The 229,495-nt window shown below is 67.4% G+C and carries 215 protein-coding genes, 2 tRNA genes, 3 pseudogenes and 1 riboswitch (2 of these 221 only partly in view); of the genes and pseudogenes, 98 read left to right on the top strand and 122 right to left on the bottom strand.

What is annotated here, in order from left to right; translation table 11 throughout:
• The 4 genes from ACWEWT_RS02970 to ACWEWT_RS02955 form a co-directional block, all read left to right on the top strand.
• Positions 1-1,038, top strand: the 3' portion of a protein-coding gene (locus ACWEWT_RS02970) for an SDR family NAD(P)-dependent oxidoreductase (protein ID WP_452555558.1). 9 nt of this gene lie to the left of the window's left edge; the window shows 1,038 of its 1,047 coding nt (coding positions 10-1,047); its start codon lies off the left edge, out of view; it ends in the stop codon at positions 1,036-1,038.
• Positions 1,031-2,515 carry an aldehyde dehydrogenase family protein gene (locus ACWEWT_RS02965; RefSeq protein ID WP_452555556.1) on the top strand — a complete coding sequence of 495 codons (1,485 nt, stop codon included), beginning with the start codon at positions 1,031-1,033 and terminating at the stop codon, positions 2,513-2,515. The genes ACWEWT_RS02970 and ACWEWT_RS02965 overlap by 8 nt, the downstream gene beginning before the upstream one ends.
• An 8-nt stretch (positions 2,516-2,523) precedes the next feature.
• Positions 2,524-3,750 (top strand): cytochrome P450, encoded by a 1,227-nt coding sequence (locus tag ACWEWT_RS02960; protein ID WP_452555554.1) that lies wholly within the window; start codon positions 2,524-2,526, stop codon positions 3,748-3,750.
• 101 nt (positions 3,751-3,851) lie between these two features.
• Entirely contained in the window at positions 3,852-5,111 is a 1,260-nt protein-coding gene (locus tag ACWEWT_RS02955; RefSeq protein ID WP_452555552.1) for a cytochrome P450, read from the top strand.
• Between the two features lie 35 nt (positions 5,112-5,146).
• Here the strand turns inward: ACWEWT_RS02955 and ACWEWT_RS02950 are convergent, their stop codons facing one another.
• Entirely contained in the window at positions 5,147-6,268 is a 1,122-nt protein-coding gene (locus tag ACWEWT_RS02950; RefSeq protein WP_452555550.1) for an acyl-CoA dehydrogenase family protein, read from the bottom strand.
• The gene (locus tag ACWEWT_RS02945; protein WP_452555548.1) at positions 6,265-7,422 is read right to left on the bottom strand and encodes an acyl-CoA dehydrogenase family protein; all 1,158 of its coding nucleotides are present in this window, start codon (positions 7,420-7,422) and stop codon (positions 6,265-6,267) included. Before ACWEWT_RS02945 ends, ACWEWT_RS02950 begins: the two co-directional genes overlap by 4 nt.
• Before the next feature lie 104 nt (positions 7,423-7,526).
• Here ACWEWT_RS02945 and ACWEWT_RS02940 point away from each other — a divergent pair, with 104 nt between their 5' ends.
• A complete protein-coding gene (locus tag ACWEWT_RS02940; protein ID WP_452555546.1) occupies positions 7,527-9,203 on the top strand; it encodes a VWA domain-containing protein in 1,677 nt (558 codons plus the stop codon).
• Positions 9,204-9,245: 42 nt separating this feature from the next.
• On the opposite strand, the gene ACWEWT_RS02935 is transcribed toward ACWEWT_RS02940, so the two are convergent.
• Together ACWEWT_RS02935 and ACWEWT_RS02930 are read right to left on the bottom strand one after the other, a co-directional pair.
• Positions 9,246-10,178 (bottom strand): SDR family NAD(P)-dependent oxidoreductase, encoded by a 933-nt coding sequence (locus ACWEWT_RS02935; RefSeq protein ID WP_452555544.1) that lies wholly within the window; start codon positions 10,176-10,178, stop codon positions 9,246-9,248.
• 141 nt (positions 10,179-10,319) lie between these two features.
• Entirely contained in the window at positions 10,320-11,108 is a 789-nt protein-coding gene (locus ACWEWT_RS02930; protein ID WP_452557646.1) for a crotonase/enoyl-CoA hydratase family protein, read from the bottom strand.
• Between the two features lie 232 nt (positions 11,109-11,340).
• On the opposite strand from ACWEWT_RS02930, the gene ACWEWT_RS02925 reads away from it, so the two are divergent.
• On the top strand, positions 11,341-12,150 hold the full coding sequence (locus ACWEWT_RS02925; protein ID WP_452555542.1) for a TetR/AcrR family transcriptional regulator: 810 nt from the start codon (positions 11,341-11,343) through the stop codon (positions 12,148-12,150).
• Positions 12,151-12,251: 101 nt separating this feature from the next.
• Here ACWEWT_RS02925 and ACWEWT_RS02920 read toward each other — a convergent pair whose 3' ends face one another.
• Entirely contained in the window at positions 12,252-13,451 is a 1,200-nt protein-coding gene (locus tag ACWEWT_RS02920) for a PucR family transcriptional regulator (protein ID WP_452555540.1), read from the bottom strand.
• Positions 13,452-13,617: 166 nt separating this feature from the next.
• On the opposite strand from ACWEWT_RS02920, the gene ACWEWT_RS02915 reads away from it, so the two are divergent.
• A complete protein-coding gene (locus ACWEWT_RS02915) occupies positions 13,618-15,333 on the top strand; it encodes an aldehyde dehydrogenase family protein (protein WP_452555538.1) in 1,716 nt (571 codons plus the stop codon).
• Between the two features lie 267 nt (positions 15,334-15,600).
• On the opposite strand, the gene ACWEWT_RS02910 is transcribed toward ACWEWT_RS02915, so the two are convergent.
• Positions 15,601-16,695 carry a DUF4185 domain-containing protein gene (locus ACWEWT_RS02910; RefSeq protein ID WP_452555536.1) on the bottom strand — a complete coding sequence of 365 codons (1,095 nt, stop codon included), beginning with the start codon at positions 16,693-16,695 and terminating at the stop codon, positions 15,601-15,603.
• A gap of 70 nt (positions 16,696-16,765) precedes the next feature.
• A complete protein-coding gene (locus ACWEWT_RS02905; protein WP_452555534.1) occupies positions 16,766-17,290 on the bottom strand; it encodes a MarR family winged helix-turn-helix transcriptional regulator in 525 nt (174 codons plus the stop codon).
• A gap of 42 nt (positions 17,291-17,332) precedes the next feature.
• Between ACWEWT_RS02905 and ACWEWT_RS02900 the strand changes: the two genes are divergently transcribed.
• On the top strand, positions 17,333-17,839 hold the full coding sequence (locus tag ACWEWT_RS02900; RefSeq protein WP_452555532.1) for a carboxymuconolactone decarboxylase family protein: 507 nt from the start codon (positions 17,333-17,335) through the stop codon (positions 17,837-17,839).
• Positions 17,840-17,864: 25 nt separating this feature from the next.
• Here the strand turns inward: ACWEWT_RS02900 and ACWEWT_RS02895 are convergent, their stop codons facing one another.
• Entirely contained in the window at positions 17,865-18,440 is a 576-nt protein-coding gene (locus tag ACWEWT_RS02895) for a TetR/AcrR family transcriptional regulator (protein ID WP_452555530.1), read from the bottom strand.
• 91 nt (positions 18,441-18,531) lie between these two features.
• On the opposite strand from ACWEWT_RS02895, the gene ACWEWT_RS02890 reads away from it, so the two are divergent.
• Both ACWEWT_RS02890 and ACWEWT_RS02885 read left to right on the top strand, forming a co-directional pair.
• A complete protein-coding gene (locus ACWEWT_RS02890) occupies positions 18,532-19,434 on the top strand; it encodes an oxidoreductase (RefSeq protein ID WP_452555528.1) in 903 nt (300 codons plus the stop codon).
• Between the two features lie 50 nt (positions 19,435-19,484).
• Entirely contained in the window at positions 19,485-20,102 is a 618-nt protein-coding gene (locus ACWEWT_RS02885; protein WP_452555526.1) for a hypothetical protein, read from the top strand.
• Positions 20,103-20,185: 83 nt separating this feature from the next.
• Here ACWEWT_RS02885 and ACWEWT_RS02880 read toward each other — a convergent pair whose 3' ends face one another.
• The 4 genes from ACWEWT_RS02880 to ACWEWT_RS02865 form a co-directional block, all read right to left on the bottom strand.
• Entirely contained in the window at positions 20,186-20,884 is a 699-nt protein-coding gene (locus tag ACWEWT_RS02880; RefSeq protein WP_452555524.1) for a class I SAM-dependent methyltransferase, read from the bottom strand.
• Positions 20,885-21,171: 287 nt separating this feature from the next.
• Entirely contained in the window at positions 21,172-22,065 is an 894-nt protein-coding gene (sigJ, locus tag ACWEWT_RS02875; protein ID WP_452555522.1) for an RNA polymerase sigma factor SigJ, read from the bottom strand.
• Entirely contained in the window at positions 22,062-23,252 is a 1,191-nt protein-coding gene (locus tag ACWEWT_RS02870; protein WP_452557645.1) for an NAD(P)/FAD-dependent oxidoreductase, read from the bottom strand. Before ACWEWT_RS02870 ends, sigJ begins: the two co-directional genes overlap by 4 nt.
• Before the next feature lie 261 nt (positions 23,253-23,513).
• Entirely contained in the window at positions 23,514-24,938 is a 1,425-nt protein-coding gene (locus ACWEWT_RS02865; RefSeq protein ID WP_452555521.1) for a short-chain fatty acyl-CoA regulator family protein, read from the bottom strand.
• A gap of 497 nt (positions 24,939-25,435) precedes the next feature.
• Positions 25,436-25,604, bottom strand: a riboswitch (cobalamin riboswitch).
• Positions 25,605-25,899: 295 nt separating this feature from the next.
• Here ACWEWT_RS02865 and ACWEWT_RS02860 point away from each other — a divergent pair.
• From ACWEWT_RS02860 to ACWEWT_RS02850, 3 genes are all read left to right on the top strand, one after another.
• Complete coding sequence (locus ACWEWT_RS02860) at positions 25,900-26,169, top strand: hypothetical protein (protein WP_452555519.1); 270 nt, start codon at positions 25,900-25,902, stop codon at positions 26,167-26,169.
• A gap of 35 nt (positions 26,170-26,204) precedes the next feature.
• A tRNA-Pro gene (locus ACWEWT_RS02855) sits at positions 26,205-26,278 on the top strand.
• Positions 26,279-27,191: 913 nt separating this feature from the next.
• Positions 27,192-27,539: a hypothetical protein gene (locus ACWEWT_RS02850; protein WP_452557711.1), complete on the top strand. Its 348-nt coding sequence runs from the start codon at positions 27,192-27,194 to the stop codon at positions 27,537-27,539.
• Positions 27,540-27,675: 136 nt separating this feature from the next.
• On the opposite strand, the pseudogene ACWEWT_RS02845 reads toward ACWEWT_RS02850, so the two are convergent.
• Positions 27,676-27,795, bottom strand: a pseudogene (locus ACWEWT_RS02845) (IS110 family transposase); the annotation flags it as partial.
• An 853-nt stretch (positions 27,796-28,648) separates the two neighbouring features.
• Here ACWEWT_RS02845 and ACWEWT_RS02840 point away from each other — a divergent pair.
• Entirely contained in the window at positions 28,649-29,578 is a 930-nt protein-coding gene (locus ACWEWT_RS02840; protein ID WP_452555517.1) for a hypothetical protein, read from the top strand.
• 1,504 nt (positions 29,579-31,082) lie between these two features.
• Here ACWEWT_RS02840 and ACWEWT_RS02835 read toward each other — a convergent pair.
• The gene (locus ACWEWT_RS02835) at positions 31,083-31,610 is read right to left on the bottom strand and encodes a hypothetical protein (protein ID WP_452555516.1); all 528 of its coding nucleotides are present in this window, start codon (positions 31,608-31,610) and stop codon (positions 31,083-31,085) included.
• 620 nt (positions 31,611-32,230) lie between these two features.
• Between ACWEWT_RS02835 and ACWEWT_RS02830 the strand changes: the two genes are divergently transcribed.
• Together ACWEWT_RS02830 and ACWEWT_RS02825 are read left to right on the top strand one after the other, a co-directional pair.
• Positions 32,231-33,478 carry a cytochrome P450 gene (locus tag ACWEWT_RS02830; RefSeq protein ID WP_452555514.1) on the top strand — a complete coding sequence of 416 codons (1,248 nt, stop codon included), beginning with the start codon at positions 32,231-32,233 and terminating at the stop codon, positions 33,476-33,478.
• Positions 33,479-33,683: 205 nt separating this feature from the next.
• Positions 33,684-36,269 (top strand): ATP-binding protein, encoded by a 2,586-nt coding sequence (locus ACWEWT_RS02825; RefSeq protein WP_452555511.1) that lies wholly within the window; start codon positions 33,684-33,686, stop codon positions 36,267-36,269.
• A 523-nt stretch (positions 36,270-36,792) separates the two neighbouring features.
• Here the strand turns inward: ACWEWT_RS02825 and ACWEWT_RS02820 are convergent.
• From ACWEWT_RS02820 to ACWEWT_RS02795, 6 genes are all read right to left on the bottom strand, one after another.
• Positions 36,793-36,957 carry a hypothetical protein gene (locus ACWEWT_RS02820; RefSeq protein ID WP_452555509.1) on the bottom strand — a complete coding sequence of 55 codons (165 nt, stop codon included), beginning with the start codon at positions 36,955-36,957 and terminating at the stop codon, positions 36,793-36,795.
• Positions 36,958-37,336: 379 nt separating this feature from the next.
• Positions 37,337-37,951 (bottom strand): dihydrofolate reductase family protein, encoded by a 615-nt coding sequence (locus ACWEWT_RS02815; RefSeq protein ID WP_452555507.1) that lies wholly within the window; start codon positions 37,949-37,951, stop codon positions 37,337-37,339.
• 245 nt (positions 37,952-38,196) lie between these two features.
• Positions 38,197-38,847, bottom strand: coding sequence for a dihydrofolate reductase family protein (locus ACWEWT_RS02810; protein ID WP_452555505.1), 651 nt, complete (start codon positions 38,845-38,847; stop codon positions 38,197-38,199).
• Between the two features lie 140 nt (positions 38,848-38,987).
• Entirely contained in the window at positions 38,988-39,557 is a 570-nt protein-coding gene (locus ACWEWT_RS02805) for a dihydrofolate reductase family protein (protein WP_452555503.1), read from the bottom strand.
• Positions 39,558-39,640: 83 nt separating this feature from the next.
• The gene (locus ACWEWT_RS02800; RefSeq protein ID WP_452555501.1) at positions 39,641-40,918 is read right to left on the bottom strand and encodes an RNA polymerase sigma factor; all 1,278 of its coding nucleotides are present in this window, start codon (positions 40,916-40,918) and stop codon (positions 39,641-39,643) included.
• A gap of 117 nt (positions 40,919-41,035) precedes the next feature.
• Positions 41,036-41,392, bottom strand: coding sequence for a YciI family protein (locus ACWEWT_RS02795; protein WP_452555499.1), 357 nt, complete (start codon positions 41,390-41,392; stop codon positions 41,036-41,038).
• 827 nt (positions 41,393-42,219) lie between these two features.
• Here ACWEWT_RS02795 and ACWEWT_RS02790 point away from each other — a divergent pair.
• Positions 42,220-43,110, top strand: a complete 891-nt coding sequence (locus ACWEWT_RS02790; RefSeq protein ID WP_452555497.1) for an IclR family transcriptional regulator — start codon at positions 42,220-42,222, stop codon at positions 43,108-43,110.
• Positions 43,107-43,892 carry an IclR family transcriptional regulator gene (locus tag ACWEWT_RS02785; RefSeq protein ID WP_452555495.1) on the top strand — a complete coding sequence of 262 codons (786 nt, stop codon included), beginning with the start codon at positions 43,107-43,109 and terminating at the stop codon, positions 43,890-43,892. The genes ACWEWT_RS02790 and ACWEWT_RS02785 overlap by 4 nt, the downstream gene beginning before the upstream one ends.
• A gap of 15 nt (positions 43,893-43,907) precedes the next feature.
• On the opposite strand, the gene ACWEWT_RS02780 is transcribed toward ACWEWT_RS02785, so the two are convergent.
• From ACWEWT_RS02780 to ACWEWT_RS02725, 12 genes are all read right to left on the bottom strand, one after another.
• The gene (locus ACWEWT_RS02780; RefSeq protein WP_452555493.1) at positions 43,908-44,648 is read right to left on the bottom strand and encodes an SDR family oxidoreductase; all 741 of its coding nucleotides are present in this window, start codon (positions 44,646-44,648) and stop codon (positions 43,908-43,910) included.
• 32 nt (positions 44,649-44,680) lie between these two features.
• Positions 44,681-46,402, bottom strand: coding sequence for an IlvD/Edd family dehydratase (locus tag ACWEWT_RS02775; RefSeq protein WP_452555491.1), 1,722 nt, complete (start codon positions 46,400-46,402; stop codon positions 44,681-44,683).
• On the bottom strand, positions 46,392-47,303 hold the full coding sequence (locus tag ACWEWT_RS02770) for a 3-keto-5-aminohexanoate cleavage protein (RefSeq protein ID WP_452555490.1): 912 nt from the start codon (positions 47,301-47,303) through the stop codon (positions 46,392-46,394). The genes ACWEWT_RS02775 and ACWEWT_RS02770 overlap by 11 nt, the downstream gene beginning before the upstream one ends.
• A complete protein-coding gene (gene dhaL / locus ACWEWT_RS02765) occupies positions 47,300-47,929 on the bottom strand; it encodes a dihydroxyacetone kinase subunit DhaL (RefSeq protein WP_452555488.1) in 630 nt (209 codons plus the stop codon). The genes ACWEWT_RS02770 and dhaL overlap by 4 nt, the downstream gene beginning before the upstream one ends.
• 31 nt (positions 47,930-47,960) lie before the next feature.
• Positions 47,961-48,959 carry a dihydroxyacetone kinase subunit DhaK gene (locus ACWEWT_RS02760; RefSeq protein WP_452555486.1) on the bottom strand — a complete coding sequence of 333 codons (999 nt, stop codon included), beginning with the start codon at positions 48,957-48,959 and terminating at the stop codon, positions 47,961-47,963.
• Positions 48,956-49,390 (bottom strand): hypothetical protein, encoded by a 435-nt coding sequence (locus tag ACWEWT_RS02755; RefSeq protein WP_452555485.1) that lies wholly within the window; start codon positions 49,388-49,390, stop codon positions 48,956-48,958. The genes ACWEWT_RS02760 and ACWEWT_RS02755 overlap by 4 nt, the downstream gene beginning before the upstream one ends.
• A complete protein-coding gene (locus ACWEWT_RS02750; protein ID WP_452555483.1) occupies positions 49,390-49,818 on the bottom strand; it encodes a hypothetical protein in 429 nt (142 codons plus the stop codon). Before ACWEWT_RS02750 ends, ACWEWT_RS02755 begins: the two co-directional genes overlap by 1 nt.
• Entirely contained in the window at positions 49,815-50,705 is an 891-nt protein-coding gene (locus ACWEWT_RS02745; RefSeq protein WP_452555482.1) for a 3-keto-5-aminohexanoate cleavage protein, read from the bottom strand. The genes ACWEWT_RS02750 and ACWEWT_RS02745 overlap by 4 nt, the downstream gene beginning before the upstream one ends.
• On the bottom strand, positions 50,695-51,453 hold the full coding sequence (locus ACWEWT_RS02740) for an SDR family NAD(P)-dependent oxidoreductase (RefSeq protein WP_452555480.1): 759 nt from the start codon (positions 51,451-51,453) through the stop codon (positions 50,695-50,697). The genes ACWEWT_RS02745 and ACWEWT_RS02740 overlap by 11 nt, the downstream gene beginning before the upstream one ends.
• Positions 51,450-51,998, bottom strand: a complete 549-nt coding sequence (locus ACWEWT_RS02735) for a VOC family protein (RefSeq protein WP_452555478.1) — start codon at positions 51,996-51,998, stop codon at positions 51,450-51,452. Before ACWEWT_RS02735 ends, ACWEWT_RS02740 begins: the two co-directional genes overlap by 4 nt.
• A gap of 132 nt (positions 51,999-52,130) precedes the next feature.
• Positions 52,131-53,483 (bottom strand): MFS transporter, encoded by a 1,353-nt coding sequence (locus tag ACWEWT_RS02730; RefSeq protein ID WP_452555476.1) that lies wholly within the window; start codon positions 53,481-53,483, stop codon positions 52,131-52,133.
• A gap of 293 nt (positions 53,484-53,776) precedes the next feature.
• Positions 53,777-54,685 carry an MBL fold metallo-hydrolase gene (locus ACWEWT_RS02725; RefSeq protein ID WP_452555474.1) on the bottom strand — a complete coding sequence of 303 codons (909 nt, stop codon included), beginning with the start codon at positions 54,683-54,685 and terminating at the stop codon, positions 53,777-53,779.
• A gap of 307 nt (positions 54,686-54,992) precedes the next feature.
• Here ACWEWT_RS02725 and ACWEWT_RS02720 point away from each other — a divergent pair, with 307 nt between their 5' ends.
• The 3 genes from ACWEWT_RS02720 to ACWEWT_RS02710 all read left to right on the top strand — a co-directional run bounded on the left by ACWEWT_RS02720 (position 54,993) and on the right by ACWEWT_RS02710 (position 58,125).
• The gene (locus ACWEWT_RS02720) at positions 54,993-55,871 is read left to right on the top strand and encodes an acetaldehyde dehydrogenase (acetylating) (RefSeq protein WP_452555472.1); all 879 of its coding nucleotides are present in this window, start codon (positions 54,993-54,995) and stop codon (positions 55,869-55,871) included.
• Positions 55,868-56,890, top strand: coding sequence for a 4-hydroxy-2-oxovalerate aldolase (gene dmpG, locus ACWEWT_RS02715; protein ID WP_452555470.1), 1,023 nt, complete (start codon positions 55,868-55,870; stop codon positions 56,888-56,890). The genes ACWEWT_RS02720 and dmpG overlap by 4 nt, the downstream gene beginning before the upstream one ends.
• A gap of 764 nt (positions 56,891-57,654) precedes the next feature.
• A complete protein-coding gene (locus ACWEWT_RS02710; RefSeq protein WP_452555468.1) occupies positions 57,655-58,125 on the top strand; it encodes a hypothetical protein in 471 nt (156 codons plus the stop codon).
• A 60-nt stretch (positions 58,126-58,185) separates the two neighbouring features.
• On the opposite strand, the gene tatC is transcribed toward ACWEWT_RS02710, so the two are convergent.
• The 4 genes from tatC to ACWEWT_RS02690 form a co-directional block, all read right to left on the bottom strand.
• Positions 58,186-59,073, bottom strand: a complete 888-nt coding sequence (gene tatC, locus ACWEWT_RS02705) for a twin-arginine translocase subunit TatC (RefSeq protein WP_452555466.1) — start codon at positions 59,071-59,073, stop codon at positions 58,186-58,188.
• A gap of 111 nt (positions 59,074-59,184) precedes the next feature.
• Positions 59,185-59,448 carry a Sec-independent protein translocase subunit TatA gene (tatA, locus tag ACWEWT_RS02700; protein ID WP_452555464.1) on the bottom strand — a complete coding sequence of 88 codons (264 nt, stop codon included), beginning with the start codon at positions 59,446-59,448 and terminating at the stop codon, positions 59,185-59,187.
• Positions 59,449-59,527: 79 nt separating this feature from the next.
• Entirely contained in the window at positions 59,528-61,312 is a 1,785-nt protein-coding gene (locus ACWEWT_RS02695; RefSeq protein ID WP_452555462.1) for a hydroxysqualene dehydroxylase, read from the bottom strand.
• Between the two features lie 575 nt (positions 61,313-61,887).
• Positions 61,888-62,136 carry a hypothetical protein gene (locus ACWEWT_RS02690; RefSeq protein ID WP_452555460.1) on the bottom strand — a complete coding sequence of 83 codons (249 nt, stop codon included), beginning with the start codon at positions 62,134-62,136 and terminating at the stop codon, positions 61,888-61,890.
• Between the two features lie 465 nt (positions 62,137-62,601).
• Between ACWEWT_RS02690 and tatB the strand changes: the two genes are divergently transcribed.
• From tatB to ACWEWT_RS02675, 3 genes are all read left to right on the top strand, one after another.
• The gene (tatB, locus tag ACWEWT_RS02685; protein WP_452555458.1) at positions 62,602-63,120 is read left to right on the top strand and encodes a Sec-independent protein translocase protein TatB; all 519 of its coding nucleotides are present in this window, start codon (positions 62,602-62,604) and stop codon (positions 63,118-63,120) included.
• 56 nt (positions 63,121-63,176) lie between these two features.
• Positions 63,177-63,362, top strand: a complete 186-nt coding sequence (locus tag ACWEWT_RS02680) for a hypothetical protein (protein WP_452555456.1) — start codon at positions 63,177-63,179, stop codon at positions 63,360-63,362.
• A gap of 217 nt (positions 63,363-63,579) precedes the next feature.
• Entirely contained in the window at positions 63,580-64,419 is an 840-nt protein-coding gene (locus ACWEWT_RS02675; RefSeq protein WP_452555455.1) for a DUF5995 family protein, read from the top strand.
• 4 nt (positions 64,420-64,423) lie between these two features.
• Here the strand turns inward: ACWEWT_RS02675 and ACWEWT_RS02670 are convergent, their stop codons facing one another.
• A complete protein-coding gene (locus tag ACWEWT_RS02670; protein WP_452555454.1) occupies positions 64,424-65,074 on the bottom strand; it encodes a TetR/AcrR family transcriptional regulator in 651 nt (216 codons plus the stop codon).
• Positions 65,075-65,364: 290 nt separating this feature from the next.
• Between ACWEWT_RS02670 and ACWEWT_RS02665 the strand changes: the two genes are divergently transcribed.
• Positions 65,365-66,867 (top strand): alpha/beta hydrolase, encoded by a 1,503-nt coding sequence (locus ACWEWT_RS02665; protein WP_452555453.1) that lies wholly within the window; start codon positions 65,365-65,367, stop codon positions 66,865-66,867.
• 308 nt (positions 66,868-67,175) lie between these two features.
• Here the strand turns inward: ACWEWT_RS02665 and ACWEWT_RS02660 are convergent, their stop codons facing one another.
• Entirely contained in the window at positions 67,176-67,427 is a 252-nt protein-coding gene (locus tag ACWEWT_RS02660; RefSeq protein WP_452555451.1) for a hypothetical protein, read from the bottom strand.
• Between the two features lie 453 nt (positions 67,428-67,880).
• On the opposite strand from ACWEWT_RS02660, the gene ACWEWT_RS02655 reads away from it, so the two are divergent.
• From ACWEWT_RS02655 to ACWEWT_RS02645, 3 genes are all read left to right on the top strand, one after another.
• On the top strand, positions 67,881-68,465 hold the full coding sequence (locus tag ACWEWT_RS02655) for a GNAT family N-acetyltransferase (RefSeq protein ID WP_452555449.1): 585 nt from the start codon (positions 67,881-67,883) through the stop codon (positions 68,463-68,465).
• Positions 68,466-68,700: 235 nt separating this feature from the next.
• A complete protein-coding gene (locus ACWEWT_RS02650; RefSeq protein ID WP_452555447.1) occupies positions 68,701-69,870 on the top strand; it encodes a cytochrome P450 in 1,170 nt (389 codons plus the stop codon).
• A gap of 419 nt (positions 69,871-70,289) precedes the next feature.
• On the top strand, positions 70,290-71,069 hold the full coding sequence (locus ACWEWT_RS02645; RefSeq protein WP_452555445.1) for an enoyl-CoA hydratase-related protein: 780 nt from the start codon (positions 70,290-70,292) through the stop codon (positions 71,067-71,069).
• Between the two features lie 100 nt (positions 71,070-71,169).
• On the opposite strand, the gene ACWEWT_RS02640 is transcribed toward ACWEWT_RS02645, so the two are convergent.
• Positions 71,170-71,406, bottom strand: coding sequence for a hypothetical protein (locus ACWEWT_RS02640; protein WP_452555443.1), 237 nt, complete (start codon positions 71,404-71,406; stop codon positions 71,170-71,172).
• Between the two features lie 276 nt (positions 71,407-71,682).
• On the opposite strand from ACWEWT_RS02640, the gene ACWEWT_RS02635 reads away from it, so the two are divergent.
• A complete protein-coding gene (locus tag ACWEWT_RS02635; RefSeq protein ID WP_452555441.1) occupies positions 71,683-71,934 on the top strand; it encodes an alcohol dehydrogenase in 252 nt (83 codons plus the stop codon).
• Positions 71,935-72,181: 247 nt separating this feature from the next.
• Here the strand turns inward: ACWEWT_RS02635 and ACWEWT_RS02630 are convergent, their stop codons facing one another.
• The gene (locus ACWEWT_RS02630) at positions 72,182-73,330 is read right to left on the bottom strand and encodes a DUF7373 family lipoprotein (RefSeq protein ID WP_452555439.1); all 1,149 of its coding nucleotides are present in this window, start codon (positions 73,328-73,330) and stop codon (positions 72,182-72,184) included.
• Between the two features lie 648 nt (positions 73,331-73,978).
• Between ACWEWT_RS02630 and ACWEWT_RS02625 the strand changes: the two genes are divergently transcribed.
• A complete protein-coding gene (locus tag ACWEWT_RS02625) occupies positions 73,979-74,875 on the top strand; it encodes an SAM-dependent methyltransferase (RefSeq protein ID WP_452555437.1) in 897 nt (298 codons plus the stop codon).
• A gap of 375 nt (positions 74,876-75,250) precedes the next feature.
• Positions 75,251-77,047 carry a sugar-binding protein gene (locus tag ACWEWT_RS02620; RefSeq protein WP_452555435.1) on the top strand — a complete coding sequence of 599 codons (1,797 nt, stop codon included), beginning with the start codon at positions 75,251-75,253 and terminating at the stop codon, positions 77,045-77,047.
• 326 nt (positions 77,048-77,373) lie between these two features.
• Here ACWEWT_RS02620 and ACWEWT_RS02615 read toward each other — a convergent pair whose 3' ends face one another.
• From ACWEWT_RS02615 to ACWEWT_RS02580, 8 genes are all read right to left on the bottom strand, one after another.
• Positions 77,374-78,711, bottom strand: a complete 1,338-nt coding sequence (locus ACWEWT_RS02615) for a family 1 glycosylhydrolase (protein WP_452555433.1) — start codon at positions 78,709-78,711, stop codon at positions 77,374-77,376.
• Positions 78,712-78,825: 114 nt separating this feature from the next.
• Entirely contained in the window at positions 78,826-79,404 is a 579-nt protein-coding gene (locus ACWEWT_RS02610) for a pyridoxamine 5'-phosphate oxidase family protein (protein ID WP_452555431.1), read from the bottom strand.
• Between the two features lie 100 nt (positions 79,405-79,504).
• A complete protein-coding gene (locus tag ACWEWT_RS02605; RefSeq protein WP_452555429.1) occupies positions 79,505-80,548 on the bottom strand; it encodes an FAD-dependent oxidoreductase in 1,044 nt (347 codons plus the stop codon).
• A 299-nt stretch (positions 80,549-80,847) separates the two neighbouring features.
• The gene (locus ACWEWT_RS02600) at positions 80,848-81,834 is read right to left on the bottom strand and encodes a glycine betaine ABC transporter substrate-binding protein (RefSeq protein ID WP_452555428.1); all 987 of its coding nucleotides are present in this window, start codon (positions 81,832-81,834) and stop codon (positions 80,848-80,850) included.
• Positions 81,831-82,568 carry an ABC transporter permease gene (locus ACWEWT_RS02595; protein WP_452555426.1) on the bottom strand — a complete coding sequence of 246 codons (738 nt, stop codon included), beginning with the start codon at positions 82,566-82,568 and terminating at the stop codon, positions 81,831-81,833. Before ACWEWT_RS02595 ends, ACWEWT_RS02600 begins: the two co-directional genes overlap by 4 nt.
• Complete coding sequence (locus tag ACWEWT_RS02590) at positions 82,565-83,851, bottom strand: ATP-binding cassette domain-containing protein (protein ID WP_452555424.1); 1,287 nt, start codon at positions 83,849-83,851, stop codon at positions 82,565-82,567. Before ACWEWT_RS02590 ends, ACWEWT_RS02595 begins: the two co-directional genes overlap by 4 nt.
• A gap of 237 nt (positions 83,852-84,088) precedes the next feature.
• Complete coding sequence (locus ACWEWT_RS02585; protein WP_452555422.1) at positions 84,089-84,733, bottom strand: ABC transporter permease; 645 nt, start codon at positions 84,731-84,733, stop codon at positions 84,089-84,091.
• 392 nt (positions 84,734-85,125) lie between these two features.
• Entirely contained in the window at positions 85,126-86,061 is a 936-nt protein-coding gene (locus tag ACWEWT_RS02580; protein ID WP_452555420.1) for a TauD/TfdA dioxygenase family protein, read from the bottom strand.
• A 267-nt stretch (positions 86,062-86,328) separates the two neighbouring features.
• On the opposite strand from ACWEWT_RS02580, the gene ACWEWT_RS02575 reads away from it, so the two are divergent.
• Positions 86,329-87,825, top strand: coding sequence for an aldehyde dehydrogenase family protein (locus ACWEWT_RS02575; RefSeq protein WP_452557644.1), 1,497 nt, complete (start codon positions 86,329-86,331; stop codon positions 87,823-87,825).
• Positions 87,826-88,082: 257 nt separating this feature from the next.
• On the opposite strand, the gene ACWEWT_RS02570 is transcribed toward ACWEWT_RS02575, so the two are convergent.
• On the bottom strand, positions 88,083-88,937 hold the full coding sequence (locus ACWEWT_RS02570; protein WP_452555418.1) for an oxygenase MpaB family protein: 855 nt from the start codon (positions 88,935-88,937) through the stop codon (positions 88,083-88,085).
• Positions 88,938-89,166: 229 nt separating this feature from the next.
• Between ACWEWT_RS02570 and ACWEWT_RS02565 the strand changes: the two genes are divergently transcribed.
• Positions 89,167-90,843 carry an acyl-CoA synthetase gene (locus ACWEWT_RS02565; RefSeq protein WP_452555417.1) on the top strand — a complete coding sequence of 559 codons (1,677 nt, stop codon included), beginning with the start codon at positions 89,167-89,169 and terminating at the stop codon, positions 90,841-90,843.
• Between the two features lie 192 nt (positions 90,844-91,035).
• Positions 91,036-91,500 (top strand): TetR-like C-terminal domain-containing protein, encoded by a 465-nt coding sequence (locus ACWEWT_RS02560; protein WP_452555415.1) that lies wholly within the window; start codon positions 91,036-91,038, stop codon positions 91,498-91,500.
• A gap of 46 nt (positions 91,501-91,546) precedes the next feature.
• On the opposite strand, the gene ACWEWT_RS02555 is transcribed toward ACWEWT_RS02560, so the two are convergent.
• The 3 genes from ACWEWT_RS02555 to ACWEWT_RS02545 all read right to left on the bottom strand — a co-directional run bounded on the left by ACWEWT_RS02555 (position 91,547) and on the right by ACWEWT_RS02545 (position 94,575).
• Complete coding sequence (locus tag ACWEWT_RS02555) at positions 91,547-92,050, bottom strand: GNAT family N-acetyltransferase (RefSeq protein WP_452555413.1); 504 nt, start codon at positions 92,048-92,050, stop codon at positions 91,547-91,549.
• Positions 92,051-92,276: 226 nt separating this feature from the next.
• On the bottom strand, positions 92,277-93,854 hold the full coding sequence (locus ACWEWT_RS02550; RefSeq protein ID WP_452555411.1) for a long-chain-fatty-acid--CoA ligase: 1,578 nt from the start codon (positions 93,852-93,854) through the stop codon (positions 92,277-92,279).
• A gap of 94 nt (positions 93,855-93,948) precedes the next feature.
• Complete coding sequence (locus ACWEWT_RS02545; RefSeq protein ID WP_452555409.1) at positions 93,949-94,575, bottom strand: maleylpyruvate isomerase family mycothiol-dependent enzyme; 627 nt, start codon at positions 94,573-94,575, stop codon at positions 93,949-93,951.
• A gap of 53 nt (positions 94,576-94,628) precedes the next feature.
• Here ACWEWT_RS02545 and ACWEWT_RS02540 point away from each other — a divergent pair, with 53 nt between their 5' ends.
• Positions 94,629-95,573 (top strand): MerR family transcriptional regulator, encoded by a 945-nt coding sequence (locus tag ACWEWT_RS02540; protein ID WP_452555406.1) that lies wholly within the window; start codon positions 94,629-94,631, stop codon positions 95,571-95,573.
• A gap of 278 nt (positions 95,574-95,851) precedes the next feature.
• The gene (locus tag ACWEWT_RS02535) at positions 95,852-95,998 is read left to right on the top strand and encodes a hypothetical protein (RefSeq protein WP_452555405.1); all 147 of its coding nucleotides are present in this window, start codon (positions 95,852-95,854) and stop codon (positions 95,996-95,998) included.
• Positions 95,999-96,023: 25 nt separating this feature from the next.
• On the opposite strand, the gene ACWEWT_RS02530 is transcribed toward ACWEWT_RS02535, so the two are convergent.
• Complete coding sequence (locus tag ACWEWT_RS02530) at positions 96,024-97,514, bottom strand: sugar transferase (protein ID WP_452555403.1); 1,491 nt, start codon at positions 97,512-97,514, stop codon at positions 96,024-96,026.
• A gap of 427 nt (positions 97,515-97,941) precedes the next feature.
• On the opposite strand from ACWEWT_RS02530, the gene ACWEWT_RS02525 reads away from it, so the two are divergent.
• Genes ACWEWT_RS02525 through ACWEWT_RS02510 form a run of 4 tightly spaced genes read left to right on the top strand, consistent with a single transcriptional unit; the run spans position 97,942 to position 101,646 of the window.
• Positions 97,942-99,189, top strand: a complete 1,248-nt coding sequence (locus tag ACWEWT_RS02525) for a class I SAM-dependent methyltransferase (RefSeq protein ID WP_452555401.1) — start codon at positions 97,942-97,944, stop codon at positions 99,187-99,189.
• Positions 99,186-99,968 carry a glucose-1-phosphate cytidylyltransferase gene (locus tag ACWEWT_RS02520; protein ID WP_452555399.1) on the top strand — a complete coding sequence of 261 codons (783 nt, stop codon included), beginning with the start codon at positions 99,186-99,188 and terminating at the stop codon, positions 99,966-99,968. Before ACWEWT_RS02525 ends, ACWEWT_RS02520 begins: the two co-directional genes overlap by 4 nt.
• Positions 99,965-100,615, top strand: a complete 651-nt coding sequence (locus tag ACWEWT_RS02515) for a PIG-L deacetylase family protein (protein ID WP_452555397.1) — start codon at positions 99,965-99,967, stop codon at positions 100,613-100,615. The genes ACWEWT_RS02520 and ACWEWT_RS02515 overlap by 4 nt, the downstream gene beginning before the upstream one ends.
• A gap of 2 nt (positions 100,616-100,617) precedes the next feature.
• Complete coding sequence (locus ACWEWT_RS02510; RefSeq protein ID WP_452555395.1) at positions 100,618-101,646, top strand: NAD-dependent epimerase/dehydratase family protein; 1,029 nt, start codon at positions 100,618-100,620, stop codon at positions 101,644-101,646.
• Here the strand turns inward: ACWEWT_RS02510 and ACWEWT_RS02505 are convergent.
• Positions 101,630-102,193: a dTDP-4-dehydrorhamnose 3,5-epimerase family protein gene (locus ACWEWT_RS02505; protein WP_452555393.1), complete on the bottom strand. Its 564-nt coding sequence runs from the start codon at positions 102,191-102,193 to the stop codon at positions 101,630-101,632. The two genes, ACWEWT_RS02510 and ACWEWT_RS02505, sit on opposite strands and share 17 nt — an antisense overlap.
• Positions 102,194-102,330: 137 nt before the next feature.
• Here ACWEWT_RS02505 and ACWEWT_RS02500 point away from each other — a divergent pair, with 137 nt between their 5' ends.
• From ACWEWT_RS02500 to ACWEWT_RS02445, 12 genes are all read left to right on the top strand, one after another.
• Complete coding sequence (locus ACWEWT_RS02500) at positions 102,331-103,371, top strand: methyltransferase domain-containing protein (RefSeq protein ID WP_452557643.1); 1,041 nt, start codon at positions 102,331-102,333, stop codon at positions 103,369-103,371.
• Between the two features lie 174 nt (positions 103,372-103,545).
• Entirely contained in the window at positions 103,546-104,382 is an 837-nt protein-coding gene (locus ACWEWT_RS02495; RefSeq protein ID WP_452555391.1) for a glycosyltransferase family 2 protein, read from the top strand.
• Positions 104,383-104,411: 29 nt separating this feature from the next.
• Complete coding sequence (locus ACWEWT_RS02490; RefSeq protein WP_452557642.1) at positions 104,412-105,467, top strand: glycosyltransferase family 4 protein; 1,056 nt, start codon at positions 104,412-104,414, stop codon at positions 105,465-105,467.
• Positions 105,464-106,618, top strand: coding sequence for a glycosyltransferase family 4 protein (locus tag ACWEWT_RS02485; protein WP_452555389.1), 1,155 nt, complete (start codon positions 105,464-105,466; stop codon positions 106,616-106,618). The genes ACWEWT_RS02490 and ACWEWT_RS02485 overlap by 4 nt, the downstream gene beginning before the upstream one ends.
• Positions 106,615-108,084 (top strand): lipopolysaccharide biosynthesis protein, encoded by a 1,470-nt coding sequence (locus ACWEWT_RS02480; RefSeq protein WP_452555387.1) that lies wholly within the window; start codon positions 106,615-106,617, stop codon positions 108,082-108,084. Before ACWEWT_RS02485 ends, ACWEWT_RS02480 begins: the two co-directional genes overlap by 4 nt.
• Complete coding sequence (locus ACWEWT_RS02475) at positions 108,081-109,085, top strand: CgeB family protein (protein WP_452555385.1); 1,005 nt, start codon at positions 108,081-108,083, stop codon at positions 109,083-109,085. The genes ACWEWT_RS02480 and ACWEWT_RS02475 overlap by 4 nt, the downstream gene beginning before the upstream one ends.
• Before the next feature lie 24 nt (positions 109,086-109,109).
• Positions 109,110-110,522: a hypothetical protein gene (locus tag ACWEWT_RS02470; protein WP_452555383.1), complete on the top strand. Its 1,413-nt coding sequence runs from the start codon at positions 109,110-109,112 to the stop codon at positions 110,520-110,522.
• Entirely contained in the window at positions 110,519-111,985 is a 1,467-nt protein-coding gene (locus ACWEWT_RS02465; protein ID WP_452555381.1) for a hypothetical protein, read from the top strand. Before ACWEWT_RS02470 ends, ACWEWT_RS02465 begins: the two co-directional genes overlap by 4 nt.
• A complete protein-coding gene (locus ACWEWT_RS02460; RefSeq protein WP_452555379.1) occupies positions 111,982-113,370 on the top strand; it encodes a glycosyl hydrolase family 28-related protein in 1,389 nt (462 codons plus the stop codon). Before ACWEWT_RS02465 ends, ACWEWT_RS02460 begins: the two co-directional genes overlap by 4 nt.
• 1 nt (position 113,371) lies before the next feature.
• On the top strand, positions 113,372-113,932 hold the full coding sequence (locus ACWEWT_RS02455) for a YdcF family protein (protein WP_452555377.1): 561 nt from the start codon (positions 113,372-113,374) through the stop codon (positions 113,930-113,932).
• 20 nt (positions 113,933-113,952) lie between these two features.
• Positions 113,953-115,284 carry a glutamate-1-semialdehyde 2,1-aminomutase gene (locus ACWEWT_RS02450; protein WP_452557641.1) on the top strand — a complete coding sequence of 444 codons (1,332 nt, stop codon included), beginning with the start codon at positions 113,953-113,955 and terminating at the stop codon, positions 115,282-115,284.
• A complete protein-coding gene (locus tag ACWEWT_RS02445; protein ID WP_452555375.1) occupies positions 115,281-116,432 on the top strand; it encodes a glycosyltransferase in 1,152 nt (383 codons plus the stop codon). Before ACWEWT_RS02450 ends, ACWEWT_RS02445 begins: the two co-directional genes overlap by 4 nt.
• Before the next feature lie 315 nt (positions 116,433-116,747).
• Here ACWEWT_RS02445 and ACWEWT_RS02440 read toward each other — a convergent pair whose 3' ends face one another.
• Positions 116,748-117,161: a MarR family winged helix-turn-helix transcriptional regulator gene (locus tag ACWEWT_RS02440; RefSeq protein ID WP_452555373.1), complete on the bottom strand. Its 414-nt coding sequence runs from the start codon at positions 117,159-117,161 to the stop codon at positions 116,748-116,750.
• Positions 117,162-117,242: 81 nt separating this feature from the next.
• Here ACWEWT_RS02440 and ACWEWT_RS02435 point away from each other — a divergent pair, with 81 nt between their 5' ends.
• Positions 117,243-117,770: a MarR family winged helix-turn-helix transcriptional regulator gene (locus tag ACWEWT_RS02435; protein WP_452555371.1), complete on the top strand. Its 528-nt coding sequence runs from the start codon at positions 117,243-117,245 to the stop codon at positions 117,768-117,770.
• Positions 117,771-117,844: 74 nt separating this feature from the next.
• Here ACWEWT_RS02435 and ACWEWT_RS02430 read toward each other — a convergent pair whose 3' ends face one another.
• Positions 117,845-118,210: a hypothetical protein gene (locus ACWEWT_RS02430; RefSeq protein ID WP_452555369.1), complete on the bottom strand. Its 366-nt coding sequence runs from the start codon at positions 118,208-118,210 to the stop codon at positions 117,845-117,847.
• Complete coding sequence (locus ACWEWT_RS02425; protein ID WP_452555367.1) at positions 118,200-122,093, bottom strand: DUF6531 domain-containing protein; 3,894 nt, start codon at positions 122,091-122,093, stop codon at positions 118,200-118,202. The genes ACWEWT_RS02430 and ACWEWT_RS02425 overlap by 11 nt, the downstream gene beginning before the upstream one ends.
• 302 nt (positions 122,094-122,395) lie before the next feature.
• On the opposite strand from ACWEWT_RS02425, the pseudogene ACWEWT_RS02420 reads away from it, so the two are divergent.
• Positions 122,396-122,590: pseudogene (locus ACWEWT_RS02420) on the top strand (alpha/beta fold hydrolase); the annotation flags it as partial.
• 102 nt (positions 122,591-122,692) lie between these two features.
• Here the strand turns inward: ACWEWT_RS02420 and ACWEWT_RS02415 are convergent.
• Positions 122,693-124,039 carry a PucR family transcriptional regulator gene (locus tag ACWEWT_RS02415; RefSeq protein ID WP_452555365.1) on the bottom strand — a complete coding sequence of 449 codons (1,347 nt, stop codon included), beginning with the start codon at positions 124,037-124,039 and terminating at the stop codon, positions 122,693-122,695.
• A 237-nt stretch (positions 124,040-124,276) separates the two neighbouring features.
• Between ACWEWT_RS02415 and ACWEWT_RS02410 the strand changes: the two genes are divergently transcribed.
• Both ACWEWT_RS02410 and ACWEWT_RS02405 read left to right on the top strand, forming a co-directional pair.
• Positions 124,277-125,065 (top strand): MerR family transcriptional regulator, encoded by a 789-nt coding sequence (locus tag ACWEWT_RS02410; protein ID WP_452555363.1) that lies wholly within the window; start codon positions 124,277-124,279, stop codon positions 125,063-125,065.
• The gene (locus tag ACWEWT_RS02405; RefSeq protein WP_452555361.1) at positions 125,065-125,850 is read left to right on the top strand and encodes an adenylate/guanylate cyclase domain-containing protein; all 786 of its coding nucleotides are present in this window, start codon (positions 125,065-125,067) and stop codon (positions 125,848-125,850) included. Before ACWEWT_RS02410 ends, ACWEWT_RS02405 begins: the two co-directional genes overlap by 1 nt.
• Positions 125,851-125,913: 63 nt before the next feature.
• On the opposite strand, the gene ACWEWT_RS02400 is transcribed toward ACWEWT_RS02405, so the two are convergent.
• Together ACWEWT_RS02400 and ACWEWT_RS02395 are read right to left on the bottom strand one after the other, a co-directional pair.
• Complete coding sequence (locus tag ACWEWT_RS02400) at positions 125,914-126,156, bottom strand: hypothetical protein (protein WP_452555359.1); 243 nt, start codon at positions 126,154-126,156, stop codon at positions 125,914-125,916.
• A 22-nt stretch (positions 126,157-126,178) separates the two neighbouring features.
• The gene (locus tag ACWEWT_RS02395; RefSeq protein ID WP_452555357.1) at positions 126,179-127,336 is read right to left on the bottom strand and encodes a transcription termination factor Rho, short form; all 1,158 of its coding nucleotides are present in this window, start codon (positions 127,334-127,336) and stop codon (positions 126,179-126,181) included.
• Positions 127,337-127,685: 349 nt separating this feature from the next.
• Here ACWEWT_RS02395 and ACWEWT_RS02390 point away from each other — a divergent pair, with 349 nt between their 5' ends.
• The 3 genes from ACWEWT_RS02390 (at position 127,686) to ACWEWT_RS02380 (ending at position 129,652) form a co-directional block, all read left to right on the top strand.
• Positions 127,686-128,432 (top strand): histidine phosphatase family protein, encoded by a 747-nt coding sequence (locus ACWEWT_RS02390; RefSeq protein ID WP_452555355.1) that lies wholly within the window; start codon positions 127,686-127,688, stop codon positions 128,430-128,432.
• Positions 128,433-128,564: 132 nt separating this feature from the next.
• Entirely contained in the window at positions 128,565-129,299 is a 735-nt protein-coding gene (locus ACWEWT_RS02385) for a DUF7873 family protein (RefSeq protein ID WP_452555353.1), read from the top strand.
• A 278-nt stretch (positions 129,300-129,577) separates the two neighbouring features.
• Positions 129,578-129,652, top strand: a tRNA-Arg gene (locus ACWEWT_RS02380).
• 117 nt (positions 129,653-129,769) lie between these two features.
• Here the strand turns inward: ACWEWT_RS02380 and ACWEWT_RS02375 are convergent.
• From ACWEWT_RS02375 to ACWEWT_RS02305, 15 genes are all read right to left on the bottom strand, one after another.
• On the bottom strand, positions 129,770-130,603 hold the full coding sequence (locus ACWEWT_RS02375; protein WP_452555351.1) for an alpha/beta fold hydrolase: 834 nt from the start codon (positions 130,601-130,603) through the stop codon (positions 129,770-129,772).
• A 362-nt stretch (positions 130,604-130,965) separates the two neighbouring features.
• Positions 130,966-131,781, bottom strand: coding sequence for an alpha/beta fold hydrolase (locus ACWEWT_RS02370; RefSeq protein WP_452555349.1), 816 nt, complete (start codon positions 131,779-131,781; stop codon positions 130,966-130,968).
• Positions 131,781-133,091 carry an NtaA/DmoA family FMN-dependent monooxygenase gene (locus ACWEWT_RS02365; RefSeq protein WP_452555348.1) on the bottom strand — a complete coding sequence of 437 codons (1,311 nt, stop codon included), beginning with the start codon at positions 133,089-133,091 and terminating at the stop codon, positions 131,781-131,783. Before ACWEWT_RS02365 ends, ACWEWT_RS02370 begins: the two co-directional genes overlap by 1 nt.
• 53 nt (positions 133,092-133,144) lie before the next feature.
• Positions 133,145-134,458 carry an NtaA/DmoA family FMN-dependent monooxygenase gene (locus ACWEWT_RS02360; protein ID WP_452555346.1) on the bottom strand — a complete coding sequence of 438 codons (1,314 nt, stop codon included), beginning with the start codon at positions 134,456-134,458 and terminating at the stop codon, positions 133,145-133,147.
• A 274-nt stretch (positions 134,459-134,732) separates the two neighbouring features.
• The gene (locus tag ACWEWT_RS02355; protein WP_452555344.1) at positions 134,733-136,265 is read right to left on the bottom strand and encodes an ABC transporter substrate-binding protein; all 1,533 of its coding nucleotides are present in this window, start codon (positions 136,263-136,265) and stop codon (positions 134,733-134,735) included.
• The gene (locus ACWEWT_RS02350) at positions 136,262-137,926 is read right to left on the bottom strand and encodes an ABC transporter ATP-binding protein (protein WP_452555342.1); all 1,665 of its coding nucleotides are present in this window, start codon (positions 137,924-137,926) and stop codon (positions 136,262-136,264) included. Before ACWEWT_RS02350 ends, ACWEWT_RS02355 begins: the two co-directional genes overlap by 4 nt.
• On the bottom strand, positions 137,923-138,786 hold the full coding sequence (locus tag ACWEWT_RS02345) for an ABC transporter permease (protein ID WP_452555340.1): 864 nt from the start codon (positions 138,784-138,786) through the stop codon (positions 137,923-137,925). Before ACWEWT_RS02345 ends, ACWEWT_RS02350 begins: the two co-directional genes overlap by 4 nt.
• Complete coding sequence (locus tag ACWEWT_RS02340; RefSeq protein WP_452555339.1) at positions 138,783-139,700, bottom strand: ABC transporter permease; 918 nt, start codon at positions 139,698-139,700, stop codon at positions 138,783-138,785. Before ACWEWT_RS02340 ends, ACWEWT_RS02345 begins: the two co-directional genes overlap by 4 nt.
• Before the next feature lie 242 nt (positions 139,701-139,942).
• A complete protein-coding gene (locus tag ACWEWT_RS02335; protein WP_452555337.1) occupies positions 139,943-140,611 on the bottom strand; it encodes a flavin reductase family protein in 669 nt (222 codons plus the stop codon).
• A 7-nt stretch (positions 140,612-140,618) separates the two neighbouring features.
• A complete protein-coding gene (locus tag ACWEWT_RS02330; RefSeq protein WP_452555335.1) occupies positions 140,619-141,467 on the bottom strand; it encodes a GntR family transcriptional regulator in 849 nt (282 codons plus the stop codon).
• A gap of 166 nt (positions 141,468-141,633) precedes the next feature.
• On the bottom strand, positions 141,634-142,908 hold the full coding sequence (ribA, locus tag ACWEWT_RS02325) for a GTP cyclohydrolase II (RefSeq protein WP_452555333.1): 1,275 nt from the start codon (positions 142,906-142,908) through the stop codon (positions 141,634-141,636).
• On the bottom strand, positions 142,905-143,405 hold the full coding sequence (locus ACWEWT_RS02320) for a flavin reductase family protein (protein WP_452555331.1): 501 nt from the start codon (positions 143,403-143,405) through the stop codon (positions 142,905-142,907). Before ACWEWT_RS02320 ends, ribA begins: the two co-directional genes overlap by 4 nt.
• A complete protein-coding gene (locus ACWEWT_RS02315; RefSeq protein WP_452555329.1) occupies positions 143,402-143,908 on the bottom strand; it encodes an NADPH-dependent FMN reductase in 507 nt (168 codons plus the stop codon). Before ACWEWT_RS02315 ends, ACWEWT_RS02320 begins: the two co-directional genes overlap by 4 nt.
• A gap of 287 nt (positions 143,909-144,195) precedes the next feature.
• Positions 144,196-145,872, bottom strand: a complete 1,677-nt coding sequence (locus tag ACWEWT_RS02310) for an acyl-CoA dehydrogenase family protein (RefSeq protein WP_452555327.1) — start codon at positions 145,870-145,872, stop codon at positions 144,196-144,198.
• The gene (locus ACWEWT_RS02305; RefSeq protein ID WP_452555325.1) at positions 145,869-146,552 is read right to left on the bottom strand and encodes a TetR/AcrR family transcriptional regulator; all 684 of its coding nucleotides are present in this window, start codon (positions 146,550-146,552) and stop codon (positions 145,869-145,871) included. Before ACWEWT_RS02305 ends, ACWEWT_RS02310 begins: the two co-directional genes overlap by 4 nt.
• Positions 146,553-146,746: 194 nt before the next feature.
• Between ACWEWT_RS02305 and ACWEWT_RS02300 the strand changes: the two genes are divergently transcribed.
• On the top strand, positions 146,747-148,336 hold the full coding sequence (locus tag ACWEWT_RS02300) for an ABC-F family ATP-binding cassette domain-containing protein (protein WP_452557639.1): 1,590 nt from the start codon (positions 146,747-146,749) through the stop codon (positions 148,334-148,336).
• Positions 148,337-148,665: 329 nt separating this feature from the next.
• Here the strand turns inward: ACWEWT_RS02300 and ACWEWT_RS02295 are convergent, their stop codons facing one another.
• Positions 148,666-149,130 carry a hypothetical protein gene (locus ACWEWT_RS02295; RefSeq protein ID WP_452555323.1) on the bottom strand — a complete coding sequence of 155 codons (465 nt, stop codon included), beginning with the start codon at positions 149,128-149,130 and terminating at the stop codon, positions 148,666-148,668.
• A 223-nt stretch (positions 149,131-149,353) separates the two neighbouring features.
• Here ACWEWT_RS02295 and ACWEWT_RS02290 point away from each other — a divergent pair, with 223 nt between their 5' ends.
• Positions 149,354-150,202: an LLM class F420-dependent oxidoreductase gene (locus tag ACWEWT_RS02290; RefSeq protein ID WP_452555321.1), complete on the top strand. Its 849-nt coding sequence runs from the start codon at positions 149,354-149,356 to the stop codon at positions 150,200-150,202.
• Positions 150,203-150,258: 56 nt separating this feature from the next.
• Here the strand turns inward: ACWEWT_RS02290 and ACWEWT_RS02285 are convergent, their stop codons facing one another.
• Positions 150,259-151,173: a LysR family transcriptional regulator gene (locus ACWEWT_RS02285; RefSeq protein ID WP_452555319.1), complete on the bottom strand. Its 915-nt coding sequence runs from the start codon at positions 151,171-151,173 to the stop codon at positions 150,259-150,261.
• A 140-nt stretch (positions 151,174-151,313) separates the two neighbouring features.
• Here ACWEWT_RS02285 and ACWEWT_RS02280 point away from each other — a divergent pair, with 140 nt between their 5' ends.
• Positions 151,314-152,714 carry an MFS transporter gene (locus tag ACWEWT_RS02280; protein WP_452555317.1) on the top strand — a complete coding sequence of 467 codons (1,401 nt, stop codon included), beginning with the start codon at positions 151,314-151,316 and terminating at the stop codon, positions 152,712-152,714.
• Entirely contained in the window at positions 152,711-153,457 is a 747-nt protein-coding gene (locus tag ACWEWT_RS02275; protein WP_452555315.1) for a 3-hydroxybutyrate dehydrogenase, read from the top strand. The genes ACWEWT_RS02280 and ACWEWT_RS02275 overlap by 4 nt, the downstream gene beginning before the upstream one ends.
• 49 nt (positions 153,458-153,506) lie before the next feature.
• On the opposite strand, the gene ACWEWT_RS02270 is transcribed toward ACWEWT_RS02275, so the two are convergent.
• Positions 153,507-153,872: a YybH family protein gene (locus tag ACWEWT_RS02270; protein ID WP_452555313.1), complete on the bottom strand. Its 366-nt coding sequence runs from the start codon at positions 153,870-153,872 to the stop codon at positions 153,507-153,509.
• 101 nt (positions 153,873-153,973) lie between these two features.
• Between ACWEWT_RS02270 and ACWEWT_RS02265 the strand changes: the two genes are divergently transcribed.
• Positions 153,974-154,876 (top strand): LysR family transcriptional regulator, encoded by a 903-nt coding sequence (locus ACWEWT_RS02265; RefSeq protein ID WP_452555311.1) that lies wholly within the window; start codon positions 153,974-153,976, stop codon positions 154,874-154,876.
• 537 nt (positions 154,877-155,413) lie between these two features.
• Here ACWEWT_RS02265 and ACWEWT_RS02260 read toward each other — a convergent pair.
• From ACWEWT_RS02260 to ACWEWT_RS02250, 3 genes are all read right to left on the bottom strand, one after another.
• A complete protein-coding gene (locus ACWEWT_RS02260; RefSeq protein ID WP_452555309.1) occupies positions 155,414-156,067 on the bottom strand; it encodes a hypothetical protein in 654 nt (217 codons plus the stop codon).
• A gap of 361 nt (positions 156,068-156,428) precedes the next feature.
• The gene (locus tag ACWEWT_RS02255) at positions 156,429-157,454 is read right to left on the bottom strand and encodes an NAD(P)H-dependent amine dehydrogenase family protein (protein WP_452557637.1); all 1,026 of its coding nucleotides are present in this window, start codon (positions 157,452-157,454) and stop codon (positions 156,429-156,431) included.
• Positions 157,455-157,525: 71 nt separating this feature from the next.
• The gene (locus ACWEWT_RS02250) at positions 157,526-158,353 is read right to left on the bottom strand and encodes an SDR family oxidoreductase (RefSeq protein WP_452555307.1); all 828 of its coding nucleotides are present in this window, start codon (positions 158,351-158,353) and stop codon (positions 157,526-157,528) included.
• Positions 158,354-158,448: 95 nt separating this feature from the next.
• On the opposite strand from ACWEWT_RS02250, the gene ACWEWT_RS02245 reads away from it, so the two are divergent.
• Positions 158,449-159,081 (top strand): helix-turn-helix domain-containing protein, encoded by a 633-nt coding sequence (locus ACWEWT_RS02245; protein WP_452555305.1) that lies wholly within the window; start codon positions 158,449-158,451, stop codon positions 159,079-159,081.
• A 66-nt stretch (positions 159,082-159,147) separates the two neighbouring features.
• Here the strand turns inward: ACWEWT_RS02245 and ACWEWT_RS02240 are convergent, their stop codons facing one another.
• On the bottom strand, positions 159,148-160,020 hold the full coding sequence (locus ACWEWT_RS02240) for a TIGR03619 family F420-dependent LLM class oxidoreductase (protein ID WP_452555303.1): 873 nt from the start codon (positions 160,018-160,020) through the stop codon (positions 159,148-159,150).
• A gap of 111 nt (positions 160,021-160,131) precedes the next feature.
• Here ACWEWT_RS02240 and ACWEWT_RS02235 point away from each other — a divergent pair, with 111 nt between their 5' ends.
• Entirely contained in the window at positions 160,132-160,806 is a 675-nt protein-coding gene (locus ACWEWT_RS02235) for an EthD domain-containing protein (RefSeq protein WP_452555301.1), read from the top strand.
• A gap of 99 nt (positions 160,807-160,905) precedes the next feature.
• Here ACWEWT_RS02235 and ACWEWT_RS02230 read toward each other — a convergent pair whose 3' ends face one another.
• Positions 160,906-161,907: a GntR family transcriptional regulator gene (locus ACWEWT_RS02230; protein ID WP_452555299.1), complete on the bottom strand. Its 1,002-nt coding sequence runs from the start codon at positions 161,905-161,907 to the stop codon at positions 160,906-160,908.
• 240 nt (positions 161,908-162,147) lie between these two features.
• On the opposite strand from ACWEWT_RS02230, the gene ACWEWT_RS02225 reads away from it, so the two are divergent.
• The 3 genes from ACWEWT_RS02225 to ACWEWT_RS02215 are packed head-to-tail and all read left to right on the top strand — an operon-like array spanning position 162,148 to position 164,902.
• Entirely contained in the window at positions 162,148-163,377 is a 1,230-nt protein-coding gene (locus tag ACWEWT_RS02225) for an FAD-dependent monooxygenase (protein ID WP_452555297.1), read from the top strand.
• Between the two features lie 29 nt (positions 163,378-163,406).
• Entirely contained in the window at positions 163,407-163,856 is a 450-nt protein-coding gene (locus ACWEWT_RS02220; protein WP_452555295.1) for a VOC family protein, read from the top strand.
• The gene (locus tag ACWEWT_RS02215) at positions 163,853-164,902 is read left to right on the top strand and encodes a hypothetical protein (RefSeq protein WP_452555293.1); all 1,050 of its coding nucleotides are present in this window, start codon (positions 163,853-163,855) and stop codon (positions 164,900-164,902) included. Before ACWEWT_RS02220 ends, ACWEWT_RS02215 begins: the two co-directional genes overlap by 4 nt.
• A 43-nt stretch (positions 164,903-164,945) precedes the next feature.
• On the opposite strand, the gene ACWEWT_RS02210 is transcribed toward ACWEWT_RS02215, so the two are convergent.
• Entirely contained in the window at positions 164,946-165,857 is a 912-nt protein-coding gene (locus tag ACWEWT_RS02210) for a polysaccharide deacetylase family protein (RefSeq protein ID WP_452555291.1), read from the bottom strand.
• Positions 165,858-165,929: 72 nt separating this feature from the next.
• Positions 165,930-166,751 carry a helix-turn-helix domain-containing protein gene (locus tag ACWEWT_RS02205; RefSeq protein ID WP_452555290.1) on the bottom strand — a complete coding sequence of 274 codons (822 nt, stop codon included), beginning with the start codon at positions 166,749-166,751 and terminating at the stop codon, positions 165,930-165,932.
• Between the two features lie 116 nt (positions 166,752-166,867).
• On the opposite strand from ACWEWT_RS02205, the gene ACWEWT_RS02200 reads away from it, so the two are divergent.
• Both ACWEWT_RS02200 and ACWEWT_RS02195 read left to right on the top strand, forming a co-directional pair.
• Positions 166,868-167,224 carry a VOC family protein gene (locus tag ACWEWT_RS02200; RefSeq protein WP_452555288.1) on the top strand — a complete coding sequence of 119 codons (357 nt, stop codon included), beginning with the start codon at positions 166,868-166,870 and terminating at the stop codon, positions 167,222-167,224.
• Positions 167,225-167,237: 13 nt separating this feature from the next.
• Positions 167,238-167,663: an SRPBCC family protein gene (locus ACWEWT_RS02195; RefSeq protein ID WP_452555286.1), complete on the top strand. Its 426-nt coding sequence runs from the start codon at positions 167,238-167,240 to the stop codon at positions 167,661-167,663.
• Positions 167,664-167,930: 267 nt separating this feature from the next.
• On the opposite strand, the gene ACWEWT_RS02190 is transcribed toward ACWEWT_RS02195, so the two are convergent.
• Positions 167,931-168,902: a LysR substrate-binding domain-containing protein gene (locus ACWEWT_RS02190; RefSeq protein WP_452555284.1), complete on the bottom strand. Its 972-nt coding sequence runs from the start codon at positions 168,900-168,902 to the stop codon at positions 167,931-167,933.
• Between the two features lie 71 nt (positions 168,903-168,973).
• On the opposite strand from ACWEWT_RS02190, the gene ACWEWT_RS02185 reads away from it, so the two are divergent.
• Entirely contained in the window at positions 168,974-170,269 is a 1,296-nt protein-coding gene (locus ACWEWT_RS02185) for an MFS transporter (protein ID WP_452555282.1), read from the top strand.
• A 142-nt stretch (positions 170,270-170,411) separates the two neighbouring features.
• Here ACWEWT_RS02185 and ACWEWT_RS02180 read toward each other — a convergent pair whose 3' ends face one another.
• Positions 170,412-171,539: a helix-turn-helix domain-containing protein gene (locus ACWEWT_RS02180; protein ID WP_452555280.1), complete on the bottom strand. Its 1,128-nt coding sequence runs from the start codon at positions 171,537-171,539 to the stop codon at positions 170,412-170,414.
• Positions 171,540-171,750: 211 nt separating this feature from the next.
• Here ACWEWT_RS02180 and ACWEWT_RS02175 point away from each other — a divergent pair, with 211 nt between their 5' ends.
• The gene (locus tag ACWEWT_RS02175; protein ID WP_452555278.1) at positions 171,751-172,128 is read left to right on the top strand and encodes a nuclear transport factor 2 family protein; all 378 of its coding nucleotides are present in this window, start codon (positions 171,751-171,753) and stop codon (positions 172,126-172,128) included.
• A gap of 13 nt (positions 172,129-172,141) precedes the next feature.
• Here the strand turns inward: ACWEWT_RS02175 and ACWEWT_RS02170 are convergent, their stop codons facing one another.
• From ACWEWT_RS02170 to ACWEWT_RS02145, 6 genes are all read right to left on the bottom strand, one after another.
• Complete coding sequence (locus ACWEWT_RS02170; RefSeq protein ID WP_452555276.1) at positions 172,142-173,137, bottom strand: aldo/keto reductase; 996 nt, start codon at positions 173,135-173,137, stop codon at positions 172,142-172,144.
• 163 nt (positions 173,138-173,300) lie between these two features.
• Positions 173,301-174,956 carry a dipeptide ABC transporter ATP-binding protein gene (locus ACWEWT_RS02165; RefSeq protein WP_452555274.1) on the bottom strand — a complete coding sequence of 552 codons (1,656 nt, stop codon included), beginning with the start codon at positions 174,954-174,956 and terminating at the stop codon, positions 173,301-173,303.
• A gap of 1 nt (position 174,957) precedes the next feature.
• Positions 174,958-175,845 carry an ABC transporter permease gene (locus tag ACWEWT_RS02160; RefSeq protein WP_452555273.1) on the bottom strand — a complete coding sequence of 296 codons (888 nt, stop codon included), beginning with the start codon at positions 175,843-175,845 and terminating at the stop codon, positions 174,958-174,960.
• On the bottom strand, positions 175,842-176,792 hold the full coding sequence (locus ACWEWT_RS02155; RefSeq protein WP_452555271.1) for an ABC transporter permease: 951 nt from the start codon (positions 176,790-176,792) through the stop codon (positions 175,842-175,844). The genes ACWEWT_RS02160 and ACWEWT_RS02155 overlap by 4 nt, the downstream gene beginning before the upstream one ends.
• A gap of 59 nt (positions 176,793-176,851) precedes the next feature.
• Entirely contained in the window at positions 176,852-177,850 is a 999-nt protein-coding gene (locus ACWEWT_RS02150; RefSeq protein ID WP_452555269.1) for an ABC transporter substrate-binding protein, read from the bottom strand.
• Complete coding sequence (locus ACWEWT_RS02145; RefSeq protein ID WP_452555268.1) at positions 177,825-178,493, bottom strand: ABC transporter substrate-binding protein; 669 nt, start codon at positions 178,491-178,493, stop codon at positions 177,825-177,827. Before ACWEWT_RS02145 ends, ACWEWT_RS02150 begins: the two co-directional genes overlap by 26 nt.
• Before the next feature lie 544 nt (positions 178,494-179,037).
• Here ACWEWT_RS02145 and ACWEWT_RS02140 point away from each other — a divergent pair.
• Positions 179,038-180,414 carry an NAD-dependent succinate-semialdehyde dehydrogenase gene (locus ACWEWT_RS02140; protein ID WP_452555266.1) on the top strand — a complete coding sequence of 459 codons (1,377 nt, stop codon included), beginning with the start codon at positions 179,038-179,040 and terminating at the stop codon, positions 180,412-180,414.
• A gap of 139 nt (positions 180,415-180,553) precedes the next feature.
• Here ACWEWT_RS02140 and ACWEWT_RS02135 read toward each other — a convergent pair whose 3' ends face one another.
• The 4 genes from ACWEWT_RS02135 to ACWEWT_RS02120 form a co-directional block, all read right to left on the bottom strand.
• On the bottom strand, positions 180,554-181,654 hold the full coding sequence (locus ACWEWT_RS02135) for a winged helix DNA-binding domain-containing protein (RefSeq protein WP_452555265.1): 1,101 nt from the start codon (positions 181,652-181,654) through the stop codon (positions 180,554-180,556).
• A 277-nt stretch (positions 181,655-181,931) separates the two neighbouring features.
• Entirely contained in the window at positions 181,932-183,368 is a 1,437-nt protein-coding gene (locus ACWEWT_RS02130) for an MFS transporter (protein WP_452555263.1), read from the bottom strand.
• A gap of 193 nt (positions 183,369-183,561) precedes the next feature.
• Positions 183,562-184,290, bottom strand: a complete 729-nt coding sequence (locus tag ACWEWT_RS02125) for a GNAT family N-acetyltransferase (RefSeq protein ID WP_452555261.1) — start codon at positions 184,288-184,290, stop codon at positions 183,562-183,564.
• 51 nt (positions 184,291-184,341) lie between these two features.
• Entirely contained in the window at positions 184,342-184,824 is a 483-nt protein-coding gene (locus ACWEWT_RS02120; protein WP_452555259.1) for an NUDIX hydrolase, read from the bottom strand.
• A 196-nt stretch (positions 184,825-185,020) separates the two neighbouring features.
• Between ACWEWT_RS02120 and ACWEWT_RS02115 the strand changes: the two genes are divergently transcribed.
• Both ACWEWT_RS02115 and ACWEWT_RS02110 read left to right on the top strand, forming a co-directional pair.
• Positions 185,021-185,959, top strand: coding sequence for a DUF5996 family protein (locus ACWEWT_RS02115; protein WP_452555257.1), 939 nt, complete (start codon positions 185,021-185,023; stop codon positions 185,957-185,959).
• 138 nt (positions 185,960-186,097) lie between these two features.
• On the top strand, positions 186,098-187,057 hold the full coding sequence (locus ACWEWT_RS02110) for an SAM-dependent methyltransferase (RefSeq protein ID WP_452555255.1): 960 nt from the start codon (positions 186,098-186,100) through the stop codon (positions 187,055-187,057).
• A 58-nt stretch (positions 187,058-187,115) separates the two neighbouring features.
• On the opposite strand, the gene ACWEWT_RS02105 is transcribed toward ACWEWT_RS02110, so the two are convergent.
• Positions 187,116-187,841: an MBL fold metallo-hydrolase gene (locus ACWEWT_RS02105; RefSeq protein WP_452555253.1), complete on the bottom strand. Its 726-nt coding sequence runs from the start codon at positions 187,839-187,841 to the stop codon at positions 187,116-187,118.
• 63 nt (positions 187,842-187,904) lie between these two features.
• Positions 187,905-188,144, bottom strand: coding sequence for a hypothetical protein (locus tag ACWEWT_RS02100; RefSeq protein ID WP_452555251.1), 240 nt, complete (start codon positions 188,142-188,144; stop codon positions 187,905-187,907).
• Between the two features lie 216 nt (positions 188,145-188,360).
• On the opposite strand from ACWEWT_RS02100, the gene ACWEWT_RS02095 reads away from it, so the two are divergent.
• Positions 188,361-188,885 carry a VOC family protein gene (locus tag ACWEWT_RS02095; protein WP_452555250.1) on the top strand — a complete coding sequence of 175 codons (525 nt, stop codon included), beginning with the start codon at positions 188,361-188,363 and terminating at the stop codon, positions 188,883-188,885.
• 64 nt (positions 188,886-188,949) lie between these two features.
• Here the strand turns inward: ACWEWT_RS02095 and ACWEWT_RS02090 are convergent, their stop codons facing one another.
• Together ACWEWT_RS02090 and ACWEWT_RS02085 are read right to left on the bottom strand one after the other, a co-directional pair.
• Positions 188,950-189,153, bottom strand: a complete 204-nt coding sequence (locus tag ACWEWT_RS02090) for a cold-shock protein (RefSeq protein ID WP_449894928.1) — start codon at positions 189,151-189,153, stop codon at positions 188,950-188,952.
• A gap of 230 nt (positions 189,154-189,383) precedes the next feature.
• Positions 189,384-189,518, bottom strand: a complete 135-nt coding sequence (locus ACWEWT_RS02085; protein WP_452555248.1) for a hypothetical protein — start codon at positions 189,516-189,518, stop codon at positions 189,384-189,386.
• Positions 189,519-189,735: 217 nt separating this feature from the next.
• Between ACWEWT_RS02085 and ACWEWT_RS02080 the strand changes: the two genes are divergently transcribed.
• Positions 189,736-189,975: a hypothetical protein gene (locus ACWEWT_RS02080; protein WP_452555246.1), complete on the top strand. Its 240-nt coding sequence runs from the start codon at positions 189,736-189,738 to the stop codon at positions 189,973-189,975.
• Positions 189,972-190,532 (top strand): annotated as a pseudogene (locus ACWEWT_RS02075) (DUF4126 domain-containing protein); the annotation flags it as partial. The gene ACWEWT_RS02080 and the pseudogene ACWEWT_RS02075, both read left to right, overlap by 4 nt.
• 26 nt (positions 190,533-190,558) lie before the next feature.
• On the opposite strand, the gene ACWEWT_RS02070 reads toward ACWEWT_RS02075, so the two are convergent.
• Positions 190,559-191,347 (bottom strand): DUF1542 domain-containing protein, encoded by a 789-nt coding sequence (locus ACWEWT_RS02070; RefSeq protein ID WP_452555244.1) that lies wholly within the window; start codon positions 191,345-191,347, stop codon positions 190,559-190,561.
• Between the two features lie 298 nt (positions 191,348-191,645).
• Between ACWEWT_RS02070 and ACWEWT_RS02065 the strand changes: the two genes are divergently transcribed.
• Together ACWEWT_RS02065 and ACWEWT_RS02060 are read left to right on the top strand one after the other, a co-directional pair.
• Positions 191,646-191,852 carry a hypothetical protein gene (locus ACWEWT_RS02065; RefSeq protein ID WP_452555242.1) on the top strand — a complete coding sequence of 69 codons (207 nt, stop codon included), beginning with the start codon at positions 191,646-191,648 and terminating at the stop codon, positions 191,850-191,852.
• A complete protein-coding gene (locus tag ACWEWT_RS02060; protein ID WP_452555240.1) occupies positions 191,849-193,222 on the top strand; it encodes a glucose-6-phosphate dehydrogenase in 1,374 nt (457 codons plus the stop codon). The genes ACWEWT_RS02065 and ACWEWT_RS02060 overlap by 4 nt, the downstream gene beginning before the upstream one ends.
• A 28-nt stretch (positions 193,223-193,250) precedes the next feature.
• Here the strand turns inward: ACWEWT_RS02060 and ACWEWT_RS02055 are convergent, their stop codons facing one another.
• The 3 genes from ACWEWT_RS02055 to ACWEWT_RS02045 all read right to left on the bottom strand — a co-directional run bounded on the left by ACWEWT_RS02055 (position 193,251) and on the right by ACWEWT_RS02045 (position 197,240).
• Positions 193,251-194,714, bottom strand: coding sequence for an aldehyde dehydrogenase family protein (locus ACWEWT_RS02055; protein ID WP_452555238.1), 1,464 nt, complete (start codon positions 194,712-194,714; stop codon positions 193,251-193,253).
• 106 nt (positions 194,715-194,820) lie between these two features.
• Complete coding sequence (locus tag ACWEWT_RS02050; protein WP_452555236.1) at positions 194,821-196,002, bottom strand: 4-hydroxybenzoate 3-monooxygenase; 1,182 nt, start codon at positions 196,000-196,002, stop codon at positions 194,821-194,823.
• Complete coding sequence (locus ACWEWT_RS02045) at positions 195,999-197,240, bottom strand: MFS transporter (protein ID WP_452555234.1); 1,242 nt, start codon at positions 197,238-197,240, stop codon at positions 195,999-196,001. Before ACWEWT_RS02045 ends, ACWEWT_RS02050 begins: the two co-directional genes overlap by 4 nt.
• Positions 197,241-197,363: 123 nt before the next feature.
• Between ACWEWT_RS02045 and ACWEWT_RS02040 the strand changes: the two genes are divergently transcribed.
• Positions 197,364-198,272, top strand: a complete 909-nt coding sequence (locus ACWEWT_RS02040) for a LysR family transcriptional regulator (RefSeq protein WP_452555232.1) — start codon at positions 197,364-197,366, stop codon at positions 198,270-198,272.
• 28 nt (positions 198,273-198,300) lie between these two features.
• On the opposite strand, the gene ACWEWT_RS02035 is transcribed toward ACWEWT_RS02040, so the two are convergent.
• Both ACWEWT_RS02035 and ACWEWT_RS02030 read right to left on the bottom strand, forming a co-directional pair.
• Positions 198,301-198,957 carry a CoA transferase subunit B gene (locus ACWEWT_RS02035; RefSeq protein ID WP_452555230.1) on the bottom strand — a complete coding sequence of 219 codons (657 nt, stop codon included), beginning with the start codon at positions 198,955-198,957 and terminating at the stop codon, positions 198,301-198,303.
• Positions 198,954-199,700: a CoA transferase subunit A gene (locus tag ACWEWT_RS02030; RefSeq protein WP_452555228.1), complete on the bottom strand. Its 747-nt coding sequence runs from the start codon at positions 199,698-199,700 to the stop codon at positions 198,954-198,956. Before ACWEWT_RS02030 ends, ACWEWT_RS02035 begins: the two co-directional genes overlap by 4 nt.
• Positions 199,701-199,847: 147 nt before the next feature.
• On the opposite strand from ACWEWT_RS02030, the gene pcaH reads away from it, so the two are divergent.
• The 6 genes from pcaH to ACWEWT_RS02000 are packed head-to-tail and all read left to right on the top strand — an operon-like array spanning position 199,848 to position 205,833.
• Complete coding sequence (gene pcaH, locus ACWEWT_RS02025; protein WP_452555227.1) at positions 199,848-200,570, top strand: protocatechuate 3,4-dioxygenase subunit beta; 723 nt, start codon at positions 199,848-199,850, stop codon at positions 200,568-200,570.
• The gene (pcaG, locus tag ACWEWT_RS02020) at positions 200,563-201,189 is read left to right on the top strand and encodes a protocatechuate 3,4-dioxygenase subunit alpha (protein WP_452555225.1); all 627 of its coding nucleotides are present in this window, start codon (positions 200,563-200,565) and stop codon (positions 201,187-201,189) included. Before pcaH ends, pcaG begins: the two co-directional genes overlap by 8 nt.
• A 9-nt stretch (positions 201,190-201,198) precedes the next feature.
• On the top strand, positions 201,199-202,551 hold the full coding sequence (gene pcaB, locus ACWEWT_RS02015; protein ID WP_452555223.1) for a 3-carboxy-cis,cis-muconate cycloisomerase: 1,353 nt from the start codon (positions 201,199-201,201) through the stop codon (positions 202,549-202,551).
• Positions 202,552-202,594: 43 nt separating this feature from the next.
• On the top strand, positions 202,595-203,827 hold the full coding sequence (gene pcaDC, locus ACWEWT_RS02010) for a bifunctional 3-oxoadipate enol-lactonase/4-carboxymuconolactone decarboxylase PcaDC (protein WP_452555221.1): 1,233 nt from the start codon (positions 202,595-202,597) through the stop codon (positions 203,825-203,827).
• Positions 203,824-204,603 carry an IclR family transcriptional regulator gene (locus tag ACWEWT_RS02005; RefSeq protein WP_452555219.1) on the top strand — a complete coding sequence of 260 codons (780 nt, stop codon included), beginning with the start codon at positions 203,824-203,826 and terminating at the stop codon, positions 204,601-204,603. The genes pcaDC and ACWEWT_RS02005 overlap by 4 nt, the downstream gene beginning before the upstream one ends.
• An 18-nt stretch (positions 204,604-204,621) precedes the next feature.
• Complete coding sequence (locus tag ACWEWT_RS02000; RefSeq protein ID WP_452555217.1) at positions 204,622-205,833, top strand: acetyl-CoA C-acetyltransferase; 1,212 nt, start codon at positions 204,622-204,624, stop codon at positions 205,831-205,833.
• 81 nt (positions 205,834-205,914) lie between these two features.
• On the opposite strand, the gene ACWEWT_RS01995 is transcribed toward ACWEWT_RS02000, so the two are convergent.
• Positions 205,915-206,487 (bottom strand): YceI family protein, encoded by a 573-nt coding sequence (locus ACWEWT_RS01995; protein WP_452555215.1) that lies wholly within the window; start codon positions 206,485-206,487, stop codon positions 205,915-205,917.
• Positions 206,488-206,576: 89 nt separating this feature from the next.
• Between ACWEWT_RS01995 and ACWEWT_RS01990 the strand changes: the two genes are divergently transcribed.
• Together ACWEWT_RS01990 and ACWEWT_RS01985 are read left to right on the top strand one after the other, a co-directional pair.
• The gene (locus tag ACWEWT_RS01990) at positions 206,577-207,062 is read left to right on the top strand and encodes a MarR family winged helix-turn-helix transcriptional regulator (protein ID WP_452555213.1); all 486 of its coding nucleotides are present in this window, start codon (positions 206,577-206,579) and stop codon (positions 207,060-207,062) included.
• 389 nt (positions 207,063-207,451) lie between these two features.
• Entirely contained in the window at positions 207,452-208,969 is a 1,518-nt protein-coding gene (locus ACWEWT_RS01985; protein ID WP_452555211.1) for an MDR family MFS transporter, read from the top strand.
• Positions 208,970-209,020: 51 nt separating this feature from the next.
• On the opposite strand, the gene phoU is transcribed toward ACWEWT_RS01985, so the two are convergent.
• The gene (phoU, locus tag ACWEWT_RS01980) at positions 209,021-209,668 is read right to left on the bottom strand and encodes a phosphate signaling complex protein PhoU (RefSeq protein WP_452555209.1); all 648 of its coding nucleotides are present in this window, start codon (positions 209,666-209,668) and stop codon (positions 209,021-209,023) included.
• Between the two features lie 206 nt (positions 209,669-209,874).
• Here phoU and ACWEWT_RS01975 point away from each other — a divergent pair, with 206 nt between their 5' ends.
• Complete coding sequence (locus tag ACWEWT_RS01975; RefSeq protein WP_452555208.1) at positions 209,875-210,033, top strand: hypothetical protein; 159 nt, start codon at positions 209,875-209,877, stop codon at positions 210,031-210,033.
• A gap of 85 nt (positions 210,034-210,118) precedes the next feature.
• Here ACWEWT_RS01975 and ACWEWT_RS01970 read toward each other — a convergent pair whose 3' ends face one another.
• The 6 genes from ACWEWT_RS01970 to ACWEWT_RS01945 all read right to left on the bottom strand — a co-directional run bounded on the left by ACWEWT_RS01970 (position 210,119) and on the right by ACWEWT_RS01945 (position 216,662).
• On the bottom strand, positions 210,119-211,471 hold the full coding sequence (locus ACWEWT_RS01970; RefSeq protein ID WP_452555206.1) for a diguanylate cyclase domain-containing protein: 1,353 nt from the start codon (positions 211,469-211,471) through the stop codon (positions 210,119-210,121).
• Positions 211,472-211,564: 93 nt separating this feature from the next.
• A complete protein-coding gene (locus tag ACWEWT_RS01965; protein ID WP_452555204.1) occupies positions 211,565-212,704 on the bottom strand; it encodes a terpene synthase family protein in 1,140 nt (379 codons plus the stop codon).
• Positions 212,705-212,867: 163 nt separating this feature from the next.
• On the bottom strand, positions 212,868-213,827 hold the full coding sequence (locus ACWEWT_RS01960) for a helix-turn-helix domain-containing protein (RefSeq protein ID WP_452555203.1): 960 nt from the start codon (positions 213,825-213,827) through the stop codon (positions 212,868-212,870).
• A 54-nt stretch (positions 213,828-213,881) separates the two neighbouring features.
• Positions 213,882-215,102: a cytochrome P450 family protein gene (locus ACWEWT_RS01955; RefSeq protein ID WP_452555201.1), complete on the bottom strand. Its 1,221-nt coding sequence runs from the start codon at positions 215,100-215,102 to the stop codon at positions 213,882-213,884.
• 235 nt (positions 215,103-215,337) lie between these two features.
• Positions 215,338-215,649: a DUF3303 domain-containing protein gene (locus ACWEWT_RS01950; RefSeq protein ID WP_452555199.1), complete on the bottom strand. Its 312-nt coding sequence runs from the start codon at positions 215,647-215,649 to the stop codon at positions 215,338-215,340.
• Positions 215,650-215,813: 164 nt separating this feature from the next.
• Positions 215,814-216,662, bottom strand: a complete 849-nt coding sequence (locus tag ACWEWT_RS01945) for an AfsR/SARP family transcriptional regulator (protein WP_452555197.1) — start codon at positions 216,660-216,662, stop codon at positions 215,814-215,816.
• A 185-nt stretch (positions 216,663-216,847) separates the two neighbouring features.
• Between ACWEWT_RS01945 and ACWEWT_RS01940 the strand changes: the two genes are divergently transcribed.
• A complete protein-coding gene (locus ACWEWT_RS01940; protein ID WP_452555195.1) occupies positions 216,848-217,057 on the top strand; it encodes a hypothetical protein in 210 nt (69 codons plus the stop codon).
• A gap of 166 nt (positions 217,058-217,223) precedes the next feature.
• Here the strand turns inward: ACWEWT_RS01940 and ACWEWT_RS01935 are convergent, their stop codons facing one another.
• Entirely contained in the window at positions 217,224-217,625 is a 402-nt protein-coding gene (locus tag ACWEWT_RS01935) for an ArsR/SmtB family transcription factor (RefSeq protein ID WP_452555194.1), read from the bottom strand.
• A gap of 87 nt (positions 217,626-217,712) precedes the next feature.
• On the opposite strand from ACWEWT_RS01935, the gene ACWEWT_RS01930 reads away from it, so the two are divergent.
• Positions 217,713-218,594 carry an NAD(P)-dependent oxidoreductase gene (locus ACWEWT_RS01930; protein ID WP_452555192.1) on the top strand — a complete coding sequence of 294 codons (882 nt, stop codon included), beginning with the start codon at positions 217,713-217,715 and terminating at the stop codon, positions 218,592-218,594.
• A gap of 162 nt (positions 218,595-218,756) precedes the next feature.
• A complete protein-coding gene (locus ACWEWT_RS01925) occupies positions 218,757-219,293 on the top strand; it encodes a DoxX family protein (RefSeq protein WP_452555190.1) in 537 nt (178 codons plus the stop codon).
• Between the two features lie 77 nt (positions 219,294-219,370).
• On the opposite strand, the gene ACWEWT_RS01920 is transcribed toward ACWEWT_RS01925, so the two are convergent.
• From ACWEWT_RS01920 to ACWEWT_RS01905, 4 genes are read right to left on the bottom strand one after another with little or no spacing between them, the layout of a single operon-like run.
• Positions 219,371-220,333: an ABC transporter substrate-binding protein gene (locus tag ACWEWT_RS01920; RefSeq protein WP_452555188.1), complete on the bottom strand. Its 963-nt coding sequence runs from the start codon at positions 220,331-220,333 to the stop codon at positions 219,371-219,373.
• A 36-nt stretch (positions 220,334-220,369) separates the two neighbouring features.
• Positions 220,370-221,140, bottom strand: a complete 771-nt coding sequence (locus tag ACWEWT_RS01915) for an ABC transporter ATP-binding protein (RefSeq protein ID WP_452555186.1) — start codon at positions 221,138-221,140, stop codon at positions 220,370-220,372.
• A gap of 1 nt (position 221,141) precedes the next feature.
• Complete coding sequence (locus ACWEWT_RS01910) at positions 221,142-222,005, bottom strand: ABC transporter permease (RefSeq protein WP_452555184.1); 864 nt, start codon at positions 222,003-222,005, stop codon at positions 221,142-221,144.
• Entirely contained in the window at positions 222,002-223,333 is a 1,332-nt protein-coding gene (locus ACWEWT_RS01905; RefSeq protein WP_452555182.1) for an aryl-sulfate sulfotransferase, read from the bottom strand. Before ACWEWT_RS01905 ends, ACWEWT_RS01910 begins: the two co-directional genes overlap by 4 nt.
• Before the next feature lie 159 nt (positions 223,334-223,492).
• Between ACWEWT_RS01905 and ACWEWT_RS01900 the strand changes: the two genes are divergently transcribed.
• The 3 genes from ACWEWT_RS01900 (at position 223,493) to ACWEWT_RS01890 (ending at position 225,632) form a co-directional block, all read left to right on the top strand.
• Entirely contained in the window at positions 223,493-224,542 is a 1,050-nt protein-coding gene (locus ACWEWT_RS01900; protein WP_452555180.1) for a LacI family DNA-binding transcriptional regulator, read from the top strand.
• A gap of 305 nt (positions 224,543-224,847) precedes the next feature.
• A complete protein-coding gene (locus ACWEWT_RS01895) occupies positions 224,848-225,216 on the top strand; it encodes a hypothetical protein (RefSeq protein ID WP_452555178.1) in 369 nt (122 codons plus the stop codon).
• The gene (locus ACWEWT_RS01890) at positions 225,213-225,632 is read left to right on the top strand and encodes a roadblock/LC7 domain-containing protein (protein ID WP_452555176.1); all 420 of its coding nucleotides are present in this window, start codon (positions 225,213-225,215) and stop codon (positions 225,630-225,632) included. The genes ACWEWT_RS01895 and ACWEWT_RS01890 overlap by 4 nt, the downstream gene beginning before the upstream one ends.
• 133 nt (positions 225,633-225,765) lie before the next feature.
• On the opposite strand, the gene ACWEWT_RS01885 is transcribed toward ACWEWT_RS01890, so the two are convergent.
• Positions 225,766-226,380, bottom strand: coding sequence for a TetR/AcrR family transcriptional regulator (locus tag ACWEWT_RS01885; protein ID WP_452555174.1), 615 nt, complete (start codon positions 226,378-226,380; stop codon positions 225,766-225,768).
• A gap of 186 nt (positions 226,381-226,566) precedes the next feature.
• Between ACWEWT_RS01885 and ACWEWT_RS01880 the strand changes: the two genes are divergently transcribed.
• Entirely contained in the window at positions 226,567-228,822 is a 2,256-nt protein-coding gene (locus ACWEWT_RS01880) for an MMPL family transporter (protein ID WP_452555172.1), read from the top strand.
• 247 nt (positions 228,823-229,069) lie between these two features.
• Here ACWEWT_RS01880 and ACWEWT_RS01875 read toward each other — a convergent pair whose 3' ends face one another.
• Positions 229,070-229,495: the 3' portion of a MarR family winged helix-turn-helix transcriptional regulator gene (locus ACWEWT_RS01875; RefSeq protein ID WP_452555170.1), read on the bottom strand. 66 nt of this gene lie beyond the right edge of the window; only the last 426 of its 492 coding nucleotides appear in the window; its start codon lies off the right edge, out of view — the gene reads right to left on this strand; it ends in the stop codon at positions 229,070-229,072.

The raw sequence follows: 229,495 nt of genomic DNA, 5'->3' as shown, positions 1-229,495 counted from the left end.
TCCCGGAGTGTCGTCGTCACCGGCGCGGGCCGTGGATTGGGGCTGGCCACTGCCGGGTATCTGTACGAACGTGGCTGGCAGGTGGTGGCGGCCATGCGGTCGGTGGATGCCGGAATGGCCGCCCTTCGCACCGAAACCGGTGCGGTTGAGGGTGATCCGCGACTGATCGGAGTGCGGCTGGATCTGCTCGATCCCGATTCGATCACCACCGCCGCGGCGGCGATCGACGCCGCGGTCGGCGCGCCGGACGCTGTGGTCCACAACGCCGGTATCGCCGCGGCGGGGATGGTCGAGGAGACACCGCCGGAGCTCTGGCAGCGGATGTTCGCGACACATGTCCTCGGGCCGGTCGCTCTGACCCGGGCGCTGCTCCCGCGCATGCGCGACGCGGGCGGCGGACGTATCGTGCTCATCTCGAGCGCGGGCGGGGTGCGCGGGATGCCCGCGATCGCGGCATACTCGGCCGCCAAGGGGGCGCTGGAGCGGTGGGGTGAATCGCTGGCCGGTGAGGTCGCCGCGTTCGGGATCGGAGTGACCGTTCTGGTCACCGGCGTATTCGATACCGAGATCATCACCGACAGCGGCACCACGAGTTATCGCGATTTCGACGGGCCCTACCGCCGGCACCACGCGACCATCGACCGCCGGGGGCGAACCGCGATGAGAATCGCGAATGCGCCGGCGAAGTTCGCGCGGGCACTCACCGCGGCCCTCGACGACACCGCCCCGTACACCCGCCGGCCGGTGGGACTCGACGCGGCGGGACTACTGGTGGCGAATCGGATCCTGCCGGCGAAAGCCATGCACCAGGTGATACGAACAGCGATGGGACTACCCCGGTTCCGCGCCCTGAGCCCCCGCCGGGCCGATCCCGGACGCGCGTCGATCCGGAGACTCCCGGCCCGATGGCTCGCCACCCTGCGCACGGTTTTCCCCGGATCCGCCCGGGCTGTGGGCACACGTGCGCGTGCCGCTCCGGTGCCGACGCCGGCCACCGACCACCACCGCACCGAGGAATCGAGCCCGACCCATGGTTGACGCAACCACAGCGCGATCCGAATCGAGAATGCTCATCGACGGCCGGTTGGCCGACGGTGGATCCGGTACGTTCTCCGTTGTCGACCCGGCGACCGAAGAGGTGATCGGGGCGGCGGCCGACGCGTCCACAGACGATATGCACCGGGCGATCGACGCGGCCCGGCGCGCGTTCGACACGACTCGCTGGGCGACCGACCGGGCCTTCCGCGCCCGCTGCCTGCGCCAGTTGCAGGAAGCCCTGGTGGGTGAACAGGAGCAATTACGTGAGGAACTCATCCGCGAGGCGGGCTGCCCGCGGGCCATCACCTACGGACCGCAACTCGACGCCCCGCTGTCGGACGCGTTCACCTACCCGGCGGACCTGATCGGCAGCTACCCGTGGGAAGTGGATCTCTGTGACGCCTTCGTCCCGCTCACCGGGGTGCAGACGACCCGGAAGGTCCTGCGTGAACCGGTCGGTGTGGTCGGCGCGATCGTCCCGTGGAACTTCCCGTTCGAGGTCACCGCGCACAAACTCGGCCAGGCGCTCGCCACCGGTAACACCGTCGTCCTCAAACCCGCCCCGGACACCCCGCTCAACGCGACCCGTATCGGCCGGCTGATCGTCGAAAAGACCGATATCCCGGCCGGTGTGGTCAATATCGTGACGGCCGCCGACCATCTCGTGGCCGAGGAACTCACCCTGTCACCGAAAGTGGATCTCATCTCGTTCACCGGGTCCACCGCGGTCGGCCGCCGGATCATGGCGAAGGGTGCGGCCACCATGAAGCGTCTGTTCCTGGAACTCGGCGGTAAATCGGCGACCATCGTCTGCGACGACGCCGATCTCGGTTTCGCCTGCGCCATCGGCATCGCGCCCTGTATGCACGCGGGACAGGGCTGCGCCAACCCGACGCGGTTACTGCTGCCCCGCTCCCGCTACGACGAGGGCGTCGCGATCTTGCAGACCATGTACGAGTCGATATCGCCGGGCGATCCGCAGGATCCGGCGACACTGTGCGGACCGGTCGTCTCGGCGAAACAACGTGACCGTGTGCTCGGCTATATCCGGAAAGGCATCGACGAGGGCGCCACCCTGCTCGTCGGCGGAACCGAACCGCCGGCGGATACGACCGCGGGATTCTGGGTCCGGCCCACCCTGTTCACCGATGTCGACAATTCGATGACGATCGCCCAGGAGGAGATCTTCGGCCCGGTGCTGGCGGTCATCCCCTACGACGATGACGACGACGCGGTCCGGATCGCCAACGACAGCGCTTACGGACTGGCGGGCAATGTGATGTCGGGCTCGCTCGACCGCGCTCTCGCCCTGGGCCGCCGGTTGCGGGCCGGGTTCATCGGCGTGAACGGCGCGGCCGGCTACGGCGCGGATGTGCCGTTCGGCGGCTTCAAGTCCAGCGGTATCGGCCGCCAGAACGGCATCGCCGGTTTCGACCAGTACACCGAGATCAAATCCGTCGCGTACCCGGCAGGCTAGGAGTTCCCGTGCAATTGTTCGACGATCTGGACGATTTCGGCACCTTCGACGATGTGGTGTCCGGCGATATCCGTGACCCCTATACCGAACTCGCTCGGCTACGGCGTACCGAGCCCGTGCAGCGTATCGAGATGTCCACCATGCCCGGCGACGACACCAAACCGTTGTTCATCGCCTACCGCCACGACGATATCCGCCATCTCCTGCGCGATAACGAGACCTTCTCCTCGGCCATCATCATCCAGGCGTTCGGCGATGTCCTCGGCCGCCATGTCATGCTCGGCATGGACGAACCGGAACACGGCCGCCATCGCGCGCTGGTATCGAAGGCCTTCACGCAGAAGGCCCTGGCGAAATGGGAGGACGGCCTCGTCCGCGCGGTCGGCGACGATCTCATCGATCGGTTCGCCGGCGCCGGGAAAGCCGATCTGGTGAAGGAATTCACCTTCCCGTTCCCGACCCAGATCATCGCCGGCCTGCTCGGTCTGCCCCGGGCGGACTATCAGCAGTTCCAGCGATGGTCGATCTCGCTGCTGAGCTTCACGATCAATCCGGCGCGGGGCAAGGCGGCCTCGGTGGCACTCGAGGAATACTTCGCGCCGATCCTGGCGGCCCGGCGTGCGGAGCCGCGCGACGATCTCATCAGCCGCCTCGCGGTCGCCGAGATCGACGGCGAACGGTTGAGCGACCCGGAGATCTTCTCCTTCCTCCGGCTACTGCTGCCCGCGGGCGTGGAAACCACCTATCGCTCCCTGGGCAACCTGCTGTTCGGGTTGTTCACCCGTCCCGAGCAATTGGCGGCGCTCCGGGCGGATCGCACTCTGATCCCGCAGGCGATCGAAGAAGCCGTGCGCTGGGAACCGCCGCTGCTCACCATTACCCGGGTCGCGACCACCGATACGGAGCTCGGCGGAGTCGCCATCCCGGCGGGATCCTCGGTCATGCCCATGCTGGGGGCGGCCAACCGGGAAGAGGACCGCTACGACAACCCGGATTCCTTCGATATCTTCCGCCCGGCGCGTGCCAATGTCTCGTGGGGCCACGGCGCCCACGTCTGCCTCGGTATGCATCTGGCGCGGTTGGAGATGCGGGTGGCGATCGACCTGCTGCTCGACCGGCTCCCCGGACTCCGGCTCGATCCCGGCGCGGTGGACCCGCATATCCGCGGGCAGGTCTTCCGTTCCCCGGCCGCACTGCCGGTGCTGTTCACCGCCGCGCCGCGGAGTACTTCGTAACGGCCGGAAATGCCGGAAATCCGCGCCCGCCCCGGTGAATCCCCACGCCGGCCCCGGGACCGACGCGTGCGGGTCCGTCCCGCCCAACCCCAGGAGGACTGATGTCCGACTTCGACTCGGTCGACTTCTTCACCGACGAATCCCTTATTCCCGACCCCTACCCCTATTTCGACCATCTGCGCAGCCGTTCCCCCGTCCTGGCCGACGGCCCGTCCGGGGTGGTCACGATCACCGGTCACGCGGAGGCCCTGGCCGCCTATCGGGATACCGCGTTCTCCTCGTGCAACGCGGTGGTGGGCCCGTTCGCGCCGCTCCCGTTCACCCCGGAGGGTGACGACATCACCGAGCTCATCGAACAGCACCGGGCCGGAATCCCGATGGCCGAACATGTGGTCACCATGGACGCCGACCGGCATACGCGGACCCGGGGCCTGCTCGGCAAACTGCTGACGCCGAAGCGGTTGAGCGAGAACGAGGAGTTCATGTGGAAGCTGGCCGACGAACAGCTCGACACTTTTCTCGAATCGGGGCGGGTCGAATTCCTGTCCGGGTACGCCAAACCGTTCTCCATGCTCGTCATCGCGGATCTGCTCGGTGTACCGGCGGCCGATCACACCGAATTCCGGGCCGTTCTCGGTGATCAACTGGTCGGCGAACTCGACGGCGAACTGGCGCACAACCCACTCGAATGGCTGGACGACAGATTCCGCACCTACCTCACCGCACGGCGCGAGCACCCGCGTGCCGATGTGCTGACAGCGCTGGCCCTTGCCACCTACGCGGACGGCACCGTCCCCGCGCTCGAAGAGGTCGTCAAACTCGCAACGTTCCTGTTCGCCGCCGGCCAGGAGACCACCACCAAACTGATCGGTGCGGGCGTACGCAATCTGGCCGAGAACCCCGGGATCCAGTCCAGAGTCCGCGCGGACCGGCAACTGGTTCCCGTCTTCCTGGAAGAGACGCTGCGGCTGGAGAGCCCGGTGAAGAGTCATTTCCGGATGGCCCGCACCAGCACCGAGATCGCCGGCTGCCCGGTCCGGGCGGGGACGACGGTGATGCTGCTGCCGGGTGCGAGCAATCGTGATCCGCGGAAATTCCCCGACCCCGAGCGGCTCGACGTGGACCGGCGCAATGCTCGCGAGCACATCGCGTTCGGTCGCGGCGCGCATTCCTGCCCCGGAGCACCGCTCGCCCGGGCCGAGGCACGAATATCGATCAACCGGATCCTGGACCGGATCGCCGATCTGCGGATCGACCGAACCCGGCACGGGCCACCCGGCGCCCGGAATTACCGATACGAACCGACGTTCGTGATGCGCGGGCTGTCCGAACTGCACGTGGAGTTCGACACCGTGACCTGACCGGGCCCGGGCACGGGGAGCGGCCGCGCGCTGTGTCAGGGTGACGAACGCGCGGCATCGGTACGGGCGCTGACCAGATGGGCGCCCGCCTCCTGGAGATAACGATCGGCGTTCCCGAGAAACGCGCTCCAGCCCAGCAGCCGCCGCAGATAGAGGTGGGCGTCGTGCTCGCTGGTGTATCCGATACCACCCAGGACCTGGATCGCGCTGTCGCCCACCGTGGCCAGGCAGCCCGAATACGCTTTGGCGTGCAGCGCCGCCCGGCTCCGCTGCGCCGGATCGGCACGGTCGGCGGCCCACAGCGCGTGCAGGACACCGCCGTAGGCCAGTTCCACCGTTTCGAACATATCCACACACAGATGCTGGACCGCCTGGAACGAGCCGATCGCTCGTCCGAACTGATACCGCGTTTTCGCATGGGCCACCACCAGATCGGTGACCGCCCGCGCGGCGCCCACCGCGTCGGCGGCGTAGGCCGCGACGATATCGTCGCGGACCGCCTCGAGCGCACGGCGTCCGTCGGCGGCCAGCGGGATCGCCGGACTGCCGGAAAGCGTGATATCGAACAGGCGGCGGGTGAGGTCCACGGTAGCGCGGCCGGTCACGGCGACCGTGGGGTCCGGCAGCGGCACGGAGTACAGGCCGATCCCCTGCGGGCTGTCGGCGAAGACCAGCAGTATCCGCGCGGCGGCAGCATCCGGCACCGCCTCCAGGCATCCGGTCAGCACCGTACCGCCGTCGCGTTGCGCGGCCTGTGGGCGCTCGGCCGCCGGGTCGACCGGCCCGACGGTGACCACCAGCGTCCCCTCGGCGATACCGGTGAACAGATCGGCGGCACGCGCACCCGCGCCGAACCGGAAGAGCGCTCGTGGCGCCGCGATCGCACTGGACAACCAGGGGCCGGAATACAGGGCCGCGCCGAGTTCGTCGAGCACGACGAGCGTATCGGCCAGTGTCGCCCCGGCCCCGCCGAACTCCGCCGGGACCAGCAGCCCTGTGGTACCCAGTTCGGCGAGCCCACGCCAGACCTCGCCGGTGGTGCCGCACGGATCGCCCAGCAGCGGACGCAGATGACCGGCGATACTCGCGTACCGGTCGAGATACGCCCGGACCGACGCGCGTAACGCCGATTGTTCCTCGGTGAGTTCGAGATTCATGACCGTGGCAGTCCCAACACTCGGCCGGCGGTGACATTCTTGTTGATCTGGCTGGTACCGCCCGCGATCGTCAGGGAGCGGGTGGTCAGCCGCAGCCGTCCCCACCGGCCGTCGCCACCGGCATCGCCGAGCAGATCGTAGGCGGTGGTCGCCAGTTCCTGTCCCACTTCGCCCCATACCGTTTTGGCCAGGCTCGCGGTCCGCAGCGCGTCACCGCCGTGTAGTGCAGCGGAAATGGACCGGCGGCAGAGTATTTCGAGGTAGCCGATCCGGACGGCCAGCGCGCCCAGGCGACCGAGAACGACGGGGTCGGAGAGGACCGGCCGGCCGTTCTTCCGGACCGGGGCCAGATCGGCGATCAGATCGTCGAGCAGCAGCTGCTGCTCGGCGTAGAGGCGGGCGGCACCCGCCCGCTCATGACTCAGGGTGGTGGTCGCGACCTGCCAGCCGCCGTTGTACGGCCCGAGCATCGCGGTCGCCGGGATCCGCACCTCGTCGAAGAAGATCTCCGCGAAATCGGCCTCGCCGCTCAGTGTCGCCAGCGGGCGCGCCTCGATACCCGGAGTGGACATATCGACCAGGAAACAAGTGATTCCTCGATGTTTGGGCACATCCGGATCGGTGCGCGCGTAGAGCTGGCACCAGTCGGCGCGATGCCCCAGCGAGGTCCAGATCTTCTGCCCGCTGACGATATAGTCCTCGCCCACCCGCACCGCCCGGGTACGCAGGGACGCGAGGTCGGAGCCCGCCTCGGGTTCCGACATCCCCTGGCACCAGATATCGTCGGCGCGGATCATCCGCCGCAGCAGGTGGTCCTTCTGCTCGTCCGAGCCGTACTGCATGATCGCGGGGGCGATATTGTTGATGCCTATCACGTTCAGCGGGAGCGGGATTCGCGCCCGCGTCGTCTCCTCGGCGTAGACGAGCTGTTCGAGCACCGTGGCACCGCGGCCGCCGTATCGCACCGGCCACGACACCGCACCCCAACCGGCGTCGGCCATCGTCGCGTTCCAGCTGCGCTGGATATCGAAGGCCGCGTCGTCGGTACCGCGCCGAGCGCTGCTCGCGATCACCTCGTCGGCCGGATGCGCCGCCAGCCAGGCCCGCAATTCCGTACGGAACTGTTCGGTCTCGGGTGGATACGAGAAGTCCATGGCTCTCCATCCGGCGATTGACTCGGCCGCGGACGAACCATATCGTGGAACAGATATTTGGTCAACGAATTGTGCCCGGCGCCGAGCCCCGACAGGAGCGCACCATGAGCGACGAGGCGGACGCCGAGGACGAAACATACGGACTCGCGACCCTGGCGTCGGCGCTCGCGGGGCGCACGATACGTATCGTGCGCCTCGCGCCGGGCGAGCCGACCTGGACCGACGGTCACACCGTCCACCTCGATACCGCCCGGCCACGGATACACCTGCGCAGATCCGTAGCGCTGCAGTGCTGTCTGATCGCCGAGGGCAGTCTGGATCCGGCGGTACTGCGCGCGCTGGGCCGAAACCGCGCTCGCACGGCCCGCTATCTCGCGATCGAGGGACACCGGGCGCTGTTCGCCGGACGCGCGCTGCTCCCCCGCGATGTGCCGGCCGTCGTGGACCGCGATATCGCCGGAATGTCGGACAGTGCCGCGGCATCGCTGACCCTCGCCCGCGGACACCGCCCACTACCCCCCGCGCCCGCGTGGTTCGGCGAGATCCGGGCGCGGGCGGTACTCACCGCACGAACCGTCGACCGGCAGCGGCCTTTGTCCGCGGGCGTCCATCGTCCCCGCTCCCGCGAGGCGGGCGATCCCGAACACCTCGCCGACGACGCGCAGGCCGACGATGACCTTCCGGATGTCTTCACCAGCCCGGTCGGGGGCGGCGGCCCGCTGGGCAGACTGCTGCGCAGAATGCTCGGCGCGGCACGGGAACCCGCGGGTGAGGGCCGGCCCGGTGCCGAATCCGCCGGATATCACGGACACCACGGTCGCCGCAGTGCGGGCGCGGTGCTGTCGGGACAGGCCGCCCCCGCCGACCCGCCGGACCCGGACCACCGGAATCCGGTAGCACCGGCCTATCCCGAATGGGATATCCACCGCCTCCGGTACCGGGATCGCTGGTGCACTGTCGTGGAGACGGAACCGGAACCGGCGCCACGACCCTGGCGATCGCACTGGGACCGGCAGAGCCTGCGGCGCCCGCTGGCCCGCCTCGGCACCGCACCCACGATCGTGCGCCGACGACCGCAGGGCGACGATCTCGATCTCGACGCGGTGGTCGAATCGCGCGTCCGGTTCCTGTCGGGCTCCGCGCCGGAGGAAGCGGTCTACCTGGAGCCACTCCGGCACCGGCGCGATCTCTCGGTGCTGATCCTGCTCGATATCTCGGGATCGACCGCCGAACCGGGCGGCGACGGGACCCCCGTCCACGACCATCAGCGGACCACCGCGGCCGCACTCGTCACCGGGCTGTACGAGCTCGGCGACCGAGTCGCCTTGTACGCGTTCCGCTCCCGGGGCCGGAGCGCCGTCGAGGTGGTGCCCGTCAAACGTTTCGACGATATCTCCCCGACCGGGGTGCTACACCGCCTCGAAGGCCTGACCGCGGGCGGCTACTCACGACTCGGGGCGGCGATCCGGCACGGCACCTCGGTACTGAGCACCGGCGGCGGCACCACCCGGCGACTACTGCTGGTTCTCTCGGACGGTCTCGCCTATGACCACGGTTACGAACGCGCGTACGGAGCAGCGGACGCGCACCGTGCCCTCGCCGAAGCGCGCCGGGCAGGTATCGGCTGCCTGTGCCTGACCATCGGCGCGAGCACCGGCGACGCCGATCTCGCCGCGGTTTTCGGCAGCGCCGCACACAGCACGATCCCGGATACCGACCGGCTGGCCACGGTCGTCGGGCCACTCTTCCGCACGGCGCTCGCCACTTCCTACCGGAAATAGGGGATTCTGTGGCTGCCGCATCACGGCGGGCGCAGGTCCCGGTTACAGCGCGTCCACGCCCAGGCGTTCACAGACCGCGAACACCTCTTCGAAGATCGAACCGGGCACCGTGAACGGCTCGGTTTGCCCGATCTCGGAAATATGCTCGGCGATATCCTCGGCAGTGGGTGTGGCCCCCCGATCGGCGAGCCAGCCCTCGCTCAGGCCGACGAAGACCCGGGCGAATCTGCCCGCGCAGGCGGAGTAGTTGTGGTGGGTCACCGTACAGCCACGACCGGCGAGGAAGACGACCATCGGGACCACCAGCTCCGGACTGATTGCGTCGAGAAATCCCGAAGCCCGCAGGGCCGCCGTATCACCCACGGTTTCGGTGACCATCCGCGAGAAGCCGAACGGCAGCACGGTATTGGAGGCGATACCGTGCGCGGCACCCTCGATGGCGAGCACATTGGACAGGCCCACCAGTCCCGCTTTCGCCGCGGCGTAATGGGCTTCGCCGGGCTGGCCGAACATACCGCCCGACGACGAGACGAAGACGAACCGTCCGTACCCCTGCTCTTTCATCACCGGATAGGCCGCCCGGCTCACATAGAACCCGCCGTCCAGATGGACGCCCAGCATCCGGCGCCAATCGGTGGCCGTCATCTCCTCGAAGGCGACGGTGCCGAAGATTCCGGCGTTGCTCACCACAGCGTCGAGCCGGCCGAAGGTCCGCACGGCGGTGCGGACCACAGCCGCACCGCCTTCGGGACTGTCCACCGAATCACCGGAGGCCACGGCCGTTCCGCCGGCGCGTACGATCTCGTCCACGACCTCGTCGGCGACCCCCGAGTCGGCGCCCTCACCGCGCATACTGCCGCCGAGATCGTTGACGACCACGGACGCAGCGCGCGCGGCGAAGTCCAGTGTGTAGAGCCGGCCCAGTCCGCGCCCCGCCCCGGTCACGAGGACGACCTGGTCTTCGAAGTCGATCATGTGCGGACCCGCCTGCCGTGCCGGTGCGAACGTCTTCCGGAACGAATATTAGGTCACACACCGCCGGGAAGTCGAGCGCTGCAGGCATTTCGATCACGCCCGAACGGGCCGGTCGCCGGTGCCCCGCGCCGACACCGTGACCTATCCGGTGGAATCACCCATATCGGCGAAGGTGCCACCGCGCCCTGCTCCGGCGGTGAATCGATCGATACCCGCGGCCGCCTCGGCCAGGGAGATCACACCGTGCTCCCATTCGTTGGCGATCGCCTCCTGCTCGCTCATACCTTCCTGCTGCAGCAACGAGAGCCGATCGTGACGCTGACAGGTCTGCGGGAAACGTGCGATCTCGGCGGCGAGCCGTTCGGCGGCCTCCCGCTCCGTACCCGTCGGGACGACGCGATCGACGAGGCCCATGGCGTGCGCTTCGCCGGCCTCCACCGGCCGCCCGGTGAGCACCATGTCCATGGCCCGGCCGGTACCGATCAGCCGGGGCAGCCGCACGGTACCGCCGTCGATGAGCGGCACACCCCAGCGGCGGCAGAAAACGCCGAACACCGCATCCGCACCGGCCACCCGGAGATCACACCAGATCGCCAGTTCCAGTCCACCCGCGACGGCGTGGCCGGCCACCGCGGCGACGACCGGTTTGCTCAACTGCATCCGCGTCGGCCCCATCGGCCCGCGCCCCTTCGCCGACAGCGGGTTGGCACGTTCGGTCCCGACCGCTTTGAGATCGGCACCGGCACAGAAGTTCCCACCCTCACCCCACAGCACGGCCACCGCCGCCGATTCGTCGTTCTCGAAAGCGGTGAACGCGTCGAACAGGGCGGTGCCGGTGGGACCGTCGACCGCGTTCCGGGCCTGCGGCCTGGACAGGACGACGGTGAACACCGGTCCGTTCCGCTCGATTCGTACCGGTGCGCTGGTCATGGCTGTCCCTTCGGTCACGGTCACCGGCCGAGCTTATGACGAGACGATCGCCCGGCGCGCGAATACGCCACCGGTTGTTGCGAAAGGCCCCACAGAATACCCCGTGGTAACGTCAACGGTGCTTCTTTCAGGAAAGAAGTGTGCCGTGGTAACCGATTGCCTGGACCGCCCGCAGGAGCACCCGGCATCGATTCCGTGGGCACCCGTAGCCGGCCGAGGAAGTGGGTTTCGAATGACGAACCGGGGCACCGCCGCGAAGCGCCCGAGGCGGGAGCGCGGCTCGCTCAACCCCGAGGATATCGTCCAGGGAGCGTTCGAACTCGCCGAAGAGATCTCCATCGACAACCTGAGCATGCCGCTGCTGGGCAAACATCTCGGTGTCGGCGTCACCAGCATCTACTGGTACTTCCGCAAGAAGGAAGAACTGCTCAACGCCATGACCGATCGGGCGTTGCGCCAGTACGCCTTCGAGATGCCGTTCATCGAGGCCTCCGATTGGCGCGAGACGTTACGCGAACACGCACGCACCATGCGGCGCACCTTCCTCGGCAATCCGCTGCTCTGCGATCTGATCCTCATCAGGTCGGCGCTGAGCGAAAAAGCGGCGCGGCTCGGCGGCCGCCAGACCGAACGCGTCATCGCCGCGCTCGTCGAGGCCGGGTTCTCGCTCGAATCGGCTGTCGAGACCTACTCCGAGGTCCAATTGCATGTCCACGGTCTGGTGGTGCTGCAACGACTCTCGGACAAGAACCGCGAACAGAGCGAGGCCACCGCCTACTACGAGAGCGTCATCATCGACCCGGAGACCACCCCGCTGCTCGCCCAGGCGGCCGCCAAGGGCTACCACTCCGGCGCCCCCGACGACCGCAACTTCGAGCACGGCCTCGACACCATCCTCGATCACGCGGCTCGGCTGCTACCCGCTACCGGGACCGCGAAACCGAAATCCGAGCCGGTGAAACGTACTGCCCGCGCCAAGGCCACGAAAGCAACCAAGGCGACCACCTCGGCCACGCCTCGGCGCCGGGCGGCGGCGAAGTAGCACACGCCGGCCGGAACCGCCGCGCACTCGGCCGGCTGCGCAACCGTCGCTCCCCCCGGCCGTTCCCGGCGGATGTCCCCCGCAAGCCGGCCCGCGATACATCAGGGCTGCCGGGCGGCGCTGTCGGAGCCGAGCAGGGTCAATGCCTCCAGGGCCAGGTACAGTTCGGCGGACTGACGCGGGTCGGTGGTATCGCGACCCGTGAGGTCACGGATCTTCCGAAGCCGATAGCGCACCGTATTACGGTGGCAGTGCATCGTTTCCGCGACGGCCGCGGCCGAACCGCCGCAGCGGAACCAGGCGTGGAGCGCCGCGATCAGATCCTCCCGCTCGGCCGCGGGCAGGTCGAGCAGCGGACCCAGGATCTGGGCGGCTGTCCGGCGACCGGCCTCGGGAACGGCGATGAGTAGGTGCCCGACCGGTTCGTCACCGAAACGGACCGTACCGGACGAACCCGGTCGCACCGACCGCGACGCCATTCGCGCTTCGGTCAGGGCCGCGGTGATGGCGTGGGGGGCCGTGAACGCGGTACTGAGGCCCACCCGGTCGGTGACGGACGCGGAAATCGTCTCGGCAGCGCGCTCGATCGCGGCCGGCGCGGTGGCGGACAACAGCCCGATATAGGCGTCGATCTGAGCGTCCCAGACCGACCGGATGCCGATATCGTTCAGTGCCGCGGTGAGTTTCGCGGGAAGCGGCGCGGCGGGTTCGGTATCGATGGCGACCACGGCGAAGGTACCGCGTTCCGGAAGTCCCAGGCTGCGCAGCACATCCAGGACTCTGGCCGGATTACCGGAATGGTCGTCGAACAGGGTCCGGACGAGCCGGCTCTGGACCTGGGCATCGGAATGCGCGAGCAGCACCTCGGTCTCCCGATAGGATTCGACGGCCGCGTCGGAGTACAGGTCGATGAGTTCCCACAGCCGGGTCGCCAAATCGTGCAACCGGGCATCCCCCGGCCCGGCCGAGCATTTGGTCAGCTCTTCCCAGATGAGGCGACCACCCAACCGGTAAGCGTGCAAGAGGCTCGCGACCGGTATCCCCTGTTCCGCTTTCAGCCGGCCGGCCTCGCGGGCCGGCTGCAACCGCAACGGGTGCGTACCGGCGAGCGCGCCGATCACCGTGGTCAGGTTCTCCAGACAGGTGCGGTACAGCTGGTCCGCGGTCAGTAGTCCGGATTCCCCGTAGGAGGGATCGGCCGCGGCGATCCGGTCGACCAGGATATCGGTCAACGGCTCCACCGAATCGGCCAAAACGGCTGCCAAGGGCGCCACCGACGGCACGGACGCGGGCGTTCTCATACCGGACAGTCTAGTCGTCGCCCGGTGACCCACACCACGACTGTTTTGTGCCCGCGCACAAATCAGAGCGGTCGAGTACGCAACAACGACACATTTCCCTCGGTCGTGAGCACAGACACACTGATCAGTGTTCGGATCACCGACTCTCACCACGGAGTGTGCCCACGTGCAGTCAGAACAGCCCGTCGCCGCCGATACGGTCATCGATTCCGCCCTCACCGACCTCGCCGCGGGCGAACGGAAATGGTCGGGGCTACCGCTCGCGGGCCGGCGAGCCCTGCTCGAGCGGATGCGGACGCTGACCGGACAGCATGCCCGGGAGTGGGTCGAGGCGGCCGTGCGGATCAAAGGTCTCGATCCGGAGTCTCCGCTGGTCGGTGAGGAATGGCTGTCCGGGCCGTATGTCTTCGCCACCAGCCTCACCGCGGTGGCGACAACGCTCGAATCGCTGGAGCGGGGCGTCAGCCCCCTCGCGAACGCGAAGTTCGGTACAGCGGGTAATCGCGTCACAGTGCAGGCGCTGCCCACCGGCCTGTACGACGAACTGTTGCTCAGCGGGTTCCGCGCCGAGGTCTGGTTGCAGCCGGGGGTCGGCTCGGCCGCCGCGCAGGCCGCGGCCGGTCTGGCCCAGCTCGACCCGGCCCGCACCCACGGAATCGGCGCCGTGCTCGGCGCAGGCAACATCACCTCCATCGCACCACTGGACACCATCTACGAGCTCATCGCCCACAACCGGGTGGTCGCGCTGAAACTCAACCCGGTGACCGATCCGCTGCTCCCGGTGTTCGAGAAGATCTTCGCGCCGCTCATCGAGCTCGGTGTGGTGCGGGTGCTCACCGGTGGCGCGGAGGTCGGCGGGCGGCTGGTGACCGACGAACGAGTCGCCCATGTCCATATGACCGGCAGCGCCGTCACCCACGACGCCATTGTGTGGGGTACCGGCCCGGACGCGGCGCGCCGGAAAGCCGCCGGAACTCCGCTCCTGGACAAACCGATCAGCAGCGAACTCGGTGGGGTGTCCCCGACGATCGTGCTGCCCGGCGACTGGAGCGCCGCCGACCTCGAATTCCAGGCCGAGCACATCGCGACCCAGCGGCTGCACAACGGCGGCTACAACTGCGTGGCGACACAGGCGGTGATCGTCTCCGCGGACTGGCCGCAGAAGGACGCGTTCCTCGCCGCGCTCACCGCGGCCGTCGACCGCGCACCTACTCGCCACGCCTACTATCCGGGCAGCGACGACCGCGTGGCCGGAGCCCGTACCGGCTATCCCGGCGCCCGGCAGCTGGGCAGCAAGGGTGAACGGCTCCTGGTCACCGGATTGGATGCGGACACCGACGAAGCTCTGCTCCGCACGGAGTACTTCGCGCCGGTACTCGGCGTTGTGGAACTGCCCGGTACCGGCGCCACCTTCGCGCGCACCGCCGCCGATACGGCCAACGAGAAGTTCACCGGAACCCTCGGTGTGAACATCGTCGCGCATCCGGACACTCTCGGCTCCCTCGGCGCGGAGTTCGACTCGATGATCGAAACACTGCGCTACGGCACCGTCGCCGTGAACGCGTGGACGGCGGTCGGCTATCTGACTCCGACCGCGAGCTGGGGCGCGTACCCGGGGCATACGGTCGACGATGTGCAGAGCGGTATCGGCGTCGTGCACAATGCCTGGCTGATGGACCGGATCGAACGCACGGTCGTACGCGGGCCGTTCCGTCCCGCCCCGCGGTCGGTGCTGCACCGGGAATGGGCGCTGACCCCCAAGCCGCCGTGGTTCGTCGGCAACCGGACCGCCGCGCGGACCGGTCGCCTGCTCACCGATTTCGCCGCCGATCCACGGTGGTCCCGCCTCCCCGCCATCTTCGCCTCCGCCCTACGCGGCTGACCTGTTCGAAAGCACGCCGCCGGAAAGCGGTACCGCCCCTCCATCCCCTCGACGACATCGCCGTCGGACCGGGTCGGCGGGGTGGTCCCACCGGGCCGGGGGATGTACCCGACTCGGTGGCGCCCTCCGGCCCCCGGCCGAGGCCCGATCAACTCGCCGAACCTGTAGCAGCCCTATAGCTTTGGCCACCTCCGGCTTCGGCGCCGGCGGCTGTCGCGGGCCCGTGGGCCCTCCGGCGGACACGGGGTCCCGGCGCCGGCCGACGGTTCAGGCGGAGAGGCCCGTCCACTGCGTAGCGGTATACGGGTGGGACCCCTCGGTACCGTCCCAACGGCTGATCATCAGGGTCAGGTTCGACAGCGAAGCCGAACCCGGATGGATATAACCCCCGTAGAGGTTGGGCAGGCGCGGTTTGTCCCGATGCGCAGCCGGTTCCGTATCGTCGTGCACCACCTGGATCCGCTCCGCGGACCATACGGCATCCGGCCGGTCGGCCGTACGAGTCTTGATACTCAGATCCACGCAGTCGAAATACGACATGACATAGGTCGATCCGATACGCGCGACGGAGAGCTCGCCGAGTGCGTTCCCCGGGCCGAAGATCGGCGTCGGCGGATGCCGATGGGTGGGATACCAGCCCCATCGGCCGTCGATATGGGCCCAGTTCTGCTGGGCGGCGAAATTTCCGTGGTAGAAATCGGCGGGATCGTAGCGGAAGAGCTGGACGAAACCGTGGTCGCGGCGATAGCGGTGGCTGCCGTTCCAACGTTTGGCGAAGACGTAGAGATAACCGTCCGGGTCGATACCGGCGAATGTCCACATACCGTAGGGATTTCCGTCGACACCGAGGGCCTGTCCGGCCCAGTGGTGGTCGAAATCGCGCCAGGTGGCGCCGTGGTCGTCGGACCAGGCGATACCGGAGAAGGCCGAACCGTCGAGATCGGCGTCCGGTCCGACCCGGTTGTGCACCGCGGTGTACTGCACAAAGGTGCGACCGCTGATCTCGACGGCGTCGTTGGGAATACGCGAGATCTCGGTGACACCCGCGCCGTTGTCGGCGTGGTGCCGGTAGTCGAATACCTGGCGTGCCCGATCGCCGGTGGCGGTGCCGGTGAAGGTCACCGGACGGGCGCCGGAGGCGTCGAACTCGTCCTGGGTCAGGATCACCGGCGAGCCGAGGTAGTCACCACTCTGGTCCGGTCCACGCCAGGAGTCACCCCACAGATAGCCCCAATCTCCTTCCTGTACGCGGCGATACGGGATACACAGATCGCTCGATCCGAGACCGAGCGCATCGGCCGAATCGGTGGGCAGATCGCACAGAAGGGTGCCGGACCGGGTCAGCTGTTCTGCTATCGGCATCCCCGCGAGGCTACCCCGGCGGCACAGCCGGTGGGTACCGCCCGCAGGATCCGGCGAACGATACGACGGCTCAGGTCATCCGGCCCAGCCATCCGGCGGCATCGAGCCGGAATCCCACCGGCGCCGCCACCTGCCGCAGGTCGTCCTCCATCGCGCGGATGCGGTCCTCGCCGAGTTCCGCCGCCCAGACCGCCCGCAGCTGCTGGAAGATCTCGGCCGACCGGGCCAGCGCGTCGAACCCCCGTGGGGTGAGCCGGACGATCCGGCGGCGGGTGTCGGCCGGATCACCTCCTCGTTCGGCGTAGCCGAGCGCGACCAGCCGATCCACCGTCTTACCGGCGGCTTGTTTGGAGATCCCGAGCCGACGGCCGATATCGCTGGCCGCGGCCCCGTCCGGACCGACGGCCTGCATGGCGAAGCCGTACGCGGGGCGCACATCCGGATGCCCCTGCCGCGCGAGTTCGGTATGCAATGCGTCGATCAGCGTCCGGAATCCGGCGAACAGCAAGAGCGGGAGCTCGTAGCCGGCGCGGGGCCCCCCGTCGACTCCTCGTCCCGCACCACCCTCGACAAGACGGTCAACCTGGTTTACCATATTCTCCGAATCGTCAACCATGTTGTCCATATTAGGAGAGCAATGTTCGCCGCACACACCCTGGAGACCGCCCCGCACGCCTCACTCCGAGCCATGCGGGCGGTACAGCGTGATACCGGAGCCGTACCCGACGCCGTGGGCCGCCTCGCGGAATCACCGGAGCTACTCAATGGATTCCTCGCCATGAGCGCCGGTTTCGAACGCTGCACGCTGGATCCGGCGGCACGGGAGACCGTCATCATGACCGTCGCCGTACGCAACCGCTGCCATATCTGCATCGCGATGCACACCGGAAAGCTCCGCAAACTCGGCGTGGCATCCGATATCGTCGCGGCCCTCCGCGCGGAGAAGACGATCCCCGACGAACGCCTCGAAGCGATCCGGACCTTCACCCTCGACCTCATCGCGACCGCGGGCGGCGTAGCCGAAGAATCCGTCGCCGCACTCCTGGCGCACGGATACACCGAACGCAATGCGCTGGAGGTAGTCCTCGGCATCGGCACGTACACGATGTCGACGCTGGCCAACCGGCTCGTTCGAGCAGTATGACCCCGAACCGGCAGCGAAGGCGAGGTCAGCCCGGCCGCGGCGCAGGGTCCGGCGTCAGCGCGCGACGGGCCAGCGTCAGCCACCGGAGTTGTTCGAGTTCCGAGGTCGTATCCGCGGGCGCGGTCGCCATCAGCAGGATCACGTCGCCGGTCGTGATATCGGGATAGAGCGAACCGTCCCGATGCGCCACCGCGACCAGCCGATCCACCGCGAGGCGGCCGCGTTCCCGGATCTCCCGCAGGGCATCTTCGGCCAAGGCGGCGACCGCGAACCGGAACAGCCGCTCCTGCCGCATATCCAGCACCACACTCCGCAACAGCGCCAGCAATTCGTCGACGGCCGCGCTGGTACCGGCCTCGACCCGGGCCAGCGCCGCGTCCAGCGATCCGGCGATCGTTTCCGCGAGATCGGCCACCGCGCCCTCGATCAGATCCTTCTTGGCCGGAAAATGGCGGTAGAGCGTGCCCACCGCGATACCGGCGGCGGCGGCGATCTCGTCCATTCCGATCCCGGGCCCACGCTCGACCACCAGCACCCGTGCGGCCGCGACGATCGCCTCCCGGTTGCGGAGCGCATCCGCGCGCCTGACCTTGCCGGCCATCCCACCACACCTCCGTCACCTTGCAGACAACATGAACGGCTGGTTCACTTTAATATGAACGCCTCGTTCATCTTAGGAGGGAGCCCCGCTCATGTGGACCGAAGCCGATATCCCGGATCTGAACGGCCGGATCGCCGTAGTCACCGGCGCGAACACCGGACTCGGGTTCGAAACCGCCCGCGCACTGGCCGAACACGGTGCCACCGTCGTGCTGGCATGCCGCAATCCGGACAACGCGGCCGAAGCCCGAGCCCGGATCGACCGCAGCGCACCCCGAGCCGGGACCGATACCGTGACCCTCGACCTCGCCTCACTCGATTCCGTCCGCACCGCGGCGGAAACGATTCGCGACCGCTACGCCCGTATCGATCTACTCGTCAACAACGCGGGCGTCACCGGCCTGTCCGGCACGACCGAAGACGGATTCGAGGTCCAGTTCGGCATCAATCACCTCGGCCATTTCGCATTGACCGGCCTGTTGCTGGACCGCCTCGTCGCCGCACCGGCCGCCCGCGTGGTGACCGTGAGCAGTATCGGCCACCGGTTCGGCCGGATCGATCCCACCGACCCGGCGGCGGCCGGCGGAAACGCCTACGGCAAATCGAAATTGGCGAATCTGCTGTTCACCCACGAATTGGATCGACGCCTCACCGATACCCCCGCCATCGCGCTGGCCGCGCACCCCGGCGGCGCGAGCACGGAGGTGTTCCGCTACTCCCCGGCGGTATTCCGGCTACCGAACCTGGCCGTCGCCCGCCTCTTCGGCCGCACGCCCGCCATGGGCGCGTTGCCCACATTGCGCGCCGCCACCGACCCGCACGCCGCGGGCGCCGACTACTACGGACCCACCGGACTCTTCGAGATCCGCGGCTACCCGGACCGGGTGAGCTCCAGCGCCGACTCGCACGACCGCTCTCGGCAGGAGAGTCTCTGGGCGGCCTCCGAGCAGCTCACCGGCGTGCGGTTCGCTCTGAGCGGAACCACTGACACCTGATACGGCGTAATCTTGTAATCAAGTAATTATCGGAGCTGAGAAGGTGCACCATGAGACATGGACATCGAGGACGCGGATTCGGCCGGCCCGGCGGCTGGCAGCAGGCCGACCTCCCGGACGCGGCGGATGCGACGGACTGGTTCGCCGGACGCCTGCCCGGCGACTGGTTCACCGGTAGTCCCGCCATCGAGATAGACCGGGACGAGATCGTGGTGGTCGGCGAACTACCCTTCCCCCGCGCGGACTCCGCCGAGGAGAAGCCCACCGGCGAATCCGCGGAGAGCGGGGAACAGAAGGCAACCGGGATTCCAGAGGCGACGAAACAGGGCGCGGTGGCGCGTTTCCGGGAAACCACCCGCGCCGCCCGGATGCAGATCGCCGACGAAGCCCAGCAACGCTACGGTCGTAGTGTCGCCTGGGGGGTGTCGGTCGACGGCGAGAAGGTGCTGTTCACTCATCTGGCGGTACCGGTGATGACCCGGCTACGCCAGCCGGAGCGCAAGGTACTCGACACTCTCGTCGACGCCGGGGTCGCGCGTTCCCGGGCCGATGCGCTCGCGTGGACGGTGAAACTGGCGGGTCAGCACTCGGAAGCCTGGCTCGAGGAGCTACGAGCGGCAATGAGCAAGGTCGATGACCTGCGCTCGGAGGGCCCGCGCGGTCTCTGACGGCCCGGGCCTCCGGCGAACGATCACACTCGGTGTGCGGCCCGGTTCGGTGGTGTCTTACTCGGCACCACCGGACCCGCCGATCAACCCAGATGTGCCGACAGCAGCCAGGCCGGAACCGATTTGCGTCCGTTCGGCTCGTCGCGCAGATCCTCGAAGCGCACCAGCGGGGCGCCGGTCGGCGAATCGAGGTTGTCCGGCAGTTCGGCGTGGATCCGCGCCGGGACGATATCGTCGACAACCCAATATCGCGAGACCGCGTCGCGCAGTTCGTCCGCGGTGACCGGGGCGGGTCCCTGTTCGGGCAGCTCGGCAAAGCCGGCGCGGTCGAATACCAGCGCGAAATACACCGCGCCCGGTGCCGCGGCCCGCGCGATCGAGGCCAGATACCCCGCGCGCGAGGCCACCGGAATCGAATGGAACAGCGTGCTGTCGACCACGGTACCGAACCGGCCGTCGTAGCCGGTGAAGTCGGTGATATCGGCGACCTCGAAGGTCGCGTTTCGCAGACCGCGCCGCTGTGCCTCGGCCCGGGCCGATTCGATCGCGGTCGGTGCGAGATCCAGTCCCACCGTGGTGAAACCACGCTCGGCCAGATACAGCGAGATCGCGCCCTCACCACATCCGGCGTCGAGCACCTCCCCCTGGAACCTGCCCTGCTCGATCAGGGCGGCGAGTTCCGGCTGGGGTTCCCCGATACTCCACGGCGGCGTCGTATCCGGCCCGAACGGGCCGTCACCGCGATAGACAGATTCGAATTCGAAATCACCCGGAGTGGTCATACTCCACGACTAGCAGGCGTTCCGGCACATGTACATGTGACCGGGCCGCTGATCCCGGCCGCCGGGGCCGAGCCGGTCGACGTGCGCCGCCGGTACGCGGCGTTGTCGAAGGCCCGGCACATGATGGTCACCGCGGATGCGGGCAGGTGTTCGGCCGAGCCACGAGCGGGCCGCGACGGTGGGCCCGGGACCGCGATCGACGGCGGGCGGTAACGCCGCCGCGAAGCATCGAGACTCCGATATCGCGTCCCGGAGCGGGTGACCGACCGGCAGGCGTACACATGCTGTCAGCGTCCGATGGCCCGCGGCGTCGTGGCAGTCGCCAGCTTGTCCGGGTTGCGGATCCCGTACCCGTTCCGGATCCGGCCCTGCTCGATCTCGAGCACCACGACGGCCTCGAGGGTATCGCCGATGTAGAACGCCATGGCGGGTTCGCTGTTGCAGGTGACCGCCTCGATCCGGATATCCGGCCGGCGCCGCGTGGCCCGGAACACCCCGATGAGGGTCGTCGCGATCCGTTCGGCACCCGTCATCACCAGCGGACGTATCGCGCTCGCCTTACCACCGTGGTCGGTGGTCCAGGTGGCGTCCGGCGCCAGCATCGCGAGCAGGCCCGCCATATCACCGGTGGCCGCCGCGGTCATGAACTGCGCGGTGACCGCGGCGGCGTCGACGGGTTCGAATTTCTTCCGCCGAGCCTGTACGTGTTCGCGGGCCCGGTGCGCCACCTGGCGCACCGACACCACCGACTTCTCCACCGCGGCGGCGATTTCCGGATAATCGAATCCGAACACCTCGCGCAGCACGAACACCGCCCGTTCATCGGGCGTGAGCGATTCCAGCACCACGAGCATGGCCATGGAGACCGATTCGGCCAGTACGACATCGGTGGAGGCATCGCGCTCGTCGAGCACCAGCGGTTCGGGAAGCCACGGACCGATATAGGTCTCGCGGCGACGCACCCCCGCCCGCAGCGATTTGAGCGCCTCACGGGTCACCAGCTGCGCCAGATACGATTTGGTATCGCGGACCGTCGCGAGATCCACTCGGGCCCAGCGCAGGTAACTGTCCTGCAGGACATCGTCGGATTCACCCGCCGATCCGAGGATTTCGTAGGCGATCGTGAACAGCAGCGGACGCAGCAGGGTGAACCGCTCGGCATGCTCGTCGGTAGCGCTCACGGCTGCGTGACCGCCACGGTTTCCGGGGTACGCGGCCGGATGCCGCCGCCCTTGGGCCAGACACTGGAGCCGGGTTTGCGGCCCTCGCGGCGAATACCCCAGAGTGTGCCTCTGGTGACCGCTTCTTTGATCGCGCCGGCGATCCGCCCGCCGATCCGGCCACCGAGGTAGACAGCGGCAGGAGTGTCGTCCTTGCGGGTCACCTGGAATCGGGCGGCCCGGCGGCCCAGGCCGACATTCGAGGCCAGATACGCCAGATCGAGCAGCGCGGGTTGTTCGCCCGCGATGCGACTGAGGACCGTATCCGCCGCCGTCGCCCCGGTGGGCCCGGCGGTGAAGCAGCTCATCCGCAACGGCAGATCCGACGGGGCCACCGCATCGCCGGCCGCGACGACGCGCTCGTCGCCGACGCTGGTCAACGTCTCATCGGTGAGCATCCGTCCGAGCGTATCGGTCGGCAGGCCACTGACAGCGGCCAGTGGCGGGACCCCGAAGCCGGCCGTCCAGATGGTGACCGCACTGGGACGTTGCACGCCGCCGGTGAGAGTCACCGAATCCGGCCCGACCTGCGCCACCACCGCGGTCTCCAGCACTTCGACCCCGTTGCGGACGAGCCATCTCGCGACGGACCGCCGCGCGGGTTCGGAAAACGAGGGTGCCAGGCGGCCGCCGCAGACGAGCGTCACCGTCCGGCCCTGTTCGGCCAGTTCGGCAGCGGTCTCGATACCGGTGAGCCCACCGCCGACGACGGTGACCGGGGCATCGGCACGACATTCGCCGAGGGCGGCGCGGAGCCGCCGGGCGTGCTCCAACTCGGCGATGGGGTGGGCGAATTCCACTGCCCCGGGCACGGCGGCCGGGACTGCGCCGGTACTGCCGACCGCGTAGAGGACATAGTCGTAGTCCAGGGCGGGACCGGCGCCCAACCGGATCTGCCGCTGTTCGGTATCGATACGGGTGACGGTGTCGACCACCAACCGAACCCGCTCGCCGAGCAGACCGGCGTAGTCGGCGGTCGCGTCACCCGTGCCGGCCGCGAACTGGTGCAGGCGCAGGCGCTGCACGAACTCGGGGCGCGGATTGACGAGAGTGATATCGATATCGGGATTGCGCTGGAGCCGGTTGGCCGCCAACGTTCCGGCGTAACCACCGCCGATGACGACAACATGTACGCGCTGGCCGGTCATGAGGATCTCCTGTCCACTCGAGGTGTTGCCCTCGTGATCCCGGCCGCCTGTTGTCTGTGACAGAAGATCCATTTTTATGACTCACCTCACACTTGGTGTGCAAGGCCCGAAGCCCCGCGACGACCGACCCGGGCCACGCGGCGCACGTTCGCGGAACCGACCCGGCCTCCCACCGCGACCTGCACCGGCACCGTCCGGCCCAACCCCCGTCGACGACAAGGCCGACGCGCGGTGCGACGAACTCGCCGCAAGCGGTACCGCTCAGCTGGGCCCGGTCGGGGCGTACGGAGTGTTCGCCGGACGATTCTCGTCCACCGCGAGGGGACGGCCGATCTGCGGGAACGCACGCTGCGCGCAGGCGGTGCGCTCACAGACGCGACAGCCCGGCCCGATGGGCACGGCGGCGACCGTGTCGTGAATGGGCAGCCCGTGCGAGTAGACCAGTTTCTCCGCGAACGCGAGATCGCAACCGAGACCGACGGCGAAATCGCGCGAAGGCGCCAGGTATCCGGCGTTGCTCTCCCCCGTGGTTCGCGCGAGCCACAAATAGGTGCGCCCGTCGGGCATCTCGGCGATCTGGGTCCGGATCCGGCCGGGGGTGGCGAAGGCGTCGTGCACGACCCACAGCGGGCAGCTGCCGCCGACCCGGGAGAAGTGGAACGCGGTGGCGGACTGGCGCTTGGAAATATTGCCCGCGCGGTCGGTGCGCACGAAGAAGAACGGCACCCCACGTTGCCCGCGCCGCTGCAACGTCGACAGACGATGACATACGGTCTCGAACCCGACCTCGAATTGCGCGGAGAGCAGGTCGATGTCGTAACCCATCGTCTCGGCCGCGTCGAGGAAAGCCCCGTAGGGCAGGATCAGCGCACCGGCGAAATAGTTCGCCAGACCGATACGCAACAGTCCGCGCGAGGCCGCGGGCAGTGCCGCCGTCTCGGCGAGCAGATCCTCGATCACCGCGGACTGGGTGAGAAACGCCAACTGGGTGGCCAGCTGGAAAGCTCGCTGACCGGCAGTGAGGCGGCGCGCGAGAGTGAGCGTCCGGGCGTCCGGATCGTAGATCCGCTTGGGCCCGGGACGGCCGGGGTCCTCCGAACGGATCCGCACCACCACGTCGTGTTCGTCCCGCAGCAGCCGAGCCAGCTGCAGATCCAATCCCCCCGGCGTGAACCCGCCGCGCGCGAACAGATCCTCCGCGGCCGTGTCCAGAGCGGGGATATGGTTGCGGCGGTCGTAGAAGTAATCGCGAACATCCTCGTAGGGCATCGCGGTGCGGCGGCCGGCCTCCGGCGCGTCGAGCCCGGCAGTGAGCTGGTCGAGCTGCTCGTTGGCCGCCCGCAAGCGCCGGTGCTGACTGATCAGCAATCGAGCCGCCGTCGGCACTCGCGAGAGCAGATCGTCGAGTTCACTGCTGCTCACCGACGCGAACTCGGGCTCCTCGGCGAACACCTCGTGCAGGTCCGCGAGCAGCCGGGCATCGGTTTCCGGGGCGAAGAAACCCACCTCCAGATCGAAGGTCGCCGTGAGCCGCAGCAGAACCGGGATCGTCAACGGCCGCTGATCGTTCTCGAGCTGGTTCACATAGCTCACCGACAGCCCGAGGGTCTTGGCGAGCCCGGATTGGGACAGCCCCCGCTGCTCACGCAGCACACGCAGCCGGCCCCCGGCATACATCTTCTCCACTGCCGACTCCTTCCTGGACTACGGGTGACCGGGCGCCGGGCGGCACATGCCATACGACCGCCCCGACCCGCTCCCGACTCCGCAAAGGTACGGGGCGACCCGGTCTCGATTCAGCGGCGTTCGCGGCGACGGGTCCCACGACTCGATCACCGCGTCCTCGGACCGAAACACCCACGTCACATTCACACATGTTGCAGGACAATCTGTTTCGTCGTTCGTTACCGAACTTCCACAGTTTCGGCAACAACACACGGACAGGGCACCGTAGTTGTTCCTTGCCGAATCCGCGCCGCCGCGATCGAGCCCCGGAAGCCCGGGCGCGCCGAGGGCCGTGGCAGGTTCCGGCATGATGCGAACTCCCTCGGTGGCAGGACCGGCAGCCGCCCGTTCGGACGCGCGACGACACGCACCCGCGGAGACGAACACGTCGGTTGCCGGCGTAACGCCCGGTCCACGAGGCGACGGCCGCCGGGTACGGCGTACCCGGCGCAACCGGCAGGTTTTCGGACTCGCGGGCATCGACCTCTGGAGATCGACCCGGGGTGGAACATCTCCGGGCCGGCATCACCGGCCGTCGCTTCCCGGACCCTCCGGCCCGGTGCCGTAGGACGGCGATCGTTCCCGGTCACCGCTGCGGGACAGTCCCGGATTCCCACCGGGTTCCCTCGCACCCGCCGATCGGCGTCGGTGGCGCCGCCCGGCGGGTTCGACATCCCGCTCACACCGGAGTCGAGCGGGACGAACCAGCTGCACTCGCCAGCATAAGCGCAGCTCACGATCCCGAGCCGCCAGGGCCATCGGAGACAGGATTGTCCCACCGACCACATCTGAACACCCGGCCGATGTTCGCCGTATGGGCAGCGCTGCTCGTGACCGGCGAAACCACCATGGCAGTTTCATGGCCGTAGTGGTCCTGACTCCCGACTTCGCACACCGGCTACCGAAGACCCGCGCAGCGGCTGTGCTGACCGCGACCTACGCCATAGGCCAAGTGGCAGGCCCGTTACTCGTCATCCCGGTCATCGGCACGGACTTCACCACCGCCTTCACCATCGCCGCGGTGACCATCACGCTGGCGGCGATCCCGGCACTCGCGGCGGACCGCGCGCGAATCCGTATGCGCGGCACACCGACCGGAACCAGCGCCACGCCCGAACGGGATTCACGCACTGTCGCCGACGCCCGACAACACCCGCATGACCAGCCGATTTCCGCTCCCGAGCACCTCTGAGGTAATCTCATCGAGCGCCGGAACGCGAGGCGCAACGGGCTGTGGCGCAGTTTGGTAGCGCACTTGACTGGGGGTCAAGTGGTCGCAGGTTCAAATCCTGTCAGCCCGACACACGAAAACACTCTCTGACCTGCGTCGGAGGGTGTTTTCTTCTCACCGGAAGGCCCGGAAGGCGGGGCAAATCTGGGGCCAGTATCGCCGCGGAGATATCTGGACCACTTGACCGCGTCGGAGCGAATGGCCTGATTGTCCGGATGCAGGCACCAGCGGGTGATTTGGGGGTCGGTTTGGCCGACGACCCGCTGGAGCGGTGCAGCCGCACACCGGCGTCGGCAACACGGGCCAGGCCGGTGTGCCGGAGGTCGTGGCGACCGAGCTGTTCGTATCCGAGTTTTGTGACCACCTCATCCCAGTGGGTCGCGTCCCGAAGTCCGCCCGTCTGGATACGGCCGCCACGCGGCCCGACGAACAGTCGTTCACCCAAAATCGCCCGCGCCGGTCGTGCTCGGTAGCCTTTTCCAGAGCCGGACCCGCGCGCACACGTAACTGAGTCGCGTTGATCCGACGTAAGATGAGTGGCCGGATCTCCTCTATGAGCGGAATCGGTCACGCACGCTTCCCTTGGTAAATTTGTCTTTGAGGCTTTCCTGGCCCAGGAATCTTCTGGCGCCGAAGAATCCAAACCCATTGGTCGGTGTCAATATCGTGGAACCTGACAGCAGGCGACCTCGCCGATTCGGGAGCTGTACATGCCGCGAAGATAACCGCGTCGCCCCAGCCCTCGTACTGGTTGGAGGATGCGACGACCAGTGCGCCCGCGAGAGCGCGGTGCGGTGATATCGACATCACGGGGTTATCGCCGCCCCGCTTCCTACCACCGGGGAATCGTCTTCGGGCTACGGGAAGCCCCGTTCATCGCCGTTCGGCGCCCTAAGCATCACGGCGCGACCGCCGCCCCCTCGATGTGGGCATGGTCGGACACGATCAACGGGTGGAGCTGGGACGCGCCCGCCGGCTCTCCCGTGACCGTGGAGGTCTACAGCGCCGCCGACGAGGGCGTCTACGAGCCCGGTGAACTGATCGCCGTGGCCCGCACCGACGGCAAGGAGGTGGCTCGGACGGCACTCCGCTCCGCGGGCACCGACCTGCTGGGCATACGCGCCGACCGGACCGAACTGACCACCGGCGACTGCAATCGCGCATTCGTCGAGATCACCGTGCAGGATCGGGCGGGTGTACTCGCCCACGGCGTCGACCTGCCGGTTCACGTTCAGGCGACCGGTGCTGGATCATGTCGACTCCGCTTACGCGTATCGAGCCTGTCGGGTCAGGCTGCCGCGGCTGCCTGTTGGGGCGGTGCGACTGTGTAGGTCCAGTTGTCGCGCAGCAGTGCCCACACGACGTTGACCCGGCGTCCTGCGAGGGCGAGTATGGCCTGGCTGTGGTGTCTGCCTTCGGATCTCTTTCGGTCGTAGAACACCTCTCGGTGACGCCATCGGCGATCTCGGCGACCTTGCCGATCAGCTCGAGCAGTGCTCGCTCGTCATGTTCGACTCGTCGCGACAGCAGCCGGTTCCCCTCGGCGTCGATCACGACCGCGTGATGGTGCTCCTTTCCGATTTCCACCCCGCACCAGGCACGTTCCAAGGAGTTCTCCTTCGCTCATTGAAATCAGTGCGCCACAAGCGGCCTCGCTGTCCTGTACCTACTGAGCGACTGGTATCTAAGTAGATACTGATTGACCTCCACCCATGGCCCACGACCATCTCCGAAGACTCCGTCCTCGAGTTTGCTGAGCAACCTGACTTGCCTGGTCAGCGCTCGTTTACGTGGGCGAGGCGCTATCACCGTTCCGCCTCGGTGTAGCTCCTGAGCGTTGTTCGATGAACTTTGGTGCGAGCGCTGGGGTAGGCACCCGAATCGGTATGCGCCCTTGCCTGTATCAAGCCTCGATGGGCATGGTTCGGCAGATGATCGGGAGCGGCTCTTATGGAAGGTGGAATCCGTGAAGAAGGTGACGATTACCGATTCGCCGATTGGTTTCTACACCTCAGCTGTCTCGTTCCATTCGCCCCCCAGAGCCGCCGAGATGATCATGCTGCACCCGAACACATTCCGGGATGTGCCGACATCATTTGTGCGCCCACCTACCGACAGCAGCGTGTCCGTTCCCACGTTCCGCCAGGTCACCAAATATGTTCGCCTCACACAACGGCCCGCGGCTTTGCCCCGGCGCGCAGAGCCACTCCCGCGGGGTTCGGCTGGCAATCCCGGTTACTGGACCGTGAGCGGATCCGTCGACCTCGGTTACCGCCGCCGCTCACGCCACCAAACCACCCATGTGGGCGCGGCCCAGCATTGCCTCCAACCCTGCACACCTGCAGGAATAACCCTGCTCATGCTCGATTTCCCCGGCTCGCACCCGATCGCGGCGTGTTCAGCGGCTTGTCCACCGAATTAGAAAAGCGGAGCAACGTAAATGAATCAGGTCTTAAAAAATTCCATTCGACTGGCGCGCGATCGCCTCAGCTGGACGTTTAATAATTTCTCTCAGAACATAAGCGGCAACTACGGGAGATGCGGACTGAAGTCGCAATATTACTTAGATATTCTGAGCGGCGACCGCAACGGTGGCCTTCACCTGGAAAAGGTTACAAGAAAAAGGGAATTCGGAGATGCTATGATTACAATGGGTGCTTTCGTGACGTCTGTCTACGGACTCTCAGTACTCATCAACGAGCCGTCGGAGATGGGACCGCCGATAGAATTCGAAGTAGGTGCGCCTGTGATGCACCTTGTCGAGATGTCCCCTTTTTTACGGGAACAACTGAAAGACTTGCAGCGCCACGGGTGGGTCGTCGGATACGGCGACATCGAGGCTGCTGGTCTAACCCTCGCGGACGTAAAGAAAATCATCATCAGCAATGATGTGAAGAGTGATCCATTGTTGGCCACTGCGGTTCTGGCCCATGAGGTGGGTCACGCATACCCGGGCCGTTTCGAAGCAATTACCGACCCACCAACTCCCGGCGAGGAATATGTCGCTTGGCTCGATCGCAACATGCGTATGCGGTACATGGCCGAAGCAGAAAGCGGCTTGGTCACCGCCAAAGTACGGCAAGAGATCCTGAACAACCGTGGACCTGACATCAGTAACATCAGCGACGAGACAATATTCCTCTACAACCAGATGAGCATCGGAAGTATGACTCATGACGAAACCCGTGACCGCCTAACAGATGAGTACAGCCTCGAGCCATACGATCACTACCGTTCCGAGCTCGAGGAGTACTGGGACGAAAATTTTGCCGATTCTCACGGCCCGTCGGAAGCGCAGATTCCGAAGGAATATGTCGCACCACCGGAACCCAATCTGCCCATCGTTCGGGAGCCTGCCCCGAACGAATGAGAAGGGTGCAGACGGCGTTTACCATCCACTCAACGCCGCTATGGCGGTAGACGGACTGGTGATCACCAACTGATTGTCGACGAGAGGCTCGTATAGTGGTCGACCTTCACGGCCAGCCATAATAGTGGTATTTGGGTAGTTCGCCAGCGCATTATCCAATGCAGTGACGATTTCACGGATCTTGCCGGATCAGCGTCGGGCTGAGCGAGACAGCCTGTTCGATACCATGCCGGTCGGGCCCCCGATCTGCGCGTTGCGTTGCTCGATCCCTCCCACCATACTGCCGCGGACGCAAACAACGCAGTATTCAGATCGACGCCGAAATCGGCGGCGACCTCGTCGAGCGTCAGCCCCTTTTTCACGGTTGCGGGCAAACCGGACCAGGGTGTCAGAGAACTCCTGCGGAATATACTTGGTCACGATGCCGTCTCTCCAGGTCGGCCGGCGGGATAGCCTATCCTTGTGGCGGCCTCCTGCTTTCGACGACGTCGTCCCATATCATCATAAGTTGGGATCTGTACTCGCTATAATAACTCTGTCCGGATACATTGCCGGGGACTACATGTGCGTATATTTCCCCTAGAGCATTACGGGCGACATCCCGAAGTATTATGGAATCAGCTTCTCCGATCGCATCTCGAACCCCGGGTGTCACGGTCTCGCACAGATGGAGCAATGGTTCGGTCTCCACTCGGGAATGCATATCATGGATTCGGTCGGCTCGTTCATCGCAATACAGGAGGCCTATGTCCGGAACTCCTTCGCGGATTAACCGATTGCGAGCGTCTCGTAATTCGATATCCGCATCGCCTTCCGCTCTGAAGCGTTCTTGCAAACTGCGGTCAATCCATTCGTTCCTGTTCAACCCTGTGGGTGATATGTGTTTGGGTTTATAACCTTCCCTGCGGGCGTGGCGGACCTCGTGTATCAACGTTTTGACTGCGCTGCTGGCACTTTCTCGGCCTTTGTATCCGAATACTATCTGACGGACGTCCTCGCGGGTTATGCCGTAGGGAATGTCGCCACCGTATCCGAACTTCCATCCGTCGCGCTCGAGATCGGTAATTCTCTGGGCTGTTATGGGATCCATTCTGATGACGGCCTCGACAACCTGCCCTACCTCCAAGGGGTACAGGGCAGCGTAACGTGTCGGTTCAACAAGGTGAACGCCGAGGGCACCGTGTTCTGTCGAGTCCTGGTCGTTGGAGTTGCCGCAGGTGTGCGTTCGGATGGCCGCCTGCCGAGTTCCGTCACCGTGTTCGAAAATCCCCGCCGCCGCTCGTGTGTGCCCGGCTGTTGTCGAAGGCAGTTTACGGCGGACGTGGTTGAGACCGTCAACAACGCCTCTGGTCCGCCGAATCACGTCGTTCCATGTCTCAGACCAACTCGACATAACACTCTTCATCGGCAATGAGGCGCGGTTCCCTGGTTGTCGTCCGACCGCCGGTGCACGCAGATCCCTGGCACCCGGAACTCTGTTCAGGCGCTGCTGTGGGCAGGAGGGTCACTTTCCGGCAGCGCCGGCTTCGGTGGCGACGAGGATGTGGTTGCTATAGCAACGCAGGGCGGCGATTATCGCCAATACGGTGGTCGCCGCCGCGAATGCAACCCGGATAACTTGCCCGATCTGGAACTCCGTGGCGGCTCGTTGCAGCTCAGCGGCGGTATGGCGCTCGCGTTCGTCGAACATCACCGTCACCTGGGGCCACTGGTACAGCATCGAGAAAATTCCTTGCCCGAGCACGAGCGACCCGAACGAGGCCAGGACCCACCCTCGAGCACGACGTGTCCACCACGCCGCGACGGTCGCGACTACACCGAGAACGACGAGCACACCACCGAATGGGCGGACGACATCTCCGACACCGACAGTCGCCATGAACTGCTCGGTCAACACCAACGATGCCGGCACATCACGAAAAGCGTTCGGATACAACAGGATCGTTTCAGTTACTGTGAGGGCGAAAAGAAACGACACTGCCACCGTGTACAGCACTATTGCCGAGTCGGCAATCACCTCTGTTCTTCTCATGGATTCCGCCTTCCCTGAGCCCGTACCCAACCGTCGGAAGAACCTTGGCCGGAGAAACTCGGTACAGGCAACAGCACCTGCCGATCCGATACCTATTCGCTGACGGGGAACGAGGCTCCTCGGAGGACGCGCGGGACCGAGGCCGGCGAGTAGCAGCGATAGTGTCGCTACCTTCGGTTGAAGTATCGACCAGGCAGTTCACGCTATCCGACGACTTGGATTCATGGAGTATCCGGAACCGGTCGCCATACACGGCGGGATAAGCCCTTTAGGTAACTACTTAGGCATGTGTCGCGTTTGCCAAGATGTACGTTCCTTTCTTGGTGCGCAATGATCACTGTCGATCAACTCGAAGGGGTCAGTGCAGGAGGGGCGATGGTGTCTGTGGAGAAATCCGGTCGGGCGTGGAGGCTTTCAACCGGCTCTCGGACTGTGGTGGCCGGTCGACTGACGCGATGGCAGACCGTGCAGTGGGACTGCGGAGTCCCGACCGGACCCGGAGCACAATCGGTCGCACCCGGTCGACTTACACCCCTCGATCGATTCTGCAACGACCCTGAGACGTCCGGGTAAACCAGATCCTCTACCACCCAGTACCAATACCCGCCGGAGTGATTCACATGAGCAACCCTCCATCCGCGCCTTCGAGCCTTTGTCCGATCCTGCGCAACTATCAACCCTTCGCTCCCGAGCATCTGGCAGACCCCTATCCCGTATGGAGGCTGTCCCACCAGCAAGCGCCTGTCTTCTATGTCCCGAGCGCCGGCTTCTGGGCAGTCACCGGATATGACGAGGTACTTCAGGTTGCCCGGGATACTGGAACGTTCACCTCGCGCAACGCCTTGAACTTCAAGCCAGTGCCCGCACGGCTCCGTGACCGGTTAACCGGCGGCTTTCCTCAGGCGCATCCGGCGTTGATCAACACCGATCCACCGCAACACACCCGACTGCGCCGGGCCGCAAACCGTGTGCTCACCCCGGCTCAGGTGAAGCGCCGCCTCACCGCTATCACGACGACCGCCGACGCATTGATCGATGCATTCGCCGGGAACGGGACGGCCGATATCGTATCCCAGTTCGCCGTTCCGCTACCGGCCCGGGTGATCGCCGAGATTATCGGTGTGGAGCCGGATGAGCAGGAAAACTTCCAACGTTGGTCCGATGATGCCTTTTTGATGGCGAACCCGACTCTTACCGACGACGAGTTCCTACGGTGCGCGACAAGTATGGCGGAGCTTAAGGAGTACCTCGAGGCGAGAATCGATGAGCGGCGTATCGAACCGGGGGACGATCTCATCAGCAGTCTTCTCGCGAGCGAGAGTGACGAGCTCACCACCGAGCAGATCATCAGCATTACCGCTCAGCTCCTGATCGGCGGCAACGTCACTACGACTGACCTTATCGGGAACGCTGTGCTGACACTGCTCAGCGATCCGGCACGTTGGTCCTCGGTGTGCCGGGACCGGGACGCCATCCCCTCCGTGATCGAGGAGGTTCTCCGACTCGAATCTCCCGTCCGCGGGTTGTTCCGCACCACGACAAGCGATGTCGAACTCGGTGGGGTCCTCATTCCGTCGGGATCGACGATCTGGGTGGTATTCGCGGCCGCGAACCACGATGAATCAGTGTTTCCACGCGCCGGTGAGTTCGATCCCCATCGAGACAATCTCACCGGTCACCTCGCATTCGGGAGAGGGACTCATTTCTGCATCGGCGCCCCACTTGCGCGAGAGGAGGTCCGGATCGCCCTCGAGCTCCTTGCCGCCCGATTACCCGGCCTTGCCCTCGTCGAGGGCCAACAGTTGAGCTACCCCGCCTCGCCGATCAGCCGGGGTGTGGAACGGCTCGAGGTCGCATGGAACGGGTAACGCGGGTGACAGCGAGCGGCTCGCTTGGTGGCGAAACGGCGCGTCCGCGGCGCACGAGGTTACGGGTTGACCTCGCCGCTCTTCCTAACATTGCGGGATCGGTCCGATCTGCTCGTCAACCTCCTGCCCTCACTTCTGCAACCGGTTCCGCACGGGCCTCCGAGCATGTGGTATCGAGGCTCTGGTGACACTACGCTGGGATGGCGTGGGTGACAGAAGTCATGATGCAGCAATTCTGCCCGCATCGATATCCGATTTCATAGGCCGCGAGCGTGAGCTGGAGACCATCAACGCGCTGTTGTCACGTTCGACCAGGTTGATCACCTTGATCGGCCCGGGCGGGATCGGGAAAACTCGTCTTGCCGCCGAGGCTGTACACCGCTGTCGCAATGCCGACTCAGGGCGGAAGCGTGTGTACTGGGTGCGGCTGGAGCGACTGGCCGAGGACTGTGGAACAGACGAGGTCCAGGAAGAAGTCGCCCACTGTGTGATCGACACCGATTTCTCCAACCGATCGGCCCGGGATGCTCTTGTCGACGCCTTAGGCCGTCCGGACACTGTTGGCACCGCGCGAACGATACTCGTCCTCGACAACTGCGAGCACGTGCGAAACCCTGTCGCCGATCTTGTTGCCGACTTGCTAGAGGTTCTACTGGACTTGACTATCCTGACCACCAGCCGTCGACCCATCGGTTGGGTCGACGAATACCTGGTCCGGGTACCGCCCCTGTCACACCGCCACGCTGTAACCCTGTTCAGGCAGCGAGCCGAACTCACCGGCCGCCCGATCGCCGACAGCGACCAAGACTGCACTGTCGCCGAGATCTGCAGCCGCGTACACCATTACCCCCTCTATGTTCAACTGGCAGCTGCACGAGTGATGTATCAACCACCGGCGTCGATACTTCGCGAACTCACCGGGCAACTCGACGACAGCAGACTGGGCTGGTCACGCCCACGTACGGGAGTCGATTCCCGTCATCGAGGAGTCACCGACGTCATCACCTGGTCCTATCGTCTGTGCTCGGACAAGGAGCGCCTACTCTTCGACCGCCTCTCCGTTTTCGCTGCAGGCTATGACACCAGCCTTACCGATACCGTGCTCGAGGTAGGAGCCGATCTCGACGCCATCCAGACCATTTGCTCCGATGACGACAGCATCGCCAACGATGACAGTCCTGCGCGAGTGACCCTGTCCCGGTCGGAAATCGAGTACTTGCTCGAACAGCTGGCCGACCACTCCCTGCTCTTGATACACATGAATGCGACCCACGCGCGATACTCCCTGGTGGAGAGCTTGCGCGTCTACGCCCGAGACCGCCTGCACCGACGGCGTACCCTTGAGCTCGATGAACCGGCCCGCCTCACTGAACGACACATGCGCTACTACCGCGACAACATCGTTCAAGCCGCAGTCTGGTTCAATCCCACGAAACAGGATGTGGTCAGCTGGGCTCGGGCCAACTGGGCCAATGCTGTGATCGCGATCGAAACCAGTCTCACCACACCCGCTTGGGCCACAGTAGGTTTGGAAATCTGTGTCGGGCTGGTTTCTTTACGCGTGCCGTTCGTCAAAGGCTGGATTCGAGAAATGCGCCGCTGGACCCAGCGCTGCCTGGACGTCACTCGCGACCAGGTCGCCCAGCCCACCGACCTTCAGGTCAGAGCCCAGGCTCTGATGGTACGGCTTGCTCGGCTACAGGGTAGCCCGCTGGAGGCCGATCGACTGCTCGACGATTGCGTCGCCGCCTACTTCCCGGACCTAGTCACCGGACCGGCATGGCGCGACACTGCCGAGATGGATATCGGCCTACCCGCCGTTGTCGAATACGCCTGGGGGATGGAGCTGTTCTATACCCGCGATGTCCGTGCCATCGCGGTTTTGACACGCGCCCACGAGAAGTTCGATGTCCTCGGCGACCAGGGCGGCGCCGCCCTGAGCGAGCTGTTCGCTGCCTTAGCGACAAGCCTGCTGGGGACATCGGACCAAGCTCACGGGATAGCGCGACGCTACGTCGACCAGACCTCTGCGCACGGAGCGCCTTGGGGTAAAGCCTCGGCCGAGTTCGCCATGGCCGTCACGCTCGCCAAACACGGAGACCCCGCCCAAGCGCTGGCCCTCGCGCGGGACACTCTGGCATTTCAACTCACCACCGGGGATCCGATCGGCCAGATGTGGGCCGTCCAGTGCCGAATATGGTCATTGGCGCGTATGATCACCCAATCTCTCGCCTCCGGAGAAGAGCAAGTCACAATCGCTACCGAGATCGCTCATCTCGCCGGCGGAAGTATGGTCTTGCGGACCAAACTCGGCATTGCTCTGGAATCGATGGGGCCTTTCGCTGACGAAACTGCCGAGGCTGTCGCGGTCGCACGCCGAATCCTGGGAAGTGACTATACCGTTATCGAGGCCCACGGCAGCCGTCTACGCCCCGAACACGACGAAGTACAACGGTTCGCCCTGGGCTCACTCACCCTCGATACCTCACCCACCCCTTGCGGGCCTCCTCAGACCCGCGGCTCACACTGGCACGAACTCAGCCTGGCCGAACAGCAAGTCGCCATCCTGGCTGCAGCCGACTGGACCAACGGCGCCATCGCCGACCGCCGCAGCCGATCCGTAAGAACGATCGACGCTCAGATCAGCGCGATACTCAAGAAACTGGGCATCCCCTCACGTGACCACATCATCGATCACATCCCCCGTCACACGATCGATCAAGTCCGAATCGAGTACGACCGGCGCCCGGAACGCACCCATCGGGGACGTAACACCGACAATCGGAATTGATGACGCCGTCGCGATCCTCTGGACGAAGCAGAGACGCCTCTCATTCATGGGGTAGCGGCCGCACCGTTCGACCGCCTAGAACACCCGATAACCAACTCTCACTGCCCCTTGGCCGAGCGCCAGAGTCCGGTCATACAGGGCTCACTGTTCTCGAGACCAGCGACCTCTCCGTCAGTCGAGACCGCAGCTTCTGCAAGGTCCTACTAGTGTCCTGCGCCGGGGGACTGTGGATTCAAGGGCTCCTCGCTGGTCAAACCCCGGCCAGCAGAGAGGAACCGGCATCTCGGAGCATGACTCGGTAGACGAGTCGGCGAGCTGGCGTTTCAGGCATCGCAGGGCTTCCTTGTGGCCTTTCCCGCCGGCACGTTTCGGGTCAGGTTTCGATCCATCCGGCTGATAGTCCGCGGGTTTCGGGTAGGCCACTTTCAGTGTGGGTAATGATGCCCGGCCAGGCGGCGCCGGTAATGGTGCGGCACCACGTCATTGCGGCGCCAATGGCGGTAATCCCACAGTGCGTGGGTGGTCAATGCGATACCGGCCAGAGCCAGCCCATGCGTGGTGATACCAGAACGGCGACCAGCGCTACACCACCGAATCCGGCCATGGCCAGGCTCTCGGCGGAGAGCTCCGGCGTCGGCGCCTTACGGAGAATGCCGATCACGAACAGCGGCACCGCGAAAACAGCCATCTATCATCGGATTCCGGCTATCTCGCTGAAGAACACCACCATCGAACCGCCCAGAATCGCCGCCCGAACGGTCCACAGTCGGCCGAATGCGGCGCCGGCCAAGTAGCAGCTGACCGCAACGGCGACCGTAATGGCCACCCCTCGGCGGCGACGCCGGTCGCGACCTGGAATATGGCAGCTGCCAGACCCAGCGCGAGGGGCCGGTCCCCCGCACTGAGCGATGGCTGGGAGCTGGTTCTGTCCGGATGCGTGTGTCACTCACGGCACCTTCCTGATCGAGAGGGCCTCGAGAAGGTGTTATCGGCCCCGGAGATATCTCACCGAGAGATGAATCTGTCCGGGGCCCCGGACACCTGCACATTACCGAGCCGGCAAGTGGCTATTCCCGGCCGGGGACCTCGCCCTTGACGTCGTTGTAGCCGACCGTGCCGGGTGCCTCGGTCGGCGAGTAGATAACGCGAATCACGCCCGTGGGGAACGCCTCCGTCGCCGTCGTCTTCAAGTAGTAGGGCACGTTGCCGTCGTCGAACAGCTTGCTGCCCTTACGTGCCGCCACCGGGTGCACCAGCAGACGCAACTCATCGACCAGCCCCGCGGCGAGTAGCTGCTGCACCACAGAGATCGAACCGGGGATGAGGATGCCTGCGACGCTGGTATCGGCTTTGAGCGAGACCACGGCATCGAGAAGATCGCCCTGGATCAGCTCGGAGTTGCGCCAGGAGAACTCCAGCGGCTGGCGTGAGACCACAACCTTGCGCGTGTCCCCGAGTTGCTTTGCGAACGGCGCGTCGTCCCCACCCGCTGCCTCGCGGTCGGGCCATGCCCCGGCGAAGCTGTCGTAGGTCTCACGACCGATCAGCAGTACGTCGGCGGTATCGTAGTCCTCGCTGACGGCGCGGCCCATATTCTCATCGAAGTACGGGTAGTGCCACGCGGCATCGATTTCGGCCACGCCGTCGACCGAGATGAACAGCGTAGAGACGACCTTTGCCATGGGGTAGATCCTTTCGGGTCGGACAATATCGACAGGTGGACGGGAGCGGTACCCAGAACTCATCGGCCTGCCGCGAAAATGCTTACCGAGGATATGGGAGCGCCCCGCCGCCCCCATATCTCATTCGAACAGTCATGCAATACCGGTTACAGCAGCCGGGTCAGGTCCGCAGTCGCAGCTCGAACATCAGCGGTTACCCGTCCGATCATGTCTGTACCGGCCGGCCGAGCCCGGCGAGGCCGGGCTCAAACGATTGCCTCCATGCCGTCTTGCACAGCGAACTCGCCGGCGCTGATCGTGCGGAACTGGGTCTGGCTCAGCGTGAGCAAGATTGCTCCCGCGCCGCCGGTCAGGATTTCAGACTCGGTGATCTGATAAGACGCGGGCACACCGTCGGCGAAGAGCCGCTTCCCATCTCCGATGACCACGGGGAACTGGAGCAGTCGATAGGTGTCGACGAGGCCCGCGTCGTGCAGCCCTCGGACCAGTTGCCAGCTGCCGTGCACCTGGAGCTCGCCACCCGGCCGTTCTTTGAGCCGCCGTACCTGCTCTATGAAGTCGCCACGGAGCACGGTGGTATCGCCCCAATTCGTGTCATCGTCGGCGAGGGTGTTGCTGACGACATACTTCTTTCCGGTGTTGAGCGCGGTGGCCACTGCGTTGTCCTCGTCAGTGACCAGCGGCCAGTAGCTGCGCATCAGTTCGAAGGTGGTGCGCCCCAACAGTAATGCCTCGGCCCGGCGGAACCACCCCTCGACCGGGTCCAGCTGGCCGGCGGTGCTGTGGGGTACCAGCCAACCGCCGCGTTCGAACCCCTCGCTCGGGTCCTCCTGGACCGCTCCCGGGCCCTGCATCACACCATCGAGGCTGATGAAGACATTGACGCTGATTTCCATAATTTTTATTCCTATTCCATAGCAGTGGTGATCGGCGGAGCCGAACCGGCTTCCACGCGGCGGTCGGCGCCAACCGGCCTGTGCGAGCTCACGGTTTGTTCATGGTCGGCTGCGCTACCGCGCTCGTGGCCGGTCGATCCTCATTTCGTGGCGTACCGAAGTCCGGCCACACCAGAATCGTAGATTTTTCCGCTCGTCAATTTGAGGTCGACCTTTTCGGATATCTGATCGAATACCGGCAGACCAGCCCCTATTGCCGTCGGGCTAAGTTTTATCCAATATTCGTCCACCAGGCCCGCAGCGACGACTGCCTGCACCGTACCGGCACCTCCGAAAATGACCAGATCCCCACCGGTGATGCTCTTACGGGCGGTGATCTCCGTCACGAGATCCTGTGTGGCTCGTCGCGCGTTGGCCATTTCGAAGCGTTCGAGAGTGTTGGTGAAAACAACCATCGGGGTCTCGGTCATCCATCGTGCGAAGTCACGTAGGTAAGAGGGCAGTTCCGGGTCGTTCACACGCTGCGGCCACGCTCCGGCGAAGCTTTGATACGTAGTGCGGCCGGCCAGAATGGTGTCCGCCGTGGCAGTCAGGTCCGGGATGAAGTCTCTGTCGACCTCGTCATCCCACGTGATCCAGTCGAGGCTGCGATCCGCGCTTCCCATGAATCCGTCGATTGTGGTGTGAGCGAAAAAGATCAGTTTTCGCACTTCGATTTCCTTTCTTTCGTTTCAGTTGCGCTCCACAGTGTCGGCCGAGTCGCAGGGATAACTATGCTTCGCTGCTGAACGCCTCACGAGCGTGCACGAGCCAGCAGTGTTGCACGTTCGGCCTCGTTAGAAGTCTTCGACACGGCACGCTCGAACTCTATTTTCGCTTCCTTGCCACGGCCCAATTTGGCCAAGAGGTCACCGCGAATACTGTGTAGCAAATGGTACGAGTCGAGGGCATCGACTTCTACGAGCTCATCGACCATTTTCAATGCGACCGCCGGACCGTGCAACATTCCGACGGCAACAGCGCGGTTCAGTTCCACAATCGGAGATGGATATCCCTCCGCGAGGATGCCGTATAACTCGACGATGCGAGTCCAATTAGTTTCTTCCGGGTTTTTGGCCAAAGCGTGGCAGGCGGCGATAGCTGCCTGCAGGGCATACCGGCCGGGTGGAATGTTTTGGGCTTTGCGCAGTTGTTCCGAGCCGATTAATGCCGCATACCCACGGCGTATCAGGAGCTTGTCCCAACGGGAGCGTTGCTGATCGGGGAGGAGCACCGCCATGTTGGTCGGGTCGATACGAGCACCGAGTCGTGACGACTGCAGTTCCAGAAGTGCAGCAAGACCGAGTACCTCTGGATGAAAAGGCATCAAATATGACAACATACGCGATAAACGTAAAGAATCCTCGCAGAGATCGAGTCGCAGCCAATCGTCGCCTTTCGTAGCTGTGTATCCTTCATTGAAAATCAGGTAGATAACCTCGAGGACAGAGGTGAGGCGGTCCTCGAGGTCGGCTGCGTGCGGTATCTCGAATGGAATGCGTTGTGCCGTTATCGTCCGTTTCGCGCGTAAGATCCTCTGTCCGACGGTGGATTCACTCACGAGGAAAGCGCGAGCGATCTCCGTGGTGGTCAGCCCGCCGACGAACTTCAGAGTCAAAGCGATTCTTCCTGCACGCGAGAGTGCGGGGTGACATGAGGTGAAGATCATTCGCAACAGGTCATCGTCGATCGCTTTGTCTGGATCTACTCGAGCAGGCAGCTCCTCACTCGGATTATTTTGCTGGATGGTGAGTTCATGACCGAGTAGGCGCAACTTCCGGGTGAATACCACTCTCCGTCTGATCGTGTCGACAGCGCGACGTTTTCCGATGCGCATCAACCAAGCTCCGGGATTGTCGGGAACTCCATTACTCGGCCACTGCTCCATTGCCGCGAGTAGCGCATCCTGGGCGATCTCTTCAGCGAGATCAATATCTTGAACGATCGCCGTAAGGCCGGCTATGAGTCGGGGAGACTCGATACGCCACACCGCGTCGACAGCGCGTCGGGCATGGTCAGTACCTTCGGTCATGACACTGATTTTCCTCGAACAGATCGACCTTCCGGCAACTCGGCCGGAGTGGATCAATTCTTTGGGTAAGTTCTCTTTCACCCGCATGGGACAGTTCGTCTTTGTAGTGCGATCCGGTCATTGAAGTTCCTCGTCGATCTGACGTATCTCCGCTGCGATACGCCAGGTATCGCCGTGAACCTTCAAGAACCGTGAACCCCACTCGACGGCTTCGCCCTTGGATTTCGTCTGAAGGAGAAGGAATCCGCCGACAATCTCCTTGGACTCTCCGTAAGGCCCATCGGTAATCGTCATTTTCCCGTCGGACCACGCGAGGCGCACGCCCTCCTCCGGTGGGCGCAATCCGTTGGTATCGAGCAGCACACCTGCCTTCACCATTTCCTCGATCACTCCGCCTACAGCTTCTGCCAACTCTACTTCCGGAACCGCAGGAGCATTCGTCGGATCGAGTTGGAGCATCATCAAGAACCGCATCCGGGTCTTCCTTTCGTTCGGCATCGAAGTCTTGTCTTCCTGCCTCGTCTATACGTCGAACGAGGAGGGTCGGATCCGACAACATACGGGCAGAGAAATTCTGCGGTGATGGCGATGCTCTGCGCACCCGCGAGTCGACGCGGTGCGGGCACTCGCTCTCGATGGGTACATCGACTCGTGATGACGCCGGCCGCTGGAGCCGGTGATCTTGTTGATCGGCAGTTGTTTTCAGGTGGAGCACCGTTCACACGCGGCCGGAACCGGCGGGTTCGCGGCCGGGGAGCATCCTGAGCAGGTCCACGCCACCGCAAGCGCTCGATGACGCCGAGTCATCATGGCATCGACCGGCGGCGCTACGTACGGCGACGGCGCCGGTACTGCTCGGCGCGGTTCTGGTCAGCCGTCGCGTGCGTCTCGCTTGCGTTGAGCTGACCACTGGTCGAAAGTTGGCCCGGCAACTTTGGCGTATCGCTGGTTACACATCCGAGAAAGAGGCTGGTCAAGCCGAGTTGTTTGGCTTGACCAGCTGTTTCTGCTGCCCCAACTCGACTCGAACCAGTGAGCTGCCGTTTGGCATTCGGCCGGCCGTCGAAACCTGGGGCCAGCGAAAGCTCAGCTACGGAGCTTGCCCCGGACGACAGCAGAGCCGCCCCAGGTGCTGTGTGCGGATATCGCTGACCGGAACCCGGCAGACCCGTGGAGCGTAGATAGCCGCGGGGATCTGTGCCGATCATCGGTACGAAAGCATGGACCGTTCCGCGTCACGACACCCATACTCGGCCGGAGCCGGGCCGCGCAACCGTGTCGCGACCGGGAAGGGAAGTAGAGTGGCGTCGCTGCAGACAGTTCAGAAGATCGGTCCGATCCTGGACCTGTTCACGGTGTCACGCCCGGAGTGGGGTCCTGCCGAGATAGCGGCAGTCATCGATGCTCCGCGATCGAGCGTTCACGCCTTGTTGTCGGCGCTGGTCGATACGGGACTGTTGCAGCGCCGATTTCGCGGACGCTACCGGCTCGGCTGGCGAGTCGTCGAGCTGAGCGAAACATTGCGGGCCACTGTGGATGTTCGCTCATGTGCCGCACCGATTCTGCAGGAACTCGCACACAAGTACGGCGAAACCGCGCATTTGGCTGTGCTGGAGCGGGGCAAGGTTCTCTATGTGGACAAGGTGCTCGGTAACCGTGTGGTCAATGTTTCGGGCGCCAGGGTCGGCGCTCGTCTGGAACCGCATTGCAGTGCGTTGGGGAAGGTGCTGCTGGCGTATCGAGAGGCCGGACAGCTCACTCATAACATCACCGGCGAGCCGTTGCCGCGCCTGACCCCGTCCACGATCATCGACCCGGCTGTGCTGACAAGAGAGTTCGCTTCGATCCGTCGTGCCGGAATTGCCTTCGACACCGGCGAGGCGGTTCCCGAGGTCTACTGCGCGGCGGCGCCGGTCCGCGATGATATGGGTGTGGTGATCGCGGCGGTGAGTATCACCGTGCCGGCGAGTCGCTTCGGGCCGGCGCGAACAGAGTTCACGAAGGCCGTCATTGCCGCCGGAAACCGGATCTCGAAGGCGGTCGAACGCTCCACCGAATCGGAGCGGGCCGAACGCGGCGATCCCTCGACTGCCGCCGGGGACGACCCGGCGGCAATCGAGTCGAGCACATACCGGCAGGTGGCGTGGGGGACTCGACAGCGAGGTCCGAGGTCCGCCAGAATTTCCGAATGAGTCCCGTTCATCGGGCCGAGGGCGAGGTTTCCGCGATCGGCCGCACCACCGAGATCCTGAAGACGTTTCGGGACAGTTCCGGCGTGCTCAGTGCCGCGGCGCTGGTACGCCGCACCGGTCTGGCGAAGACGACGGTGCACCGGATGCTCGACGATCTGGTGCGCGTCGGATTGCTCGAACGCGAGGGCAAGGACTACCGGCTCGGCCTGCTGCTGTTCGAGATCGGGGAGTCGGTTCCGCGCCAGCGCGGTCTGCGCGAGGCGGCGCGGCGGCACTTGTCGGCATTGCGGGAGGCGACGAAACACAACGTCGGGCTCTGTGTGCTCGATGGGTTCGATGTCGTGTACCTCGACGTGTTCCGCGACGACGACGGTCCGCGGCTGCCGCAGCAGATCGGCGGCCGGTGGCCCGCGCACGCGAGTTGTTCGGGCAAGGCGATCCTGGCGTACTCCGACGGTGCGGTGACGCTGCGACCCGAGACGCTGAAGCCCTGCACCGACCACACCATCACCGATTTCGGCGAACTGGAGCGCGAACTCGAGCAGGTCCGCCGGCGTGGCGTGGCCTTCGACCGCCAGGAAGCGATCCGGGGCATCGTCGGGGTCGCCGCACCCATCTTCGGCCCCGGCGACGTGGTCCTCGGCGCGGTGTCGTCCTCCGGGGTGGCCGGCCGGATCAACCTCACCCGTATCGACGCCGCAGTCCGGACCACCGCAGTATCGATATCCCGGGATCTGTCACGCGCCCAGTCCGTTGTTCGCCCGGTGCTGCGGCGTCATTGAGCCGGCACCGCCCGGTCAGCCTCGGCCGGCGAACGGCATCCGGTTGGCCATGATCGTCATGAACGGCACGGTCACGTCGAGCGGAAGTTCGGCCAGCCGGACCACTGCGTCCGCCACGTGCCTCGGGTCGAAGGTCGGCTCGGCGCGCCGGCTCCCGTCGGCCTGCCGCGCCGACACCTCGACCCCCGCGGTCATGGCGGTGGCCGCGTTGCCGATATCGATCTGGGTGCAGCAGATGTCGTGGTCCCGGCCGTCCAGCGCGATCGACTTCGTCAGGCCGGTCACCCCGTGTTTGGTGGCCGTGTAGGCGGCGCCGGCCGGTCGTGGTGTGTGGGCGGACAGTGAGCCGTTGTTGATGATCCGCCCACCCCGGGGTGTCTGCGTCTTCATCATCCGCACCGCCTCCCGAGCGCACAGGAAGGTGCCCGTGAGATTGGCGGCGAGGGTCTGTTCCCAGTCCGCCGGCTCGATCTCGTCGACGGCCCCGGTCGGCCCGAATGTTCCGGCGTTGTTGATCAGCACGTCGATCCGGCCGAACTCGGCGGCCGCTCGGGCGAACAGATGCCGAACGGATTCGGCGCGGGACACATCGGCCGTGACCACCACGCTTCGTTCGTGCCCGTTCGCGGTTTCCGCCAGAGGCGCAGCACTGCGTCCGGTCAGTACGACGTGATGGCCGGCTTCGAGTAGTGCGCGAGCCATGGCGCGGCCCAATCCGGAACCGGCCCCGGTGACGACGACGATGCGTTGGTTCACGCTCTGTGCTCCTGTTCGGTGGTTGTGGACGGTCAATGGTTGTCGCCCTGCACGGCGGTCCCGCGTTTACCGACGAGGAAATCGAAGTCGACGCCGCGATCGGCTTGCAGGACGTGATCGACGAACAACCGGCGGTAGCCGCTGGCGGGGACCTCGCCGGCGGGTACGAACGCCGCCCGGCGCCGGGCCAGTTCCTCGGTGTCGACGTGCAATCGCAGCGTTGCACCCGGGATATCGAGTTCGATCCGGTCTCCGTCGCGGACCAGCGCGAGCGGTCCACCGACGGCCGCTTCGGGCGCGACGTGCAGAACGACTGTTCCGTAGGCGGTTCCGCTCATCCTGGCGTCGGAGATCCGCACCATATCGGTGACGCCGCGTTCGAGCAGGCGGCGAGGTATGGGGAGATTGCCCACCTCCGGCATACCCGGGGCGCCGACCGGCCCTACCCCGGTGAGCACGATGACATCATCGGGTTCGATAGCGAGATCCGGCGCATCGACCCGGGCCCGGAAATCGTCCATGCCGTGGAACACGACGGCCCGGCCGATATGCCGCAGCAGGTGCCGCGACGCCGCCGAGGTTTTGACGACCGCCCCGTTCGGTGCGAGATTGCCTGCCAGCACGGTTATTCCGGCATCTTCCTGTAGCGGTTTATCACGTCGGCGGATGACGTCGTCGTTCCAGATGGGCGCGGATTCCACGTTCTCACCGAGTGTCCGGCCGGTCACCGTGCGGGCGTCGGTGTGCAGTAGATCGCCGAGTTCCGCGAGCACCGCGGGCAGGCCGCCGGCGTAGTAGAAGTCCTCCATCAGGTAGCTGCCCGCGGGCATGAGGTTGACCAGAAGTGGGATATCGCGCGTCTGCTCGGCGAAATCCGCCAGTTCCAGCGGCAGTTCGAGGCGGCCGGCGAGAGCCAGCAGGTGGACCACCGCATTGGTGGACCCGCCGATCGCAGCGTTGACACGGATCGCATTCTCGAACGATTCGCGGGTCACCACGGTGGACATCCGGAGGTCTTCGGCCACCATCTCGACGATCCGGACGCCGCTGTCGCGGGCGTGGACTCGCCGCCGCGAATCGACCGCGGGGATCGCGGCATTGCCCGGCAGCGCGAGACCCAGGGCCTCGGTGAGCGAGGCCATTGTCGACGCGGTGCCCATGGTGTTGCAGTGACCGGGCGACCGGGAGGTCGCCGATTCCGCGGCCCGGAAGGCGCATTCGCTCATCGTTCCGGCGCGCACCGCCTCGCTCATCGCGAACACCGAGGTGCCCGAGCCGATGGTGCGGCCCTCGTGCCGACCGCTGAGCATCGGTCCGCCGGACACCACGATCGTCGGGAGATCGCAGCTCGCGGCTCCCATCAGCAGCGCCGGTGTGGTCTTGTCGCAGCCGCAGAGCAGGACGACGCCGTCGATCGGGTTGGCGCGGATGGACTCCTCGACGTCCATGCTCACCAGGTTGCGGTAGAGCATCGTCGTCGGCCGGATGATCGTCTCGCCGAGCGAGGTGACGGGGAACTCGACCGGGAAGCCCCCGGCCTCGATCACGCCGAGTCGCACCTGTTCGGCCAGATCACGGAAGTGCGCGTTGCACGGCGTCAGTTCCGACCAGGTGTTGCAGATGCCGATCACCGGACGGCCGTCGAACATGCGGTCCGGAATGCCTTGATTCTTCATCCAGGAGCGGTGGACGAAGGCGTTGAGATCGTTGCCGGCGAACCACTCCAGGGACCGTAACGGGCGCTCAGTGTTCATCGGAGTGTTCATCGGAGGGTCCTTTCAGTCCGAGGATCAGCCGGGTCTCTTCCGGACTCGCGGGGGTCAGGCCCAGCCGTTCGACGATGCCGACGATGTGCTCGACGAATCGCACGTTCTCGGTCGGTCTCCGTGGCACCAGACACGGGTTGTCCTCGATGCCGACGCGGACGTGCCCGCCCAGCAGGAGGGCGTGGGTGAGACCCCGCATCTGCTCGCTTCCGCTGATGCTCACCGAGAACACCGAGTTCGCGGGCAGGACATCGACCATCTGCTGCAGGATGGCCGGGGTGTACGGGAGTGCGTTCTGGAAGACGCGGTCGAGGCCGAGGACCATGTTCACCAGGTGTGGGCCCGGTTCGCCGGCCGTGAGGGTACTGATCTCCTGCAGCAGGTGGGAGGGGCCGAATGCCTCCCATTCGGGTTTGATTCCGCGGGCCCGCATGGCGGCGGCGAGTTCGGCGGCCCGGCTGGGTGGGGTGTCCATCAGGGTTTCGCCGGACGGTGACGTGACGTAGGCGGTGATCGCGTCGAGGGTGCAGGTGTCCGCTCCGCCACCGAGTCCGTCGAGACGTGCGGACCAGTCCACGACCCTCGTTCCGTCGTCACGTGTCCGCACCATGTCCCCGTTGACGCCACCACCGGTGGAGTTGTTGACCACGATGTCGCAGCGTTCCCGGACGAGATCGTTGATCCGCCGGTAGATCCGCGCGTCACAGGTCGCCTCGTCGTCGGGACGGCGCGCGTGCAGTGCTGCCATCGACGCCCCGGCCGAATGACACCGGGCGACGTCCGCGGCGATCTCCTCCGGTTGAGTGGGTACATACGGGTGGTCGGCCTTGGTGAGGAACCCGCCGGTGGGAGCTACCGTGACGATCACTTTGTCGCGCAGTGCGGTCATGCGTCCACTCCCGTCCGTACGGCGGCTGCGAAGAACATCGCGATCGCCAGCGCACCCGGATCGACGACACCACGGGCGTGGTCGCCGACGTAGCTCGCCCGGCCACGCAGGGCCGGCAACGCGCGGGTCGACTCGGCGCCCGCCACGGCGGCGTCGCGCGCGGCAACCAGCGCCGCGGTGACGTCGTCACAGGTCTCGGCGGCGGCGAGCAGTGCCGCCGCGGCCGGCGCCATCGCGTCGACCATCGTCTTGTGCCCCACCTCCGCCTTGCCGAGCCGTTGCACCGCGCGGGTGGCGGTATCGACCGCGGCGGCGAGGTCCGCGGCGGAGACCGCCTCGCCGCGGATATCGGCGATGCGGCCGAACCACAGACCGAGAAGCGGACCGCTCGTCCCCCCGGTTCCGAGAAAAGCGTCCGAGAGCCGGGTGAACACCGCACCGGGCCGGGCCGGTGGGTCGGCCTCGATTCCAGCCAGCGTGGCACGGACGGCCGAACGCAGATTGAGGCCGAAGTCGCCGTCTCCGATCAGCCGGTCCAGCTCGGTCAGCGCGTCGACCTGTGCTTCCACGTCGGCGGCGAACCTCGCGATCCAGTGACGCGTCGAATCGAGCTGCAGCGTGGTCATTCATTCCTCCGAAACGCTCGCACCGGTGGGGTCACCATATGAGTGCCGGTGTGCTGACCGGGTCGTTCCACAGCTCGACGAACTCGTCTGTCGCGCGCACGAGGGTGATCGACAGTCCGTGCATATCGAACGAGGTGACAAGCGAGCCGGCGAGCAGGCGGGCGTACCCGATTCCCCGTTCGCCCAGCGCCCGGGCAAGTTCTCTGGTGGCGATGGCGAGTTCCAGGTCGTGAGTGGCGCCGAGCCCGTTGACGATCGCGATCACATCGTCGCCCGGGCCCACCCGCCCGCCGCCGATCAGTTGTTCGACGAGTTCGTCGACCAATACCCCCACCGGCGCCACCGGACGGGTGCCGCGGCCACGCTCGCCGTGAATACCGACCCCGAATTCGATTTCGTCGGTGGCCAGGTCGAACGAGGGCCGGGTGTGGCCCGGTGGGGTGCCCGCGCGGAGCGCGATGCCGAGTGTGGACGACGCTGCCACCACCCGGCGGCCCAGATCCGCGATATCGGCCAGCGACCGGCCCCGTTCGGCCGCGGCACCGCAGATCTTCTCCACCGCGACCACGCCCGCGGTACCCCGGCGGCCCGGACCGCCCGCCGGGCCGCCGGCGGTGGCCAGATCGTCGTCGACGACCACGATCTCGGTGGTCACGGACCCGGTGAGCAACTCCGCCGCGATCGAGAAGTTCAGCATGTCGCCGGTGTAGTTCTTCACGATCAGCAGCGTGCCGTGACCGGTCTCGACGGCCTCGATCGCCGCGCGCACCTGCAGCGCGGTAGGGCTGGAGAACACTGCCCCCGGCACCGCCGCGTCGAGCATGCCGGCGCCGACGAACTGGGCGTGCAGCGGCTCGTGGCCGGCGCCGCCGCCGGACACCAATGCCACCTTCGGCCGAGATCCTCTCGCTCGCACGACATATGCCGGATCGCGGTGGCAGACGAGCATCTCCGGGTACAGCAACTGCAGACCTTCGAGCGCCTCACGGGTGACGTTCTCGGGCTCGTTGACGAAGTGCCGACCGGTCATGGGCGTCCCCCGGACATGTCGTGACGTTCCGATGGGAACCGTTGCGCGAACGCGCGGACTCCGGTGTGAACGGTGTCCCCCACCCGCAGTCCGGCCGCCCGGGCCGGACCGTTGACATAGGAGAGGACGCCGTGGTGCCACATATCCATCCCGTTGCTGATCTCGGCGGATTCGTGGCCGACGGTCGCGCCGGGGACCCCGGCCTCCCCCATCGCGACGACGCCGGCGATACCGGCGTCGTCCTTGCCGATTCCGGCATCGTTGAACACCGCGAGCGCGGGACCGATCTCGATCGCCAGCCGGCCCGATTCCTGCCCGCCGTTCGACGCCGCGACGAGGATCCGGCCGGTGTCATCGGTCTCCGCCTGGGACATGCTGTCCATGACGACGATCTGCCGGCCGTTCTCCGCGCCGATGATGCTGCGGAACATCAGGACTTGCTCCTTTCGATGAGAGCGAGGATCTGTTCGCGTAGTGGTGCCCCGACGCGGATGCCGTCCCGGCGCGCCACGTCGTTGACGTAGCTGACGACGCCGTGCTCCCACACGTCGGTACCGTCGCCGATCCGGGCACTGTCGTGCGAGACCGCTACTCCCGCGATCGCCCGGCCGGCCACCGCGGCCAGTCCCGCGACGCCGGCCCGGTTCTTGCCGATACCCGCGTCGTTGCACACCACGACCGCCACACCGAAGGAGGCGGCGTACTCGCCGGCGCTGGTACCGCCGTGCGATCCGGTGACGAGGATATCGCCCCGGTGGCGCGGTCCGGCGAAGGCGATCGAGTCGGTGACCCAGACCCGACCAGCGGCGGCCCGGTACACGAGTCGCGGTGCGGTGCCCGCGATATCGACCGGCCTCACGCGGGTACTCCCAGCAGTTCACGCGCCTGGTCGGGGGTGGCGGGTTCCCGGCCGTACCGGCGCGCCAGCTCGGCCACGTGGGCGACGAGTTCGGGGGTGGACAGGTAGCCGAGTTCGCCGTAATGGTGGTCGCCGGCGCCGATCGCGACATGCCCGCCGCGGCGGATGGCCTCTTCGGCGGCTTCGAGCACATTGCCGCGGTACGCGGAGACGATCCACTCGATCGTGAGATCTCCCGGCAAGAGGTCCAGCTGCGCCCGCAAACCGGCCGCGGTGGCCGGATGCGCCGCGGGGAACTCTTCGCCGCCGAGGACGAACGCCACCGCCAGGGGCGCCGGCAAGGGCCGGCATCGGGCGTGCGCGATGATGGACCGGGTCCAGCTGACATTGAACGACACCAGGTACGGCGTCATCCCGAGTTCGCCGGCCCGATCGAGCAGTTCGGCCTGTGTCCGGGTGTCGTTGAGGAACACTCGGTCGTCGGTGACGAAGCCGCCCGACCGCGGATCGACCAGATCCATCGACGCGAGACCCATTTCGATGATCAGGAAGTCGGATCTGGTCTCCGGGCGTCCCTGATTCGGCGCGAGGTTGGACAGCCGCTGGGAGACCGACCACCCCGCGACGTTGGCGGGCGCGGGTGCGAGCAGCAGGTCGGCCTCGGTACGGACCTTCTCGATGATCTCGGCGTAGGTCCGCGCCGAATGGTCCACTCCACCGTCCGGGGTCCGGCCGTGGAAGTGCATCAGCGACGCTCCCGCAGCCCGGCTCGCGGCCGCGGTCGCGGCGATCTCGTCGGGTGTCCACGGGATATGCGGATTGGGGTCGCGCATCGCGTTCTCGTTGACGTGCACGCCGATGACGATCGGCTTCGACCTACCGGGCATTGCTGTCCCCTTTCGGCACGCGCCAGCCGGCGCCGATCGACTGGCCGCCGTCGACCGTCCACGTCTGGCCCGTGACGAACCCCGCTCTGGATCCGGCCAGGAATGTGATGACCTCGGCGATCTCTTCGGGTTCGGCATAGCGGCGCAACGGAATCGCCTCGAGGATCTTTTCTTTCGCGCCCTTGCCCTGCCCGGTGCGAGCGAGCGGGGTGAGGGTGGATCCCGGGGCGACACAATTGACCCGGATTCCTTCTTCGGCGAGTTCGAAGGCGAGCTGGCCGGTCAGCGCGATCACGCCACCCTTCGACGCCGAGTACGCCGCGCGATCCTGGCTGCCGCGCAGTCCGGAGACCGAGGAGATCGTCACCACCGAACCACCATCGTCGGCGGCGAGCAGATCGGCGAAGGCACGTACGACGGTGAACGTGGCGACCAGGTTGACCTCGAGTGTGTGCCGGAAGTGGTCGGGCGTGGTCTGCCGCACAGGGGCATTGCGGGCGATGCCGGCGCTGGTCACCACGGCGTCGGCCCTTCCGAACCGGTCGACGGTGGCCTCGACGAGCCGAGCGATGTCACCCTCATCTGTGACATCGGTCTGCACGTCGAGCACCCTGTCCCGCGAGTCCCGGGATCCGGACGGGGTGCGGTCGGCCACCACCACGTTCCATCCGAGAGCTACGAACCGGTCACACGTAGCCCGTCCGATCCCGGAGGCCCCGCCGGTGACGACGGCCACCTGCGCCGTCACGAGCCGAGCACCGTTCGCATATCGCGGACCGGATCGTCACCGGTCCAGCCGACAGCGGCGGCCGCGACGGCGCGGAACAGTTCGCCTTTGCGCCCATTCACCTCGGACAGTTCGATGACAGTCCCCGGGAAGGGCCCCTCCTCGAAGTAGACGAATCGTTCGTCGGGGGAACCGCTTCCGGAGACACCACTCTGCAATTCGGTCGCCCCACGTTCGCGCGCGGCGGCTCGGAGGCGGTCGAAATCGGTGGTCCAGTAGGCCACGTGCTGCAGCCCTTGGAACCCGCGGTCGGTGAACTCCTTGAATGCGGACGGTTCGTCGTTGCGCTGCTGGATCAGTTCGATCTGGGTGTCCCCGCTCTGGGCGAGGGCGACGCTGAATCGCGGCGACGCGTGCCGGCCACGAAACCGGAAACCCGTGAGCGGCTGATCGTCGATGTAGAAGAACGGGCCCACGCCGGTCACCTCTACCCAGTGCTTCATCGCACCGTCTATATCGTTCACCACGTAGCCCAGCTGTCGGAGCGGGCCGAAGTATCTACTCATACTCACCTCGAGTGTCGAACACCGCCGAACGCCGGGGCGGTGTGAAATCGTGTCGATGATGTCGGCCGACATCGCCGAGAAGAACGAACTCGTACCGATCATCGGGACTTTTCCCGGCCGGTTCGCCGGACGTCAGCCCCGTTCGATCCCGGCGCTCACGCCGGTACCGTCCGCGGTGGAACGTGAATTCCGCGTCGCGAACTCCAGGGCGAGGACGATCACCGCGGCAAGCACGAGGACCAGCGCGTAGACACTGATCGCGGGTGTGAAACTGCCGGTCGTGTCCTTGATCCAGCCGGTGACCTGCGGACCGAAGTAACCGCCGAGGTTGCCCATACCGTTGATCACGCCGAATCCGGCGGCGAGGGCCACCCCGGTGAGGAAACTGGACGGCATCGTCATGAAGATGCCCATCGAGCTGTAGAGGCCGATACCGGCCACGCAGAAGCCGATGATCGCGACGAGCGGGGTCTGGAAGAACATGGCGGCGATCGCGAATCCGAGTGCCGCGACACCGGCCGCGATCGCGAAATGCACCGGCCGTTCGCCGCGGCGATCACTGTGCCGGGTCCACCAGATCATCGGCCCGATCGCCAGGAGCGCCGGCAGAGCGGCGACCCACCCGATCTGGGTATTGGTCATACCGAACTGCCGGTAGATCTGCGGCATCCAGATCTGGAAGCCGTTCAGGCTGAAAGTGAAGCAGATGAACACCGAGATCAGGACCAGGACCCGAGGATGCACCAGGCCCTGCCAGAAACTGTGCGAGCCCGCGGCCGACTCGGTGTCCGCGGCCTCCTCGTCGAGCTTGTTCGTGAGCCAGCCGCGCTCCTCGTCGGTGAGGAACTCCGCCTCGGCGGGGGTGTCGCGCAGCACCCGGAAACAGACGAAGGCCATGATCACCGCCGGAACGCCGGTGAGGACGAAGACCCACCGCCACCCGGACAAGCCGAGGAATCCGTCCATCTCCAGCAGGTGTGTGGTGATCGGCGTCCCGAGACCCGACAGGCAGATGAATCCGACGATCCACGACATCGAACGGCCGCGGTCCTGGTTCGGGAACCAGCGGGAGACGAAGTACAGCATGCCGGGCGAGAATCCCGCCTCCGCGATGCCGAGCAGGAACCGGCACACGACCAGAGTCGTCGCCCCCTGTACGAAGCCCGTCGCGATGGTGACGATTCCCCAGGTGATCATGATCCGGGTGATCCACCGCCGCGCCCCCACTTTGGTGAGGATGTAGTTGCTCGGCGGCTCGCAGACCGTGTAGCTCCAGAAGTAGATACCCGCCGCGAAGCCGAACATCGACGCGGAGATTCCGAGTTCCTCGTTCATCGTCAGCCCGGCGACGCCGATATTGAGCCGGTCCAAATACAGGACTATGTACGCCGATCCGATGATCGGCATGAACCGCAGCATCACCTTACGGATCGTCCGAGCGCCCACGGGGTCCCGGACTTCCGCCGGAGTAGTTTGCTGGCGCATGTTCCACCTCTTGTTCTCAGCGCATCCACTGTGATGCGCGACACGGGAACGATGCGCGTCGCACTGCCGATTTCCCAACCATAAAGTCCCGTTGATCGGAACACAATTTGGCGGGTGCCACCGGACCGCGCCACCCGAACGGCCCGAATTCCCGCACTTCGGACCCCTGACGCGGATCCCGGCCCGTATCTCGGCAGGCGGGCAGGACGGAAGCAACCGTGCGCACCCTCGAGCACGGCTCATCCGCCGTACGCGATCGCGTACGGCGGATGGATGCGAACCGTGCTGTCGGATCAGACGAGCAGAGCGGGAGCCGAGGGCCGGCCGGCGGCGTCGAACGAAACGGTTACCGGCGCGTCCATCGGGAAGTGGGCGGGCATCAGTAGCGAACCTTCCCGGGCGCAGCGTTCGAGCAGGATTTCGCGGGTCCGGCGGGCGGCGAGCGAATCCGCATCACCCCCTTGGATCAGATGCGCGCAGCAGAACTGGATCGGGTGGTGGACGACGTCGCCGGAGAGGACCGCGCTGCGATCAGGGGAACGGATCTCGACGATCTGATGCCCGGCGGTATGGCCGGGGCCGGACCGCAGCACAATGCTCGTACTGCCGTCCTCGGCCAGAATATGGCCGTCGTCGACCGTGATCCACGCGGACTGCTCCAGAACCGGCCGGACACTGTCGTGATAGGTCCGCACGAGATCCGACGCGGCAGGGTCCGGCGACGGGCTCGCCGCCAGAGCTTGTAGTTCGGCCAGTTCGACGGCGCCGAACACATAGGTCGCCCGACCGAACGTCGGAACCCACACCCCGTCGACGAGCCGGGTGTTCCAGCCACAGTGATCCGGATGCAGATGGGTACTCACCACCAGGTCCACGTCGGCCGGCGAATGCCCGGTCGCCGCGAACCGCTCCTCCCAATCGGTGTCGAACATATGGTGCGCCACCAGATTCGGCCGCTCTTTGTGGTTGCCGTTGCCGGTGTCGACCACGAGCGTCCGACCACCGATATCGATCACGTAGGTATGGATCGCGAGAACCAGATCCCCGGTCTCGGGGTCCACGAACTGCGCCGGCAAGGAAGCGGCAGTGCGCTCGGCACCTTCGTCGGCGCCCGGGAACAGCTCTGTGACCGGGAAGAGCCAGCGCGCCAATTCGGTGAGCTGCCGGACGCGCGCTGCCCCTATATCGACGGTGAAGGTCACTGCACTACTCCCTGCGGTCATGGATCGGTCCCGTGGATCCTGCCCGGCGGACCGGGACACAGCCATCGAAGTGTCCCGATCATCGGTCCAGTACACCGGCCAACACCACCACCGGCCCGCGTCCGGCTGAACCGATCACAGACGGCTCTCTGCGTGGTTGCTGTCCGGCTATTCCGATTGTCCGCCCTTTCCCGGCCCTCCGATGGTTTCCTCTCGGTGACCAGCCGAGGGGCGAACCGCACGGACTCATCGTTGCCGCCGCACCCGGTCCTGCCGATGCCGGCAGATTCCAGTGAGAGGCACCTCTATGATTCGCAGAACCGCCGCGATCGTCGGCTCCGGCAATATCGGAACCGACCTGATGTACAAGTTGCGGAGATCCGAACACGTCGAGCTCCGGTCCATGGTGGGTATCGACCCGGACAGTGAAGGGTTGGCGCGGGCGCGCCGCGCGGGCATCGAGACTTCGGCCGGGGGCATCGATTGGCTGCTGTCCCGGTCCGAGCTCCCCGATATCGTCTTCGAAGCCACCTCGGCGAAAGTTCATGCCGCCGCGGCACCCCGATACGCCGAAGCCGGTATCACCACCATCGACCTGACACCCGCATCCGTGGGCCCCTGGGTCGTTCCCGCGGTGAACCTCGACGAGCATCTGTCGTCACCGAACGTGAACATGATCAGTTGCGCGGGTCAGGCGACCATCCCGATCCTGTACGCGATCAACCAGGTCGCCGACGTCTCCTATGGGGAGATCGTCGCCGCCATCGCCGCACCCAGCGCCGGCCCCGGCACCCGCCAGAACCTCAGCGAGTTCAGCGAAAAGACCGGCAAGGCACTAGTACGGGTCGGCGGCGCCGATCGCGCCAAAGCGATCTCGGTGATCAATCCGGCCGAGCCGCCGATGAATATGCGCGACACGGTCTACGCCGAGGTCCGCAATCCCGATACCGAGGCCATCGAGCAGGCGGTCGTCGGCATGGTCGCGAAGGTTCAGCGCTATGTCCCCGGATACTCGCTGCGACTCATCGACGTCGAGGGTGATCTGGTGACCGTGATGCTCGAGGTCGTCGGCGCCGGCGATTTCCTGCCGACCTACGCCGGGAACCTCGATATCATCACCGCCGCCGCCGCTCGGGTCGCCGATGTCATCGCCCAGCAGAATATCGACTACGGAGCAGCACAGTGAACAACCGCGCACAGCAAAAGGTCACGATCGTCGACACCACCCTGCGTGACGGGATGTCCTCGGTATCGCATCAATTCACGCCACGCAATGTCGCCGATATCGCCCGCGGCCTCGACCGGGCCGGGGTAGCGACGATAGAGGTCGCGCACGGTATCGGATTGGGCGCCTCGTCCATCCAGTACGGTTTCGCGGCCGCGACCGATCCCGAATACATCCGTGCCGCTGTCGATGCAGTCGACAATGCCACCATCGCGGCCCTGTACGTCCCCGGAATCGCCACGCTCGCCGAACTGCAGGAAGCCGTCGACGCCGGTATCGGGACCGTCCGCGTCGCGGTGCACTGCACCGAGGCCGACTGCGCGCAGCAGCCCATCCAGTGGGCCAAGGACCAGGGTCTGACCGTGATGACCTTCTTGATGATGAGCCACAAACTCGAACCCGGACCACTCGCGGAACAGGCCGCAGCGCTCGACTCCTACGGCGCCGACGTCGTCTACGTCGTGGACTCGGCAGGCGCGATGGTCCCCCGGCACGCGGCAGAGCGTGTCGCCGCCCTCCGGCAGGCGATCTCCGCGGATATCGGCTTTCACGCGCACAACAACCTCGGCGTCGGCATCGCCAATGCCCTGGCCGCCGCTGAGCACGGCGCCACGTTCATCGATGGATCGCTTCGCGGTCTCGGTGCGAGCGCCGGAAACGCCCAGACCGAAGTCCTCGCCGCCGCTTTCGAACGCGCTGGATGGGAGACCGGTGTCGATATGTTCCCGTTGATCGAGACCGCCGAACATGTTGTGGCCCCGATCATGAAAGAACCCCAGATCATCGACGAGACCGCACTGCTACTCGGCTACGCCGGTGTCTACTCGACCTTCTTCCATCCGACAAAGCGGGCGGCGAAAAAGTTCGGCGTCCCCGCCCGCGACATTCTGCTGGAACTCGGTAGGCGCGGCGTTATCGGCGGCCAGGAAGACATGATTCTCGACGTCGCCTCCACCCTCGCACGCTACACCTCGAGTTGACGTCCGCGAGGACTGCATTCACCAACCACGTAAGCAGTTGTCCGGCGGGCGAATACACTGAACGGCTCTCACGCCGACTGCGGATCCAGCCGATCCACGCAGGCGGCAACGCCGTCGGGCCACCCGCGCGGTCCCGCCGGTTGAGCAGCATCCCAGTGTGGCGGCCTGACCGGATTCGCGGGCTGCCGATGGGCGGAGAGTAACGCCCTGGAGCCAGGGTAGATAGTGCGCGGCCCTCGCTCGTGGTCGGATCGGTTCTCCGGGAACTCTTCGGGGTGTGGGCCGCACAACTGAACCCACCGACCTGACCCGAATCTCGTTCGGGATCGACGGCCGCCGGATGGATCTCCGGTATGCCGGGCTGACGTGGTTCGCGGATGCCGGAGTTCCGCTGGATCGACACAGGTCTTCAAATCAATTCTCGACCTCCGGGACGATAGAAATCCCATGGCCCGATTTATCGACTCCACATATCGCCTGAAATTCGACCACATTTACTCGTCACGGACACATCGTCTCCGGTCCGCCAGCGAGGCGGTCGATGTCGTTGGCGAGCGAATGTTGTGCAGAATAGACGAAAAGCTCCGTAAGAATTGTCTCCCGGGAATGAGATTCTGCAGATTCAGGGCTCAGAGTTCGTATGCGTCGGCCTACCCGTACTCTCACCTGGTGATTCGAGACCCGCACAGACCGATGCCCGGCACCAGGGGTAGCCGGGGCCAGAAGTCACCGTCGTCGATGCGGATCGGGTGGGCTCCGTGACCATGCGGAAAGCCGAAAAGCCGCTGACAAGGCGCGGCAAGCTGTTCACCTGGGGTCTTATCGGTGTGATTGTTCTCTTTTCCGTCGGCATCGGCGTCGGCCTGCTCGACATGGGCCTGGACGCCCGGACAGCTCTGGCCGATGGACCGTCCGGCACCTTCACTCCGACCGACCGCCGGTGTGGCAAGGACGGATGTACCTTCACCGGCGATTTCGTCGGTCACGACGGCACGATCACCCGGATAGGCATTCCGCTGCGCGATAATGCACGAGTCCGCCACGGCGACGCGGTCCCGGCCGAGATCGACGACGTACACCTGCATGATGACGCCGACGGGCCCGTCGGGTTCACCACCGACTACAACTGGCGCTGGAATTTGTTCGGTGGAACAGCCCTGCCGGTGTTCGGCCTGGCGATATCGGTTTTCCTGATTCTGATGATGAAACGGCGCGGGTCCAGGACACGACCATGACACGATATGGACGCCCCGGCCGGGCTGCTGCGCCGGGGCGCGGGGCCTATTCGTGCCCGGTCAGGCGTCGCCGCCGGAGACCGGTTCCGGATCGGGTATTTCGGAAACCATTTCGTCGGGTAGCGCCCGCTCGGCCCGCCGGGCGCGGCGTTTGTCGTTGCATCGGGTGAACTGCACAGCCAGCTCGAACAAGACCGTGAGCGAAAGGGCCAGCGCCAGCATGGAGAGCGGGTCCTGCGGGGTGACCACGGCCGCGAAGACGAAAAGCCCGAAGATGATTCCGCGCCGCCACGCCGCGAGCCGGGCGTAGTCGAGCACCCCGATCAGATTCAGTCCGACGATGAGCAGCGGGGTCTCGAAACTCACCCCGAAGATCACCAGCAGCTGGATCATGAACGAAAAGTATTCGGCGCCGCTGAGCGCCGTGATCTGTGCATTGTCACCGATCGCGAGCAGGAAGCCCAGGGCGTGGGACACCACCATATAGGCCAGCACCGCACCGCACGCGAACAGCACGCTACCCACGGCGGTGAAGCCCACGGAATACCGGCGTTCGCTACTGCGCAGGGCCGGCGTGACGAAGGACCACAGATGGTAGAGCCAGGCCGGTGCGGCCAGCACGATACCTGCGGTGAGGCCCACTTTCAGCCGCAGGAGGAACTGCTCGAACGGCGCGGTGGCCAGCAGCCGGCAGGTACCGTCCGCGGTGATGGCCGCGCGGACCTCGGGCGGCAGCGAGCAGTACGGTTCGCGCAGCATATCGCCTAGACCGGGCAACCCGAAAACCGAATGGCTGTACCAGTAGAACCCCAGCAGCGTCGTCGCCGCGACCACCGCCAGCGATTTCAGCAGCCGGATGCGCAGTTCACGTAGATGTTCGACCAACGGCATGGCACCGTCGGGATTGGACCGCCGCCTACCGCGACGGAGTTCGGTGAGAATGCCCATGACCTCGCCTCGGGTGGTGATATCGCACTGGGAATGACGATGCGGCAGGAACAGTGTGGGTGCCGCCGAATCGCTCCGGCGGCACCCCGCCCCGGCGCAGCGCCGGAACTGTCAGGCTCGCGCCGAATCCCGCAGGACCGGTTCGGCCTCGGGTACCTGCGCGGACTGCTCGGCAGCGGGCAGGCGTCGCACGGGCGCACCCTCCGAATCGGCCGCCTCCGCGTCCGGCTCGGCATGCATGACCTGTACCTCGGACTTGAAGATCCGCATCGAACGTCCGAGGCTGCGGGCGGCGTCCGGGAGCCGCTTGGCGCCGAAGAACAGCGCGAATACCAGGACGACTATCAGCCAGTGTGCGGGACTCATCGAACCCATGGCTGCCTCCAGTCACTATCGAAGGGGACGGTCCGGCCGGCCCGGCGAGGGGACCCGGGCCGGCCGGACCTGAACTGAATTACCGGCGGAAATCCAGGATGTTGGGCAGGCCGGCCGCATACCGTTTCGCGTCGAGCGCACGGGCGCCGTTGAACTCCCGGAGGGTGGGGTGCGGCAACAGCTTCGCCTTCTCCGCGTCCGAGCCGGCCGCGTCCAGGATGGCGTTCGCCGCGTGCCGCCCGCCCTCGCAGGCACCTTCCATCGTCGCGAGGTCGACCTCGGTCTTCAGGTAGTCGCCGGCCAGGAAGAAATTCGGGATCTCGGTGGGGCCGGTGGGACGATTCTCCCAGGAGCTCTTGGTGTTGATCATCAAGTAGTCCTCGTTGGTGCCCTTGCCCGCGGCCGGATCCCAGCGGTACCCCGGATCGAGGAACCACGAGTGCAGATCCCGGTCCGTCAGATCGGGGACCAGTGGCTCGCCCTGTTGCGAGGTCGTGATCTGATACCAGACCTCCTTGGCGATTTCCTCCGGGCTGCACTCCATGGCAGGTTTGCGCACTACATGACCGGGCACCTCCCAGTCCGAGATGCACAGTGAGAGGCAATCTTTGGCATTGCCGTCACCGTAGGTGTCGGCGAACTTCTCGACCCAGAACTGGCCCTGCTGGATACCGGTGAGTCGCCAGGGCGAGTCGATCCATCCGATATGGCCTCGCGCGATCGGCCGATCGGTCTTCAGGTAGAACTGGATACCGTTCATCCAGTCGACCTCGAGCTTCTTGATCCGCTCGAGCTCGGGATCCAGCGCCAAGATCTCGGGACTCAGGTATTGCGACACCTGCTCCGGGGCGAAGGCCATCACATACCAGTCGGCCTCGACATTGCTTTCGCCGGATTCGGAGTTGATCTTCACCGACTTGATCTGCCCGTCGGCGACTTCCAGGGACTTGATCTCCGCCCCCATCTGGAACTTGACGCCCTGGCTTTCCAGATAGGCCAGCCACGGGTTGAACCACCGCTCGTTGGTCGGCCCGTTCAGGACCTGGTCCGGGAAACGACCGTCGGTGCGATGGAGAATGGAGGCCAGGAATCCCTCGGCCTGGTTGCAGATCGTCCGGGCGCTGGCCTTCTCTTCCTTGGCCGCCACCAGGGCACGGGTGACAGTGGAGATGAGCAGACTGTAGGTGGGGTTCGAGCCATCCATCAAGACGAAATCCTTGAAGGAGGTGTGCTCCCACTGGCCGAGCCGGCGCTCGTCACTACTGGTGAAGTAGACCAGCAGCGACCGGAGCAGAACGGCGAGATCGGGGATAGGCAGCTTCGGCAGCCAGATCATCCCACCGAGCAGTGTCCGGAGGATCTTCTCCGGGTTCGCCGCCAACCCGATCGCGTCGAAGTCCAGCGCGAACGGAATCGTGATGTCGGGGGCTCCCTGCGCGCCGGTTGCGGTGAGCGCCTCCGTGAGGTTGTCCTGCACACCGCGCGCATTGCCCTCGAAGGGGATCCGGCTCATCGTGTCGGGAATGGCCGAGTAGTAGCCGGGGAAGAATCGGAAGCCGTGCTCGCCCGGCAGTGGTCGGCGGCCGCCGGCCACCGGCAGCGGTGTATCGATACTGCGGGCTTTACCACCCCAGGCACGTCGTTCGTACACGGTGACTTCGAACCCGCGCTCGACCAATTCGTGCGCGGTGGTCAGACCGGCGATACCGCCACCCAGCACAGCTACTTTTTTCTTGTCGGGGGCGGCGTAAGCATTGGTGAGGCCTACCAAACCGCTGCTTGTCGCTGTCGCGGCGGCGACGGCGATCGAACCGGCCGCAGCGCCTTTCACGAAACTACGGCGGGAGACTTCGGATTCGGCCATTGGATCACGTCCTTCTTGGCGACAGGCTTCCGATCAGGTGGGCAACAACGTATCCAGATTCGATACATAGCGTCAACGAGAGTTTCGCTATTGATGTGATGTCACAGTCGACGACGCCGGATTTCGCCACCGCTTACCAAGCGGCTACCCGGATACACACGGAAACCAGGGAACAGAAGAATGCGGTCCACCACCCGACGGTGACGGTCCGAGTCCGATCAGATCGGATATTCGGCAAACTCTCGATCCGGGGATCTGGACCATTCGGAATGGTCGCGGATATCTCGCTCGGCGGCCCGATCGGTGCCTGTTCCATTATTTCGAAACCGCCGAGCGAGAAAAGGCACCCGCCGCGTGTTCCGGTGCCCGGCGGATACATTACCTGTACGGCATTGCATCACAGGCGCTTCCGAGGCACGATCGGAGAATTGCTCACTGAGCGACCGAACCGCTGTGGCAAGTTCACAACAACGAGAGCGGCGGCGGTCCGGGATCACTCCCGAGCCGCCGCCGTGCGATGAAAGCGGTTGATATCGGCCCGAATTACTGCGCCCGAACCGACAGCCGCGCGAATTCTAGCCCGGCAGACACCAGGGACCGGCCGAAATGGTCGACGCGATACAGGACAGCACCGACGACCCGGCGCTGACCGCGCCGGACCCCGTGGCACTCAGCGAAGACAGCGGATCGGCGACCACCGCCGGCTCCGCGACGGGTGCCGCGGGCTCGAGTGCAATACCCGGAGCCGCCTGCGCCGGTACCGCACCGAATACCAGGCCACCGAATACCACTCCGGCCGCACCCACTTTTGCCATAGCACGCATAAATCACTCAACCTTTCGCGCGGCTATCCGATAAGACGTCGAGATCGTATCGTGAGCATTCTCGACGTCGAGATAGTTTGTGATGATATATAAACCGACCTGTCATTTCGCTGGATTCACCGTTCCCCCGAAATTTCCGAACCGATCGACGGCGGCGACACCGTCGATTCCTTACGTGCCGAATGGCGCCGAGCATCTCCGACCCTCCGTCGTGCGTGTACTGCGGCAGTCTCGCTTCCGAGTCAACGGCACGAATCGGTGCGCCGGCCACCGCTGCCAACGATTCTGTGAGCAACTCCAGCCTATCCCGATCAGGTGACTGTTCGATTATCCAAAGCGGTTCCGAGCAGCACGTTTTCCCACCCTCACGCTGAGGCACGATCAGCACCCGCCACTCTGCTGTGACACTGAACAAACTTCCGGTACTTCGTAATTGCCGAGTTTTGCCGGCGATACGCTCCCCTGGTGTTCAGCAGCATCGGATGGGGCGAGATCCTGGTACTTCTCGTCGCCGCGCTCGTTATCCTCGGCCCGGAACGTCTGCCCGGTGCCGCGCAGTGGACGGCCCGGGCACTGCGCCGGGCACGTGACTACGCGACCGGCGCGACAGCGGACCTGAAACAGGATTTCGGTGCCGAGTTCGACGACCTCCGTGCCCCACTCGCCGAATTGCGCGCTCCGCTGGCCGAACTCCGGCGCCTGCGCACCCTGAACCCGCAGACACTGCTCACCCGGCATCTACTCGGCGACGAACCGCTGGTGCCCGAAGATCTCCGGACCCTTCTGGCCACCGGGAGCAGCAGCACCGAGGCGATCGATTCGGGCAATTTCGGGCTCTTTCCGGCACCCCCGGCGCCGGCGGCGGTGGATCTGACGAAACGTCCCGCGCCGGCGCCCCCGCCCGAGCCGACTGTCTCCGGCGCACCGCCGGCCGACCATGCCGAGCCCGGCATCGGCGCCCACCCGGGCGAACCGGCTTCCTGACCCGTCACCGCACACCGGTCCGGTTCGCCCTGTCACCACGAGATCGGTAATTCCGGATGAGCGGACCGAAAACTCGCACCTCCCCCGGCGCCATCGGCCCGCGGCGCGACCAGCACCGGCCGGTGGGCGAACAACTGGCCGGGGCCCTGCTGTCGCCGCGTGCGGCGGCTGCCGCCCGGATCGCCGGATACGGGTATACCGATCGATACGGCGCTATCGCCCTTGTCATCTGTCCGGCGTAACCAACTCGGCGGCAGGCTTTTCCGCCTATCGCCGCAGCCACGCCGGACGGCCGCGGCGACGATCATGCCGTCGGCTTCCGATCGATCGGTTGTCACGACGACCCGCCTGCCGACAGTTGTGTCGGGACGCACAGCGGATCGGCGAGATCGGCTGGAATCCACCCAGCGTTTTGTGGTGGCACCATACCGATCACCGAATAAATCTACGATCCGGTTCATGCGCAGTACTTTCGTTCGCGGCATCCTTCTCTCGTGCATGACTGTCGTCGCCGTAGCCGCGCAGGCACAGCCGGCAACCGGCGCCCCCGCGGCCTCGGTGACCACCGCCTGCGGCGAACCGCTCGACGCCGCCGAGATATCCGAGATCGTCGACCTGTCCGACCTCGACACCCTGCCGAGCGGCCCGTCCCTGCCACGGCTGGAAGCCACCGCCGTCCGCCTGAAAACGATCACCGAAATACTTGCCCGGAAGCAGGATCGGCGCGCGACGTTCGCGATCGGCCTCGACGCCCTCGAACAGGTAGCGGTGCTGCCACTACAGCGCCGTGAGTCGGAGTTCGACGACCCCGACTACGCCCATCGGCTCAGCATCGGGGTGATGAGCCGGTTCCTCGGGAACCTGCACGGGGAGTTCGGCGGCGGCCCCGTCGAATCGCGATGGGCGCGTCACTTCGCGCTCGCCCACGATTGCGACCGGCCGCTCGGACAGGTCACGATGGCCGGATACAACGCTCACTTCACCGTGGACATGCCACACGTGGTCGCCGCGATCGGCTCCCGGCCGGCGAACCGGCACGACTACTTCACGGTCCTCGGCACGATCGCGCGCAACAGAAACGTCATCGTCGACCGAACCGAGGCGGTTTTCGGCGAAGCCGTCGGCCCGGCCCTCGAGGCACTGGCAGGCAACGGGATCATCGGACTCGGCTTCACCGGCTCCAATGCGATCAACTTCGCCAACGGCCTGGCGTTACAGAGTCCGACCCTGCGCGGCGTCACCGAAGCCGAGATAGACCTGGTGTGGAGATCCATCGATGCCGCCGTGAAAGTCCTGTAGCCGTTCAGTTCGGGCCCTCTGTTCTCGCACCCGAAGACTCTGCTGTACGGGCTTGTCCGGAAGGCGGATAGGCGGCGCGCAGACGTTGTACGGTCGACGTGACAACGGCACGGACGTCCGTTTCGTGCAACGGGGCGGAGAACAGCGCCGAACTGAACGAGAAGCCCTCGATCAGGGCGAACAGCAGGAGCGCCTCGCGATGCAGCGCCTCCTCGTCGATGGCACGATCGGCCAGGGCATCGCGCAGCAGCGAGCGGATCACTTCCGCACCCGCGAGAGACGTCGCCGCGATATCGGCCGCGAACTCCGGGTCCGTGCGCGCCATGACACGGTATTCGACCAAGGCGATGTTCTCCCGGCGTTCCTGCTCGCTGGTCGGTGCGGCGAAGGTGATCACATCCGCGATCCGTGTCGCCGGGTCGTCGGACATCGTGGTGGCGCGGCGCATGGCGCGCTGCATGAGGACGGCCAGCGTGAAGCGCATGACCTCGCGGACGGTGTCGCCGAAGTAGTGCCGGATGCTCCCGATGGCCAAGCCGGTGCGGGCGGAGATCCGGGCGAGGGTCACCGAGCGGAGCCCATGCGCGGCGATCTCGTCGATCACGGCGTCGGCGACCTGCTCCCGGCGGGTATCCGGGTCGACTCTCTTGGGCATGTATCTCACCTTAGCCGTTCTGGCATGCGCATGCTATTTTATTTGGCATGCGCATGCTAGAAAATCTTCGTCGCGGTGTTCCTTCCCGTCCCGACCCCGCTCGGACCGGACAGCATCGAGCTCGCCGCGAGCAGATACGGCATGCGGCGGATTCACCTGATCGGCGCGGACGGCAGCCGGCGACGTCTCGATCCCGCACCGGGGACGCCCGAGCACTGGCGCGCCCAGGTTTCCCGGCGGCATCACGTCATCGATCCCGGCGCCTCGCGACCGGGCTCGCCGCGGCCGCCGTGCTCCTACTCGCCGGCTGCGCACCCGCCGCTCCCCCACCGGATTCCGGCGCGGATGCGGACCTGGGCGCATACCTCGGGCAGGAACTCGACTGGGGCGGGTGCGCGGACACCGCGACGAGCGCGGCGGACGCCGAACTGTTCGCGAACCCCGCGCTCGAATGTGCCTCGGCCGAGGTACCGCTCGACTACGACGAGCCGGAGGGCCGGCGGGCGCATATCGCGCTGCTTCGCCTCCCCGCCACGGGCGAGGCCGAGAGCTCGTTGCTGATCAACCCGGGAGGCCCCGGCGGCTCCGGTACCGACTTGGTGGCGTCGACCGTGTCACTGTGGCAGGCGAGTCCCGTCGCCGAGCGCTTCGACATCGTCGGCTTCGATCCGCGCGGGATCGGGTCGTCGACCCCGGCCCTCGACTGCTACACCGACGCGGAGTACGACGCGGGCGACGTGCCGCGGTTCGGCGCGGTGTACGACATCACCAGCACCGGGCAAGCAGTCGAGCTCGCAGAGCGGTGCACCGACGGCTCCGGCGGTGTCGCGGACCTTGTGAACGCCGGGTCGGCGAACGTTGTGCGCGATATGGACATCATGCGAGCAATCCTCGGTGACGACCGGCTGACCTACCTCGGCTACAGCTACGGCTCCGAGCTCGGCGCCATGTACGCCGCGACCTATCCCGAGAAGGTCCGCGCGATAGTACTCGACGGGGCCGTCGCGCCCGATCTGACGGCGAGCGAGTTCCGCCTCTCCTCATTCAGAGGCCTGCAGGCCCGGTTCGACGACCTCGCCGCGCTCTGCGCCGAATCGCCCGACTGCGTACTCGGCGTCGATCCCGCGGCCGCGAACGATCGCCTGCACGAGATCGTGCGGCCGCTCATCGACACGCCGATGCCGGCCACCGGCGGCCGGGCCGTCAGCATCTGGGATGTCTACCTCGGCATCAGCGGCGGCCTGTACGCGGAGGCGAAGTGGCCCGCAGTCATCTCCGCCCTGACTGCGCTCGCGGCAGGGAACGCCGACGAGATGCTCGCCCTGCGCGACACCGTCTACGCCCGCACCGCGGACGGCGCCTACGGATTGGACTTCGATACGAATATCGCTGTGCGCTGCATGGACTCGCCCCGCCCGACACCCGCGCAACACACCGCGCTCGCCCGCGAGATCGGGCAGGTCGCGCCCATGTTCGACCTCGACGTCTTCACCGCGGGGAACTACCACAGCGAATGCGAGGCGTGGCCCGCGCCGCCCACGCGCGACGAGCCCTGGCTCACCGATGTAGAAGGCCTCCCCGAGACACTCGTCGTATCGACCACCGGTGATCCCGTGACACCGCACGAGGGCGGCATCGCGATGGCGAAAGCCCTCGGGGCACGTCTGCTCAGCGTCGACGGCAAACAGCACGGCGCCTACCTACTCGGCGGCAGCGAGTGCGTCGACGACGTGGTCGACACGTATCTCCTCGACCTCGAAACCCCGCCGATCGATACCCGCTGCAGCCTTTGACCGGCCCGACTCCGGCGTCGCCGCCCGCTGCGCATCCGGTCGTGAGGGTCGAGCCGGGACGAGCGGGAGGCACCACCTACGGTTTTCGGAGGGGAAGCTCATAACCGAATTACGTTTGCTCGGCTCGGGATCGAAGGCTGGTGGGCGCCCCGGCGTTGCACGCGACCGATACCGATACCCTCATCGTTCAGGGACACACGATGCGGGAAGGCCGGGCTGTGCCGATCGCGAGTCTTCCTCGCTCCCGGCGCAATACCGTGAGAGACATGGCCCCGTGCTCGCAGCACAGGGGCCGTGCTGCGTCTCGATCAGAGGACGGTCACGGCCCGGCGCCGGTCCTCGTCTTCGTCCTTGTCCGCTGATTCGCTCTGCAGCACAGCAACCGGGGTGTGCTGACCCACTGCGATGAACAGGGTGCCCTTCCCCGGCGCGACCGGTACATCGAGGAGCTTGGGCTTATCGGACAGCGCCGCTTCCCGAAGGTCATCGAGGAATACAGCGACCTTTCGCGAGTCCAGGCTGTACGAGTTGCCGTCGTATTTGAGTTTCGCGTATGACATCTCTGGCGCCTCCTGTGCTGGTGATCCCGGCTCTGTACCGGGGCGATGGCGTAACGGTGGAGTACACGGATTTGTTACAGGCCCCGGGCCCGGCCATCGTCTCGGTGGTGGCGCTGACACAACGGCCGGTGTGCCGACAGTGCGCCAGGACTGATCCGAATACGGTGGGCGAGTCGGTACACACTGGACACGAAACCCCCGCCGACCTGGACAGGGCCGGACCGGTCGGACAGTAACCCACACGAAGCGGCGCGGCGTTCTGCGCCTGCGCTTTGTCGACGACCGCTGGAGCCGGATGCGTCGGCCCCGATAGCCGAACCACAGCATCCGCACCGGATGCATCGGACTCGACCCCATCGATACAACAGCCGATATGAGTCGCCCGGATCGAAGTAGCGCCTGGTAATGGTGTCACGGGGCCGATATCCTGTGCATATTGTGGGGAGGCTGCCCATGGACGATGCTCTGCAGATACCGCGTCCGAGAGCCACCGCAGACTTGGAGTTTCGCCCGTGGTCGTTGTCTGCGGCAGACCTCGAACTCGTCAGGGAAGCCTCTGCCGATGACCTGATTCCGCTGAACACGGTGTCGGCGGACTTCTCGCGCACGGCCGCGACGCGGTTTGTCGAACGCCAGTGGCAACTGACGACCGATCGAACCGGTTATCCGATGGTGATCGTCCGGCGACGGGACAACACACCGGTGGGAAGTATCGGCTTGTGGTTGAAGGATATCGACGAAGGCCGGGCATCCCTCGGTTACTGGGTGGTCCGCTCGGCCCGTGGCCATGGCGTCGCCGCGCATGCGCTGGCGGCGATGGCCACTTGGGCGCTGGAAGAGCTGCGTATCCCACGGCTCCAGCTCTATGTGGAACCTTGGAACCGCGCTTCGATCCGCACTGCGGAGAGAGCCGGTTTCGAATGCGAAGGGCTCCTCAGATCGTGGCAGAAGGTCGGCGATCGCCGACGGGACATGTTCATGTACGCGCGCCTGGCAACGGAAACCTGCGCCGAGGCGGATCGGGTTTGCGGAGTTTAGACCTCGTTGACCGGCTGCCGGCGGTCGCGGATGATCGTGCACCTCTGTCCCTGCCGTCCCAGTGTCGACAGGCCTCGGCGGGGTCAGGGCACTCGTTTCATGGTCGACTTCCACGACCTCGCTTCTGAAATTGCTCGAGACTATGCTTGGTCTGCGTTTGTACGCACAGCCGGTGGATGAATCCGCTCGAGAACATCTGATGAATCTCTCCCCCTCTCCATGAGAGGACCGTCCGATGGGTTTTGCAGAGATGCGCCGGTTCCGGCGTGATCCGTTGGGTTTCCTCGAGAATCTGCGCCGGACCAGCCCGGTGGAGGTGTTCGGGCTGCCATGGGGCGGGTGGTGTGTCGGCGATACGGATCTGGCGCTGACAGTATTGAGTGACCGCGCTTTCAATGCGGGGAAGTCCGAGTTCTTCGGTTCTATGCTGCCTTCGCGGTCCGCTCAGGTCGATTTCGGCCGCGCGGTGCGCGCGATTCTGCGGAGATATACGCCCGAGTATCGCGAGTCACTGGCGGCGGCGGTGACCGAAATGCCCTCGGTCACCCGTTGGCCCGCAGCAGGGGTCGAGCTGGTGTATCGGTGCACCGCGGACGTGTTGCTACACCCCGATGGTTCTCCCGAGCTGCGGAAGTTACTGGAGCGAAATGCACGCGTGGGCGCGCTGCGCCCGGCCCGGATGGCGGAGCGGGCGCGGGCGCAGCTACTGCGCGCCGAGCTGTCCACCGCGCTGAACGAGCAGATCCGGGATCGGCGTAGCGCTACCGGCCGCATTGCGGAAGCCCAACCACGGGATCTGCTCGATGCCGTGATCGGCGCCTGTCCCGACGACCTCGCGGATACAACGGTGGCCCAGCTGTACGGGTTGATGTTCCGGTCCATTGTGGGACCGCTGGGCTACTCGCTCGCGTGGGCGGTGCTGCTGGGCAGTCTCTGCTCTCCCGGCTCACCTTGGCCTTGGCCCGTCGACCGGGTGGTACGTGAAGCTCTGCGGCACCGGCCGGTCTCCTGGATGGTCAGCCGTCCCGTCCCCTGTTCCGCCGAGTTCGGGGGAATCGCCTTCCGGACCGGAGACCCGCTGTCCGTCAGCCCCTACCTCCTTCATCACGACGACAAACGCTGGACCAGACCAGGGACGTTCCAACCCGACCGCTGGATTCGACCGAGCGAACACGGCCCATTCGTGCCCTTCAGTTCCGGCCCCTTCACCTGCGCCGGCGCCGCGGTCGCGCACGATCTGGTCACCGATACAGCCACCGCCCTCGTCGAGAACGCCTCGCTGCGCGTCATCGGCGGCGGTGATACCCGCCCGATCGTGACCAATGCCGCGATCCCCCGGCCGTTCACCCTGCGGCGTACCCCACAAGCCCTGTCCGCGCCCGACCGAGCCCCAGGAAGGAGGTGACATCATGATCAAGGCATTGCGGTTCATCTTCACCAACAAGCCGACCCGTACCTGGAACCCGGCTGAATACGGATGACTCTGCTACCGGCTGGATGGCTCGAACACCGTCCGCAAAGGTACGAGAGCCACCCAGTCGGCGACCCGCCGTGATCTGGCCTCAGCCGGTTCGGGTGACACTCCATCAGCTCGGCCGGGCCGGACTCGCCCGGTCCCCTCACCCCTGCCGCCTGCGCGTGAACTCGGATAGGAACGGTTTCACAATGTCCGTCAACGCATCCGACACCGGTCTCCGAGCAAGCGCGTCGACCACAGATCGGATCGTGCCGGACGGCGAATTACACCCACGTAGGACACGCTCTCAGCCGGGCGGGTGTTCCGGATCAGAGGTGTCGTTGCCCGAAGAGATCTACGGTGGATATATGACCGCCTCGAGGTATCAGCATTTGCTGGTCGCGCGGGATATCGACACAGTGCGCATCACCATGAACCGGCCGGAGCGGCGCAACGCTCTGTCGGGCGAGTGTCTGGCCGAACTGCTGGCCGCGTTCCGGACCGCCGGCGAGACCGACGCCACCGGGATAGTTCTCGGGGCGCACGGCCCGGTGTTCTCCGCCGGACATGATTTCGCCGACGTCGCCGCGCGCGACCTGCTCGGCGTGCGGGAACTGCTCACCCTGTGCACCGAACTCATGTCGGCCATCGAGTCGGTGCCCCAGGTGGTGATCGCCCGGGTGCACGGTCTGGCCACGGCCGCCGGCTGCCAGTTGGTGGCCTCATGCGATCTGGCCGTCGCCGCCGAATCGGCCGGTTTCGCGCTTCCCGGCGGCAAAGGTGGCTGGTTCTGTCACACCCCCGCGGTTCCCGTGGCCCGCGCAGTCGGCCGTAAACGCCTGATGGAACTGGCCCTCACCGGCGACCCGATCGATGCCCGCACCGCCGAACAGTGGGGCCTGATCAACCGAGCGGTGCCGGACGCCGAGCTCGACACTGCCGTGGCCGAGTTACTCGCCCGCGCCACCCGCGGCAGCCGGGCCAGCAAGGCACTCGGCAAACGCACTCTCTACGGCCAACTCGACCGCCCCGAAGCAGATGCCTACGCTCTCGCCCTCGAAGTCATGGCCGCCGCCGCTCAACTTCCCGGCGCCCGCGAAGGGATGGCGGCCTTCCTCGCGAAACGCCCACCCGTCTGGCGCGATTAGCGCCGCCGGGAGGCTCTCGGCCATTCGCGAAACCCGGCCGGCACGGTCCTGACATCCACACCCGGATCGGGCCGCCTGGATATTGCCCCCTTTCGCGGCCTCAGAGGGTTTTCTCGCGGGCTTCGACCGCATCCACGGCTTCCCGCAAACCGGCGGCGGGGTCGAGCTTCCGGAAACGCCTGACGGCCTGGACCTTCTTGTTCCGTCGCAGCAGATCATCGATTTCGGTGAAGTCGATGGGATCCGGGTCTTCGATCTGCAGGTGCCGCAGGATCAGATCGAGTTTGCGCTCGAGACGATCGATCTTGCGCTCGAGGCGTGAGTTGTTGTCGAACACGATGACACTGTAACGAGCCGACTCCTCAGCCGACCGGCACCGACTCCTACCGCCCGGCGAGGAAGCCTTCGCTGACCGCACACCGGCACAGCCGCCCACTGCGCGTGACTTGTCCGATACCGACACCGCCGCCCGAGTGGTGTCGAAATCCGTTACCGGACAACGAGAGGCAGCAACCCGACCGACGTCCGAATTCGCGATCATCCGACTCCGGATCCCGCGACGGAAACCATGGCGCGGTCCAGCACACGGTTCCCTGGCCGCAAGAATGATTTGGTGGCGCTGGCCTCGGTGGGGCTCATGAGCCAGCGCGGCCGGCACCGTCAGTTCCCGTTCGCAGGGACCGAGCAGTCGTATCTCGGCTCTATCCGGGGCAACCAGCTGGACCTCGCCGCTGTGCTGTCCCTCGCCGAGGCCGGTCTGGTGAAGCACCATGTCACCGAGGTCGATCTCGAAGATGTCGACGAGAACCTGCAGGCCCTGGGTCGTGGCGAGGTCGTGGGACGTCAGGTCATCGTTTTCGAGTGAAGTCCGTGCTCATCCGGAGGCCGACGGGGTCGGCGCGCACCGCGACCATATCCGCGTCTTCGACGAGACCGCACGGGGAACTTCGCCGACTGCTACCGGATGATGCCGCTGGACCGAATCGCTCCGTCCGGTGGATCTGCCGCAGCCCGTGTGCTGCGCCGGAACCCGTCTGCTCGCAGGAGCGGCCGGTGGCCGGGACGAGTTCTTCCGTGCTGTTCGCCCAGGCTGCTCGCGGTCACGAATATCGCTACCCGGCGGAAGTGAGGACCGCGTACTGGTCGCGGGCGAGTCGATGGGTTTCCTCCGAGCTACGTCCCCACGCCTCGGCCACATAGCGACCGGACGATACGAGGCAGGTCCAGGCGTTCGGGTGGTCCCTGTTGTCGGAAAGACACGAGACATCGGACAGATCGGCCGGCGTCACGGCTGGGGTCTTGTCGTGGGCGGCGGCGATCGCATCCGTGAGGAACTCGCGAAGCCGCGTAGCGCCCGCGGGGTCGGCGGTGCGGTAGACAGTGGTTCCTTTGTTCGCCATCCCCGAGACTCCCACCTCGGAATAGAGCCGTGAGGCTGTGACCTGGTCTTCGGCGAACAGAACAGCGCCGCGCGGACCGTAGGCACCGGGCCCGGTCGCGTTCGCCCCGACCGATAGGGCCGATACCCCGTCCGGATCGTAGGGAAGCCGCGCCAGCTCGGGCACCGCGGTCGGAACGAACCCGTCGAGCAATGGCCGTTGCAGTTCCAGCGTCCGGGCGGTCAGGCGCTCGACCTCTACCCGGTCGGGGGCCCGGACCTCGGTATAGACGACGTAGTCACGGTGGGCGGTAACCGCCAGGCCCTCGAACCGCCCATTCTGGTCACGCAGGCTGAAGTGGCTGTCGGGCTCGCCGGGCAGGGTGGCGGGTTCCCGATCGGCGGTGTCCCACATTCCCCGTGATCCTTCCGCGGCCGCCGCGAGCTCCGTCGCCGCGGCACAGGCACTCGCGCCGTCCGGGAACCGCAGGAGAGCGTGGATGAACCAGCGGCTGTCGCGTGATCGCGCGTCACCGGCGAACCGGGTGGTGACGAACCCGGCGAGCAACCCATGATCCTCGGCCGCGTCGGCGACTTCGTTGTTGTGTCCGGCCGTCACCATCAGCATCGCACCGGTCAATACGCCCGAGCTGCTGTGATGGATATAGGACGGATCGACCTCGGTCGGTAGGACCATGGCCTCGGCCATACGCGCGCCCTCGGCGAGCGCACCGTCGCCGAACTGTTCTTCGCCGCTTTCCGCCGGCGCCGCCGAGCAGGCGTCGACCGCCGCTGTAACCGGTGACGCCCCGGTCCCGGCGTCGCTCTGACATCCGCTGAGCAGTAGGGCCGCGCCGGCGATCGTCGCGATCGTTGTACGCATTCGGATCGTCGGCACGACTTCCGGCCCGGACTCGGCACGCGCGCCCCGCGGCACCCAGGACGATATCGGCATGTGATTCCCCCTGGAGATACTTCGGCCGCCGGAACCGTCCCAGCGGCGTAGCCAGCGTATCCCGTTCCGCATCGATGCCACGCTCGTGCGCGTGCCCCTGGTCCCCGCCTCGGTGAAAATGATGGGCCACGCCAACTGGTGGAGCCCCTGGCCCGCGCACCGTTTCCGATCGCAGGCCGGCCCCGATCCAGCGGTACCTGTCGATACGGCAGGGCGCATGAGCACCCCGGCTGGATCAACTGATCCTCGCGCGGACGTAGCACCCTGATGTCACGCGACCGCAGTAGCACCGCGCCCGATGGACGATCTACCCGCGCCGCCGGCGGCTCGAATCGGGCCATGGGCGGCTCAGCTCCGCCGACGGCCGGCCCGGGAGAAGGCTGCTGTGGCTCGGACCGATTCGGCCTGGATGTGTCCGGACAGGCGCAGCGGGAGCCCGGTAACCCGACGTAGAATTGCCGGTGTATTTCACGGTTCCGCTCGCGGTGCTTTCGGCGATGCGGCAGGTAGATGTGTGCCCGATTTCCACGAGCGGTTTCTTTTCATATCCACCGATTCGATCGGGAGGTTTCTGTTGTGCGAACCGAAGGCGACGCATGGGATATCGTGACCGGTGTCGGGCTCACCGCATTGGGAGTGGCGACCTTCCGGGCGCTGGAAACTGCCGCACCGGATCCGCTCATCCGCGACGAGTACGCGGAAATGTTCGTCCGAGCTGCCGGTGAACCGCACTTTCTGGATATATTGGCGGATCCGCCGACGCTCGCCGGCGCTTCACTCGTACCCGGCTTCATGGGGCTGCGGACCAAATTCTTCGATGACTTCTTCCGGGCGGCCACCGGGGACGGGATCGCCCAGGTGGTGATACTGGCCGCCGGGCTGGATGCGCGGGCGTACCGGCTGGAGTGGCCCGCGGGAACCACCGTCTTCGAGATCGACAGACCCGAGGTGCTCGAGTTCAAGGATCGTGTGCTGGCCGAACACGGTGCGGTACCGGGTGCCGATCGCCGCACAGTGGCCGTGGACTTGCGTTCCGACTGGCCGGCCGCGCTGTCGGCGGCCGGTGCGGACCCGGCCGCGGCTACGGCATGGTCGGCCGAAGGGCTCCTGCCGTACCTCCCCGGGGCGGCGCAGGACGCACTGTTCGACCATATCGGCCGGTTGAGCCCGTCCGGCAGCCGGATCGCGGTGGAGAGCGCCCCGGACAGTGCGGCGAACAGCGGTTTCGCGAAGCTCGAAACGAAGTATTTCGACAAGAATCCGTTCGGCGATATCGACCCGGCCGAATTGTTCTATTCCGATGAGCGAGCCGACCCGGAAGAGTGGCTGCGGAGTCACGGATGGTCGGTGCACGCTGCCGCGCCCGCCGATCTGGCGACTGCTTACGGCGTGGTGCTGCCGGAGCTACCCGAGGAGCTCGACCAGCACTGGAAACGACCCCGCTACCTTTCCGCGGTGCGGAACGCACGCTGAGCGGCGCACCCCGGCGCCGTACCGAACCCGAGAACAGACGCGGCCGGCCGGGCACACCGACAACCACCACTCCGGGGTGAAAATGTATCCGGCGCGGCCGGTTACCCGCTGATCGAATTCGACCACATCACCGACCAGCGCCCCGTCCCGTGCCGTGGACGCGGCCGCTCACCGGCCACCGGTGACCGACCGGGACCCGAGAGATGCGCGAATCGAACCGACAGCCGCGCCGGGAACAAGAGCATCGACGATCTCCACCCGCTCCGATATCGACAGCGGGTGCGTATGACCCCCGCTGGAAATACGCCCGACTGTGTGCTGTGATTCGACGGCGAAACGACCGGTGGCGCAGGGTGTATCGACTGGGGAAGTGGGATGGTGACGGCGAGTGGCGGCGAGGGCCGGTTGCGCAGGCGTGTTGTCCTCGCCTCGGCGCTGAGCGCGGCATGGCTGGTCGCGGACGGCTCCGCGGACGGCGTCGGCCGGGACGGCAACAGGCGCGTGGCAGCGGTGACCCGGCGGCGGGCGCACACCGATGTGCTGTTCATCGGGGCACATCCGGACGACGAGTCGTTCAATCTGTCGACTTTCGGGCAATGGCGGGAAAACCTCGGCTGGAGCACCAGCGTCGTCACCATTACCCGCGGTGAGGGCGGTGGCAACGCGGACGGACGCGAGGAAGGCCCGGAGCTCGGACTGATCCGGGAGGCCGAGGAGCGGCGGGCGACCGGCCTGGTCGGCATCGAGAATGTCTACTACCTCGACAAACCGGACTTCTGGTACACGCTGTCCGCACCCTTGACCGCGCGTATCTGGGGCGAACAGGATACGTTGGGGCGCTTGGTGCGACTGGTCCGCCAGATCACCCCGCACACGATCGTGGTCATGGATCCCCGGCCGTTCGATCAGCACGGCGGCCACCAGCTTTCGGCGCGTCTCGGAATCGAGGCCTTCCGGTCGGCGGCCGATCCGCTGGCGTTTCCGGAGCAGATCACCGCCGAGGGACTGATGCCGTGGTGTCCGGACCTTCTGCTCGCGCAGAACCACGGCTTCGGGTCGTTGCTCGGCCGCGACCCGGCCGAAGTCCGACGCACCGATCCCGCCACCGGGTTGCCGGTCATCGGAGTATGGTCCGGTACCCACTCACGCGAACACGGCACGACCTGGGCGCAGGTCGAGCGCGACGCGGCCCGGATGTACCGGACCCAGGGTTTCGCCGCGATGCCCGCGCAGGTGCCGTCGGATCCACAACAGCTCGACTCGGATTGGTTCACCGTGCTGGCCGAACGGGGTCGGTTCACCGAAGCGGATGTGCGCCGGCAGCGCGGACTGGCGCCGTTGTACGCCGAATTCGGTACCTGGGCCGACCGAATCGGGTTGCCGTGGCTGGCCAACCGAGTCCAGCCGGATTACCCGGCGAACCCGACGACCACGATCCCCGCTGTCGCCGTCGCGCCCACGCTCGACGGTGCCGAAGGACCCGGCGAGTACCCGGGGCCGGTACTGCCGCTCGCGGTCTGGCAGGGCGACAGCCGGTGCACCGCGCAGGCGAAGGTGTCCAGGTACGGCGAAGAACTGTATGTGCTGATCGAGGTGACCGACCACCGGACCGGTGCCACCCTGGCCTGCGACGACGTCAAACGGCACTGGCGCACCGACTCGGTCGAGATCGCGATCGATCCGCGCGGCGATTCCGAGGACACCTCGACCACTCTCAAGATCGGCATCCTGCCGTATACGAGCGGCGGTTGTGGCCCGTCGGCCGGGCGGGACGCCGACAATCATCAAGGCCCGGTGCCCGAGACGGCACCGGGGATCCGGGTGGCCGCGGCGGTCACCGAACCGTATCGGGGTTACAGCGTCGAGGTGAGGATCCCGTTCCGGGAGCTACCGGCAGCCGTGGACCCGGCCGGATTCGCGATGAACATCATGGTCTACAACTCCGATACCGATGACAAGACGGGGCAGACCCGGCTGGCCTGGTCGCCGTTCGGCAGTGCGCAGGCGGACCCCCGTGTATGGGGGACCGCGACGCTCGCCGGCTACCGTGCGCCGGCGGACCGGCCGCCGCTCCGGACGGTGCCCGTCATACCCGGGGCGGCGGCGCGCAGTAGAGACTCGGCCGCCGCGCTGGCCCAGGTGCGGCGCACCGGTGTATCGATTACGGATTAGCCGAGGGCATTGCCACCCGAGCAAAGGCATCCTCGACGCCGACCTCGACGGATCCATGTTCGGAACACTCCCCACCCGAGCACGGCGCGCCTTCTTCTGCGCGCCTGGGACCCGACCTTCGAACAAACCCTCATGCGGCACACCCAACGGCCGCACGCCGCCGAATTCGGCGAACCGGAAATGCGCTCCTGGTACCACGGTTGGCAACCGCTGCCCTTCGTCACCGAAATTCGCGTCGACCACACCGGGACCGGAACGCCACCGTCGAGCGGATACTCGGCGACTTACCCGAATCCGGACTTCGGATGGCGGGCGGCCCGGTGCCGTCAGGGTGCGCCGACGGGGCGTAGGCAGCTGGCCGGGGGGTCGACGAGAACGCAGAGTGCCGTGCCGCGGGTGGGTCGATAGTCGCCGGGCACGCCACCTTCCGCGATGGTCCTGCTGTACGTGCCGACGGCGTCGGTCGGGCGGCGGGTGAGGCTCGGGTCGGTGGTGGTATCGACGGTGTAGAGGCCGAACCGAGGCCGGAAGCTGCCCCATTCGTAGTTGTCGGTGAGACTCCAGTAGTTGTAGCCCATCACGTTCATACCGTCGGCCCGGGCACGCTGGATCCAGTAGACGGTGTCCTGCAGATGGGCACTGCGGGTGAACCCGTCGGCGCGTGGATGTCCGTTGTCGGTGGCCATTCCGTTTTCGACGATGTAGAGGGGCTTGCCCGGGAAGCGGTCGGCATAGTGCCGGAGGGCGAAGTAGATTCCTTCCGGGCGGATCGGGAGATCCCAGATCGGCGGACCGGGCGGGACCGCCGATCCCACCGCGCCACCGAGGTATTCGATGATCGTCCGGGCCGGATCGTAGGCCCAGTAGTAGTCGATGCCGACATAGTCGAGGCGGGCGGCGATCCGGTCCACTAGCGCGCCGTTGATCCGGTCCTCCGCGCCGGCGACGTAGCCGACATTGCTGGTCACCTGCGCGTTCGGCCGGACGCGGTGGATATGATCGTAGATACTGTTGTGCGCCTGCGCGATCCGGTCCAGCATCTGGCCGGCATCGGCGTTGCCGCGGCCGGTCTCGTGGACGATGTAGGCGACGGGTTCGTTCACGGTGACCCACAGCGGGTCGTGGACGGCGTATCGGTCGACGACGGCACGCATATTCGCCAGCCAATCCTCGACGATGGTCGGGCTGCGCCAGCCGCCCCGGTCGGCGATCCAACCGGGATACACCCAGTGGTCGAGGGTGATCATCGGTCGCATACCGGCCCGGACGATGCTCGCGATCACCGAGTCGTAGAAGCGGAAGGCCTGCTCGTCCCAGACGCCCGGCGCCGGCTGCAGGCGTGCCCATTCGACCCCGATCCGGAACACGCCGACGCCCAGATCCGCGGCGAGGCGGATATCGGATTCGTAGCGGTCGTAGAAATCCACCGAGTTCCCGAGGCGGTCGTAGGCGGGATTCGCCGCGATATACCGAGTCCAGTTGCTGTCGGGCGCATGGCCTTCGGCCTGGAAGCCGGACGATGCCACACCCCATAGGAACCCGCCGTCCAATCGTGGTAGCCCGGCGGTGGGTTGCGGGGCGGCGGCGGAATGCGAACAGAACAGCACGGTCGAAACGAGAACCGCGAGCGAGACTACACAGAACCGACGGAGCCGTGGACGCATCGCCTCAGGGTATGCCGAAGAGCGCCGACCCGGCGTAGAAACGCCGATCCGGGGATACGACAGGGCGGCGACCGGCCCTCGATCCGAGTGCGGGTGGAACATACGGCGAACAATTCAACGCGTGATGTGGTTCGGCAGTGGGTGATCGGGGTCCAGCGCCGGGAGACCGTCGATACTCTGCCCGTTGTCCCCCGCGATCCGGCGCGCGAACTTCTCATCGGGCTGCCGGGCATGGTGCGTGTCCAGCACCGGTCGTTCACCGACGAATTCGTAGTAGGGGACGGCGTATCCGCACGAGTCCGCGATCCGGTCCACCTCGATCACCACCGCCGCCCGAACTCCGGGATGATCGGTACCGAAACATTCACGGAGGGAATCGAATTCGGAGTCATCGGGACGTACCACCCGCCCCGTACCGAACAGTCTCAGTATCCGCGAGTTGCGGGTGAACGAGCAGAACATGATCGTGATCCGGCCGTTGTCGCGCAGATGAGAGATCGTCTCCACTCCGCTGCCGAACAGATCGAGGTACGCGACAGTGTGCTCGTCCAGCACTGCGAACGTGTCCTGATACCCCTTGGGCGACAGGTTCACGCGCCCGCCGTCGGACGGTGCCGTGGCGACGAAGAACATCGCCTGCGCCTCGATGAACTGTCGCAGGGGGCCGTCCAGCTGCGAGAATTCCTTGGCCATGGGATCCCCTCACGTCGGTGGGCCACCCGCCCAGCGTAACGGCGCAGGGGCCCACCACCGGTATGAGAATCCTCTCGGCCCGGTGATCCGACGGCGCCGGTCACCCCCGCATCCGGCGGGCGACCCGCTCACGTTCGTCGGTGATCGCCCGGCGGCGGGCGATCATGGCCTCGGCCGGGGATCCGCCCGAGACGATCGCGTGGTGGACCGCTTCGATATCCTCGATACCTTCCCGCGCTCCCACCCCCGCCGCCGGTGTGATGGCGTGATCCGCGTCGCCGACCAGGATCACCGGAGCGACGGGTGCCGCCGCCGTCGCGAGCGCGACATTGCGTGCGTTGGATACGTGGACCTGTTCGGTGGCCGCCACGAGCAGTTCGGTCGTGGCGCGGATCGAAGCGGGCGCCGCCTCGGCCACCGTGGCCGCCCACCGGCCGGCCGGGACGATTCCGGTTTCGGCGACCGGCAGCGGCTCGCGCTCGATTCGCAGGAACCAGAGTGCCGCCGCGGCGCCGGGCCGCCAGATATGCCCGAAAGTGGTGGCCGGGCGGGCACCGGCGGCCGACTCGGCATGGAAATGCAGGACGAAGGGGTCGGTGGGACATTCCACCGGTGTCGTGGTCATCCCGTAGATCACGATGTCCCCGGCGTATTCCGGGATCCGGCCGGGTTCGGTACCCGCCCGCGCGACCGAGTCGATACCGTCGGCGCCGATGACCAGGTCGCCCGCGGTCACGGTGCGACTACCGATGCGCAGGGTGGTGTGCCCGGTCGCGGGGTCGACCGCGACCTCGGCGATCGGGCTGCCGTAACTGATCTCGGCGCCCGCGTCGAGCGCGAACCGTTTCAGCACCGCGATCAGATCACTGCGCAGCCAGAACCGATGCCCCTCGCTGGGACGTCGCCGGGTCACGCCGTCGTCGGGGGTGTAGCGCAGTTCGCTCAGTGGATACGAGGCCGCGTGCAGGTCCGCCTCCGGCACACCCAGGGATACGAGACTGCGATGGCCGCGGCCGTCGAGGATCAGGAACGCCCCGCCTCCCCCGCCGTTGCGTTGCTCGTAGACGGTGACCGGCCCCCCGGACCTCGACAGGGCGCCGGCCAGCGCGGTTCCGGCGATACCGCTTCCCAGGATGGTGATCATCGGATCTCCTTCACGCGAGGTGGATATGCAGGTGGCATCGCGATCGCGCGACCGGTACCCCGGGGTGACGACGTCCGCGGACCGGCGCGACCGGCGATGCGATCCATGGTGGCCAACATACAAGACCTGCAACAGTTCCCGGCGGGAGCGACGTCGGGCCGTTCCGGCATCCATCGGTGGAGCACCCGGCACGGCAACGCTCGCGGCCGGGGCCCACCGTCACTCGCCGGCGTAGCGGATCCCGGCCGGGCAGGGTTCGAGATCACCGGTGGCGTCTGTGAAGGCGCCCCGCTACGGCCTCAGTCGACGAGATTCTCGCTCTTCAGCCAGTCGTAGGCGACATCGGCGGGATCCGCACCGTCGATATCGACGCGCCCGTTGAGCTCCTGCATGAGATCGTCGGTCAGACGTTCGGAGATCGTCGCGATCAGCGGCGCCAGCTCCGGATAGCGATCGATGATCTCGCCGCGCACGACCGCGGTGCCGCTGTAGGGCAGGAAGAATTTCTTGTCGTCCTCGAGCACGACCAGGTTCAGATTCTTCACCCGGCCGTCGGTGGTGTAGATCATGCCGAAATTGCAGGGGGCGCTCTTGGCCGTGGCCGTGTAGACGACCCCGGCATCCATCCGCGTCACATTCGCGGCCGGGACACCGCCGGGATCGTTGTAGGGGATCCCGTACTTCTGCAGCATCGGGATGAAGCCGTCCGAGCGGCTGAAGAATTCGTCGTCGACGCAGAAGGTCCGATCGGTGACGGGCAGAGCCGCCACATCGGAGAGCGACCGCACACCCAGGCGGTCGGCGGTCGGCGTCGAGGCGCCGAAGGCGTAGGTGTCGTTGAAGTTGGCCGGAGGCAGCCATTCCAGGTCGTAGTCGCGTTTCTCGATATCGTGGACACGCTGCCAGAGTTCCTGGGGATCGGCGATCGTCTCGGTCTGATTGTGATAGTTGACCCAGCCGGTGCCCGTGTACTCCCACAGGATATCGGCGTCACCGTTGAGCTGGGCCTGCCGCGAGGATGCCGAGCCCGGCGCACCGGTGAGGTCGGTGACATCTGCGCCGGCGGCGGCCAGATAGGTCGCGGTGATCTTGCCCAGTAGGACGCCTTCGGTGAAACTCTTCGACGTCACCACGAGTTTCGCACCGTCCAGCGGCTGCTTCCCGTCCGGTAACTGCGCGGCGTGGAAGGTGCCCGAGGAACTCACCAGCCCACATCCGGCGAGCAGCGAGATCGCCGCCAGCAGAACCGAAACCGTGGTGGCCAGCCGTACCGGCGCCGTTCTCATGACACACCTCGCGGGGTCGCGGCCAGTTCGACGAGTCGGCCCAGCCAGTCGATGGTCAATGCCAGCAGCCCGACCAGGATCGCGCCGGAGATGAGCAGTTTGGGCAGGAACAGGGTGACGCCGGTGGTGATCAGCGTGCCGAGGCTGGTCGCACCGATGAAGGTGCTCAGCGTCGCGGTGCCGACCAGGATGACCAGGGCGGTCCGCACACCGTTGAGGATCACCGGCACCGCCAGCGGCAGCTCCACCTGGAACAGGGTGCGGGTCCCCGAGTATCCGATCCCACGGGAGGCCTCGATGGTGCGCTGATCGACCTGGCGCAACCCGACGATCGTGTTCTGCAGGATCGGCAGGATCGCGTAGACGACGAGACCGACGATCGCGGTCCGGAATCCGGTACCCAGCCAGAAGGTGAACAGGACCAGGAGACCGACCGCGGGCGCGGCCTGGCCGATATTGGCGATATTGACCGCGATCGGTTCGAATCGCTTCAGCGCGGGCCGGGTCAGCGCGATACCCAGCGGTATGGCTATCACGACGACGATCACCGTGGCGACGACGGTCAGCCTGATGTGCTCGAGGATGGTGTTCTGCAGATTCGCCCAGCCCAGCGAGGCACTTTCGGTTTCGGTGAAGGTCGTGGACCGGTACCACAGCAGATATCCGACGCCGATGACGGCGATGATGAGCGGTTCGAACCACACGTCGATGGGCAGGCGGCGCAGGCGGTTCACGGCTGCCCGGCCGATCCGGGTTCGTCATCGGCGGCGACGACCGGGGTCGGTGCCGGGTCGGTACCGTCGACGTAGGTCACATAGGACGGGTCCTCCTCGTCGGAGCGGGCGTCGGCGAGCTTGTCGCGGATCACCTCGGTGACCGAATCGATACTGAGGGATCCCACCACCGCCCCGCGTCCGTCGGTCACCAGCGCGGCCCCCTGGCTGGTCGCGAGCATGGCGTCGAGCGCGTCGTTGAGTGTCGAGGACCGAGCGACGACCGGCAGCCGCCGATCGAGGAAGTCGGAGACCTCCGGTTTGGTCGCGAGTTCGGTCAGTGTCGGCCAGGATCGCGGCCGCCCGGCGCTGTCCACGACCACCACCCAGCTGTGCCCGGCGGCCTTCGCGCGTTCGATCACGGCCGGAGCGGATTCACCGATCCGAGCGGTGACCACTTTGTCGGAGGTGACATCACGAACCCGGGACACGGTCAGATACGCGAGCTTCGCACCGGATCCGACGAATTCCTCCACGAACGGCGTGGCCGGATCGGTGAGAATGTCCTCCGGGCGCGCGTACTGCTCCACATGCCCGCCCTCGGAGAGGATGAGCACCTTGTCGCCGAGTTTGGTGGCCTCTTCGAAATCGTGGGTGACGATCACGATGGTTTTGCCGAGTTCGTGCTGGATGGCGATCAGGCTGTCCTGGAGGCGGGCCCGGGTGATGGGGTCGACCGCGCCGAACGGCTCGTCCATCAGCAGCACCGGCGGATCCGCCGCGAGGGCGCGGGCCACGCCGACCCGCTGCTGCTGACCGCCGGACATATCCTTCGGAAGCCGGTCGGCGAAGACGGCGGGATCGAGACCGACCAGATCGAGCAGGTATTCGGTGCGCTCGGCGATCCGTTTCTTGTCCCAGCCGAGAACCCGCGGGATGGCGCCGACGTTCTTGGCGACCGACCAGTGCGGGAAGAGCCCGCCGGATTGGATCACGTATCCGATCGACTGCCGCAGTTTGTCGGAATCCTCCCTGGTCACATCGCGGCCGTCGATGAAGATCCGGCCCTCGGTGGGTTCGATCAGCCGGTTGATCATCTTCAGTGTGGTGGTCTTACCGCAGCCGGACGGGCCCACGAACGCGACGATTTCGCCGGCGGGGATCTCCAGATCCAGCCGCTCCACCGCCGGTCTCTGCTGACCCCTGAACCGTTTGACTACGGAGTCCAGCGTGATCGACGCCCCGGTGATCGTACGCTCGCCGTTCGGCGCCGCGGCTTCGCGGATGGTCACGTCCTCGGCCATAGTGCCTCCTTCGAAGCGGGCCCATCCGGCCCACAGCTGATCACATCGCCGCTCACAGAGCCTCCGCGGAAACGAATCCACCCGGCCCACAGCTCGTCACATCACGACTCACCGAGCTCTCCCGAAACGGATACATGCGGCCCGCGAAGGCGAAAGGTATCGCGCGAAACCTCCCCCGAGCAGGACTCATGCGGCCCGCGGAGACCGTAGCGAAGGCGGAGGTGCCGCAGTATCGCATCACGTCAATCCCTCTGCGATCGTGACGCGTCCGAGCAGGACGAGTAGCGCGTCGAACGCCAATGCGATGACGACGATGAGAATGGTTCCGGTGAGCGCCATCTCGAGCGCGTTCGCGCCGCCGAGCCGGGACAGCCCGTTGAAGATCAGCGACCCGAGGCCGGGCCCGAGGACGTAGGCGACGATGGCCGCGACACCGACGATCATCTGGGTGGACACTCTGATCCCGGTGAGGATCACCGGCCAGGCGATGGGTAGTTCCACGGTCAGCAGAATGCGCGTGCGCGAAAAGCCGATCCCCCTGGCGGATTCGACGACCGACGCCGGGACCGAACGCAGGCCGACGATCGCGTTGCCGATCACCGGCAGGGCCGCGAAGAACGCCAGCATGATGAACGAAGGCACCACACCGAGCCCGAACGGCACCAGCAGCAGTGCCAGCAGCGCCAGTGAGGGGATCGTCAGCGCGACCCGGCTGGAGGTCAGCGACAGCGCGGACAGCAGCGGCAGCCGGTAGACCGCGACGGCGATGAGCACGGCCACGACGGTGCCGACCAGAACCGTCTGGAATGCCAGGGAAGCATGCTGATAGGTGAGGAATGTGAGCAGTTCCCCCCGCCCTCGGATATAGCTCCACAGATTCACGGGATTCCCATCGTCGGCCGGAAATGTTCGGCGTCCGCCCGCACGCGATCATCGAGCGCGCGAGCTGTCAAAGACTAATCGAAACCGGCCGGTCGAATCCGGACGGCGCGCGGCGATCGATATGCCCAGCTGCCACGTCGGCGCGCGTTCCCCGCCACCACCGGCGGGAATGCGATACCGCGTGCGGCCGTCCACAGTTTCGCTCACGACGAGTTCGATATCGGTACCGGCGCGGCGCACCGCGGCGGGAACAGGCATGGTCCGGAAACGCGGCGGATATCCCGCGGACCGCCCGGCCACCGCCGCCCGTTCGGGTCGCGAACCAACCCGGGGAATTCGAAACCGCTGGGAGGCAGGCATTCCGCGACGACCTGGGGGCGGGCACGCGGAGACTACGCCGCGCGGGTCGACTGATCCACCGCCGAGTAGCCGTCGGCGTCACCGGCGACAACGGTGCTCCGCGCACCGTCCACCCCGACCGGGACACCACCGGCCAGGGTGATCCGGGTCAGTCGCCGGTGCTCGCTGCCGTCGTAGTCGTCGATCGCGTAATGCTGGGTGGCGCGGTTGTCCCAGATCGCGACATCGCCGAGCTCCCAGTTCCAGCGAGTGGTGTTCTCCAACCGGGTGATGCGGTCCTGGAACAGCCGGTACAGCGCCTGCGATTCACTGTTCGACAGACCTACGAACTGTTTCACGAAACCGCCCAGCAGTAGCGCCCGTTCACCGGTGTCCGGATGGACCTCCACCACCGGGTGCTCGGTTTCGAAATAGGTCGATTCGAATTCGCGCCGGTAGGCGGTAGCGCCTTCGTCGGGGTTGTCCTCGGCGGTGGCGGCGTAGTCGTAGAGATTGGTGTGTCGCGCCCGCAGGCTCTCGGCCAGCCGCTTGAGCGGTTCGGGCAGCCCGTTGTAGGCGGCGACCGTCGAGGCCCAGGTAGTCGAGCCGCCGTAGCTGGGCAGTACGACCGCGCGCAGGATGGACGCTTTCGGAACCCGATCGACGAACGTGACATCGGTGTGCCAGCTGTTGGACCGGCCGAGGCGCGAATCGATGGCCAGGCTCTTCTCCCCCGCCGATCGGACCGTGGGATGCGGGGTCGTGGGGCTGCCGAGCAGTTCGGCGAACTCGTACTGCCCGTCCTCGGTGAGGTGGTGCTGACCGCGGAAGAAGATCACTTTGTGCGCGGCGAGCGCGGCCCGGATACCGGCGACAGTCGCCGGGTCGAGGTCTCCGCCCAGCCGGACTCCGTCGATCCGCGCACCGATATGGGTCCCGAGCTTGGTCACCTGCACAGGGGTGACGGTGTCGAGGGTGTCGATGGACATAACCGGGCCTTTCGCTCGAACCGGACGCTCTGTCGGATGGAACCACAGTCCGGCCGGTCTGCCCAGGGTTTCGGTCACCGGGATCGTAACGGCAACCGCTCGGCGAATCGGCCGTTCCGCCCGCTCGGAGCGGCCTCGGTCCGTGCTCGGTGATACCCACCGCACCAGCCGCAACGGTGCAGCCCACCGGCGGACCATAGAATGCGGGCTGCGGGGGCGCAGCCCACCGGCGAACCCGGTGGACCCGGACGAGAGGGAGATATCGGGATGATCCTCGCCGAGGAGCCGCTACTCCGCGCGCCCCACCTCTGTATCGACGGGAAATGGGTCGAGCCGGTCGCGGGCGGGAGCCGGGAGATCCGCGATCCGGCCGACGGTACGGTGCTCATCGTCGTCGGCGAAGCGGGTCGGCACGACGCTGCGCGGGCGGTCGCCGCGGCCCGTACCGCGTTCTCCGCCGGGCCGTGGCCGGGCACCCCGGCCGCGGCCCGCGCCGCATTGCTGGTGCGCACCGCCGAACTACTCGGCGAACATCGCGATACGCTCGCCCGGATCGAGACCCTGGACACCGGCAAGACGCTGCGCGAGAGCCATATCGATATCGACGATGTCATCGCGGTGTTCCGGTACTACGCGCAGCTGATCGGCACCGCGGCCGACCGGATCGTCGATACCGGCGATCCGGCGGTGATCAGCCGGGTGGTGCGGGAACCGGTGGGGGTCTGCGTACTCATCGCACCGTGGAACTATCCGCTCCTGCAGATGTCGTGGAAGATCGCCCCCGCGCTCGCGGCCGGGTGCACGGTGGTGGCCAAACCCAGCGAGGTCACCCCGCTGAGCACGATCGCCCTGGTCCGCCTGCTCGAACAGGCGGGAGTGCCACCGGGTGTGGTGAATCTGGTCCCGGGCACCGGGCCGACCGTGGGGACGGCACTCACCGATACTCCGGAGGTCGATCTGATCTCGTTCACCGGGGGCGCCGCCACCGGGGCGGCGATCGCCGGCCGGGCCGCCGCGCACATCACTCGGGTGGCCCTGGAACTGGGCGGTAAGAATCCCCATATCGTCTTCGCCGACGCGGAGCCCGACAGCGCGATCGATGCCGTGCTGACCGGTGCGTTCCTGCACTCGGGGCAGGTGTGCTCGGCCGGTACCCGGCTCATCGTGCACGAATCGATCGCCGACGATTTCGTCGCCGAACTCGCCCGGCGCGCCGAACGGATCCGGGTGGGCCCGGGCACCGACCCCGCATCGCAGACCGGCCCGCTGGTCTCACCCGAGCACCGAGCCCGGGTGGAAGACCATGTGGCGCAGGGCATTTCCGAAGGCGCTGTCCTGGTCACCGGCGGAAAGCGGCCGGCGGACACCCGGGCGGCGGTCGGCAGCTATTACCTGCCGACCATCCTGGACCGTTGCCGCCGTGAGATGCGGATCGTCCGGGAGGAGACCTTCGGCCCGGTCCTCACCGTCGAGCGGTTCGCCACCGAAGCCGAGGCCGTGGCACTCGGCAACGACACCTCCTACGGTCTGGCCGCCGGCGTCCGCACCGGCGACCCCGCCCGCGGCGAACGCGTGGTGCGCGCACTCCGGCACGGCACGGTCTGGCTGAACGATTTCGGCCCCTACACCCCCGCCGCCGAATGGGGTGGTTTCGGGCGTTCCGGTATCGGCCGCGAACTCGGGCCGAGCGGGCTGGCCGAGTACCAGGAGACCAAGCACATCTGGCACAACACGGCACCGTCGGTGGGCGGCTGGTTCGCCTGACTCCGGAACTACCGCGCCCGGATCACCGGAGTGCCGGCGGGATGGTCGGGACACTCGTTTCTTCGAATGCTCAGGCCGCGGGGCACGGCACAGCGACGCGTCCGGCGGTCCCCTGCCCGCGCCCGCATGCGTCTTAAGCTGAAGCCGTGACCACTCCCGGTTCTCCCTCCGATCACCCGGGTGCCCCCACCGGCGTCGGGCGCACCGGCCGATTCGGTTCCGGGACCCCGGAACCGGTTTCGTGCTCGCGCCGGCGATCAGACCAGGGGTTTACCCATCGCGCGGCGCCGCCGCATATCGGCCAGGTGTTTGTCGAGCGGGTAGAGCCGCCATCGTTCGGGGCCCAGCCGCATCACCGTGCCGATCGCGCGCATGATCGCAACGAACGCGCGCTGTCGCCACGGCCCCCAGGCCAGCCCCAGTTCGTCCCGGTACCGCTGGGGCAGGAAACCGGTGGTGAAGAACCGGTTCACCGGCCGGAACAGCGTCCGCTCGATGCGACCGTAGGGCCCGAGATCGACTACCTGGTCCAGCAGATACCGTTTCACTTCGTCGTCGATCGAGATCTGCGCCGACTTGTCCGCCCAGTATTCGGCGAACGCGGCCCGGTCGGCCGGCCACATCTCCGGCCGCACCTGCAGGGTGGTCCCGAATCTGCTCGATTCGCGATACAGCTCCTCGGCGTAGTCGTCGTCGAGCCGGCCGTAGAGATATTCGAGCGAGTCGACGACACCGCGATAGATACAGGCGGCGACCCACAGCTGCAGTTCCGGATCGAACGCGTTGTACTTCACCGCACTGCCCGGCCGGGAGCGGACCTGGCGGTGCGAGGTGTTCGTCGCCGCACGGTATGCGGCGCGCTCCTCGTCGGTACCCAGCATCGCCACCGCGAGATAGGTCAGCGTGGTCCGGCCGCGTTTACGCGGGTGCAGATCGAAGCGGCCACTGGCCACGGTGCTCTCCACGACGCCGCGGCCGACCGGCGCCTGACTCAGCTGCATCACCACATTGGCCGGACCGCCGAGCAGGGCGGCGGGACCCGCCAGGTACTTGCGGCGTTCGGCTGCCGCGGGCAGGGCGGCGCTCGATGCCGGTGACACTGGGCGTGACATTGGAACCTCCATGCAAGACTGATAGAAATATTACTCCATTCTCTCACGCAGGACACTCCCTGATGTGAATCATAAATGTCAGAGCTCCAACGCCATACACGTGAGAAAATAATCCAATAAGTGAACCTATATTCTTCTCGTGAGCTACCCTGACCGGACCATCGGCCACCGAGGCGTCGCACGATCGCGCACGCCGAGGTAGCGCTGTTCGCTCTTCTGGAGGTGCCCCATGCCGACGAATCTGCCCGCACCCCGCGCGATGCTGCGTTCGGTGACCGAACCGCTGGCGGCGGTGGGCGTCCTGCGCCGGCGCGGGATGCTGGATCCGAAACGTCCCGACGAACTGATCCGAACGATCCGGGACGCACGGGTCCACGGACCTTTCGTCACCGTGCTCCGGCATGCGACCCGCCGCGACGGCGCGGCCGACGCGATTATCGACGAACGCGGCGCGCTCACCTTCGATCAGCTCGACGAGCAGTCGAACGCGTTGGCCCGCGGGCTCGCCGCGCACGGGATCGGTGCCGGATCCGTAGTGGCGGCACTGTGCCGCGACCATCGCGGAATGGTGCTGACCCTGCTGGCCGCCGGCAAGCTGGGCGCTCGCGTCGTACTGATGAACACCGGTTTCGCCGGACCGCAGCTCGCCGATGTCGCCCGGCGCGAGAATGTCGGCGCACTCCTGCTCGACGCGGAGTTCACCGGTCTGCTCGACGCGATCCCGGCGACCACCCCGCGATTCCTCACCTGGGGCACCTCCGACGACGGCGTAGCCGCCACGATCGACGCGCTCATCGCGGCACATTCCACCACGAAATTGGCGCCGCCCCCACAGCCCGGCAGCACCGTGATCCTCACCAGCGGTACCACCGGCACACCCAAAGGAGCTCCGCGCGACAAGGTTTCGCCTCTGCAATCGGCGCAGTTCCTGGATCGGATCCCCATCCCGCGCGACGATACGATGGTGATGGCCGCGCCCATCTTCCACGGGACCGGACTCTCCCAGTTCACCCTGGGCTGGGCACTCGGCAACAAGATCGTGTTCCGGCCGGGCAGGTTCGACCCCCGGGCCACACTGGCCGATATCGCCGCGCATCGCGCCGCGAGCCTGGTCGTCGTACCGACGATGTTGCAGCGCATCATCGACCTCGGACCCGAAGTGCTCGCCCGGTACGACACATCGGCACTGCGGGTCGTCTTCTCGGCCGGCTCCCCGGTCTCCCCGGATCTCGGCCGGCGCACGGCCGAGGCTTTCGGCGATGTGCTCTACAACCTCTATGCCTCGACCGAGGTCGCCGTGGCGGCGGTGGCGACACCGCAGGATATGCGGGATGCCCCCGGCACCGTCGGCCGGCCACCGGTCGGCTGCCGGGTGGCGCTCTACGACGAACAACGCAATCGGATCACCGAACCCGGAACTGTGGGCACGATCTTCGTATCCAGCGGGCTGAGCTTCGGCGGCTACACCGACGGCCGGAACAAGGAGATCGTCGACGGCCTGCTGTCCAGCGGGGACGTGGGGCATTTCGATGCCGAGGGCCGGCTGTTCATCGACGGCCGCGACGACGACATGATCGTCTCCGGCGGCGAGAACGTCTTCCCGCTGGAGGTGGAGAATCTGCTCGTCGAACGGCCCGATATCGCGGAAGCGGCGGTGGTGGGCGTCCCCGACCGCGATTTCGGCACCCGGTTGCGGGCTTTCGTCGTCCCGGCGGCGGGGATCACCCTGGGCGACGACGATATCCGGGCCTATGTGAAGGCGAACCTGGCGCGCCACAAGGTACCCCGCGATATCGTCTTCCTCGACGAACTCCCGCGCAACGCGACCGGCAAACTGATGCGTCGCCACCTCCTGGACACCGACACGCCCGCAGCTCCGCATTCCGGTGGAGGCGAAGCGGGCTGAGGTCCGCTCCCGCGCAATCGTTGCGGATCGCCGACGCGTGCGCAGCTCCGCGTCGACGGCCGGTGGCCCGGCCGGGTGGTCGTCACGCCCGCGCGCGGCGTCACCCGGCGACCAGCTTCGGCCCGCCGTACGGAGTCAGGCCGCGAGGTCGTGGTTCCGGCGCCGGCGCCGATTCGCGTACCGGTCGATATCTTGCCGACCGGTACGCGCGGCGATGGCCCGCATCAGCCCATCCGTCGCCCCCGCCGCTGGTTCCCGACGCACAAATCGTTGCTCGGCGCGGTCGCCGAGGTGGGGTCGCGCGATCCGGCCGGGGCGCTGACCGCGGCCGCCGGCACCGATATCGCCGGATGGGCCAGGGCCTATATCGAATTCGCGTGGGCTCGACCGGCGATGTTCACCCTGATCTTCCGCCACGATCTACTCGACGGATCCGGCGCCGGTCTGCGTTCGGTGTCCACACCGCTGTTCGATCGGCTGGTCGGGCGGGTGCGCACCACCGCCGCGGATCCCGATCCACTCACCACCGCGACGGCGCTGTCGGCCGGCGTGCACGGTATCGCGGTGCTGTCCACCACCGGTGCCCTTACGCTGGCGGCCCCCGGCGCGGATATCGACGACCTGATCCGGCGGGTCCTTCGGACCACGCTCGAATGAACAACCGCCGCGGCGCGGTCCGGAGATCGCGCCGCGGCAGTAGCCGTCACGCGGGCCGGATCATCCGGAATTCCGCTCGCTCGGCGGTGCTCTGGTCGCGGGCGAATCCCGCTTTCTCCAGCACCCGGACCGAGGCCGGATTCGCCGGGTCCACCGACGCGGCGACGGTATGGACTCCCGGCGCGGTGAACGCGTACCCGGCCAGCGCCGCGGTCGCCTCGGTTGCGTACCCACGGCCGCGGCGCGACGGCACGATGCCGTAGCCGAGTTCGACGACACCGGCACTCGGCGGCCAGAACAGGCCGATGGATCCGACCACCGAACCATCGGCGTGTTCCAGTACGAGGCGATGGCCGAATCGATCCAGCCATTCGGGGTGCTCGGCGAGAGCTTCGGCTATTTCCCGGTCACCGTCGGCCGGGAAATCCCCGGTCCAGCACGGCTGCCGGGTCCCGGCTCGCACGGCGGCGAGATCATCCGGTGTCCAGACGCGGAGCACCAGTCGCGGGGTGCGGATATCGAACGGGTCGGTGGTATTCGAGATCGACACGACAACTCCAGATCATGAAAGGGATCCGGACGCGCTGATCAGCCGTGCGCGCACCGGATGAGGGCAGGCGGAAACAGGCCTGGGCGGACCATATTCATCGACCTCCTCATCGACTGCGCACGGATCGGCGCCGACGCTAACGGGTCGCCGTCGGCACCGCAAGGCATTTCCACAGCCGGGAACGCCCCGGATCACCAGCGAGACGAGCCGAGCGGAATCCGACCGGTCAGACCCCCGCGGTGGGAGCCGAATACTTCTCCCGGAGCTCGGTTTTGAGTACTTTTCCGCTGGCATTACGCGGCAGTTCGGCAACCACCACCGCCGACCTGGGGCATTTGTACGCCGCCAGCCGCGTCCGGGCGAATGCCTCGATCCCCGCGGCCGTGGGTGGATCGGCCGGATCGGCCGGCACGATCACAGCCAGCGGTGTCTCGCCCCAGGTGGGATGTGGTTGCCCGATCACCGCGATATCGGCGACTCCGGGATGCCCGGCCAGCACATTCTCCACTTCGGCACAGTAGATGTTCTCGCCACCGGAGATGATCATGTCCTTCTTGCGGTCGACGACGTACAGATACCCGTCCTCGTCCTGCCGGACCAGATCCCCGGAATGGAACCAGCCACCCGCGAAGGCCTCCGCCGTCGCCTCCGGTTTGTTCCAGTACTCCCGCATCACCGTCGGTCCCCGGTATACGATTTCACCGACGGTTCCCGGCGTGACATCGTTCATCTCGTCGTCGACAATCCTGACCTCGACATTCAGGATCGGGGTGCCGACCGAGCCGATTTTACGGAGGGCGTCCACACCGCGCAGCGTGCAGGTGACCGGACAGCACTCGGTCTGGCCGAACGCGGTGGACACCGCGGCCTGGGGGAAGGTGTCGATCATTGTGCGCAACAGGGTCGTCGACGCCGGTGCCGCGCCCCAGGAGATCTGCCGGAGCGCGGACAGATCGTAGTCCGCGATATCCGGCAGCGCGCAGATCGCCTGCCACTGGGCCGGTACGAAGAAACAGCTGGATACGCGCTCGCGGGCGAGCAACTCGACCGAGGCGACCGGATCGAAACCGCCGGAGGGGGTGATCACGAACGTTCCGCCGGGCAGCAGGCACATCAGATAGCTCGACAGACCCGCGATGTGGAAGAGTGGCGCGCCGTTCAACGCGACCCGGTCGTCGCCGGATACACCCTGGTGCACGGCCACGCTGAAGGCGTGCAGCAACAGGTTGTCGTGGGTGAGTACCGCGCCTTTGGGCCGGCCGGTGGTGCCCGAGGTGTACATGATGTAGGCGGGTTCGCGATCGTCCACGGGCGTGGCCGCGTACGCCGGATCCGCGGCACGCAGCGCCGTCTCGTAGTCCTCACCGTACTCCCCGTCACCGCCGCCGATCACGAGAACTGTTCGCAGCGCGGGGATTTCGCGGCCCGCCTCGGCCAGCACGGCCGCGAAACCCGTGTCGACGATCGCCGCCGTCGCCCCGGAGTCCGCCAGCAGGTAGGCGATCTCCCCGGCCACCGACCGGAAATTGATCGGGACCCCGATCGCGCCCAGACGATTGGTGGCCAGGAAGGTCTCCACGACCTCCATCGAATTCGGGCCGAGAACGGCGACCCGCTCCCCCGGGCCGACGCCGCGCGCTCGCAGGGCGTCGGCCAGCCGGGAGACCCGCTCGTCCAGTTCCCGGTAGCTACGCGCGGTGCCCGCGAAGCGCAGGGCGGCGGTATCGGGAATCGTGCGGGCATGGCGCGCCAGCTGATCGCCGGCGGTCATTCCTCGAGATATCGGGTGCGAACTACTGGCCATGGCGGGCTCCACATCTCGGGTCGATCAGATGCGAAGCGTACGCCGCGCGTCCGGCCCGGTGGACCGCATTCGGCATACCCGCCCACGCCGCCGATCAGGACGATCCCGCGCGCCCCGCCGACTCCACCGACACCCGTCCGGTGACCACCAGCAGCAATTCCGCGATCGGCGCCGCCAGGACCGGGCCGGACCCGGCCGACCACTCCGTATCGGTCGCGACCAGGCGGTGGCCGGCCAGCGCCCGCTGGGCCTGGAAGGGCCGGCCCATCCGCCAGACTCGTTCGACGGCCCAGCGCGCCGGGTCCACCGGCATCGCCCGCCGCAGGCCGAGCGGAACCGCGATGTCCTGTCCGTGCACCAGCAGATCCATCAAACGGTCCAGAGCGGTGGTGCCGACCGGGGCGTGCCGCGACTCGACGACGGCACGTAGTTCGGCGACCAGGGTTTCGGGCGATCTGCGGCCGGCGTATCGGACGGCGGTCGTGAAACTCATCCGGTCGAGGTTGCCGCGCGCCCGCAGCAGTTCCCACAACACCTGACCGACCCCGGCAGTCGAAGTGAGCAGGATATGGCCCACGACATCGCGGATGCGCCAGCCCGCGCACCACGAGTCGCGGTCCCATTGCTCCGCGGACAGATCGTCCAGTAGATCGGCCAGGCTCGCGCGTTCGGCGGCGACGGCCGCCCAGACGAGTTCGTCGGCCACGATATCGGTCCCCAACTTCTGTACCTCCTGTGCTGGATCGCTTCCGGTACCGTAGGAGCTCCACCCGGGTGGAGGTTCCAGCAGAAGTGATCCACATCACAGATCTCCGCAGCGCAGTGGGGATCGGCGAGGCGTCGCGGCGCACCGGCCTTCCCGTGCGAACTATCCGGTTCTACTGCGACGAAGGCATTCTGGTGACGCACCGCTCCAGCGGCGGCCACCGGATCTTCACGACGGACACGCTCGCCCGGCTGACCCAGATCCGGCGGTTGCGGGCTGTCGGCCTCGGACTGTCCGCCATCGCCGAGGTACTGGACGACGAGGGCACCGCCCGAGACGCTGTCGCCCGCGAGCGCGTGACGGTGGAGGCCGAGCTCGACGCACTGTCGTGGCGGTACGCGGTGCTCCGCGCGCTGGAGAACGTCTCCGACGAGGAGCGGCCGGCGGTGCTGGCACTACTCGCCGGGGTCGCCGAGCGTGGCGTGGCGCGGGATGTACTCGTCACCTTCTGGCGCCGGATCCTGGGGGCGATGCCGGCCGGATTGTTCGACGATTTCGTGGCGATGGATATCCCCACGGTCCCGGCGACGCCCACGGCCGGTCATATTCTCGTGATCGCCGAACTGGCCGAACTGGCCCGGACACCCGAGGTCGCGCACGAGGTATCACGCAGACTGTGGTTGTGCGATCGAGGATCGGTACGCGACGAGCGCGCACTGGTCGTCGACCTGGCGGCCGCCCACACACAGGCCGCGCAGCGGATGACCCGTGGTGACGATCCGGAACCCGGGCCGGAACTCGACCTTTTCGTCGCCGCGCACGCGTCGGCCCGCGGAGCTCGTGACTCTGCGGCGTTCCGCCGCCGGCTGGCCACCGCCGCGGTGGACCACCCCGCGGTCACTCGATACTGGGCGTTGACCGCCCGTGCCCTCGGCACCCCGCACACCACCGGGGCGACCGAGAACTGGCTGTACACCGCGCTCGGGCTGTCGCTCGAATCGGCGGGGTCGTGATCGGAGCCGTTCCGGAACGGACATCGGCGAATCGGCATCTGGACCTCGGTAGATGCGGTAGCCGTGCTGATGCGGACCTCCCTCGGGTCCGGATCCCCGCACCCGCCACAGATTCGGCGGTCCCGGCCTCCGGACTGTCGGCTTCGGTACAGAACGGCGGCTACTCGGTTGTCCCGTGGTTTCGATCACGGTGCCGGAATCGATCCGGTGGATTGATCGGGCGAAATTCGGGAAGCCGGTAAGCGACAGGTACACAAACTCTTTCGAGGAGGTGGACCGTGAGCACCGTCGCCACGACACAGCAGGGTCTTCGAGCCGGCGCACTGCGGGCACGCCGGTTCGAACGTCCGGGGTCCACGCGCGCACTACTGATCGCCTGGGTGTTCTTCATGGCTTTCGTGAGTCTCGCGCTGGCTCTGCTCTGATCGATCGCCCGCACCCGCGGCGTGGTCAGTAGGCTCCGGCGCCGCCGGCGACCGCCCGTAGGGTACGGGCGATGATCCGCAGGTCCAACAGCATCGACCAGTTCTCCACATAGGAGATATCGAGTTCGACCGATTCCTCCGGCGAAAGGTCCGAGCGACCACTCACCTGCCACAGGCCGGTGATCCCGGGACGCACCAGCAGCCGGCGGCGCATCACACCGTCGTAGGAGTGGACCTCACGGCGCACCTGCGGGCGCGGGCCGACGACGCTCATATCGCGGAACAGCACATTGAAGAACTGCGGGAGTTCGTCGAGGCTGTATCTGCGCAGGAATCGGCCCACCGGAGTCACTCGCGGATCGTCCTTCAACTTGAAGAACAGCGCTCGGCCACCGTTCGCACTGATCAGCGAGGCGGCTTCCCGGTCGGCCCGCATGTACATACTGCGGAACTTGATCATCCGGAAGGGTTTTCCGTCCATTCCGATGCGCTCGGACAGATAGAAGACGGGTCCGGCGCTGGTGAATTTCACCGCGGCCGCCAGCCCGAGCAGTAGCGGCGCGATGGCGATCAGGACCAGGACGGCGAAGCAGAGATCGAATACGGCCTTACCGGACGAGAGCGCCCGGTCGTATTGCGGGCGTTCGATATGCAGCATCGGGATTCCGGCCAGTATCTGGTTCGACATCCGGGTTCCGGAGATATCCATGATGCCGGGCGCGACGATGAGTTCGGTGCCGAATGCGTCCAGATCCCAGGCGAGGCGGCGGATATCGCGGGGGCCCAGCCGGTCGGTGGCCATCACCACGACCGTATCGGCGCCGGTGCGCCGCACTGCACTGCGAACGGAGCGGTCGTTGCCGACGATCGGGATATCGCGTGGTCCGGCGCGTAGGGCGGCGGGCTCGGCGAGCGCGTCACCGGTGGGTGTGCAGGCTCCGACGACGTGATAGCCGTGCATCTCCTGTTCGGAGAGAGCCGCCGCGATGGCCCGGACCGCGTCGGGGCTGCCGACGACCAGCACGGAGCGGCGATAGCGCCCGAGCGCGCGGTGCCGTACCGCGTGCCCGCGCCACAGCGCGCGGGTCGTCAGCAGACCCAGCAGACCCAGCGGTAGCGCGACCACGAGGTGGTCGTGCGCGATATCGACGCGCAGGATCAGCGAGACGATCGCGACCGTTCCGAACAACTGGAGGGTCGCCGAGATCAGGCGGCGATATTCGGTACTGCCGGTACCGACGGTGTGCGGGGACCGGGATCCGTTCCAGCCCAGCAGAATCGACCATCCGAGGGCGATACCGAGCGTGAACACGGTGGTTCGCGATTCGAGTTCCCAGCCGAGGGGGGACTCGACGGCGATGCTGAACAGTTGCGCGCACAGCGCCGCCACAGTGACCACGGCGATATCGGTGCGGGCGATCCGGCGGACATATCCGGCCCGCCATGAGTCCCGGTCACCGGGATTCGGCAGGTGCAGATCGACAGCGCCTCCGACCGCACGGAGATCCAGAACCATGAAACTTACCCGCTTGAACTTCGAACGACCGTGCCCTCGACTGTCGTCCGCGACAGCAGATCACACGCTTTTTCCAGGAAGACCGACCTCGAAAATACGACGGCCGGCCGATCTTGTTGCAGAAGTATTGCCCCCAATGCCGCCGCGCACAAGTGCTGGAATGGGAGCGATAGCCGGACGCACTTCCCGACCCTCGCCGAATACGGTGGAATCGCCCTTTTCGATTGGCCGCCATCGTCATACGAGGGTCAATCGTTACGGGGTTTGCTGAACATATGCCGTAGGTCACTTCCGCGCAGAAGTCTTCGCGGACCGTGTCGCAGATGCGCCGGATTGGTGCTATTTTTTCGGTCGATCGGCACAGAGAAGCTACTTCTCGGGGCTGCGGGGCGCCGCCGATGTACGTGACCGTTCGAGTGGAGCCCGAGTGCATTGTCGTTTGTGTGAGTCGTCCCGGCTGACCAGTGTCGTCGATCTGGGATCGACACCTCCTTGCGAGAGTTTCCTCTCCGAGGATCAGCTAAACCTGCCGGAATCCACCTATCCGCTCCATCTCCGGATCTGCGCGGATTGTCTGCTGCTGCAGATCCCGGCGCTCATCACACCGGAGGAGACGTTCACCGAATACGCCTATTTCTCCTCGTATTCCGACACCTGGGTCCGGCACGCACGGGAGTTCACCGCGGCGGCCGGCACCCGCCTGGGGCTGGGTCCGGATTCGTTCGTGGTGGAGGTCGCGAGCAACGACGGATACCTGCTGCGCCATGTGGTGGCGGCCGGAATCCCCTGCCTCGGTATCGAACCCTCGGCGAACGTCGGCGCCGCCGCGCGGGCGGCCGGAGTGCCGACACTGACCGAATTCCTGACCGAGGAATCGGCCCGGCGGGTCCGCGCCGAGCACGGCGCCGCCGATCTGGTGGTCGCGAACAATGTATATGCCCATATCCCCGACCTGCGCGGTTTCACCCGCGCCCTGCGGACACTGGTCGCCGACGACGGGTGGATCTCGATCGAGGTGCACTACGCGCGCGACCTCGTGCAGTACGGCCAGTTCGACACGATCTACCACGAGCACTTCCAGTACTACACCCTCGCCTCCGCGCAGCGGGCGCTCGCCACGGCCGGCCTGGCGGTGGCGGATGTGGAAACCCTGACGACCCACGGCGGATCGCTGCGTATCTGGGCGCGCCCCGAGGCCGTGGCCACCCCGACCCCCCGGGTGGCGGAACTGCTGGCCTGCGAAGCGGATGCCGGCCTGCATTCGGTATCGGGCTACCGATCGCTACGTGAACAGGCCGGGCGGGTGCGCCAGGATCTGCTGCGCTTCCTGCTCGACCAGAAGGCCGCCCGGCGGCGGGTGGTCGGCTACGGGGCACCGGGTAAGGGCAATACGCTGCTGAACTACTGCGGTATCCGCCCCGACCTGCTCGAATACACGGTGGATCGCAACCCGTACAAGCACGGCCGATACACCCCGGGCACCCGGATTCCGATCCATCCGCCGGAGCGGATCGATATCGACCGGCCGGATTTCGTGCTCGTACTGCCGTGGAATCTGGAATCCGAACTCACGGAACAACTCCGTCATATCGGTGACTGGGGTGGCCGGCTGGTATTCCCGCTGCCGACCGTCCGGGTGGTCACCCCGCATCCGGTGGAGGTCGCCGCGCGATGAAGGTCGTGTTGTTCTGCGGTGGCTACGGAATGCGGATGCGCAGTGGTGAGAGCGACAGTCCGCCCAAACCGATGCAGATGGTGGGCCCGCGTCCGCTGATCTGGCATGTGATGCGCTACTACGCGCATTTCGGGCATACCGAATTCATTCTCTGCCTCGGCTACGGTGCCCACCACATCAAGAACTTCTTCCTGAACTACCAGGAGACGATGTCCAACGATTTCGTCATCCGGGACGGCCGGGTCGAACTACTGCACTCCGATATCGCCGACTGGACGATCACCTTCGTCGATACCGGTCTGGAATCGGCCATCGGCGAAAGGCTGCGCCGGGTGCGCCCCCATCTCCGGGGCGACGATATGTTCCTGGCCAACTATTCCGATGTGCTCACCGACGCACCGCTCGACCGGATGATCGACCGGTTCACCGCCTCGGGCGCCGCGGCGTCGATGATGATCGTGCCGCCGCAGTCGTCCTTCCACTGCGTGGACGTGCTGCCCAGTGGTGAGGTCAAACAGATCACCGCGGTCGGCAAGCTCCCGATCTGGGAGAACGGCGGCTATTTCGTACTCACCCAGGAGATCTTCGATCATCTGCCCGAAGGCGGCGATCTGGTCGAGGACAGCTGCGGGGCCCTGGCCGCGCGCGGCCGGCTGTACGGATACCAGCACGACGGGTTCTGGAAACCCGCCGATACGTTCAAGGAACGTGCGGAGCTCGACGCCGGATATCACCGGGGCGACCGCCCGTGGATGGTCTGGGAGCGAGCGGCTTCGTGATCACTCTCGCTCCCGCGCGGCTCACCGAGGTCGCGCTACTCGGCGCGCACTGCGACGATATCGCCATCGGGATGGGCGCTACCCTGCTCACCCTGACCCGGCACCGGCCGGCACTGCGGGTCCGGGCACTGGTGCTCTCCGGCGGCGGCACCGCCCGGGAAGGGGAAGAACGTGCCGCGCTCGAACAGTTCTGCGCGGGCGCCGAACTGGCGCTGACGGTGCTGGACATCCCGGACGGACGTGCGCCCGCGCACTGGGATCAAGTGAAAACCGCCCTCGCCGAATTCCGGCGCGGCACCGAACCCGATATCGTCTTCGCCCCGCAGCGCGGCGACGCCCATCAGGATCACCGGCTGCTGGCCGAACTCGCGACCACCGAGTTCCGTGATCATCTGGTGCTCGGCTACGAGATCCTCAAATGGGAGACCGATACCCCGCGGCCTGTTGTGCTGCATCCGGTGACACCGGAGCACGCCGCGGCGAAGGCCCGGCTGCTGGCCGAATGCTATCCCTCGCAGTCCCATCGCGACTGGTTCGACGATGCGGCGTTCCTGGGCTTGGCACGGATCCGCGGCGTGCAATGCCATACCGGATACGCCGAGGGATTCGAACTGACCAAGGCCGTCCTCGAACTGGGAGGTGTGTAGCGGTGCGGGTTCTCGTCACCGGTCATCAGGGATACCTCGGCACCGTCATGGTGCCGGTACTGCGGGCCCGGGGCCACGAGGTGGTCGGGTTGGATTCGGGTCTGTTCGCCGACTGTGTCCTGGGTGCCGAACCGCAGGACCCACCGAGATTGGCCGTGGACCTGCGGGATGTGACGATCGGGCAGCTCAGCGGATTCGACGCGGTGGTGCATCTGGCGGCACTGTCCAACGATCCGCTGGGAGCCCTGGTCCCCGAGATCACCCACGATATCAACCATCACGCCTCGGTGCGGCTGGCGCGCCTGGCCAAGGAAGCGGGAACGAGCCGGTTCCTGTACGCCTCCACCTGCTCGGTCTACGGCGCGGCCGGTGACGACCTCGTCGACGAGAACGCACCGCTGCGACCGCTGACCCCGTACGCCGAGAGCAAGGTACGCGTAGAGGACGATCTGGCGGAGCTGGCCGATGCCGATTTCGCTCCCGTGTTCCTGCGCAACGCCACCGCGTTCGGATACTCACCGCGGCTGCGGGCCGATATCGTGCTCAACAACCTGGTCGGCCACGCCGTCCTCGACGGTGTCGTGAAGGTACTGTCCGACGGCACCCCGTGGCGGCCGCTGGTACACGCGGCGGATATCGCCGAGGCGTTCGCGGTATGCCTGGAGGCCCCGGTCACCGCGATCCACTCGCGCGCCTACAACATCGGTACCGAGAGCAACAACCGCACGGTCGCCGAGATCGCCCAGGCGGTGGCGGAGGCGGTACCCGGTTCCGAGGTACTGATCACCGGGGAGTCCGGCGCCGATCCGCGGTCCTACCGGGTCGATTTCGGCGCGGCGCGGCGAGAACTGGATTTCGAAGCACGCTGGACCGTCGCCGCGGGGGCGGCACAGCTGTACGCCGAGTACACCGCCGGTGGATTGACCGCGGCGGACTTCACGGGACGGTTCGTCCGCCTGGCACGGCTGCGGCAGCTGGGTGAATCGGGTGCGGTCGACGCGACACTGCGGCGGGTCAGGGCCGGTGTGTGAGATGTGTTTCCAGCAGTGTCCGCCAGCTGCCCGCGGCCCGGTCGCGCGCGGAGACCAGCGTGACCTCCCGCGGCCAGGCCAACGCGAGGTCGGGATCGTCGTAGGCGACGGCGAGATCCTCGGCCGGATCGTGCGGGCGGTCGATGCGGTAGCAGACATCGGCGATCTCGGTGAGCGCCTGGAAACCGTGCAGGAAGCCCGCCGGTACATAGAGATGGCGGAATTCGATATCGTCGAGCAGGAACGCCTGGCTGCGCCCGAAAGTGGGCGACCCGGGCCGGATATCGACGAGGATATCGTGCACCGCGCCGTGCGCGCAGCGCACCAGTTTTGCCTCACCGCGACCACCGCGCCCGTGCATCCCGCGGATCACACCGCGCGCCGAGCGCGATTGCGAATCCTGCGCGAACGCGGCGGCGGCGCCCGGACCGAGGCGGGCGTCGAAGATCTCGGTGTCGAAGGTGCGGGTGAACAGGCCGCGGGCATCGTGGAACGGTTCGGGCACCAGGATCAGCACATCGGCGAGTTCCGCCTGTTCGATTCGCACCGGGTGATGGTGCCATGAGCGGGGCCGGGACGGCACGCGGCGGGCGAGCGGCATTGCTCGACGCCCCCACCGCCGATCCGCCGGGGTGCCGGGCCTGCCGTGGCGACCGGCTGGTGACAGTACTGGATCTCGGTGCGATGCCGCCCGCGGACCATTTCCCCCCGGCCGGGACAGGTCCCGCACCCGGCGAAGCCGCGCATCCACTGGCGATGGTGGTGTGCCGCGACTGCGGTCTGGCCCAGCTGGCGTCCGACGATACGGTCACCGCCGAACCACGCGGAGTGGAGCCACAGGCGCTGCGTGAACAGGCCGCCGACGCGGTGCAGCGGGTATCCGGCGCCGGGCTGCTGCGGGGAAGTACGGTGCGCGAATTCGCCAGCCCGCACGGCGGCAGCTGGCTGGATCTGCTGTCCGGGCGGGGTTTCGCGGCGACCGCGCAGCCCGCCGATGTGGTGCTGGATTCCTTCGGCCTCATGCACGAACGGGACCAGGCCGCGGCCCTCACCGGACGAGTGGCGGCCATCGCACCCGGCGGTGTGCTGCTCCTGCAATATCACCCGCTACACACGATCGTGGCGCGGCGCCAGTGGAACGCGCTACGGCACGGACATTTCGCGTACTACTCCTCGCGAGTGCTGTGCGAGATGCTCTCGGCCGCCGGGATGTCGGCGGTACACGCCTGGGATTTCGACCTGTACGGCGGCACGGTGCTGCTCGCGGCGGTACACGGCTCGAGCGCATCCGATGATTCGGTGCGGCGGGTACTGGACCGAGAAGCCGGGACGGACCATCCGGACGCCGCGGCCGGACTACAGCAGGCGGCGGACCGGCACATCGAGAACCTGCGGGCGACACTGGAATCGGCGGCCGCGCGGGGCGAACGTGTATACGCCTACGGGGCTGCCTCGCGGGCGGTGGCATTGTTCTGCCGCGCCCGGTTGCGGCGCGACCTGCTGGCGGGTGTCGCCGACGCCGCACCGGCCAAACAGGGCCGACGGATGCCCGGAACGGATATCCCGATCATCAGCCCGGCGGAACTGCTCGCCGCCCGGCCGGATCGGGTGCTGCTGACCGTACCGGACCTGCACGCCGAGGTTTCCGGTCGCTTTCCCGAGCTGGCCGGGCGCTGGTTCGTGGACGAACCCGCGCACCACATCCGGGAGCGGCCCATCCGGTAGAGCTCGCCGATCTGCCGGGCGTGCGGACCACTGCTCCTTCGCACCCCGGCCACTTCGCCAATCCCCACGTGCCGGCGATCGGATATCTCCGGTCGTCGGCGGAGCGATAACAGTTCTTCCTCGAATACGCCGGGACCCTCGGCGTATCCCGCCATTTCATCGAAAGGATCACCAGTGGTCAGCGTGTCGGTCTGTGTCCCGGCCTTCGAGGCCGCGCGGACGCTCGAACAGACACTGCGTTCGATTCTGAGTCAGGACGCCGACTTCGAACTGGTGGTGCTCGACAACGCGAGCACCGATGCCACCGGTGCGATCGCCAGATCCTTCGACGACCCCCGGATACGAGTGGAACGCAACGCCACCACGCTGGCCATCGGAGCCAACTGGAACCGCGCGATCGCGCTCTCCACCGGCGAGCTGGTGAAAGTGGTGTGCGCCGACGATATCCTGCTGCCCGGTTCGCTGCCGGAACAGCTCGAGGTGATGGCCGATCCGGCGTTCGCCATCAGCTCCAGCCGTTTCCAGGTGATCGACGAACAGGGCGAGCTGGTGGAGACCGGGCTGGGTCTCCCGGGTCTCGCCGGGGTCCACACTTCCCGGACGCTGGCCCGCACCATCGTGCGGCGGGGTCCGGCCGATTTCGGGCCGACCGCGGCGGCGATGTTCCGGCGCGAACATTTCGACCGGGTCGGCGGGTTGCGCGGAGATCTGGTGTTCCCGATGGATGTCGATCTGTTCGCGCGGGTGGGTCAGTTCGGGTTGTTCTTCGGTATGCCCCAGGTGGCGGCGGCCTGGCGCGCTTCGTCGTTCAACCTGTGCGCGCGCACCTCGACAGTGAGCAAGTTGAGCGAGACGCTGCGTTTCCATCACCGGCTGGCCCGGGAGTGCCCGCTGCTGGTCTCACCGCTGGATGTGGCCATCGGCGATCTGCGGCTGGCGCGGACCGCGCTGGAGCGGTTGCGGGTGCGGGCGGGACAATTCGCCGGTACCCGGATCGGAGCACGCCGATGACCGCGGCGGTCGCGCCGCCGCGCGTACACATGACCGGCTCGGAATGGTTCGGCACCGCACCGGGTGGATTGAACCGCTATTTCACCGACCTCTTCGAGGCGCTCACCGGCCACCCCGGCATCGATGTATCGGGCGCCGCGTTCGGCGAGGCACCGCCGGGTGGACTGTCGTGGGGACCGGCCGGGGGTTCCACCTGGTATCGAGCGCGGGCCGCGTTCCGGGACCGGCAGGCCGCGGATCCGGACCGGGCCCTCGTCCTGGACCGGCATTTCGCACTGTACGGACCACCCGCGCGCGATACCCGCGCCCTGGTGGTGCATTTCCACGGGCCATGGGCGGCGGAGAGCCGGGCAGCGGGCGGCGGCGCCTTCGCGGCCGGCGCGAAGTACGCGCTGGAACGCCTACGGGCGCACCCGGCCGACAGATTCGTCGTGCTCTCCCGGTATTTCCGGGATCTGCTCGTGCACGACTACCGCGTGCGACCCGATGCGGTGGCGGTGATCGCGCCGGGTGTCGACCTGGACCGGTTCCACCCCGCTCCTCTGCCCGAACCCTCCGCGCCGGTGGTCCTGTGCGTACGGCGGCTCGAACACCGAATGGGTATCGATGTGCTGCTGCGCGCCTGGCCCGCGGTGCGCGCCGCCCACCCGGCGGCCCGGCTGGTGCTGGTCGGCACCGGGACGGCCGAATCCGCGCTGCGCGAGCAGGCCCGCGGACTCGGTACCGACGTCACCTTCACCGGCCGGATCTCCGATAGCGAACTCACCGCCTGGTACGGGCGGGCGGCGGTCACCGTGGTTCCGTCCGTGGCCCTCGAGGGTTTCGGACTGATCGCGCTGGAATCGCTGGCGGCGGGCCGCGCACCGGTCGTGACCGACTGCGGCGGCCTGCCCGATTCGGTCCGGGATCTGGATTCTTCGTTGATCGTCGCCCCGGACGACGCCGACGCCCTGGCCGCCCGGCTGGCCGCCGCGCTCGACGGCGCGGTACCCGGGCCGGACCGCTGCCGAGCGCATGCCGAAACCTTCTCCTGGGCGGTAGCCGCCGACCGCCATATCGCCCTGTACCGGGAGTTGACCGGATGATCCGCGCCGTTTTCCTCTCCCATACCGCCGCCCCCTCCGGTGCCGAACTCGCCACCCTGCGACTGCTGACCGCCTTGCGCGCAGAGGGGAAGGTGGACCCCTCGGTCCTGCTCACCGCGCCCGGCCCGCTGGTGGATCGGCTACGCGCCCGCCGGATTCCGGTGACGGTGCTCGGTAACGCCTTCGACAGCACGGCGCTCACCGTTTCCCGTTCCGGACCGCTGCGCTTGTGTACCGGCGCGGCGGGCCTGGTGCGGCTGGGTGCCCGGCTCGGGACGCTGGTACGCGCCGACGGCGCCGATGTGGTGGTCGCGCAGAGTACGAAGGCCCTGCTGATGGGCGCGGTCGCCGCGCGCCGGGCCGGGGTGCCACTGGTCTGGCAGGTCCACGACCGGATCAGCGGTGCATACTTCGGCCGGGTACTGGCTTTCGCACTGCGGGTACTGGGATGGGTGACGGCACGCGGCATCGTCGCCAACAGCCGTTCCACCCTGCGCACCCTCCACACCCGGGGCCGGGTCGCGGTGATCGCCTATCCGGGCGTCGAGCCCATCGCGACCCCGGCCCGGGTGCCACAGCGCGACCCGGGGGCGGTGCGGATCGTCATGGTCGGTCGCCTCACCCCGTGGAAGGGGCAGGAGATCCTGCTGCGCGCGTTGCCCCTGCTGCGGCACCGGCCCGCGTCCGTGCAGCTGGTGGGCGGTTCTTTTTTCGGCGAACAGGACTACCGGGCCGATCTGGAACGGATCGCGGCCGAAACGGGCCTGCCGGTCGAATTCGCCGGTCATGTCGACGATCCCGGGCCCTACTTCGCCCGCGCGGATATCGCGGTGCACTGCTCGGTGCTCGCCGAACCCTTCGGCCAGGTGGTGGTCGAAGCCATGGCCGCGGGTTGCGCGGTAGTGGCTGCGGATGCGGGCGGACCCACCGAGATCGTCCGGCCGGAAGTCGACGGCCTGCTCATCCCACCGGGAGATCCGGTCGCGCTCGCGGCGGCACTGGACCGGCTCGTCACGGATCCGGCGCTGCGTACCCGGCTGGGTGCGGCCGCCCGCGAGCGCAGTGCCGATTTCGGGATCGCGGCGACCGCGCGAGCGGTCACCGGAGTGCTCGAACAGGTCACCGCACGACGGGCGGTACGCGCGCGATGAACCCTGTCGACCCGCACACCGTTCCGATCCGCATCGTCCACCGGCCCTATCCGGTGTCGATGGACGGTCTGCGCGTCCCCGAGTACGACCTGCCGACCGAGATCATCCCGGCCTTCGCCGACTGGCCGACCGAGAAACTCCCGGTCATCACGGTCGTCCCGGCGGCGGAACAGGGGCCGCGGACCACATCGGCGCGGATACGCGAATCGGCGACGGTACTACGCGATATCGCCTACGTCAGTTTCGGCAAGTACGGCCAGTACCTGGTCACAGTGGCGACGCTACCGCTGATCGCGCGCCTGCTCGGAGCTTCCGGGATGGGCCTGCTCGCCATCGGTATGTCGGCGTACTTCCTCGGTTCGCTGATCGTGGACCTGGGGATCACCTCCTATCTGGCCGCGCGCGTACAGGAGTCGGGCACCGACCGGGACATCGTGAACCACACCCGGGGGACCTACCTAGCCATCCGGGGCGGCATCCTCGGTGTGCTCGCGGTGGCGCTGGTGACGGCGGTGCCCGCGGGCGCACCGGACTACCTCGGCATGGTGCTGCTCGGATTGTTCGTCGGCGGTTTCTGGTCGATGTCGGAAGACTGGGTGCTGATCGGCCAGGGCCGGTTCGGCGCGTCCACGCTGTACCAGTCGATCGCCCGGGTCGGCTATCTCGTCCTGCTGCTCACCCTGCTGCCCCGCTACCCGACCGCCGCGATGGCGATGCTGTGCCTGCTCGGTTCCTCGGTGATCAGCCTCGCGCTGACCTGGTGGGACACCTGGCGCGCGTTCGGCGCGCCCGGCCGGCCGCGGGGCGCGTGGAAACTCGTCCGCGCCGCGCTGCCGGTGGTGACCGGGCGGCTGCTGGTCACCAGCTACGGGCAGGGCGCGGCCGCCGTCTACGGCGCGGTGCTCAATGCGGCGTCGCTGGGTCTGTACTCCGCGGCCGACCGCTTGGTGCGGGCGGTGCAGTCGCTGCTCGACCCGATCGGTTTCGCGCTACTGCCCCGGATGGCCAAACGCGGCGGCGACGAACGATTCTGGCCGGACGCGCTGCGCGCACTGGGGGTCTGTGTGGCGGCAGCGTGCGTGGCGAGCGCCGGGTTGTGGGTGGCGGCGCCGCTCGTCATCGGACTGGTCTTCGGCGACGAGTTCGGCGGCGCCGCGGGGGTGCTGCGCCTGGAAGCGCTGATCCTGCCGGCCACCACCGTGACCTCGTTCGTCACCACCGCGATCCTGCCGGTACGCCAGGACACGGTCGGTGTGCTGATCGGCTCGGCCACCGGCACGGTCGTGGCCGGCTGCGCGCTGTTGCTCACCCTGCGCACACATTCGGTGTGGACGCTGGCAGCCGGGATCGTGGCCGCGGAATTCGCGGTGGCGATCTGGTATCTCGCGCGGATGCGCGCACTGATCGTGCGGGAACGCGCCGCGGGCAGCCCGCTGCCCGCGGACGCGCAGAGAGGAACACGATGAGGATTCTGTTCGTCGGCGACGACTGGCTCGGCAGCAACGCCCGTTCGCTCGCCGAAGGGTTCCGCAGGCTCGGCCACGAGGTCATCGTGGTCGATTCCACCCCGGTGACCCTGCCGCCACGGCTGTCACCCTCGTGGTCGTACGCGAAAACCGGTGAGCGGCGGGCGCCGTGGACGGTGGACCGGGTCCACACCAGGCTGGAACGGGCCGCGGCCGAACTGCATCCGGATCTCGTGTTCGGCTTCAAATCGGTATTCCTGGACCAGTGCCGCCTGCTGGAGATCCCGGCCGCCCTGCATGTGCACTACAGCCCCGACGATGTGTCGAATCCAGCGAATACGACCGCGGACTATCTGGCGCACGAATCCGAATGGGACATGGTGGTCACCACCAAACGGCACAATCTGCCCGAGCTCGCCGGTCGAGGGGTTTCCCGGACACTGTTCGTACGCAGCGCCTACGATCCGGCCTGGCATCATCCGGCGGCCCGGCGCGGCACCCGGCAGTTCCTGGTCGGGTTCATCGGCGCGTGCCGGCCGGACCGGCGGCCCGGGATCGTTTCGCTGGCTCGCACCTACGGGTCGCAACTGCTGGTCCGCGGCCCCGGATGGCGCCGGGTCCGGCAGTTGCAGACTACCCGGGCCGCGGTCGCGGGCCCGGTGTACGGCGAGGATTTCGCCATCGCGGTGGCGTCGGTGACGGCGAATCTGGTGCTGCTCAACTCCGAGAACCGTGACACCCACACCTGCCGCACCTTCGAGGTACCGGCCTCGGGCGGGTTGTTCGTCGGGGAACGCACCGACGAACACGCCGAACTGCTCGACGACGGTACCGAGGCGTTCCTGTTCTCCAGCCGCGACGAGCTCGACGAGATCCTGGAGCGCTGTGCGTCGTACCCGGATCAGGCGGCCAAAACCGCCGAAGCCGGTCACCGGCGGATCGTCGAGGGCGGGCACACCTACACCGACCGGGCGAAGGAGATCCTGCGTGCGCTGGAATGATTCGCGGCCCGCGGGACGGTGCCGATGCTGATCCCGGATCTGCTCACTTCGAACGAGCCGCTACTGGTCGTCGTCGCGGCACTGTCGACGATGGTGGTCGCCGCCCTGCTCACCCACGGCGTGCTGCGGGTACTGCTGATCGCCCAGGCGGTCTACTGGGCGATGTCCTATGTCGCCCGCCCGGTGGTGCTGCTGATCGTGCGCCCCGATCCGCATTTCGGCGACAATGTCGCCGACCCGCGGCTGGCCGATATCGGTTACGACGTGGGAATCGAAGCGGCGCTGCGCCCGGTGGCCTTCGGTCTCACCGTGTACGCGCTGATCGTCCTGGGCTTCGTCCTGTGGATACGCCGCCGGCCACGTCCCGGCCCGGCCCCGCTGGCCGGCGATCCGGATCTGATCGGCACCCTGTGGGTGCTGTACGTGCTGGGGACCTGCGCCCGGTTGCTCAGCGTAGCCTCCGGCGCGGCCGGGCAGGCCGGCGATGTCCAGAGCGCCTCACCGGTGCTGAGCCTGCTCACCATGCCCGCCATCCTCGGCGCGGTCGGGTTGATCGTCTTCGCCCGCCCGCCACGGCAATCCGCGACGATCGCCGTACTGGGTGTGCTGATGGCGGGCGAACTGTGGTGGACCACCGCGACCGAGTCGAAGACACCGATCCTGGGGGCCGCGCTCGCGGTCGCGGTACGCTTCGCGCTCACCGGCTGGACCCGGGCCAAAGTGCTCGGTATCGGCGCGGTATCGGCGATCGGTATCGCCGGATTCGACTGGTTGCAATCGCTCAAGACCTCGCCGTATCTGCGCGCCGAGGCGGCCGCCGTCGACGGCGCCTATCCCGAGGGGGTACAGCCGTTCCTCAGCCTGCTGCGCCGGTTCGATCTGCTCGAGGCCGCGACCGACGCCTACTACGTAGGGCCGGGTTCGTGGTTGAGTCCCGCCGAAGTCCTGGGGCATCTGGCCCGCAGCATGGTGCCGGCGCAGCTGCTGGCCGAGGAGAAACTGCACGCCGGGACCGCCTGGGCGAGCGAGGTACGCGGCGCCTCGGTCGATATGAGTCAGGTATCGGTATCGCTGGCGGAGGGCAATATCAGCGAGGGGTATGTGATCGGCGGCCTGCCGGGGGTCGTCGTCGGCGTCGCGTTCACCGCGGTCGTACTGGTCGGGTGGGCGCGGTCGCTGTACGCGCGCCATCTGGTGCCGGTGCTCTTCGGTATCGCGTTGATCGAGGTTCCGGTGGTGTTCGAGCGCGGAATGCTCGGCAGCGCCGAAACACTCGGCAAATATCTACAGGTCGTGATCCTGGCCTGGCTGGTCCGGCTGGCGGTGGGTCACTGGCGGCGCACACACGGGCCGCCCGGCGGACCTGATCGAGAACTACCGACCGGCCCCGCCGCGGAACCGGTCGGCGCGAGCGTGGGAAGTGAAGGAAGACAATGATGGAACTGCCCGACTATCTGCGCCTGCTGCGCCGCTACTGGGCGGTGCTGCTGGCGGGTGCGGCGCTGGGCGTGGGTCTGGCGGCGTACCAGGTCGAATCGACGCCGACAACCTACACAGCCACCAGCACACTGTATGTATCGATGGCGACCGGTACCTCGGTCGCGGACTCGTATCAGGGCGGTCTCGCCGCCCAGCAGCGAGTGCGCTCCTATCTCGAGCTGATCTCCAGCGACCATGTGGTCGACCGGGTCATCGGACAGCTCGGACTGAATCTGGACCGCGAAGAACTACGCGCCGCTATCACCGCCGACACTCCGCCCGCGACATCGCTGCTCCGGGTGTCGGTGACCGATGAGGACGCGGAGACCAGCCGGGTACTCACCGATCAGGTGGTCGCCCAGTTCCGCGCCCTCGTCGACGAACTGGAGACCATCGAGGTCACCGCCGCACCCGCCGCGCGGGTCGCGGTCGTCGACGCGGCACAGGCACCCGCCGAAGCGGGCGGTACGGGCGGCGCCCGGCTGTACGCGGTCGGTGCCGTCGCCGGACTGCTGCTCGGGGCCGCCGTGGCGTATCTGCTGGATCGGCTGAACAAACGAGTACGCGACAGCGCCGAACTCGCCGCGCTCGGACAGCCGGTACTGGGCACGGTCGCGCTGGACACCGAGCGGACTCAGGCCGAACTGCGAGCCTTGCGATCCCGGCTGCCCGCGGCCCCCCGGATGGTGATCACCACCCTCGACGGACAGTCCGAACCCGCCCTGGTCCTCGGCGCGGCGGCAGCGCTCGGCGCCACCGGAGCCCAGGTCCTGCTGATCGATGCGAACAGCACCGGCCGGGGTGTCTCCACGCTGCTCCCGGAATCCGTACTCCGGCCGACGACGAGCGGCGAATGGCCGGTCCGCGAGGCGAATCCGGCCCGGGAACTGGTGACTGCGGCGTCCGGTCGCACCACGGCGGTCGTGCGCGGTGAGATCTTCGATCCGCCGACGGTCAAACTGGATCTGCGTACCGCTCCGGCCGTACCGCTGGACGATCTGCCCGCGTCCGCGCCCACCGTCCCCACCGAGACCGGCGCGCGCGCGGCGGACGGTCTGGCGGCCGTACTCCGCGCCGATATCCATATCGACGAAGCCTTCGTGCTGTGGCCCGAGCGGTCGGTGGTCGTCCTGGCGCTGGGCACAGCCGACGAACAGACCGTGGACCTCGTGGCCGCCGACCGATTCGAAGCGCTCCTCGGTGAGGTCGCGAAACGTTTCGACCGCGTGATCGTCGACATCGCGGCCGCCGACGCCACCGCGGTGGCCCCGAAAGCGGCAGGCACTGTCGGCGTGGTGCGGCTGGGCGGCGCCCGCCGGGACCGGGCCGGGGCGGCGCTCACCGCGTTGACCGCGGCCGGGGCCACCGTATCCGGAGTGGTGGCGGTCGCGCCCCGGCGGACATGGTGGCGGCGGTCGTGAGCGAAGGACTTCCAGCGGACCCGGCCGGACCCGGCCGGCGTCGTCTCCACCGCCGTGACCTGCTCGCCGCCGGGCTGGGCGCCGCCGGTATCGGCGCCGTCACCGTACCGTTGGCCGCGTCGGGGCCACCGCCCGCGCCCATCGTCATGGCGACCGGGACCGCGTCGCCGACCGTCCACGATATCCGTGCCTTCGGCGCCGTCGGTGACGGTAAGGCCGACGATACGGCGGCTCTGGCCGCCGCCTGCCGTACCGATGACCTACCGCCGGTGGTGTACCTGCCGGCCGGCGACTACCGGATCACCGCCTGGCCCGATCTCCCCGACGGCTCCGTCGTCTACGGTGACGGAGCCGATGTGACCACCGTGTTCTGCGATCGCGACACCACACTGATCGACTACGCGGGCAAACAGCGGATCAGGTTCGCCCGGATGGGTTTCTACCTGACCGGTCCCGAGGCCACCGCGATACGGCTCGCGCAATGTTTCCGCTGCAGTTTCGATACCGTCCTCATCCGCGGTAACCACCTCTCCGACAACTGGCCGCGCTACGCCGGGCAGAAAGGCGTGGTGCTGGAGGCGAACACCGGCGGCACCTCGTTCATCGACTGCGATATCAACAATTTCGGAATCGGGCTGGCGACCTCGTGTATCCAGAACTACGTCACCTCGTCGAAGTTCTCGGGTAACCGCATCGGCGTACTCGGCACCGGTAACGACCACAATGCCGGACTGGCGATCACCAATTCCGAATTCGTCTCCGATACCGATCCGGCGACCACGGATCGCCATCTGTTCGTCGACGGTGCCGCCAACAACTGGTGGCTCACCAATATCTGGTTCGAGGGCGCGGATATCGCCGTGCAGGTTGGCGCCGCCGGACGGGGCGGACCGTCCCAGTTCGGAATGGTGAACTGCAAGGTCGCGGCCCGGTCCTGCGATATCGACCTGATCTACTGCCGCCAGCCGTATCTGGCGAATATCGCCTTCGACGCCGACCCTGGTGGCAGCCCTGCCGAACTGCGGATCGACGAGGCCGGCTGCCCGGAGGGTATCGCTGTCAATCTCGTCTCCGGCGCCGGCGCCGAGATCGGTGCTCGGGTGTTCCCCGGCAATTGGCAGGTCCTCGGTCGCGGTCAGACCCACCGGCCCAGTTTCTCCGGTCCGGTGACCGCCCGGGCCGACGGCGCGGAGGAGATCATCCGGGCGGTCGCTCCCGACGGGGCGGGACTGGCTTCGGTCCTGGCCAGCGGGGCATGGCTGTCCGATCATGCCGACGCCGGGGTCGTACTGCGGGATCCGGAGGGCGGCTACTGGCGGCTGATCGTCTCCCCCGACGGCGCGCTGCGCACCGCGCCGCTGGGCCGCGACCGCCCGGTGCGGTGATATGAGCGCGAATACTCCCGGCGCCCAACGCCGTCCGTGGCGAATCGCGGCCGCCGCGCTCGTCCTGATCACACTCGTGATCGTGGCCGGCCGGCCGGTATTCGTCCGGCCCCAGCTCGATCCGTTGCGCCCCGCCGACGCTGTGGTGGTGCTCGGTGGCACTCCGTACGAGCGGTTCGACGTCGGACTCGAACTGACCCGGCGGCATTGGGCACCGGAGCTGCTGATCTCCGCGTCCACCGGCCTGGACGATCCGCGGATGGACCACTACTGCCACACCCCGTACCCGTTCCGGGTCACGTGTTTCGAACCCCGCCCCTGGACCACCCGTGGTGAGGCTCGCGAGATCCGCCGGTTGGCCGACGCCAACGGCTGGCGGCACATCATCGTCGTCACCTTCACCCCGCACGTCTCCCGGGCCCGCTATATCGTCGGCCGCTGTTTCGACGGCGAACTCACCATGGTCGCCAGCCCGAGCCGTACCGATCCGGTGTTCCAGGCCTGGATGTACGTACGGCAGACCGCCGGATACCTCAAGGCTTTCACCGAGTCCGGCTGTTGAGCCGCGAAGGAGCGAGTGTGATCACCGAATTCGGCCGCAGCGACCGCGCCCAGCAGCGGTTGCACGAACTGGTGCCCGGCGGCGCGCACACCTATGCCCGCGGATCCGACCAGTACCCCGAGCATATGGCGCCGGTACTGGTACGCGGGCACGGTTGCCGCGTCACCGATTGCGACGGTAACGAATTCGTCGAATACGGGATGGGACTGCGGTCGGTGACCCTCGGGCACGGCTACCGGCCGGTCGTCGAGGCCGTGACCGCCGCTGTCGCCGACGGCGTGAACTTCTCCCGGCCGACCGTCGCGGAACTGGCCGCCGCCGAGGAGTTCCTGAACCTGGTGCCGGGCGCGGATATGGTGAAGTTCGCGAAGAACGGCTCCGACGCCACCACCGCCGCCGTGCGGCTGGCCCGCGCGGTGACCGGCCGGATCACCGTGGCCGTCTGCGCACAACCTTTCTTCTCCGTGGACGACTGGTTCATCGGGACCACCGCGATGTCGGCCGGTATACCCCGGCAGCCGACGACGTCCTTCCCGTACGGGGACCTACCCGCGCTGGAAGCGGTACTGGCCGGGCAGGAGATCGCCTGCGTGGTCATGGAGGCCGCGACGGCACTACACGAACCACCACCCGGCTATCTGACCGGTGTGCGCGCACTGTGCGACCGGTTCGGGACCCTGCTGGTGTTCGACGAGATGATCACCGGATTCCGGTGGGCGTCCGGCGGTGCGCAGCAGGTCTACGGCGTGGTGCCCGATCTGTCGTGCTGGGGCAAGGCGATGGGCAACGGATTTCCGATCGCCGCCCTCGCCGGCCGCCGCGAATACCTGGAACTGGGCGGATTACGGACCGACGACGCCCGGGTGTTCCTGCTGTCGACGACCCACGGCCCGGAAACCGGCGCCCTGGCGGCATTCCGGGCCGTGGCGCACGCCTATGCCACCACAGATCCGGTGGGCCGGATGGAAGCCGCCGGGCGGCGGCTCCGGGCCGGAATCGAGGAGATCACCGCCGAACTCGGTATCGACGATTGTCTCCGCATCGCCGGCCGGTCTTCGTGCCTGCTGTTCCTCACCCTGGACCCGGACGGCAACCCGTCTCAGGAGTTCCGCACCCTGTTCCTCCAGGAACTGTTGCGCCGCGGTGTCCTCGGACAATCGTTCGTCACCTCGGCGGCCCATACCGATCGCGATATCGACCACACGGTCGCGGCCTGCCGCGGCGCGGCCGGTGTCTACCGGCGCGCCCTCGAACAGGGCAGTGTCGCGGGTCTGCTGGAGGGGCGACCCGTAGCCCCGGCACTGCGCGCCCACGCGGCGCCCCGCCGGCTCATCGAGGAGGTTGTGCGATGACCACCCCCGCCCGGCGACCGCGTCTGGCGATCGTGCACGAACGATTCACCGAATACGGCGGCTCGGAGGCGGTCGTCGGCGAATTGGCCCGCACCTGGCCACAGGCACAGGTATTCGCACCGATCGTCGATCCGGCCGCCGCCCCGGCCATCGCGCATCCGCCCTGGGACACCGTCTCCGGTACCTGGCTCTCCCGCGTTCATGCCGCGACGGGCCGGCGCTCGCACGCTCCGCTACTACCACTGGTCCCGCGCGCCCTGCGCCGGCTCCCGCTGCGCGGCGGTTTCGACGCGGTGGTCGTCAGTCATCACGCCTTCGCGACACAGGCGGTGTTCGCCACCGAGGCTCCGGTGCTCGCCTACGTACACAGCCCCGCCCGCTGGGCATGGGACCCCGCCTTCCGCGCACAGGAGGCCGGCGGTCCCGCCGGGCGCGCCGCCCTCACCGTGCTCGGCGGCCTGGCCCGGCGCACCGAAACCGCCGCGGCACCACATCTCGCCGCGGTGGTAGCGAATTCCCGCGCGGTGGCCGACCGGGTCCGGGACTGGTGGGGCCGGCCCGCGACGGTGGTCAATCCACCGGTACGCCTGGATCAGTTCGCCACTGATCCCGCTGTGGCGCGCGAGGATTTCCTGTTGTTCGCCGGCCGCCTGGTCCCGTACAAACGCCCCGATCTGGCCATCCGCGCCGCTCAACAAGCCGGCCTGCGCCTGGTGGTGGTCGGCGACGGGCGGTATCGCCGCCGCCTCGAGACCCTCGCGGGTCCGGAGACCACCTTTCTGGGTGCCGCACCCGATGACGTGCTGGCGGATATGTACCGCCGCTGCCGTGCCCTGCTCATGCCCGGTGTGGAGGATTTCGGGATCGTACCGGTGGAGGCGATGGCCTGTGGCGCCCCGGTTCTGGCCGTCGGTGCGGGCGGTGCGTTGGATACCGTGGTGCCAGGTCTCAGCGGCGCCCATATCGCGGTCGGGCCCGACGAGCAGGTGATCGACGACTTCGCCACGGCCCTGCGCGACCGTTCCACCACCGATCTCGATCCGGCCCGGATCCGCGCGCACGCGGAATCGTTCGGTCCCGAAGTTTTCCGCGCCCGCATGGCGGAAACCGTCACGCAGCTGCTCACAGTCTCCGGGCACCTCTGCTGAAAGCCCTTGGACGCGACTCCGCGTCCGGTTTCCCGGGCGGCGGATCGGAAATTAAATGTTCGAATGCGCATATCTACGTAACGCCAAGGCTTTGGATCGTCTTCGATATCGGCCGGCACAGTGACGGCATTCGGCCGGACCTGCGCTCGGCTTCATCCGAGACGGCCCCGACCCTGTGCGGGTTCACTCACGGAGCTCCGGGCCCGTATCGCCCGAGGCGCAACTGCGGCACGAGCCCGATCCAGCGCGTCCGAACGGCGGACAAAGAAGGCTACGCACAGCCCCCCGCTCCCCCGTTCCAGCAACAGCGGGAAGTCAGGGCATCGCCCCGACGAAACGATCGAGCAGCCGGGCGAATTCGGCGCGCTCGCGCGCGGTCCAGCCCGTCATGGCGTTGTCGAAAGCGGTCCGCCGCCGCTCGTGGGCGCGGGCGAGAATCTCCCGCCCCCGCCCGGTGAGAACCAGCACCGACCGCCGCCCGTCGGCTTGGTCGGCGACCCGGCGAACGAGCCCTTCCGCGACGGTGGCCGCCACCAATTTACTGGCCCTCGGCTGATCCACGGCCAGCGCGGCAGCCACGGCCGATACCGTCGCCTCCGGTGACGCCTCGACCACATCCAGAACGTCGAAGGATTGCCCCGCGAGCCCCCCTTCGCGGGCGAGGCTCCGCCGGGTCTGCCGACGGCGGATCGCGACCATAGCTCGTTCGACGCGCTCGACATCATCCACACCGCCATGATATTACGGACATATACATGTCATATGACAACTAATTGTCTATGAATATTCAACTGGAGGATCCGCATCGCTATGAAGGCACGCACCCTGCTCCTCGGCGCCGCCACCGCACTGCTCATCCCGCTGGCGGCCTGCGGCACCCCGGCCGCCGAACCCACCGCGCCCGAGCCCGCGCCCAGCGGCACGAACCGGCTCATCGGCTACCAGGTCAAACGCCTCGACCAGCTCATCGAGCTCACCTTCGACCGGCTGGTCGCCGACGCCGGGCTCACCCGGCGGCAATGGCAGACGCTCAACACACTCGCCGCCGGACCCGCCGACGACGCCCGCCTGATCGACGCGCTGCGCCCGTTCTGGGAAGTGAACGACGAGAATATGCGCGATGCGGTCGCCGACCTCACCGCACACGGATGGATCACCCGGGACGTGGAAGGCCGGTACGCCCTGACCGATTCGGGCCGGGCGGCCCACACCGCGGCCGCCGACTCGGTGTCCCGGATCCGCGAACTCTCCGCGACCGGGGTGGCCGATCACGAGTTCGCGCAGATGATGGATGTGCTGGCACGCATCATCGGAAACCTCGAGCGCGCAACGTCCTGACCGGGCACGGCACGGATACCGTCGACCGGTCCCGAAGAACTACGGAAGGTGAGCCCCGGTGCAGTTGCGTCGATCTACTCGCGACCCCGATCGCGGAAGGGTGCGTACCAGTCCCGGGGCAATCCCTGGATCTCCCGGATTTCTCCGACCGTATCGTTGACGACTGCGAAACTCGTGAAGGTCAGTGGATAGTAGACCGCCGACATGGCATCCGCACGGGTGCGCACCCGCAATACGCCGTCGGCGCTGCCGTCCGTCTCGAGCGTCGCCCGGAATCCGGACTCGTCGTTCGCCTGTACCAGCAGCGACCGGCGCGGTTGCGGTCCGGTGAAACCGAGACGCCATACGGTTTCCCAGTACCCGTCCGTCGATTCGGTGACCTCCCCCCACACCGTCGGCCGGAGGTTCGCACCGGAATATTCCGGCGATTCATGTGTCATGGCCAGGAGTCACTTTCGCAATCCATTCCATATGGTTGTTCAAATCGACGAACGCACCGGGCGCGAAGATAGTTTCGTCCGGCACACCGTTGCCCACCGGACGCACTGTGACCAGATCCCGGCGGACGAGGTCCTGATACGTGGCCTCCGGCAACCTTCCGACCAGGACCGTGGACGGTGAATCCTGGGCATGCCGCAATCCCCACTCGTAGGCAGCCTGGAATCCGGGTGACCCGCTGCCCTCCACTTCGTGGGTGAAAAACGATCCTCGCCTGCTCCTCAGACCACCGCGGGTAGCCGTGCGAGCCACCTGCTGATTGAGCCCGTACAGCCTGATGTATTCGGCGTGATCAGCCGACGTGCCGTGGGCGAAATCTCGATGCGTCCGGCCCGATTCGCATTCGTACGGTACAAGCCCCAGCGGATCGCACCACGTCGTGGGATTGTGCGGATACGCCCGGGGGTTCGGGGCGGGCCCCAACCCCAGCGGATCCTGGGTGAGATACCGCCCGTCGGCGGGGTCGTAGGTTCGGTGCAGGTTGTAGTGCAGACCGCTCTCCGCGTCGTACTGCTGTCCGGGATACCGCAACACCGTATCCGCACGCCCTGACCAGGTTGTCTCCCCCCACAATGTGGTTGTGGCCGTGGCGGCGACGTGACCGGTCTCGGTGCGCAGTTGGACCGGCGCACCGACGAGATCGGTCACAATGGCGACGAATTCCGGATCCACGCCGTCCCGGTCGATGCTCTGGGTGAGCGGTATATGGGTACCGGGCCGGTAGGTCCAGTGCGTGGTGGCCTGCCGAGTGGTCTGTTCCACCAGACGGTTACCGTCCCAGGTGTAGTCCGTCTGTTCGAGCGCAGCCCCGTCGCGGGCCAGACGCTGTTTGGCGGTACGGCGGCCGAGCGCGTCGTAGGTATATCGCCAGCGTTCTCCCGTAGCGGTACGCAGTTCGGTGAGCTGGTCGAAGGCGTTGTACCGATAATGCCGCGTCCGCGGCGGGCGCGAGCGGCCGCGGGTGGTACTGCGGATGAGCCGGCCGCTCGCGTCGTAGTGGAACCGGGTGCGACCGCGGCGTACGAGTACGTTGCGCCGGTACTCCCGGTGGGAATCGTCATCGGATCGGTCCGCCACACGCGTACCCGGCCCGGCGGCTCCGCCCGGCGGCGAGTGGAACTCACCCGCACCGGGTCCGGCAGTGAGGATATTGCCGAGACGGTCGTAGCTGTACTGCTCGACAGTTCGGCCACCGCTGACGATTCCGGTGATCCGCCCGATCTCGTCGAGGGCGTAATCGCGACGGACCGCCGCGGCGCCGTCGACGGTCGTCTGCGTGGTGGGGTACCCGTCGGGGCGCCAGTGGTAATCGTCCCGGCGCATCGGCACATCCGGGTCGGCCCCGGCAACGGTCTGCCGGAGTGTGTAGCCGACGCCGGAGTAGACGAGGCCGATCGTGAGATCGCCCGTCCCCCAGCCGGTGGTCCGGCCGAGCCGGTCATAAGTGAAGTCGAAACGACGACCGCCGACTCGCATCCCGGTGACACGACCGGCCGGATCGTGCCGCCAGCTGGTGACGGTCCGACTCGGCGTGGTGTACGAGGTCCGATGGCCGTGCCGGTCGTATCCGGATACGCTCGGCAACCGGTCGTCGACCTGCTCGGTTGCCGTCTGCCCGGTCGCCGACCGGGTGTACCGGACGGTATGAGTGACTGTTTCGCCGGCACCGGAGATCGCCGTCGCCAGTCGGCCCGATACATCGTAGGTATAGCGCAGCCAGTCACCGCTTTCGGCCATCACCGAAGTCAGACGCCCGAGAACGTCGTAGGAATGGATGCGGGCGATACCGGTGGCCGGTGTCACCGTGGCGACCCGGCCGCGCGAATCGTATGTGTAGCGGACGGGTGCACCCGCGTAATCGGTTTCGGTGGTACGCCTGCCCGCCGCGTCGTATTCGTAGCGCCAGGTATCGCCTGACGGATTCGTGACGCCGACGAGTCGGCACTGCGTATCCCAGAGGTAACGGGTCGTGGCCCCGTCGGGATCGATACGCACCTTCAACAGGTCGAACGCACCATAGCTGTACCGGGTCCGACCGCCCCTGCGATCGGTGTGCGCGACGAGATTGCCCTCACCGTCGTAGGTCCAGGTCTCGCGGTGTCCGTCGGCGTCGGTGCGCTCGATCAGCCGGTCGTCCGCGGACCAGACGTAGGAGGTCGTGCCTCCGACGGCATCGGTCACGGTCACCGGACGACCACAGTAGTCGCGGACGATCGTCGTTACCGCGCCGTGGGCATCGGTGATGCGGACCGGAAGCCCCGCCGGATCGACCTCGAAACCTGTGACGGCACCGGTGGACTCGGTAATGGTGGCGACCGCACCGGACTCGTGATGGGTGTACCCGGTCCGCACTCCCCCCGGCGCGACCACAGCTACGAGAACTCCACTGCTGTCCCACTCCCGGGTGTGGCACCCACCGTCCGCATCGGCCAGTGTGACCGGTCGCCGGCGTGTGTCGTAGGCGATCCGGACGGACAGGCCGTCGGGCCGGATCACTTCGACCGGATCTCCCTCGGTGCTGTACCGATACTCCGTGGCTGTTCCGTCCGCGGCGATCACTCGCACCGGGCGCCGGTCTTCCGCGTACTCGGTGCGGGTTCGGGCGCCGAGCGGATCGATGAGCTCGCACAACCGGAACTCGCGATCGAGCGCGTATTCCGTCGCAGCGCCCGTCGAATCGAAATGACGAGTACGACGGCTGCCGCTCACCGGATCCACGGTGTACTCGAAGCGGGCATCGAGTACACCCGCACTGCCGTGCTGAGCCACCACGCGGCCGCGGTCGTCATAGCTGTTGCGCATCCGGTTGTCGTTGGAATCGGTCCACGACTCCATCCGGTGCTCTGTGTCGTAGGTGTACCGCGTCACCGCGCCGACCCCGGTGCGCACCGACCTCAGGTCACCCTCTCGATAGCCGAATTCGCGCACCGTGTGGACGGTTTCACCCGCATCGTCCGCCGACAGGAGGTGCATCGCCGCCACACGACCGGATGCGCAGTCGATTCGGACCCGGTAGCCACCGCAGTGCTCGACGGCAACCGGGACGCCGTCCTCGTCGTAGCGGAAATCGATCGTGTTCTCGTGACGGTCGGTGATCCGGGACAGCAAGTACCCACCCCGTAGGCGGTCCACCGTGCCCGGTTCCGGGGTGGTGAAATCCCAGGACATCTCCCGGTCGGGATCGGTCACGCGATAGCCACCGGAGGCGACCGGCGCCAACGGCCAGGCCGGGCCTCCGTTGAGCGAGAACGCACGCCCGCCCGGCTCCGGATGGGGATACACCAGCAACAAGCCGTCGTCACCGACGAACGTCACGTTCGCGGTTTCGACGACAACACGCATATCGAGTGTCGCGGACCAGGAAGGTCCGAACCATCGACCGAACCGGTATCCCGATCGATGCCGCCGCCGCAGTATCAGCGGAAGCACCCCGGGCAGCTGTACATCGGTCTCCGGGAGGATGAATTCACCGGTAGCGACATCGACCGGATCATTACAGGCGGTGACCTGCTCAGCAGTGCGGTTCGTTTCGGAACGGCCGGTCGACGCCGCGTGCGCGAGACCGCGGTCGGCGGAAACACGGTCGTCCGCCGACCGCCGACCGCTGCCTACGGAATGCGCCGACCGAGCCCCCTCCATCGGCACGCTCGGTGTCCTGTCCCGCAGGGCAGCTGTCCCGAGGGCTTCGGCACTGCCGAATTGCCCGGCCGCCATCGTGAGCTTGCCCTCGTGGTTCGGCGAATGCCGGCTCCAGCCTTTCGCGATGGTTTCCGCGATAGCGGACAAGCGGATACCAGCACGCGCGAACGCTCCCGGCACGACCATCTACGGCCCCTCCCGTTCCTCCATCCCGTTGGCATCATCGCACGGCCTCCGACGTGACACGCAGGCGTCCCCGCTCCGGCGACCACCGGCGCCGACCTGGGCCGTACCGGTTGCGACTGCGGCGGCGGGTGATCGAACCGCCCTTCTTCCTCGGCTCTTGCTCCGCGTCCCGGCAGCGCGAACCGCTACCGGCCGGAACACCGGGCAACAGAGGTGCGGCCGCCAGAGGGCGGTCCGGGGTATCTGCCGTAGCGTTTCACCATGCAGGCCGACACCCCGCCCGGGCGGCCCCGGAACAACGGCTGACTTCGTTCGTCAACGACGGCCTCACCTTCGAGGTGATCGACGAGGGCCCGATCGACGGCATACCGATTGTCTTGCTGCACGGGTTTCCCCAGACGGCCGCGCAGTGGTCGCGCCTCACGCCGTTCCTGCACGAATCCGGTTACCGCCCCCTCGCTCCCGTGCAGCGCGGGTACTCCCCCGGCGCCCGGCCGAACTGGCCGCGATCGTCCTCGGGCGCATCGCCGGAACCGGTTGAGGCGTGCGGCGGGCAGCCGTGCCCGCTACCGCGACCACGGCACAGCAGGTGGCCCGGGCTATCCGGCCACCGCCCCGGCGGTCTCGGCGAACAACCCGGGTGCGCGCCGGACGATACCGGCCGGGCCGGAGTGCGGCGCGCTTTCCCGGTCCGCCGGAACGGGAGTCGCACCGTCGACCGGACCGGTCTCGTAGGCGTTGGCGACGAGGGCTGCTTGCAGATGCCACAGATCATCGGCATGCGCGGGATCGAGGCCGGTGTGCTGGGCGATGCGGCGCAACCGGTAGTCGAGGGTGTTGGCATGGATGTACAACACGCGGGCGGTCAGCTGACGGTTGCGATCGTTGGCCAGATGCGTGGCGAGCGTATGCAGCAGTTCGGGTTGGGACAGCAGTGGATCCAGCGCTGTCGCCAGCCGCTGCCGGGCCGGACCGGGCCGCGTTATCTGGTACTCCACTGCAAGGTCGGCCAACCGGTACAGGCGAGGGGGCCGGTGCAGACGCTGGGCGAGGTCGAGCAATTCGTGCGCGCGCCGGCTCGCGTCGGGGACCTCGTCGCGGTGAGCATGCACGACGGTGGCCAGTAGCGGGCCGGCGGCCGCGACCCGCAGCCGCTCGAACAACCGGACGACCGTGGACTCGTCGTCCCGGTGGCGGGGAACGAGAACGGTACCTCCGGCTTCACTCAGCCGAGCCGGAGGCATATCGGCGCCGAGACCGAGTTCGGCACGCAACCGGCGCAACCGGCGCCGGGCGTCCGAGCCGTCGCCCCCGGTATCCGCGCCCGCGTGCACCGGCCCGGAAAGCGCCAAGGCCAGCACCGAATAGGAGTCCACGTTGCGGAAACCGTTCTCGCGCACAGTCTCCGCGGTTCCGGTCCCCGAGATGAGCGCGGCGGCCAGCGCTTCGGCACCGGCGTGGCGCGCCGCGGTGTGGGCGCGGAACTCGCGCAGATAGGCGCGGGTGAAGCCGGTGATGACGTGATCGAGGACCTCGGCCAGGCGCTGACCCGCGACCACCATCATCGGACCGTCGGCACCACGGGCACGCCCGGCCAGCAGATCCAGTACGAACCGGAACCCGAGATGGGTGGCGTGCTGGACGGCCTCCAGTGCCACGCCCTCCGCGGCCCAGTCCTCGATCCGGCGGTACAGCGGCTCCGGCACCTCGTCCAGCGCACGACCCTGCAACGCCGCGGCCACCAACTCCAGGCATCCGGCCACCACTTCGGCCGCTTCCCGGCGCAGCACACCACACGGCATCGCCGACCCGGGTTCGACACCCTCGGCACCGGCCAGATGGTCCAGTAACTGCTGGGACAGTCGGTGTGTGCGGTGTAGATGCGATACCGCGGGCATCCCGGCGATCTCCAGTTCCGGAATGGCATGAGAGCTGCTCGTCAGCACTGACCTCGACCTCCTTGCTGCCATATGCACGGGTCCCACCACATCCGGCTGGACGTACCGTCCATATCAGTAAAAACTGTAACCGATGGTGAGTTGCACCACAACGCAGCGGCCTCGACCTCGCATCCGCCGCCGAGGATTCGCTCTGGATCCGTGTTCGAATCAGCATCTACTGAGACAGTGTGGTTAAGTTTGCCGAGATCCGGCTCGCGGACCGGCGGTGAGCGGAGGACGACGATGACCCGACGAACGCAGGAGTACCGGGTCGCCGAGCTGGCCGAGGCCGCCGGCGTCGCGGTGCGCACAGTGCGCTACTACCAGGAGCGCGGCCTACTCGAGGCCCCGCGGCGGCAGGGCCGCCACGCCATCTACAACCGCGCCCATCTGGAACGACTGAAACTCATCGCCGACCTGCTCGCCCGCGGCCACAGCCTCGAAGGTATCGCCGACCTGCTCACCAGCGCCGAACACGGCGGCGGGGTCTCGGAACTACTGGGATTCGAAACCGCGGCCTCGGTGGCGTGGGGCGACGGAGAAGTCACCATCGATATCGAGGAGATGCTGACCCGCTTCGGCGAACAGGCGAGCCCGGAAGCCATTTCGGAGGCGATCGCACTGGGCTATCTGCGCCTCGAGGACGACCGCTTCGTCTACTCCAGCGGCCGGTTGCTCGAGGCTGCCACCGCGTTCGTCGACGTAGGTATCCCGCTGCGTTCGATACTGGCGCTGAGCTGGGAGCTGGAGGCGGCCTTCGACCGGATGGCCTTCGCGTTCGTCCGGGAATTCCGGGTCAACCTGGTCAACCAGGTCCTGGAGAACCCCTCTCCCGAGCGATTGCACGACCTCGCCGGTACGCTCGCCGAGCTGCGCCCGGCGGTGCGCCTGGTCGCCGACGAACTCCTCGCCCGGGCCATGGACCGCCGCATCCACGCCGACCTGCCCGAAGTCTCCCAGCAGCTGAGCCGGGCCGCCGGCACGGACCCGGCCCCCGGCGACGACAGCACCCCGGCCGGACAGGACCGGTGATGATCGCCTATGTACTCGCGGCGATCGCCGCGCTCGAGGCCGTCGGCCTGCTCGTGCTGTGGCGGTTGCTGGTGCGCAGCCGTCGCGAACTCGTCGAACTGCAACGCCGGCCGGATACCCGGCAGTTGTTGATGAACAGCGGCCGCGAGGCCGTGAAAACCGTCTGGCAGACCGCGAGCCTCGTGCGCCGGAAAGGGTTGCGCGCGGCGGTACTCAGCTCCATCGAGGATCTGGCCGGATGGGCCCAGGTCGAAAGACCCGATCTGGCGAGACTCACCGCCGGAGGCGATGTGGTGATCGCCTTCTCCGATATCGAGGGGTCCACCGCGCTCAACGAACGCCTGGGCGATCGCGCCTGGGTCGCGCTGCTCGGCCGCCACGACCGGCTGATCCGCAAACTCGTCGCCGGGCACGGTGGGCATATCGTCAAGAGCCAGGGTGACGGTTTCATGATCGCGTTCGGGGACGCCGAAGAGGCGGTCCGCTGCGGTCTGCGGGTGCAGGGCGCCATCGGCACCGTCGCGGCGCCGGTCGCCCGGGTCCGCGTCCGTATCGGCATCCATATGGGCAGCTCGGTCCGCCGCGGTGACGACCTGTTCGGACGCAATGTCGCCATGGCCGCGCGGGTGGCCGGCCAGGCACACGGTGGGGAGATCCTGGTCAGCGAGGAGGTGCGTGACGCCGTGGCCGGCCGGCCCGATATCTCCGTCACCGCCACCCGCGAAGCCGAACTGAAGGGCTTCAGCGGTAGCTATCAGCTCTACACGGTCGCCGACCGGACCTGAAACCGGCTCGTCGCGAACATATCTCGTGGCTCGGATCCATCGAGTTGCCCCCATGCGCCTACTTCAGCCGAGCTGTTCGGCCAGTCCGACGATGATGCCCTCGGGGCCGCGGACGTAACAGAGCCGATAGATCTCCTCGTACTGCACCAGCTCGCCGACGAGTTCGCCACCGAGCGCGCGCAGTCGCACGATGACGTCGTCGATATCGTCGACGGCGAACATGACACGACGAATACCCAGTGTGTTCGCCGGCGCAGCCTCGGGCACGCCGGTGATGGCCTCCGGAGCGCGCTGCCGAGCGGGCACCGGCTTCTCGCTCCATATCCTGTTACTGACCCGCGGTGCGGATCTGGGTCAGGAATTCGGTATTCGTACGCGTCTGGCGGAGCCCGGTCAAGAGCAGTTCGAGCGCCTGCTGCGGATCGCGGCCCGCGAGAGTACTTCGCAGGGATCCGGTGGCCGCGCGTTCGTCCGGGGACAGCAGCAGCTCCTCTTTGCGGGTGCTCGACCGATCGATATCGATCGCCGGGAACAGGCGGCGGTCGGCGAGATGGCGGTCGAGTTTCAATTCGGCGTTTCCGGTGCCCTTGTACTCCTCGAAGATGACGGTGTCGGCCAGCGAGCCGGTTTCCACCAGTGCCGTGGCGATGATGGTGAGCGAGCCGCCGTTCTCGATATTGCGGGCGGCGCCGAGGAATCTCTTCGGCGGTGCGAGTGCCGCGGCGTCGACGCCGCCGGAGAGGATGCGGCCGGAACCGGCCGCGGCCAGATTGTAGGCGCGGGCCAGCCGGGTCAGCGAATCCAGGAGCACGACCACGTCGCGTCCCGATTCGACGAGCCGTTTGGCACGTTCGATGGCCAGTTCGGCGAGCGCGATATGTTCGCGTGCAGGTTGGTCGAAGGTCGCCGCGGCGATCTCGGCGGGCACCGCCCGGGACAGATCGGTGACCTCTTCCGGGCGTTCGCCGACCAGGACGAGTATCAACTCGCATTCGGGATGATTCTTGGCGATTCCGTGGGCGATGGATCCCAGCACCGAGGTCTTGCCCGCTTTGGGCGGCGCGACCACCAGCGCACGCTGGCCTTTGCCGATCGGCATCACCAGATCGGTGACCCGGGTGGTCAGCTCGTGCGGTTCGGTCTCCAGGACCAAGCGGTCCTGCGGATAGAGCGGGACCAGATCGGCGAAATGTGGTCGCGGACCGAAAGTATCGGCGGGCACACCGTTCACGGTGCCGACGCCGGTCAGTGTGCCGAGTGCACCACCGTCACGGCCGGGTTCTACTGTGCCGGTGAGGATATCGCCCCGGCGCAACCCGTACCGGCGCACCAGCCGGGCCGGTACGCGGGCATCGCGTGGCCCGGGCAGATAACCGTCGACGCGTAACGCGGCACGATTACCTTCGATATCGAGAATTCCGGCGACCGGCGGCGCCGGGTCGATCGTGGTTGCGGTGTCCTGGATGTGGACAGTGTTGTTCTGCATGGGTCCTCCTCGGAGGAAATCGGATCCGGCAGGCCGGGAGGGGCCGCCGACGGTTACGGACGCTCGCCACGGGCGCCGAGTGGCCGGAACGATCCGGGACGAGCACGATACGAATCCAGGGCGGCCGGAACCGCCGTGGTGAACGATGATTCTTGTGGGAGGGAGCTGACACCTACATCCACAAGGTGAAGACGGCACCTACGGTAGCGTCACTCGGGACAACACGCAACAGTGTCCGTTTGTTCCACCGGTCACGCGCGATTCCGCGAACGGCCGGGTGCCTGCTCCCCGCCACCGCATCGATTTCGCCGTACGGGAACCCGGACGAGTCCCGATACGTCCTGTGGATATGAGTACCCACCCACCCGGCGCCCCCGAGCCCATGGACGAGCGGGTGAATCCCTGCGCGCATCGCGAGGACCCGGGCCCGCGTCTGCTCTATGCCGTCCGGCACGGCCAGAGCACCGTCAATGCCGGTATCCGTCCCGCGACCCCCGCCGAAGCCGACGATATGGCCATCGAACTCACCGAGCTCGGCGCGCGGCAGGCGGTCGCCCTCGGCCGATGGCTGGCCGCGCTGCCACCCGAGCACCGCCCCGAAATCGTGCTGTGCTCGCCGTATCGGCGAGCTGTCACCACCTGGCAGCTCGCGGAAGCGGAACTACGGGACGCGGGTGTCCCGGCGCCCTGCCGGGTGACCGTGCCGGCCCTGCACGACCGGTTCCGTGGCACCCTGTCGCATATCCCCGCCGACGAGGTACAGCAGCGTTATCCCGAGCAGTACGCGGCCGAACGAGCCGATCCGCTCGGCTACCGGCCACCGGACGGCGAATCCTTTCACGATGTCGCCGCCCGGCTGACCGGAGTGGTCGAGCGGATCGCCGCCGATACCCGGCACCGGCGAACCCTCGTCGTCGCCCACGACGCGGTCATCCTGCTGTTACGCCGGCTGCTCGAACATCTCGACGACGCCGGCACACTCGCCGTCGCCGCGGCCGGCCTGGCCGGGAACGCCTCGGTCACCGCGTGGGCACAGCACGAGGACGGCTATCGCCTCCTGTACTACGACCGCCGCGACCATCTTCCACGAACATGACCGGCACCCGCGGGTGTCCTGTGCGGCCGGAGCCGGCCCGGACGGCGGCGCCGGTATTTCGGTGGCGCGCTCCGGGCCCGTACGGTTACGGTGACTCCGGTCGCGACGAGGTGGCCGAAGGAGGGAAAACCCGTGTCCACCAAGCTGAATCAGCTCATCGCCATCGAGAAGGGCGCCAAAGCACAGGCGACCGCCGATGTGACCGCCGCGTACCAGCGCGTGGGCAAGGTCGATCTGCTGGCGGGAATTTCGCGCACCTACCGGCCGCTGGACGATATGGGCGAGGAATTGCCGGCGGAGTCCAAGCGGGTCCAGGTGCGGGCCGGCGAGGTGATCGCCGATATGAAGCGCACCCTGACCCGGCTCTTCGACGTGACCGCCACCAAGGACACCGCGAACTGCTCGGCGAAGGCCGATATCACGGTGGACGGCGTCACCATCGCCCGCGATCTGCCGGTCACCTATTTGCTGTTCCTGGAGAAGCAGCTGAGCGAGCTGAAGAAATTCGTCGCCAAGCTCCCGACCCTGGATCCGGCCGAATCGTGGGCGTTCGACGAGGTCACCGACTGCTATGCCACCCAGCCGTCGCAGACCGTGCGGACCAAGAAGGTACCGCGCAACCACGTACTGGCCGCGGCCACCGATAAGCACCCGGCGCAGGTGGAGGTGTACCACGAGGATGTGGTGGTGGGCCGCTGGACCACCACCAAGTTCTCCGGCGCGCTGCCCGCGAAGGAAGTCGGCGATCTCGCGGACCGGCTCGGCAAACTGCTCGACGCGGTCCGGATCGCCCGGGAGACGGCGAATGCCACCCCGGTGACCGATATCGAGCCCGGTCACGCCATTCTCGGCTACCTGTTCGGTTAGCCGGGACACGAACTCCCCCTGCGGGGGGATGGAGCGCAATCTGAAACTGACATTGAGACTCACCCGCGCAGGTGCTGCCAGGACCTGCCGATAGATTCAGCTTCTTGCTCCAAGCTCTACAACTCCATCGATCACTCGACGTGCGGATACGCTGCTACGCACCCCCGAGATCCGGGTTCGATTCCCGGTGGCGGCTCTCCGTGCCGCTGTAGCGTAAAGGCAACGCGCGGGGTTACTCATGATGACTCGTATTCGCGGATCGGCGATCACAGGTGGGGCAAACGGTAGCTCATCTGGTAGAGCATCGGACTCCTAATCCGACGGTAGTGGGTTCGAATCCCACTCGTTGACCAGGAGGGGCCGGGAAGGGTATTCCCGGCCCCTCCGCCTGTCCGCACCCCGTCCCCGACGAGCACCGGCGTATCTCCCGGACGACGACACCCGAGGCGGGGGAAGGCCGATCGCCGAGTTCAGCCTCGGGCTGTTCGGACATCGTGATCGTTCGACAGCACTGCGCTGGATACCGCGTCGACGAACTGTCGCGGCGCACGAGCGGGAAACTGCCCGCTGACCGGCATCTCGATCACCCGGGTACCGGGAATCCGAGTGAAGACCACCGGGATATCGGGGGTCATCCGGCCGCTCGGCGGTTCGAGGAAAGTGATCTCGACGCCCGCGTCCACCAGCGCGTGGGTATCCAGCCACGATTGCGGCATATGCCGGAACACGGCCGGATAGATCGAGTTGTAGCGGCCGATGTTCGCCACCGCCTCGGCCACGCACAGCGACAACTCCCGCGGTGAGCCGGTTCCGTAGATACCCACGTTCTTCTGCCACAGCTGCCGGAAGATCGCACCGTCCGGGGTTACTTCCAGATCCGGCGCCCAGTTCGCCGCCCAGTACTCACACGTCTCGGCATCGGGCCGCTCGAGCGCGTAGAGGACCGCGCTCCGCACCCGGCCGGTGCCCTGGAGGCGACGCGCGATTTCGGTGGCGAGAAAACCACCCGTCTTCATACCGACCGGCACGAAACCATCGATCCCCAGTGCGTCCACCGCCTGGACCAGGATCCGGCCGTAGTCGGCGATCGTGGCATCCGCCGGTGCGGAATCGCTGAGCCCGAATCCCGGAGTATCCAAGGCGAAGACCGGTATCCGCGCACCGAGCGCGTCCATGATCGGTTCGTACACCAGCGACGACCGTGGCGATTCGTGTAGCAGCACCGCCGCCTTCGCCACCGCGGGCGGTGGGCCGGACCGGCGATAGTGCACCTGACCCCAGTCGGTATCGATATATCCGCGCATCTCATCGGTCCTTTCGATCAGTTCTCGGGTGCTCCGGTCCGGCTGCGAGCGATTCGCCCGGCTCGGCGGGTGCCGCGTCGACGGCGACGTGAGGCAATCGCGTCACGACGAGGAGCCCGATCGCCACCACCGCCGCGGCCGGCGGGAAGACGACCGGAAGTCCGTGGGCGTACGCCGCGCGATTCGACGCGCCGCCGGCTCGGAGGGCAGGTCGGTGACGACGGTGGGCACCGAGGTGGCGACCACGGTCGCCGACAGACCGGACGCGAACTGTGCCGACCTGAGCCCGGAGAGCGGCGTCGGCACCGGTCGCAGTGAACTCGTCACGGGTAGTCCGGTGGTTGCCGGGGGTATAGCCCGGGTCATGTCCGCACGGCGAGTGCGGCCTCGAGTACCACCTCGGTGAAGGCCTGCGGAGCCCGTATCGCGAACTGCCCGTTCACCGGCATCCGCACGACCCGGGTGCCGGGAACGTGGACGAATTCGATCGGCGTATCCGGAGTCATCCGCGCTTCGGTCGGTTCCAGTACCGTGACCGCGACGCCGTCGGCGATCAGGGTCAGATTATCGTCCCAGGTCTGCTGATGACCCCGGAAGACAGCCGGATATATCGAGTTGTACCGCTCCGGATTGAGCACGGTATCGGCCACACACCCGGCGAGCTGGGCGGGGCATCCGGTGCCGTAGATACCGGTGTTCTTGCGCCAGAGCTCGTCGAAGATCGCCCCGTCCGCGGTCACCTCGAGCACGGGAGCCCAATTCCGGGCCCAGTACTCGCTGTTCCTCGTCGCCGGATCCGACAACCCGTACAGGACCATCCGATCGACCCGGCCGGTGCCACGCAGACCGGTAGCGATCGCCGTGGCCAGCGAACTGCCGGTCTTCATACCCACCGGCACGAACGTTCCCACCCCCAGCGCGTCGAGGGCCTGGACGAGGATCCGCGCGTAGTCGGCCAGCACCGCGCCCTCGGGTGCGCTGTCACTGGCACCGAATCCCGGTGTGTCGAAGGCGTATACCGCGACCTGCGCCCCCAGCCCGGCCAGGACCGGTTCGTACACTGCCGACGATCTGGGTGATTCGTGCAGCAGAACGACCACGGCGCGGGCCGCCCCGCTATCCGGCCCGGCCTTGCGGTAGTGCAGCTGACCCCATGCGGTATCGACGTATCCGCGCATCAGAACTCCAGCAGATTGTCACGTAGTTGCGCGAACGAGTAGCGATCGCGAGTGAGCCCTCGCCGCTGCAACTCCGGTACCAGACCGTCGCAGATCTCGGCGACGAAACGACGGGTGATACCGTCGGAGCAGATCAGAAAACCGTCGCCACCGACAATATCCATGATTTCCGCCAGCTGGTCGGCGACCGATTCCGGAGTACCGGCCACCATGGCCCCGTTGCCGATACCGCGACCGAGCACCGCTTCGCGCAGCGTCCGGTCCGCGTTACGGCGAGCGAACTCGGCGAACTGCTGAGTGCCGTTGGTTTTCAACGCCAGCTCCCCGAGTGGCTCGTCGAGTGGAATCTCGGCGAAGTCGATATCGGTGGATTTCGACATCTTGGCCAGCTCCACCTCGATATTCGAGGCCATCTCCGCTCGGCGCTGCTCGATCCGCTCCCGCGCTTCACGCTCGGTGGCGGCCACGATCGGGCCGATTCCGAACAGCACCTTGATCTCGTCCGGTTTACGTCCCACGTCGATCGCCGCGCCCTGGACACTGTCGCGATAGTCGCGCATCTTGGCCGCGGTCGGCGCGATGGCGACGATCGTATCGGCGTGCTTCGCGGCGAAGGCGATTCCCCGCGGGGAACCGCCCGCCTGGGCGATCACCGGCCGGCCCTGCGGAATCGGGCCGGTGTTGAGCGGTCCACGGGTCGAGAAATACGGTCCGGAGTGGTCGGCACGACGAACCTTCGTATGGTCGGCCCAGTACCCGCTCCGGTGATCGGCGACCACCGCGTCACCGTCCCAGGTGTCCCACAGCACCTCGGCCGCGGTCACGAAATCCTCGGCCATGTCGTAGCGCCGGTCGTGCTCGTCCATACCGGGGTACCCGTAGTTCTGCAGGGCGCGGTCGGATGTCCCGGTGACGAAGTTGATGCCCATCCGGCCCCGCGACACCTGGTCCAGCGTGGCCCCGAGACGTGCCAGCATGTACGGGTGGTAGGCGAAAGTACCTGCGGTGGCGATGATCCCGAGACGCTCGGTGGCCTGCGCCAGCAGCGTCGCCACGATCATCGGGTCCTGCCGGGGAGCCTGGAAAGCGTGCTTCAGGTAGACCTCCATCGAATCCCCGTAGGTATCGCCGACGAAGGTGTTGTCCTCGATCAGGACATAGTCGAAGCAGGCCCGCTCCATCGCCCGCGCCAGGTCGACGAAGATCTCGGCCTGCTGCCACCGGGTGCCGATCGAACCGCTGAACGGCCTGTTCCAGGCCGGCACACTGGTGCCGTTGAGGAACCAGCCGAGATGGAACGGTGTGGTCATGGGGAGAACTCCTTGCTGGACCGGCCCCACCGGATCGGTCCGAGACGGGGTGGTCAGAAGGCCGAGAGGTTCGCCTTGAAGGTCTGCTTGTCGTAGGCGCTGCGGATCAGGCCGCGGCGGCGCAGCGCGGGCGCCAGACCCGAGGCGATCTCGTCGACGTAGCGCCGCGAATGGGTGCGGACGGGTTCGCCGCGCACCAGGAATCCGTCACCGCCGACGGCGTCGGCGACCTCTTCCAGCTGCTCGGCGACCGAATCGGGCGTACCGACGAGCGGTACGGCCGGATTGGTGCGCCCGAGCAGCGCTTCGCGCAGCGTTCTGCCGGCGGCGGCTTTGACGAGTGATTTCAGGCTCGACGCGTGACCGTTGGTGTGGATATCCTCGGGCAGTGGGGAATCCAGGTCGAATTGCGCGAAGTCGACCTCGGTGGTGATCGACATGATGCCCAGCTGGGTTTCGATCTGGTCCTGGGTCAGTTCGTCGCGGCGGGCCGCGAGCTCCTTCGCTTCCTGCGCTGTCTCGCCGAGGACCGGCTGGATGATGTACATGACCTTGATCTCGTCGGGATCACGCCCGTGGGCGGCGGCACGCGCCCGGATATCGTCGCGGTACTCCTTCATCTCGGCCGGGCCCGACGGCTGGCACAACAGCACATTCGCGTGTTTCGACGCGAAATCGCGCCCGGCCGGTGATCCGCCCGCCTGACAGATCACCGGATGGCCCTGTGGTCCGGCCGGAAGGTTCAGCGGCCCGCGCACATCGAAGTACTTTCCCTTGTGGTGGATGGGGTGGACCTTGGTGTGATCGACGAGAACTCCGGTCTCCCGGTCGGCGATGACGGCGCCCGGCTCCCAGGAATCCCAGAGTCCCTTCACGACGGTGATGAACTCCTCGGCCATCACATAGCGCTCGTCGTGTTCGAGCAGCTTCTCGATCCCGTAGTTCTGTGCCGCCAGGTTCTCCGAGGAGGTGACGACATTCCAGCCGACGCGGCCGCGGGTCAGATGGTCCATGGTCGCCATGGTGCGCGCGAGGATGAACGGTGGATAGAACGATGTGGACATGGTCGCGATGAAACCCATGTGCTTCGTATGCTGGGCCAGGATCGGCAGCAGCGGCACCGGATCGCCCTTCGGTGAATGCAGGCCGTGTTTGAGATCGTTGCGCTGACTGCCGCCGTAGGTATCGGAGACGAGGGTGGAGTCCTCGAACATCATGAAATCGAATCCGGCCCGTTCCAGGGCACGGGCCATATCGATGTAGTAGTCGCCGTTGAGCCATTCGGTGGCGGTGCCGGCGGCCCAGGGACTCTTCCACGCCGGAGTCTTGAAGGGCGTGAACCAGGCGAGGTGGAACGGATCGGCCATCGGAATTCTCCTTCGGATGTGGATGGACTGACCCGGATCGCGCACGGCGTCCGGACGTCGGTCGGCTCCACCATTCGACGTGGCGGTGATTTCGGCCGAGGGCCGCAGCGGTAAGGGTTACTTTTCGCGTACGAGGTATTCACGGAGAGGCCGGTGAGCAGGGGCGATCGTTATGCCACAGCGCAATTCGCCGACCGCGGCGCCCGGGTCGGCTCACACGACGGGTCCGTCACGGCAATTCGCCGTGACGGACCCGTCGCACCGAGACGTGCGGTCACTGCCAGGACGCGGTACGCCAATCCACATGACCGTCGGCGCGGGGCTGCCACTGCAGCCCGCTGGTCTTGCCGTAGGTCGACACGGTGTAGTCGAGATTGATGACCCAGGATCGCTGCTGGTTCAGCGCCCAGATCTCCGATATCACCGCCCGGCGCTGCCGCTGGTCCACCGTGGTCCCGGCCCGTACGATCAACGCGTCGATATCCGGGTCGGAGAACAGGGCGTTCCCGGTGGGGCCGAACAGATAGTTCAGTGTGGTGGAGGCATCCATCATCGACGGCGAGAACTGCGACAGATACAGGCCGCGGAACTGGTGGGTGGTCCATTTCAGGTCGAAACTCGCCGCGTCCGATCCGCGCAGTTCGACGTCGATGCCGATCCGGGAGAGCTGCTCGGCCACCGCCTGGGCCAGCTGACTCGACATCGGGACATTGCCGGCGGTCGGATAATCCAGCGGTATCGCGGTGCCGCGGTAGCCGCTCTCGGTCACCAGCCGCCGGGCGGCCGCGAGATCGTGCTCGAGTGGCGCGAGCGAACCGTCGTAGCCCTCGACATCGGGCGCGACGGCCGATCCACTCGCCACGGCACCGTACCCGTAGAGCACGGTATCGATGATCGTCCGGCGGTCGATCGCCATGCTGATCGCATTGCGCAGCTTCTGATCCGCCAGCGGCCCACCGGCCGCCGCGTTGCCCGACAGGTACACGAGTTGGTTCGCCTGTTTCCGCACCGGTTCGGCCGCGCCCCGGACCGCGCTGATCTGCGCGGGTGCGAGTGAGGTCAGATCGATATCACCGGCGAGCAGGCCGTTGATACGTGCTTCCGGGTCGGCCACCGGCAGCACGGTGACCCGGCCGATGGACGGTTCACCGCCCCAGTACCCGGGGTAGGAGGTGAGCTCGACCGATACACCGGGTGTCCAGCTCACGAACCGGTACGGCCCGGAACCGATCGGCCGGTCGGCGAATCCGGCCGATCCGACCCGCCGGTAGTACTGCTCCGGCACGACCGAGATGTAGTAGGCCATCCGCGGAAACGCCGCATCCGCCTTCTTCAAGGTGAACACCACATCGCCGTTCGGGCCGGTCCCGACACTCGCGATGTTGTTCGTGTAGATCCGGTTGAGTGATTTCGGGTTGTCCATCACGGCCCGGAAACTGAAGACGACATCGGCGGCGGTGACGGGTGTGCCGTCGTGGAACGTGGCATCCCGGCGCAGCGAAAAGGTCCACACCCCGCCGGCGGCGGACGCCGTCCAGCCGGTGGCGAGACGAGGTGCCAGGCTCCCGTCCGGCATGACCTCGTTCAGCTGATCGAACACCGACCGGAAGATATTCGTCGAGTACAGGCTGTTGTCGATCACCGGATCGGGTGATTTGAGATCCATCGGCTGGGCGACGGTAATCGAATCCGTCTCCGCCCCGGTGGGAGTGGCGCAGCCGGCGAGGGCGAGGATGCCCGCCAGCAGCGCGGCGAGAACGGCCGGTGCGCGGCGGTGGGCCGCGCGCGGCGCAGGAGACCGGTTCATGCCACCGCCACCTCGTCGTCGCGGCGACCGGCCCGGCGAGACGGATCGGGTACCGGCGCCGAATCCAACAGTATTCGCGTGTACTCGTGCTGCGGATCGCCGAAAACCTGTTCGGCGGTCCCGTATTCGACGAAGCGGCCCTGTCGCATCACCGCCACTTCGTCGGCGAGACTGCGCACCACGGCGAGATCATGGGAGACGAACAGGTACGCCAGCCCCAATTCGCGTTGCAGATCGCGCAGGAGGTCGAGAACCTGGGCCTGGATGGAGACGTCGAGCGCCGAAGTCGGCTCGTCGAGGATGAGCGCCTCCGGGCGCAGCACCAGGGCCCGGGCGATACCGATCCGCTGCCGCTGGCCGCCCGAGAACTCCGCGGGACGCCGCCGCGCCATCGTCGTGGTCAGACCCACCTGGTCGAGAACTTCCGCGACGCGGGCCGGGGAATAGCATTTGCCGATCCGAAGCGGTTCGGCGACGATCTCGTGCACAGTCAACCGGGGGTCGAGACTGGAGTACGGGTCCTGGAACACGGCCTGGACCGCGCGCCGCAACGGTCGCCGAGCGCGATCGGACAGCCGGGTGACATCGCGGCCGTGCACATACACCGCTCCCGAGGTGGGCTTCTGGATACCCAGGATCGTCTTCACCAAGGTGCTCTTCCCACAACCGGATTCGCCCACCAGGCCGACGGTGACACCTTTGTCCAGCCGCAGGGTCACCCCGTCCACCGCCCGCAGCTGTTCCGGTTTCGACCGCCACGAATTGCGGATCGGATAGTGCACGTGGACGTCTTCGATATCGACGACGGGCCGGCCCTTCTTCACCTCGGATACCGGGGCGGCGCGCCCACCGACGCGGCCGTCACCCAGCGAGAGCACCGCGGACAGGAGCCGGCGCGTGTACTCCTCGCGTGGATTCCGGAAGATCTCGAGCGTACTTCCCTGCTCCACCAGTTTGCCGCGGTACATGACCAGTACCCGGTCGGCGTTCTCGGCCACCAGGCCGAGGTCGTGGGTGACCAGGACGAGCGAGGAACCGACCCGCTCACGCACCTCCTGCATAACCCGCATCACCTGCGCCTGCACCGTGACATCGAGCGCGGTGGTCGGTTCGTCGGCGATGAGCATGCGCGGATCATGGGCCATCGCCATCGCGATCATCACCCGCTGCCGCTGGCCGCCGGAGAGCTCGTGCGGATAGGAGCGCAATTTACGTTCGGGATCGGGCATATGCACCGATTCGAGCAATTCGATACACCGGGACCGCACCTCGGCTCTGCCGAGACCCCCCGCATGCAGTTCGATCATCTCGGCCAACTGCGTGTGGACACGCATCACCGGGTTCAGCGACATCATCGGATCCTGGAAGACCATGGCCAGATCGGCGCCCCGCACGGCCCGTAGCGCTCTGTCGTCCGCGGTCAGCAGGTCCAGATCGCCGAGCCGCACACTGCCACCGGTGACCCGTACTCCGCGGGGCAGCAGGCCCATGGCGGCCAGTACGGTCATCGACTTCCCGGATCCGGATTCGCCCACGAGCGCGACTGCTTCACCGGGATGGATATCGAACGAGACACCGTCCACCAACCGGTTCGGCGCATGGGCGGGTCCGGCTTCGATCACCAGATCACGAACACTGATCACTTGTTGTCGGGCGGTCATCGGTCGCTCTTTTCCGGCGTCTCGGCGCTCGTGAGTCGTTTGCTGAGGAATTGGAGGCCGGCGATGAGCATGAACAGCATCACGCCGGGAACAACGGTGAGCATCGGCTCGGAGCGCAGGAACGACTGACCGTCCCGGATCATCCCGCCGAGGCTGGGTGTGGGGGCCTGGATCCCGAGCCCCAGATACGACATGGCCGCCTCGTAGAGCACGATGGTGCCGATATCGAACGGGATCATGATCAGAACGGTGGGCAGCGCATTGGGTAGCAGGTGCCGCCGCAGGATCCAGGCGGTACCGGCCCCGTGGGTTTTCGGTGCCCAGATGAACTCGCGTTCGCGCAGCGACCACGCCGTGGCCCGCGAGACGCGTGCGTAGCCGACCCAATTGGCGAGGCCGATCACGACGACGAGCACGGGGATCGACGGACCGAGCGCCGAGACGATCGCGATCAGCAGCAGCATCACCGGCATGGCCAGCTGGATATCGGAGAGTGCCGAGATGATGTTGTCGAGCCGGCCGCCGAAGTAACCGGCGCACAACCCGAGGAAGACACCCAGCACCACGCTGACGAGTACCGCGGGTACCGCGACCAACAGGCACATCCGGCCCGCCACCGCGAGTCGCGACAGCGTGTCACGGCCGAGATCGTCGGTGCCGAGTGGGTGCGCCGGATCGGCCGCGATCGGCAGGAACCGGTTCTGCAGATCCTGTCCGGTCGGATCGTAGGAGGGCAGCAACGGGGTGACGACGACTACGAGCAGGACGACCGCGAGCATGGTGACGGCGATCGCCACGCTGGGATCGGTCCGGCGGCGCCGCCGGGTAGCGGGAGGTGATCCGAGTGCCACAGAAGTCATTTCAGCCTCACTCGCGGGTCGATGACCGAGTACAGGAGATCGACGGCCAGATTGACCACGACGAAGAAGAGTGCGATCACCAGAATCGAGGTCTGCACCACCGTGTAGTCGCGCCCGGCGATGGACTGGATCAGCAACTGGCCGATACCGGGCCAGTTGAACACCAGTTCCACGACGATGGAGCCACCCAGCAGGACGCCGAGGTTGATACCGGCCACCGTGACGACCGGCAGGACCGCGTTGGGGAGCATATGCCGCAGCAGAACCACGCCGCGCCGTTGGCCTTTCGCGTACGCGGTCCGCACGTAATCGGCGCTCTGCTGTTCGATGAACGCGGTATCGAGCAGCCTGATGTAGAGCGCGCATTCGAGGGTGGCGATGGTGATCGCCGGGAGCACGATGGACAGCGGGCTGTTGTTGCCCAGCGCCGGAAACATCCGCAGTGTCACCGCGAACACCATGACCAGCAGGACACCGAGCCAGAACGACGGGATCGCCTGGCGCGCACTGGCGAACCACAACACCGCCGAACGCAACCGCGCGGAGTCGGTGTACTGGAGGATCATCACCACCGCGAACGCCGCCGCGATACCGATGACGAAACCGGTCGACGCGAGTTGCAGGGTCGCCGGCAACCGCTGCGCGACGAGGTCCAGACTCGGAATGTTCTGCTTCAGCGATATTCCCAGATCACCGGTGAGCGCGTCGCCGAGGAAACGGCCGTACTGCACCACCAGCGGATCGTCGAAGCCCAAGGTTTTCGAGAGTTCGTCGATGTCGTCGGCGGAGGCGTCGGGCCCCAGCAGCAGCGCCGCGGGGTTTCCGGAGAGCCTGACCAAGAAGAACGCGACCGTGACGACGCCGAAGATCGTCACGAGGCTCTGCACGATCCGGCGAGCCAGATATCGGGGCACCAGAGACCCTCCTGTTCACATGTCTCGGGGTGATACGGCACCCCACGCGAACAATGGGCGGGTGTGCCGGGTCGTGAGACGACCCGTAGTGATTCCATCTGCCGGCTGTTTCGCGATCTGGTCCGAGCCGTCATATTTCTATTTCGCCGAAACCGATTCGGTTTCTTCCGCTCTGACCTGGCCTTTTCAGTGCCGGCCGCCGGTATTCGCCTACGCCGCGGCCGACGTTTCCGATTCGGAGTTCAGCGCAGGTCGGAAACCGGTACTCCGGTGCCGCGATCGGCACGGCTTCCGGCCAGTTCGACCGACCGCTTCCCGGACAGGACATCGGCCGCGGCGGGGACCGGAATGCGGTACGACTCGGCGACAGTCGTGTACAGAGCCCCACCCAGCCGGCCCACCGGCCGGTAGGCGGCGATATCGATACGACCCCGCTCGTCGAGCACGGCGTCGTCCACGTGGATCGCGACGACCGCGGCGAATATCAAGACGGTGCCGGGCATGGCCTTCTCCTCGACCGCCCGGCACTCGAGTGCCGCCCTGGCTCCCGCCAGGCGGGGCACCCGGACCGCTGTTCCCGCCACTGTGGACAACCCGAGCAGTTCGGCCTCGTCGATCTCCGGTGGGACGACCGCGGCGGAGTCGGTTTGGACACCGGCCAGCCCCTCGGTGACGAGATTGACGACGAACTCGCCCGTCTCCCGGATATTGTCCAGCGTGTCCTTACGGCCGGTGAACGACACCATCAGCATCGGCGGGTCCATGGTGACCAACGAGAAGTAGCTGTACGGTGCGAGATTTCCCACGCCCGCGGACGAAACGGTACCGACCCAGGCGATCGGGCGCGGCACCACGGCATTCTTGATCATCCAGGTGAAATCGACCCGGTCCGAGGATATATCGAGATACATGACTCTCCTAGCTCAGCGCGACAGACCCCGTGGCCGGGTCTCCGTGGGATTCGTCCACGACCTGGTGCATGGCGCGCACGCTGTCGTCCCGGGCCCAGAGCGCGACGCGATCGCCGCGATAGTGCCCGTAGGCCAGCATGCGGGGGCGGCCGGTGGCGTCGCGGACGAGAGTTTCGCGCACCAGCAACGCCGAACCCGGTTCGACCCCGAGCACCTTGGCCGTCCGCTCGTCACAGTTGACCGCTTCGACCGTCGCCTCGATATGCGACTCCGACATCGCGCGCAGCTCGCACACCTGGGTCTCGAGATCGTCGCGCGGATCCGGTGCTCCGGGCCGGTGATAGCCGACGATGATGCCGATCACCTCACCACCCCGGTACACGAGATCCTCCTGCAGGACGACCCGGAAATCGTCGAGTTCGAGGCGGGAGCGGAGGTAACCGTCGGCCAGGACGGTGGTCCGCTCGACGTGTTCGAGTTCGACCCCCAGGGAGGGGTGTTCGACCCCGCCGGCGGAGGAACGCCAGGTGCCGACCGGGAGCATTTCGAGCAGCGGGAGTTCGGAGATCGCGGCGACGACCCGGGTGCCGACCTTCTGACGACGCTGGATGAGCCCCTCACTGCCCAGCATCTGCAACGCGGACCGGATCGAGTTCCGGGTCATCATCAGGGACATGACGAGGTTCTGTTCCGCGAAGGCGTCGTGCTCGGTGAGCAGGTGCCGCCGGATTCCGGCCCGGAGCAGTACATGCGCCCGCCGCGGGGACGACTGGAGCAGTTCCCGGACCCGCTTACCGCTACCGGAGCGAGCGCGCCCGAGCGCTTCGGTGAGTTCGTCGTGCGACGACACGGTCATGACGGTCCCCTCTCCTGGGTTGCCATACGCCGGCCGCGCCTGCCTTATCGGAGTCGCGTCGACACCGAGCAGTCTTTCGACATCGGGTGACATGAGAATTACGCCGCGTGACGCAGGTGGAAATTGTCCGGAATCGGTAACCGATGAGCCCGTTACCAGGCCATTTTCAGTTCTCGGCTGTTCCGCCGCCGGATACCGCACAGTGACGCAGGTCAAATTCTCCGGCCGCCGTGCCGTCGAGGAGGTGTCCCATCCGCTGCCGTTTGGCATCGAGATAACGCATATTCGACACCGCCACACCGGCCACCAGGGGAATACGTTCGGCAATATCGATTCCCGCGGTCTGCAGTCCCCGGACCTTGTCCGGATTGTTCGTCAGCACGCGCACCCGATCGATCCCGAGGTCCCGCAGGATGGCCGCGGCGGCACCGTACTCGCGGCCGTCGACCGGCTCGCCGAGTTCGATATTCGCCTCGACCGTATCCAGTCCGCGGTCCTGTAACCGGTAGGCAGCGAGTTTCTGCAGCAGTCCGATACCGCGCCCTTCGTGGCCACGCAGATACACCAGCACCCCGCCCGCACGACGGATCCGGTCCAGCGCCGCGTCCAGCTGTGGCCCGCATTCGCAGCGCCGGGAGTGGAAGGCCTCGCCCGTGAGGCATTCCGAGTGCACCCGCACCAGGGGCGCACCCCGGGACACCTCCCCGCAGAGAAGTGCGATGTGCTCGGCGCCGGTCTCGGTATCCCGGTAGCCGATGGCCCGCAGCTCCCCCGACGGTGTCGGCAGGACGGTTTCCGCGCCACGACGAACCCGCGGGGATACCTCCCAGCGGTCCGGGTCGTGGCGGCGGCGATATTCGGCGAGCTCCGCGATCGTCAGCACCGGCAGGCCCATCCGGGTGCCCAGCGCCGCCACCTGCGGGTAGCGCATCATCGACCCGTCGTCGGCGACGAGTTCGGCGATCACGCCCACCGCCGGAAGACCCGCGAGCGTGCACAGGTCCACCGCGGCCTCGGTATGACCGGGTCGTTCGAGTACCCCGCCCGGGCGGGCCCGCAGCGGCAGCACATGCCCGGGGCGGGTGAAATCGGCCGGGCCCGCCTCCGCCGCGGCCAGCAGCCGCAGCGTACGGGCCCGGTCCGCGGCCGAGATCCCGGTCGAAACACCCCGCGCGGCATCGACGGTCACCGTATAGGCGGTCGACTTCGGATCCTCGTTGCGGACCACCATCGCCGGCAATTCGAGGACGTCGGCACGCTGGGCCGTCATCGGCGCGCACAGCAGCCCCGAAGTATTGCGCACCGTCCACGCGATCCATTCCGTGCCGGCCCGGTCGGCCGCCAGCACGACATCGCCCTCGTTCTCCCGATCGGCGGCATCTGTCACCAGTACCGGACGGCCCGCGCGCAGCGCGCAGACAGCCGCGTCGAACACACTCATTCGCTCTCCCGAACCAACCGGCGGAACCTGCTGCCGTGGAACACCATCGGCGCGATCTCCCCCGCGATCTCGAAATCGCGCACCGCCATCAGCACGATATCGTGGTCACCGGCGGGTAGTTCCTCGGTGACCACCGCCTCCATCCACATACTCGCGCCGTCGACGAACAGGGCTCCCGCCTCGCTGGACCGGGTGGCCAGCCCCGCGAACCGGTCCCGGCCCTTCGCCGCCAGCGCGCGGGCCGCGTCCTGATGGTCCTCACCCAGCACGCTGATTCCGAGCCGCGCCGCGGTCCGCAGCTTCGGCCAGGTGGTCGATGTCCGCTGGACGCAGCAGGCCACCAACGGCGGGTCCAGTGACACCGTGACGAAACTGCTCGCCGCCATCCCGACGTAGTCACCGTCGACGACCGCGCACAACCCCACGACACCGCTGGGGAATCGCCCGAAGGCCCGGCGCAGTGCCATCTGATCGAACGGAACCGCCGCGGCCGTCATCGCGTACCCGCCCGGACCGGCACCGACGCGGTCAGCACCGAGCCCCACCGTGCCGCGTAGTCCGCGACAGCCGAACTCGTCGCGTACTCCGAATCCAGTAGGTAGAGCCCCGGTGCGGGCAGCGTCGCGCCCAGTTCACGCAGCACCTGCTCGAGAAATATCGGCGCCATCGCATGCCCGGGACCGGCACCGAGCATAAGTGGTATCGCGACCACGTCCTGTAGGCCGGAACCGGTCGCGAACTGGTCCAGGAAGAGTTTCAGCACTCCGGTCACGCTGCCCTTGAAGGTCGGACTGGCGAACACCACCACATCGGCCGCCCGGGTCTTCGCCACGGCGGCGGCGACGCCTTCGTCACCCCAGCCCAGCAGACCGGGCCCCAGGGTGATCACATCGACGATCTCATCAGCGTCCCGACCGGTTGTCGCGGCCGCCAGCAGCCGCGCCGCGTCCAATGTTCGCGATTGCGGTTTCGGATTTCCCACAACGACGGTTACCTGCACGACCCACTCCTCGGTACATCGTCGAACTACCTGCGACTCCATTGGATAGGGAGGCGATGTCGGTGAGGAAACCTGCCGGTGGCCGCTTCATTTCGCCGGTCGGCCACCGAGAAAGACGCAGGTGGGCGCCGGGTGCCGCACCGTCGCCGCCGGGCAGAACCGCATCGGCGCGCGAACCCGCCGCACGCGCCGGCACCGAGATCGCGACAGGCCGCCGCGTGGTACCGGAGTTCGACCCCGCGAGCGGAGAGACTCGCCGACCGGTCGGCCGGGTCATGGCAGCACGTTCAGTGCCGTTCGAGGATGGTGGCGAAATCGGTACCGGCGGGCAGGGATCCGTACTGCAGATCACGATCCTCCCCGAGCCGCGCGGCGAGAAACGCCTCCGCGACCGCTGTCGGCGAGTAGCGCAGCAGCAGCGACGCCTGCAATCCCAGCGCCATCGACGACGCGACCGACCGGGCCCGCAACTGCGCCCGGTCCGCCGGGAGCGCCGATAGTTCGGTGAGCGCGCCGCGCATCCGGTCGTGATGACGGTCGAACAGGGCGGAGGCACCCCGGGCTCGGGTGAGTTCGGCATCGAAGGCCCGGACCGACTCGGGTTCGCGGGTCATCGCCCGCAGCACGTCGAGTGCGATGACATTGCCCGAACCCTCCCACACCGCCATGACCGGCTGCTCCCGGTATCGCCGGGCCAGCGGGAACGATTCGGTGTAGCCGTTACCGCCCAGACATTCGAGCGCTTCGTAGGCGTGGTGCGGGCCGCGTTTGCAGATCCAATATTTCGAGACCGCGGTGGCGAGGCGGCGGAACGCCTTCTCGTTCGCGTCGGCATCGGCGTCGTGGGCGCGCGCGAGCCGGAGCGCGGTGAGCGTGGCCGCTTCGGATTCGAGCGCGAGGTCGGCGGCGACGGCGGTCATAGCGGGCTGGTCGATCAGCGTCGCCCCGAAGGCGGAGCGGTGCCGGATATGCCACAGCGCTTCGGCGACGGACTGCCGCATACCGGCGGCCGAGCCGTAGACACAGTCGAGGCGGGTGCGGGCGACCATCTCGATGATGGTGCGTACGCCGCGCCCGGGCTCACCGACGAGATAGCCGATGGTGCCGTCGAGTTCGATCTCCGAGGAGGCGTTCGACTTGTTACCGAGTTTGTCCTTGAGACGCTGGATCCGGAAGACGTTCCGGGTGCCGTCCTCGAGCACCCGCGGCACCAGGAAACAGGACAGGGCCGCGTCGCCGCCGGCCAGCAGGGCGTCCTGAGCCTGCGCGAGAATCAGGAACCCGTCGGACATGGGGGCCGAGCAGAACCATTTGTGCCCGGTGAGCGACCAGCTGCCGTCCGAATTCGCGACCGCGCGGGTGGTGTTCGCCCGGACATCGGAACCACCCTGTTTCTCGGTCATCGCCATCCCGAAGAGCACGCCGGGTTTGTCACCGGGAGCCCGCAGCCGACCGTCGTAGCCGCGACTGTAGAGCCGCGGCAACCAGGTCCGCGCCAGCTCGGGCGAGAACTCCAGCGCCGGAACGACCGAATGGGTCATCGAGACCGGGCAGGCATGACCCGCCTCCACCTGTGCGAACAACATGAAGGTCGCGGCGCGCGCGACATTGGCACCGGGTCGCGGATCCGCCCACGCCGCGGTGTGGGCACCGTGTGCCACCGCGGCGCCGATGATCCGGTGATAGGACGGGTGGAATTCGACTTCGTCGATCCGGTTGCCGTACCTGTCGTGGGAGTGGAAGACCGGGGTGACGGTGTTCGCAAGCTCGGCGTCGCGCTGGAAGGATTCGGTACCCACCAGATCGCCGACCTCGTTCAGCGTTCCGGCAGCCCACGCGGCATCGTGGCGGAACACCCCCTCGACCAGTGGGATGTTCGAGGTGTACTCGTTCACACCGATGCGCGGTGGCGCCTGGTTGAACACCTCGTGGGTGCGTGATCCCGCGGGGGCGATGGCTGTCATGCGGGGGTCCCTTCGATATCTCGGATCGATTGCGGTGGGTCCGGTGCGCGCCGGGCCGCGTCGCCGGTGTAGTCGATACCGCGGAAGCAGAACCGCATGATCGACTCCACGATGCGGCGGTCGTCGTCTTCGCCGGCGGTCACGGCGTGGTCCGGGGAGAGCCGGCCGGTGAGCGATTCACTGATGGCACCGATCAGCGCCGCCGCGGTGACACCGAGGTGCTGATCGGGGAAGACCCCCGCCTCGATACCCTCCCGCAGGATCTCGGTGGTCAGCCGGTGGTAGGCGGCCCGATAGGTCAGGCGCTCGGCTTCGATACGGGGATCGACGGGTTCGAACAGCAGCGACCAGGCCAGCTGCCTGCCCCGGATCGCGCGCATCGCGAACGTCTCGACCAGAGCGCGCAGCCGGGCGGGTGCGCCGTCCACCCCGGCGACCGCCGCTTCCACGACAGCCAGCTCCTGATCGGCGCCCGCGCGGAAGACCGCGGCGAGCAATTCGGTGTTGCCGTCGAAGTAGGAGTACACCGTGCCCACACTGAGCCCGCTGCGCTCGGCGATCGCCTTGACAGTGGCGGCGGCGAATCCGCCCGTGGCGACCAGTTCGGTGGCCTCCTTCAGGAGCGCCGCCCGCCGCTGGGCCCGGGCAGCCCGCGTTTTCTCGGTCGGCCGGTACACCACCTGCCCGCCCCCTTTCCATAAGCTTTGAATCGCGATTCAATTCTTCACGGTTCGAGAGTAGACCGAAACCCCGCCCACGGCAACGCCCGGAATCGGACGGGGCAGATCACGGCGCCGCCACCGAGGCGGGCAGAATACGCCCGGTGAGCGCAACATTGCAGGCCAGCGGTCTATCGGCCGGACACGCCGAACGCATCCTGTTCGCCGACCTCGATCTCACCCTCGCCCCCGGCGATGTGATCGGGCTGGTGGGCGTCAACGGCGCGGGAAAATCGACCCTGTTGCGTATGCTCGCCGGCGGCATCCCCGACGAGGGCACGATCACGCTGAGCCCGCCCGACGCGACCGTCGGCTACCTGGCCCAGGAACCCGAACGTATCGAGGGTGAGACCGTGCTCGGCTACCTCGCCCGCCGCACCGGCGTCGCACCGGCTCAGCAGGTCATGGACACGGCTGCCGAACGCCTCGGCGAGGGCGGTGCCGACGACTACTCACCCGCGCTCGAACACTGGCTCGCCCTGGGCGGCGCCGACCTCGATCAGCGCGCCGAAGAGGTCGCCGCCGAACTCGGACTCACCGAAAACCTGGCCGGCGGACTGGATACGCCGATGACGGGACTGTCCGGTGGACAGGCTGCCCGTGCAGGTCTCGCCTCGGTTCTGCTCTCACGCTTCGATATTCTGCTGCTCGACGAACCCACCAACGATCTCGATCTCGACGGGCTCGAACGCCTGGAACGTTTCGTCACCGGTGTCCGGACCCCGCTGATGATCATCAGCCATGACCGGGAGTTCCTGACCCGCACCGTGAACGGCGTACTGGAACTCGATCTCGCCCAGCAGCAGGTGGGCTTCTACGACGGAGGCTACGACTCCTACCTGGCCGAGCGCGAAATCGCACGCCGGCACGCCCGCGAGGCCTACGAAGAATACGCCGATACCCGGGCCGGTCTGGAGGCCCGGGCGCAGATGCAACGCAACTGGCTCGAGCACGGTGTCCGCAACGCGCGCCGCAAGAGCAAGAACGATTCCGACAAGGCCGGCCGCAAGACCCGCGCCGAGTCCACCGAGAAACAGGCCGCCAAGGCCCGGCAGACCCAGCGGCGTATCGAACGGCTCGACGTAGTCGAGGAGCCGCGCAAGGAATGGGAACTGCGCATGGCGATCGCGACGGCTCCGCGCAGCGGGTCCGTCGTCGCGACCGCCGGGAATGCCACTGTCACGCGTGGCGATTTCACTCTCGGCCCCGTCACCACCCAGATCGACTGGGCCGACCGGATCGTGCTGGCGGGCCCGAACGGCTCCGGTAAATCCACGCTGCTCGCCCTGCTGCTCGGCAAGCTCACCCCCGATACCGGCACCGCCACGCTCGGTTCGGGCGTGCAGATCGGCGAAGTGGACCAGGCGCGCGGCCTGTTCCGTGGTGACGCGACGCTCGCCGCCACCTTCGGCGCGGCCATGCCGGACTGGCCCGATGCCGACGTGCGCACCCTGCTCGCCAAGTTCGGTCTGCGCGGCACGCATGTCACCCGGGCCTGCGACACCCTGTCCCCCGGGGAACGCACCCGCGCCGCGCTGGCCCTTTTGCAGGCCCGCGGCGTGAACCTGCTCGTCCTCGACGAACCGACCAACCACCTGGACCTCCCCGCCATCGAACAACTCGAACAGGCCGTCGACTCCTTCACCGGCACACTCCTGCTGGTGACCCACGACCGCCGCATGCTGGATTCCATAAGGGCCACCCGCCGCTGGTACCTGTCCGGCGGAAAGCTCACCGAGGAGTAGCGCGCCGACCATCCGGAATCGGGCAGCCCACGTCGAACCGGCGACGCACGAGACGTCGGCTCAGCGTCCGGCGGCCGTGAGCCGGCAACCGGCTTCCGGCCGAACGATTGCCCGGGTGGACGGCCCGGGCAGGTGAGGGTCCCGAGCCGCATCCGCGGCAAGACCCCACAGGGTCCGGAGGTGCCGCGCCACGATCGCCTGTTCCGCGAGGTCCGCCCGCTTCCCGGCCTCGTCGGGCCCCGGCGCCACATTCCGGGTGATCGCCGGAGCCGCCGCGGCACGGCACCGGCCACCGCCGGCGGCTCTCCGGACTCCTCGCGCGACCCGATTCACCAGCCACGATCCCGCGCGAGATCGAGTTTCGCCTGCGACAACAGTGCGTGTTGCGCCGGCTCGCAATAGGCCCACCAATCGGGGTGGGCCACCGGATCACGGACGATATCCTGCAGCGCGGACGCATGGGCCAGCACCCGGCCGCGCAACTCCTCGGAACAGAGGAGCTCGACGCGCTTCTCCGCCAGCCACACACCTTCGATCGATCGCCGCGGATCCTGCGGTGTACCTCCCCGCTCGCGGATATCGAATTCGGTCTGCAGTCGCTGCGCCGCCTCGAAATAGGCGAGGACCGCGGACTTCAATTCTTCGCGGTGGGCCAGCCGGCTCTCGGCCACGAACTCGTGCTTCGACTGCCGTGCCGAATTGCGTTGCACCAATATCGTTGCCGAGGCGCCGACAGCCGCGCCCAGCAGGGGCATCAGACTCGTCACCACCGTCGAAACCACCGCTGACGTCACAGGCCAGATCCTCTCCGCGAGACCGACGACGCGTCGAACCTATACGCCGGCGGGTTCCCTTGCGCCCGAACGGTTCCGCCGCTGTATCTCGGGCCCGGTCCGCGAACCGCCGGGCCACGGGAGAGATCCGTGGAATCTCTGGTCCCGCAGCGCGCATACGAATGCGCGACAGGCCGGGTTTCCGGTTTGACCTGGAGCGCACTCCAACTTCTAGCCTGGTCTCATGCGATTCGCGTTCAAGACCTCACCGCAGGACACCACCTGGGCCGATATGCTGGCCGTCTGGCGGGCCGCCGACGATATCGACATCTACGAATCCGGATGGACCTTCGACCACTTCTATCCGATCTTCTCCGATTCCGCCGGTCCGTGCCTGGAGGGCTGGACCACCTTGACCGCACTCGCGCAGGCCACCGAACGCCTGCGGTTGGGCACTATGGTCACCGGCGTGCACTACCGGCATCCCGCGGTACTGGCCAATATGGCCGCCAGTCTCGATATCATTTCCGGCGGCCGGCTCGAGCTCGGTATCGGCGCGGGCTGGAACGAGGAAGAATCCGGCGCGTACGGTATCCCGCTGGGCACGGTCACCGAACGCCTCGACCGGTTCGAGGAGGCATGCCAGGTCCTCATCGGCCTGTTGAGCCGGGAGACCACCGATTTCGACGGCAGGTTCTATCAGCTGACCGGCGCCCGCAACGAGCCCAAGGGCCCCCAGCGCCCGCATCCCCCGATCTGTATCGGCGGCAACGGCGAGAAACGCACCCTGCGTATCACCGCCCGCTACGCCCAGCACTGGAACTTCGTCAACGGAACCACCGAGGAGTTCGTCCGCAAACGCGATGTCCTGGCCGCCCATTGCGCCGATATCGGCCGCGATCCGAAGGAGATCCTGCTCTCGGCACAGCGGCGGCTCGACCCGGAGCTCGGCTACGGCGAACTGATCGACTGGGCGGCGGCGCTGGGCGACGAGGGCCTGGAACTCGCGATCGTCTACCTGCCGCCGCCGCACGACCCGGCCGTACTGGAACCGCTGGCCGAAGCCATCCGGGATTCCGGCCTCGCCTCCTGAGCGCTGCCGGCACCCGCGCACCCGACCGGCCCGGACAGTAGCGTCCGGCGCGCTGCTCACCCGCGGCCGAGCAGGGTGGCGCGCTGCTCGTCCAGAACCGACCGGATCGCCGCGACCACCGCGGCGACCTCCGGACGGCGGAGTGTCTCGGCCCGCGCGACCAGCCAGTAGCCCAGCGTCACCCCCACCGAATCGGCCAGGACCCGAACCAGATCGGGATGGCGGTCGGCCATGAAACAGGGCAGCAGACCGAGCCCGGCCGAGGCGCGCGTCGCCTCCACATGCACGAAGACATTCGTCGACGTCACGGATTCGCGCATCCCGGGGACGAATCCGGACGCCAGGTCCAGATCGTCGACCCGGAGCATGGAATCGATGAAGTACACCAGCGGGTGCCGGGCCAGCTCCTCGGCCGTCGCGGGGGCATCGTGCGCACGCAGATAGTCGCGCGATCCGTACAGGCCGAGGCGATAGTCCGCCAGATGCGTGGCAGTGGCCCGGCGCACCTGCGGTTCGCCGACCACGATCTCGAGATCGAGACCGGAGCGCTGTTGCGACGCCCGCCTGGTCACCGCCACGATCTCGACCGCGATATTCGGATGATCGCGCCGTACCCGCGCCGCCGCGGGCGCGGCGATATAGGCGCTGAAGCCGTCGGTCGCCGAGATCCGGACCACTCCCGCCAACAGCCGATTCCCGTGCGCGTCCGCCGCGAGCGATTTCACCGCCGATTCCACCGCCTCGGCCACGGCGAGCGCCTCCCTGCCGAGATCGGTCAGTTCCCAGCCCCCGGTCACCCGCGTGAGTACCCGGCCGCCGAGAGTACGTTCCAGCCCGGCGATCCGCCGGGAGATGGTGGTGTGGTTCAGGCCGAGTTCCTCGGCCGCCGTCACGAATCGGCCGGAACGCCCGACGGCCAGCAGTACGAGAAGGTCGTCCGCGCTGGGGCGCCCCGGATGGGCCGAACTCATTTCTGCATTTTTGCACATCCATGCTGCACAAGTGGTCATTGCGGCGCCTATCGTCTGCACCAATACTCGTGACAGCCATTTATTGTGGGGGCCGTCACATCGGATATGAAGTGTGGTCCCGGGCACGAAGGAGAAGTGCGATGAGGGAGCACAGCGCCGGAGCCGAACCGGCCGGACCGAAGGACGCCGATCCCGGCGGGACGGCCACGGGCCTGCGGCGTGTGGTGGCCGCGTCGATGGCGGGCACCGTCGTGGAGTGGTACGAATTCTTCCTCTACGGCACCGCCGCCACCCTGGTGTTCAGCAAAGTGTTCTTCGCCCAGGGCACCAGTGATCTCGATGCGATTCTCGCGGCCTTCGTCACCTACGCGGTCGGTTTCGCGGCACGCCCGCTGGGCGGTGTGGTCTTCGGCCACTTCGGCGACAAGTACGGCCGCAAGAAGCTGCTGCAGCTGAGCCTCGTACTGGTGGGCGCCGCGACCTTCCTGATGGGCTGCCTGCCCACTTTCGGGCAGATCGGCTACTGGGCTCCGGCCCTGCTGGTGACCCTGCGCTTCATCCAGGGCTTCGCGGTGGGCGGCGAATGGGGCGGCGCGGTCCTGCTCGTCGCCGAACACAGCCCGAATCGCAGCCGCGGTTTCTGGGCGTCCTGGCCACAGGCCGGAGTACCCGCGGGCAACCTGCTCGCCACGGTGGTGCTACTGGTGCTCACCTCGACACTGTCCGACGAGGCGTTCCTCGGCTGGGGCTGGCGGGTCGCGTTCTGGTTGTCCGCGGTGGTCGTACTGGTCGGTTACTACATCCGCACCAAGATCACCGACGCACCCATCTTCGTCGCGGCGCAGCAGGAAGCCGAGGAGATGAAGGCCACCTCGCTGAGCGTGGTGGAGGTGCTGCGGCGCTATCCGCGCGGTGTGCTCACCGCGATGGGGCTGCGCTTCGGCGAGAACATCATGTACTACCTGGTCGTCACATTCACCATCACCTATCTGAAGGTGGAGGTGCACGCCGACACCACCGAGATCCTGTGGTGGCTGCTCGCCGCGCACGCGGTGCATTTCCTGGTGATCCCGATGGTGGGCCACCTCTCCGATCGCTTCGGCCGGCGGCCGGTGTATCTGGTGGGCGCGCTCACGGCGGGCACCTGGGGTTTCTTCGCCTTCCCCATGATGGACAGCGGCAACAATGCGATCATTCTGTCCGCCATCGTCATCGGCCTGGTCTTCCACGCGTTCATGTACGCCGGGCAGCCCGCGATCATGGCCGAGATGTTCCCGACCCGGATGCGCTACTCCGGGGTGTCCCTGGGCTACCAGGTGACCTCGATCGTGGCCGGATCGCTCGCACCGATCATCGCCGTCCGGCTGCTCGACATCTACGGTTCCGCGGTACCGATCGCCTGGTACCTGGCCGGCGCGGCGGCGGTCAGCGCGATCGCGGTGCTGGTCGCCCGCGAGACGAAAGGACTGGCCCTGGAGGCCGTCGACCGCGCCGATGCCGAGATCCTGAGCAAGCGTCCCGACGAAGCCCCGGCACGATGAGCGATCTGACGGGGCGCAGCGCCCTGGTCACCGGCGGCGCGAGCGGTATCGGCGCGGCGTGCGCCCGCGCGCTCGCGGCGCACGGGGCCGCGGTCACAGTGGCCGATATCGACGACGCCGGCGCCGCGACCGTGGCCCGGGAGATCGGTGGCACACCGTGGACAGTGGATCTGCTCGACGTCGCGGCACTGGAAGATCTGGTCCTGGAGACCGATATCCTGGTGAACAACGCCGGGGTTCAGCACATCGCCCCGATCGAGCAGTTCGTACCGCACCGGTTCCGCGACCTACAGACCCTGATGGTGGAGGCACCGTTCCTGCTGGTGCGCGCCGCGCTACCGCATATGTACCGGCAGAGCTGGGGACGGATAGTCAATATCTCCTCGGTGCACGGCCTGCGGGCCTCCGCGTTCAAGGTGGCCTACGTGACCGCCAAACACGGGCTCGAGGGTTTGTCCAAGGTGACCGCACTGGAGGGCGGCCCCCACGGTGTGACGAGCAACTGCGTCAATCCGGGCTATGTACGCACGCCGTTGGTGGACGAGCAGATCGCGGATCAGGCGGCGGCGCACGGGGTGCCGGAGCAGGAGGTGCTGGAACGGATCCTGCTCACCGAGAGCGCCGTCAAACGTCTCGTCGAACCGGACGAGGTCGCCTCCCTGGTGAGCTGGCTCGCGTCCCCGCAGGCCGCGATGGTCACCGGCGCGGCCTACACGATGGACGGCGGGTGGAGCGCGCGATGAGGGCGCGCTCCACCCGCCGCCGGTAGCCCACGGGCCACCCGGACCCGGATCACCCGGCGGGAGGGACGAACTCGGGCTGGTCGAGGATGCGCAGCCAGCTTCCGTCCGGCTGGCGGCGCACGACCTGCGCCCGGGCTCCGGTGCCATCCTTCGGCGGGGTCGAGGTGAGCGCGATATCCCCGTTGATCAGTGTCGGCAGCGGTGATTCCGGTTCGAAGCGCGGACGCCCGGCCAGCACTTTCTCCCAGAGTTCGCGAATCGCTTCCCGGCCCACCGTCCGGCTGCCGGGCGGGTAGGCCAGTACCGCGTCTTCTTCGTACAACGCGGCGACACCGGCCGCGTCACCGGCGTTGGATCGTTCGACGAACAAGCGGGTGATGTCTTCGGGACGCAGGGCCTTTTCGTATTCCGCCACAGCTTTCCTCCTGATCGTTCTGTTCGGGTACCTCCTCAGCCTGCCGAGCCGATATTCAGAAGTCCAACAGATAGCACTTCTATAAACTATGATCAGAAGTTGTGGAACTGAGGCAGCTCGAATACTTCGTCGCGGTCGCCGAGGAACAGAATTTCACCCGCGCGGCCGCCCGGGTGCACATCAGCCAATCCGGCGTCAGTGCCCAGATCCGGGCGCTGGAGCGGGAGCTCGGCGCCGAACTGTTCGACCGGACGACCCGCACCGCCACGCTCACCGTGGCGGGTAAGGCCGCCTACGAACACGCGCGCGCCGCGCTCGCCGCCGCGGCGGCGGTGGGCCGAGCGGTCGGCGAGGTCACCGATCTGATCCAGGGCACACTCACCCTCGGAATGGTCATGGGCTGCACCATCACCCCGCTGTTCGATGCCCTGTCCACCTTCCACCGGGCCCATCCCGGTGTCGAGATCTCGCTGTCGGAGGACAATTCCGACCGGCTCGCCGACGCGGTACGCACCGGCACCCTGGATCTCGCGCTCATCGGTACGGCCGCCGGCACACCGGAGGGGTTACCCGCGCTGACCGTCGCCAGCGAACGAATCGTCGCGGCGGTCCCCGCCGGACATCCTCTGACCACGCTGCCGCGGGTGACCCTGCACGATCTGTGCGCCTACCCCCTCGTCTGCATGCCGCCCGGCACCGGACTGCGCGCGGTCCTCGACCAGGCCTGTGCCGCACAGCATCTCCGGCCGGTGATCGCACTACAGGCCGGGGTGGCCGATACCATCGCCGACCTGGCCGCTCGGGGCCTCGCCGTCGCTGTCCTCAGCGATTCGATGGCGGCGCACTACAGCGACCGGCTCAGCGCCTGTCCCATCGTCGATATCGAGATTCCCGCGCTGCTCGCCCTGGTCTGGCAGCACACATACAATCCGGCACTCCGCGAATTCATCGTCCACGCCCGCCGGGCGTTCACCGCTCCACCGAACGGCGCACAGCCCTCGTGACGACCCGTCCGGCGCGTCACCGGCCCCTCCCCTGCCGCCGACCGGCCCGGCCGACACCACCGCGCTGACCGGCCGTGATCCCTGCACGGTCCGCTCGCGGCTCGATACCGTCGCCGATCCCCGTGACCAGAGCCTGGATACGTGTTCGCTGGTCTATCGCGGAGACCACTTCGCCCTGCTGTACTCGTACCTCCCCGGCGATCCGTTCGCCGGAGACGAACCGGTACCGCTCGGCGAACGGACCGCCTACCGGAGCACCCTCGGCGGGACACTGTCGTATTCGTTCGCGGCCGGCCCGCCGATCGACGCCACCGCACAGGTCCCCGCGGTGACGGTATACTGCCCGGAGACGGGCCCGCGATTCTTCACCGCGGAGGTCGCGACACTCTTACCGTGAACCTTCCGGCAAGCGCGTAACGCACAGCGCGCAGCGCGGTTCGTACCCATCGAGATCGTATTCCTCCGTACAGCGATACCACCGGACCGGATCGCGCGCAGGCGATCCGGTCCGGTGGCAGGTATCGGCGCGGTGGTGACTCAGGCCGGGGCGGGCGCGTTGATCCGATTGAAGTACTCGACGGCGACCGCGATACCGGCGACACCACCGACGGCGATCAGACCGGCCGCGGCACCCAGCGGAGCACCGACAGCGGCCCCGCTCAGGCAACCACCGACCCAACCCGGAATCACCAGGAACGGCGTTCCCGCGATCGCACCCAGTACACATCCGCCGGCCAGCCCGATCACGGTGCCGACCAGTGTGCCGACGCCGGTCGCCAAACCGAATTCGGTGGCGGCGTTCGACATCGCGTTGTCCATATCCTCCTGCGAGGCGATATCGTGCAGCATGGGTGCCGGATGTGCCGCCGCCGGGTCGGCGCTCGGCGTCAGAGCGATCTCGTTGGCCCCGTTCGCCGCGGCCGCGATCGGATATTCCAGACCGTCGCGAAGATAACTCAACGGCATCCCGGCAACGATATTCCCGAAGCTGTCGCGAACCTGCAGTTGATTGTTCTCTGTTGTCAGGGATCCGGAATCGGTCCGGACGATCACGGACTTGTCCACCACATCGGCGGTGTAGTGGATATCGGGGTTCTCGACCGCCGCGGGCTGCGCGTAGGAGGTACCGGCACCGACTCCCATTGCCGCTGCCACCAGGGCTGATACTGCGGCGAACTTCCTGAACTTCATAACCGTGAGACTTTCTCCAGCAGGTGCGCCACCAACCTCTGGTGCGCAGGCTCCTATAGAACCCGCCAGTAGATTCGCCCCTTTTTATTACACGCCTGTAACGCGAACCGTGAAAAAACTCCACCCCTGGACGATCATGGTTAACAGTAAGCAAATGAGACGAACAGACACCCCGCTAGATCCCGGGAAAACAATTCCGTCCGGACTTCGTGTGATTTGCGTTATTGCGCGCGCGGAAGTGTCGTTCGATGGACTCCTGACGATTCCTACGATTTCGTCGTAATGCCGCGCCGACCGCACCGATCACCTGTCGAGACCCGTCCCGCACCGAGCCCGGAGGGCCGGTTCCCGGCGCGGCCGGTCAGCGAATCGTTCCCGTTCCGGCGATCAGTGGTAGATCGAGCGCGGTCACCCAGCCGGGTGGCAACTCGTTGACGGCCGGGACGGCATTGAGCGCGCGCATCCCGGTCGCCAGGCATCCGGCGATCGCCGGCGTCCGGCCCGAACCGTCGGTGAACCGGAACGAGGTCTCCTGCGAAATCGACGGAGTACCGAGGATATCCACGCGGTAGACATCGTCGCGGGTGCCCGCGGGCCAATCCGGTGCGGCGTCGAGGCCGATCCGGTTGACATGTTCGAGCGTGATCACCTCCCGGTCGCGGTGGATACCGTTGATGGTGAACCGGATCGCCGCGACAGTCCCCGCCCGGACCGTGCCCTTCGCCGACGGGCGATCCACCGGTGTCACCCATTTGTCCCAGGTGGTGGTGATGCGATCCAGGCCGATACCGGCGGCTTCGGCGATCATGGGCACCGTCGGCCCCCACGCCATGATCAGCAGATCGGGGTGTTCGAGCAGGGCCGTGTACTCCGGTGGTTTCCCGATCCCCATCTCCAGCTCGTAGTCGCCCTCGTAATCGGTGTAGTCCAGCAGTTCCGAGGCGCGTACCGAGCGCACTTCGCCGCACAGGCCCATCAGGGTCATCGGGAACAGGTCGTTGGCGAAACCCGGGTCGATACCCGTGGTGAAACAGGACGCCCCGCCGGTGGCGCAGGCTTCGGAGATCGGGTCGCGCCAGACGCTGGGGATCTTGTCCATCGCCGGCCACACCCAGGGCGTCATGGCGGTGGAGCACACATCGATCCCGGCGCGCAGGAATTCCCCGATGACCCGGATGTTCTCGTCGGCGAACTGGGCGGTGGGCCCGTAGTGCACCACGGCGTCCGGGCGCAGGGCGATCAGCTCTGCGACCGAATCGGTCGCCACGATCCCGGTTTTCGGTGCGCCGCAGAGATCACCGGCGTCGAGACCGACCTTCTCCGGGTTGCGCACGCCGACTCCGGCCAGTTCGAACCGCGGATGGCGCAGGATCTCGGCCAGGACCATCGAACCGACGGTGCCGGTACCCCACAGTACGATTCGTTTCCTTGTTTCCGTCACGGTTGCTCCTTGCCCGGTCAACGGTGGAATTCGCCGCAGTCCACGGTCAACATCTGCCCGGTGACAGCGGTGGCCAGATCACTGGCGAGGAAGAGCGTCGCGCGGGCGACCTCTTCCGGTCCGGCGAGTCGCCGCAGATCGGTGGGCGCGGCTTTCTCCCGGTAGATATCGTCGTGGGTGACACCGGCCTCGGCGGCCAGCCAATCGAAATACGCCTTGTTGATGTCCTCGTACACATACGACGGCGCGACACTGTTGACCCGGATACCGCGCGGCCCCAGTTCCGTGGCCAGCGACGACGCCAGATGCGCCAGTGCGCCTTTCGACAGTTTGTAGCCGGAGTATTCGGGTTGCGAGCTGTAGGACACGCACGAATTGAGCATGATGATCGAACCCCGCGACGCCGCGAGCGCGTCGGCGAACAACGCCGACAGGCGAAGCGGCGCGAAGACATTCGTCTCGTTGGCGGTACGCAAGGCGGCCAGATCGATCCCGGTGATCGGATCCATGGGCGGAATGGCGAAGGCATTGTTGATCAGGCAGTCGACCCGGCCGAATTCGGCCACCACCCGTTCGGCCAGACCGGCACGCTGGTCTTCGTCGGTGATATCGGCCGGTACCGGGAGCACTGTCCGGCCGTCGCCGCGGATCCGCTCGGCCAGCCGGTCGAGTTTGCGTTCGGTTCGGCTCACCAGGACGAGCCGGGCGCCCATCGCGGCGGCCTCCACCGCCAGTGCGGTACCCAGGCCGGGCCCGACTCCGGAGATCACGACGACTTTGTCCTGCAGCAGGGGTACGGGCCGATAGGTCCGATCGGATGTGGCGACTGCGGGGTCAGCGGGCACATCTCCTCCTCCGGGCACCAGCGGTTACACGGTGTAACGGCTTTGTTGTGACAGACTGTAACGACTCCTGCTCATCCGGACAAGGACGGATTTCGGTGACCGCACGCCATCGCCTGGGCCCGCACCGCGACCCCGCGGTGGACCGGGCGGTGCTCGAAGCCGCCCGCGACCTCCTGGTCGAACGGGGGTACGCCGCGACCTCCATCGACGCGATCGCCACCCGGGCGGGGGTCAGCCGACCGGCGATCTACCGGCGCTGGCCGTCCAAGGCCCATCTGATCGCCAAGGCCGTATTCCCCGATGTGGGCACCGACGAGGTCGCGCCCGACCTGGTCAGCGAGGTGCGCACCGTGATCCGCGGGACGATCCAGCTGTTCGGTTCGGCGGAGGCGCGGGCGGCCATGCCCGGACTGATGGCGGATATGCGCGCGGATTCGAGTCTCTACCAGAAACTCTCGGCACGGCTCGACTCACCGACCCGCAGGGAACTCTCGGACTACCTGGCCGCGGGGCGCACCGCCGCGGGCTCCGCGCTCGATTCCAATACGCTGCTGGACACCATCGCCGGTGCGGCCCTTTTCGCTATGTGTATCCGCGATATCGACGACCTGGACGGTTTCGCCGAATCGCTCGAGGAGTTGCTGCTGCACGGTATCGCCGGGCGAAGCGGCGATACCGGCACCGCGGGCGGCCGCGCCCCGGGAGACGACGAACCGGCGGCTCCGTAACCGCTCGTCACGGAGCCGCCCGGCCCGATCGGACCGGCCGCGGCTACGGCCGGAATCCGAGGGTCCTCACTGCGTGCGGGCGATGACGTGCTCGGCGAAGCGGGAGAGATTCGCGATCTTGGTGTCGAGGCTTTCGGTGTCGTGCTCCCGCGTGTAGGGGTTGCGGAAGCCGACGATGACATCGGTGACGCCCTTGTCCTCCAACCGCTTGATGCCGTCCACGGTGAAACCGTCGAGCGAGATCACATGCACCTCGAAATCGGCGCGGGTACCGTATTCCGCCCGCAGCGCATCCAGTTCGGCGAGCAGCCGGTCCAGTTCCGCCGGATCGCCGCCGGCGTGCATCCAGCCGTCGCCGCGGCGGGCGGCCCGGCGCAGTGCGGGCCGGCTGTGCCCGCCGATCAGGAGCGGAATGGGTTCGGTGGGCACCGGCGAGATCTTGATCGGCGGCAGATCGTAGAACTCGCCGTGGAATTCGAAGTATCCACCGGCGGTGAGACCGCGGACGATATCGAGACATTCGTCCATCCGCTTACCGCGCTTGTCGAAGGGTACGTCGAAGATCTCGAAATCGTCCGGCCACGGACTGATCCCGACGCCCAGGCCGAGCCGATTACCACTGAGCGCCGCCACCGACGCCGCCTGCTTCGCCGTCAGCACCGGCGGCCGGATCGGCAGTTTCAACACGAACGGAGTGAACCGCAGCGTGGTGGTCGCCGCGGCCAGGGCGGCCGCGAGAACGAAGGTTTCGATGAAGGGTTTGTCCTCCAGGAATTCCCGGCTGCCGTCCGGGGTGTAGGGATAGGTGGCATCGGAGTCGCGCGGGTAGGCGACGCTGTCGGCCAGCGCCATCGAGGTGTACCCGGCGGCCTCGGCGGCCTGCGCCAGCGGTACGTAATAGGACGGGTCGGTCATGGCCTCTGCGTAGGTGAACCTCATGCGCCGGCCTCTCTGCGGATCGGTTCCGCGTATCTGGCGGGGTGGGCGCTCAGACTAGCCGCCGCACTCGATCGGTGGATCAAGAATTGGAACACGTGCTAGTTTTCCGCCATGCCGAAGGTGATCCTCGCACTGCACGTCACCGACCCGGGTGCACGGCTGTCCACACCCGAGTTCCGGAGCGCACTGGCCGCCGGCGGAGCGACCGCGGTTCAGCTGAACCTCGACGACGCCGACGTAGCGCCCGCGGCGATGCGGTTCGGCCCCGGCGCACCGATCACCGCGCTCGTCTCGGTATGGACCGGCGACGATCCCGCCGCCGCGATACGCACGGTGGCCGACGCCGCGGCGGAAGCCACACCACACGCGTTCCGGGTGCGCGAGAAGGTGCGGTTGGACCCGGTCCCGATACCCGACGGCGTGCGCTGCGACGCCCTGGCCAACGTGGCACTCCTGCGCCGGCCCGCATCGATGACCCCGGAGGAGTACCAGCGGTACTGGCAGATCCACCACACCCCCGTCGCCATCCGGACGCAGAACACCGTGGCCTATATCCAGAACACCGTCGAGGAAGTACTGACCCCGGCGACGCCGGAAGTATCGGCCATCGTCGAGGAACATTTCCCGATGGCGGCGATGACCGACCCGCACGAGTTCTACGGCAGCCGCGGCGACGACCGGGAACTCGACCGGCGAATCACCGAATTGATGGCGAGTGTCGCCCGATTCGGCGCGGACACCGGTTTGGACCTGGTGCCCACCAGCCGCTACCACTGGAGTCTCTGACTCCGCCCGCCGAACGGAGCGATCGAGGGAGGCGCCGTCCTCCGCGCGGGACAGTCCAGCGCCCGGTTCGCACGGCCGTGGCGCCGGGCCGGATCCGGATCACCGGCCGGGCCCGAAGCCTGCACCCGGCCTGGCCCGGTCCGCGAGCAGCACGGCGAATCCGTCGAGGTGGCGGGCCAATCCGTACTCGAACAGGCCGTCGAGGTCGGCCACCGTCTCCTCGGGCATCGCCGCGAGCAGGGGAAAACGACCGGTACCGAGGAGTTCGCCCGCGCGGGCGCGCGCCGCGGACCGCCATCCGTCGTGAGTGACACCGGTGTTCTGGACCGCCTCGGCTTCCTCCGCCGCGGACAGCGCCGCGGTGATCACGAGCGAATGCAAGGTGAGGGCTTCGCGCATCCGGATCTCCGCGGGCAACCCGAGTCCGTCCAGTGCCCGGAGTGTCCATTCCGTCTGCGCCACCATATTGGGCGCGAGCAGGGGCCGGGTGAACGAGACGACCCTGGGCAACCACAGATGGCGCCGGCACAGCCGCCACTGCAGCCGGGAGATCTCCGCGAGATCGGCGCGCCATCCGCGCGAACCCGTTGGGAGCGAACCGATCTCCCCGAAGACCGCGTCGGCCATCTGAAGCAGCAGTTCGTCCTTGTTCGCCACATGCCGGTACAGCGACATCGGGCCGGCCCCGAGCTCGGCCGCGAGACGTCGCATCGATACCGCGTCGAGCCCCTCCGAATCGGCGATCGCGATGGCCGTGCGCAACAGGCGCTCACGGTACGAGCCCCGTTCGGCGGGATGTCCCGGCCCGCGGGGCGGCCGCGCGACACCCGGATTCCCCGGCGGCGGATCGGACGGTCCGGCGTGGCCGCCGCGCGCACTGACCACAGTGCCCGAACCGACTTTCGCTTCGACCAGACCTTCCGCGCGCAGCGCCGCGGTGACCTTGGTGGCGGTGGCGACCGCCACCCCCCACCGCTGGGCGATCTGCCTGATCGAGGGCACCCGGTCCCCGGGCCGTAGCTCACCGTTCCGGATCCGGGTACGAATCTGCGCGGTGATCGCCTGATACGGCGGGTCCGGATGGTGCGGCAGCGACGACATGACCTCTCCCGTGGTCCGATACGGTTGATACCCGCCGCCAAGTGTACTAGTTCACTACCCCCATCGGACTAGTGCACTATTTCGAGCCATAACTGGCTATTGACAACAACTCCTGCCTACTCTGGGCCGTGTTGGACGCTGTATGCGTACAACGTTCAAATGCGCATCCGCCGCCACCGTCTCCGATTCCGGCACCCGGCCGGACCGGGCGGCGACCTCGACCAGACAGCAGGAGAAGCGATGAAGAACCGGAACATCCTGATCTCCGGTGCCGGGATCGCCGGCCCGGCCCTGGCGTTCTGGCTACACAGATACGGCTTCCGTCCCACCGTGGTGGAACGTGCCCCGGCGCCCCGCAGCGGCGGCCATCCGGTCGATATCCGCGGCACCGCCCGGGACGTGGTCGCCCGGATGGGCATCGTCGAGCCGATCCGGGCGGCGAACACCGGGGCCCGGGGCATGGCCTTCGTCGACGCCACCGGCGCGCGGGTCGCGTCGCTGGGCACCGATGTGTTCGGCCATTCGGGTGGGGCCGTCGCCGAGATGTCGCTCCTGCGTGCCGATCTCGCCCGCATCATCTACGACGCCACCCATACCGATGCCGACTACCGGTTCGGTGAGACGATCACCGCCGTCGAACAGGACCGCGACGGCGTCCATGTCCGGTTCGAACACGGTGGACCCGAACGGTTCGATCTACTCGTCGGCGCGGACGGGGTCCGCTCCGATATCCGCCGACTGGTGTTCGGGCCGGACGAACATTTCGTCCGCGACCTCGGTTGCTACATCTCGCTGTTCACCGCCCCCACCGAGATGAACCACGACGGCTGGCGGCTGATGTACACCGTCCCCGCGGGCGGGGACCGGCCGGGCCGGACCGCCGCCATCTACCCGAAGACCGAGCCCGGCACCGCGCTGGCCGGGTTCTTCCTGCGTTCGGCGCCCCTGGACTACGACCGTGGCGATATCGACGCGCAGAAGCGGATCGTGATCCGCGCCTTCCGGAACGACGGCTGGGAAGTGCCCCGGATGCTCGCCGGCATCTGGGATACCCCCGATTTCTACTTCGACAGAGTGGTCCAGGTCGCGGTGGATACCTGGTCGCGAAACCGGACAGTCCTGCTCGGGGACTCCGGCTTCTGCGCCTCGCCGATGTCCGGTATCGGCACCAGTCTCGCGCTGGTCGGTGCCTACATCCTGGCCGGCGAACTCGCCACCGCGGACGGCGATCCCGCGTTCGCCTACCCCCGCTACGAAGAGAAGATGCGCCGATTCGTCGACCGCGCCCAGGAATTCGCCCGCAGTGCCGGCGACGGCGGACTCATGCCGGACTCGTACTACCAGATCTGGATGCGCAATCAGGTGGTGCGGACCATGCGCTACTTGCCGAGACGCCTCGTCGGCCGCGGGATGGAGAAGGTGGCCGACACCGTCGTACTCGACGACTACCCCACCCCCGCACCGCACTGACCCCCACCTCGATACGAAGGAGAAACACCATGCGAACGAGCACTTTCCTGTGGTTCGACGACCGCGCCGAGGAAGCCGCCGAGTACTACACCCGGATCGTCGCCGGATCGTCGATCCGCGACCGGCGGCGGGACGCGGACGGCCGGGTCGTCACCGTCGAGTTCGAACTGGCCGGACAACGCTACATCGCCCACAACGGCGGCCCCCTGTTCACATTCAGCGGCGCGATCTCGCTGTTCCTCGAATGCGATACCCAGCAGGAGGTCGATACCGCGTGGGCGGCCCTCACCGAGGGCGGCAAGGAAGGCCCGGGGGGTTCGCTGACCGACCGCTTCGGTGTCACCTGGCAGGTCGTCCCGAAAGCCATGGCCGAACTCCTGGCCGACGCCGATCCGGACGCGGCCGCACGGATTCTCGACGCGATCCACGCCATGACCCGGATCGATATCCAGGGTCTGCTCGACGCCCGCGACCGATGACGAACCGCTTCGGCTCCCGCGAATCGTCCGCGCCCGCGGCGGCCGCCGTGCTGAGCCCTGCCGATCCACCGGAACGCGGGCGGTGGCGCGCGGCGTGGACACTCGTCCTGCTCACGACCCTGTGCGCGGAGCTGACCTTCACCGCCGTCGCCGTCCCGTTCACCTGGCTGCTGCTGCCGTTGCTGATGGTGATGTACGGCGCCGGCGTACTGGTGGTCCGCGAGGCCGCCGTCCGGGCCGGCGCCGGTTGGCCGAGTCTGGTACTGCTCGGGCTCGCCTATCAGCTGGCCGAGGACGGGCTGGGCCTACAGGCCCTGACGAGTCCGCGCCTCTACGGTGCCGCCGAGTGGGGGTGGCGCGCGCTCGGCGTGAACTGGACCTACTGGGAATCCCAGATCGGTGTACACGTGGTGTTCAGCGTGCTGATCCCGATCATGCTCACCGATCTGCTCTTCCCGGCCCATCGGCGGCGACCGTATCTGCGGACCCCGGGGCTCACCGGCGCCGGTGTCCTGGCGGTGGTGGGTGTATTCGGACTGCGCCTGGTCATCTCGGCCACCGAGGACCCCGGCTATCGGGCCCCGTGGGGCTGGACCGCCGGATTCGTCCTCGGTATCGCGGCGCTCGCGTGGACGGCACTGCGTGTCCTCCCGGGCCGGCGCGTTCCCGCACCGGCCGCGGCACCGTCCGCGCCGGGGCATGCGGTCACCGGGGCCACGGCGGCGGTGGCGACGCTCGTGTTCCTGGCACTGCTGCTACCACCAGGTCTCGGACCCGACCCGGTCTTCGGCCGGAGCGTCCCACTGGTCCTGCCGTTCGTCCTGGCCGGTGTCGTGGGCGCCGGGTACGGGTGGCTGATCCTGCGGTGGCGCGGCGCACCGGACTGGAGCGACCGGCACCGCCTGTGGACAGTCGGCGGGATTCTGACCGGTCACACCGCCTTCATGATGCCCGCCTCGTCCACAGCGGTGTGCACCGGATCGATGACCATCGCGCTGGAGGTGATCCTGCTCGTCGCGCTGGCGCGCCGCCTGGGCAGGAACTGAAGCCGCCGCGCGGAACACAGGGCGGCGGATCCGGTGCGCCGGTTCAGCGGCCGATACATTCCGGCCGCTGCGGCCGGGCGAACGGATAACGTGCCCGGAATTCGTCGGCCGCCGCGGCCATCGTGACGAATTCGACCCCGTCGAACGCCGTCCAGCGATCCAGCAGGCGTTCGAGCGCGAGCAGTACCTGCGGTCGTCCGGACACGTCCGGGTGCAGGGTCAGCGGGACGACAGCGTAGTCCAATTCCCGGTACACCCAGTCGAACTGGTCGTTCCACATCTGCTCGATATCGCGCGGATTGACGAATCCGTGCGAGTTGGGATGCGCCTTGATGAACATCATGGGCGGCAGATCGTCGACGTACCAGTTACCGCAGAACTCGACCAGGTCGATTTCGTGTCCGTGCTCGAGCGGTTTCATCCACCGTGCGGCCGGCCCGGAGGTATCGAGGGGCGTCCAGCTGTCGCCGATCCGGGCGTAGAAGGGGACGAAATCGTTGTAGTTCTGGGAGTGGTCGTAGGAGAAGCCGTACTCGGCGAGGATCGACGCGGTGTGCTCGCTCATCTCCCACCACGGCGCGACATAACCGCGCGGTGGACGGCCGCAGAGCCCCTCGATGAGTTCCACGCACCGGGCCATGACATCGCGTTCCTGCTGGGGAGTCAGCGAGCGCGGATTCTCGTGACTGTATCCGTGCGCGCCGATCTCGTGTCCCGCCTCGACGCACATCCGGGCCTGCGCCGGAAAGGTCTCCAGGGAATGCCCCGGCCAGAACCAGGAACACCGGATATCGCGCCGTGCGAGTAGTCGTAGCAACCGCGGCACGCCGACCTCACCGGCGAAAACCCCCCGTTGCATATCGTTGGGCGAATCCTGGCCACCGTAGGACCCGAGCCATCCGGCACAGGAATCGACATCGATCCCGAGAGCGACCTGGATCAACTTGTTCGTCATGCATCACGTCCTCTGCTGGTCGGCGGTCGAGGAGAACACAACGCGGGCCGGGCGATCATACGGATCCCCTGATCAGGGTAGGCCGAGCTCGTCCCGGCCGCCGCCACGGCTCGGATCCGGGGGTGTCCGGTCGAACACGCGGCGCAGCGCGACCGGGGTGTGGCCGAGATGCGCACGGACCGTGCGGGTCAGATGTGCTTGATCGGCGAAACCGAGCCGGGCGGCGAGATCGGCGAGGCCGGTTTCACCGGCGGCGAGACTGTCGACGACCCGGCCGACCCGCACCCGGTTCCGGTAGCGGGTCAGCGACAACCCCATGTGGCGGGAGAACAGCCGGCTCAGCCGGTACGGCGACACCCCCAGCAGGCCGGCCAGCGAGCGCAGCCCCGCCGCCTCGGGCGCACCGCCGATGATCGCCGCCCGGGCCGCGGCGATCAGCATCCCGTCGGCCGGCCGCGGCCGCGGATTCGGCTGTCCGGTCGCGAGCGCGACCAGTCGGAGCAGTTCCTCGGTGAGCGCGTAGTCGATATCGCCGCCGTCGGCGGCGGCCAGCAACCGGCGGTGCGCCAGCTCGATACGTGCGTCGATGTACACCGTTCCCGAGTTCGCGCACCCTTCCCAGAACTCGGGCGCGACGGTGACCGCGGTGCAGATATCGCCGCCGGCCGGATGCGCGAACCGTTCCTCCTCGCCCGGTGCGCCCAGATACCCGACAGTCGGATCCAGGTCGGCGCAGTCGGCATCGGCCCGCCGCCGGAACCGGCCGCGGCGGACGAGTACGAGACGGTGATCGTCGCGGGCCTCCGGTTCCGACCACCGGGTGTGGTCGGATCGGCAGGACACCGTGACCACCGAGAATTCCGGTCGGACGGCGAGAGTCGAGGCGGACAGCACTCGCGGACCGTACGCCGGGGGTATGACGGAAATCCGCCCGCAAGAATCTTCAAGACCCGCGGGTGGCCCGGAACGGATGCTGGGACGGCAAGTCACCACAGCAGAAAGAGACCCTCATGACCGTTCACGCGGACCTCACCGCGATCACCGTCGACTGCGCGTCACCGCGGGCGATGGCGGAGTTCTACCGCAATGTCACGGGCTGGAAAATAACCCACGTCGACGATGATTCGGCCTACCTGGGCGAAGGCCCGATCCAGCTCGCGTTCCAGCGGGTCGAGGGTTACCGGGGTCCCGGCTGGCCGGATACCGGTAAGCACGCCCACCTCGACTTCACGGTCGCCGATCCCGCACGTGCGACCGAACAACTGCTCGCGCTGGGCGCGACCGAACCCGCATACCAGCCGGGCGCGGGCCGGTGGACGGTACTCGCCGATCCCGAAGGCCACCTGTTCTGTATCGCCGCGGCGTGACGGGGCGGAACTCATGGCATCCATCCACAAGGAATTCGTCGTCGAGCCCACTCCCGAGGAGGTCTGGGATGTGCTGAGCGATTTCGGCGCTGTCCACGAACGCCTGGCACCGGGTTTCGTCACCGGTACCCGGGTCGACGCCGACACCCGCACCGTCACCTTCGCCGACGGCACGATCGTCTGCGAACGTCTCGTCGATCTGGATCCGGTGCGCAGGCGAATCGCCTACACCGTCGTCGGCGGGAGCCTGCACCCCTCACATCACCACGCCTCCATGCAGGCACTACCGGCCGGAGGGGGGCGGACATTGTTCGTCTGGCATACCGATGTGCTGCCCGATTCGCTCGCCGACCCGATCACCGGCTTCGTCGAACACGGATCGACGGTCATGGGCCGGGCGTTGCGGTCCACGGAAGGGAGGACACCGAGCGGCACCTGATCCCGGACAGCGAAACGCACCGCCGAGCCGGTGATCCCGGACGACTCCGGGGACGGCGGTATCGAATCCGCACCCGGGCCTGTGCGGCAGCAGACCGGTACGGACCGGGTCATTCGGTGGCCCGGTCCGTACCGGAAAGTGGAGCGCCGAGCACAACGGTGGCAGCGACCGACCGGGACGGTCGGGTGGTCCGGGGACGAACGCCCACCGCCGAACGCTTCCGTTCCACGGTCCGAAGGGCGGCGCCCAGCGCGCGACCACCGGTGACTATTCGCCCACCTGTTCGCGCTCCCGGTCTCCGCCCACGGCGAATCTGTTCAGCACGAATCGCCGGAACGCCGCGGATGCCTTGGTGATCCGCGGTTCGGTCAACCAGGTCAGCACAAGCTGCCGCTGCGCGAGGGCGCCCGATATCGGGATCTCGCGGCATCCGCTGCCCACCGCGACCTTCTGGTCGGAATGCGGGAGGATCGCGACGCCGAGACCGGCGGCGACGACTCCCCGCGCGGTTGTGGTGTCCTGGACCTGGAATCGGGCCCGGGGCGTGAACCCGGCATGCCGGCAGAGGGTATCGCTCAGTGAGCGCAGACCCACCCCGGGCGTGAAAACGACGAAATCCTCGTGCTGGACCTCGGACAGGTCCACCGATTGCCGGTTCGCGGCCCAGTGCCCGGCGGGCACCGTGAGCAACAGTTCCTGCGCCTCGATGGTTTTGGAGATGTACATCGATTCCGACGGCGCGGGCGAGACGAACGCCAGATCGACTTCGCGCCGGCCGAGCGATCGCAGGCAGTTCGCCCGGTTGTCCTGCATGAGCACGAAATCCACGCCGGGGTGGCCGGCCCGGAATTCCGCGATGAGTTCGGGTACGAATCGGGCGCCGAGGGTGTGCAGGAACGAGAGCGTGACCGTGCCCCGTGATCGCCCGCTCTCCTCCCGGGCCTCCAGGATTCCGTGCTGTAGCTCTTCCAGACTGCGCCGGGCGAAGGGCAGGAGCCGGAGACCGACGGGTGTGAGGACGATATTCCGGCCCTCGCGCTGGACCAGATCCAGGCCCAGTTCGCGCTGGAGCCGGGCGAGCATACGGCTGGCGGTCGGCTGGCCGATCCGTATCCGGTCCGCCGCTCCGGTCAGCGTCGACCGATCCGCGAGTCCGACGAAGACCGCGAGCTCGGGCATCAGGGACCGCACCCCGTGGTCGAGTAGCTCGTCGAGGTCCCGCGCACCGCCCGATTCCATGCGGAAGAGAATAGCTCACCTTTCATCCATGCAATTGTGCAGCGATTGTGTGCGGGTCTACGGTGACCGCCGTGAGCACACCGACCCGCACACTCGCGCCGACGGAGGGCGACGCCGGCGGCGGCGCACTGCTCCACCGCGGCGAGGCGCGCTACCGGCTGCTGCTCCTGGCCCTCTTCGCGGCCGGTGTGGTGACGTTCGCCCAGTTGTACGCGCCGCAGAGTGTGCTCCCGCTCATCGAGGCCGAACCCGGCTGGAACCTCTCCGCCGCACAGGCTTCCCTGACCATCTCCGCGGCCACTCTCGGTCTCGCGGTTTCGGTACTGGGCTGGGCAGTACTGGCCAAACGTTTCGGCACTTTTCCGATCATCTGCGCCTCGTTGACCATCACCACGGTCATGAGCTTCGCTGTCGCCGTCGCCCCCGATTTCCGCGTCCTGCTCTCGGTCCGCGTCCTCCAGGGGATCGGTGCCGCGGGGATGGCGGCGCTGGCGGTGGCCTACATCGTCGAACGGGTCGGCCCGCGGGATGTCCCGGTCGTCGCGGGAATATATGTATCCGGCACCACCATCGGCGGCCTGGCCGGCCGTGTCGCGGGGGCCGGGCTGGCAGAGGTCACCGACTGGCGGGGTGCGCTGCTGGGCGTGGCGCTCATCTCGCTGCTGTTCGCGGGCCTCTTCGGCGTCGCGGGCTGGAAGTCCCGCGCCCGGTCGGTGCCGGCCGCGGGACCCGCGCCGGCCACCGACCGCGCGGTGGCGACCACCATCGCCACAGATCTCGCCGACTGCCTGAAGCGCCGGGCCGCGGTGGGGCTCTATGCGCTGATCTTCGTGCTGATGGGCAGCCTCGTCGCACTGTACAACTACCTGGCGTTCCATCTCGCGGATCCGCCGTACGGTCTGTCCGCTGCCGGGGTGGGCCTGTTCTACTTCGCCTATCTCGGCGGAACCGTCGGCGCCCGGGTGGCCGGGTCGGCTGCCGGACGTTTCGGGCGAGGCACCACGCTCGCCGTCGCGATCGCGCTCATGCTCGCGGGCGCCGGAATGACACTGCTGCCCGATCTCGTCGCGCTGGCATCCGGGCTCCTGCTCTTCACCACTGCTTTTTTCGGGGCCCACGCGGTGGCGTCGGGCTGGATCGGGCAGATCGCCGGACCGCGGCGCGCCGCCATGGCCTCGGCGCTGTACTCGTTCTTCTACTACGCGGGCTCGGCAGTCCTCGGCTGGCTGTTCGGCATCCCATACGAGCGATTCGGCTGGACGATCTTCGTCGGCGCGGTTCTGGGCGGCTGCGCGGCAGCGGCCCTGCTCTCCTGGGCCCTGCTGCGACCGAGCGGGCCCGGCGCCCTCCGGTCCGGCCTGTCCTGACCCGCACCGCATCGATTCGGCCCGTCCGGCGCCCGATACCCGCGACCGGCCGCCGCCCCTCGACCGGCTACGACCGGCGGGCGGTGGTCGTGTCCTCCCGCGCCACAGCGACCCTCGGATTCGCCCGGCTCGCGGTCAACGCTCAGCTCTGCTCGTCCGGTAGTGCCGACCGCAGCGATCGTGCCTGCAGGGCGAGATACAGCAGGGCCGCGTCGGCCGGTGCCGCGAACGTCGTGCCGGTGAGTCGTTCTATCCGTTTGAGCCGGTGCAGGACAGTGTTCCGGTGCAGGTGCAGACGCTCACCCACCGCCGAGGTGGAACCGCCGAGTTCGTACCAGGCCGTGGCGGTCTCCACGAGACGCTCGGCCTCGCCGGGCGGCAGCCGATCGAACGCGGCCAGTGTTTCCGAGAAGATATCCGCGGCCAATGCCGGGTTCACGGCGATCAACGCCCGCGGCGGCGACGAGGCGAAGATATGCACCCCGGTATCGGCCGGGCCCAGACATCGGAAGGCGAGACGCGCCTGGTCGAGCGCGGCGGGAGCGGCGGCGAGATCGGTGAACGGCCGGCTGGCACCGGCTCTGGCCCGAGCGGTCCGCAGCGCGTCCTCGAAGGTATCCGGCCAGAGTGTGGCGGCCAGCGTGACCCGGTCGTCGGCGAGCAGGGTGTGGACGGTGGTCACCCCGGCCGCGGTGAACCGGATATCGCCGACCAGGACCACCAGGGTGGCCCGGCCGGGCAGCCGCAGCCCGGCGCCCAGTTCCGCCCGTCGTACGGCGGGGAATCCGGGGTCGAGAAGCGCACGCAGCAGCCCTTGATCGGGGCGGCCGGTCCCGGCGGCCACCACCCGCCGATAGGCCTCCGCGGCCGCGACGGAGTATTCGTCGACGGTGGCCCAGACCAGCGTGGACAGCCGGGGCAGCGCGCCGCGATCGGCCGGGCCGGCACGTTCGACGATGATCTCCCAGAACGCCAGTCCGGCGACGCGAAACGCGTGCAACAGACTTTCCAAGGGGATACCGCGCTCGGCTTTGAGGCGTCCCGCCCGCCGCGCCGGTTCCAGTGAGTACGGAGCCTCGGCGAGAGCATCCAACCAGGCCGCGCAGCTGTCGTCGACCAGGCCGGCCAATTCGCCGGGGGCGAGGGCGGTACTGCCGTAATCGGTGTCGTCGTGCCGGATCCGGGCGGTCACCGCCGCGCAGATCGCGCCCGAATCGGCCCGCAGGTCGCCCAGCAGGTAGGAACGAGCGTCGGGCGTGGGCCGGCTCACCGTCGCCAATCTAGCGGCGATTGTGCACCGGCACAACGAGCCGCCGGAAGTGGCTGCCCGCGCCCATCGCCACGACGGACGGCGCTCCCCGATACTGGGTTTCCCGACGCGGAACGAGCGCACGAACGAGCCGGGCTGACCGGCCCGGCCCCCGGCGCCTCGGTACGCCGCGCGATCCCGGACCGTCCCGACACCACCCCGGAGGTACCCCGTGACCACGACCACTCGCCGACTGTTCGAGCGCTACCACGCCTGCTGGGTCGATCGCGATCCCGACCGGATCGTCGAACTGCACTCTCCCGATTCGATATTCCACCTGCATTCGGGACAGGAACCCGCCCGCGGCCGGGCCGCTATCCGGGAGGCCGCGGCGGGTACCTTCGCGCTGGTCCCCGATCTGACCTTTCACCTGATCTCGTTACGTATCGGGGCGGACTTCTGGGTGGTGCAGTGGCAGCTGACCGGGACCTCGGCGACCGGCCGGCCCGTATGCGTCGACCTGGCCGACTATGTGCTGGTCGCGGACGGCGCGGTCACCGAGAAGCACTCCTATGTGGACGGGGTGGCCATGCAGGCGGCGCTGGCCTGAACACCGATGAGCGTCAGGCGCCCGGTGCCGGTGCCTCCGTGCCGAGGTTCTGCGGCTGCAGGGAACGGTGCCCGGCGACCCGGTCGGCCAGCTTCTCGAGCCGGCTCGCCTGGTCCGCCGACAGTTCCACCGTGACGGCACCGGCGTTCTCCCGGACGTATTCGGGATGGCGGGTCCCCGGAATCGGCACGACATCGGTACCCCGCCCGAGTACCCAGGCGAGCGCCACCTGGGACGGGCGGATATCCAGTTCACCGGCCACCGCCGCGACCTCCGCGGCCAGCGCGCGATTGGTCTCGAAGTTCTCCTCGGCGAATCGCGGATGGGCCGCGAGCTGCTCTTTCACATCGTCGCGTGAGCGCACGGTACCGGTCAGCCAGGCCCGTCCGAGGGGTGAGTACGGGACCAGCGCGATACCCAGTTCCCGCGCCACCGGCACGGTCGAACTCTCGATATCGCGGCTGAACAGCGACCATTCACTCTGGATCGCCGCGATCGGGTGGACGGCGTGGGCCCGGCGGATCGTATTCGGACCGGGCTCGGACAAGCCGATACAACGCACCTTGCCCGCCTCGACGAGTTCTTTCAGCGCGCCGACCGTATCCTCGATGGGCACTGTGGGATCCACGCGGTGCAGGTAGTAGAGATCGACGTGGTCGACATCCAGCCGCCGCAGCGAGGCCTCGATGGCGGAACGGACATATTCCGGCCGGCCGTCGATCCGGGGATTCGGATTGGTGGCGCGGTCCAGTGGATTTCCGAATTTGGTCGCGATCACCGCCCGATCACGGCGACCTCGCAGCGCCCGGCCGAGAAGGCGCTCGCTGTGTCCGGGGCCGTAGACGTCGGCTGTATCGAAGAACGAGATCCCGGATTCCAGGGCCGCGTCGACGACCTCGTGCGCGGCACGCTCGTCCTGCGGTCCCGCTCCGGTCCGGAAGCTCATGAATCCGATACCGAGCGGTGAGACCCGGGGTCCGTCGGTGCCCAGGCGGCGTGTGTCGGTCATTGTCGACTCCTCGAATCGTGTCGGCGGGTGAGCGATTGCCACTTCGGACCGGAAGCCGGGACGAAGGGTGGTAGCGGTGTATTCGCACCGATGGGCGCCGAGCTGCTCCCGCGGCGGTACGGCGTGCTCGGCGAAGCGGGTGGGCCGTGCAGTGGATACCGGCTCATACGGCGGCCTTCGGGATCGAGTCGACCAGGCTCGCGGTGTACTCCCCCGCCGGGTTCGCGAAAACGTCCGCGGTGTCACCGTATTCCTGAACCTCGCCGCGGCGCAGCACGGTCACCGTATCCGCGAGCTGCCGGACCACGCTCAGGTCGTGGGAGATGAACAGGTAACCCACTCCCAATCGGGCCTGCAGATCGACCAGAACCCGCAGGATCTGCGCCTGAACGGTCACATCGAGGGCCGAGGTCGGTTCGTCGAGTACGAGCACTTCCGGGCTCGGTCCCAGCGCCCGCGCGATGGCGACACGCTGCCGTTGTCCACCGGAGAGCCGGCGAATTCCGCGGGTCAGGAACGACTCGTCGAGACCCACGAGATCCAGCACCTCGATCACCCGCTCCCGCCGCTGCGTTCGCGAACCGAGGCGGTAGCGTACGAGGGGCTCGGCGACGAGCCGGCCGACCGGGTACGTGGGGTGGAGCGAATGAAAAGGATTCTGGTACACGAGCTGTAGGTTCCGGCGCGCATCGCGCAGCTCACGACGGCCCAGGCGGGCGAGGTCCCGGCCGTCCACCAGTACCCGCCCCGAATCCGGCTCGAGCAGTCTCAGCGCGATCCGGGCGAGTGTGGATTTCCCGGACCCGGACTCGCCCACCAGGGCATGTGTCCGGCCGGGCGGGATCTCGAAGGACACACCCTTCAGCGCCTCCGTCCGGTGCGCACCGACCCGGAACACCTTGTGGACATCGATCACCGCCAGAGCCGCCGCCGCACCGTCCGGCTGCGCCCGAGCGGCTTTCGCGACGGCGAAGCGATCGGGATCGATACTCGGGATATCGTCGATCAGCGTGCGCGCGTACGCCGACTTCGGAGTTCGGAGTACCTCCGACGAGGTGCCCGTCTCCGCGACCCGGCCCGAATTCAGCACGACGACCCGATCCGCGCGCTCGGCGGCGAGCGAGAGATCGTGGGTTATCAGCAGTACCGACAGCCCGTAGCGGTCCTTCAGCCGGTCGAGGAGATCCAGGATCTTCTGCTGGATGGTCACATCCAGCGCGGAGGTCGGTTCGTCCGCGACTATCAGTGCCGGGCGCTGGGCGATCGCGATCCCGATCAGCACACGTTGGAGTTGCCCGCCGGAGAGCTGATGCGGATACGAGTGCAGCGCGCGTTCGGGCTGTGCGATACCCACCGAGTCCAGCAGGTCGACCGCCTGGTCGTAGAAGCGCCGGGGGTGGGCGTATTCGGGCAGCCCGGAGGACCGGAACGCTTCGAAGATCTGGCGGTCGATCCGCCGCACCGGATTCAGCGACGAGGTCGGGTCCTGCGGTACGAAACCGATACCGCGGCCGCGCAGCGGCCGGAATTCGCGTTCGGGCAGCCGGAGTACATCGCGACCCCGGAACTCGGCGGTGCCGCCGACCGCGACCCGGTGGTCCAGCAGCCGGAGCAGCGCATCGACCACGGTCGATTTCCCGGACCCGGATTCGCCGACGATCGCCACGGTGGTCGCGGGAGGCACCTCGAACGATATCCCCGCGACCGTGGGCGTCCCGCGCTTCCCGCTGTAGGACACCGAGAGATCACGAACGGTGAGCAGTGGTGCCGGACCCGCCGCCCGCGCGGAATCGGTCCGCAGATCTGCTGTCGCTGTCATATCACCTGTCCCTGCCGATCCGCCTGCCGAGCTGCCCCAGAGCCAGCACGGACGCCACCATGACGCTCCCCGGGGCGTAGACGAACCACGGATAGCGGTAGAAGAAGTCCTTGCCCTCGGCCACGAGCAACCCCCAGTCCGGGCTGGGTGGCGGGTTCCCGTAACCGAGGAACGCCAGCGCGGACACATTGATGACGGCCAGGCCGAACTGCAGTACCGCCAGTGCCAGCACCGATCGGTACACGTTCGGCAGGACGTGCTGGAACAGCACGGTGAGCTTCCCCCTGCCGATGAGGTGGGCGGATTCGATGAACGCCCGATTCTTCACCCACAGCGTCTCCGATCTGATCAGCCGGGCGAAGACCGCCACCGAGGAGATACCGACCGCGATGGCCGCGTTGACACTCGCGAAACCCAGTGACACCACCACGATGACGGCGAGCAGGAACCCGGGAATCGCCAGCAACGCATCGATCACCCGGCCCAGCACCGCGTCGACGAGACGACCGGAGAACCCCGCGAGAAGTCCGACGGCACTGCCCCCGAACAGCCCGATGACCACGGCCAGCAGGGCCGTCAGTACGGCCGGCCGGGTCCCGTGGACGACGCGGGCCAGAATATCGCGGCCCAGCTGATCGGTGCCGAACGGATGCTCCCACGACGGTGCCCGGAAATTGTCGGCGGTGACCCCCGAGTAGGGATCCTGATCGGTGAACAGGTCCGGGGCGATCGCCCACGCCGTGATCACCACGACGACGATCACTGCGGCACAGGTCGAGATGGTGCGGAGATCCGATACCACCGGCCGCATCCGCGCCGGCGGGGCCGCGGCGATCGCCACCGTATCCTCCGTCCTTTCGTCGCGCCGTGCGCCGGCTGCCGTCGTCATTTCGCCACCGCCGCCGGACGCAGCCGCGGATCCAGCACGGGGTAACACAGGTCCACCATCAGATTCACCACCAGGAAGAGAGCGGCGGCGAGGAGCACCACCGCCTGCAGGACCGGAACATCCTGCTCGCCGACTGCCTTCTCGACGATGGTGCCGACACCGGCGCGCCCGAAGATCGCCTCCGTGATGATCGAACCGCCGAGCAGATCGCCGACGATGATCGCCGCGATCGTCGATGTCGGCACCGCGGCATTGGGCAGTAGATGTTTCGCGAACAATTCGAACCGGCCGATTCCCTTCGAGATCGCCACCGTCGCGTACTGCTCCGACCGGGCGCTGTCGAGCGCGGTGACGAGCACCTGGGCTATCGGAGCCGATGCCGGAACGGCAAGGGTGATCGCGGGATAGATCAGCGCGTCCGCGCTCCGGAAATCACTGAGCACGAACAGTCCCAGTTGGAAGGAGAACACATTCACGACGACCAGCCCGATGAAGAAACTGGGCACCGACAGGAACAGCGAAGGGAAGGCGCGCAGCAGGCCCCCGCCGAACCTGTCCGGCAGGAAGAACGCGCCGACCGCGATCACGAAGGCGAGCACGACCGCGAAGACGAAGGCCGTCCCCGCGAGTCGGAGGGTGGACGGAATCCCCGACCACAGCAGCGTCGATACCGGCAGGTTCGAGGCATAGGACAACCCCAGATCGCCGTGTGCCAGACGTTCGAGCGCCACCCAGAGCTGTTCCCACGCCGGCCGATCCAGCTCGAAGTAGACGAGCATCTCCCTGATCTCGTCCTCGGTGTATCCGTATTCCGGATTGCTCAGCCGGCCGGACACCGGGTCGCCCGGCAGCAGCGTCACGATGACGAAGACGAGAACGTAGACGAGGCCGATCGTCACGCCGGCCTGGCCGATCCGGGACAACACGTACTTTGTGTAGTGCGACAACTACTTCGTTCCTCACTGCTTCGCTCTCGGGGCGGGATCCGACCGGTGCGACGGACAGATCATGTGGCGAGCCACGCGTCGTAGAAGCTGATCAGGCCCAGCCCGTCGACACCGAGGCCGCGCAGCCGCTGGGCCGCTCCCCACGTCTGCCGGAATTCGTGCACCGGGATGTAGTAGGCGTGGTCGATCACGTATTCCTGCACCGCTTCCGACGCGGCGATCCGGGCGTCCGTGGATCTCGCCTGCACCAGTGCGTCCAGGAGCGCGTCGAGTTCCGCGCCGGGTGCCTTGAACTGGTTCGCCTGCGAACTGTGCCACCACCGCCACATCTCGGTCTGGCTACCCGCCAGCCAATGGTTCTCGTACAGCGGCACATCCGGCTGCGCCGTCACCGCGTTGTAGTTCGAGAAATCGGTGCCCTCGATCCGCAGGCGCACCCCGATCCGGCGCCACTGCTGGGCGATCAGTTGCAGATCCGCTTCGGAGGTCGTGATGAAGACCGAGGGGTAGATCAGAAAGCTCAGCTGCTTCCCGTCCCGGGTGCGATATCCGTCGTCGTCCCGGCCGGTCCAACCGGACTCGTCGAGTAGGCGGGCGGCCAGTTCCGGGTCGTAGGCGAACTTTTCGCGGAGATCCAGGGTCCCGGGTACGACCTCGTTGAACGTGGACTTGGCTTCGGTCCAGGCACCGCCGGGGAAATTGGTCCGCAGGATCTCCTGCCGGTCGATCCCGTGCGTGAGTGCCCGGCGCACGCGGATATCGTCCAGAAACGGTGCCGTCAGACGCAGTTGCAGACCCCAGACGCTGCCGAAGAAGGCCGGGGCGATCAGCTCGAACCCATCGGTGACGAACGGTTCCTCGGTGGGTTGTACGTAGTGGATGATGTCGACCTGACCGGCCCGCAGCGAACCGGTGCGCAGCGACGGTTCGGCGACCTGCGCGACCCGCACCCGTTCGAGGTAGGCGGGTCCGTCGTGCGACGCGTCCCCGCGGGGCCAGGCGTAATCCTCGCGCCGCCGCAGTACCACTTCTCTACTCGGCTGCCAGGATTCGACCACGAAGGGCCCCGTACCGTGGATTCGGCTCGGATCGGACTGCGCGTCGAGATCGGCCGCGACGGTCTCCGGGGCCAGAATACCGACGGTCGTCCAGGGCGCCCAGTTTCTGGATGAAATCACCGAACGGCCCGGTGAGCCGGACGATGACCTCGTAGTCACCGGCTGCCACCGCTTCGCCGTAACTCGTGGGGAAGTAGGCGGCGCGCGGGATACCCCGCGATTTATCACCTCTACCGAGCAGATTCAGGTTGGCGGCCACCGCCGCGGCGTCCAGTTTCTCGCCGTTGGAGAAGGTAACCCCCTGCCGAATCGTCAAGCCGAATTCGGTACGCGCGTCGTTCTGAGTGTATCCAGTGGCCAGATGCGGCAGGAAGTTTCCGTCCGCGTCGTAATAGAACAGCCGCTCGACTATCTGGTTCCAGACCTGCGCCACATGCCACGATCCGGTGCTCTGCTGTTGATATCCGTCGATCAGTTTCTCGTTGAGATAGGTGATCTCGCCACCGGGCACCGGAATCGCACTGTGCGGAGAATTCGTACGCGTGGACGATGCGGTGTAATCACCACACGCCGCCAGTATTCCAGTGCCGGCCAGCGCGGCTCCGAGGCCCAGGAATCGGCGCCGGGCGAGCTCGTATGACATGGGGAACCCATCGGCCTTTCGTGGAGAGCGGCGGTCGGTGAACAGGACACCGACAAGCCATCGATCAGGTGCCGGACGTATTTCCCTGAACCGGAGGAAGATCGGCGGTTCAGGCGCGGCGAGGTCAGCGGGATCGACAACACTCGCGCGGCCGCACGTCCGCGCCGATGGGGAGAATTCCGGTCACGGACAACAGCGTGCCCGGCCGGAAGGCCGAAACCAACACAGTTCCGCTACACGATCGATGAACGAAAACTTACATATCGGCACCCGGACGGTCGCGCCGGCCTCCTGATCTGCACCGATGAACGGCAGCCGGGAGATCAACGGACGAAATCATGACGATTCCTACATTCCGCACCCGCCGCGGAAAACAGATCGTTCCGCGCCGCGAACCGACACACGGGATTTGAAGCATCAATTATGCGCGTACCCAGCCGAAACCGCCCGAGAACAGGTCCGGCGAAGACTACGGCAGCCACCCGGCGGAGATGCGGAGACCAGTGACGAAAACATACCTCCGGCCGGTCCGTAGCATCGTGTCATGAGTACTTATGTGACGACGAACCCGACCACAGGTACTACAGAACACGAATTCCCGGGACTGGCCGACGACCAGATTTCCGGCCTCACCGAGCGCGCCGCCGAAGGATTCGAGGCATGGCGGCACACCTCGGTGGCGGAGCGCGCCGGTGCGCTGGCACGTACCGCGGATCTGTACGAGGAACGGGCGGCGGAACTGGCCGCCGCCATCACGCGGGAAATGGGCAAACCAGCGAAAGAAGCAGCCGGGGAGGTGCAGCTCGCCGCGGATATCTATCGGTGGTACGCCGAACGCGGGCCCGAACTGCTGAAGACCGAGCGCCTGGATCCCCAGGGCGCCGACGAATCGGTGGTCCAGAAATTACCCATCGGGCCGCTCATCGGCGTGATGCCGTGGAATTACCCCTACTATCAGGTCGCCCGTTTCGCCGCGCCGAACCTGTTGCTGGGCAATACGATAATCCTCAAGCACGCCTCCATCTGCGCCGCCTCTTCGCAGCTCATGGCCGATATGTTCCACGAAGCCTCGGTCCCCGGGAACGTCTATATCAATATCTACGCGAGTTCCGCGCAGATCGCCGAACTCCTCGCGCGTCCCGAGATTCGCGGGGTGTCGTTGACCGGTAGCGAACGAGCGGGCGCCGCCGTCGCGGAGGAGGCGGCGAAGAACCTGAAGAAGTCGGTCCTCGAATTGGGGGGTTCCGACCCGTTCATCCTGCTCGATACCGACGATATGGCGGAAACGGTCCGGATCGCGGCGCGAGCGCGCCTGTCCAACGCGGGCCAGGCATGCAATTCGCCGAAACGCTTCATCGTCCTCAAGGACCTCTACGACGACTTCGTCCGCGGGCTGGTGGGCGAGTTCGACCGCGCCGTGGTCGGGGATCCGGCCGATCCCGGGACCGAGGTGGGACCGCTGTCGTCGGTTTCGGCGCGCGATACCGTCGCCGAACAGATCAGAACCGCCGTGCGACAGGGGGCGACCCTGCACACCGGCGGTTCGCCCCTGGACGGAGACGGCGCGTTCCTGCGGCCCGCCGTGCTCACCGGGATCACGCCGGAGATGGACGCCTACTCCGAGGAGATCTTCGGCCCGGCCGCGATGGTGTACAAGGTCTCCTCGCCCGAGGAGGCGGTCCGGCTCGCCAACGATGTGGACTTCGGCCTGAGCGGGTCGGTGTGGAGCGCCGATACCCTCCGAGCCGCGGAGATCGCCGATCGGCTCGATGTCGGTATGGCCTATGTCAACGAGCACGGGACCACCCTGCCCGGCCTCCCGTTCGGCGGCGTCAACCGATCCGGCTACGGCCGCGAACTGGGCCGCTGGGGGCTGGGCGAGTTCGTCAACACCAGGCTTCGGCGGACCTCGTCCCACTAGATACCTCCTCGGCCGGAGTCGCGGTGCGCGCCGGGCACCGCGACGTCCGGGCCGTGGTGTCGCCGGGTACGCCACCGTGACGTTCTGATATCGCCGCCGGTCACCGGACGTGGCGGGCGCGAACCGACTCCGTCGGCCTTCAGCCGGCAGCCGCGACCACTCGCACCGGGCAACTGCTGTGTTCGCCGACAAACGCGGCCACCTCCGCCGCGTGGCCGGCGACGGCGGCGCGCTCGGCACGGGTGAATCGGCGTAGCGGGGTGACCGTCAGCGCGGCGGTATCGCAAGTCCAGGTGGCAGCGACCCGCCCGTCGACGAGGACGACGCGCGCACCGGCGACCGACAGACCGCGGTGAGCGTGATCGATGATCCGGCTGCGATCGTGATAGCCGAGGATCGCATTGTCGAAGGCGGGCAGGAACCGCACCGGAGCGGGGGTATCGGGGTCGGGCCGCGGCGCGTCCGGGAGGTCGAGCAGTTCGCGGCCCTGCTCGTCGCGGAACGCGATCAACTTCCCTCTCGCCGCAGCCACCGCGCGGGGTAGCCCGGCGAGACCGCACCAGGCGCGCAGATCGGCCACCGCCGCCGGCCCGAACGCGGCGAGATATCGCAGCACCAGCGCTTCGCCGACCGGATCGGCGCCCTCCGGGGCAGGCGGGTCGATCGCACGGCCCAGCCACCAGGTGAGTGGCACGGTCCGCGCTCCCGACTTCCGGCGCCACAGTCCGCGGGGCGGCAGTTGCACGGCCGGGACGAGCGCGGCGATGACCGTCTCGCCCAGGGCCCGCGATCCGGCGGCCGGCCAGCGGGCGGCGAGCGCCCGGCCGAGTTCGGGCATCGTATGCGGTCGTCCCGCCGCCATGAGGTCCCACCCCGCCGTCGCGAGTTCGTCGAGATCCACTCCGTCCAGTTCGCGGCGGTAGACCCCGAGTACCCGTTGGCGCAGCATTTCGCCGTGGCGGGCGCGCCACGCCAGGGCGTCGTCCGCGGTGACGAGGTGGACCGTGCGGCGCATGAGATGGGTCCGCACCACGCGCCGAGTGGTCAGCAGATCGTCGAGAATCGCCGGGTCGAAGGCACGGATACGCGACCAGAGCCCGACGAACGGTTCCTGTGGTTCCTGCGCCTGGAGTCCGCACAGGTGCGCGACGGTATCGAGCACCGGGAGATCGGTTCGCTCGAGGAGCAACTGCCGGGCCAGCGTCGCCCTGTTGAGCGCCCGGGTCGACAGCACCGTCACCGGGATGCTCCGTCACCGGCGGTATCGAAGCGGCATTTCGGGTGGGCGGTGGTTGTGGAGGTCACGGTTGCTCCTGGATCGAGTCGAGGCCTGAGACGGACAACAGTCGCACCGGAAGCGGCCAGAATGTGTCCTCTACTCCGGACAGGACGAGAAATATGCCGAGAAACGCCATGCGACCGCGGCCGCCGCTGCCTGTGCTCCGGGCACGCCGGCCACGCCGACCCCACGGCAGCCGCTAACCGTCCGGAAGCACGATCCGGTCATCGGAGCGCGGCTACGGCAGCGGACCGGCCCCCTGGGCCGCGACGAAGTCCGCGGCTTCCTCCTCGGACCGCGCGGCCGGCGCCGAGCCCCACATATGCCGGCCGTTGGGCTCCTGCAGGAAATAGACCGATACCGCACCCACCACACCCGCGATGATCAGGTAGTAGGCGGGCCAGTTCAGATCGCCGGTCGCTCCCACCAGCGCGCCGACCACCACCGAGGTGGTACCGGCGAACAGCGATACCGCGACATTGAACGATACCGACAGCCCGGCGCCACGGACCTTCGTCGGGAACAGCGAGGGCAGGGTGGACGGCATCGTCGCGCTGAAACAGATCAGCGTCAGTCCCATGAGCAGCAGGCCGAGGAAGACCGCGAACCCGTTGTCGACACGGACCAGCAGCACCATGGGGAAGGCCAGCACGATCAGCGATACGACACCGGTCCAGATGATCGGTTTACGCCCGACCCGGTCGGAGAGCAGGCCGATCACCGGAATGGTCAGCAGCGCGATCGCCATCACCGCGATCTGCAGCCACTGCGACGTCGAGCCGGATACCCCACCGCCGCGCGCCTCCGGCACCGTAGCGGTGATGTAGGTCGGCATATACGAGGTCAGCATGTAGTTGGTGACGTTCCAGACGACGACCAGACCCATACAGACCAGGACGTAGGGCCACAACCTGGCGAGGATCTTGGCCTCGTCACCGGTCTTGTTCGCCTTCTCCCGCTGCTCGGACTCCTGCTGCAGGGCGGCGAAGGCGGGCGTATCGGCCAGGCGCACCCGCAGGTAGACGCCGACGATGCCGAGCGGCAGTGCGACGAAGAACGGCAACCGCCAGCCCCAGGCCAGCAGTTGTTCGTCGGTCAGCACCGCATCGGCGGAGGTGACGACCAGCGCGCCGAGCAGATACCCGGTGAAAGTGCCGAATTCCAGCCAGCTGCCGAGAAAACCGCGCCGCCGGTCCGGTGCGTATTCGGCGATGAAGGTCATGGCGTTGCCGTACTCGCCGCCGGTGGAGAAACCCTGTACCAACCGTGCGCACAGCAGCAGCATCGGCGCCCAGATCCCGATCGAGTTCTGGTCCGGGATACAGCCGACAGCGAAGGTGCCGACGGCCATCAGCATCATCGTGGTGGCCAGTACCTTGTTCCGGCCGATGCGGTCGGCCAGCGGGCCGAAGAACATACCGCCGAACGGACGGACCAGAAAGGCCACCGCGAACAGGCCGAATGTGGCGATCGTGCCCGCGGTGTCACCCAGGTCGGTGAAGAACACTTCTTTGATGGTCGGCTCGAAATAGGCATAGACGCCGAAGTCGTACCACTCGGTGATGTTGCCGATACTCGCCGCGCCGATCGCTCGACGGATGATCGGCGGATCCGTGACCACGATATCGTCGAGCGACCAGCGCTTGGGACGTTCCCGCGGGGACAGCACAGCCATAGACAAGACCTCCTCGGGTTCACGACCACTACTGCCCGGGCTGCTCCTCGTTCGTCCTGGATCGACCAGCACAGGCTAAGCGATGGCACCCCGATCCGCAGGCACCCCACGGACGCGACACCCGGCCCGGCGGCGGCGCCGGACGAACCCCCGTGGCCGGTGCGCACCGGTCACCCGGCCGCGCACCGCGGGGTCAGGGGGTACGAAATCCGCTGAAGGTCACGTATTTCCGGGTTTCGAAGCCGAGCTGTTCGTAGAGCGCGATCGCGGCGCCGTTCGGCTCCGCCACATGTAGGAAGGGGCGTTCGCCGCGCGCGACGATCCGCGCGACCAGCGACCGGACCAGGCCGGCGGCGTAGCCGCGCCCACGCGCCTCGACGGCGGTGCAGACAGCGCTGATCTCGGTCCATCCCGGCGGGCGGAGTCGTTCTCCGGCCATCGCCACCAGGCTGCCGTCGTCTCCCCGGATACCCAGATACGTACCGAGTTCATGGGTACGGGACCAGAACGGCCCGGGCCGGGTCCGCGCGACCAGTTCGAGCATCTCCGGCACGCTGCTCGCGCCCAGTTCGACCACGTCGAGTTCGGTCGCGCCGTCCGGCGGACCGGGGAGGGCGCTACCGGTCCAGATCATCTGGCGGCCGTCGACGGCGAAAACCGGCGCCCAGTCCGGCGGTGGCGGGGCCGCGCAGCTGAACATATCGGCGAGTTCGCCGCGCCCGAGCAGCCGGGCCAGTGCATCCCATTCGGGGCGGCCGGGGTCGGCGCCCACCGCGGCGAAGGTCGCGATTTCCGGCAGGTAGGCGGCCGCCCGGCCCGACCGGCGGGCCAGCTGCGCGTGTGGCCCGCGCAGCGATTCGCCCACCGGGTCGTCCAGTACGGCGGCACAGTCCGCCGCGGTGCCGTATGTATCGTCGTTCACCACTTCGCGAGTATGCCGGGACCGACGACGATGCCGGCCGGGTGCCCTGCCTCAGCCCCGGCTCACCTGCTCGAACCAGGTGGGCCCCCCGGCCAGCGCGCGCTCGACCCGGACCCGCTGGTCCCCGTCCAGGTCGGCGGGCAGCGCGTCCGGCGCGAACCAGCCGACTTCCAGGGACTCGTCGTCGTTCACCCTGGCCGTACCGCCCACGGCACGAGCCCGGAAGCAGAGGTTCATGAACTGACAGATATCGCCGTTGGCGTAGGCCATCGCCGGCTCCGACTGCACCGCGACCAGCCCTTCGACCACACATTCGACGCCGGTCTCCTCGAACACCTCCCGGACGACGGCGGCGGCGGGCTGTTCGCCCGGCTCGGGGATACCCGAGAGCAGTGCCCACCGGTGATCGTCCACCCGGCGGTGCAGCAGAATCCGGCCCGCTTCGTCGAAGACGACGGCGCTGACCCCGGGGAGCCAGAGGAGTTGGTGACCGACGGTGGCCCGGATATGACGGATGAAGTCCGGAGTGGGCATGGCTTCGACCCTAATGGGCGCGGCCGGGCGGAGCGGGTGCCGCAGGGATCGGATCCGGGCGGTGGGCACACAACGGTTCGGTCACCGATCGGGTGCGCGAGCGGCCGCGCCACTAGTGTGAGGTGCTCCGCAGTGCCGATGATCGACCCGTTCCGCACCGTCCACGACGACGGCAACCCGAACCACGGAGGAGACAGTGGGCGCAATTCCGCCGAGCGAACACTGGCCGTCCCTGCGCGTGGACGACTGGGCCGACACCCGCGAAACGCTGCATATGTGGACGCAGATCATCGGCAAGATCAGACTCGCCCGGGCGCCGATGGTCAACCACTGGTGGCAGGTGCCCCTGTATCTGTCGGCCCGCGGTTTGACCACCTCGGCGATCCCCTACGACGGTGGCCTGTTCGATATCGAATTCGATTTCATCGACCATCAGTTGCACCTGCGATCCGGAAGCGGCGGGCGGCGAGTGATCAATCTGGAGCCCAAGACCGTGGCCGCGTTCTACGCCGAAGTCATGGCCGCACTGGACGTGCTCGATATCGAGACCGATATCCTGGCCCGACCGGTCGAGGTCGAACGCGCGATTCCGTTCGCCGACGATATCGAGCACGCCGCCTACGACCGTGATGCCGCCCACCTCTTCTGGCGCCAACTCGTGGCCGCCGATCGTGTCCTGAACCGGTTCCGCGCGCTCTTCGCCGGTAAATCCAGTCCGGTGCACTTCTTCTGGGGCGCTATGGATCTGGCCTGCACCAGGTTTTCCGGGCGCACCGCCCCACCGCATCCGGGTGGCGCCCCCAACTGCGCCGACCGGGTCATGGTCGAAGGCTATTCCCACGAACTGGCCAGTGCCGGTTTCTGGCCCGGCGGTTCGGCCGAGGGCAGTTTCTATGCCTACGCCTACCCGGAACCCGCCGGGTACACCGGCGCACCGGTGCGGCCGCCGTCGGCGTACTACGACTCCGCCATCCACGAATTCCTGTTGCCCTACGAAACAGTGCGCACCTCCGACGATCCCGAGGGCACCGTGCTCGAGTTCCTGCAGAGCACCTACGAAGCCGCCGCCGACGCCGCGAACTGGGACCGCGAACATCTCGAGTATCGACCCGACCGGCACACCGAACTCGGTTGAGCCCCAAGGGTTCCGAACCGTACCGGTAGCGCGAGGCCCCGGGCAACCGCAGCGCAACATCACCATAGATTATGTTGCCGTGTTACATTCGGAACCGGGCCGTCGAAAGGTGACCGGCCGGTATGTGACGGAGGCGCGATGACGATCGATACCGTCCCCCTGCAGGCTGCCCGGCCCGTCGGCGCGGATACCGATCGGCCCAGCATTCCCCGCGCCTACGACTACAGCCTGGGCGGTAAGGACAACTACGCGGTGGACCGGTCGGCGTTCGACCGGATTCGGCGAATCGCACCGCGGCAGGGCGATGTCCACCTGATGAACCGGAGCTGGCTGGCCCGCGTCGTACGGTCGCTGGCCGAGTGCGCCGGGGTACCGCAGTTCCTGGATCTCGGCGCCGGACTGCCCACCCGCGACCCCCTCCATATCGTCGCGCAGGAGTGCGGGCGCCGCGAAGTGAAGTTCGTGTACGTGGACAACGACCCGCTCTGTGTGGCGCACGGCCGCGCGATGCTGGAGCGGAACGAGAACACCCATTACCTCCCCGGCGATCTCACCGATACCGCGGCGACCCTGGACGACGCGGGCCGGTACCTGGACCTACGGCAGCCGATCGCGGTGCTGCTGGGCGCGGTTCTGCACCATCTCGGCGACGACGACGCGGCGGGGGTCGTATCCCGCCTCATCGATCGACTTCCCGCCGGATCGTATGTGGCGATCACTCACTATCACGATCCCGGCCCCGGCCGTCCGGAACTCCACGACCTGGCCCGGCGGATCGAACGAGCTTATACGGAAGAGGAATTCGGGCCGGGCCGGTACCGGAGCCGGGAACACATTCGCGACCTCTTCGGCTCGCTGGACCTGGTGGATCCCGGGCTGACCGCACTGGACCAGTGGTGGCCGCAAGGCCCGCCCACTCGGGCCACGGCGGCCGAAGAACAGCTCATCCTCGGCGGTCTCGGCCGTAAACCGGGGCTCGGGATCGTCCGCGTCGAGGGTTCGAACCATATCGGACGGAGTCAGCGCACTCCCCCGGCGACCCCCCGCCCGTTCGCCGAACGGGCGATCGTCCGGAACCACCGCCGGAAACTGCACTGACTCGAGTTGTCCGACAGATTCTTTCGCATGCTCTCCGAAAGTATCCGCACGGTCCGAATCACCCGGACACACCGAACCGGACCGCCAACTCATCCCGCTGCCGCCGCACGAAACGCGCGTCCACCACCGCCCCGTGGCCGGGCACATACAACGCATCCGCGCCGCCCAGATCCACCAGCCGGTCGAGCGCAGCGGGCCAATCCGCCGGTGCGGCGTCGGAGCCGGCCTGCGGCTCCCCCGATTCCTCGACGAGGTCGCCGCAGAACACCACAGTGGGATCGCCGGGTACGACGACCACCAGATCGTGCGCGGTATGTCCCGGTCCGGCGGCGACCAGCCGAATCTCTCGACCGGTATCGCGCTCCAGCTTGATCACGTCCCGAACGTACTCCCGGGGTCGCACCAGCGCGGCCGCGGCCGCCCGCGCCGTAGCCGGATCCAGCCCGTTGTCCACCGCGTCGGCCCACAGCTCACCGGCTCCGTCCCGATAGATCGCCTGCGCACCGTCGGCCGCGAATACCGGTGCCGGCGCGAACGCCGCCGCACCGAAGACATGGTCGAAATGATGATGGGTCAGCAGGACACCGGTGACAGTCCGCCCGGCCAGCGCCTGCGCCTGCTCCCGCACCCGGGCACCCTCACCGAGACTCGACCCCGTATCGATCACGAACGCGGATCCGTCGCCGACGATCAATCCGACGGTGCAGTCCCATCTCGGCAATCGACACCGCCCCACCCCCTCGGCAAGCCGCTCCCATCCCAGCTCTTCCCACGTGACGGTCATACCGCGACGCTAGCGAGTCGCCTACCGAAGCGGGAAGAATCGCTCGACGCGGAGCCCGCGGGCTCAGCGGCGAACGCGTCGCCAGTTCCAGGACCGTCCCGCCGAACCCGCGCGGGTGCCGGTACCGAATCCCGCGAGATGCAGGGCGATCAGCAACAGGCCGACGATGATCAGTGTGCCGCCGTTGATCTCGTCACCGAGTGTGGCATCCGCCAGATCGAGAATGAGCGCGAGACCGAACGCGACGGCGGCGGCGATGGCGAGCATGAGAACCTCCTGATGTTCCATCGGAAGCGACGACACCCGAGCGTGCTCCTCGCGTTCCTGTACGACGGATACCCGCAAACCGCGCCGACTCACGCCCATACGCGGATCGGCCGGGGCACGGGGCGACTCCCCTCGGCCACTCGGCCTGCGGGGCTCGCCCGATCCCGGTGGACGGGCAGTCGCGCCCGCAGGTCCGGCCGGATACGTATGGTCGGAGTCACCCGATACCGGGCTCGATCAGTGGGAGTACCGATGTCCGTCCGCAGTCTCAACCACGCCGTGCTGTTCGTCTCCGACGTGGAGGTGAGTGTCGCCTTCTATACCCGGGTACTGGGGTTCGAGCGGATCCCCGCGGACTTCCCGGGCGGCGCCTTCCTGCGTGGCGCTTCCTCCGCGAATGACCACGATCTGGGACTCTTCCGAGCGCGAGGAGAACGGGCGGCCGACGGTTCGGTCGGCCTCTACCATCTGGCCTGGGAGGTGGAGACGCTGACGGTACTGGCCGAAACCCGCACGCGACTACTGGAGGCCGACGCGCTGACCGGCGCCGCGAACCATGCGGCGACCAAGGCCCTGTACGGCCGGGATCCGGACGGTATCGAGTTCGAAGTCACCTGGCTCGTTCCCGATCACCTCGTACCGGATGAACTCGGCCCGGGGGTCCCACCCACTCGTCCACTCGATCTGGACGCGGAAATCGCCCGGTACGGCGCCGATACGCCGGGCGGTCCGCGTACCGACCGCCATCTCTACGCGCGGCTCGCGCAACGGCGCTGACAACGGGCCGTTACACGAGAAAGGCTCCGCACCTCGAGGGTGCGGAGCCCGAAGCTCATGCGGATCAGATCGTGCGAACGTCCTGAGCCTGGGGGCCCTTCTGGCCCTGCCCGATTTCGAACTCCACACGCTGGCCCTCTTCGAGGGACTTGAAGCCCGAACCGCTGATGGCGGAGTAATGGACGAAGACGTCAGGGCCGCCTCCGTCTTGTGCGATGAAGCCGAAGCCCTTCTCGCCGTTGAACCACTTCACACTGCCTTGCGCCATGCGTTAATACTTCATTTCTGTAGGTGAGCCGGGCAGATCACTTCGATTAGCCCGTTCTCGATAGACCACTATGCCACACCTGCGGAAATTCATCCGCAACGGGTGCGCTCACCGATGTGCGCGACCGAGGTGACCGATCCGGGGCCGGACGCCCGGCCCGGACCGACCGGGCCACGAGTGCCGCTACAGCGCAACGGTTTCCGGCCGCGACGCCGCAGCCGCCCGGCCCCTCAGCGACGCTTGGGGTCGGTAGCGGGCTCGACCTCGTATTTTCCGCCCACTTTGGCCTTCTTTTCCGCTCGCTTTTCCTTCAGCGATTTACCGGACTTCTTCGAGGAGGTGCTGCGGGGAGATTTATCGGACATGGCTGTCCTTAGGGTCGGGGGCCTGAGCGGGCCCGTTACGGCAACCGTACGCGACCTCACCGGTCCCGCCGCGCAGATCTTCCGGCGTGTTCCCCCTGCTCGAGACCACCTGCGGGCAGCCGAGGCTCCCGCAACGGGGATATCGGCCACCACCGCCGGCGGTTGTTCCGGAGTACTGCCCGCGCCTCGCCCAGCCGGCTCGACTGCCGGACGAACTGTGAGGTTGCTCCCACCGAGGACCGATACCCACGATGATCGGCAACGACGAGATTTCGCACTGCAGGTTTTCGCCGAGATGCGGACGGCGGGCGTGACCGATATCTCCTACGACGCCGACAATCGCGCCGTGCGATACGACGAGGCGGACTGCGTCCTCGACCTCGCGATGTTCGAACGTCTCACGCAGGTCGCGGTGATACTCCGGGCGCCGGAGTGGGCACTTACACTCGCACCATGAGTAGCTGGGTACTGCCCGCCTTTCTGGGGCTGGGACTGGCGGCCGCGTGCGGGTTCCGGGCATTCCTACCACTGCTGTTGCTCAGCGCCGCTGTACATTTCGGGGTGCTGGGCCTGGACCTCAACGAGTCCTACGCGTGGATCGGTTCGACCGGGGCGCTGATCGCGCTGTCGATCGCGGCCGCCGTGGAGATTCTCGGCGATCTGGTTCCGTTCATCGACAACGCCCTGTCGGTCATCGGCAATATCACCGGTCCGATAGCCGGGGCGATCGCGGCCGGATCCGTATTCGAGGCGGCCGATCCGGCCACGGCGGCAATCGCGGGAATCATCGTCGGCGGCCCCACCGCATTGACCTTCAGCGCGGCCCAGACCGGAGTTCGCGCGGCCAGTACCGCCACGACCGGCGGTATCGCCAACCCGGTCGTATCGGTCGTCGAGGATGTGCTGGCGTTCGTCCTGGTCGCGCTGGCGATGGTCCTACCGCTGCTCATTCCGATCGCGCTGGGCGCGCTGCTGTTCATCGCCTGGCGCGCGGTTCGCAGATTCCGCCGCCGCGGCACCGCGACCGCACGGCCGGTGCGTCAGAAGTCGAAGCCACCGCCGTCGAAACCGCCGCTGTCGAACCCACCCCAGTCACCGCCCCCGTCGCCGCCCGGACCGTCCCCGGCGTCGCCGGTGGGCTCGCCGTATCCCTGATCTCCGGCGCCGATCCCGTCGGCATATCCTTCGCCGTACCCGCTCTCGAAGCCTTCCGCGCCGTAGCCGACTCCGGACATTCCGGAGAACAACGAGGTGAACAACAGCGCCGAACCCAACCCCCAGGTACCTGCGATCATGGCGGGTCGCCACCAGGGTTCGGAGTACCAGCCCGCCGGTACGGGCCGGCCGGCGACACGTCCGCCCGGGTAGTAGTTCGGGGTTTCGGAGGACGGGCGCGGGGACGCGGCGATCCGGCGATCCTCGAAATCGATCACACGTTCTTCACTGACTTCGCCCGCGGCTGCCCGGCCCTCGAGTTCGGGGACGGCGGGGCCCGGATCCATATCCATGGCGGCACGCGCGGCGCGAATGTAGTACAGCCCCTCGATCGCGGTCTCTTTCGCCAGCCGGGCCTGGGCCGGGGACGCGGCCTGATCGATCTGGGAACCGGCCGCGGTATGCCGCTCCGCGGCATCGGCGAGCGCCTGCTGGGCGGCGGTGTTCCGGCCGGGCAGGTTGTACACCTGGCCACCGAGGCGCTCGTTGATACGCCGGGCCTCGGCCAATGCGTCGGCCAGTTCGAGCGCGGCCCGTTCCTTACGATCCCGGGATCGCCACACCAGCGCGGCCACCATCAGCACGACCACCGCGGCGATCAGTAACCATTCCATCGTTACGCACTCCTTCGGTCAGCGGAGCACAGTGCCGCCAAGCCTACTCGCAGGTGGCGGTGTCATATCGCGGCGCGGCGGGACCGGGTCTCCTGGAATTCCCCGACGACCCACGGCGCCCGATATTGCCGGTCGGGCCCCCGGACCCGCGCCGGTGTGGTCTCGCGGCGGCGATCGACCCGGGTCCGTATGCCTACCGACCGGCCGGACCCGCACCAGCGGAAATCGGATCGGCGGGTTTCCCCGGCGACCGATTCCGGAACCCGATCGCGACGATAGTGTCGGAGGAATCGCCACCGTGCCGAGCAGTGGCAGAGCGCTCACCGTGTCCATCGTCGGCGGTATCGATCTGTGGAAGCGAGGCGGCATGCTCGATATCCATCCGCTGTTCCAACTCAGCCACCGAGCAGACAAGTGTTGCCATCCGGCAGCGCGCGACTCGATCGGCGCCTCGGCCCGTAGCGGTGTGGCGCGCGCGTCCACGACGGCGGGAACGACCGCGTGATCACCCGGCTGGTGATCTTCGGTGGAACCGGTGATCTGTCCGGACGCTATCTGCTGCCCGGGCTCGCCGCGCTGCGGGCCGCCGGTCGCCTCGGTGACGATTTCCGCCTCGTCTGCGCGGATCGCAAGGACCGCAGCGATAGGGAATTCCGGGGCTGGGTCGAGGCCCGGCTCGATCGCCACGCGGGCGATATCCCGGTCGGCGCCCGGAAAGCGATCACGGCCTCGGCACAGTTCCGGCGCGCCGATATCGCCGATCCGGAAACCGTGGCGGCTGCCGTCTCCGGAGACGGCCCCGTCGCGGTCTATCTGGCCCTTCCCCCGGCGCTGTTTCCCACGGCGGTGCGGACTCTCGATCAGGTCGGCCTACCCCCGGGCAGCAAGATCGTCCTCGAGAAACCGTTCGGTGAGGATCTGGCGAGCGCGGTGGAACTCAATCGCCTGCTGGCCGACCTGGTCCCCGAGGAGGCCGTCTTCCGGGTGGATCATTTCCTAGCCATGACCACCGTGCAGAACCTGCTCGGAAGCCGGCTGTCCAACCGGGTGCTCGAACCGATCTGGAACAGCGCGCATATCGCGAAGATCGAAATAATCTGGGAGGAAACCCTCACGCTGGAGGGCCGCGCCGGGTACTACGACCAGGTGGGCGCGCTCGAGGATATGGTGCAGAACCATCTGCTGCAGTTGCTCTGCCTGATCGCCATGGAACCGCCCATCACGCTTTCCGAGCGTGACCTGCGCGACCGTAAGGTCGATGTACTGCGGTCGCTGCGGCCGCTGACCGATACGGAGATTCCGCGCCGCACCCGTCGTGCTCGCTACGCGGCGGGCTCGATCGGGGATCGGCGCGTACCCTCCTACACCGACGAGGACGGGGTGGACCCGCGACGACACACCGAGACCTTCGCCGAAATCGAACTGCGACTGGATAATTGGCGATGGTCGGGGACGGAGTTCGTACTCCGCAGCGGTAAGGCCCTCGGGACCGATCGCAAAGAGGTCGCGGTCCACTTCCGGCCGGTACCGCATCTGCCGTTCGGCCCCGGCGGAACAGCCCCGGACGGGACGGCGCGACCCAACGTGCTGCGTTTCGGACTCGATCCCGAAACACTCACCCTCGCGCTGAACGCCATCGGCGGTAGCCGGGAAACGCTGGTGCCGCTCACGATGTCCGCGCAGATCCCACCGCCCGATCTACCGGCCTACGGCCGGCTCGTCCTGGACGTGCTGAACGGGAATCCGGCGCTGTCGATCCGCGCGGACGAGTCCGAAGCAGCATGGCGCGTCGTCGATCCGGTCATCTCGGCCTGGTCCCGCGATCTCGTCCCGCTCGGTGAATATCCCGCCGGCTCGTCCGGCCCGGACCGGTGATCCGGGCCGGACGGGCACGGCCCGCTCGTCAGAACGGGTAGCGCTGGATTTCCGATTGCACCGTGATCCACTGGGTTTCGGTGAACGTGTCGAGGTTCGCGGTGGGCCCGCCGAAGCGCCCGCCCACGCCGGATGCCTTCACTCCGCCGAACGGGATCGATGCTTCGTCGTCCACGGTTTGATCGTTGATGTGCACGGCGCCCGAGACGATCCGATCGGCGAGTTCGTAGGCCTTGAACGCGTCTCCGGTGAGGATGCCCACGGAGAGACCGTATTCCGAGGCGTTGACGAGATCGACGGCCTCCTCCACCGTGTCGTAGACCAGGACCGGGGCGACCGGGCCGAAGATCTCCTGCGTCCAGGCGGGATTGTCCGCGGTGAGGCCGGTGAGCACCGTCGGCCGATAGTAGAGATCGGTGAACTGCCCGCCCGCGGCCACCGTCGCGCCCGCGGCCACGGCGGCGGTGACGAGTTCGTGGACGCGATCGCGCTGGCCGGCATCGATGATCGGGCCCAGCGCGTTGTCCGGGTCCGCGGGATCACCGACCGGAATATGCCGCGCCTTGTCCACCAGTGCGGTCACGTACTCCTCGGCGATCGACCGGTGCACCAGATGCCGGCCGGTGGTCATACAGATCTGGCCCTGATGCAGGAACGACCCCCAGGCACCCGCCGACGCGGCCGCCTGGACATCCGCGTCGGGCAATACCAGCAGTGCGTTGTTGCCGCCCAGCTCCAGATGCAGTTTCTTGAGCAGCGGCCCGGCCGTGGCGGCGATCCGGCGCCCGGCGGCGGTGGAGCCGGTGAACGAGAGGCACGGAATCCCCGGATGCTCCACCAGGGCCGCGCCCAGTTCTCCGCCGCCGGGCAGGACATGCAGTACACCGGCCGGCAGTCCCGCGTCCCGCAGAAGTTCGGCCAGGGCCAATCCACCAGAGATCGGGGTGCGCGGGTCGGGTTTCAGGATCACGGCGTTGCCGAGGGCCAGCGCCGGCGCGATCGAGCGCATCGACAGGATGCCGGGAAAGTTGAACGGCGAGATCACGCCCACGACTCCCACCGGAACCCGGCGTGCCACCGACAGGCGCGGTTTCCCGGAACGCAACATCTCGCCGTACGGATGTGAAGCCAGGGCCGCCGACTCCTGTAGTTCGCTGCGCACCAACCCGACCTCGAAGGCAGCCTTGCCCCGGCCCGAGCCGGCTTCGGCGACCAGCCAGGAGCCGAGCCGGTCCGGGTTCTCCCCCAGCAACTGCGCCGCCCGCAGCAGGACCGCCACTCGTTCGTCGTAGGTGAGTGCCGCCCATTCTCGTTGCGCGGCGGTCGCCGAGCGCACCGCCGCCTCCAGTTCGGCGGGTCCCGCCGCCCCGACGGTGTCCAGTACCGCGCCGCTCGCGGGCGATACCACGGGCAGGGTGCGGGAGACGGGGCGGAACGTGCCGTCGAACAGGGCGCCGTACCAGGCGGTGGTGGAATCTGCGGTGGTCGTCATAGCGAGCTCCTGGGTGGCGGTGTCGTGCGTGGGAAAGCGGCCGCGAGGACGAGTATCCCGCCGCCCGCCCCGGCGCGGGCCGATCGCGGGCGAATCCGTCACCGGGTCATGCCGCCTGCTGCCAGCCGGTGTATGCCTCCGCCAGGTAGGCGGCCCCGTGCCGGGAACCGGTGACCAGCGCCAGTTCGCCGCGCTGCCGCTCGATATCGAAGGGTGACGCCCCCTCCACCGAATGGAGCATGGTGGTCATCCAGTAGGAGAAATGCTGGGCTTTCCACACCCGGTCGAGTGCCCGTTCGGTATAGCGGTCGAGAGCCGCGTCCCCGGCACCGGCCAGGAAATCGATGATCGACTCGTGCAGGACCCGGACATCGGCGAGCGCCAGGTTGAGTCCCTTCGCCCCGGTCGGCGGCACGGTATGCGCGGCATCCCCGGCCAGCAGCAACCGGCCGTAGCGCATCGGAGCGGTGACGAACGACCGGAACGGTAGCACCATCTTCGCGCTGATCGGACCCTCCTGGATCTCGAACCCGTTCCCGTTCACCCGGCGACGCATCTCCGCCCAGATCCGGTCGTCGTCCCATTCCTCGGGCCGTTCGCCGGGTGAGCACTGGAAGTACATCCGCTGCACAGTGGGCGTGCGCTGACTGACCAGCGCGAAGCCGTGCTCGGATTGCGCGTAGATCAGTTCCGGATGGGAGGGCGGCGCCGCGGCGAGGAAGCCGAACCAGGCGAACGGGTATTCGCGGAACCATTCACCGCGGGTCCCGGGCGGGAAGGCTTTGCGGCAGATGGACCGGGAGCCGTCGGAACCGACCACGAGGTCCGCTTCGATCCGGGCCGGATGCCCGCCGGCATCGACGAACGACACCACCGGGCGGGCACCCGAGGTATCCACCGAGGTATCGGACACTCCGTAGCGGATATCGCCGCCGTCGATCTCCCGGCGGGCGGCGAGATCGGCGAAGACATCGTTCTGCGGGTACAGCCAGACGGATTCGCCGACCAGCTCCTGGAAGTCGATGCGGTGGTTCTCGCCGCCGAACCGGAACACCACGCCGTCGTGCCGGTCACCGTCGGTGATCACCCGATCGGAGACGCCGGTGTCGACGAGGGTGCGTACCGATCCCGCTTCGAGGATGCCGGCGCGGATCGTGGTGGCGATAGCGTGCCGCTCACGGATATCGACGACCACGGAGTCGATACCGGATCGGTGCAGCAGATGGGACAGCAGCAGCCCGGCCGGGCCGGCCCCGACAATGGCCACCTGAGTGCGGGTCGTCGTCACAGTGCGTACTCCTTCGTATCGTCGGACCCGGTGCCGGAGACCGGGCGGGTGGTTTCGGAACGCCGGGTGGTCAGGCGCGGAACCGTCGCCAGGGCGAGCAGACCGATCGCGGCGACCACTGCGAAGAAGTAGAAACCCCAGGGGTGCGCGGAACCGGAAACGATCAGGGCCCCGGTGATACTCGGCCCGAAGATGGCGCCGAGTCGCCCGACCGCCGAGGCGAGACCGAGGGCGGTGGCACGGACCTCCGCCGGATAGGCCTGGGTTATGTAGGCATAGACGAGCACCTGGGCCGAGAAGACGAAGATACCGGTGACCAGTACCAGCGCATTGAGCAGAACGGTAGAGGGCACCTTGATGCTGAGCAGGGCCAGCAGCACGGCGGCCGCCGCGAACCAGACCAGGATGGTCGGTTTGGTGCCGCGCCGGTCGGCGAGGGTGCCCGCGACGACCAGGCCGATGATGGCGCCGATATTCAGCACCAGCAGCAGGGTCAGCGAGGTGGACATGTTGTATCCGGCGTCGCGCATCAGTTTCGGCAGCCAGGTGTTGAGTCCGTAGACCAGCAGCAGCCCCATGAACGAACCGACCCATACACCGAGGGTGGTGCGCAGATACCTGGGCTGCAGCACCACCGTGGGGCCGACCCGTTCGGTGCGGCCCTGAGCCGCCAGGTAGACATCGGATTCCGGCAGCTTCCACCACATGAGCGGCAGCAGTGCGAATCCGGCGATACCACCGGCATAGAACAGGATCTCCCAGTTCGGGACGAGCCAGAGGGCGAAGAGCGAGGCCAGGACGGCGCCGGCGTGATAGCCGGTCATGGTGAAAGTGCTGGCGAAGGCACGGCGCGAAGCGGGCATATGCTCGGCCATGAAGGTGAGCGCGGTCGGCATACAGGCGCCGAGCCCGAGCCCGGCGAGCAACCGGAACGCGGCGAATACGGCCACCGATCCGGCCCAGGGCACCGCGATGGTGAACACCGAGAACAGGGTGATCGAAGCCAGCAGTACCGAGCGGCGGCCGTAGCGGTCGGCGAGCGGGCCGACGCCGGCGGCGCCGATGGCCACGCCTACCAGGGAAATGGTCGCGGCGAACGTCGCGCCCGAGGCGGTGAACCCGGCGTGGTTCTCGTCGATCAGTGTCGGAATGACCGCGCCGAGGACGACGAGGTCGAACCCGTCGAGGAGCACGGTGAGCCAGCACAGCGCGGCCGGCCACGACAGCAGTTTGTTCATGATGGGGTTCTCTTCTGATCTTCGGGTCGGACAACGCGGCCCGGGCTGTGACGGCACTCACGCTAGGCTGGCGTTCATCAGAAATCCAATAGATGTTTTTCCGAACTTGAATAGAGGAGATCTATGGCGGCCGAGGTGGACCTGAACCTCGTACGGACATTCGTCCTGCTCTACGAGACGCGCAGCGTGACGGCGGCCGCCGATCTGCTCGGGGTCACCCAGCCGACCGTCAGCTACGGGCTGGGGAAATTGCGTAGGCGGCTCGACGACGAACTGTTCGTCCGCGGGCCCGGCGGACTGATTCCGACCTCGGAATCCGAGCGGCTGTACCCGCCGCTGCGCGCCGCCCTCGCAGAGGTGACCGATGCTCTCGGCGCCACCACGGAATTCGACGCGAACCGGCCCACCCGCTTCACTCTCGGTCTCTCGGACCTGGGCGAGGTGACGGTGCTACCCCTGGTACTGGCCGAATTGAGCGCGCAGGCGCCGCGGGCCGGACTGCGGGTACAGGCATTCGATCTGGAGACAGCGACCGATCAGCTGGCGCGCGGCGAAATGGACGCGATCGTGGCCAGCCCTGTTCTCGATTCGCCCCGGCTGCGCCGGACGCCACTGTTCACCGAGGGTTACGCGGGTATGGTCGCGGCCGACCATCCCCGATTGCGCACCGGCACACCGGCACACGCTGATCTCGAGCGGGAGCGGCATGTCGTGGTGGACGGCGGCAGCGGCCATCTCGGCCCGCGCCGGGCACTGGTCGAACACCGGCTGGAAAGCCGTATCGCGGTCCGGGTGACCCGATTCGCGACGCTTCCGTACGTGGTGCAGGACAGCGAGCTCGTCGCGATCGTCCCGGAGCGGGTCGCCCGCACACTGGCCCGGACCCATTCGGTGCGGATCTTCCGGCTGCCCTGGCCCATCGAACCGGTCGAGGTCGCCGCGTACACCCGGCACGCCCCGGGGCACAGCGCCGCGCAGCGCTTTTTCCTGGAAGTGATCAGAACAGCCATGGACAAGCTCCCGGCCCTGTGAGCGGGCCGGGTTCACGGCACTGCCGCGCTCAGCCGACCCGTTCGACGAGTTCGGCGGCGACCTCGACAACCGCCGCGGTGGCCGCCCGGACTTCGGCGACGGTCACCCCCGGGGCGGTTTCCAGCAGGACGAGTCCGTGCTCGGTCACGTCCAGCACGGCCATATCGGTGATGATCCGGTCCACACATCCCAGCCCGGTCAGTGGCAGCGTGCACTGTTCGACGATCTTGGATTCCCCGGATCGGGAGACGTGGTCCATCATCACGATCACCCGGCGGGCGCCGTGCACCAGATCCATCGCACCGCCCATCCCCTTGACCATCTTGCCGGGGATCATCCAGTTCGCCAGATCGCCACGAGCGCTGACCTGCATGGCGCCCAGCACCGCGATATCGACCTGACCGCCGCGGATCATGCCGAACGACTGCGCGGAATCGAAGAACGAGGCGCCGGGGAGCACGGTGATGGTCTCTTTGCCGGCGTTGATCAGCTCGGGGTCCAGTTCGTCCTCGGTGGGGTACGGACCGACTCCGAGGACCCCGTTCTCCGAATGCAGGACAACGGTGATGTCGTCCGATAGATAGTTGGGGACCAGGGTCGGCATCCCGATACCGAGGTTGACGTACTGGCCGTCCTCGAGTTCGGCGGCGACCCGGGCCGCCATCTGTTCGCGGGTCAGCGTCATGCGCGCACCGTCCTGTTCTCGATTCCTACTTCGACCTCGCCGACGGGAACGACCCGCTGGACCTGAATGCCGGGAGTGTGCACCTGGTCGGGGTCCAGTTCCCCCGGTTCCACCAAGTGCTCGACCTGGGCGATGGTGATCCGCCCCGCCGCGGCGGCGGGCGGGTTGAAATTACGGGCGCTCGCGCGATAGACGAGGTTGCCGTGCCGATCGCCCTTCCATGCGTGGACCAGGGCGTAGTCGGTGACGATGCCGCGCTCCAGTACGTAGGTGACACCGTCGAACACCCGGGTCTCCTTCGGTGGACTGGCGACGGCGATTCCGCCGGTGCCGTCGTAGCGCAGCGGGAGCCCGCCCTCGGCTACCTGGGTACCGACACCGGCCGGGGTGAAGAACGCCGGGATGCCCGCGCCCCCGGCCCGCATCCGCTCGGCGAGGGTGCCCTGCGGGGTCAGTTCCACCTCGAGCTCGCCCGACAGGTACTGACGGGCGAATTCCTCGTTGGCGCCGACATAGGAGCTGATGGTGCGGCGAATCCGGTGGGCCGCGAGCAGAACGCCGAGACCGAAACCGTTGGTGCCGCAGTTGTTGCTCACGACCTCCAGTTCCGCGGCTCCCTGTTCGAGCAGCGCGTCGATCAATACTTCCGGGATGCCGACCAGCCCGAATCCGCCGACGGCGAGAGAAGCGCCGGCCGGGATATCGGCGACCGCTTCGGCGGCTGTGGCAATGACTTTGTCCATCACGCGCTCCACCGTAACCAAAATTGTGCGGAATGTGAACTTATGTGCGTATAGTGAACCTGCAATCAGCGATTGATCCGGCCGCCGCCGGGTCCTATGCTGTTCGCATCCCGTAGCAATGTCCACATCCCGAACGCGAGGTCGCGCATGCGTCAACTGCCACCGCGGTACCGCGGTATCGACAAGGACGAGGAAGCACCTCTCGACTTCGCCGATTACCGCACCACCGCCCTCCGTCATCCGAAGCAGCCGCTCGTGCTGCTCCCCCAGCGACTCGGCGAACTCACCGGGCCGGTACTCGGCGAAGGCCGGATCACCGCGGCGGATGCGGACCTGACCCTGGCTCGCGGCGGCGAGGCGATCGGGCAGCGCATCGTCGTCCACGGACAGGTCCTCGACAGCGACCGCGCACCGGTACCGAACACCCTGGTCGAGGTATGGCAGGCCAACGCCGCCGGCCGTTACCGACATCAGGGCGATCAGTGGCCGGCCCCGCTGGACCCGCATTTCGACGGCGTCGGCCGCGTACTCACCGACAGCACCGGGCACTACTCGTTCACCACGGTCAAACCAGGCATCTATCCGTGGCGCAACCACCACAACGCCTGGCGACCGGCCCATATCCATTTCTCCCTGTTCGGGCGCGCCTTCACCCAACGCCTGGTGACGCAGATGTATTTTCCGGACGACCCGATGTTCTTCCAGGACCCGATCTACAACTCGGTTCCCGACGGTGCCCGGCAGCGCATGGTGAGCGTGTTCGACTACGCGGCCACGACCGACAACTGGGCGCTGGGCTACCGGTTCGACATCGTGCTGCGCGGCCACGACGCGACCCCGTTCGAGGAGGACGACGACCACGATGACTGATACCGAATTCGCGCCCCGCTATCCGGCGACCCCCGGCGATTTCACCACCGTGACGCACGGCCCGACCCCGTCGCAGACCGTCGGCCCGTTCCTCCATATCGGACTGCCTTGGCCGGACGGTCCCGAGGTGGTCGCCCTGGACACGGACGGCGCAATAACCGTCACAGTGACAGTGCGCGATGGGGCCGGGAACCCCGTCGCGGACGCACTCGTGGAGATCTGGCAGGCCAATCGCGACGGTGTATTCGAACACCCGGACGACCCCCGCCCGCAGACCGACCCCGCCTTCCGCGGTTTCGGCCGCTGCCCCGCCGACGCCACCGGAACGGTCCGGTTCACCACGGTCAAACCCGGCGTGATCGCCGCCGGCGACGACGATGCCGAGGCGCCGCACCTGAACGTATCCCTCTTCGCGCGCGGCATGCTCAACCGGCTCGTCACCCGGCTCTATTTCCCCGACGAACCCACCGCCAACGCCGCCGACCCGGTACTGGCCGCACTCCCGGAAGCCCGGCGGCACAGGTTGATCGCCACCACCACCGCCGGGGGTTACCACCTCGACATCGTCGTACAGGATGCCGATCCGGACGGCGCCGAGACGCCGTTCTTCTACTTCTAGGAGACCCGAGTGCCGCGTGGAGAGCTGTTCGATCCGATCTTCGGAGCGACCGAGCTCGGCGCCGCCCTGTCCGACCACGCGTGGATCACCGCACTGATCGAGGTGGAGCGCGCACTGGCCCGCGCCCAGGCGGCGGTCGGCGTACTCGATGAGGGGTACGCCGACGCCGTCGACGCGGCCGGCCGGGAGCTGGCCGGGCAAATGGACCCCGGACAACTCGGCCGAGCCGCGGCCGCGGGCGGTAACCCGGTGATCCCGCTGGTGAGCGCACTGCGCCGGGTATGCGCGGAGACGGGTGTCCCGGCGGCGGCCGTCCACAAGGGCGCAACCAGCCAGGACATCCTCGACAACGCCCTGTCATTGCTGGCCCAGCGGACCGGAACCCTGGTGGTCGACGAGCTGCGCGTCGCGGCGGATTCCGCCGCGACGCTGGCCCGGGATCATCGCGACACCCCGATGGCCGCCCGGACCCTCGGCCAGCAGGCGTTACCCACCACCTTCGGCGCGCTGGCAGCCGGCTGGTGCGCCGCACTGGACCGGGCCGCTGGTTCGGTGACCGCCGCCCTCGCCGATCTCCCGGTCCAGCTCGGTGGTGCCGCGGGTACTCTCGCGGCACTGTACCCACACGGCCCCGCGGTCGCCGACGCGCTCGCGGCAGAACTCGGGCTGGCGTCGCAACGCGTGCCCTGGCACACCGACCGGACGCCGCTGGCCGAACTCGCCACCGCCCTGGGCGTGGCGGCCGGCGCGGTGAGCAAGATCGCCACGGATATCGTGCTGCTGTCCGCGACCGAGATCGGTGAGGTCGGTGAGGATTCCCCCGGTGGCTCGTCCGCTATGCCCCATAAACAGAATTCGGTGGGCGCGATCACCGCGCGCGCAGCGGCCCGGCGGGTACCCGGGCTGGTCGCCACCGTGCTCGGCGCGATGGACCACGAAATGCAACGCGCCGCCGGAGCCTGGCACGCGGAATGGGAAACCGTCACCGAGTTGCTGCGCCTCACCGGGGGTGCCGCCCACCGGTTGGCCCAGAGCCTGACCGGGCTGCGGGTCCATCCCGACGCGATGGCGCGCAATCTCGCGGCCACCGGCGGTGCGCTGCTGGCCGAACGGGTGACCGCGGCACTGTCCGAACATACCGACCGGGCGCGGGATATCGTCACCGCCGCGGCCACCGCCGATCCACCGGCCCTGGACAGCGACCCCGCGATCATCGAGTACCTGGGCGCGGAACGGGTCCGGGACCTACTGGATCCCGCCGGGTATCTGGGTCACGCGGCCGATTTCGTCACCCGAGTGCTCGATGAACGCGGGAACGGCCTCGACAGGGCAGCCTCCCACGACGTCGGCGGGGCACAGTGACCCGGCGATACGACCGAGAACGAATCGAACGGAGCAAGTGATCATGGCGTCGACCGCTGCGGACCCGGCCACGAGTGTAGAACTCTCCTATCTGGCCTGCGGCCGCACCGCAGACGCGCCCACCGTCGTGCTGCTGGGCTCGCTCGGTTCGGACCGGTCGATGTGGGATCCGCAGATCGCCGCACTGGCCGCCGGCCACGAGGTGATCGCCGTCGACCTGCGCGGGCACGGTGGATCTCCCACCACCGACGGTGATTACACCGTCGCCGGTCTGGCCGGTGATGTGCTGGCGCTGCTGGACCGGCTGGGCCGCGACGCGGTGCATCTGGTCGGCCTGTCCCTGGGCGGTGCGGTCGCCCAGCGGATCGCCGCCTACCACCCCACCCGGGTCCGCACCCTCACCCTGCTCTGCACCGCCGCGAAATTCGGGACACCCCAGGCCTGGCTCGATCGTGCCGCCGCGGTCCGGGCCGGGGGCACCGGTTCGCTCGCGGATGCGGTGGTGGACCGCTGGTTCACCACCGAACTCGCCGCCCGCGACCCCGAACTCGTCGCCCGCGGGCGGGCCATGGTGACCGCTACCCCGGATGCGGGTTACGCCGCCTGCTGCGCGGCCCTCGCGCACTGGGACGGACGGCCCGATCTGGCCCGCATCACCGCGCCCACCCTGGTGATCGCCGGTGCCCAGGACCCGGCCACCACGCCCGCCGATATGCGACTGCTCGCCGACGGGATCGCGAACTCCGTTCTGCATATTCTCGACCCCGCCGCCCATCTGGCCAATATCGAACAGGCCGGGCAGGTCTCGGCACTGATCGCCGCGCATATCGCCGGCCGGCCGGAACGCACCGCGGCGTTCGAACAGGGAATGCGGGTGCGCCGGGAGGTACTCGGCGACGCGCATGTGGACCGTGCCGTGGCGGGTACCACCGAATTCACCGAACCCTTCCAGGATTTCATCACCCGCACAGCCTGGGGCGATATCTGGAGCCGGCCCGGCCTCGATCAGCACACCCGGCGGCTGCTCACCCTCGCGGTACTCACCGCCGTGGGCAACACCCACGAACTCGATATGCATATCCGGGCGGCACTGCGAGCCGGTATCGATCCGGCCGAGCTCGCCGAGGTGTTCCTGCACACCGCGGTCTACGCGGGTGTGCCGAACAGTAACCTCGCCTTCGGACTCGGTAAGGCGGCACTCGCCGACGGTGCCGGGTCCCGCCCGGCCGACGACACCGCGGCCGGACCCGCCGACGAGGAAACACACCGACCATGACCGAACCCTCACCGGATTACGTGCAATCGCTGGGCCGCGGCCTGGCCGTGATCCGCGCCTTCGACGCCGACCACCCCCGGCGCACTCTCAGCGAGGTCGCCAAGGCCACCGACCTCACCCGCGCGACCGCGCGCCGCTTCCTGCTGACCCTGGTGGAACTGGGTTACGTACGCACCGACGGGTCGCAGTTCTGGCTCACCCCCCGGGTGCTGGAACTCGGCTACAGCTATCTGTCCAGCCTGAGCCTGCCCGAGGTCGCCGGACCGCATCTGGAGAGCCTGGCCGCCCAGGTCCACGAATCGACCTCGGTGTCCATTCTCGACGGCCCGGATATCGTCTATGTGGCCCGAGTACCGGTGAGCCGCATCATGACCGTCTCGATCACCATCGGCACCCGCTTCCCGGCTTTCGGTACCTCGATGGGCCGGGTCCTCCTGGCCGGGCTCCCCGCGGCCGCGTTCGAGGAATATCTCGCGAAAGTCACCCTCACCCCGCTCACCGACCGCACCGTTCTCACCACCGACCGGTTGCGCGAAGAGGTGCAGCGCACCCGGGAAGCCGGGTACTGCCTGGTCGACCAGGAACTCGAACAGGGGCTGCGTTCGATGGCCGCCCCGATTCGTGACCACACCGGCTCGGTGTGTGCCGCGGTGAACATCTCCACCCACGCCGCCCGCTACACCGCCGAAAGCGTCCGGGCAGACCTGCTGCCCCCGCTGCTGTCCACGGCCGCGGCCATCAGTACCGATCTCGCGCAGGTCCAGAACCGCGCCTGAGCACGACGAAGGAATCCCATGATCGACGCCGTCATCTGCGAACCTCTGCGCACCCCGGTGGGCCGGTTCGGCGGGGTGTTCCGAGATATCGCGCCGGAGGCTCTGGCCGCGACCCTCATCACCGAACTCCTCGGCCGGACGGGTCTTTCCGCGGACCATATCGACGATGTCGTTCTCGGCCAGGCCTCCCCCAACGGCGAGGCCCCGGCCATCGGCCGGGTCGCGGCACTCGACGCCGGACTGGGGGTCGAGGTTCCCGGCCTCCAGGTCGACCGGCGCTGCGGCTCCGGTCTGCAGGCCGTCCTGCAGGCCTGTATGCAGGTCGCCACCGGCGGCAGCGAGCTGGTGCTGGCCGGCGGTACGGAATCCATGAGCCGGGCGGAGTTCTACGCCACCGATATGCGCTGGGGTGTCAGAGGCGACGGTATCGCGCTCAACGACCGGCTGGCCCGGGCCCGGGTCAGCGCGGGTGGTAGCAACTTCCCGGTCCCCGGCGGCATGATCGAAACCGCGGAGAACCTCCGTGCCGAATACGCCATCAGCCGGGCGGATCAGGACGCGCTGGCCGTGCAATCGCACCAGCGGGCCGTCGCCGCCCAGCGGGCCGGCCGGTTCACCGACGAGATCGTCGGTGTCCCGGTACCGCAGCGTAAATCGGACCCGGTCCTGGTCGACACCGACGAACACCCCCGGGCCGACACCACCGTCGAAGCCCTGGCGGCACTGCGCCCGATCCGCGGCACGATCGATCCGGACGCCACCGTGACCGCCGGTAACGCCAGCGGCCAGAACGACGGCGCCGCGCTCTGTATCGTCACCACCGCCGCACGCGCCCGTGCCCTGGGTCTGCGGCCACTCGCCCGCCTCGCCTCCTGGGCCGTCGCCGGGGTACCGCCGCGCACGATGGGCATCGGACCGGTCCCGGCGACCGAGAAGGCACTGGCGCGCCTGGATCTGACGCTCGATGATATGTCGGTCATCGAACTCAACGAAGCCTTCGCCGCGCAGACCCTCGCGGTGCTGCGCAACTGGAAGATCGAACCCGACGACGAACGCCTCAACCCCAACGGCTCCGGGATCTCCCTGGGCCACCCGGTGGGCGCCACCGGGGGCCGTATCCTCGCCACCCTGCTACGCGAACTGGACCGCCGCGAGGGCCGCTACGGCCTGGAAACCATGTGCATCGGCGGTGGGCAAGGACTCGCAGCGGTTTTCGAACGGATCACCTAGGACCCGGCGGAACCACACCGCGACCGGGCACGGCCGAACGATTTTCCCCCTGCACAGCGGACCGTCCGGATCGGGCAGGCGTCAGCCCTGCGCCGCCGCGTCCTGTTTGATCGCGGAGACCTCGAATTCCAGGACGACCTTGTCGGCGACCAGTACGCCACCGGTTTCCAGTGCCGCGTTCCAGGTGATGCCGAAATCCTTGCGGTTGATGGTGGCCGAGCCTTCGAATCCGACCCGGACATTGCCGAACGGATCGGTGGCCTGGCCCTCGAAAGTGAACGGGATCGTCACGGACCGGGTGATGCCCTTGATGGTGAGATCGCCGGTGACGTCGAAGGCGTCCGGACCGGTCGGCGTGATGGCCGTCGACCGGAAGGTGATCTCGGGGTATTCGTCCAGTCCCAGGAAGTCGAGTCCGCGCAGATGGTTGTCGCGATCGGCATTGCGGGTATCGATGCTGGCGACCTGGATCGTCACCTCGCCCGATGCGGCGGTGGGGTTCGCGGCGTCGAAGTGCGCGCTACCGGCGAACTCGTTGAACGCCCCCCGCACCTTGGTCACCATCGCGTGCCTGGTGACGAAGCCGACCCGGGTGTGAGTCGGGTCCAGTACGTAGGTGCCGCTCAGCTCGTTCACGTTGGTCGCGGTCGTCATCCTGTGCCTCCGGGTCCTGATAGTTGATGTGTCATACAAAGACTGCGCCGTAATTGGTGATATGTCAACTACTGCATTACGCTGGTCATATGACCGAGACACGATGGCTCGACGAGCGCGAGCGCCGTGCCTGGCGGGGTTACCTGACGATGCACGCCCGGCTGGTCGCCCACCTGCACCGGCAGCTGCAGCACGATTCGGGCCTGTCGCTCGCCGATTTCGATGTACTGGTGCAGCTCACCGACCGGCCCGAACCGCGTATCCGCGTGGGCGAGCTGGGACAGGCCCTGCAGTGGGAGAAGAGCCGGCTCTCCCACCACCTCGGCCGGATGCAACGACGTGGCCTGGTACTGCGCGAAGACTGTCCGGACGACGCCCGCGGCGCCTATATCGTGCTCACCGAGCAGGGGCGCACGGCGATCGAGCAGGCAGCGCCGAAACATGTCGACACCGTCCGCGAACTGGTCTTCGACGCACTCACCGACGATCAGGTGGACGCCTTGGCCTCGATCGCGGATCGTATCCTCGGCACTCTGAACGACGCGGACCGGGACGACTCCGCCCGCACAACGTAGCCGGCCGGATCGGGTCGGCGGATTCGTCGTTCCGACGGCGTGGGGGCCGGCGGGCACATCCGCGGTCGATCCCCGTCCGACGACGGCGCCGTTGCCGAGGATCCGGTGGCGGTAGGTGGCCACCCTGTTCATATCGTGGCCGATGCGCCGTGCCGATCCCGCGGACAACCACCACCGCCGGAATACGGTTGCCACACAGTTCGATCGGCCGGGTGACGCTCCCACTGACCGGGCCCCTCGGCGATATCGGGTGCCCGCGAGCCCCGCTCCCGCCCGCGGGTCGTCCGGCAATCGGCGCCGAAATGCGCGAGAGTGCAACCATCGGCCGGAACACAACGGCGAGGCACTACAGGACCTTCCGCGCACGGAGTGCACAACAGGAGGCCGGTATGGAGAATCCCACCCCCCGGCGGTCGGCCGGACTCGACCGCGAGGTCATCGTCACCGGGCTGGTCGTGGTGTCGGGCATGATCATGGTGGTTCTCGACACCACCATCGTGAATGTGGCCCTGGACTCGCTGAGCCGGGAACTCGACGCCTCGCTGTCCACCACGCAGTGGGTCGTCACCGGCTATCTGCTCGCAGTGGCCCTCGTCATCCCGCTCACCGGCTGGGCCATGGACCGGTTCGGATCGAAGACGACCTGGCTGACCGCGGTGGGCCTGTTCGTGGCAGGCTCGGCGCTCTGCGCGGCGGCCTGGTCGATCGAGAGCCTCATCGCGTTCCGCGTGATCCAGGGCCTCGGCGGCGGCATGCTGCTACCCGCCGGGCAAGCGATCATCACCAAGGCCGCCGGGCCACAACGACTGGGGCGGGCGATGAGCATCCTCGGCGTTCCCATGCTGCTGGGGCCGGTGTTCGGCCCGGTGATCGGCGGCCTGCTGGTCGAGTACACGAGCTGGCACTGGATCTTCCTCGTCAACGTCCCGGTCGGCATCCTCGCGCTCGCGCTCGCGCTGTGGAAACTCCCGGCCGGCGACGCCCTCCGGGAGTCCGGCCGTCTCGACCTCCGGGGGCTCGTCCTGCTCTCCGGAAGCCTCGTATGCCTGCTCTACGGACTTTCCCGGGCCGGTGCGCACGGCGGGTTCGGGGAATGGGATGTGCTGGGGTGGCTCCTCGGCGGCACGATCGGGCTCGCCCTGTACACCTGGCACAGCCTCGACAAGGGTGCCGCGTCGATCATCGATGTCCGGCTGCTCACCGACCGGCTGTTCGCCGGCGGGACGGTGGTGGTCTTCCTCGTCGCGATCGGGATGTTCGGCGGCATGCTGTTGCTCCCGCTGTACTACCAGACCGTCCGCGGGCAAGGCGCGCTCGGTGCCGGGCTGCTGCTGGCCCCGCAGGGTCTCGGCGCGATCGTGGCGATGGTGATCGGCGGCCGGCTCACCGACCGGATCGGCGCCGGATACGTGGTGCCCGTCGGCATCGTGCTCGCGTTGCTCGGCACCTTCCCGTTCACCCGGGTGGGCGTGGACACGTCCTATATCTGGCTCAGCGGCGCTCTGTTCGTACGCGGTATGGGCCTGGGGGCCGTGATGATGCCGACGATAGCCGCCGCCTACACCGGGCTCGGCCGAGAGGTGGTATCGCGAGCGGCGCCGACTCTGTCGGCCATCCAGCAGGTCGGGGCCTCGTTCGGTAGCGCCCTGCTGGTGACCGCGCTGACGCACCGGCTCGCCGATCAGCTGGCCTCCCGCGGTATCACGACAGCGGGCGGTGGCACCGACCAGATCGGCTCGATGCCACCGGAAGCCGTGCCGGTCGTCGCTCCGCTTCTGGCCGAATCATTCGGCTACGCCTTCTGGGTCGCCTTCGCACTCACCGCGGTGATCATCGTCCCCGCGTGGTTCCTACCCCGGTACGCGGCCCGCGACCGCACGGAGGCGCCGGTTGCCCCGGGTATCTGATTCGGGGCCGGCCCGGCGAACCCCGGTTCGCCGCGAACCACCATCGTCGAGTCATTCGGATTCGGTGGTACCGGTGGTCATGAACACCGTGCGGCGACCGACCTCGACGGTGTGGTCGGCGAAGCGCTCGTAGTAGCGGCCCAGTAGTGCGAGGTCGACCGCGGTGGTGGTGCCGCCGGTGTATTCGGGGCCGAGGATATGGTTGAGCAGATCGCGGTGCAGCTGGTCCATCACATCGTCGCGGCCCTCGAGCGCCGCCGCGGCCTCGGGATCGCCGCTCGCCAGGATCTGCGCGGCCGAGCCGGCCATCGTCACCGCCGCCGCGCCCATCCGGGATACCGTTTCCCGCAGTTGATCGGGCATGACCGGGTCGGGATGCCGACGGCGCACCAGCCCGGCGATATGCGCGCACAACCCACCCATCCGGGCGAGATTGGCCGACAGCTGCAATGCGGTCACGACCCGGCGCAATTCGGAGGCGACCGGAGCCTGCAGCGCCAGCAACAGCACCGCCGCGTCCTCGGCCTGCTGCCCCATCGCCTCCACATGGGCACACAGATCGATCGCGCGTTCGGCCTGCTCGATATCGGTCTCGAGCAGGGCCCGGGTGGCGGTGGCGATCGCGGTCTCGTCCCGCAGGCACATCTGCTCGAGCATCCCGGTCAGCTCTTGGAGTTCCGCGTGGAAGCGAGTCCGCATACTTCATCGAAGCATCCCGGGCCGAGCGGAGATCGCGCGGTGCCCGCCCACGGCATCGGTGACGGCCGGACAGACGGCCACGAAACTTTCCGGCCGGTTCGCGCCGCTGCCGGTTTCAGCGCTCCGGGATGGGTAAGTCCTGCTGTGACGGTGACTCGGTGCGGCGCACCGGCACAACAGTTTCCCAGCACGTACCGGGAGGGCCTGTGTCTTCTTTTCTGTCGTTCCTGATCCTCATGCTCGTCTTACCGGGAATGGCGACCGCGGCCGCCTGGATATCGGTGGCGGTGAGCATATGGCTGGAGAACCGCCGAGCCGCGGAGTACGCCGGGAATTCCGCGCGTACCGCGGGCAGCCACCTCTGAGACCGCTCGGAGCCGAATACGCGCTTCGGGCCCGGTACGTGCCGGAAATCGCCGGCCGCCGCGCCCCGACCCCCGGGCGGCCGGGTCACGAATCCGGCGGAGTACCCGCGGAGTCCTCGATGGGGATATAGCGGTTGAGCTGTTCCAGATCGGAATCCGGGTCGTCGTCGTCAGCGAGCAGATGCAGCACCCACTGCGATTTACCGTTGTTCTTGGCGCGATAGAGGCCGGTGTCCGCGGCGTCGATCAGGGTTTCGGCCTGCCCGCTCTGCACACTGGTCAGCACGGCCCCGATACTGGCGGAAACCTGTACTCGATGGTTGTCGGTCGTCACCGGATCGGTCAGTGCGCCCAGTAGGTTGTCCGCGACCCGGCCCATCTTCCACGCGTCGACCGGCGGCGGTACCAACGCGACGAATTCGTCGCCACCGATCCGGGCCACCAGGCAGTCCAGGTCCTGCACACTCGCGTGCAACCGGCCGGCGACGGCGGTGAGCACCCGGTCGCCGGTGCCGTGACCGTAACGGTCGTTGATATGTTTGAACCGGTCCAGATCCACGAAGCACAACCCGATCTGCTCGTGCCCCTTCGCCTCGGCCATCACCGCATCGAGTCGTTCCAGCAGCAGGCGCCGGTTGGGTAGACCCGTGAGCGGGTCGTGCCGGGCCTGACGATGCAGTTCCTGGCGCATCCGGTGCTGTTCGGTGACATCCTCGCCCACCGCCAGGAGATAGTTCGGGTGACCCTCCCCGCCCTGAACGAAGGTGATGGAGAAGGTGGCCCACCCGTAGCTGCCGTCGACGCGCCCGATCTGCTGTTCCAGTTTCACCGTTCCCTGGCGGTTGGGCACCAGCTTCTGGTAGACCAGTTCGCGGATCCGCTCCCGATCCTCGGGATGGGCGAATTCGTAGACCGAGATACCGCGTAGTTCGTCGATCGGGACGCCGATCATATCGGCGAGTTTCTGGTTGGCGTCGAGTAGGACACCGTTGGTGTCGCCGACCGCGATGGCCACCGCCGCGTTCTCGAACACCACCCGGTAACGCTGGTCGGACTGCCGGGTGGACCGGTCCTCCCCTTCGCTGTGCGCGGCGTAGCGGAGCTGCCGGTGTGCTCCGAATCCCTCACCCAGCTTGGTGAGAAGTATCGACATGCGGGTCACGACGCCGCGATCGGCGTCGTGACCCACGAGACTCCACAGAATCGGCGCCGAAACCTCCAGCACATAGTCGTTGCGCGTTTCCACGGTGGCCAGCGCGGCACCGGCCCGGGCGCCCGCGGTCGGATCGAACGGCGTGGCGGTGAGCGCCGCGGCCAGATCGTGGATCAGCCAGTGCAGGAGTTCGTCGATTTTCGAGTCGGCAGGTGCGGGTTCGTCGGACGCCCGTAGTGCCCGAGACCACGAGCGAACCAGTTCCTCGTGCCTCGACCCGTCCATCACGCCCCTTCGTTCATCCGCTGCCCCGACACCGCCGCAGCTCTGCGCCACCCCCTGCCGGGCACCATCGCCCCGGTGAATGACCATCCTTCCTCATCGGACGGGGTTCTTTCCACTCGGATGGGGCTTGTTCTCCGCGAAAATACCGTCGCCTTTGTACCGGGTCGTCATCAGTTGCCACACCCAGGTGGCCTGGACACAGCCCTCGAGGTCGTCGAGATGGGTCCGGATCGCCGCCGTGGGGCCGCTGTCCAGAATATCCGGTTCGGCGCAGCGGGCGACGAGTGCGGCGTGTCGCCCGCGGAATTCGGTGAGCCGGTCACGGACCAGTTCGGCGGCGATACGCACGGCGTCGGCGAGTGTGGCTCCCGGGCTGTTCAGCAGGCATACCGGTATCAGGTTGAAATCGGAGCGGTCCACGATGCACTCCTTCTCGAAGGAGAACATATCGTTCATCAATGCCCCTATCTCGGCGGTGAGCACCTGCAATCGACCCAGTTCCGCCATGAGCTCCCCGGTGGCCGGATGCGCCCGGTCCAGATAGCTGTCCCGGCCGAATTCGCACAGCGCGATAGCCGGATACATACCCGATACCTGCGCGCGCAGATCGATGTACTCGGCGGGGGTCAGGAGGTCGCGGCGAGACCGGGCGTTCTGATCCCGGATCGCGGTGCGCAGATGCTCGACAGTGGATTCCAGGAATCGGTCGAGCCACTGCGGATCCGCGTCCTGCGCGTGTAGCTGCGACAGGAAATCCACCGTCGCCGCTTCGATCGGAGAGGGATCCTCCGGTGCCGCGCGCGATTCGAGCAGACGGCACAACCGGTCGAGTTCAGCACGCGCCCGGCGCTGTTCGTCTCCGGAGAGATGACCGAACTTCTCCCGGCCCACAGTGTCGTTGAGCCAGAACAGTATCGCGTTGAACAGGCCGATGGTGGCCAGCCGTTCCGCACTGACCGGGCCCGGATGCAGATAGGGCGTCATGCTGTTGTAATGCGCGCCACCCGGCTCCAGCCAGATGCCCTGGGCGCGACAGTATTCCTCCACGTCGACGCAGACCTGCACGCCGAATTCGCTCGGTCTGAACTCCCTGCTGTAGTCTGCGATATCGCAGTCGGGTGTACTGAACAGTTCCCGCAACGACCAGGGCACGTCCGTACGGACCCAGATCTCGTGTTGTACGCGCATATCCGCGATGTTCCGCTCGAGCGCCGATGTGTATCGAGAAGCCACGACGACTCTCCTCCCGCATGATCCAAACCCTTCAAGTTTGGTCCACGAGAGCGTCCGTGTCACCCCTACGGTGTCCCCGGAGGCGATACCCCTGCACACCGGGCCGGCTGTAGCGACCCCGCACGGCCGCAACCGAACTCACCGCGGCCGAGTCGACGGGCGATCATCCGGGACCGCGTCGGGCCGCCCGCGCCGCGAGTTCACTGCGCCGACGCTGCCGGAATTCCCGTGGCGTCTCCCCCATGGCTTCTTTGAACGCGGTGGAGAACCACGACGCGTTCAACCCACACCGAGCGGCCAGATCAGCGATCGGTACGGCCGCGTAGGCGGGATCCTCGAGGAACGAGCGGGCGGCCCGCAGCGCCTCCGCCCGCCGCAGATCGCGGAATGTGGTCCCACTCCGGTGCAGAATGGTCCGCACCTGCCGGGGTGACCAGCCCAGCTCGGCGGCCACCGCCGGTAGCCGGATATCCCGGTGGCCGATATGGGTGCGCAGATATCGGCGCACCTGTTCGGTCACCTCGCTGTGCCGGCCCAGCGGGGGACTCACCTCGCCGAGCGACAGCATGCACAGCAGCTCACCGATCTGCCGGCACACCGCGTCGAACTCGCGACCCGGCAGCGCCGCCTGCTCGGCGTGCGTACTGCGGATGAGTGTCCGGGTGATCCGGCCGAGCCCCGACGACATATCCAGCTCCGCCGTACGCGTACCGAAAGATCCCGCCCGGCCCTCCATTTCATCGCGGGGAACCTGGAAGGCATAGGCGGAAGAACGCGGGATGTGCAGATGGCACACCGTGTCCAGCACCGTGACGGCACCTCGGCCGGGGCCGGCGTCGGTGACGCCGCCGTCGCGGTACCGGACCGAATAGGTCCCCTGTTCGGGGACCACGACCCAGTAGAATTCGTCACCCGCGACCCGGCGGATATGCGGCCGGGTCCGCCGCGAGATACGTGCTCCGCGTTGATCCCAGCGCAGCAGCCGGTAGTCGGCGCTCTCCTGCACCGACATCGTCGCGCTCCACCGCTCGGACTCGCGGTAGTCGTGATCCATCGGCATCAGACTGTCGGCGATCGTGGTCCACGATGCCGAACTCCGCGCGGTCACGCTGTAGAACTCCACAGTGCCCGTCCTTCCGGATGGCTCCGGCGGTACCGGCCGGCCGGTCGGCTGCGGTCATCGCACCTCGCCGAGTGAGATCGGAATGGACAGCGGCCCGATCGTGAAGAACGAGGGCGTATAAGGGACCTCGTCCGGGTCGATGACAAGGCGCAGGTCGGGCAGCCGCCGGTACAGCGACGCCAGCGCCAATCGGCCCTCGAGGCGCGCGAGCCCGGCCCCGATGCAGTAGCGCGGGCCGTGCCCGAAGCCCAGCTGCCCGGACCGCCGCTCCCGGGTGATATCGAACCGGTCGGCGGTCTCGCCGTATTCGGCCGGGTCGATTCCGCACGCCTGGTAGACCACCCCCACCGCGCTGCCCTTCGGAATCGCCACACCCGCAATGCTCACATCCGCCAGGGTGAACCGCCAGCTGGTCATCATCACCGAATGGCGGTATCGCACGGTCTCCTCGACGACATCGGCCCACCGGTCGTCGGCTATCGCCGAGCGCAGCTGGTCGGGATGTCGTGCCAGCGCGAGTATCGCGTAACCCAGCATATGGACAGTGGTTTCGTGACCGGCGACGAGCATGATCCACAGCACCGCCACCAACTCCTCGGTGGTGAGCTTGTCGTCCATATCGCGCGCCTGCACCAGACCCGAGGTGAGGTCGTCCGCCGGCGCGCGGCCCTTGCGCTCGACCAGATCGTACAGATATGCCTGGAGTCCGTTCTGTGCCGCGAAGGCCTGCTCCGGAGAGCTGGTGTGGGCCAGCAGGGTTGCCGTCCATTCGCGCAGACGCCCCCGGTCCGCACCCGGTATTCCGAACAGTTCGCAGATGACGGCCATCGGTACCGCCTCGGTGAACGTCGGCACGAGATCGACCCCGTCGCCGGCGGCCACCACCTCGTCGAGCAGTTCGTCGATGATCGTCTGGATACGTGACTCCAGCGCCAGCACCCGGCCCGGCGTGAACGCCTTCCCGATCAGTCCGCGCAGCCGCCGGTGGTCGCTGCCGTCCTTGGTCGACAGATGCTCCCCCTGGACCACCGCGCGCAACGGCCAGTCCGCGGGGATATCGCCGTTGTGCAGGGCGGGCCAGTGCCGGGGATCACGGGCGAAGACGGCGTTGTCGCCGGCCAGGATCTCACGAACGGCCGCATGGGTCAGTGCGAGGTAACCGGGTACTCCCCCGGGGAATTCGACTTCGACGACCGGGGCGGTCGCCCGCAACCGGACACACGTTTCGAGCGGGTTCTCGTTCGCAGCGGGAAAAGCGGGAAGGGTGACCGACACGGGCGTTCCTTTCGACTGGTCCGGTCATCACCGGACACTCGCCCGTGGAGTATCGCGCCGCGTCGTCCCGTCCGGCGGTCTCGCGGACCGACTGTGCCCCGAACCCGAAGAAGGCGGGCGGGAACCCGAAATACGAATCAGCCGTATCGGATACCGGTATGCGGCCGGCACCGGAATCCGTGCCCGGGCGGTACCCGGACACGGATCGGAGCACGACCGGACGGACCTCCCGCCGCTAGCCGATCGATTCCAGGAAGGTCACCCCCTCCTGGATCTGCTGCACGACCTCGGCCAGTTCGCCGACGGGGTAGATCTCGTAGTCGGCGAAGAAGCCGAACTTCTTGGGCGCGTCGAACAGGTCCATCGGATTATCGGTTTCGACCACCGCGAAACCGCCGTTGCCGTCGAGCCGGCCGACCATCTGGTGGTAGGTCACGCCGTCGAGCGGCTTCCAGCTCGCGAACACTTCCAACGCCCGCCGAATACTGTCCTCGTTCTCGGATGCGGAGCCGTTCCAACGATACGTCCAGGAAACCACGTATTTCATCTGTCCTCCCAGCGGTACTCCGAAGGTGCGGTTCAGGTGCGCGGACGCCCACGACGACAGCCGACCGGCGGGTGCCTCCGGACACCCGTGACTACTCCCGGTCCGGCTGCCGGTCGGGCACGTCCGCTGCTACCGAAGTCTGCGCCGCGGGCGTCACGCAGCCGTCACTGTGCCGCGGGTCGCGGCATCATCGCCGCCGTCCGTCCGGCCGCGGCACCGTCGAGCCGGTCACCGGCCCAGATCGAATCGGCCCGCGCATCCGGGCCGTCCACACCGGCCGGAACCTGCGGCCATCCGAGCAGTCCGGCCAGCCGCGGTGACGGCGCCACTCCGAGTTCACGCAGGAGCAGCCGATGGAACACGGCGTACGCGCGCCGGGCCTCGCCGAGATTGCCCTCGGACAGATGCGCCTCGATCAGCGCCCGCTGGGCGCTTTCGCGGATCGGGTCCGCCCCGACCGCGAGCAGCGCCGCTTCGACGCCCTCGGCGCACCGGTTCCGGGCGCACAGCTGCCTGCTGAGGTTCTCCAGCGCGTGCAGTACTCGGTGCCGCAAACGTTCTCGTTCGAAGATCGCCCAATCGTCGTACCATCCCGGCAGCAGATCGAGGGCCGCGTCGATACCCGGGTCGAGCACCAGATCCGCCGGTCCGGCCGCACCCTGGATCAACCGGCGCGCCCACGCGTTCGTATCGTGCACATCGACCCCGACCTCCGCGCGCAGCCGCACCGATACCTGATCGGCGGCCACCAGGTCCAAGCCCGCCGTACGCAACCGCCACAGCACCGAGCGCAGGTTTCCGCCCGCTCGCCGATCACCGACACCTGGCCAGAGCAGGCCGGCCGCACAACAGCGTTCGATCCGGCCGCGGCGCAATGCCAGCAGGGCCAGTAATCGTTTACTGCCCTCGGCGACGTCGCGATGCTCGGCGCCGACCGTGACATACGGTCCGCCGAACAGATGCAGATACGAAGTGACGCTTTCCGGGCCACTCCGCCGATTCAGAGTGTCCATGGCCTCAGCTCACTATCCGTCCTCGATAGCCGAATAGAATAATTCGGCACCGTCACCGGTTCGTCACAGCGCCCGCGTCCGGCGATACCGATTCGACCACCATCGGCGGGCGTACCCCGCTCGCACCCACCCGAGCGGGCCGTACCGCAACGCACCGGTGACACCAAGTGCGCGACGCTGTGCCCATGAGGTCGCCTCCACCGTCGTACGGCCTGTGCCTGATCCGGCTCGAACGGCAGCCACCGCACACTCTGATCACGGTCGTCACCGACTACCGCGGTGCGCCCGGCCCGGAACAGCGGCGCATCTTCCTCGACGACGCCGACGGGGCTGTCGACGCGGTCCGCGCCTACTTGCTCGCCTTCTCGCCGGAACCGAACGGCCCGCGGCAGTAGACCACCAGGTGCCGGGCGGCACCCACGGCACTCTGTTCCCGCATATCGAGACGCTGACGGGCACGGTGCACACGGCCTCGACCACGTCGCGATCTACGCCGATATCGATACCTCCCGAGGTTCTCCCTGCGGGGCCCGGTGGTGCCGAATCCTCGATCACTCCCGATCAGTGCGCGTCCACGGAACGGTTCAGCGCCGCAAGCAATTTCGCCCGGTCACCGGGCGAGCCGCGCCACGTGTCGTCGTCGGCGACGATCTCGGCGAGGGCGCGGAAAACCACATCCAGCAACCCCGGGAACCGGGCCTCCAGATCCGCGTAACGCAGGCTCATCACCCTGGTGCGGCCGGCGACCGTCGTCCGGGTGATACCGGCCTCCCGCAGAACGCGGTAGTGATGCGAGAGCGTGGACTTGTGCAGCTCGATGTTCTGGCTGAGGTCACCGCAGTTCTCCCCCTCGTCGCAGGCCAGGCAGGCCACCAGTTGCAGGCGGATCGGATCGGACAACGCGTGCATGACCGCGGCCAGCTCGAGATCGGCGGTATCCGGATGCGGCAACTCGGCGGGCACGATCGGACCTCCTGGTCAGCCCTTGACAGTTTGATGATCATACAACAATCATTGTTGGACAATCTTCAAACAATCAGGAGGTACCACGTGTCCGATGAATCACCCACGCCCGTCACGGTCCTCGGGCTGGGACTCATGGGTTCGGCGATCGCGAAAACATTCCTGGCGGCGGGACATCCGACGACCGTGTGGAACCGCACCCCGGCAAAGGCCGAGGCGCTGGGCGAATTCGGCGCGGAATACGTCACATCGGTGACGGAAGCCGTCGCGGCCGCACCGCTGGTCGTCGTCTCCCTACTCGACGACGCCGCGGTGGCGGCGGTACTGGATGCCGCGGGCCCGGCGCTGCACGGACGGGTGCTGGTGAACCTCACCTCCTCGACCCCGGAGCAGTCGAGACTGCGTGCCGCGTGGGCCGCCGGCCACGGCGCCGAGTACGTGGACGGCGCCGTTATGGCCGTCCCCCAGGGCATCGGCACGCCTGAGGCACTCCTGCTGTACTCCGGCTCCCGAACCGGCTATCGCACAGCGGAACCGGCCCTGCGAGCACTCACCACACAGAGCACCCACCTGGGCACGGATCCCGGCCGGGCCGCGGCATTCGACGCGGCGCTGGTATCGGTGTTCTGGATGTCGCTCTTCGGTGTATCCCTCGGTCTCGCACTCGCCGGGGCCGAAGGCATCGCGGGCAGCGAACTCGTCCCGTTCGTACCCGCCGTGGTCGCACTCCTGCCGGAGATGACGGCACATACCGCCGCACAGGTCGAAGCCGGCCGGTACCCCGCCGACGACACTTCCATCGCTTCGGCCCATGGAGCATTCACCACACTCCGCGAGCTGATCGCGCAGCACGGAATCGATACCGGCATCCTCGACGCTTCGGGTGATGTCATGCGCCGAGCACTGGCCGCGGGCCACGGCGCCGACGGGCTCGCCAGGCTGGTCCCGATGCTCACCGGCAGCCGATGAGGGCGGCGAGTCACGAACGCACCGGTATCGCCCAGCAGGAGAAATCGTCGCACACAGCGAGACAACACCCTTCATATAAGTAAGGATAGGGTAACCTTCGCTTCGAAGATCTCGGTCCGCCGTGCGCCGCGGTAGACCGTCTACAGATATCGAGGGGATCCCATGACCGCCGACACCGCACTCGACCACACCGATCTCGCCGCGATCCGGGATCGGGCCGCCGCGCCGGATATCGGCCTGCTGATCCTGCGGCTGGCATTCGGGCTGCTGTTCGCCGCCCACGGCACCCAGAAGCTGTTCGGCTGGTTCGGCGGTCAAGGTCTCCAGGCCAACAATGCCGGATTCGAGAAGATGGGCTTCGAACCCGGCAGCCTGTTCGGCACCGTGGCCGGGCTCAGCGAACTCGTGGGTGGACTGCTGCTCGCCTTCGGCGCGTTCACCCCGTTGGGTGCGGCCGTAGTCCTGGGCACCGCGATCGTCATCGTGCACACCGGATTCGGCAAAGGCCTGCTCGGTGGCTACGAACTGGGTCTGCTCTTCGCGGTGGCCGCATCGGCGATCGCCTTCACCGGCCCCGGCCGGTTCTCGGTGGATTCGGGCCGCCCGTGGGCACGCACCGGTCCCACCTGGGGCGCGGTCTCGGTGGCCCTGGCCGTCGTGGCCGCCGGGGCGACACTGGCTTTCAAAGCGGTGCTCTGATTCCGGCGGAATCCCCTCGCCGGGCCTGCCGTCGGTAGCGCTGCGCACCGACGGCGGACCCGGCCTCGCCCCGCGCCCTATCCGGCTCCGGGCAGGAACCGGTCGTCCGACACGGTCGCGTAGTCGGGAAGCTGTGTCCCGGCGTCGATCGAGCCCTGGGTCTTGCCCCAGTTACCGAGTTCGGTGAGTTTCGGAGCGAGATCGGACGTCGGCCGCAGCGCGAAATCGAACTGGGGCAGTACGCCGCGGAGCAGTTCCGGATCCAGCTGGGTCGCCGTGGCCACCGCGCCCACTGCGGCCTCGGACAGATTTTCCAGATCGGTACCCGCCTCGGCGAGCGCGGCGAAGAAAGCCGTGAGAGCAGGGGCCTTCGCCTCGATCGCGGTCCGGGTCGCCAGATAGAGACTGTGCTGGCTGTAGTCGCCACCGGGCAGTTCGACAGCATCGGCGCCCAGCGCTTCGATCACCTGTGCCTGATAGGGCTGGAAGATCGAGACGGCATCCACATTGCGCGCGGTGGCGGCGGTGACCGTCGCCGACGGGGAGACCTGCACCAGGTTCGCCGATATCGCCCGCTGCGCCAGCGCATCCGCCACGAAGTAGGCGGCGCTGGTGCCCAGCGGGGTGCCGATCGATTTACCGGCCAGATCCTCGATACCGTCGATACCCGCACTGCGCCGGGCGACGATCCGCGACCCCTCCCAGCGCGCGCCGTCACCGACCACCCGCAGGGACGGGGATCGGGTCAGTACCGACGAAGTCGGCACATCGGCGGCCGTGGCGATATCGACCTGTCCCGCGGCGACCGCCTGCAATGCCTCGATACCGGAGGGGAAATTCACGACCTGGACCCGCACGCCGTGCTTGTCGAAGTACCCGCTGTCCGCGGCGACCGGGATCTGGGCCCAGGAGGGGTCGACGACGAATCCGACGGTGAGCGTATCGGCGTCGGCGCCGGAGTCGCCGCACGCGACGACGGACAGCGACAGCGCGACGGCCGTGAGGGAGGCGGCCAGCAGGCGCCCGAGACGGTTCTTCACGATGGTGTGGCTTTCTGCTTCGGTGGTGATTCGACTTCAGTGCTGATTCGACGACGTGACCGGGTCGATACCCAGTTCGTGGTGCAGTGATCGCCGAATTTCGCTGTATCCCGGCTGATCGGCGAGGGTGTCCGCCGGTCGCGGCCGGGTGAGCGGATTGGTGATCGCTTCGGCGATCCGGCCGTCGCGCAGGACACTGACGGTATCGGCCAGCCGGATCGCCTCGTCGATATCGTGGGTGACGAAGACGACGGTGCGGTGCAGCCGGGTCCACAGGTCGATGAGGAGGTCCTGCATCTTCAGCCGGGTCAGCGCGTCGAGTGCGGCGAACGGCTCGTCCATCAACATGACGGTGGGCTCGCCCGCGAGCATCCGCGCGATACTGACCCGCTGCCGCATTCCCCCGGACAGCTCACTCGGCCGGAGGCGGCCCACCTCCGGTGCGAGTTCGACGAGCTCGAGCAGTTCGGGAATGCGGGTCCGGCGCCGGCGGACCGGCACCGCGCTCGCCCGCAGCGCGAATTCGATATTGTCGGCGACGCTCATCCAGGGGAACAGAACGTCGCGCTGGAAGGCCATCCCGCGGTGCGGATCCGGCGAGTCGACGATCTCGCCGCGGTCGGTGACCGTCCCCGAGGTGGGGGCGATCAAACCGGCGAGGCAGTGCAGCAGGGTGGACTTCCCACTGCCCGAGGCACCGACGAGAACGGAGAAGGAGCCGTCCGGGATGGTCAGGTCTATCCGGTCCAGCGTGGGCGCCGGCCGGCCGGGGAAGTGCACCACCAGGTCGTGGGTTTCGATCGTCATATCAGTGCTCCTCGGCCGCCCAGCGGGTCACCGGTGCCGTGAGGGCGGCGATCACGAGATCGGACAGGGCCCCGATGATTCCCAGGATGATGAGGCAGGCGATGAGCCGATCCGCCTGGGAGAACAATTGCGCCTGGTAGATGCGGTAGCCGATACCCGCTGTCGTGCCGGTCATCTCGGCGACCACGATGAGTACGAACGCCATGGCCGCCCCCACCCGGAGTCCGGAGACGATATCGGGGGTCGCTTCGGGGAGCACGATCCTGGTCAGGATCTGGCCCCGGCCGGCACCGAGACAGCGCGCGGCCCGCAGATAGTCGGCGGGTGTACTCGCCAGTCCCGCGTGACTGTTGATCCAGACGGGGACGAAAACACCGAGCGCTATGACCAGAGTCTTACTGCTCTCGCCCAGGCCGAACCAGAGGATCGCCAGGGGCACCAGGCCGATGGTCGGAATGGGTGACAGCAGCCGCAGTACCGGTTGCAGCAGGCCGCGGCCCACCGTGGTGGTCGCGGTGAGCACGGCGGCCACGATTCCGGCGGCCGAGCCGAGAACGAATCCGGCCGCGGCGCGCCGCAGACTCGCGGCGATATCCGGGGCCAGCAGACCGTCGGTCCAGAGTGTGCTCGCGGCGCGCAGGATCTCGGGGATGCTCGGAAACAGTTCGCGCGGGAACAGACCGCCCGCCACGACCAGACTCCATACGATCGCGGCCGTTCCGAGACCGGCGACGGCCCACCCGAGCGATCCGAGGTGAGTGACGGCGGCGGGAACGCCGAGCGTGCGCCCGGCCGGCCGGGTGCCCTCCCTCGGTGCGGGCCCCGCGACTTTTCCCGCGGCCGCCTGGCGCAGACCGGTGGTCATCTCGGCGCGCCTGTGCCGCCGGGGACACCGACAGCGCGTGCCGGAGTGTGCGCGGTACCGGCCGGCACCCAGTCGAAGGGCACCCACTGCGCGCGGTAGACCAGCGGGGTGCGGGTGAGCCGGTCGACCCCGGGCACCCGCGGCGCCCGCACCTCGGGCTCCCCCGCGACACCGAACCCCTCGTACGGACTGTGGTATTCCCACACCACGTCACCGTCGGTGGTCACCTGGAAAAGCCGGCCCTGCATACCCTCGGTGACCAGGGTGTTACCACCCGGCAGCCGCTGGGCGTTGCTGACGAAGGAGCTGAAGAACGTCCAGGACGGCAGGCCGGAATCCTCGGCGGTGTACTGCCAGACGATCTGCTCGGTCTGTGGATCGACCTCGAGCACCCGCGAACCCGCGTAGATACCCAGCGCGGCAGGCGGATATCCCGCGCCGCCCTGATTGTCGAAGATCAGGATATTGCCGGCGCCCGGCAGGCCTTCGGCGATCATATGCGGATTGTGCTGGCCGGAGATCTGATCCAGGGCCCGCGGCACCTTGTGGACATTGATCCGTTGATGCTGGGCACCGGAGCGTTCACCGAAGTACGGACCGAGTTTCCAGATCACCGACCCGGATGTCTTCTCGATCAGGGCGACGATATTGGCTTTCCGGAAGCTGACCAGGATGTTGTCCGGTTGGAATACGGTGCCCGGATCCGCGGCGTGCCAGCGGTTCGGGCCGAGCGATTTCGCGCTGTTCATCTCGAGGTAGCCCCACGGATCCTCGGGGTCGCGGGCCGCCGTGTCCCGCAGCGCGTTCCAGCCCTGTTCGGAGAACCCGAGTTCGCGCAGATGGTCACCGGCGAGCCACTGCCAGACGATCTCGCCCTGGTCGTCCACTTCCACCAGGCCCTGGTCGCCGACTGTCGAATCGCCGAGATCGGGCACCACTCGCGGCATCGTGACGAGCAGCAGCCGGTGTCCGTTCGGCAGCAGTTCCCAGTCGTGGTTCTGGCGTGCCGCACCGCCGGGTGCCTGTGTTCCCCACTCCCAGAGGCGGTCACCGGCCCAGCTGAGCTGGCCGACCGTCCCGTTGGCGTAGATCCCGCCCCGGGCGTCACCGCTGTCGGCGAGCTGAACCCCGATATCGCCGACTCGTCCCCCGTTGAGCGCCGGGTCGAGCAGACGTGGCGGAACACCGGCGAACGGCCATTCGCGCACGGCCGTGCCGGTGAGATCGATGAGCCGGGTGACCGAATCGGCACCGGTGAAGAGTACGTAGCCGTCGCGGGCGTTCTCGGGGTCGCAGTAGGTCACGCCCGTCGGTCGTATGTATGCCATATCGTCCAGTTCACCTATCGCTCATTACGTCCGAGTGTCCTGCTCGTGACTGTTCTAATCGTTTAGCGTAGGGGTGCTCGCAACATGCGCACAGTGTAAGAATCGGAGCGAGCCAAATCCTCCGGCACATGTGTGCACGGCGACGAGACTGGACCGATCGTGAGCGCCGAACGCCCTACCCTGACCGATGTCGCCGCGCGCGCCGGTACCTCCACAGCCGTGGTCAGCTATGTGATGAACGACGGTCCCCGCCCGGTATCGGACCGGCTCCGGGCCCGTGTTCTCGCCGCCGCCGACGAACTCGGCTACCGGCCCGATCGCCATGCCCGGGCACTGCGCCGGCCGCGGCGATGGCGGCAGATCGGACTACTGGTGCCGGATATGACGATGCCGCTCTACGGCGCGTTCGCCGGCCGGATCGAAATCGAAGCACGAGCACGCGACCATCTCACGATGATGGGCAATACCGGTTTCGACCCGGAGCGCGAACTCGAATTCGCCGAGGCGTTCACCGATGTCGGAATCGACGGCCTCATCGTCGTCGGCGCGGTCGATGCCCCGGAGACCGGCAAGATCTGCGCCCGGGCCCGTATCCCGGTGGTGTGGGTGCACAATACGCGCGGCCATATCGAGGCGCCGATCGTCGGCGGCGACCATATCGGCGCCGGTCGCCTCGCCGCCGGCCATCTCGTCGAATCGCACGGCTGCGAGAAGTTCGTCTTCGTCGGCGGTTTCACCGCGCACGACGTACGCCACGGCGACCGCGAAACGGTCGCGCAGCGATACCGGGGCTTCGCCGCCGCTGTGGGCGACCGCGGCGAAGCCGTCCACACCGATCTGACAGCCGGCGGAGCGTACGCCGCCGTCGGCGCCTATCTGCGGCGATCCCCGGAGCCGCCACACGGGATGGTGATCGGGACCAGCGGTCAAGCCGCCGCCGCGATGCGCGCGGTCACCGACGCGGGCCTGCGCATACCGGAAGACGTGCGGGTCGTCGGATTCGACGCCGATACCACCAACGCCTTCGGCCAGATCACGCTCACCTCCGTACAGCAACCGATCGATACCATTACGCGCACTGCGCTCGCCCGGCTGCTCGATCCGTCGAACGGCGATACCGCGGCCGGTCGACCGGTGCCGATGGCGGTGACCCTCGGCATCGGCGAATCCTGCGGATGCGAACAGCCGGGATATATCCGCGACCACTGACCGGGCCGCCGGAACCGGCGCATATCGGTGAACAACTGCCGCAGGTCGTCTCGGATCGGCACGGCCGGAGAATCCGGCGAAGTCGGTCTGGATTGCGTCCGGTTTCGTTGCTACGCTTTTGCTGCCGAAGAGGTCGGGGCATTGCCACTCGAAGGCACGAAATCAATTGGTACCGGACGTCTTTCGCCACTCCCGCTGTTCTGCGACCTGATATTCATCGATCAGCGCTGTGCGCGGAGGACGACCTCGACAACAAGGCCACGGAGTCCCACTCGAGATCGCTCCGCTGGTACAGGAGTTTCCACATGAATCTGGACGACGCACTACGCGAGGGAATGAGCGTGGACGGGGCTATCGGGATAGCGCTCGTCGACGCGGGAAGCGGAATGTTGCTGGCGAAGCAGGGCGGCAGTTCGGTTTTCGACCTCGAGGTCGCCGGTGCGGTGAACACCGAAGTCCTGCGCGCGAAGCTGCGCGCGATCGAGGCTCTGCAATTGAACGACTCCGTCCAGGACATCCTCGTCTCCCTCGAAGCCCAGTACCACATCATCATGCCGCTGGCGCGCAATGCCGACGAGCAACTCTTCCTCTACCTGGCGCTGGACCGATCGCGCGCCAACCTCGCCCTCGCCCGCCATCAGCTCCGTCGCGTCGAACAAGCGATCAGACTATGAGCGGCGGCACCGGACGCCAGGAGGTGCTGCTCAGCGATCCTGCCGTGGTGGGTGATCTGCTGCAACGCGCCTGCGACGAAATCGACGGGGTCGAACATGCCATCATGACCAGTCGCGACGGGCTGCTCATTGCCGCGAACAAGGAATCGAGCGGTCACGACAGCGCCGATACCATCGCCGTCCGCGCCTCGGCGATGGCCGCCGCGGGCGCGGGAATCGGTGACCATTTCACACACCTGGTATCCCACGGCCGGTTGCAGGGTTCCATATTCGAGGCGGAACACGGCTGCGTGGGTGTCTTCCCGATCAGCACCACCTTGCTGCTCATCGTGACCAGCCGGCCATCGGTCAACATGGGCCGGTTCAGCGTCGCGGCCAAGAGGACACTGCAGTTGCTGCAATCCCCCGACCCCTGACGATCGACCGGCCCGCGCGCCCCCCTCTTCCCCCGGACAGCCCGGCGGAGCCGAGGGGATCGGGGCCGTCCGGCTGTGACCACGTGTTCGGCACGACACCGGACCCGGCGGGTAACCGCCGGTCCGGTGCGGGTCACGGCCCGGGTTCGCCCGCGGCGGGTTCGGCCCGCAACGCGGCCGAGATGAGCCGGGCATAGCGGCGCCAGACGGCGGGATCCCGGATATCGAGCTCGATCAGCGCGCGCGCCGCGCCGGAAACCAGGACCTGGACATCCATTCCACCGGCATCCGGGCGCAAACTGCCCTGTGCCCGACCCAGGGCGAGAATCCGCTCCAGTTGCCGCTCGAGGTGTTCGTCGCCGAGTCCTTCTACGCCACTGAGGACTTCGATCATCAGCCGGTCCTCGGCCAGGCGGCTGGCGACCTGTTCCAGCAGCGCCTCGAGCGCGTGATAGGCATCGGCCCGCGCATCTTCGACAGCAGTGGCGGCGAGCTGATGGAACCAATCGATATGCATCCGCGCCAGCGCTTTGACCAGGTCCGATTTGGTCGGGTAGCTGCGGTAGACCGTGGCCTTGCCGACACCGGCGCGGGCCGCGACCTGCGGGATCGTAGCGCCGATACCGTGTTCGGTGAACACCTCGATCGCCGCGGCCAACACTCTTTCGTGGTTCTCCCGTGCGTCGGCCCGCCGCCCCGCCCAGTCCTCGGAGTCGGTACGCGTCGTATCCGGCTTCGCTGCCGCCATGCCGGTCATGGTGCCGTATTCGCCGTTCCGGTGCAGAACCGCACGGTCTGCGACACATGTCTCATTTCGGGTCCCGGGTGAGTTGCTCCACATCTGCCTTCCTGAAGTGGACCCTCCAGTCCGCTTGCTCCTACCCTGAAGCATAACCGGACCGCAGGGTCCACTAGTCGCTCGGAGGGTACTCGCATGGCGTGGCAGTTGTTCCGGCTCGGCCGATGGTCGTTCACCCACCGCAGGGTGGTGGCGGCGATCTGGGTGGCGCTGCTGGCCGTGCTGGCGGTGGGGGCGGCCACGTTGTCCGGGAAGACGAGTGACAAGTTCGAGCTGTCCGGTATCGAATCCACGCAGGCGTTCGATCTGATCGAGGAACGCAGCCCGCAGGCCGCCCCCGACGGCGCGACAGCACGGATGGTGTTCGAGGCGCCCGCCGGCCGGTCACTCACCGAACCCTCCTACAACGCGGCGGTCGCCGCGGCGCTGCGCGAACTCACGACCGAGAACGTGCAGTCGGCGAGCGACCCCTTCACCGGCGGCACCGTCTCCGAGGACGGCCGGGTCGGCTACACCTCCGTGAGCTACACGAAAACAGCGACCGAACTCGCCGAATCCGACCGCTCCGCACTCGAGAACGCCGCGCACACCGCCGAGGAGGCCGGACTGAACGTCGCCATCGGCGGCGATGCGATGAGCGAGGTGGAGATGCCCCTCGCCGAGGTGGTCGGTATCGCCGTCGCGCTGGTGGTCCTGGCGATCACCTTCGGCTCGCTGGTGGCCGCCGGGATGCCGTTGCTGACCGCGCTCATCGGCGTCGGAATCGGCATGCTGGCCATCACCACACTCACCGGGTTCGTCGAACTCAGCTCGGTGACCCCGGCACTGGGAACCATGCTCGGACTGGCGGTCGGTATCGACTACGCGCTGTTCATCATGTCCCGGTACCAGAGCGAGGTCCGCGCGGGCCGCTCGCTCGAAGAGGCGGCCGGACGCGCGGTCGGCACCGCCGGATCCGCGGTGGTCTTCGCTGGTTTGACCGTGATCATCGCCCTGGTCGGCCTGGCGGTGTGCAATATCGGCTTCCTCACCCAGATGGGTCTCGGCGGCGCGTTCACCGTGGCTGTCGCGGTACTCATCTCGCTCACCCTGCTCCCGGCCATCCTCGGCTTCGCCGGCGACAAGGTCATGAGGGGACGCCCGCGCTATATGACCCGCGCGACCGGCGACGCGGAGTTCCGCACCCACGGACGTCGCTGGGTGGAGGTCATTTCCCGGCGCAAATGGGGTGCGCTGGCGGGCGGTATCGCCCTCGCCGCTGTGGCCGCGATCCCGATGGCGTCCATGCAACTCGCCCTGCCCGACGATTCCAGCAAACCCGCCGGTAGCGACGCCCGCACCGCCTACGACCTGATCACCGACAACTTCGGACCCGGCGCGAACGGCCCACTGGTCGTGGTCGTCGATACCGCGAACGCACCCGATCCCGCCGGAGCGGTCCGCACGGCCACCGAGCAGCTGCAGGCACTGGCCGGGCGGGCCGGTTCGGATATCGCCGCTGTCGTCCCGGCGGTCACCAGCCCGGCCCCGCAGGCCCAGCAGGCCTTCGCGCAGCAGCTCGAGATGGTCCGGTTCGCCACCGTCACGGTGATCCCCGGTTCCGGCCCTTCGGATCAGGCCACCAAGGATCTCGTCGCCGAGATCCGCGCCACGGTCGCCGATCTGCCCGCCGAGACCGGCGCCCGTGCTCTGGTCACCGGCCAGACCGCGGTCGGTGTCGATATCGCCGACAAACTGTCCGAGGTGTTCCCGATCTATCTCGCGGTAGTGGTGGGCCTGGCGATCTTCCTGCTGATCGCGGTGTTCCGTTCGGTGTGGGTGCCGATCAAAGCGGCGCTCGGATTCCTGCTCTCGGTCGGGGTCTCACTCGGCGCCACGGTGGCGGTCTTCCAATGGGGCTGGCTGAACCAGCTCGTCGGGGTGGATTCGACCAGCCCGGTGCTGTTCATCCTGCCGATCCTGCTGACCGGCATCCTGTTCGGTCTGGCGATGGACTATGAGGTCTTCCTCGTCAGCCGGATGCGCGAAGCCTACGTACACGGCGCCTCCGCCCGACGTGCCGTGCTCGACGGGTTCGCCCACAGTGCCCGCGTGGTGGTCGCCGCCGCGATCATCATGATCGGTGTCTTCGCCGGCTTCGCGCTCACCGACGATGTCATCCTGAAAACCATCGGCTTCGCCCTCGCGGTCGGTGTGCTGGCCGACGCCTTCCTGGTGCGCATGCTCATCGTCCCCGCGTTCATGCTGATCGTGGGCGAGCGGATCTGGTGGATGCCCACCTGGCTCGCGCCGCTGGTACCGACCTTCGATATCGAAGGCGAGGCACTCACCGACCGCCTGGACCGCCCCGAAAAGGACAGTGACCAGGACCGGGTCCTGACCGCGGGATGAGATCCGGGGTAGCGGGCCGTGGTCCGCTACCCCACCTCGGGCCGGATCGACGATCACGCCGAGTGCACGCGGTCCGGCCCGCAACCCTGGACGCCCGATGCCCCGGCATCCGCCGCCGGCGCCTCGCCTATCGGCGCACCCGCACCGCACCTGCGCGCCGGCAACACCCGCGGACCGGCAGACCGCATCGAATATCCAGGCCGGACGCCGCTTCCGCGGGGCCGCCGGACAGCCGGACGGAGCGCGCTCACACCAGGCGGTATGCCCGGCTCCCCGCCCCGCGGGCGAACGAAGTGTTCAACGCCTCGACCGCCGCGACCAGCGGGGCGAGTTCCGGATCGGCGGCCGCCTGCCCCAGCGCACCGGACAATGCCGTGTCGTGGGTGGGCCGGGCCTCGGACAGCAGGTGCATGCCCGCGGGCGTGACATCGGTGTAGATCCCCCGGCGGTCGTCCGGGCACAGGTACCGCTCCAGCAGACCGCGATCTTCCAGCCGGGTGACGAGGCGAGTGGTGGCGCTCTGACTCAGCACGACCGCATCGGCGACCTGGTTCATCCGCAGATGCCCGCCCGGCCCGTCGTGCTGACGACTGAGCACCACTAGTAGCGAATATTCCCGCACGCTCAGCTGGTGACCGGTTTGCAGGGCACGTTCGATATGCGCCTCGATCCG

The organism is Nocardia sp. NPDC003963 (genome assembly GCF_053605105.1).
This window is presented reverse-complemented; position numbering and strand designations above follow the sequence as displayed.

What these genes read in the sequence shown, in the direction of transcription:
- ACWEWT_RS02520 (WP_452555399.1), top strand. Translation starts at nt 99,186, where the DNA reads ATGAAGGTCGTGTTGTTCTGCGGTGGCTACGGAATGCGGATGCGCAGT.
- ACWEWT_RS02230 (WP_452555299.1), bottom strand. Translation starts at nt 161,907, where the DNA reads ATGTCGTCGCTGCCGCACCATCCGGACCCGCCGTATCAGGCGATCACC.
- ACWEWT_RS01970 (WP_452555206.1), bottom strand. Translation starts at nt 211,471, where the DNA reads ATGGACGGGTCGAGGCACGAGGAACTGGTTCGCTCGTGGTCTCGGGCA.
- ACWEWT_RS01905 (WP_452555182.1), bottom strand. Translation starts at nt 223,333, where the DNA reads ATGGCATACATACGACCGACGGGCGTGACCTACTGCGACCCCGAGAAC.
- ACWEWT_RS01885 (WP_452555174.1), bottom strand. Translation starts at nt 226,380, where the DNA reads ATGGCGGCAGCGAAGCCGGATACGACGCGTACCGACTCCGAGGACTGG.
- ACWEWT_RS02275 (WP_452555315.1), top strand. Translation starts at nt 152,711, where the DNA reads ATGAGCGATCTGACGGGGCGCAGCGCCCTGGTCACCGGCGGCGCGAGC.
- ACWEWT_RS01940 (WP_452555195.1), top strand. Translation starts at nt 216,848, where the DNA reads ATGAGGTCGCCTCCACCGTCGTACGGCCTGTGCCTGATCCGGCTCGAA.
- ACWEWT_RS02670 (WP_452555454.1), bottom strand. Translation starts at nt 65,074, where the DNA reads ATGCCCAAGAGAGTCGACCCGGATACCCGCCGGGAGCAGGTCGCCGAC.
- ACWEWT_RS01880 (WP_452555172.1), top strand. Translation starts at nt 226,567, where the DNA reads ATGGCGTGGCAGTTGTTCCGGCTCGGCCGATGGTCGTTCACCCACCGC.
- ACWEWT_RS02365 (WP_452555348.1), bottom strand. Translation starts at nt 133,091, where the DNA reads ATGACCACACCGTTCCATCTCGGCTGGTTCCTCAACGGCACCAGTGTG.
- ACWEWT_RS02170 (WP_452555276.1), bottom strand. Translation starts at nt 173,137, where the DNA reads ATGACCGACACACGCCGCCTGGGCACCGACGGACCCCGGGTCTCACCG.
- ACWEWT_RS02905 (WP_452555534.1), bottom strand. Translation starts at nt 17,290, where the DNA reads ATGGTAAACCAGGTTGACCGTCTTGTCGAGGGTGGTGCGGGACGAGGA.
- ACWEWT_RS02455 (WP_452555377.1), top strand. Translation starts at nt 113,372, where the DNA reads ATGAGCGCGAATACTCCCGGCGCCCAACGCCGTCCGTGGCGAATCGCG.
- ACWEWT_RS01910 (WP_452555184.1), bottom strand. Translation starts at nt 222,005, where the DNA reads ATGACCACCGGTCTGCGCCAGGCGGCCGCGGGAAAAGTCGCGGGGCCC.
- ACWEWT_RS02470 (WP_452555383.1), top strand. Translation starts at nt 109,110, where the DNA reads ATGCTGATCCCGGATCTGCTCACTTCGAACGAGCCGCTACTGGTCGTC.
- ACWEWT_RS02870 (WP_452557645.1), bottom strand. Translation starts at nt 23,252, where the DNA reads ATGACCGGCCAGCGCGTACATGTTGTCGTCATCGGCGGTGGTTACGCC.
- ACWEWT_RS02695 (WP_452555462.1), bottom strand. Translation starts at nt 61,312, where the DNA reads ATGGCCGAATCCGAAGTCTCCCGCCGTAGTTTCGTGAAAGGCGCTGCG.
- ACWEWT_RS02720 (WP_452555472.1), top strand. Translation starts at nt 54,993, where the DNA reads ATGATTCGCAGAACCGCCGCGATCGTCGGCTCCGGCAATATCGGAACC.
- ACWEWT_RS01890 (WP_452555176.1), top strand. Translation starts at nt 225,213, where the DNA reads ATGAGCGGCGGCACCGGACGCCAGGAGGTGCTGCTCAGCGATCCTGCC.
- ACWEWT_RS02335 (WP_452555337.1), bottom strand. Translation starts at nt 140,611, where the DNA reads ATGTATCTCGATATATCCTCGGACCGGGTCGATTTCACCTGGATGATC.
- ACWEWT_RS02030 (WP_452555228.1), bottom strand. Translation starts at nt 199,700, where the DNA reads ATGGACAAAGTCATTGCCACAGCCGCCGAAGCGGTCGCCGATATCCCG.
- ACWEWT_RS02240 (WP_452555303.1), bottom strand. Translation starts at nt 160,020, where the DNA reads ATGAGGTTCACCTACGCAGAGGCCATGACCGACCCGTCCTATTACGTA.
- ACWEWT_RS02435 (WP_452555371.1), top strand. Translation starts at nt 117,243, where the DNA reads ATGAAGGCACGCACCCTGCTCCTCGGCGCCGCCACCGCACTGCTCATC.
- ACWEWT_RS02330 (WP_452555335.1), bottom strand. Translation starts at nt 141,467, where the DNA reads ATGACCGTGTCGTCGCACGACGAACTCACCGAAGCGCTCGGGCGCGCT.
- ACWEWT_RS02500 (WP_452557643.1), top strand. Translation starts at nt 102,331, where the DNA reads ATGCCGCCCGCGGACCATTTCCCCCCGGCCGGGACAGGTCCCGCACCC.
- ACWEWT_RS02810 (WP_452555505.1), bottom strand. Translation starts at nt 38,847, where the DNA reads ATGGAAATCAGCGTCAATGTCTTCATCAGCCTCGATGGTGTGATGCAG.
- ACWEWT_RS02290 (WP_452555321.1), top strand. Translation starts at nt 149,354, where the DNA reads ATGCGATTCGCGTTCAAGACCTCACCGCAGGACACCACCTGGGCCGAT.
- ACWEWT_RS02570 (WP_452555418.1), bottom strand. Translation starts at nt 88,937, where the DNA reads ATGTCACGCCCAGTGTCACCGGCATCGAGCGCCGCCCTGCCCGCGGCA.
- pcaG (WP_452555225.1), top strand. Translation starts at nt 200,563, where the DNA reads ATGACTGATACCGAATTCGCGCCCCGCTATCCGGCGACCCCCGGCGAT.
- ACWEWT_RS02200 (WP_452555288.1), top strand. Translation starts at nt 166,868, where the DNA reads ATGACCGTTCACGCGGACCTCACCGCGATCACCGTCGACTGCGCGTCA.
- ACWEWT_RS02485 (WP_452555389.1), top strand. Translation starts at nt 105,464, where the DNA reads ATGATCCGCGCCGTTTTCCTCTCCCATACCGCCGCCCCCTCCGGTGCC.
- ACWEWT_RS01915 (WP_452555186.1), bottom strand. Translation starts at nt 221,140, where the DNA reads ATGACGATCGAAACCCACGACCTGGTGGTGCACTTCCCCGGCCGGCCG.
- ACWEWT_RS02490 (WP_452557642.1), top strand. Translation starts at nt 104,412, where the DNA reads ATGACCGGCTCGGAATGGTTCGGCACCGCACCGGGTGGATTGAACCGC.
- ACWEWT_RS02410 (WP_452555363.1), top strand. Translation starts at nt 124,277, where the DNA reads ATGACCCGACGAACGCAGGAGTACCGGGTCGCCGAGCTGGCCGAGGCC.
- ACWEWT_RS02755 (WP_452555485.1), bottom strand. Translation starts at nt 49,390, where the DNA reads ATGTTCCGCAGCATCATCGGCGCGGAGAACGGCCGGCAGATCGTCGTC.
- ACWEWT_RS02350 (WP_452555342.1), bottom strand. Translation starts at nt 137,926, where the DNA reads ATGACCGCCCGACAACAAGTGATCAGTGTTCGTGATCTGGTGATCGAA.
- ACWEWT_RS02820 (WP_452555509.1), bottom strand. Translation starts at nt 36,957, where the DNA reads ATGGCTGTTTTCGCGGTGCCGCTGTTCGTGATCGGCATTCTCCGTAAG.
- ACWEWT_RS02710 (WP_452555468.1), top strand. Translation starts at nt 57,655, where the DNA reads ATGCGGAAAGCCGAAAAGCCGCTGACAAGGCGCGGCAAGCTGTTCACC.
- tatC (WP_452555466.1), bottom strand. Translation starts at nt 59,073, where the DNA reads ATGGGCATTCTCACCGAACTCCGTCGCGGTAGGCGGCGGTCCAATCCC.
- ACWEWT_RS02785 (WP_452555495.1), top strand. Translation starts at nt 43,107, where the DNA reads ATGAGTCCCGTTCATCGGGCCGAGGGCGAGGTTTCCGCGATCGGCCGC.
- ACWEWT_RS02935 (WP_452555544.1), bottom strand. Translation starts at nt 10,178, where the DNA reads ATGATCGACTTCGAAGACCAGGTCGTCCTCGTGACCGGGGCGGGGCGC.
- ACWEWT_RS02760 (WP_452555486.1), bottom strand. Translation starts at nt 48,959, where the DNA reads ATGACCGGTCGGCACTTCGTCAACGAGCCCGAGAACGTCACCCGTGAG.
- ACWEWT_RS02565 (WP_452555417.1), top strand. Translation starts at nt 89,167, where the DNA reads ATGCCGACGAATCTGCCCGCACCCCGCGCGATGCTGCGTTCGGTGACC.
- ACWEWT_RS02530 (WP_452555403.1), bottom strand. Translation starts at nt 97,514, where the DNA reads ATGGTTCTGGATCTCCGTGCGGTCGGAGGCGCTGTCGATCTGCACCTG.
- ACWEWT_RS02840 (WP_452555517.1), top strand. Translation starts at nt 28,649, where the DNA reads ATGAATCAGGTCTTAAAAAATTCCATTCGACTGGCGCGCGATCGCCTC.
- ACWEWT_RS02610 (WP_452555431.1), bottom strand. Translation starts at nt 79,404, where the DNA reads ATGGCCAAGGAATTCTCGCAGCTGGACGGCCCCCTGCGACAGTTCATC.
- ACWEWT_RS02160 (WP_452555273.1), bottom strand. Translation starts at nt 175,845, where the DNA reads ATGACGACGGCAGCCGGCGCACGGCGCGACGAAAGGACGGAGGATACG.
- ACWEWT_RS02920 (WP_452555540.1), bottom strand. Translation starts at nt 13,451, where the DNA reads ATGAGAACGCCCGCGTCCGTGCCGTCGGTGGCGCCCTTGGCAGCCGTT.
- ACWEWT_RS02040 (WP_452555232.1), top strand. Translation starts at nt 197,364, where the DNA reads ATGGCGGCCGAGGTGGACCTGAACCTCGTACGGACATTCGTCCTGCTC.
- ACWEWT_RS02195 (WP_452555286.1), top strand. Translation starts at nt 167,238, where the DNA reads ATGGCATCCATCCACAAGGAATTCGTCGTCGAGCCCACTCCCGAGGAG.
- ACWEWT_RS02120 (WP_452555259.1), bottom strand. Translation starts at nt 184,824, where the DNA reads ATGCCCACTCCGGACTTCATCCGTCATATCCGGGCCACCGTCGGTCAC.
- ACWEWT_RS02795 (WP_452555499.1), bottom strand. Translation starts at nt 41,392, where the DNA reads ATGCGGTTCTTGATGATGCTCCAACTCGATCCGACGAATGCTCCTGCG.
- pcaDC (WP_452555221.1), top strand. Translation starts at nt 202,595, where the DNA reads ATGGCGTCGACCGCTGCGGACCCGGCCACGAGTGTAGAACTCTCCTAT.
- ACWEWT_RS02355 (WP_452555344.1), bottom strand. Translation starts at nt 136,265, where the DNA reads ATGAACCGGTCTCCTGCGCCGCGCGCGGCCCACCGCCGCGCACCGGCC.
- ACWEWT_RS02000 (WP_452555217.1), top strand. Translation starts at nt 204,622, where the DNA reads ATGATCGACGCCGTCATCTGCGAACCTCTGCGCACCCCGGTGGGCCGG.
- ACWEWT_RS02110 (WP_452555255.1), top strand. Translation starts at nt 186,098, where the DNA reads ATGACGATCGATACCGTCCCCCTGCAGGCTGCCCGGCCCGTCGGCGCG.
- ACWEWT_RS02320 (WP_452555331.1), bottom strand. Translation starts at nt 143,405, where the DNA reads ATGACGGCCGCGGCGGTTCCGTTCGATCAGATGGCACTGCGCCGGGCC.
- ACWEWT_RS02940 (WP_452555546.1), top strand. Translation starts at nt 7,527, where the DNA reads ATGAGCGACGAGGCGGACGCCGAGGACGAAACATACGGACTCGCGACC.
- ACWEWT_RS01950 (WP_452555199.1), bottom strand. Translation starts at nt 215,649, where the DNA reads ATGAAATACGTGGTTTCCTGGACGTATCGTTGGAACGGCTCCGCATCC.
- ACWEWT_RS01895 (WP_452555178.1), top strand. Translation starts at nt 224,848, where the DNA reads ATGAATCTGGACGACGCACTACGCGAGGGAATGAGCGTGGACGGGGCT.
- ACWEWT_RS02390 (WP_452555355.1), top strand. Translation starts at nt 127,686, where the DNA reads ATGAGTACCCACCCACCCGGCGCCCCCGAGCCCATGGACGAGCGGGTG.
- ACWEWT_RS02835 (WP_452555516.1), bottom strand. Translation starts at nt 31,610, where the DNA reads ATGAGAAGAACAGAGGTGATTGCCGACTCGGCAATAGTGCTGTACACG.
- ACWEWT_RS01985 (WP_452555211.1), top strand. Translation starts at nt 207,452, where the DNA reads ATGGAGAATCCCACCCCCCGGCGGTCGGCCGGACTCGACCGCGAGGTC.
- ACWEWT_RS02145 (WP_452555268.1), bottom strand. Translation starts at nt 178,493, where the DNA reads ATGTCATACGAGCTCGCCCGGCGCCGATTCCTGGGCCTCGGAGCCGCG.
- ACWEWT_RS02140 (WP_452555266.1), top strand. Translation starts at nt 179,038, where the DNA reads ATGAGTACTTATGTGACGACGAACCCGACCACAGGTACTACAGAACAC.
- ACWEWT_RS02395 (WP_452555357.1), bottom strand. Translation starts at nt 127,336, where the DNA reads ATGCAGAACAACACTGTCCACATCCAGGACACCGCAACCACGATCGAC.
- ACWEWT_RS02650 (WP_452555447.1), top strand. Translation starts at nt 68,701, where the DNA reads ATGGGTTTTGCAGAGATGCGCCGGTTCCGGCGTGATCCGTTGGGTTTC.
- ACWEWT_RS02045 (WP_452555234.1), bottom strand. Translation starts at nt 197,240, where the DNA reads ATGAACAAACTGCTGTCGTGGCCGGCCGCGCTGTGCTGGCTCACCGTG.
- ACWEWT_RS02070 (WP_452555244.1), bottom strand. Translation starts at nt 191,347, where the DNA reads ATGGAATGGTTACTGATCGCCGCGGTGGTCGTGCTGATGGTGGCCGCG.
- phoU (WP_452555209.1), bottom strand. Translation starts at nt 209,668, where the DNA reads ATGCGGACTCGCTTCCACGCGGAACTCCAAGAGCTGACCGGGATGCTC.
- ACWEWT_RS02815 (WP_452555507.1), bottom strand. Translation starts at nt 37,951, where the DNA reads ATGGCAAAGGTCGTCTCTACGCTGTTCATCTCGGTCGACGGCGTGGCC.
- ACWEWT_RS02430 (WP_452555369.1), bottom strand. Translation starts at nt 118,210, where the DNA reads ATGACACATGAATCGCCGGAATATTCCGGTGCGAACCTCCGGCCGACG.
- ACWEWT_RS02310 (WP_452555327.1), bottom strand. Translation starts at nt 145,872, where the DNA reads ATGACAGCCATCGCCCCCGCGGGATCACGCACCCACGAGGTGTTCAAC.
- ACWEWT_RS02465 (WP_452555381.1), top strand. Translation starts at nt 110,519, where the DNA reads ATGATGGAACTGCCCGACTATCTGCGCCTGCTGCGCCGCTACTGGGCG.
- ACWEWT_RS02445 (WP_452555375.1), top strand. Translation starts at nt 115,281, where the DNA reads ATGACCACCCCCGCCCGGCGACCGCGTCTGGCGATCGTGCACGAACGA.
- ACWEWT_RS02615 (WP_452555433.1), bottom strand. Translation starts at nt 78,711, where the DNA reads ATGCGTCCACGGCTCCGTCGGTTCTGTGTAGTCTCGCTCGCGGTTCTC.
- ribA (WP_452555333.1), bottom strand. Translation starts at nt 142,908, where the DNA reads ATGAGTGTGTTCGACGCGGCTGTCTGCGCGCTGCGCGCGGGCCGTCCG.
- ACWEWT_RS02675 (WP_452555455.1), top strand. Translation starts at nt 63,580, where the DNA reads ATGCGCAGTACTTTCGTTCGCGGCATCCTTCTCTCGTGCATGACTGTC.
- ACWEWT_RS02590 (WP_452555424.1), bottom strand. Translation starts at nt 83,851, where the DNA reads ATGGCCGAGGACGTGACCATCCGCGAAGCCGCGGCGCCGAACGGCGAG.
- ACWEWT_RS02770 (WP_452555490.1), bottom strand. Translation starts at nt 47,303, where the DNA reads ATGACCGCACTGCGCGACAAAGTGATCGTCACGGTAGCTCCCACCGGC.
- ACWEWT_RS02260 (WP_452555309.1), bottom strand. Translation starts at nt 156,067, where the DNA reads ATGAAGTTCAGGAAGTTCGCCGCAGTATCAGCCCTGGTGGCAGCGGCA.
- ACWEWT_RS02830 (WP_452555514.1), top strand. Translation starts at nt 32,231, where the DNA reads ATGAGCAACCCTCCATCCGCGCCTTCGAGCCTTTGTCCGATCCTGCGC.
- pcaH (WP_452555227.1), top strand. Translation starts at nt 199,848, where the DNA reads ATGCGTCAACTGCCACCGCGGTACCGCGGTATCGACAAGGACGAGGAA.
- ACWEWT_RS02895 (WP_452555530.1), bottom strand. Translation starts at nt 18,440, where the DNA reads ATGGCCGGCAAGGTCAGGCGCGCGGATGCGCTCCGCAACCGGGAGGCG.
- ACWEWT_RS02580 (WP_452555420.1), bottom strand. Translation starts at nt 86,061, where the DNA reads ATGTCCATCGACACCCTCGACACCGTCACCCCTGTGCAGGTGACCAAG.
- ACWEWT_RS02285 (WP_452555319.1), bottom strand. Translation starts at nt 151,173, where the DNA reads ATGAGTTCGGCCCATCCGGGGCGCCCCAGCGCGGACGACCTTCTCGTA.
- ACWEWT_RS02085 (WP_452555248.1), bottom strand. Translation starts at nt 189,518, where the DNA reads ATGTCCGATAAATCTCCCCGCAGCACCTCCTCGAAGAAGTCCGGTAAA.
- ACWEWT_RS02235 (WP_452555301.1), top strand. Translation starts at nt 160,132, where the DNA reads ATGCCGAAGGTGATCCTCGCACTGCACGTCACCGACCCGGGTGCACGG.
- ACWEWT_RS02910 (WP_452555536.1), bottom strand. Translation starts at nt 16,695, where the DNA reads ATGCCGATAGCAGAACAGCTGACCCGGTCCGGCACCCTTCTGTGCGAT.
- ACWEWT_RS02215 (WP_452555293.1), top strand. Translation starts at nt 163,853, where the DNA reads ATGACGAACCGCTTCGGCTCCCGCGAATCGTCCGCGCCCGCGGCGGCC.
- ACWEWT_RS02965 (WP_452555556.1), top strand. Translation starts at nt 1,031, where the DNA reads ATGGTTGACGCAACCACAGCGCGATCCGAATCGAGAATGCTCATCGAC.
- ACWEWT_RS02885 (WP_452555526.1), top strand. Translation starts at nt 19,485, where the DNA reads ATGAGACATGGACATCGAGGACGCGGATTCGGCCGGCCCGGCGGCTGG.
- ACWEWT_RS02405 (WP_452555361.1), top strand. Translation starts at nt 125,065, where the DNA reads ATGATCGCCTATGTACTCGCGGCGATCGCCGCGCTCGAGGCCGTCGGC.
- ACWEWT_RS02190 (WP_452555284.1), bottom strand. Translation starts at nt 168,902, where the DNA reads ATGGAATCGGGCGGTGCGCGGGACCTCGACGAGCTACTCGACCACGGG.
- ACWEWT_RS02130 (WP_452555263.1), bottom strand. Translation starts at nt 183,368, where the DNA reads ATGGCTGTGCTGTCCCCGCGGGAACGTCCCAAGCGCTGGTCGCTCGAC.
- ACWEWT_RS02800 (WP_452555501.1), bottom strand. Translation starts at nt 40,918, where the DNA reads ATGACCGAAGGTACTGACCATGCCCGACGCGCTGTCGACGCGGTGTGG.
- ACWEWT_RS02730 (WP_452555476.1), bottom strand. Translation starts at nt 53,483, where the DNA reads ATGCGCCAGCAAACTACTCCGGCGGAAGTCCGGGACCCCGTGGGCGCT.
- ACWEWT_RS02735 (WP_452555478.1), bottom strand. Translation starts at nt 51,998, where the DNA reads ATGAGTAGATACTTCGGCCCGCTCCGACAGCTGGGCTACGTGGTGAAC.
- ACWEWT_RS02360 (WP_452555346.1), bottom strand. Translation starts at nt 134,458, where the DNA reads ATGGCCGATCCGTTCCACCTCGCCTGGTTCACGCCCTTCAAGACTCCG.
- ACWEWT_RS02690 (WP_452555460.1), bottom strand. Translation starts at nt 62,136, where the DNA reads ATGCGTGCTATGGCAAAAGTGGGTGCGGCCGGAGTGGTATTCGGTGGC.
- ACWEWT_RS02655 (WP_452555449.1), top strand. Translation starts at nt 67,881, where the DNA reads ATGGACGATGCTCTGCAGATACCGCGTCCGAGAGCCACCGCAGACTTG.
- ACWEWT_RS02900 (WP_452555532.1), top strand. Translation starts at nt 17,333, where the DNA reads ATGTTCGCCGCACACACCCTGGAGACCGCCCCGCACGCCTCACTCCGA.
- ACWEWT_RS01995 (WP_452555215.1), bottom strand. Translation starts at nt 206,487, where the DNA reads ATGACGACCGCGACCAACGTGAACGAGCTGAGCGGCACCTACGTACTG.
- ACWEWT_RS02955 (WP_452555552.1), top strand. Translation starts at nt 3,852, where the DNA reads ATGTCCGACTTCGACTCGGTCGACTTCTTCACCGACGAATCCCTTATT.
- ACWEWT_RS02645 (WP_452555445.1), top strand. Translation starts at nt 70,290, where the DNA reads ATGACCGCCTCGAGGTATCAGCATTTGCTGGTCGCGCGGGATATCGAC.
- ACWEWT_RS02930 (WP_452557646.1), bottom strand. Translation starts at nt 11,108, where the DNA reads ATGACCAGCGCACCGGTACGAATCGAGCGGAACGGACCGGTGTTCACC.
- ACWEWT_RS02550 (WP_452555411.1), bottom strand. Translation starts at nt 93,854, where the DNA reads ATGGCCAGTAGTTCGCACCCGATATCTCGAGGAATGACCGCCGGCGAT.
- ACWEWT_RS02225 (WP_452555297.1), top strand. Translation starts at nt 162,148, where the DNA reads ATGAAGAACCGGAACATCCTGATCTCCGGTGCCGGGATCGCCGGCCCG.
- ACWEWT_RS02630 (WP_452555439.1), bottom strand. Translation starts at nt 73,330, where the DNA reads ATGCGTACAACGATCGCGACGATCGCCGGCGCGGCCCTACTGCTCAGC.
- ACWEWT_RS01945 (WP_452555197.1), bottom strand. Translation starts at nt 216,662, where the DNA reads ATGGACACTCTGAATCGGCGGAGTGGCCCGGAAAGCGTCACTTCGTAT.
- ACWEWT_RS02220 (WP_452555295.1), top strand. Translation starts at nt 163,407, where the DNA reads ATGCGAACGAGCACTTTCCTGTGGTTCGACGACCGCGCCGAGGAAGCC.
- ACWEWT_RS02055 (WP_452555238.1), bottom strand. Translation starts at nt 194,714, where the DNA reads ATGACGACCACCGCAGATTCCACCACCGCCTGGTACGGCGCCCTGTTC.
- ACWEWT_RS01925 (WP_452555190.1), top strand. Translation starts at nt 218,757, where the DNA reads ATGACCGCCGACACCGCACTCGACCACACCGATCTCGCCGCGATCCGG.
- ACWEWT_RS02745 (WP_452555482.1), bottom strand. Translation starts at nt 50,705, where the DNA reads ATGCCCGGTAGGTCGAAGCCGATCGTCATCGGCGTGCACGTCAACGAG.
- ACWEWT_RS02620 (WP_452555435.1), top strand. Translation starts at nt 75,251, where the DNA reads ATGGTGACGGCGAGTGGCGGCGAGGGCCGGTTGCGCAGGCGTGTTGTC.
- ACWEWT_RS02925 (WP_452555542.1), top strand. Translation starts at nt 11,341, where the DNA reads ATGACGAACCGGGGCACCGCCGCGAAGCGCCCGAGGCGGGAGCGCGGC.
- ACWEWT_RS02945 (WP_452555548.1), bottom strand. Translation starts at nt 7,422, where the DNA reads ATGGACTTCTCGTATCCACCCGAGACCGAACAGTTCCGTACGGAATTG.
- ACWEWT_RS02035 (WP_452555230.1), bottom strand. Translation starts at nt 198,957, where the DNA reads ATGACGCTGACCCGCGAACAGATGGCGGCCCGGGTCGCCGCCGAACTC.
- ACWEWT_RS02095 (WP_452555250.1), top strand. Translation starts at nt 188,361, where the DNA reads ATGTCCGTCCGCAGTCTCAACCACGCCGTGCTGTTCGTCTCCGACGTG.
- ACWEWT_RS02680 (WP_452555456.1), top strand. Translation starts at nt 63,177, where the DNA reads ATGAGCGGACCGAAAACTCGCACCTCCCCCGGCGCCATCGGCCCGCGG.
- ACWEWT_RS02090 (WP_449894928.1), bottom strand. Translation starts at nt 189,153, where the DNA reads ATGGCGCAAGGCAGTGTGAAGTGGTTCAACGGCGAGAAGGGCTTCGGC.
- ACWEWT_RS02605 (WP_452555429.1), bottom strand. Translation starts at nt 80,548, where the DNA reads ATGATCACCATCCTGGGAAGCGGTATCGCCGGAACCGCGCTGGCCGGC.
- ACWEWT_RS02005 (WP_452555219.1), top strand. Translation starts at nt 203,824, where the DNA reads ATGACCGAACCCTCACCGGATTACGTGCAATCGCTGGGCCGCGGCCTG.
- dhaL (WP_452555488.1), bottom strand. Translation starts at nt 47,929, where the DNA reads ATGACCACGCTGCAGCTCGATTCGACGCGTCACTGGATCGCGAGGTTC.
- ACWEWT_RS02210 (WP_452555291.1), bottom strand. Translation starts at nt 165,857, where the DNA reads ATGACGAACAAGTTGATCCAGGTCGCTCTCGGGATCGATGTCGATTCC.
- ACWEWT_RS02775 (WP_452555491.1), bottom strand. Translation starts at nt 46,402, where the DNA reads ATGAACACTGAGCGCCCGTTACGGTCCCTGGAGTGGTTCGCCGGCAAC.
- ACWEWT_RS02370 (WP_452555349.1), bottom strand. Translation starts at nt 131,781, where the DNA reads ATGCGCGGATACGTCGATACCGCATGGGGTCAGCTGCACTACCGCAAG.
- ACWEWT_RS02950 (WP_452555550.1), bottom strand. Translation starts at nt 6,268, where the DNA reads ATGAATCTCGAACTCACCGAGGAACAATCGGCGTTACGCGCGTCGGTC.
- ACWEWT_RS02890 (WP_452555528.1), top strand. Translation starts at nt 18,532, where the DNA reads ATGTGGACCGAAGCCGATATCCCGGATCTGAACGGCCGGATCGCCGTA.
- ACWEWT_RS02375 (WP_452555351.1), bottom strand. Translation starts at nt 130,603, where the DNA reads ATGCGCGGATATATCGATACCGACTGGGGTCAGGTGCACTATCGCCGG.
- ACWEWT_RS02575 (WP_452557644.1), top strand. Translation starts at nt 86,329, where the DNA reads ATGATCCTCGCCGAGGAGCCGCTACTCCGCGCGCCCCACCTCTGTATC.
- ACWEWT_RS01990 (WP_452555213.1), top strand. Translation starts at nt 206,577, where the DNA reads ATGACCGAGACACGATGGCTCGACGAGCGCGAGCGCCGTGCCTGGCGG.
- ACWEWT_RS02425 (WP_452555367.1), bottom strand. Translation starts at nt 122,093, where the DNA reads ATGGTCGTGCCGGGAGCGTTCGCGCGTGCTGGTATCCGCTTGTCCGCT.
- ACWEWT_RS02255 (WP_452557637.1), bottom strand. Translation starts at nt 157,454, where the DNA reads ATGGTCCTGGCCGAGATCCTGCGCCATCCGCGGTTCGAACTGGCCGGA.
- ACWEWT_RS02280 (WP_452555317.1), top strand. Translation starts at nt 151,314, where the DNA reads ATGAGGGAGCACAGCGCCGGAGCCGAACCGGCCGGACCGAAGGACGCC.
- ACWEWT_RS02345 (WP_452555340.1), bottom strand. Translation starts at nt 138,786, where the DNA reads ATGACTTCTGTGGCACTCGGATCACCTCCCGCTACCCGGCGGCGCCGC.
- ACWEWT_RS02165 (WP_452555274.1), bottom strand. Translation starts at nt 174,956, where the DNA reads ATGACAGCGACAGCAGATCTGCGGACCGATTCCGCGCGGGCGGCGGGT.
- ACWEWT_RS02480 (WP_452555387.1), top strand. Translation starts at nt 106,615, where the DNA reads ATGAACCCTGTCGACCCGCACACCGTTCCGATCCGCATCGTCCACCGG.
- ACWEWT_RS02660 (WP_452555451.1), bottom strand. Translation starts at nt 67,427, where the DNA reads ATGTCATACGCGAAACTCAAATACGACGGCAACTCGTACAGCCTGGAC.
- ACWEWT_RS02475 (WP_452555385.1), top strand. Translation starts at nt 108,081, where the DNA reads ATGAGGATTCTGTTCGTCGGCGACGACTGGCTCGGCAGCAACGCCCGT.
- ACWEWT_RS02880 (WP_452555524.1), bottom strand. Translation starts at nt 20,884, where the DNA reads ATGACCACTCCGGGTGATTTCGAATTCGAATCTGTCTATCGCGGTGAC.
- ACWEWT_RS02105 (WP_452555253.1), bottom strand. Translation starts at nt 187,841, where the DNA reads ATGACCGTCACGTGGGAAGAGCTGGGATGGGAGCGGCTTGCCGAGGGG.
- tatA (WP_452555464.1), bottom strand. Translation starts at nt 59,448, where the DNA reads ATGGGTTCGATGAGTCCCGCACACTGGCTGATAGTCGTCCTGGTATTC.
- ACWEWT_RS02600 (WP_452555428.1), bottom strand. Translation starts at nt 81,834, where the DNA reads ATGAGAACGGCGCCGGTACGGCTGGCCACCACGGTTTCGGTTCTGCTG.